Annotated in this window: 167 protein-coding genes, 1 other RNA gene, 2 pseudogenes, 2 riboswitches and 2 other annotated features; of the genes and pseudogenes, 22 read left to right on the forward strand and 148 right to left on the reverse strand. The window is 26.3% G+C overall.

The features are described 5' to 3' along the window. Window positions 1-137: 137 nt before the first annotated feature. The 19 genes from AC4FQW_RS10495 to AC4FQW_RS10585 all read right to left on the reverse strand — a co-directional run bounded on the left by AC4FQW_RS10495 (window position 138) and on the right by AC4FQW_RS10585 (window position 20,244). Window positions 138-1,640, reverse strand: a complete 1,503-nt coding sequence (locus AC4FQW_RS10495; RefSeq protein WP_303130924.1) for a DUF1846 domain-containing protein — start codon at window positions 1,638-1,640, stop codon at window positions 138-140. 257 nt (window positions 1,641-1,897) lie between these two features. Continuing rightward, entirely contained in the window at window positions 1,898-2,581 is a 684-nt protein-coding gene (locus tag AC4FQW_RS10500; protein WP_491148971.1) for a response regulator, read from the reverse strand. A 2-nt stretch (window positions 2,582-2,583) separates the two neighbouring features. Further along, the gene (locus tag AC4FQW_RS10505; RefSeq protein ID WP_491148972.1) at window positions 2,584-4,122 is read right to left on the reverse strand and encodes an ATP-binding protein; all 1,539 of its coding nucleotides are present in this window, start codon (window positions 4,120-4,122) and stop codon (window positions 2,584-2,586) included. Window positions 4,123-4,258: 136 nt separating this feature from the next. Continuing rightward, complete coding sequence (locus AC4FQW_RS10510) at window positions 4,259-5,257, reverse strand: 2-hydroxyacid dehydrogenase (RefSeq protein ID WP_303130930.1); 999 nt, start codon at window positions 5,255-5,257, stop codon at window positions 4,259-4,261. A 114-nt stretch (window positions 5,258-5,371) separates the two neighbouring features. Continuing rightward, window positions 5,372-6,439 (reverse strand): AEC family transporter, encoded by a 1,068-nt coding sequence (locus AC4FQW_RS10515; protein WP_303130931.1) that lies wholly within the window; start codon window positions 6,437-6,439, stop codon window positions 5,372-5,374. 221 nt (window positions 6,440-6,660) lie between these two features. Next, window positions 6,661-7,347 carry a hypothetical protein gene (locus tag AC4FQW_RS10520; protein ID WP_491148973.1) on the reverse strand — a complete coding sequence of 229 codons (687 nt, stop codon included), beginning with the start codon at window positions 7,345-7,347 and terminating at the stop codon, window positions 6,661-6,663. 66 nt (window positions 7,348-7,413) lie between these two features. Further along, the gene (locus tag AC4FQW_RS10525) at window positions 7,414-8,124 is read right to left on the reverse strand and encodes a phosphatase (protein WP_491148974.1); all 711 of its coding nucleotides are present in this window, start codon (window positions 8,122-8,124) and stop codon (window positions 7,414-7,416) included. Between the two features lie 131 nt (window positions 8,125-8,255). Further along, window positions 8,256-9,638, reverse strand: coding sequence for an MATE family efflux transporter (locus tag AC4FQW_RS10530; protein WP_303129181.1), 1,383 nt, complete (start codon window positions 9,636-9,638; stop codon window positions 8,256-8,258). Between the two features lie 85 nt (window positions 9,639-9,723). Continuing rightward, on the reverse strand, window positions 9,724-10,893 hold the full coding sequence (locus AC4FQW_RS10535; RefSeq protein ID WP_303129179.1) for an aminotransferase class I/II-fold pyridoxal phosphate-dependent enzyme: 1,170 nt from the start codon (window positions 10,891-10,893) through the stop codon (window positions 9,724-9,726). Continuing rightward, window positions 10,890-11,372, reverse strand: a complete 483-nt coding sequence (locus AC4FQW_RS10540) for an Lrp/AsnC family transcriptional regulator (protein ID WP_303129177.1) — start codon at window positions 11,370-11,372, stop codon at window positions 10,890-10,892. Before AC4FQW_RS10540 ends, AC4FQW_RS10535 begins: the two co-directional genes overlap by 4 nt. A gap of 53 nt (window positions 11,373-11,425) precedes the next feature. Further along, window positions 11,426-11,681, reverse strand: a binding site (T-box leader). 201 nt (window positions 11,682-11,882) lie between these two features. After that, complete coding sequence (locus AC4FQW_RS10545; RefSeq protein WP_303129176.1) at window positions 11,883-12,257, reverse strand: hypothetical protein; 375 nt, start codon at window positions 12,255-12,257, stop codon at window positions 11,883-11,885. Window positions 12,258-12,362: 105 nt separating this feature from the next. Then, window positions 12,363-13,781 (reverse strand): aminotransferase class I/II-fold pyridoxal phosphate-dependent enzyme, encoded by a 1,419-nt coding sequence (locus AC4FQW_RS10550; RefSeq protein WP_303129175.1) that lies wholly within the window; start codon window positions 13,779-13,781, stop codon window positions 12,363-12,365. A 51-nt stretch (window positions 13,782-13,832) separates the two neighbouring features. Next, window positions 13,833-15,044: a M16 family metallopeptidase gene (locus tag AC4FQW_RS10555; RefSeq protein WP_491149136.1), complete on the reverse strand. Its 1,212-nt coding sequence runs from the start codon at window positions 15,042-15,044 to the stop codon at window positions 13,833-13,835. A gap of 39 nt (window positions 15,045-15,083) precedes the next feature. Next, window positions 15,084-16,436: a thioether cross-link-forming SCIFF peptide maturase gene (gene scfB / locus AC4FQW_RS10560; RefSeq protein WP_303129172.1), complete on the reverse strand. Its 1,353-nt coding sequence runs from the start codon at window positions 16,434-16,436 to the stop codon at window positions 15,084-15,086. A 78-nt stretch (window positions 16,437-16,514) separates the two neighbouring features. After that, window positions 16,515-16,652 carry a six-cysteine ranthipeptide SCIFF gene (scfA, locus tag AC4FQW_RS10565; protein WP_035279055.1) on the reverse strand — a complete coding sequence of 46 codons (138 nt, stop codon included), beginning with the start codon at window positions 16,650-16,652 and terminating at the stop codon, window positions 16,515-16,517. 96 nt (window positions 16,653-16,748) lie between these two features. Next, the gene (gene fni, locus AC4FQW_RS10570; RefSeq protein WP_303129165.1) at window positions 16,749-17,780 is read right to left on the reverse strand and encodes a type 2 isopentenyl-diphosphate Delta-isomerase; all 1,032 of its coding nucleotides are present in this window, start codon (window positions 17,778-17,780) and stop codon (window positions 16,749-16,751) included. Next, the gene (locus AC4FQW_RS10575; protein WP_303129163.1) at window positions 17,768-18,052 is read right to left on the reverse strand and encodes a hypothetical protein; all 285 of its coding nucleotides are present in this window, start codon (window positions 18,050-18,052) and stop codon (window positions 17,768-17,770) included. The genes fni and AC4FQW_RS10575 overlap by 13 nt, the downstream gene beginning before the upstream one ends. A 159-nt stretch (window positions 18,053-18,211) precedes the next feature. Further along, window positions 18,212-19,540 carry an FAD-dependent oxidoreductase gene (locus tag AC4FQW_RS10580; RefSeq protein ID WP_303129160.1) on the reverse strand — a complete coding sequence of 443 codons (1,329 nt, stop codon included), beginning with the start codon at window positions 19,538-19,540 and terminating at the stop codon, window positions 18,212-18,214. Window positions 19,541-19,743: 203 nt separating this feature from the next. After that, a complete protein-coding gene (locus AC4FQW_RS10585) occupies window positions 19,744-20,244 on the reverse strand; it encodes a DedA family protein (RefSeq protein ID WP_303129158.1) in 501 nt (166 codons plus the stop codon). Window positions 20,245-20,481: 237 nt separating this feature from the next. On the opposite strand from AC4FQW_RS10585, the gene AC4FQW_RS10590 reads away from it, so the two are divergent. Beyond that, on the forward strand, window positions 20,482-21,831 hold the full coding sequence (locus AC4FQW_RS10590) for a tetratricopeptide repeat protein (protein WP_303129156.1): 1,350 nt from the start codon (window positions 20,482-20,484) through the stop codon (window positions 21,829-21,831). A 57-nt stretch (window positions 21,832-21,888) separates the two neighbouring features. Here the strand turns inward: AC4FQW_RS10590 and AC4FQW_RS10595 are convergent, their stop codons facing one another. Further along, entirely contained in the window at window positions 21,889-22,902 is a 1,014-nt protein-coding gene (locus AC4FQW_RS10595) for a polysaccharide deacetylase family protein (RefSeq protein ID WP_303129154.1), read from the reverse strand. 324 nt (window positions 22,903-23,226) lie between these two features. On the opposite strand from AC4FQW_RS10595, the gene fba reads away from it, so the two are divergent. Then, on the forward strand, window positions 23,227-24,090 hold the full coding sequence (gene fba / locus AC4FQW_RS10600; RefSeq protein ID WP_303129153.1) for a class II fructose-1,6-bisphosphate aldolase: 864 nt from the start codon (window positions 23,227-23,229) through the stop codon (window positions 24,088-24,090). 47 nt (window positions 24,091-24,137) lie between these two features. On the opposite strand, the gene AC4FQW_RS10605 is transcribed toward fba, so the two are convergent. The 12 genes from AC4FQW_RS10605 to AC4FQW_RS10660 form a co-directional block, all read right to left on the reverse strand. Then, on the reverse strand, window positions 24,138-24,704 hold the full coding sequence (locus AC4FQW_RS10605; protein ID WP_303129151.1) for a flavodoxin domain-containing protein: 567 nt from the start codon (window positions 24,702-24,704) through the stop codon (window positions 24,138-24,140). 129 nt (window positions 24,705-24,833) lie between these two features. After that, entirely contained in the window at window positions 24,834-25,160 is a 327-nt protein-coding gene (locus AC4FQW_RS10610; RefSeq protein ID WP_303129150.1) for a hypothetical protein, read from the reverse strand. Between the two features lie 103 nt (window positions 25,161-25,263). Further along, on the reverse strand, window positions 25,264-25,692 hold the full coding sequence (locus AC4FQW_RS10615) for a UDP-N-acetylglucosamine pyrophosphorylase (protein WP_303129148.1): 429 nt from the start codon (window positions 25,690-25,692) through the stop codon (window positions 25,264-25,266). 85 nt (window positions 25,693-25,777) lie between these two features. Then, a complete protein-coding gene (locus tag AC4FQW_RS10620; RefSeq protein ID WP_491148981.1) occupies window positions 25,778-26,710 on the reverse strand; it encodes a nucleoside hydrolase in 933 nt (310 codons plus the stop codon). A 148-nt stretch (window positions 26,711-26,858) separates the two neighbouring features. Continuing rightward, complete coding sequence (gene aroQ, locus AC4FQW_RS10625) at window positions 26,859-27,299, reverse strand: type II 3-dehydroquinate dehydratase (RefSeq protein ID WP_491148983.1); 441 nt, start codon at window positions 27,297-27,299, stop codon at window positions 26,859-26,861. Between the two features lie 25 nt (window positions 27,300-27,324). Beyond that, window positions 27,325-28,482 carry an AI-2E family transporter gene (locus tag AC4FQW_RS10630; RefSeq protein ID WP_303129143.1) on the reverse strand — a complete coding sequence of 386 codons (1,158 nt, stop codon included), beginning with the start codon at window positions 28,480-28,482 and terminating at the stop codon, window positions 27,325-27,327. 142 nt (window positions 28,483-28,624) lie between these two features. After that, complete coding sequence (locus AC4FQW_RS10635; protein WP_303129142.1) at window positions 28,625-29,593, reverse strand: polyprenyl synthetase family protein; 969 nt, start codon at window positions 29,591-29,593, stop codon at window positions 28,625-28,627. 148 nt (window positions 29,594-29,741) lie between these two features. After that, entirely contained in the window at window positions 29,742-31,664 is a 1,923-nt protein-coding gene (locus AC4FQW_RS10640) for an FAD-dependent oxidoreductase (protein ID WP_491148986.1), read from the reverse strand. Between the two features lie 230 nt (window positions 31,665-31,894). Next, a complete protein-coding gene (locus AC4FQW_RS10645) occupies window positions 31,895-32,857 on the reverse strand; it encodes a 1,4-dihydroxy-2-naphthoate polyprenyltransferase (RefSeq protein WP_491148987.1) in 963 nt (320 codons plus the stop codon). A 13-nt stretch (window positions 32,858-32,870) separates the two neighbouring features. Further along, entirely contained in the window at window positions 32,871-33,746 is an 876-nt protein-coding gene (locus tag AC4FQW_RS10650; protein WP_303129136.1) for a LysR family transcriptional regulator, read from the reverse strand. Between the two features lie 13 nt (window positions 33,747-33,759). Continuing rightward, window positions 33,760-34,797, reverse strand: a complete 1,038-nt coding sequence (locus tag AC4FQW_RS10655; protein WP_491148989.1) for an FAD:protein FMN transferase — start codon at window positions 34,795-34,797, stop codon at window positions 33,760-33,762. Window positions 34,798-35,059: 262 nt separating this feature from the next. After that, window positions 35,060-35,539: an FMN-binding protein gene (locus AC4FQW_RS10660; RefSeq protein WP_303129134.1), complete on the reverse strand. Its 480-nt coding sequence runs from the start codon at window positions 35,537-35,539 to the stop codon at window positions 35,060-35,062. A gap of 196 nt (window positions 35,540-35,735) precedes the next feature. Between AC4FQW_RS10660 and AC4FQW_RS10665 the strand changes: the two genes are divergently transcribed. Beyond that, window positions 35,736-36,131: a NusG domain II-containing protein gene (locus AC4FQW_RS10665; protein ID WP_303129132.1), complete on the forward strand. Its 396-nt coding sequence runs from the start codon at window positions 35,736-35,738 to the stop codon at window positions 36,129-36,131. Between the two features lie 5 nt (window positions 36,132-36,136). Next, on the forward strand, window positions 36,137-36,658 hold the full coding sequence (locus AC4FQW_RS10670; RefSeq protein WP_303129131.1) for a Gx transporter family protein: 522 nt from the start codon (window positions 36,137-36,139) through the stop codon (window positions 36,656-36,658). A 59-nt stretch (window positions 36,659-36,717) separates the two neighbouring features. Here the strand turns inward: AC4FQW_RS10670 and AC4FQW_RS10675 are convergent, their stop codons facing one another. Genes AC4FQW_RS10675 through AC4FQW_RS10700 form a run of 6 tightly spaced genes read right to left on the reverse strand, consistent with a single transcriptional unit; the run spans window position 36,718 to window position 42,525 of the window. Next, window positions 36,718-37,548: an ABC transporter substrate-binding protein gene (locus AC4FQW_RS10675; protein ID WP_491148991.1), complete on the reverse strand. Its 831-nt coding sequence runs from the start codon at window positions 37,546-37,548 to the stop codon at window positions 36,718-36,720. Between the two features lie 16 nt (window positions 37,549-37,564). After that, window positions 37,565-38,494 carry a prenyltransferase gene (locus AC4FQW_RS10680; protein WP_491148992.1) on the reverse strand — a complete coding sequence of 310 codons (930 nt, stop codon included), beginning with the start codon at window positions 38,492-38,494 and terminating at the stop codon, window positions 37,565-37,567. Further along, window positions 38,494-39,333, reverse strand: coding sequence for a carbohydrate ABC transporter permease (locus tag AC4FQW_RS10685; protein ID WP_303129126.1), 840 nt, complete (start codon window positions 39,331-39,333; stop codon window positions 38,494-38,496). Before AC4FQW_RS10685 ends, AC4FQW_RS10680 begins: the two co-directional genes overlap by 1 nt. Next, window positions 39,314-40,126, reverse strand: a complete 813-nt coding sequence (locus AC4FQW_RS10690; protein WP_491148993.1) for a carbohydrate ABC transporter permease — start codon at window positions 40,124-40,126, stop codon at window positions 39,314-39,316. Before AC4FQW_RS10690 ends, AC4FQW_RS10685 begins: the two co-directional genes overlap by 20 nt. A gap of 55 nt (window positions 40,127-40,181) precedes the next feature. Beyond that, window positions 40,182-41,462: an ABC transporter substrate-binding protein gene (locus tag AC4FQW_RS10695; RefSeq protein ID WP_491148995.1), complete on the reverse strand. Its 1,281-nt coding sequence runs from the start codon at window positions 41,460-41,462 to the stop codon at window positions 40,182-40,184. Window position 41,463: 1 nt separating this feature from the next. Next, the gene (locus AC4FQW_RS10700; RefSeq protein ID WP_491148997.1) at window positions 41,464-42,525 is read right to left on the reverse strand and encodes an ABC transporter ATP-binding protein; all 1,062 of its coding nucleotides are present in this window, start codon (window positions 42,523-42,525) and stop codon (window positions 41,464-41,466) included. A gap of 221 nt (window positions 42,526-42,746) precedes the next feature. Between AC4FQW_RS10700 and AC4FQW_RS10705 the strand changes: the two genes are divergently transcribed. Next, entirely contained in the window at window positions 42,747-43,358 is a 612-nt protein-coding gene (locus AC4FQW_RS10705) for a class I SAM-dependent methyltransferase (protein ID WP_491148998.1), read from the forward strand. Window positions 43,359-43,556: 198 nt separating this feature from the next. Here AC4FQW_RS10705 and AC4FQW_RS10710 read toward each other — a convergent pair whose 3' ends face one another. Further along, on the reverse strand, window positions 43,557-44,024 hold the full coding sequence (locus AC4FQW_RS10710; protein WP_491149000.1) for a L,D-transpeptidase: 468 nt from the start codon (window positions 44,022-44,024) through the stop codon (window positions 43,557-43,559). A gap of 105 nt (window positions 44,025-44,129) precedes the next feature. Here AC4FQW_RS10710 and AC4FQW_RS10715 point away from each other — a divergent pair, with 105 nt between their 5' ends. Continuing rightward, window positions 44,130-44,285: a hypothetical protein gene (locus AC4FQW_RS10715; RefSeq protein ID WP_303129118.1), complete on the forward strand. Its 156-nt coding sequence runs from the start codon at window positions 44,130-44,132 to the stop codon at window positions 44,283-44,285. Window positions 44,286-44,322: 37 nt separating this feature from the next. Here the strand turns inward: AC4FQW_RS10715 and AC4FQW_RS10720 are convergent, their stop codons facing one another. The 7 genes from AC4FQW_RS10720 to AC4FQW_RS10750 form a co-directional block, all read right to left on the reverse strand. Then, entirely contained in the window at window positions 44,323-45,738 is a 1,416-nt protein-coding gene (locus AC4FQW_RS10720; protein ID WP_303129116.1) for a L,D-transpeptidase family protein, read from the reverse strand. A gap of 384 nt (window positions 45,739-46,122) precedes the next feature. Next, window positions 46,123-47,433: an NCS2 family permease gene (locus AC4FQW_RS10725; RefSeq protein WP_491149002.1), complete on the reverse strand. Its 1,311-nt coding sequence runs from the start codon at window positions 47,431-47,433 to the stop codon at window positions 46,123-46,125. A 66-nt stretch (window positions 47,434-47,499) separates the two neighbouring features. Next, a riboswitch (purine riboswitch) is annotated at window positions 47,500-47,601 on the reverse strand. A 148-nt stretch (window positions 47,602-47,749) separates the two neighbouring features. Beyond that, window positions 47,750-49,450 carry an ABC transporter ATP-binding protein gene (locus tag AC4FQW_RS10730; RefSeq protein ID WP_491149003.1) on the reverse strand — a complete coding sequence of 567 codons (1,701 nt, stop codon included), beginning with the start codon at window positions 49,448-49,450 and terminating at the stop codon, window positions 47,750-47,752. Between the two features lie 146 nt (window positions 49,451-49,596). Next, window positions 49,597-52,806 (reverse strand): MMPL family transporter, encoded by a 3,210-nt coding sequence (locus AC4FQW_RS10735; RefSeq protein ID WP_491149004.1) that lies wholly within the window; start codon window positions 52,804-52,806, stop codon window positions 49,597-49,599. Between the two features lie 362 nt (window positions 52,807-53,168). Beyond that, window positions 53,169-53,321, reverse strand: coding sequence for a zinc-ribbon domain-containing protein (locus tag AC4FQW_RS10740; protein ID WP_303131111.1), 153 nt, complete (start codon window positions 53,319-53,321; stop codon window positions 53,169-53,171). Between the two features lie 183 nt (window positions 53,322-53,504). After that, a complete protein-coding gene (locus AC4FQW_RS10745; protein WP_491149005.1) occupies window positions 53,505-55,286 on the reverse strand; it encodes an ABC transporter ATP-binding protein in 1,782 nt (593 codons plus the stop codon). Continuing rightward, entirely contained in the window at window positions 55,279-57,012 is a 1,734-nt protein-coding gene (locus AC4FQW_RS10750) for an ABC transporter ATP-binding protein (protein WP_491149007.1), read from the reverse strand. Before AC4FQW_RS10750 ends, AC4FQW_RS10745 begins: the two co-directional genes overlap by 8 nt. Before the next feature lie 235 nt (window positions 57,013-57,247). Between AC4FQW_RS10750 and AC4FQW_RS10755 the strand changes: the two genes are divergently transcribed. Continuing rightward, the gene (locus AC4FQW_RS10755; RefSeq protein WP_491149009.1) at window positions 57,248-58,363 is read left to right on the forward strand and encodes a DEAD/DEAH box helicase; all 1,116 of its coding nucleotides are present in this window, start codon (window positions 57,248-57,250) and stop codon (window positions 58,361-58,363) included. A 41-nt stretch (window positions 58,364-58,404) separates the two neighbouring features. Here the strand turns inward: AC4FQW_RS10755 and ygjK are convergent, their stop codons facing one another. The 11 genes from ygjK to udp form a co-directional block, all read right to left on the reverse strand. Beyond that, window positions 58,405-61,056, reverse strand: a complete 2,652-nt coding sequence (gene ygjK / locus AC4FQW_RS10760) for an alpha-glucosidase (protein ID WP_491149011.1) — start codon at window positions 61,054-61,056, stop codon at window positions 58,405-58,407. Between the two features lie 426 nt (window positions 61,057-61,482). Further along, window positions 61,483-62,826: an MATE family efflux transporter gene (locus AC4FQW_RS10765; RefSeq protein ID WP_491149013.1), complete on the reverse strand. Its 1,344-nt coding sequence runs from the start codon at window positions 62,824-62,826 to the stop codon at window positions 61,483-61,485. Between the two features lie 32 nt (window positions 62,827-62,858). Beyond that, window positions 62,859-63,641, reverse strand: a complete 783-nt coding sequence (locus AC4FQW_RS10770; RefSeq protein ID WP_491149015.1) for an ABC transporter ATP-binding protein — start codon at window positions 63,639-63,641, stop codon at window positions 62,859-62,861. A 17-nt stretch (window positions 63,642-63,658) separates the two neighbouring features. Beyond that, window positions 63,659-64,663: a FecCD family ABC transporter permease gene (locus AC4FQW_RS10775; protein ID WP_491149016.1), complete on the reverse strand. Its 1,005-nt coding sequence runs from the start codon at window positions 64,661-64,663 to the stop codon at window positions 63,659-63,661. Window positions 64,664-64,666: 3 nt separating this feature from the next. Beyond that, window positions 64,667-65,683: a FecCD family ABC transporter permease gene (locus AC4FQW_RS10780; protein ID WP_303129530.1), complete on the reverse strand. Its 1,017-nt coding sequence runs from the start codon at window positions 65,681-65,683 to the stop codon at window positions 64,667-64,669. A gap of 69 nt (window positions 65,684-65,752) precedes the next feature. Further along, window positions 65,753-66,691, reverse strand: coding sequence for an ABC transporter substrate-binding protein (locus AC4FQW_RS10785; RefSeq protein WP_491149019.1), 939 nt, complete (start codon window positions 66,689-66,691; stop codon window positions 65,753-65,755). A gap of 557 nt (window positions 66,692-67,248) precedes the next feature. After that, window positions 67,249-68,436, reverse strand: coding sequence for an acetate/propionate family kinase (locus AC4FQW_RS10790; RefSeq protein ID WP_303129532.1), 1,188 nt, complete (start codon window positions 68,434-68,436; stop codon window positions 67,249-67,251). Between the two features lie 411 nt (window positions 68,437-68,847). Beyond that, a complete protein-coding gene (locus tag AC4FQW_RS10795) occupies window positions 68,848-70,323 on the reverse strand; it encodes a catalase (RefSeq protein ID WP_303129533.1) in 1,476 nt (491 codons plus the stop codon). Window positions 70,324-70,391: 68 nt separating this feature from the next. Then, entirely contained in the window at window positions 70,392-71,195 is an 804-nt protein-coding gene (gene zupT, locus AC4FQW_RS10800) for a zinc transporter ZupT (RefSeq protein ID WP_303129534.1), read from the reverse strand. A 118-nt stretch (window positions 71,196-71,313) separates the two neighbouring features. After that, entirely contained in the window at window positions 71,314-72,504 is a 1,191-nt protein-coding gene (locus tag AC4FQW_RS10805; RefSeq protein WP_491149022.1) for a phosphopentomutase, read from the reverse strand. A 24-nt stretch (window positions 72,505-72,528) separates the two neighbouring features. After that, complete coding sequence (udp, locus tag AC4FQW_RS10810) at window positions 72,529-73,341, reverse strand: uridine phosphorylase (protein WP_303129536.1); 813 nt, start codon at window positions 73,339-73,341, stop codon at window positions 72,529-72,531. A 221-nt stretch (window positions 73,342-73,562) separates the two neighbouring features. Between udp and AC4FQW_RS10815 the strand changes: the two genes are divergently transcribed. Beyond that, entirely contained in the window at window positions 73,563-74,303 is a 741-nt protein-coding gene (locus AC4FQW_RS10815; protein WP_491149024.1) for a GntR family transcriptional regulator, read from the forward strand. A gap of 170 nt (window positions 74,304-74,473) precedes the next feature. On the opposite strand, the gene AC4FQW_RS10820 is transcribed toward AC4FQW_RS10815, so the two are convergent. The 6 genes from AC4FQW_RS10820 to AC4FQW_RS10845 all read right to left on the reverse strand — a co-directional run bounded on the left by AC4FQW_RS10820 (window position 74,474) and on the right by AC4FQW_RS10845 (window position 81,431). Beyond that, on the reverse strand, window positions 74,474-75,094 hold the full coding sequence (locus AC4FQW_RS10820; protein WP_491149138.1) for a hypothetical protein: 621 nt from the start codon (window positions 75,092-75,094) through the stop codon (window positions 74,474-74,476). Window positions 75,095-75,236: 142 nt separating this feature from the next. Then, on the reverse strand, window positions 75,237-76,115 hold the full coding sequence (locus AC4FQW_RS10825) for an ROK family protein (RefSeq protein ID WP_491149026.1): 879 nt from the start codon (window positions 76,113-76,115) through the stop codon (window positions 75,237-75,239). Window positions 76,116-76,132: 17 nt separating this feature from the next. Continuing rightward, window positions 76,133-78,133, reverse strand: a complete 2,001-nt coding sequence (locus tag AC4FQW_RS10830; RefSeq protein ID WP_491149027.1) for a beta-galactosidase trimerization domain-containing protein — start codon at window positions 78,131-78,133, stop codon at window positions 76,133-76,135. A gap of 36 nt (window positions 78,134-78,169) precedes the next feature. After that, window positions 78,170-79,006, reverse strand: coding sequence for a carbohydrate ABC transporter permease (locus AC4FQW_RS10835; protein WP_303129541.1), 837 nt, complete (start codon window positions 79,004-79,006; stop codon window positions 78,170-78,172). Between the two features lie 15 nt (window positions 79,007-79,021). Continuing rightward, entirely contained in the window at window positions 79,022-80,032 is a 1,011-nt protein-coding gene (locus AC4FQW_RS10840) for a carbohydrate ABC transporter permease (RefSeq protein WP_303129542.1), read from the reverse strand. A gap of 91 nt (window positions 80,033-80,123) precedes the next feature. Then, window positions 80,124-81,431 carry an ABC transporter substrate-binding protein gene (locus AC4FQW_RS10845; RefSeq protein WP_303129543.1) on the reverse strand — a complete coding sequence of 436 codons (1,308 nt, stop codon included), beginning with the start codon at window positions 81,429-81,431 and terminating at the stop codon, window positions 80,124-80,126. Between the two features lie 134 nt (window positions 81,432-81,565). Here AC4FQW_RS10845 and AC4FQW_RS10850 point away from each other — a divergent pair, with 134 nt between their 5' ends. Together AC4FQW_RS10850 and AC4FQW_RS10855 are read left to right on the forward strand one after the other, a co-directional pair. Then, the gene (locus tag AC4FQW_RS10850) at window positions 81,566-83,335 is read left to right on the forward strand and encodes a sensor histidine kinase (protein WP_491149030.1); all 1,770 of its coding nucleotides are present in this window, start codon (window positions 81,566-81,568) and stop codon (window positions 83,333-83,335) included. Window positions 83,336-83,350: 15 nt separating this feature from the next. Further along, window positions 83,351-84,841 carry a response regulator transcription factor gene (locus tag AC4FQW_RS10855; protein WP_491149031.1) on the forward strand — a complete coding sequence of 497 codons (1,491 nt, stop codon included), beginning with the start codon at window positions 83,351-83,353 and terminating at the stop codon, window positions 84,839-84,841. A 34-nt stretch (window positions 84,842-84,875) separates the two neighbouring features. On the opposite strand, the gene AC4FQW_RS10860 is transcribed toward AC4FQW_RS10855, so the two are convergent. The 8 genes and pseudogenes from AC4FQW_RS10860 to AC4FQW_RS10895 form a co-directional block, all read right to left on the reverse strand. Continuing rightward, entirely contained in the window at window positions 84,876-85,379 is a 504-nt protein-coding gene (locus tag AC4FQW_RS10860) for a GNAT family N-acetyltransferase (RefSeq protein WP_491149033.1), read from the reverse strand. A gap of 11 nt (window positions 85,380-85,390) precedes the next feature. Continuing rightward, window positions 85,391-85,762 (reverse strand): annotated as a pseudogene (locus AC4FQW_RS10865) (DUF711 family protein); the annotation flags it as partial. Between the two features lie 151 nt (window positions 85,763-85,913). After that, on the reverse strand, window positions 85,914-87,275 hold the full coding sequence (locus tag AC4FQW_RS10870; protein ID WP_491149035.1) for a radical SAM/SPASM domain-containing protein: 1,362 nt from the start codon (window positions 87,273-87,275) through the stop codon (window positions 85,914-85,916). A 185-nt stretch (window positions 87,276-87,460) separates the two neighbouring features. Continuing rightward, a complete protein-coding gene (locus AC4FQW_RS10875) occupies window positions 87,461-88,027 on the reverse strand; it encodes a TetR/AcrR family transcriptional regulator C-terminal domain-containing protein (protein WP_303129548.1) in 567 nt (188 codons plus the stop codon). Window positions 88,028-88,187: 160 nt separating this feature from the next. Continuing rightward, window positions 88,188-89,495 carry a M20 family metallo-hydrolase gene (locus AC4FQW_RS10880; RefSeq protein ID WP_491149037.1) on the reverse strand — a complete coding sequence of 436 codons (1,308 nt, stop codon included), beginning with the start codon at window positions 89,493-89,495 and terminating at the stop codon, window positions 88,188-88,190. A gap of 146 nt (window positions 89,496-89,641) precedes the next feature. Then, a complete protein-coding gene (locus tag AC4FQW_RS10885) occupies window positions 89,642-90,193 on the reverse strand; it encodes a hypothetical protein (protein WP_491149038.1) in 552 nt (183 codons plus the stop codon). Between the two features lie 154 nt (window positions 90,194-90,347). Beyond that, the gene (locus AC4FQW_RS10890) at window positions 90,348-90,857 is read right to left on the reverse strand and encodes a hypothetical protein (protein WP_491149040.1); all 510 of its coding nucleotides are present in this window, start codon (window positions 90,855-90,857) and stop codon (window positions 90,348-90,350) included. Window positions 90,858-90,860: 3 nt separating this feature from the next. Continuing rightward, window positions 90,861-91,712: a ParA family protein gene (locus AC4FQW_RS10895; protein WP_491149041.1), complete on the reverse strand. Its 852-nt coding sequence runs from the start codon at window positions 91,710-91,712 to the stop codon at window positions 90,861-90,863. Between the two features lie 181 nt (window positions 91,713-91,893). On the opposite strand from AC4FQW_RS10895, the gene AC4FQW_RS10900 reads away from it, so the two are divergent. Then, complete coding sequence (locus tag AC4FQW_RS10900; RefSeq protein WP_303131083.1) at window positions 91,894-92,358, forward strand: GreA/GreB family elongation factor; 465 nt, start codon at window positions 91,894-91,896, stop codon at window positions 92,356-92,358. 144 nt (window positions 92,359-92,502) lie between these two features. On the opposite strand, the gene AC4FQW_RS10905 is transcribed toward AC4FQW_RS10900, so the two are convergent. The 20 genes from AC4FQW_RS10905 to AC4FQW_RS11000 form a co-directional block, all read right to left on the reverse strand. Then, on the reverse strand, window positions 92,503-92,772 hold the full coding sequence (locus AC4FQW_RS10905; RefSeq protein ID WP_491149043.1) for a hypothetical protein: 270 nt from the start codon (window positions 92,770-92,772) through the stop codon (window positions 92,503-92,505). Window positions 92,773-92,898: 126 nt separating this feature from the next. Beyond that, window positions 92,899-94,038 carry a flagellin lysine-N-methylase gene (gene fliB / locus AC4FQW_RS10910; RefSeq protein ID WP_491149045.1) on the reverse strand — a complete coding sequence of 380 codons (1,140 nt, stop codon included), beginning with the start codon at window positions 94,036-94,038 and terminating at the stop codon, window positions 92,899-92,901. 130 nt (window positions 94,039-94,168) lie between these two features. Continuing rightward, window positions 94,169-95,134, reverse strand: a complete 966-nt coding sequence (locus AC4FQW_RS10915; protein WP_491149047.1) for a tRNA dihydrouridine synthase — start codon at window positions 95,132-95,134, stop codon at window positions 94,169-94,171. Window positions 95,135-95,384: 250 nt separating this feature from the next. Beyond that, window positions 95,385-96,566 (reverse strand): NupC/NupG family nucleoside CNT transporter, encoded by a 1,182-nt coding sequence (locus AC4FQW_RS10920; RefSeq protein ID WP_491149049.1) that lies wholly within the window; start codon window positions 96,564-96,566, stop codon window positions 95,385-95,387. 457 nt (window positions 96,567-97,023) lie between these two features. Next, window positions 97,024-97,382, reverse strand: a transfer-messenger RNA (tmRNA) gene (ssrA, locus tag AC4FQW_RS10925). A 254-nt stretch (window positions 97,383-97,636) separates the two neighbouring features. Then, window positions 97,637-97,945 (reverse strand): SH3 domain-containing protein, encoded by a 309-nt coding sequence (locus AC4FQW_RS10930; protein WP_491149140.1) that lies wholly within the window; start codon window positions 97,943-97,945, stop codon window positions 97,637-97,639. Continuing rightward, on the reverse strand, window positions 97,935-100,043 hold the full coding sequence (locus tag AC4FQW_RS10935; RefSeq protein ID WP_491149051.1) for an N-acetylmuramoyl-L-alanine amidase: 2,109 nt from the start codon (window positions 100,041-100,043) through the stop codon (window positions 97,935-97,937). Before AC4FQW_RS10935 ends, AC4FQW_RS10930 begins: the two co-directional genes overlap by 11 nt. Before the next feature lie 247 nt (window positions 100,044-100,290). Then, the gene (locus tag AC4FQW_RS10940) at window positions 100,291-100,887 is read right to left on the reverse strand and encodes a tryptophan transporter (RefSeq protein WP_491149052.1); all 597 of its coding nucleotides are present in this window, start codon (window positions 100,885-100,887) and stop codon (window positions 100,291-100,293) included. A gap of 403 nt (window positions 100,888-101,290) precedes the next feature. After that, a complete protein-coding gene (locus AC4FQW_RS10945) occupies window positions 101,291-103,165 on the reverse strand; it encodes a glycerophosphodiester phosphodiesterase family protein (RefSeq protein ID WP_491149054.1) in 1,875 nt (624 codons plus the stop codon). A 121-nt stretch (window positions 103,166-103,286) separates the two neighbouring features. Further along, the gene (locus AC4FQW_RS10950; protein WP_491149056.1) at window positions 103,287-104,177 is read right to left on the reverse strand and encodes a DMT family transporter; all 891 of its coding nucleotides are present in this window, start codon (window positions 104,175-104,177) and stop codon (window positions 103,287-103,289) included. A gap of 337 nt (window positions 104,178-104,514) precedes the next feature. Then, window positions 104,515-105,906, reverse strand: a complete 1,392-nt coding sequence (gene gltA / locus AC4FQW_RS10955; protein ID WP_491149057.1) for an NADPH-dependent glutamate synthase — start codon at window positions 105,904-105,906, stop codon at window positions 104,515-104,517. Then, window positions 105,906-106,796 carry a sulfide/dihydroorotate dehydrogenase-like FAD/NAD-binding protein gene (locus AC4FQW_RS10960; RefSeq protein ID WP_303130194.1) on the reverse strand — a complete coding sequence of 297 codons (891 nt, stop codon included), beginning with the start codon at window positions 106,794-106,796 and terminating at the stop codon, window positions 105,906-105,908. Before AC4FQW_RS10960 ends, gltA begins: the two co-directional genes overlap by 1 nt. A gap of 147 nt (window positions 106,797-106,943) precedes the next feature. Continuing rightward, entirely contained in the window at window positions 106,944-108,110 is a 1,167-nt protein-coding gene (locus AC4FQW_RS10965; RefSeq protein WP_303130196.1) for an iron-containing alcohol dehydrogenase, read from the reverse strand. 248 nt (window positions 108,111-108,358) lie between these two features. Next, window positions 108,359-110,290: a sigma-54-dependent Fis family transcriptional regulator gene (locus AC4FQW_RS10970; protein WP_491149059.1), complete on the reverse strand. Its 1,932-nt coding sequence runs from the start codon at window positions 110,288-110,290 to the stop codon at window positions 108,359-108,361. A 165-nt stretch (window positions 110,291-110,455) separates the two neighbouring features. Then, window positions 110,456-110,926 carry an SsrA-binding protein SmpB gene (gene smpB / locus AC4FQW_RS10975; RefSeq protein ID WP_303130200.1) on the reverse strand — a complete coding sequence of 157 codons (471 nt, stop codon included), beginning with the start codon at window positions 110,924-110,926 and terminating at the stop codon, window positions 110,456-110,458. A 169-nt stretch (window positions 110,927-111,095) separates the two neighbouring features. Next, window positions 111,096-113,348 (reverse strand): ribonuclease R, encoded by a 2,253-nt coding sequence (gene rnr, locus AC4FQW_RS10980; protein ID WP_491149061.1) that lies wholly within the window; start codon window positions 113,346-113,348, stop codon window positions 111,096-111,098. A 231-nt stretch (window positions 113,349-113,579) separates the two neighbouring features. Beyond that, window positions 113,580-115,592, reverse strand: a complete 2,013-nt coding sequence (locus AC4FQW_RS10985; protein WP_491149062.1) for a sodium-translocating pyrophosphatase — start codon at window positions 115,590-115,592, stop codon at window positions 113,580-113,582. Between the two features lie 176 nt (window positions 115,593-115,768). Continuing rightward, a complete protein-coding gene (gene secG / locus AC4FQW_RS10990; RefSeq protein WP_303130206.1) occupies window positions 115,769-115,999 on the reverse strand; it encodes a preprotein translocase subunit SecG in 231 nt (76 codons plus the stop codon). A 117-nt stretch (window positions 116,000-116,116) separates the two neighbouring features. After that, entirely contained in the window at window positions 116,117-117,412 is a 1,296-nt protein-coding gene (eno, locus tag AC4FQW_RS10995; protein WP_303130208.1) for a phosphopyruvate hydratase, read from the reverse strand. Window positions 117,413-117,624: 212 nt separating this feature from the next. Then, window positions 117,625-118,221: a protein kinase gene (locus tag AC4FQW_RS11000; RefSeq protein WP_303130210.1), complete on the reverse strand. Its 597-nt coding sequence runs from the start codon at window positions 118,219-118,221 to the stop codon at window positions 117,625-117,627. 450 nt (window positions 118,222-118,671) lie between these two features. Between AC4FQW_RS11000 and AC4FQW_RS11005 the strand changes: the two genes are divergently transcribed. Beyond that, window positions 118,672-119,301: a hypothetical protein gene (locus AC4FQW_RS11005; RefSeq protein WP_491149066.1), complete on the forward strand. Its 630-nt coding sequence runs from the start codon at window positions 118,672-118,674 to the stop codon at window positions 119,299-119,301. A gap of 70 nt (window positions 119,302-119,371) precedes the next feature. Here AC4FQW_RS11005 and AC4FQW_RS11010 read toward each other — a convergent pair whose 3' ends face one another. From AC4FQW_RS11010 to AC4FQW_RS11090, 17 genes are all read right to left on the reverse strand, one after another. Then, window positions 119,372-119,779 carry a DUF2871 domain-containing protein gene (locus tag AC4FQW_RS11010; protein WP_491149067.1) on the reverse strand — a complete coding sequence of 136 codons (408 nt, stop codon included), beginning with the start codon at window positions 119,777-119,779 and terminating at the stop codon, window positions 119,372-119,374. A gap of 192 nt (window positions 119,780-119,971) precedes the next feature. Then, window positions 119,972-121,504 (reverse strand): 2,3-bisphosphoglycerate-independent phosphoglycerate mutase, encoded by a 1,533-nt coding sequence (gpmI, locus tag AC4FQW_RS11015; RefSeq protein WP_491149069.1) that lies wholly within the window; start codon window positions 121,502-121,504, stop codon window positions 119,972-119,974. Between the two features lie 190 nt (window positions 121,505-121,694). Continuing rightward, entirely contained in the window at window positions 121,695-122,441 is a 747-nt protein-coding gene (tpiA, locus tag AC4FQW_RS11020; RefSeq protein ID WP_303130067.1) for a triose-phosphate isomerase, read from the reverse strand. Window positions 122,442-122,560: 119 nt separating this feature from the next. After that, on the reverse strand, window positions 122,561-123,751 hold the full coding sequence (locus AC4FQW_RS11025) for a phosphoglycerate kinase (protein WP_491149071.1): 1,191 nt from the start codon (window positions 123,749-123,751) through the stop codon (window positions 122,561-122,563). A gap of 113 nt (window positions 123,752-123,864) precedes the next feature. Next, a complete protein-coding gene (gap, locus tag AC4FQW_RS11030) occupies window positions 123,865-124,866 on the reverse strand; it encodes a type I glyceraldehyde-3-phosphate dehydrogenase (protein ID WP_491149073.1) in 1,002 nt (333 codons plus the stop codon). Window positions 124,867-124,919: 53 nt separating this feature from the next. Beyond that, the gene (locus tag AC4FQW_RS11035) at window positions 124,920-125,978 is read right to left on the reverse strand and encodes a sugar-binding transcriptional regulator (protein WP_303130073.1); all 1,059 of its coding nucleotides are present in this window, start codon (window positions 125,976-125,978) and stop codon (window positions 124,920-124,922) included. Window positions 125,979-126,124: 146 nt separating this feature from the next. Further along, window positions 126,125-127,504, reverse strand: coding sequence for an RNA polymerase factor sigma-54 (gene rpoN, locus AC4FQW_RS11040; RefSeq protein ID WP_491149075.1), 1,380 nt, complete (start codon window positions 127,502-127,504; stop codon window positions 126,125-126,127). 226 nt (window positions 127,505-127,730) lie between these two features. Next, window positions 127,731-128,804, reverse strand: a complete 1,074-nt coding sequence (locus tag AC4FQW_RS11045; protein WP_303130077.1) for a BMP family lipoprotein — start codon at window positions 128,802-128,804, stop codon at window positions 127,731-127,733. A gap of 109 nt (window positions 128,805-128,913) precedes the next feature. Then, a complete protein-coding gene (locus AC4FQW_RS11050) occupies window positions 128,914-129,762 on the reverse strand; it encodes a DegV family protein (RefSeq protein WP_491149077.1) in 849 nt (282 codons plus the stop codon). Between the two features lie 20 nt (window positions 129,763-129,782). Continuing rightward, a complete protein-coding gene (locus AC4FQW_RS11055; RefSeq protein ID WP_303130081.1) occupies window positions 129,783-130,244 on the reverse strand; it encodes a tRNA (cytidine(34)-2'-O)-methyltransferase in 462 nt (153 codons plus the stop codon). Window positions 130,245-130,427: 183 nt separating this feature from the next. Then, complete coding sequence (gene splB, locus AC4FQW_RS11060) at window positions 130,428-131,441, reverse strand: spore photoproduct lyase (protein ID WP_303130083.1); 1,014 nt, start codon at window positions 131,439-131,441, stop codon at window positions 130,428-130,430. Window positions 131,442-131,467: 26 nt separating this feature from the next. Further along, window positions 131,468-132,307 carry a Cof-type HAD-IIB family hydrolase gene (locus AC4FQW_RS11065; protein WP_491149079.1) on the reverse strand — a complete coding sequence of 280 codons (840 nt, stop codon included), beginning with the start codon at window positions 132,305-132,307 and terminating at the stop codon, window positions 131,468-131,470. Between the two features lie 147 nt (window positions 132,308-132,454). Next, window positions 132,455-133,855: a VanW family protein gene (locus AC4FQW_RS11070; RefSeq protein ID WP_491149081.1), complete on the reverse strand. Its 1,401-nt coding sequence runs from the start codon at window positions 133,853-133,855 to the stop codon at window positions 132,455-132,457. Window positions 133,856-134,004: 149 nt separating this feature from the next. Beyond that, entirely contained in the window at window positions 134,005-134,961 is a 957-nt protein-coding gene (locus AC4FQW_RS11075; RefSeq protein WP_303130088.1) for a glycoside hydrolase family 25 protein, read from the reverse strand. Between the two features lie 96 nt (window positions 134,962-135,057). Beyond that, window positions 135,058-136,608, reverse strand: a complete 1,551-nt coding sequence (locus AC4FQW_RS11080; RefSeq protein ID WP_303130089.1) for a sensor histidine kinase — start codon at window positions 136,606-136,608, stop codon at window positions 135,058-135,060. After that, a complete protein-coding gene (locus AC4FQW_RS11085) occupies window positions 136,598-137,296 on the reverse strand; it encodes a response regulator transcription factor (protein WP_303130090.1) in 699 nt (232 codons plus the stop codon). The genes AC4FQW_RS11080 and AC4FQW_RS11085 overlap by 11 nt, the downstream gene beginning before the upstream one ends. 156 nt (window positions 137,297-137,452) lie before the next feature. After that, window positions 137,453-138,364 (reverse strand): D-alanine--D-alanine ligase, encoded by a 912-nt coding sequence (locus AC4FQW_RS11090; RefSeq protein ID WP_491149084.1) that lies wholly within the window; start codon window positions 138,362-138,364, stop codon window positions 137,453-137,455. A gap of 146 nt (window positions 138,365-138,510) precedes the next feature. On the opposite strand from AC4FQW_RS11090, the gene AC4FQW_RS11095 reads away from it, so the two are divergent. Next, the gene (locus AC4FQW_RS11095; protein ID WP_303130094.1) at window positions 138,511-139,371 is read left to right on the forward strand and encodes a DMT family transporter; all 861 of its coding nucleotides are present in this window, start codon (window positions 138,511-138,513) and stop codon (window positions 139,369-139,371) included. Between the two features lie 38 nt (window positions 139,372-139,409). Here the strand turns inward: AC4FQW_RS11095 and nth are convergent, their stop codons facing one another. From nth to AC4FQW_RS11135, 8 genes are all read right to left on the reverse strand, one after another. Beyond that, window positions 139,410-140,045, reverse strand: a complete 636-nt coding sequence (gene nth / locus AC4FQW_RS11100; protein ID WP_303130097.1) for an endonuclease III — start codon at window positions 140,043-140,045, stop codon at window positions 139,410-139,412. A gap of 66 nt (window positions 140,046-140,111) precedes the next feature. After that, a complete protein-coding gene (locus AC4FQW_RS11105) occupies window positions 140,112-140,816 on the reverse strand; it encodes a lysophospholipid acyltransferase family protein (RefSeq protein WP_303130099.1) in 705 nt (234 codons plus the stop codon). A 55-nt stretch (window positions 140,817-140,871) separates the two neighbouring features. Next, window positions 140,872-141,852: a tRNA epoxyqueuosine(34) reductase QueG gene (gene queG, locus AC4FQW_RS11110; protein WP_491149087.1), complete on the reverse strand. Its 981-nt coding sequence runs from the start codon at window positions 141,850-141,852 to the stop codon at window positions 140,872-140,874. A gap of 28 nt (window positions 141,853-141,880) precedes the next feature. Further along, the gene (epsC, locus tag AC4FQW_RS11115; RefSeq protein ID WP_303130102.1) at window positions 141,881-142,465 is read right to left on the reverse strand and encodes a serine O-acetyltransferase EpsC; all 585 of its coding nucleotides are present in this window, start codon (window positions 142,463-142,465) and stop codon (window positions 141,881-141,883) included. A 33-nt stretch (window positions 142,466-142,498) separates the two neighbouring features. Beyond that, a complete protein-coding gene (gene cysK / locus AC4FQW_RS11120) occupies window positions 142,499-143,401 on the reverse strand; it encodes a cysteine synthase A (RefSeq protein WP_491149090.1) in 903 nt (300 codons plus the stop codon). Between the two features lie 56 nt (window positions 143,402-143,457). Continuing rightward, window positions 143,458-143,695, reverse strand: a binding site (T-box leader). A 145-nt stretch (window positions 143,696-143,840) separates the two neighbouring features. Next, window positions 143,841-145,112, reverse strand: a complete 1,272-nt coding sequence (locus AC4FQW_RS11125; RefSeq protein ID WP_303130106.1) for a magnesium transporter — start codon at window positions 145,110-145,112, stop codon at window positions 143,841-143,843. Window positions 145,113-145,425: 313 nt separating this feature from the next. After that, window positions 145,426-146,067, reverse strand: coding sequence for a hypothetical protein (locus AC4FQW_RS11130; RefSeq protein WP_491149092.1), 642 nt, complete (start codon window positions 146,065-146,067; stop codon window positions 145,426-145,428). Window positions 146,068-146,124: 57 nt separating this feature from the next. Next, the gene (locus tag AC4FQW_RS11135; RefSeq protein WP_303129186.1) at window positions 146,125-147,006 is read right to left on the reverse strand and encodes a YegS/Rv2252/BmrU family lipid kinase; all 882 of its coding nucleotides are present in this window, start codon (window positions 147,004-147,006) and stop codon (window positions 146,125-146,127) included. Between the two features lie 206 nt (window positions 147,007-147,212). On the opposite strand from AC4FQW_RS11135, the gene pssA reads away from it, so the two are divergent. After that, the gene (gene pssA, locus AC4FQW_RS11140; protein ID WP_303129187.1) at window positions 147,213-147,743 is read left to right on the forward strand and encodes a CDP-diacylglycerol--serine O-phosphatidyltransferase; all 531 of its coding nucleotides are present in this window, start codon (window positions 147,213-147,215) and stop codon (window positions 147,741-147,743) included. A gap of 42 nt (window positions 147,744-147,785) precedes the next feature. Here pssA and AC4FQW_RS11145 read toward each other — a convergent pair whose 3' ends face one another. The 6 genes from AC4FQW_RS11145 to AC4FQW_RS11170 form a co-directional block, all read right to left on the reverse strand. Further along, complete coding sequence (locus AC4FQW_RS11145; RefSeq protein ID WP_303129188.1) at window positions 147,786-148,169, reverse strand: hypothetical protein; 384 nt, start codon at window positions 148,167-148,169, stop codon at window positions 147,786-147,788. A gap of 138 nt (window positions 148,170-148,307) precedes the next feature. After that, the gene (locus AC4FQW_RS11150; protein WP_491149095.1) at window positions 148,308-148,553 is read right to left on the reverse strand and encodes a hypothetical protein; all 246 of its coding nucleotides are present in this window, start codon (window positions 148,551-148,553) and stop codon (window positions 148,308-148,310) included. Window positions 148,554-148,564: 11 nt separating this feature from the next. Then, entirely contained in the window at window positions 148,565-149,104 is a 540-nt protein-coding gene (locus AC4FQW_RS11155; protein WP_303129191.1) for a rubrerythrin family protein, read from the reverse strand. A gap of 40 nt (window positions 149,105-149,144) precedes the next feature. Continuing rightward, entirely contained in the window at window positions 149,145-150,533 is a 1,389-nt protein-coding gene (locus AC4FQW_RS11160; protein ID WP_491149097.1) for a SpoVR family protein, read from the reverse strand. Between the two features lie 6 nt (window positions 150,534-150,539). After that, window positions 150,540-151,721 carry a sporulation protein YhbH gene (gene yhbH / locus AC4FQW_RS11165; RefSeq protein WP_491149099.1) on the reverse strand — a complete coding sequence of 394 codons (1,182 nt, stop codon included), beginning with the start codon at window positions 151,719-151,721 and terminating at the stop codon, window positions 150,540-150,542. 9 nt (window positions 151,722-151,730) lie between these two features. Then, window positions 151,731-153,653 carry a PrkA family serine protein kinase gene (locus AC4FQW_RS11170; RefSeq protein WP_303129195.1) on the reverse strand — a complete coding sequence of 641 codons (1,923 nt, stop codon included), beginning with the start codon at window positions 153,651-153,653 and terminating at the stop codon, window positions 151,731-151,733. Between the two features lie 451 nt (window positions 153,654-154,104). Between AC4FQW_RS11170 and AC4FQW_RS11175 the strand changes: the two genes are divergently transcribed. After that, window positions 154,105-155,268: a dicarboxylate/amino acid:cation symporter gene (locus tag AC4FQW_RS11175; RefSeq protein WP_303129196.1), complete on the forward strand. Its 1,164-nt coding sequence runs from the start codon at window positions 154,105-154,107 to the stop codon at window positions 155,266-155,268. 212 nt (window positions 155,269-155,480) lie between these two features. Here the strand turns inward: AC4FQW_RS11175 and recQ are convergent, their stop codons facing one another. Continuing rightward, a complete protein-coding gene (recQ, locus tag AC4FQW_RS11180) occupies window positions 155,481-157,247 on the reverse strand; it encodes a DNA helicase RecQ (RefSeq protein WP_491149101.1) in 1,767 nt (588 codons plus the stop codon). A 183-nt stretch (window positions 157,248-157,430) separates the two neighbouring features. On the opposite strand from recQ, the gene AC4FQW_RS11185 reads away from it, so the two are divergent. Continuing rightward, the gene (locus AC4FQW_RS11185) at window positions 157,431-157,790 is read left to right on the forward strand and encodes an SdpI family protein (RefSeq protein ID WP_303129198.1); all 360 of its coding nucleotides are present in this window, start codon (window positions 157,431-157,433) and stop codon (window positions 157,788-157,790) included. Between the two features lie 36 nt (window positions 157,791-157,826). Here the strand turns inward: AC4FQW_RS11185 and AC4FQW_RS11190 are convergent, their stop codons facing one another. From AC4FQW_RS11190 to sdaAB, 9 genes are all read right to left on the reverse strand, one after another. Continuing rightward, window positions 157,827-158,735: a sensor histidine kinase gene (locus AC4FQW_RS11190; RefSeq protein WP_491149103.1), complete on the reverse strand. Its 909-nt coding sequence runs from the start codon at window positions 158,733-158,735 to the stop codon at window positions 157,827-157,829. Window positions 158,736-158,763: 28 nt separating this feature from the next. Next, window positions 158,764-159,501 carry a DUF2705 family protein gene (locus AC4FQW_RS11195; RefSeq protein WP_303129203.1) on the reverse strand — a complete coding sequence of 246 codons (738 nt, stop codon included), beginning with the start codon at window positions 159,499-159,501 and terminating at the stop codon, window positions 158,764-158,766. After that, complete coding sequence (locus tag AC4FQW_RS11200) at window positions 159,494-160,414, reverse strand: ATP-binding cassette domain-containing protein (protein ID WP_303129204.1); 921 nt, start codon at window positions 160,412-160,414, stop codon at window positions 159,494-159,496. The genes AC4FQW_RS11195 and AC4FQW_RS11200 overlap by 8 nt, the downstream gene beginning before the upstream one ends. A gap of 109 nt (window positions 160,415-160,523) precedes the next feature. Continuing rightward, on the reverse strand, window positions 160,524-161,225 hold the full coding sequence (locus AC4FQW_RS11205; RefSeq protein WP_303129205.1) for a response regulator transcription factor: 702 nt from the start codon (window positions 161,223-161,225) through the stop codon (window positions 160,524-160,526). A gap of 34 nt (window positions 161,226-161,259) precedes the next feature. After that, entirely contained in the window at window positions 161,260-161,769 is a 510-nt protein-coding gene (locus AC4FQW_RS11210; RefSeq protein ID WP_491149106.1) for a hypothetical protein, read from the reverse strand. Window positions 161,770-161,906: 137 nt separating this feature from the next. Next, window positions 161,907-162,416 carry an energy coupling factor transporter S component ThiW gene (thiW, locus tag AC4FQW_RS11215; protein ID WP_491149108.1) on the reverse strand — a complete coding sequence of 170 codons (510 nt, stop codon included), beginning with the start codon at window positions 162,414-162,416 and terminating at the stop codon, window positions 161,907-161,909. 68 nt (window positions 162,417-162,484) lie between these two features. Then, a riboswitch (TPP riboswitch) is annotated at window positions 162,485-162,595 on the reverse strand. Beyond that, entirely contained in the window at window positions 162,596-163,156 is a 561-nt protein-coding gene (locus AC4FQW_RS11220) for a hypothetical protein (RefSeq protein WP_303129209.1), read from the reverse strand. An 82-nt stretch (window positions 163,157-163,238) separates the two neighbouring features. Beyond that, window positions 163,239-164,117: an L-serine ammonia-lyase, iron-sulfur-dependent, subunit alpha gene (sdaAA, locus tag AC4FQW_RS11225; RefSeq protein WP_303129211.1), complete on the reverse strand. Its 879-nt coding sequence runs from the start codon at window positions 164,115-164,117 to the stop codon at window positions 163,239-163,241. Then, on the reverse strand, window positions 164,117-164,800 hold the full coding sequence (gene sdaAB, locus AC4FQW_RS11230; RefSeq protein ID WP_303129213.1) for an L-serine ammonia-lyase, iron-sulfur-dependent subunit beta: 684 nt from the start codon (window positions 164,798-164,800) through the stop codon (window positions 164,117-164,119). Before sdaAB ends, sdaAA begins: the two co-directional genes overlap by 1 nt. Before the next feature lie 225 nt (window positions 164,801-165,025). Between sdaAB and AC4FQW_RS11235 the strand changes: the two genes are divergently transcribed. Further along, the gene (locus AC4FQW_RS11235) at window positions 165,026-165,508 is read left to right on the forward strand and encodes a hypothetical protein (protein WP_491149110.1); all 483 of its coding nucleotides are present in this window, start codon (window positions 165,026-165,028) and stop codon (window positions 165,506-165,508) included. A 49-nt stretch (window positions 165,509-165,557) separates the two neighbouring features. On the opposite strand, the gene AC4FQW_RS11240 is transcribed toward AC4FQW_RS11235, so the two are convergent. Together AC4FQW_RS11240 and AC4FQW_RS11245 are read right to left on the reverse strand one after the other, a co-directional pair. Continuing rightward, window positions 165,558-165,905 carry a hypothetical protein gene (locus tag AC4FQW_RS11240; RefSeq protein WP_303129216.1) on the reverse strand — a complete coding sequence of 116 codons (348 nt, stop codon included), beginning with the start codon at window positions 165,903-165,905 and terminating at the stop codon, window positions 165,558-165,560. 175 nt (window positions 165,906-166,080) lie between these two features. Beyond that, complete coding sequence (locus tag AC4FQW_RS11245; RefSeq protein ID WP_491149112.1) at window positions 166,081-167,739, reverse strand: nucleoside kinase; 1,659 nt, start codon at window positions 167,737-167,739, stop codon at window positions 166,081-166,083. 131 nt (window positions 167,740-167,870) lie between these two features. On the opposite strand from AC4FQW_RS11245, the gene AC4FQW_RS11250 reads away from it, so the two are divergent. Together AC4FQW_RS11250 and AC4FQW_RS11255 are read left to right on the forward strand one after the other, a co-directional pair. After that, complete coding sequence (locus AC4FQW_RS11250) at window positions 167,871-168,602, forward strand: DUF421 domain-containing protein (RefSeq protein ID WP_303129220.1); 732 nt, start codon at window positions 167,871-167,873, stop codon at window positions 168,600-168,602. Further along, on the forward strand, window positions 168,603-168,983 hold the full coding sequence (locus tag AC4FQW_RS11255; protein WP_303129222.1) for a DUF4363 family protein: 381 nt from the start codon (window positions 168,603-168,605) through the stop codon (window positions 168,981-168,983). It begins immediately after the preceding gene. Between the two features lie 38 nt (window positions 168,984-169,021). Here AC4FQW_RS11255 and AC4FQW_RS11260 read toward each other — a convergent pair whose 3' ends face one another. Next, window positions 169,022-169,336 carry a DUF1540 domain-containing protein gene (locus AC4FQW_RS11260; protein ID WP_491149114.1) on the reverse strand — a complete coding sequence of 105 codons (315 nt, stop codon included), beginning with the start codon at window positions 169,334-169,336 and terminating at the stop codon, window positions 169,022-169,024. Window positions 169,337-169,464: 128 nt separating this feature from the next. Then, window positions 169,465-170,502: a nucleoid-associated protein gene (locus AC4FQW_RS11265; RefSeq protein ID WP_491149116.1), complete on the reverse strand. Its 1,038-nt coding sequence runs from the start codon at window positions 170,500-170,502 to the stop codon at window positions 169,465-169,467. Between the two features lie 182 nt (window positions 170,503-170,684). Here AC4FQW_RS11265 and AC4FQW_RS11270 point away from each other — a divergent pair, with 182 nt between their 5' ends. Beyond that, the gene (locus AC4FQW_RS11270) at window positions 170,685-171,029 is read left to right on the forward strand and encodes a YjcN family protein (protein ID WP_303129227.1); all 345 of its coding nucleotides are present in this window, start codon (window positions 170,685-170,687) and stop codon (window positions 171,027-171,029) included. A gap of 47 nt (window positions 171,030-171,076) precedes the next feature. After that, window positions 171,077-172,747, forward strand: coding sequence for a hypothetical protein (locus AC4FQW_RS11275; protein WP_491149118.1), 1,671 nt, complete (start codon window positions 171,077-171,079; stop codon window positions 172,745-172,747). Window positions 172,748-172,761: 14 nt separating this feature from the next. Here AC4FQW_RS11275 and AC4FQW_RS11280 read toward each other — a convergent pair whose 3' ends face one another. Continuing rightward, window positions 172,762-174,360, reverse strand: coding sequence for a Na/Pi cotransporter family protein (locus AC4FQW_RS11280; RefSeq protein WP_303129230.1), 1,599 nt, complete (start codon window positions 174,358-174,360; stop codon window positions 172,762-172,764). Window positions 174,361-174,587: 227 nt separating this feature from the next. Between AC4FQW_RS11280 and AC4FQW_RS11285 the strand changes: the two genes are divergently transcribed. Next, window positions 174,588-175,133, forward strand: a complete 546-nt coding sequence (locus AC4FQW_RS11285) for a class IV adenylate cyclase (RefSeq protein ID WP_491149119.1) — start codon at window positions 174,588-174,590, stop codon at window positions 175,131-175,133. Window positions 175,134-175,205: 72 nt separating this feature from the next. Here AC4FQW_RS11285 and AC4FQW_RS11290 read toward each other — a convergent pair whose 3' ends face one another. From AC4FQW_RS11290 to AC4FQW_RS11340, 11 genes and pseudogenes are all read right to left on the reverse strand, one after another. Then, window positions 175,206-175,952 (reverse strand): FAD-binding oxidoreductase, encoded by a 747-nt coding sequence (locus AC4FQW_RS11290; RefSeq protein ID WP_303129234.1) that lies wholly within the window; start codon window positions 175,950-175,952, stop codon window positions 175,206-175,208. Window positions 175,953-176,247: 295 nt separating this feature from the next. Further along, window positions 176,248-176,661, reverse strand: a complete 414-nt coding sequence (locus AC4FQW_RS11295; protein ID WP_491149121.1) for a hypothetical protein — start codon at window positions 176,659-176,661, stop codon at window positions 176,248-176,250. A 403-nt stretch (window positions 176,662-177,064) separates the two neighbouring features. After that, window positions 177,065-178,078, reverse strand: a complete 1,014-nt coding sequence (gene aroF / locus AC4FQW_RS11300) for a 3-deoxy-7-phosphoheptulonate synthase (RefSeq protein WP_303129238.1) — start codon at window positions 178,076-178,078, stop codon at window positions 177,065-177,067. A gap of 78 nt (window positions 178,079-178,156) precedes the next feature. After that, window positions 178,157-178,663 (reverse strand): shikimate kinase, encoded by a 507-nt coding sequence (locus AC4FQW_RS11305; protein WP_491149123.1) that lies wholly within the window; start codon window positions 178,661-178,663, stop codon window positions 178,157-178,159. 9 nt (window positions 178,664-178,672) lie between these two features. Further along, window positions 178,673-179,749: a shikimate dehydrogenase gene (gene aroE, locus AC4FQW_RS11310; protein WP_491149124.1), complete on the reverse strand. Its 1,077-nt coding sequence runs from the start codon at window positions 179,747-179,749 to the stop codon at window positions 178,673-178,675. A 2-nt stretch (window positions 179,750-179,751) separates the two neighbouring features. Then, on the reverse strand, window positions 179,752-180,831 hold the full coding sequence (gene aroC / locus AC4FQW_RS11315; protein ID WP_491149126.1) for a chorismate synthase: 1,080 nt from the start codon (window positions 180,829-180,831) through the stop codon (window positions 179,752-179,754). Then, window positions 180,828-182,102: a 3-phosphoshikimate 1-carboxyvinyltransferase gene (gene aroA / locus AC4FQW_RS11320; RefSeq protein ID WP_491149128.1), complete on the reverse strand. Its 1,275-nt coding sequence runs from the start codon at window positions 182,100-182,102 to the stop codon at window positions 180,828-180,830. Before aroA ends, aroC begins: the two co-directional genes overlap by 4 nt. Window positions 182,103-182,118: 16 nt before the next feature. Next, window positions 182,119-183,171, reverse strand: coding sequence for a 3-dehydroquinate synthase (gene aroB, locus AC4FQW_RS11325; RefSeq protein ID WP_491149130.1), 1,053 nt, complete (start codon window positions 183,169-183,171; stop codon window positions 182,119-182,121). Window positions 183,172-183,412: 241 nt separating this feature from the next. After that, window positions 183,413-184,843, reverse strand: a complete 1,431-nt coding sequence (gene cls / locus AC4FQW_RS11330; protein ID WP_491149132.1) for a cardiolipin synthase — start codon at window positions 184,841-184,843, stop codon at window positions 183,413-183,415. A gap of 178 nt (window positions 184,844-185,021) precedes the next feature. Continuing rightward, window positions 185,022-187,595, reverse strand: coding sequence for a DNRLRE domain-containing protein (locus AC4FQW_RS11335; protein WP_491149134.1), 2,574 nt, complete (start codon window positions 187,593-187,595; stop codon window positions 185,022-185,024). A 275-nt stretch (window positions 187,596-187,870) separates the two neighbouring features. Then, window positions 187,871-187,984 (reverse strand): annotated as a pseudogene (locus AC4FQW_RS11340) (NADH peroxidase); the annotation flags it as partial.

Below are 187,984 nucleotides of genomic sequence, written 5' to 3' on the forward strand. Positions count from 1 at the left end.
TCTTAATTCGTTTTTGTTTTTCCTGATTACATTTATTATTATATAATAATAATTATCCGTTGTAAACATCTTTTTTAAAATTTTTCTATTTTTTTCTACAAAAAAATAGATAAGAGTTAAACTCTTATCTATTATAATTAATAATATAAATTTTGAGTTGCATATTCAGCATCACAAGTTATATCTATTCCAAGTTTTCTAAATGTTTGTTCATCATTATTACTTACTATTGTAGTTGAATGGGCTTGAGCTCCTTTAAGCTTATAAAGTTTCTCAACAGCAACTTGCGCCATAGGATTAGTAGCTGCACATATACTAAGTGCCATAAGAACTTCTTCACAATTAAGAGCTGGTCTTTTAGATGCTAATGTTTCTTTCTTTAATCTTATTATAGGATTTAATATAACTGGTGAAATTAAATGAATATCATCATTTATATCAGCAAAATATTTAATAGCATTAACAATAGCTGCTGCTGTGCCTTCCATAAGTTCTGATGTTTTACCTGTAACTATAGTTCCATCTTCTAATTCAATTGCAACAGATGGACATATCTCGTTACCACCTTTTAACTTCTTTAATCTCTCAGAATTTTCTCTAGCTTTAGTTACAACTTTTCTATCTTGTTCTACTAAATTTAATTCACTCATTATAAGTGATACTCTTTGAAATGTTTCTTTATCTACATAACCTTTTTTGTATTCACATGCAGTTTTAAAATATCTTCTTATAATCTCTTGTTTTGAAGCTTCTTTTACTACATCATCATCTATAATTCCAAAACCTACTCTATTAACTCCCATATCAGTAGGTGATTTATATACAGATTCTTTTCCTGTTATTTTTTCTATAATTCTTTTTAATACTGGAAAACTTTCAATATCTCTATTATAATTTACTGCTACCTTATTATAAGCATCAAAATGGAATGAATCTATCATATTTACATCTTTTAAATCTGCTGTTGCAGCTTCATATGCAATATTTAATGGATGCTTTAATGGTACATTCCATACTGGGAATGTTTCAAATTTTGAATATCCTGCAACATTTCCTCTTTTATTCTCATGATAAAGTTGACTTAAGCATGTTGCAAGTTTTCCACTTCCTGGTCCTGGAGCTGTAACAACAACTATTGGTTTTGTAGTTTCTATATATGGATTTTTTCCATATCCTTCATCACTTACTATTGTATCTACATCTGTTGGATATCCTTTAGTTGCTCTATGTTTATATACCTTTATTCCTCTTCTTTCAAGCTTATTTATAAAAATATTTGTAGAAGGTTGTTCATCATATCTTGTTATTACAACACTATTTACATCTAAATCATATGATCTAAGTTCATCAATAAGTCTTAGTACATCAGCATCATATGTAATACCAAAGTCTCCTCTTATTTTATTTCTTTCAATATCACCTGCATACACACAAATAATTATTTCAGCTTTATCTCTTAACTTATGTAATAATTTTATTTTTGCATTTTCATCAAATCCAGGTAATACTCTCTTTGCATGAAGGTCTTGAAGAAGCTTACCTCCAAATTCTAAATAAAGTTTATCGTAATTATTTACTCTTTCTAAAATATATTTAGACTGTTCTTCTAAATACTTTTTATGATCAAATCCTATTTTCATAATTTCTCCTTTTGTTAATTATTTTTTATTTAAATTTTTTATTCTTGTAAACTAAACTATTTTCATAAAAATATGTGAACCATAAAATGTTTATAAAAAACAGAAAATATATTGGATTGTTAGATGTAAATCCTTTTAGCCCTATTAAAGATAAAAGTCCTAATAATCCAATATATTTATACTTATGATAGTTCATAAAATCATCTCCAAAACATGTTTAATTATATTATATACATTTTTAGAGTTATTTTCTATATTTAATTCTCTTTTATAAATTTATATTTGTATTCTGGTCTACCAACATTACCATAATCTATTGTTACTTCAGCTTCACCTATATTTTCTAAATAATCAACATATTTTTTTATAGTAACATTACTTACACCTGTTAATTTTGATATACCTCTTATAGTCCAATATTCTTCATTATTTTCATTTATAACATTGTATATCTTATTTAATGTATTTTTATTTATTCCTTTTGGAAGTTTATTTTCTTCATTAACTAAATTATCATTATTATATAATCTATCTAAATCATTTTGATCTAACTTAGTATTTTGAATTAAAAGTTCTCTCTTTTTAATATACTTATCTATAGCTTTCTTAAATCTTTCAAATTCAAATGGCTTTATTAAATAATCTACTACTCCATATGCAAAAGCAGTTTTTATTTCTTCTGACTTATCTGCTGCTGTCATCATTATAACTTCTGATAATATTCCTTTATCTCTAATATATTTTAATATTTCTATACCATTTTCTTTAGGTAAGTAAACATCTAATAATATTAAATCTATACTTTCTTTTTCCAAAACATCTATTAAATCTTCTTTATTAGATACAGTTTTAAATACTGAAAATCCATTAATCATCTCAACATATTTTTTATTTATTAAAGCTACCATAGGATCATCTTCAACAATAACTACTTTGTTCACACCTATTCCTCCTTTAATATACTTATTATAAATTTTTTATTTCTTTTGTTTTCTTTTATTTTTATACTTCCACCATAAAGATCAATTCTACCTTTTACAGTTGATAATCCAATTCCTCTCCCTGTACCTTTAGATGTTACTCCATTTTCAAAAAGATTATCTTTTATATTTTTATTTATATTAATTCCATTGTCTGTAACTTCTATATTTATTATTTTTTCATCTTCACCTATATAAACTTCTACAACTCCACTAGAACCTTTTTCTATACATGCATCAAAAGCATTTTCTATAAGATTTCCAAGTATAGTTATTATGTCAATTGAAGTTACTCTTCCATGTGAATGCATCATATAAGAATCTTCATTTATTATAAATTTTATATTCTTTTCATTTGCAATAAGTTTTTTACTAAGAAGCATAGCACTTATTAAATTATCCTTTATTCCTGCAACAGTAGTTGTATTTTCTAAAACTTCCTTTTGACACTCACTTATATATTTTTTTGCTTCATCATATTCTTCTAAATTTATAAGTCCCAGAATAACATGTAATTTATTTTTAAATTCATGAACATTTGCTCTAATATTTTTAAGTAATCCGTCTATACCAGTTATTTCTCTTGCAAGTCTATTTATATTTTCACTTTTCATTAAAGTAACAACAGCACCCAAATACTTTTCTTTCTCTTTTATAAAACTTAAATTTACAAATACCTTTTCACCACTTAATGTTATTTCTTTCATTTTTACACTACTCTTATTATCTATATATTTAGAAATTTTTTGTATTAATTCTTCTATATTTAATGTATCTAGCATCTTAAAACAATTATCATTTATTTCTAAAATTTTATTATTTCTATCTATGGCAATTACACCTTCATCTATGGAATCAAGTATTATTCTCTTTTCATTATATAATCTTGCTATTTCATCAGGTTCCATACCAAGCATTTCTCTTTTTATTTTTCTTGCAAATGTTTCTGATAATATTATTGTAATTGGCAATATTAAAACAAATAAGCATATTGTTATAACTATAACCTTATTAGTTACTGACTCAACATCTTTTAAGTATTTACCTACCATAACAAACCCAACTTGTTTATCATTATTATATATTGGAGAAAAGTATCTAACTGTAACACCCATAGAACCTTCCATTGTTGAATAATAACTTGTTCCATATTTAATTACATCTTTATTATCTGTATTTACAAACTTTTGTCCTATTTGATTAACATCAAGATGTGAGTATTTTTCTCCGGTCATATCTCCAACAACAATTATATCTATGTTTTTAAAGTTTTTCACAAATTTACTTACATAAGATTGAATCTCAAAATTATTTTTTCTTTGCTCTAATGTATTTTGAACTATTGGGGTATTAGCTATTACATATGAGATTTCTTTTAAATCTTGTTTTATTTCATCATTAAGATCGTCAACTCTAAGCTTCATAAAAAATATACAAGCAAGGATTAATGGTATTATCGCTATTATAATACTACGTTTTCGTACACGACTTTTAAAACTCATATTCTCTCCTTTTATTCTTTTTATATTAGATTATACATAATTATTTTATTTTTTTCGACATTTTTTATTTTTTAAACCTTAATTATAAAAAGCCTTACTTATAGTTTTCTACAAGTAAGGCTTTATTATAAATATACTAAGCTATTGCATTTTTACAATTACTTTCTGTTAAATATTCATTTAAATTATCATATGAAATACTTATCATATTTGTTAAAGCTTCATCTGTATATGATCCCATGTGAGGAGTTAATAATACTTTAGGGAACATTTCTATAAGTTTTTCTATATTTTTATCATCTATTTCTTGTCCCTTAAGATCTTTAAAGAAAACTCTACTTTCTCCCTCTAATACATCAGCTCCATAACCACCAAGTTTTCCACTTTCAATTCCTCTTATAATTGCTTCTATGTCTTGAAGTTCTCCTCTTGCTGTGTTTATGATTATTCCGCCATCTTTCATATTATTTATAAATTCATCATTTATTAAATGATAATTTACTCCTTTTATATATGGCATATGTACTGAAATTACATCTGAAGTTTTTATTAATTCTTCTTGACTTACAAATTCAACAATTTCTTTCGCTGCATCACTTTGAAATACATCATAACCAATAACTTTTGCTCCTAGTCCCTTAAAAAGCTTAGCAGTTGTAAGTCCTATTCTTCCAGTTCCAATTATTCCAACTGTACAATTTCTAATTTCTTTACTAAACATATTAGCATCAACAATGAAATTCTTTTCTCTTGTTCTATTTACTGTATAAGCTGTATGTCTAAGTAACATCATTGCAAGAGTTACTGCAAGTTCACTTATTGCATTTGGTGAATATCCTGGGACTCTAGCTGACTTTAATCCAAATTCCTTTACTGCTTCTAAATCAACATGATCAAATCCTACTGTTCTAGTAAGTACATACTTTAATCCATTATTTTTTAATAGCTCTAAGTTTTGTCTATCAGCCATACAGTTACCCCTAACCATTATAGCTTCTGCTCCTATAGCTTCTTTTACATTTTCATGATTTAAGCCTTTTTCTACAAGTTTTAAATCATATCCATATTTATTTAATTTATTAAAAAATTCAACTTCTGTTGGTCTTACTCCAAAACAAACTAACTTAATTGACATAAAAAAACTTCCCTTCTTTTTAAATATATAAAAATATATCTATATTAAAATAAGACTTAATTCAGGAAAAAGTTTTTAAATCTAATTCCTGAATTATAGTCATTTAAAATTTAACTATACAAATAACCCTATATTTTTAATTACTTCTAAAGCAACTATCCATATTGGCATTGCTACTACTGCAACTATAGTTGATAATAATGAACAATTTGATGAAAGAACTGATTCTTTATCAAAGCTTATAGCATAAGCTGCTGCAACTGTTGCTGTTGGCGCTGCCATCATTATTACTACAGTAGCTAGTCCAATATATGATACTGGTAAAATTCCAGTTACATTTAAAACATATAATAATACTATATTTATTAATGGAACTATAATTACTTTTTGAATGCTATAGTACCAAGAATCTTTTGATCCCATAGCTTCTTTAAATGGTATTGTAGCTAAATTAGCTCCAATTGATAACCATGCAAGTGGTGAACATAAAGCACTTAAGTAAGTTAAAGGTTTATAAAGCCATGGTAATGTTTGGTCAATTCTTAAAAATGCATAGTTTTTTACCCCTTCTTTAGTAGAAACAGCTACTTGTGGTAATGACTCTTGGAATAACCATATAAATAAACCTAAAAATGTTGCTATAATAATTGGATTTAAAAACATAGTTTTAACATTTTTCTTAAAGTTTTCTTTATCCATCTTCAAACCTGACATTTTAATAAATCCATATGAATAAAGGAACACTCTATAAGCTATATTGAATATTGAAGAATACATAACTCCTACTGTTCCATAAACAGCTTGTACAATCGGAGTTCCAAAGAAAGTTGTTGATCCAAATACTGTTAATACTCTTAAGGCATCTTGTTTGTCTCCCTTGTATCTTGAATAAAATAACTTAGTTATAAATATAAGAACTATATAAATTGCAAATCCCCATATTAAAAGATTTATTCCTTCATGTAAGCTTTTCTTATTAATATCTACTAAAAATGATTTTAATGCTAATGCTGGAAGTGATACTGATAAAACTACCTTACTTAATATTTTTGCAGCACTATCATTTATTATATTTTTCTTTCTTAAATAAAATCCTAAAAAAATAATTGCTATTGATGAAAATATTGCACCTATAATTGCGTTATCTGTTAATGTTTTTCCTAAAATACTTAAGATATCCATCTAATTTAATTCCTCCTCAGTTTATAAAGTTTTCTCAAATCTTTTTGTTATTAATTTCACACTTATGTTATAACATTAACAATAAACTCACAATTATATTTAAATTTCTAAATAATTATTTAAGTTTTTTAAGTTTTATTATTTAATTTATTTACTTAAATAAATTAAATAATTCATTTTTTTGTTAATTTTTAGTCAAATTTTCATAAAAAAAAAGAGCTTTACTCAGCTCCTAATATATTAATTATAAAATTATTCTTTATATTGCTTTGTATAATATTTTCAAACCTAACTTTAGAATTTTCATTTGTATACTCTAAAAGTGGATCAAATATATAATATAAACTTTCCATATTTAATTCACTTCCACTAATAATATTAATTTTAACTTTTCTTTGATTATATAATTTATTACACTCTTTTAATGTATTATATACTCCTATCCCACAATTCTCTTTATTATATAAATTTGATACATATACATAAATATCTTTTAACTTTATACGTTCATCATAATTATTAAAGTAAAAAAATAATATTTCCTTTAATAAAATAATCATATCTATATCTTTTCTAGTTTTTATATATTTATTTTCTATAAAAATTATTTTGTTTAAATTAATAAATTTCTTTATACAATGCTCTTTTTCTTTAATATTACATATTATTATATTTACAAAACTATTATTAAATAAATTTGTTTTAGTAAAATAATTTATATCATTAAAACTTATAAAATTCACATTGTACATATCAAAACAAAAATTATAATACTTAATAAATTTTATAATTTTATCTTTTTTAAAAATATGATTATATACTTTAAAAATATCACTATTGAATTTATTCAATATATTTTCTTCATTTTCTAAAGAATAAAATATATTTACAGTTTTATTATCCCCCATTAATACTTACCCCTCTTATTTTTATGTAAAAGTAATTTAGGGCTATTTAAAATAGCCCTAAACAATTTATATATTAAATATACCTTTTATTTCTTCTTCATTATAATTAATTATAAGTTCTTTTGGGAAATTTATTTCATCTACTAAATTTATACAGTTATCAAACTTTCCTATATCATAACATATGTGAGAGTCACTACCAAATATTATTTTGGCTTTATGTTTTCTACAAAACTCTAACATTTTTTTATCATTTTCTAAGGCTCCTACTCTAAAACCATTTGGTCTTAAAGATGAATTATTTAATTCTAATAAAATATTATTTTCTTTTGCAGCAATTACAACTTCTTCATAATTAACAGGATATCTTGAATCATCTAAATGACCTATTATTTTTATGTTTGGCTTTTTCATAACATTTATAACAGCTCTTGTATTTTCTTCTTCTGTTCCAGGATTTATACAAGGTGGATGAAAACTTGCTATTGCATAATCTAGATTATTTAAATCATCATCTGTTAAATCTACATTTCCATCAAAGTCTAATATATTAACTTCTGCCCCAACAAAAACATTAACACCATCAATATGTTTAGGAATAACTCTTAAGTTATGAAAATGATATATATGTGCAGTGCCTGGCATTTTAGGAGCATGATCTGAAATTCCTAAATATTTAATTCCCTTATCTCTTGCACTATCTATGTTTTCTTTAACTGTGCTATATGCATGACCGCTAGACACAGTATGTGTATGTAAGTCTATTAATTCTCTCATTTTTTACCTCCTTAATACTACTAATATATTTTACCACAAAAAATTTTTTAATCATAATTTTATAATTATTAAATAAAAAGAACTTTATTACTAAGAATTCACTCTAAGTAAAAAGTCCTTTTTTATTTATATTAAGCTTTACTAACGTTATCAGAACCTAATGCATCTTCTGAAAGTTTTTTATTATAAAATGATACAAAACATATTACAGTAATAGTTGCTGCTGTTATATCTGCAATTGGTTCTGCCATTAAAGTCCATTTAAGTTTATTTTCAAAAATCATAGGTAATATTAATGCTAATGGTATAAGAAGTATTATCTTTCTTAAAAGAGCTAATATTAATGATGTTTTAGCTTGTCCAAGAGCTAAAAATGTTTGTTGGCACGCTATTTGTGCTCCTGATGCAATAACTCCACCAAAGAATATTTTTATACTCCAAGTTGTTATATCCATAAGATTTGAATTATCATTAAATATCGATACAAAAAAACCTGGAGCCATCATTAAAGCAATCCACATAACTCCTGTATAACATAAACAATAAGTAAATAATAATCTGAATGTTTGTTTTACTCTATTTCCTTCTTTTGCTCCATAATTATAACTTATTATTGGTTGAGCACCTTGGGATAAACCTACAAGAGGTAATAACACTATCTGCATTATACTACTCATTATAGTCATAGCACTAACTGCTAAATCTCCACCATATCTTAATAATTGATTATTCATTATAATCATTACAAGACTTTCTGTTGATTGCATTATAAAAGGTGAAACTCCAAGAGCTACTACTTGAAATATAATTTTTAGTTTTGGAATCATGTACTCTTTTCTTATTTTTAATATACTTTTTTGACTAAATAAAAATTTAAGAACCCATATAGCTGAGACACATTGTCCTAAAACTGTTGCAAGAGCAGCACCTTTAACCCCCATTCCAAAACCAAATATAAATATAGGATCTAAAATTATATTAATTATAGCACCTATTATAACAGTAGCCATACCAGTCTTCGCAAATCCCTGTGTGTTAACAAAAGGATTCATTCCTAATGCTATTTGAACAAATATAGTTCCAAAAATATATAATCCTAAATAATCACTTGAGTATTTTATTGTAGCTTCACTTGCTCCAAAAGCCCAAAGCATTTGTTCTTTAAAAATAGTAAAAACTATAGTAAGTATAATTCCTAATAATATAAGAGCTGAAAAACTATTACTTAGTATTTCTTCAGCTTCATCATTATTTTTCTCTCCCATCTTTATAGCTGCAAGAGGCGCTCCACCCATACCTATAAGCGCACTGAAAGCTGATATTATCATTATTATTGGAAAAGCTACTCCAACTCCTGCCATAGCAATTTCTCCATTTGGTATTCTTCCTATAAATATTCTATCTATAATATTATATAGAACGTTAACTATTTGAGCTATAATTGCAGGAAGTGCTAATCTAAATAATAAATTATTTATCTTTCCTGTACCTAAATCTATTTTTTTATCAGTCATTTAAACCAAAACCTCCACAAATTTAATATATTATAAATTTTACATTATTTTACTTAAAATGTGAACAAAAAGCATAGTTAAAAAACTATGCTTTATATTTATTTATAAATTTATCTATCCTTTTTATAGCTTCTATTAAATCATCCATAGATGCAGCATAACATGCTCTTATAAATCCTTCACCACATTCACCAAAGGCATTTCCTGGAACAGCTAACACCCTTTCTTCCATAAGAAGTTTTTCACAAAATTCATCTGAAGTCATACCTGTTGACTTAATACATGGGAATACATATAATGCACCTAATGGTTCAAAACATTCAAGTCCCATTTTTCTAAAACCATTTACTAAAACTCTTCTTCTTCTATTATATTCTGATGCCATTTCTCTTACACTATCATCTCCATGCTTAAGTGCTTCAATTGCTGCATATTGTGCTGTTGTTGGTGAACACATTATTGCATATTGATGTATTTTTTTCATGGCATCTATTAATACTTTATTTCCACAAGCATATCCAAGTCTCCATCCAGTCATTGCATAAGCTTTTGAAAAACCATTTATTATAAGTGTTTTATCTTTAACCTCTTCAAACTCTGCAATTGATACATGTTTTTTATCATATGATAACTCTCCATATATCTCATCTGAAAGAATTATTATATTCTTATCTTTAACAACATCAACTATTTTTTCTAATTCTTCCTTTGTCATTATAGCTCCAGTTGGATTATTTGGAAAAGGAAGTATTAAAACTTTTGTTTTATCTGTTATAGCATCTCTTAAATCATCTGGCATAAGTTTAAATTCATCTTCAGCCTTTAAGTTTATTATTTTTGCTGTTGCTCCTGTAAAAGTTGTACATCCTTTATAAGCAACAAAGCTAGGTTCTGGAATTATAACTTCATCTCCAGGACCTACAAGTGCTCTAAGGGCTAAATCAATAGCCTCACTTCCACCAACAGTAACTAATATTTCTTCTTTTGGGTCATATGATAAATTAAACTTTCTATACAAATAATTTGCTATTTCTTCTCTAAGTTCAATAAATCCAGCATTAGAAGAATAATGTGTATGTCCTTTTTCTAATGAATATATACCAGCTTCTACAACATTCCAAGGTGTTACAAAGTCTGGCTCACCAACTCCAAGTGATATTACATCTTCCATTTCGTTTATCATATCAAAATATTTTCTTATTCCAGATGGGGGCATATTTTTTATATTATCTAAAATCATATTTTCCATTATCATATAAATATAGCCTCCCTATCACTAATCTTCTTATCTTTAAATATAGTTCCATGATCTTTATACTTTTTAAGTACAAAATGAGTTGCTGTACCTTGTACATATTCTTGAACTGCAAGTTTTTCTGATACAAACATAGCAACTTCTTTCATTGTTTTTCCTTCTACTATTACAGTTAAATCAAAACCTCCAGAACTCATTAAATAACAAGCTTTAACATTTGAAAATTTATATATTCTTTCTGCAACTTTATCAAAACCTTGACCTCTTTGAGGTGTTATTTTTACTTCAATTAATGCTGTAACTGTCTCTTTTCCTGTATTTTCCCAATTTATTAATGTAGTATACCCTGCTATTATATTTTTTTCTTCATAATCTCTAATAGCTTCTCTTACTTCTTCTACTGTCTTTCCAGTCATTATAGCTATTTTTTCATCACTATATCTACTGTTTTTCTCTAAAACCTCAAGAATTTCTTCCATATCTCTTAAATCCTCCCTAATTTATTTAAAATAAAAAAAACCTCCATCCACAATAAAGGGACGAAGGTTACTAATTCGCGGTACCACCCTAATAAATAAATATATTGCTATATTTATTCACTCTATAAGAATAAATTTATTCCTTTCCTATTTAACGTTAGGATTACGGCTTATTTTATTAAGTATTAAACTTAGTTCTCAATAAGCAATTCCAAGGCTGCTTCCATAAATACCCTTACTAAATTCCACCAAACTTTAGCTCTCTTTAAAGGAACTATTTTATGTACTCTTCCTCTTCAAAATTTTTTACATTTATTTTTTATCTATTATATGACTATATTTTAATAAATTCAATACTTTTATTAATTAAAATTTTGTAATTTATTATTAATATTTAAATATAATTTGTTTTGCAATATAATTTATATTTAACAAATAAAATTTCCAATTAGAGTAAATTATTTTATAAAAAGGATGTGAAAATTTAAATTTTCACATCCAACATATTACTTATCTACACTTCCAGTATCCATCACAGTCAAAATCATCTTCAGCTTCTTCTTTATAGCATTCTATAGCCTTACAGAATAAAATATTTGTTTTTCTAATTATTTCTTCAAATTTTTCTAATAGACATTCAACTTCTCTTAATTTTTTGTCAGCTTTTTCTGATAGTTGATCTGCTTTTAATCTATATTTAGCTGCTTCTTCTTGTAAGCAGTTAGCTTCTCTTAATTTTTTATTTATTGCTTCTAATAATGCTCTATTTTGTGCTGCTAATTCTTCTGCACATCTTTCATACTTTTCACATTTGTTATCTTTGCATGGTATACAATAGCATTTTTCCTTTTTACATTCTCCATAACCTTTATTACATCTAGTCATTTTAATTCCTCTCTTTCTCACTCTTTAGTATAATTAAAACTCTTTAGTAATAATATATGAATGTATTTAACTATTGTTACTTTCTTTGTATAATTTTATATTATATTAATACATATTGTCTTTTATAATTTTAACTTTTCCATCTAAAGTACCTATAACATCTTTATTATTTTCTAAATAATTTTTTACAATATTTATTGCATCTTCTGTTATTAATTCTCCTTGGCATACTAAAGGAATACCTGGTGGATATGGCACTATTGCTTCTTTAGCTATTTTTCCTATTGAATCTTCTAATCTTATAAGTTCATAATCCTTTTTAAACACTTCAAAAGGCTCAAACACCTTTTTTGTATTTATATTAAAACTTTCAATATTACCATAATATTTTATGGCTTCAAAATTTATTTTTAAAAGTGCCTCATAAATTTTCTGAAAATCTTTGTCCTTATTAAATGGTGATAATATTAAAACAACACCTCTTAAAAATCCCATTTCACATTGAATCTTTTCTTTTCTAAGAAGCTCATGAAGTTTATATCCACTATACCCTTCTTCTAATATAAGTACATATCTACTTTTATCAATTTCATAACCATTATTTAAATCTGAATTAGATAGTAACTTTACTTTATCAATACAATTAATTTTTGCTTTCCAAAACTCTGCTAAATCTATTAATTCATCATATTTCTTCTGTCCATATTCGTCTAAATAATATCTTGCATAATCTAAAGATGCCATTAAAAGATATGATGGTGATGTACTTAAAAATGCATTTTTATAAAATAAAACATCTGAATTTTTATCATTTACAATTAAATATCCACTTTGAGTTAATGACGGTAATGTTTTATGAGCACTTAGCACTACATAATCAGCTAATGAAGTTAAACTTTTAGGTAATCTTTCACTTGCAATAAAGTGAGCCCCATGTGCAGCATCTATTATTACTTTTAATCCTTTGCTTTTTAAGTCTTTAATTATATTTTCCATATCATAACTTATTCCAAAATAATTAGGATTTGTAAGAATTATTCCTTTTGCTTTTTTACATTTATTAAAAGCTTCATAAATTCTATTTTCATCTGGAGGTAAGAAAATTCCATTTATATTATCTATTACTGGTTCTATATATGTAACTTTTAATTTTCTAAGTATTAATCCATTATAAATAGACTTATGACAATTTCTTTCTACTAAAACTTCATCTCCTTCATTAAAGGCACTAAAAATAGAAATTAAATTTCCAGAAGAACTTCCATTTACAAGAAAGAATGCATTTTTAGCATTGTATGTTTTAGCTAAAAGCTCTTCACTTTCTTTAATAACACCTTCTGGATAATGTAAATTATCTAAAGGATCATTTTCTGTAATATCTAAAAAACCTAAATTATTTACAAATTCTTCTCCTAGCTTATCTCCTAAAAATCCAATACCACACTTATTTCCTGGCATGGAAAGTATAAGATTTTTTTCTTTATGATAATCTAATAAAGCTTTTAATAAAGGTATTTTTTTCATATATTTTCCTCCTTTATTATAAAAAAGTTGCCTTAATTTAAGGCAACTTTTTTATTTTAAAACCTGAATAAACTTTTTATCAAATACTTTTGTTATAGTTTTTACTATAAAATTTAAATCTATATCATCTAAGTTTTCTGTTTCATCAATATATATATTATAATCATTAAACATAGTATTAAATGTAGCAAGTTCTTTTGCTAGCACTATACTCTGTTCTTCTCTAAATAATCTTTTAAGCTTAAAGCTCTTTTTAAATTTATCTAAATCTTTATCTGTTAATCTTTCATTTAATTTTAATGAATCATTAACACATTTATCTATAATTTCTATAGCTTTTTTATAATTTTCTTTTGATGTACTTAAAGTTATTTTATAGAACTTAATTCCTTCTTCATAGCAAACTCTAGTTAATACATCATATACTAAATTATATTTTGTTCTTAATGTATCAAAAAGTTTAGAGTTTACTCCATCTCCAAAGTATTCATTAAATATTTTGAGAGCCTTAATTTCTTTATTATTTAAATTATCTATAGGATAATTAATTTGAATCTTACTTGTTTTAATATTTTGTTTTGCTTCCTCAAAATATTTTTCTTCATTTTTTTCATAAACAATTTTATTAAGTTCTTCTTCTTTTTTATTCCAACTTCCAAAGTACTTTTCTAAAATATGAATAACTTTATCAAATTCTATATTAGTAATAATAGATATACTTATATTACTTGGGAAATATACTTTATTATAAAATTCCTTTATATCATCTACCTTTAAGTTTTCTAAACTTTCAAAAGTTCCTATTATGGGATATTTAATTCTTCTATTATTGAAAGAATTTATAAATAACTTATCTTCTAAATATTGTTCTATCTCTTCATCCCATTCTTTAAGTTCTTCTATTATTATCTTCTTCTCATCATTAAAACCATTTTTATCAAATACAGGATTAATTATAATGTCTGAAAACAAATCTATTCCCTTTGATAAATCTTCACTTAATAAGGTTCCATAATATATTACATAAGGATAATTAGTCATAGCATTTTGAAAACCAAAAATTTCACTTAATTCTATATTTATTTGTTCTTCAGTTCTATTTTTTGTTCCTTTATAAACCATATGTTCTGTGGCATGGGCTACCCCATACTTTTCTCCATCCATTAATGCTCCACCTTTTAATGAAACACATAAAGATGTAAGATTTGAACTATGATTTTTATATATTAATTTAATGCCATTTTTTAAAGTATATTCCTTAATCACTTAAATATCTCTCCTTTAAGTACACTTTTTAATATATTATTCCGCTTTTAAAGCTATTGCACATTCAATTCTCTTCTTTTGCATTTTACAACCAATTTCATAAGGAACATTTATATCGCCATTGAAATTAACATTATTTGCTTGACATCCTCCACTACAATAGAATCTTGCCCAACATTCTCTACATTTTGGCTTATTGTATATGTGTGCCTTTTTAAATTTCTTTCCAAGCTCTGAATTATATGAATCATCATATATTGTTCCAAGTTTGTATTCTTCTTTACCAACAAATTGGTGACATGGATAAACTTCTCCTTGTGGAGTTATTGCTACATATTCAAAACCTGCTCCACATCCTGAAATTCTCTTGTAAACACAAGGTCCACCATTTAAATCCACATTAAAATGATAGAATCTAAATTCGTCTCCTTCTTTCTTTCTTCTAACCATTTCATCATATAACTTATCATAGTTTTCAAATATTGTATCTAAATCTTCTTCTCTAAGTGATAATGGATGTTCATCAGGTAATACAACTGGTTCTATTGAAATTTCTCTAAAACCTTCATTTGCCATAGCCATAACATCTTCATAAAAATCAGTATTAGCTCTTGTAAATGTTCCTCTTACATAGAACATTTTATTCTTATTTCTCTTTTCCACCATTTTTTTAATGTTTGGAAGTATATCATCATATGAACCTGAACCATCAACCTTTATTCTTACATTGTCATTAACTTCTTTTCTACCATCTAATGAAAGAATTATGTTTCCCATTTCCTTATCCATAAAATCCATCATTTCTTCATTTAAAAGAGTAGCATTAGTTGTCATTGTAAATCTTATATTTTTATTCCACTTAGCTTCATTTTCTCTTGCATAAGCTATTATTTCTTTAATTGTGTCCATTATAAGTGTTGGCTCACCACCAAATAAGTCAATTTCTATATTTTTTCTTGGGCCACTTCTTTTAACAACATAATCAATTGCCTTCTTTGCAGTTTCAATGTCCATAACCCCTTTATGTCCATTGTATTCTCCTTCATCTGCAAAACAATACTTACATCTTAAATTACATCCATGTATTATATTTAAGCATACAGCTTTTATATAATCTCTATCATCCATTGAACTATGAGCTATATCTTCATACATATCTTTAGTATAAAGCATGTCCTCATCTACTAATTCCTTTATCTCATCATAAGCTTCGCTAATAGCTTCAACAGGATATTTATCTTTTAATTCATTTATAATTATATCTTTATCTCTTAATGCATTATCATCAACTATATCATAAACTAAATCATCAACTATATGAACTGCTCCAGTATTTACATCTAAGACAAAACTATTGTCTCCTTGCTTAAATTTATGTATTAATGCCATTTTTAAAAATTCCTCCTCATATATCTTGCACATTAATAATTAAGCAGCAACTTAAATCTTTAAGTTACTGCTCATTTATTAGTTTTCGCACTCTAAGTTTGCAACTGTGCATGAAGTCTTACATGCTGATTGGCATGAGTTTGCACATTCTTTGCATCCAGGCTTCTTTAAACTATTTTTGATGTTTGTTTTGTTGATTGTCTTTATATGTTTCATATCCTTACTCCTCCATCATTAAAGAATAACATACAAATTATATCACAATACAAACATTTCTTCCACAGTAATTATTAATGTTATTATTAGTTTTGTTTAATTATTAATAAAATGATTAACCATCTCTTGATTCTTATAATAATATTTTATATTTTTTAAATCATCAACTTCATTGCACCCTAAACATCCCATAAATATTCTACTATCATTTTCTATCTTTCTAATATAATCACTAACCTTAGAAATTCCACCTTCTAAATATACTTTTAATATTGCTCCTGAAATACCTACTATATTTGCACCAAGTATTAATGATTTTATTAAATGTATTGAATTACTAATTCCACCTGATGATATTATGTTTAAATCATCACTTACAGCTCTACAAAACAATATAGATTGTGGAGTTGGTATTTCAAGTTGCATTAGCTCTTTACATATATCACTATTATTTCTTAAAGCTTCAATTTTTATAAAGCTTGTACCACCTTTTCCTCCAACATCTATATATTTAACTCCAATATTTTTTAGCTTTTTACAAGCATCAAAACTTATTCCACTGCCTACTTCCTTAACTATAACAGGTACATCTATATTTGTTATTATATTTTCTATATTATTTAGCATACCTTTAAAATTTCTATCACCTTCAGTCATAACAAGTTCTTGAGAAACATTTAAATGTAATTGAATAGCATTAGCCTCTAATGAAGAAACTGCCCTTTTTACATTTTCAAGAGAACTCATAGCACTTAAATTAGAAATAATGATGCCATCTTTATTATTCTTTCTTGCAATTTTAAAGCTATTTTCAAAAGATTTATCTTTAAGCATTATAGATTGTGATCCAACAGCCATTGGTATATTAAATTCATTTGCTATAATACTTAAATCTCTATTTATATTAAAACTTAAGTCAGCCCCACCAGTCATAGCATTTATTATTAAAGGCATATTAATAATATTTCCTAAAAATTTTGTTTTAAGAGATATTTCATCATAATTAATTTCTGGTATAGAATTATTTAATATTATTACATCCTTAAAATAATCATCATTAGAATAGGATTCTTTTGCATACTTTATATGCTCTTCTTTTCTTAATTTTACATTTTCTAAATCTTGCATTTATTCTCCTTAATATAAAATCCTTTTACGTAAATATCTTTATCATACAGTATTATAATATCATTACAAGCTTTTTCTGAATACTCATCAAAAATAAACTTAATATTATCTATAACAACCATTTTATCATTTTCTCTTTTAAAATCCATAAATAAATCATAATAAGAAGAACCACAAGCTAAACTTGCTTTTATTCTAACGTAATCATCAATACTATTTTTAATTAATTGTTTTAATGCTATTTTTGCCTTTTCATCAATTTTTATATTCAAATTAATCACTCCTAAATTAATATAAATTTAGGATTAACATAAAATATAAATTTTACTCTTAAAATTTTAAAACAAAATAAAAGACCTACGGCATAAAATGCTATAGGTCTTATATCAAATCCTCAAATTATACTATACTAAGATATTTTAACCTTTTTATTAAAGTACATTAAGTGCTACTTGATTTAATAAACTCCATGGTTTATTAAAGTGTGGTTGGAAGAAAAAGTCTGTCATAGCAAGTTCTTCTACTGTCATTTTATTTTGAATAACGACTGATAAAGTATTCATAAATTGTGTTAAATCAACTTTTGACATTATTTGTCCACCTAATATTCTTCTTGTATTTTTGTCAAATACAATCTTAACCATAGCTTTTTCATAAGTTGGCATAAATTCTGGTCTATAATTATCTTCAATTGTTGAAGTTTCACATTCTATTCCTGCAAGTTTAGCTCCTTCTTCAGTTAATCCTGTTGAAGCTATACATTGTTCATATATTTTTATACCTGATGTACCTTGTGTTCCCATATATTTTATAGTTGGTTTTTTAATATTTCTAGCTACTAAAGTACCCATTCTTACTGCATTTGTTGCAAGTGGAATATATCTATCTTCTCCTGTTGGATTATATTTAACAACACAACAATCCCCAGCAGCAAATACATTTTCATCACTTGTTCTCATATATTCATCAATTATTATTGCACCATTTGGTAAAGTTTTAAGCTTATCTTTAATAAGAGTTGTATTTGGTCTAAATCCAATACATAATACAACTAAATCTCCATCATATTCACCTTTATCAGTTACAACCTTAGATACTTTTCCGCCTTCTCCTTTAAAGCAACTAACTTTTTCACCTAAAACTAATTTTACTCCATGATCTTTAAATTCCTTTTCAGCAACATCAGTAAATTCCTTATCTAAATATTTTGCCATTATTCTCTCTTCTGCATCAACTAATGTTACATTTTTGCCTAACATTTGGAATGCCTCTGCAAGCTCTACTCCAATATATCCTGCTCCAATTATAACAACATTCTTAGCTTTTTTGCCTTTTTCTGTTATAACCTTTGCTTGGTTATAATTCTTACAAAGAACTATATTTTCTAGATCTCCACCTTCAAATTTTGGTACTATTGGCCATGATCCTATAGTTAAAACTAATTTATCATAACTATCTTCAAATTCTTCTTCAGTTAATAAATTTTTAACCTTAACTTTTTTATTGTCAAAATCTATATCTAAAACATCATGTTGCATGTTTGTTTTTACGCCTAATTTTGCTAAACCTTCTGGAGAATTGTAGAACATATCATTTAAATCTTTAACTACATCTCCAACATGAAGTGCTATACCACATGATAAAAATGATACATTATCATTTCTTTCATATACTGTAACTTCACATTCTGGATATAATCCTTTTAAATTTACTACTGCAGCAGTTCCTGCATGAGTACAACCTACAACTATAACTTTCATTATAAGTACCTCCTGATATTTTATATTAATTAATAAGTATTATTCAATAATCTTTATAGTTAAATGATACTTCTTTAGATAAGATTTGTAAATAGTTTTTTTGTTAAATTTTATCAGATACTATTAACAAAAAAAAGAATTACACTATACAATTATTAAAATATGTGTAATTCTCCTTATATCTTATCCAAATTTTAAAATAATTATTTAAAAATAACATCACTAAATATATAACCAAAACTTATAAATGCTGTATTCCAAATAATTATCCCAATAGTTGAAAATATTGAAAATCCTAAAAAATTTATTTTAAAAACTCCTGCAGGTATTGATACTAAAGTTCTAGCTACCGGAATTAACTTACTAATAAGTACACCATAATTTCCTCTCCTTTTTACTTCTTCTGATATTTTATAAATATATTGTTTTTGATTCGGAAATTTTTTTATATACTTCTCTAATAATACTGTACCCCCATATCTACCTATTGCATATAAACATATACTACCAAGTAATCCAGCCAATACCGAAACAACTATTGCTGTAAAAAAATTAATATGTCCTTTATCAATTAAAACTCCTGCAGCTGGCATTATAATCCCTGCTGGTAATCCTGGTAAATTTAAATATTCTAAAAAAACTATAATAAACAGAAATAATAATCCATATTGAGAAAAATACTCAAAAATTACTTCTAAATTCATCTAAACTCACCTCAAAAATTTTAATAGTTATAAAATATATTAACAAATTATCTATATTTTTACTATTTATTTTTGTTTTATTTATTTAAAATCTATACTAAAGACTTTATTTTTATAAGAAATACATGATTTTTAAATATATTTTTATATTTTTTTATTAAAAGAAATATTTTCGAAATAAATTTCTTGACATTATGTATTAAAATAATATATGGAAGCATTTTATAAGGAGGAACTATGGGTAATTTTGATAAAAGGCTTAAAAAAGCCAAAGATTTATATGATAATAAAAATTATAAAGAAGTCTTAAAAATATGCGATAAAATACTTGAAAAAGAATACAATAATGAACAAGCTCTTGAACTTGAAGGAGAGGCTCTTTTAAAACTTGGTAGAATAGAAGAAGCTGTACTTAATTGGCAAATAAATGCAGAATATAATAATAACCCTACTGCTAAGATGCGCCTTCAAGATGTAGATGATGAAACTAAACAAAGAGCTTTAAATTTAACTTTAAATTTAAGTAATTTAAGTAAGTTTATTAATTCTGAAGCAAAAAAAATAGAAAAACAAAAAAAAGAAGCTAAAAAGATAGAACATAAAAAAGAAGAAGCTAAAGATAATAAAAATCCAAAAATTTTAGAACAAAAAGAACCTTTAGCAAAAAATACTATTATAAATAACGAACCTAAAGAAAAAGATTTAGAAAATAAAAATAATAAAAAACAATTTGAAACTAATATAGAAAATAAACAAGTAGTAAATGACAAGGAAGATAATAAAAAAGATTTAAGAAAAGATGAGTCTAATTCTAAAAAAATAGAAAAAGATTCTAATAGAGAAAATTCTAAAACTAAAGATTTAAATGCTTCTACTAAAGAAGAAACAGCAGATAAAAATAAAACAAAAAATGATAAACCTTCAAATAAAGGTAAAAAGTCTGCAATAATAGCTGTTTGTGCTCTTATTGTTGTAATAAGTAGTTACGTTGGAATCAAACACTTTAAAGCACCAGCTAATAATGAAACTAAACAAGAGCAAACTGAAGAAAAAGCAAAAATGTCAGCTGAGGAGCTTAATAGTAAACTTTCAGATGCAATATCAAAAAATGATTATAATGAAATTTATACTTTACTAGAAGAAAATCCACAAAATACTATTACTGATGCTACTAAAGAAAATTATGATAAGGCTCTTGAACTTATGAAAACTAAAGGAATAGAAAAATTCTATAACGAGGGACTAGAGCAATACAAATTTAAAACTTATGATAAAGCGTTAGATAGTTTTACCAAGGCTTATAAATACTGCAATGGTAGTTATTTAGAACCTCATATTTTATATTTTCTTGGATCTACATATAATTCAATTGATAAAAAAGATGATGGAGCTAAATATTTCCAAGAATATTTAGATAAATATCCTCATTCAGACTTATATACAGCTGAAATATTATATAATTTATCACTTTATTATCATAACAAAGGTGATAACAAGAAAGCTAAAGAATATGCTCAACACATTGAAAATTCATATCCAAGCTCACCTTACTATAATGATGTAACTAAAGATATTTTATATAAATAATAAAAAAGATTAACAGTTAGAAAATTTTATCTTTCTGTTAATCTTTTTATTTTAATATTATTTATTTATATTTTCATTTTCTTTACTATTTTTATTATCATTATTTTTATCAGTATTATCTTTTGATTCAAAATAACTCATAGGTGCATTTTTTATTACTTTGAACTTATATCCAGCATCTTTATAAATTTTTATTACCTCTGGTAAAGCATCAACTGTAGTCTTCTTTGCTGCTGCATCATGCATTAATAAAACAATATGTTTTAAACTTCCTTTTGTAGACTTTCTTGCACCATTTATTAAAGTACTTACAGGAAGGTTATTTCCTGTAGCATCTCCAGTTTCAGCATTCCAATCTATTGATATTATACCTTCTTTTTTGAAATCCTCATTTAAAGCCTTTAAGTGTGAATCACGATAATATTTTCTTGACATATATCCACCTGGCATTCTTATTACTCTAGTACTAAAATCTTTTCCTAGAATTTCTTTCATCATTTCATTATTTTCATTTAACTCTTTCATAAATACTGGAACACTAACACTATTTCCTGGATATAATTTATGATAATTATGGCTTACTGTATGATTTGCTATTGCATTTCCGTCTAATAATTCTTCTTTTAAAAGTTGTTTATTTTCTTCACTTTCTTTTAATTGATTACCCATTATAAAGAAAGTAGCATGTACATCATTTTCTTTTAATATTTTTAATATTTTACTTGTATTTTCACTAGGACCATCATCAAATGTTAAAAATACTTCTTTTTCATCATTCACTTTATTTCTAGTTTCTATCATATCATAAACATCATTTGCTGGAACTGCATATTTATCTGCTGCATAAATAATATTTTGTCCTGGTATTACATCAGTTGGCTCTGGTTTTTTAACTTCTTCTTGTTTAGCTTGTACTTTTTTATTATTTTCCAAATCAGCTTCACTTTTATGATGGGCAAAAGCATAAGTTCCTGCTCCTAAAATAACAATTAAAGCTGCCACTCCTATTGTAATAATTCTTCTTCTCTTAAATGCTTTGTTTTTTCTTTTACTTCTGTTTGAATAATTCATTTTTATTTATCCACCTGTTTCTATATAAATATTTAATTTAAGTAAATTTAATGTAAAATCAATTACTATTTTATACTTTAATTCTTCATTAAAGATTACTATTTGGAAACAAAATCATTAATTCATATAAGTTTAACACTTCGTATACACCTTTGTAATTTTTGAATATATTGTTACTTATTCATACTTTATGTAATAATTTTATCGATTTTGCTATTTTCATAATTATAATTTTGAGTTATACTAATGAATAGAGAGAAATTTTTGTAATAGCAATTACTTCTCAAAATAAACAATTAAATTAAAATATTGGAGGTTTTGCACATGTTAGTTTCAGCAAAAGAAATGCTAAATAAAGCAAGAGAAGGTAAATACGCAGTTGGTCAATTCAACATCAACAACTTAGAATGGACTAAAGCTATATTATTAACTGCAGAAGAAAACAGATCACCTGTAATCCTAGGAGTATCAGAAGGTGCTGCAAAATATATGTGTGGTTACAAAACAGTAGTAGGAATGGTTAATGGAATGTTAGAAGAATTAAACATATCAGTTCCAGTTGCATTACACTTAGACCATGGTAGCTACGAAGGAGCTCACAAAGCTATTGAAGCTGGATTCTCATCAATAATGTTTGATGGATCACACTATCCATTAGCAGAAAACATAGAAAAAACTTCAGAGTTAGTTAAATTAACTAGAGGAAAAGGTTTATCATTAGAAGCTGAAGTTGGTTCAATTGGTGGAGAAGAAGACGGAGTTGTTGGAGCTGGAGAAATTGCAGATCCTCAAGAATGTAAACAAATAGCTGATTTAGGAGTTACAATGTTAGCTGCTGGAATCGGAAACATCCACGGAAAATATCCAGCAAACTGGAAAGGACTTGATTTTGATGCTTTAGCTGCTATAGAAAAAGCTACTGCTCCAATGCCATTAGTTCTTCACGGTGGTACAGGAATTCCTGATGAAATGATTAAAAAAGCTATATCACTTGGCGTTTCAAAAATCAACGTAAATACAGAATGTCAATTAGCTTTCCAAGAAGCTACTAGAAAATACATTGAAGAAGGAAAAGACCTAGAAGGAAAAGGATTCGATCCAAGAAAACTTCTTGCACCAGGATTTGAAGCAATCAAAGACATGGTTAAATCAAAAATGGAAATGTTCGGTTCAATAAACAGAGCATAATCTATATTTAAATAAAAAAGTCATCTTTATTAAAGATGACTTTTTTATTAACATTTTACTTTAATTTTTGTTTTTATTGTTTTTTTATTTATATAATCTAATATTTTATCTAAACTTTTTTTATTAGTCCAATCATGTGATTTTTCATAACAACTCAATAAAAATCTTTCTTCTTCAGTTAAAGCCCTATTTTTATTTACCAATCTATTTCTAAGTAATTTCATAGCTGTTTTATCGAAAAATTTTAACTTTTCAAAATCAAATCCACCTCTTAAATAAAATAAGGTTACATTATTTTTAAGAGCATCTTTTAAATTAAAATCTTTTATTTTATTAATTTCATTTTCGTTTCCTAATGAAAAGCCAACAGCCACTAAAATTATCTCTTTATTTATCAATTCATCAAACTTTTTTACTAAACTATCAAATCCATTTACAGAGTTTGAATATACACCACCGACATAAATTATACTATCATATTTTTTTAAATCTTTTAAAGAAACTTTGTCTTTTTCAAACATATCACACTTTAATTCATCTTTAATCCAACTAGCATACTTCTTTGAACTTCCATACTTAGATTTATATAATATAACTACATTTTCAAATGCCATAAAACCCCTCCCATATACCCTCTATAAATATTATATTTTAAAAAAACATTTTTTTCCACATATTTAATTTGTACTTAAATAAAAAAATAGCCTTAAAAACATAATATGTTTCCAAAGCTATTTTTTCCTTTAAATTAATTCAAGTATTTCTAACCCATTTTTAAAATGTGCGTATGAGGCTTCACACTCCACTATCTTATTAACTTCTACTTCTTTTTCCTGCCATCCTCTTAATGCATCAAATGTAAGCATTGTTTTTTTATACAATTCAAAAGGCTTGTGTATACAATTATTTAATTCATTTTTTCCAATATGCAAGATAACATGAATATCTTTTATAATATTTATATTTAATCCCATTAAATATTCAATAAGCTTGTCCTTTTTTCCTTCATTGTGATACTTATCAAGTTCGTTTGATGCTCTTTGTAATTCTACATAATTATCTTTTAACATATAATCACCTCATGAAAATTTGAATAACTATTTTATTATATCACTATAATTTTAAAAATAAATAGAAAAGAGCTAAACTTTTTAGTTTAGCTCTTTGAAAAATCTAACAATTAATCAAATCCTCTACATTTTTTGCACTAGTATTAATTTTAAATATTATATCATTATCAATTCTAAGTTTACATTCCTCATTATTTACTTTTATTTGATTAAGACTTAAACTTCCACCAGGAGATAATTCTTTATATCTTGTTGATGAAATATCTATATTAAATTTTTTATCTTTTGCTCCTGTAATTTTAATAATAGTTCCATCAGTTGATTTACTTTTAACCTTTATGTGTATAATATTATTTCCTTTACTAGCACATCCTGATAATCCATCTACTGGAATCTTAGTAATAGATGCTTTTCCATGCATAGTAAGCCATCCACCACTTAATTCTATTTTAGTCATTAATTCTAAATCATAATTTTCATCTAACTTTTTTAGTATATTTCCTAAATCATTTATATTTAAATTATATTTCATATTCAAACCCTCTTTTCTTAAGTAATCACTATTTCTAATTAATAGTATATATTGTTGAAAAAATTTTATCAATATACACTAAAATTTATTCATCAATTAATTTTGATAACAAATATTTTTTTATAGAAGCTCCATCAACATTTACAATTACAGTTTCTGTTGATTTATTAATTTTTTTTATATTACTCAAAATAACTTGCCCTTCTTTTTCGCCTTTATTAGTTATTACTTCTAAATTAGTATCTATAGATTTTTTTACTAAATTAGGATGAGTAAAAACTGCTATAACCAATGGGTCTGCAAATCCAACACCTTTTTTCCCTTTAAGTTTGCAAACTGTACAAATTTCTTTACATATATCAAGAACAAATTTTACAGTATTTGAATCTAATTTTTTTAAAGCATTAATTTCATCATAAGTTATAATTCCATCGCCTATCGCTACATCCCATCCTAATATTACTTGTGGAACATCTATTTCCATAACTATCTTTAATGCATCGGGATCAGCATAAGCATTAAATTCTGCAAATTCAGTAATATTTCCTCCACCCTCTATTCCATTTCCAACCATTAATGTTATCGACTTTAATTTTCTCATAATTTCAGGTGCAAGTAAATATGCATAAGCAATATTTGTAAGTGGTCCAAGAGTTACTAGCTCAATCTCATAGGGATTTTCCTGTATAATTCTCAAAATAGCTTTTACTGCATGCTCTCTCTCTGCCTTTAATTTATTTGGATGAAAGTTTGTATTACCTAATCCATCTTTTCCATGAATATCTTTTGCTTCTACCTGCTCCTTAATTAATGGTTTACTAAGTCCCTTATAAACTGGTGGTGCATAAGTTTTAGCTTTTTCTATTGCAATTAATGCATTTTCTGTAGCTCTTTCTACATCTACATTTCCAGCTACAGTTGTTATAGCAAGCACTTTTATACTTTTTTCTCTAAGAGCTGTAATTATAGCAACAGCATCATCTGAAGCTGTATCTGTATCAATAATTATTTTTCTCATAATATCACCTAAAAATTACTTTTTATTTCATTATATTTTGCTTATATACTTTTGTTTCTGTAAATATTTTAAATATATACTCTTCAAAATAAAATATAAAAATAAGCTTAAAAATTGAAAGTACAATTCTTAAGCTTATAAAACAAAATTATTTCTTAATGTAATTTTCTAAAGCATCCATAGCAAGAATATATCCATATTCACCGAAGCCAGATATTTGCCCTATACATGCTGGTGCTGTTTTTGATTCTCTTCTAAATTCTTCTCTTGAATGTATATTAGAAAGATGAACCTCAACTGTCGGAACTTGATATATAGATTTTATAGCATCATGTATAGCATAACTATAATGTGTATATGCACCTGGATTTATTATTACCCCATCATAATTTTCAAAATATGCCTTTTGAAGAAAATCAATTATTTCTCCTTCTGAATTACTTTGATATAATACTAATTCATGATTTTTCTTTATAGCTTCTTTTTCTATAAATTCACAAATATCTTTAAAAGTTTTTATACCATATATATCTTTTTCTCTTACACCTATCATATTTAAATTAGGTCCATTAATTATCATAAATTTCATATATAAAAATCCTCCACAAAAACTGCTACATATAATCTTTAGTGTCTGTCTTTAGACCTTTTTTATCAAGTCTAGCTTCAACAATTTCTTTAATTATAGAATATAATACTGCAAAAAGTGGAACTCCTATTACCATTCCTACAAATCCTAAAAACTTCCCTGCTACTAATATTGAAAATAAAATCCAAAATGCAGATATTCCAATTGAATCACCAAGTATTTTAGGACCAATAATATTGCCATCTAGTTGTTGAATTATAAATATTATAACAATAAGCCAAAAAGCTTTTGTTGGTGAAACAAATAATACTATTATAACTGATGGTATAGCCCCTATAAATGGTCCAAAAAAAGGAATTATGTTAGTTATTCCTATTATTACTGACAATAGAAGTGTATATGGCATTTTTACTATAGTTAATATTATGAATGTTAAAATGGCAATTATAAATGAATCCAAAATTTTTCCACTTAAAAACTTTCCAAATGTTTCATTGCTTCTATGTGTTAATTCAATAGTCTTTTCGGCTGCCTTTTTATTAAATATTGCATAAGTTATTTTTTTTGCTAATGCAAAAAACTTTTCTTTTTCTATTAATAAATAAATAGATACTATAATACCTAAAACTATATTCCATATGCTTGATAAAACAGTAGTTAATCCCGCACCAAGCATTGGTAATAAATTAGTAGATGCTTTTATTACATAATCTAATATATTATTAAATTTTTCATTTATTATAGTTAAATAATGCTCTTGAAGGTCAAGACTTGCGATAGTTTGATTTATAAATTTACTAGTATTATCAATATAACTTGGTATATCATTTACTAATCCAACTATGCTATCAATAAGTTGTGGAAGTACAAATTGAATAAACAATCCTATTACTATAAACGCAGTCATATATGTAAATAATAATCCAATACCTCTTTTTGATTTAAGCTTTTTAAATACACCTTTTTTTAATATTTTATTTTCATAAAATCTTAGAACAAAATCTAAAAGATAAGCCATTGCAAATCCCCATATAAATGGTTTAAATATATTAACTACACCACTTATTTTATCTAATAAATGTCCAAGTTGAGACATAGCTAAATAAAATACTATTACTGCACATACAGAAATAACAGCATAAACTGATATAGTTGTATATTTTCTATTCCAATCTACTTTCATTGTATTACCTCTTTTTCCATTTAGTATCATTTTTTATTATAACATAAATTTAATTAAGTAATTCTAAAATAATTCTTATAATTATATTTCTAAAAATAAAGTAGTCTATATTAAGTAATTTTAACTTAATATAGACCTCCATTTAATAGCTTCTTTTAAGTAACTTTTCAGTTACTTCTTTTAATATATATTTATACTCATTTTCTGGCAATTTATCTATATTTTTAAATGCCTTATTTGAATACTTTTCAGCAAGAATTATAGATTCACTTATACCATCATTTTCCTTGACTAAATTTATTATTTTATTAACTTCCTCATTAGAATAAAATTCCTTATCTAATAAATTTTCAAATACTTCTTTATTATTTTTTAATGCTAATAATAATGGTAAAGTATATATTCCATCCTTTAAATCATTTCCTGATTTTTTTCCTATTTCCTCATCTGTACCTATGTAATCTAATATATCATCAATTATTTGAAATGCCATCCCTATATTATGTCCTATCTCCCAAAACAGTCTACAAATCTTTTTATCACATGAACTTTCAGCTGCACCTATATAAAAACTAAGCGAAAAAAGTTCTGCTGTTTTTCCTGATATTCTCTTTAAATAATCTTTTATTGATACATTTCTATTAAATCTTGAATTTAACTGCTCAACCTCTCCCAAACAAATTCTAGACATAACTTTAGCATCAACATCAATTCCCCTTTCTATTGATGATGTTGTCCCAAGTATCCTAAAACATAAACAAAATAAATAATCACCTATATATACAGCATAATTTTTACCATATTTAGATTGAACAGTTTCCTTTCCCCTTCTAAGAGGTGCATCATCTATTACATCATCATGAACTAATGTTGCCATATGAAACATCTCTACAACAGAAGCAAGTGCCCTTACTCTTTCCTCATTATAATCTCCAAATTTTGAAGCAATAATCAAAAAGGCAGGCCTTAACATTTTACCACCTGAATTTAATAAATCTAATATACTCTTTTCTATAACTTTGTCCTTACATTTTGCATTTAAACTTATTTGTTTTTTTACTTCTTCTATTTCTTTATTTATAATAGGATAATCAGTCCAAAAATTCCCCATTTTTCTCCCTCGTTTTCTATATAAATACTTTATTAATATAAAGTCTGATAATATAACTTATAAAAATACTATTATCACACACTACATTAATATTTTTATATAAAGTAGAGAATAAATCATTCTCTACTTTATAATAATTAAATACTAATTACTTACCATGTATTTCATATATTGGTTCTCTTTTTCCCATCCATAAGTTACCAACAATTTTATTAATCCAAGGCATTACATAATAGTCTAATCCAAATGTTCTTCCAGCTCCACACATTAAAGCAATACTACCAAATGTAAACCATAATATATCCCATCCTGCCATTGCAGAGAATATAAAGTTAACAGTCATAAATGCTGATGCTGCTGATGCTAAAAATGTAAATAATCCAGCTATTAAACATAACCCTATAGCAATTTCTGTTAACACAACTATCCTTTGGAACCAAACTGCCACTTCAGGATTTGGCATAAATATCTCCATTATAGATTCATAAAACTTTGGCATACTATCAAATATAGGTGTTGGCATATTTGATACAGCTGCATCAGTTGTAGCTGCTGATGCTCCAGTAACAGTATCTTGAAGCCAAGAAAATGGCATCTTTACATTACCCATCTTCATCCAGCTATCCCATCCTATTGTCATATTATCAAATAAAGATTGGATGTAAGCACCTATACTTCCACCAGCTGCATCTGATGCACTTGATGCAGATTCAAATGCTTTCTTCCATGTTTCTTCTCCAATTAATTTTTTAAGACCTTCAATAAGCCATAAAGATCCTATATATATTCTAAGAGGAACAAGCCATAACCTATTTCCTTTTGATGATAAATGACCTCGCATTATACATCTTCTTTCCTTCATAGCAAAGAACTCATGTTGAAGATAATTATATACGGCATGTACATTATTAACTCCGAATAAATAGACCATATTTATAAGATGTTTCATCACCATAGCAAAAAATCCTGATAACTTAATTCCCATAAGGTCTGCTACTGCATATCTTCCACCTATAGATACCATGAAACCATGATAACTTGATTTAAATTCAACTTTTTCTTTATTTTCTATTGATGCTATTATATTTTTAGCAGCTGTTGTTGCAGTTTGTTCTGCTGCTTCAACTATTTGAGGATTTGATTTTCCTCCATTTTCCTCAACATATGCTACATCTCCAACAACATATACATTTTCTTTTCCTTCAGCTTGCATATATTTATTAGCTAAGTATCTTCCTGCTTTAGCTTTCTTTACATCAACATCTTCTAAGTCTTGATTTGCTTGTACACCACACGTCCATATTAATGTTTCTGTTGGAATCACTTTTCCATCTTTTAATTTAATAGTATTTTTAGTTACTTCAACTATTGGCGAGTTTTTAAGAATAGAAACACCATGCTTAACCATATATTTTTCAGCTTTATCTGCTTGCTTTCTATCAAGCATATTTAATATTGTTGACATAGCTTCAACAACTAATATCTTTATTTCATCTTCACAAATTCTATATTCTCTAGCTAAAGTAGTTTTCCACTCTAGTAACTCTCCAGCCATTTCTATTCCAGTAAACCCAGATCCTGCCACAACAAATGTAAGCATTCTTTTTCTTTTTTCTGAATTTCTTTCAAATGAAGCTTCTTTAACTCTATTTTTAATATGCTTCTTTATTTTTAGGGCATCTTCTAAAGACCATAAAGTAAATCCATTTTCCTTTACACCTGGAACTCCAAAAAATGCAGGCTCACTACCTATTCCAACCATTAGATAATCATATTTGTATTCACCTTGCTTTGTAGTAACTACATTATTATCAGTATCTACATTTTCAATAAAATCAACAACAACTTTTACTTTCGTTCTATGAAATATTCTTGAAAGTTCTACTTTAACAGATTCCTCTGGTACTCTTCCACCAGCAACTTCATGTAATTCTGTCATTAGTGTATGATACGGATTTTTATCAATTAATGTAATTTCAACATCGTTATTCTTTTTATACTTTTTTGCTAATTTTTTAGCTGCATGAACCCCTGCATAACCTGCACCCAAAATAACAATTTTAGTTGACATATTATTCCCTCTCTTCTTTAATTTTGTTTTTAATATTTTAATTTAACTTCTTTAGCATGTTTATTCTATAAGTTAAACTTATTACTGTCTATATTTGTTTATTAATTAACAAACAATCTTTTTAAATATAAACCTTATATTTAAATTCCCCTTAACCCTTAAAAATAGCCAACTAATCCCCTACTAATTTCAATGAATATCATAATTTTTTTTTATATATCATAATAAATTTAAATATCTAATATATTAAAAATAACAAAATTGCCAATTAAAGCTAATATATATGCAAAATTTATAATGACAAAATTTTTTACTGCCAATACAAAAGTTTCTGATTTAATTTGCTTATTTTCAAATTCTTTTATATTCTTGTTTACGATAGGAATAGTAAAAAAAACTATAATTGATGTTATAGGTAAAATTTTTAAAATAATTGATATTAAAATTGCAAAGTATCCAAAATAATATAGTATTTTATATAATTTTATAGCAAAATCTTCTCCTATATAATATGGCAACGTGAACCTTGATACTTTTTTATCATCTTCTAAATCACATATGTTATTAGATAACATTATATTAGCTATTCCTGTTATTAAAGGTATACTTACTAAAAATATGCTAATAGTTTCAAAAATATTGATTTTTGCTATAAATTCACCATTTAATATACTTATTGAAAAATATCCTAAATCAAATATATTAATATATATAGTTAAAAATGTAATTAAGAACCCCATAAATAATCCTGAAAAAACTTCTCCAAGAGGCATTCTTGATATAGGTATTGGTCCAAAAGTATAAAATATTCCTATAAAAAAGCATATTACTCCTAAAAATAATACTAACAAACTTGTCCTAACAGTTAATATTATTCCAAATATTATAGATATAAATAGTAATGTATATATAGTTATAATCCCTTTCTTTTTAGAAATTTTATGAATAAACATTGGATTTTTACCAAAATATTTTCCATTACTATGTTTTATTTCATTTTCATAATCACAATAATTATTTATTGCAGTTGTTACCATATCAAAACATATCATTGATATAAACATAAATATTAAATTCGCTAAGTCTACCTTTCCATATCTGTATATACTATATAAAGTTCCAAATAAAAATGGAATTAAGCTAGCTATTTTTGTCTGTATTTCAACAAAACTTAAATATCCTTTTAAAGTCATATTGCTCACCTATTTAAACCGCTATATTTTTATTATCATAATTTAAAACTTTTTCTAAATCTTTAATAAATATATTTATTTTCTTTTTAATTCTATTCTCAATATTTTTTCTATAAGTTATAAATAAGTCATATGACTTTTCATAATTTTTAAAGCCTAAATCTATAAACTCCCCTGACTCTATCTCTGACCTTACAGCTATTTTAGGAACTATTGCTAAAGTATTGCTATTATTTAAATATTCTTTTATAGTGCTTAAGCAATTACTTCTTAAGGTTATATTAATGTTATCAAAGTCTCTAATGCTATTTAAAATATTACTTCTTCCATCATCTAATATAGCTACTGATTGATTAGATATGTTTTCTTCTTTTATTTTTTCTCTGCTTATAAATATAAGGTTATCACTTCCTATATAATTTGATGATAAATCTACATCATATATCATATTGCACCCTACAACTATATCTGACTTATTATGAAGTAATAAAGATTGTTGATTACTTTCCCAATTATTATTTATATTAACATTAAAATTTTTAAATATTTTCCCTATATCTTTTGCAATTCTAGAAACTAAGAAATTTGCTGATATATTAGCATTTGTTATTTCAAGGTCGTATTTTAAAGAATTTTTTATATTTACATCTTGTACCATATTATTATGATAATTTAAAATTTTCTTTGCGTAATTATACACTATCTTCCCTTGCTCTGTTAATTCTACACCTCTATTACTTCTTTCTAATAATTTTGCTCCAAGCTCTTTTTCTAATTTTAAAAGTTGATGACTTAGTGCGGGTTGAGATATATGTGAATTATTTGCCACCTTAGATATACTTTTTAACTCCGCTACTTCATAAAAATATTTTAAACTATCTATTTGCATGTTCCTTCCCCCTTTAATTAACTAATTTATAATTTTCATTAATTATTTTAAAGTCTTCTTTTATACCATCTGTAACATAAACCTTCTTATCATTAGTTATAAAAATTGCATCTACTCCATCAATTTTATTAACAAACTCTATTCCTTTATCTATTCCTTTGGTAAAAACTAATGTAGATAGTGCATCTCCATCTATTGATTTATCTGATATTATAGATACTCCAGCAATATTTGTTTCATATGGGTACCCCGTTTTAGGATTTAATATATGATGATATTTTTTACCATTCTTTTCTATATACCTTTCATAAATACCACTAGTTACAACAGATTTATTAGCTACAGTAACTGTACCAATTGCATTACCTCTATCAGTAAATGGATCTTGTATACCTATCTTCCATTTATTATTTTCTTTTTTATAACCTAATGCATATATGTTTCCACCAAGATCTATAATTGCTGAATTAACACCTTCTTCTTTAAGTATTTTTGCTATTTCATCAGCTGCATATCCTTTTGCAATACTTCCTAAGTCTAACATCATTCCTTTTTCTTTCAAAAAAATTTCTCTATTATTTTCATCTATGTAAACATTCGAGTAATCTATACTTTTAATAGCTTGTGAAATTTCTTTTTTTGTAGGAACTTTCGCCTCAGGTAATCCTATGCTCCAAAGTTTAACTAATGGTCCTATTGTAATATCATAATCCCCATTAGAAAGTTTTGAGTATTCTAGCCCTTTCTTAACTATATTAAAACTATCTTCACTTAACTTTACAGCTTTTATTCCTGAGTTTTTATTTAAATTATCTATTTCTGTATTTGATTTATTTATACTTACTAAATTTTCCAATTCTACTATTTTATCAAATGCCTTGTCCAATATTTTTTCACTTCCACCATCATAAAGAGTTACCTTTATAGATGTTCCCATAAAAAGCTCAGTTCTACTTATAGGTTCATTATCATTTTTACTTTTACATCCATAAAATCCTATACTAAATACTATAAGCATTAAAAATGTTATAATTTTAGTTTTTTTCCTCATTAAATTCTTCCCCTTTATTATTAATTTTTCTTATACTGTATTAACATTTTGTTTACAGTTCGTTTATATTTTACTTTTTTTATTAAACTTTTACAATATAAATTCTTATTTTTATTTTTCATTTTAAATTCACTTTATATTTTTATAAAATTATTTTTTATAAATTAAATTATTTATTAAATAATCATTTTTATTCAATCATTTTTATAAATAATAAAAATAAGCCAATGATCTTAAATCATTGGCTTAAAAATATATAATATTATTTAACTTCAACTAATTCTTTATCAGTTTTTCCTTCTTTTGCATTATTTAAAGCTTCTTCAAATAAAGTTTTAGCTTTAGCTGATGAATTTGTAGCACCAGTTACTGCATCAAAATCTGCTGATTGAGCTTTAACTACACCTTCTTCAATTTTAACTTCATATTCTGAAGGATTAGTGCCTGCTTTTTCTTTCATCATTTTATTGTATTCTTTATCTTCTCTCTTATCACCTTTATCAGTAAACTCATTATATTTAGCTTCTGTTATTTTTCCGTCTTTTATTGTAACTGAAGCTCTAGCTTTTCCACCATTATCATCTGCATTTTTTGTTTCAACTTCGTATGTTCCATCTTTCATAGTTGCTTCTTGTTTACTATTATCAGCTGCTGGTGCATCAGTTTGTTTATCTCCTCCACAAGCAACTAATGATAATGATAATGCAGCTGCAAATAATCCTACTAATAATTTTCTTTTCATTATTATTCCTCCTAAAAATTTATAAATAAATAAAAAAATTAACTATTTTCATCAAGGATTATACACTGAAATAATAAAACTTTATTAACGTATATTTTTATATAGTATAAAAATTTTCTATTACCAATTTTTCTTGTAATAAATTAAACTTTAATTACAGATTTATTAATAAAATTAATTTATCAGGAGAAAACTAATGAAAATATTCAAAAAATTAGATATTGTTATAATAATTTTTCTTATAATAATATCCTTTACGCCTTATTTTATATCAGCTAAGGCTTTAAATAAAAACTATTCTTCCACTTACGCTAATATAAAGGTGTCTGGAAAATTATATAAAACTATTAATTTATCATCTATTAAAAATGATGAAAAAATAGTTATAAACACAGATAAAGGAACTAACACCATACTTATAAATAAATCAGGTATTAAGATGATTCATGCAGATTGTAAAGATGAACTTTGTGTAAAACAAGGAACTATAAATAAAGTAACAGAAAGTTTAGTTTGCTTACCACACGAATTAATCATTGAAATTAAAGGAGATGAAAGTACTAATGATGATGATATTATACTTTCACATTAATAAATATGAAGTTAAGTAAAACTAGTAAAATGATTTATATATCTTCTTTAGTATCTATGGCTTTAATTCTTTTTACAATTGAAAATATGATACCTGTACCATTTATAACTCCAGGAGCAAAACTTGGACTAGCAAATTTAGTTATAATGATTGCAATATATACATTAGACAACTATAAGCAAGCCTTTTTAGTTTTAGCTTTAAGAATAATTCTCTCAAGCTTATTAGTAGGGAATTTATCTACATTAATTTATAGTTCAGTTGGCGGAATTTTAAGCTTTTTTGTAGCAATTTTAGTTAAAGAACTTTTTAAAGATAAAGTTTCTATAATTGGGGTAAGTGCTTCTGCTGCTGTTTTTCATAATGTTGGACAGCTCCTTGTAGCATCTTTAATCTTAAATAATTTTGGTATTTTTCTTTATTTACCTATATTATCTATAGCAGGAATAGGAACTGGAATATTTGTTGGAATATCAGCAAATTACTTACTAGCTCACTTAAGAAAATTACCTTATTTTAAAAATTAACACTAACTACACTTTATATAAAAAAACACAGATATAAAATTTTATATCTGTGTTTTTTATTAAAATATTTTTGCTATAAGCTTTTCGCCATCATACATATTTTTTATTTCATTATTTTTATACATCCATTCATTACAAAAATTAAAATCATCTAACTTGAAATTTTTTCCATATTCAAACTCAAATTCTTTTAATCTCTCCGCTTCTTTAGTATCATATTTTGCATATTTTAGTCCTATTTCAACCTTTTCTTTATCTGTACTTTCATTAAATATTTTTTTAGCTTCTTCTAAAGACTTATGAAAATTTTTAACTGCTTCTTTATTTTTTATATAATAATCTTCATCAAAACACCACATAACAAGGTTTCTTTTACTTTCTCTTAAACTCCATACTTTTTTAAAACCGTAATCTTCCATTTCTGTTATAAAAGGTTCTATAGCAACTAAACCGTCTATTTTTCCACTTTTTAAAGCTTCCATGCGCTCATAAGTATTATTAATCCATATAATTTCCGGTTTTTTTACTATATCTTTTAAATCCTCTTCTAAAAACAACCTAAACATCCCTTTTCTATTAACACCAAATTTTATTTTTTCTTTTTTACTATCAAATCTTTTTGATACAACTAAACTTATTGTTCTAGTTAAATTTGATGTTATAATACATCTTTTCCCTCTATCTAACATATAAAAAAAGAAAGTTAAATCTCCCATCATAGCATCAGATTCATTTTCTAAAAATGGACTTTTACTACCAAAATTAAAATCATATGGAACTTTTAAATTAACATCTATATTATACTTTTTAAATATTCCAAGTTCCTTTGCAAGAATAGCTGGAATAGATAGTGGATTTTTTCTAATTAATATTAAATTCATTTTATCCATAATAGCTTTCCTTCCTTTACTTAAATACTATAAAAAATAAAAACTCTATTGATACTAAAATATGAAAAGAATATATAAGAAGAAGTGGTCTAGGACCCCATTCTCTTCCCATTTCTTTATAAACTTCCTGTATTTTATAATAATCTTTATAGAACTTTACATATCCATAATAGTAAAATGTAAATAATCCCGTAATAAAAATTATTAAATTTATACTTCCAATAAAATATAAGATTATCCAAGAAACTACCATTACTATTCCTTCTGGAATAAGTATTTTTATTGAATTTCTAAATCCAATTACATGAGGAAGCGTTATCCTTACTCCCTTGTCTTTTATATAATCTGATGTATTATTTGTAGACATCAAAAACACAGTCATTATCATTGAAATTAAAGAATATATAAAAATTTCTAATTTAAAACTTCCTAGTTGTATATAAGCTGATACTAATGAACTTATTAACCCAACAAAAATTCCTGAAACAATTTCTCCAACTGGATAAAGTATATATGGTTTAGGTCCTAAAGAATAACATATAGCTGCAATTAAACTTAAAATTCCTATAATAAGTATTTTTATATCTTTTGTTATTAATACAATTAAAATCCCAGTTGCTCCACCTAATGCAATCATAAACATAAGTGCTATAATCGCATCTCTAATCTTTGCGTCTCCCCTTACTAAACCTTCACTACCTTTATGACCTGTAAATGTATCTTCATTCTCTTCATGTTTTATATAAGCTCTTATTTCATTAGCAATATTAGCTACAATATTGAAACAAAACCCTGAAATAAACATAAGTAGTAATAATAAAACCTTTATATTACCACATAAGTAAGCTCCAAAAAGTCCTCCACTTAAAACTGGAAGTCCAGTTGCAAAGCCTGTTCTTATTTCCATAACAGTATATGCTCTTTTAAAAAAATTTCTATCTTTCATTATTTAATACTCCCTGCTGTTATTCCTCTGTATATATACTTTTGTAAAAATAAAAAAATTAAAATCATTGGTATTATACTTATTATTACTGCTGCGCATATAACATTCCACTCTATTTTATCTGGACCTATAAATTTGAATATTGTAGTTGAAACAGTATTTAAGTTTTCTCCTGGCATATATAAAAAAGGAATGTAAAAATCATTATATATTGATATAACTTTAATCATTGCAATAGTTGCAGTGGCTGGTTTAAGTAAAGGAAATATAACTTTTTTATATAATGTAAAATAATTTCCTCCTTCTAACAAAACAGCCTTATCTATGTCCTTAGGTATTTTTTCAAGCATTTGCAAATAAATATAAATCATTAAAACATCAGCACTTAAATATAAAATTATTGGAGCTAATCTAGTATTGTATATACCTATTGCATCTATTATTTTGAATGTTGCAACTTGTGATATTTCCATAGGTACTATAGATACTAAAAGATACATAAATAAAATAATTTTTTTGTATTTAAACTGGAAACGATTAATAATAAAAGCAACCATAGATCCTATAAGTATACTTCCACCTACTCCAAATAAAATTAATACAAAAGTATTAAAAAATCCTATAAACATTTTTCCATCAATAAAAGCCTTTTTATAATTTTCAAAGTTTAAAAAACTATTAGGAATATCTATTCCATTAGTTGAATTAAACTCATTTAAAGTTTTAAATGACCCAAAAAATACTGTTATAAGTGGAATTAATATAATTAAAGCCCATAAAATTAAAATTATATATTTAATTATTTTTAAAATTATATTTTTAATATTCATATTCATCATTTTTACAAACTCTTTTCTGTATAAATGTCATAACAATAATCACAATACTAATTATTACTGCCATACTTGCTGCAAGCCCTATTTTTTTATTTTCAAAAGCAGTTTTCATAGTCATTAATAAAAATGTTGTTGTTCCATTTGAACCATTTGTCATTATCATAGGTATTTCAAATGCTGATATAGCACCTATTATAAGTAATGTAAAATTAATCTTTAATACTGTATGTATATTAGGTAATATAATATATCTAACTTTTTGGAATACTGTTGCTCCTTCAATTTCTGCTATTTTTAAATATTCCTTTGGTATAGTCTGTATAGCACCAAAATACATAATAAAACTAAATCCTGTAAATCTCCATAAGGATATACTAGCTAAAGTATAATTAACAAATCTTGGGTCACCAAGCCAATAATTTATAATATTTTCAAGTCCTAAAAAAGTTAATATTTGATCAAAAGTTCCATCAGGTGTAAAAAACATTCTAAAAATCATAGAAATTGCCACTCCACTAATTAATAATGGAAATATATAAATTCCTTTAAAAAAGTTTTTTAATTTCACCTTAAAAGATAAAATTATTGCAAGAGATAATCCAATAACAATTTGAACAACTCCAGATATAAAATAATAAAAACTATTTTTAAAAACTTCTATATAATTAGGATCTGTAAATATTTTTATAAAGTTATCAAAACCTACAAACTCTTTGTTACTAGATAATCCATTCCATGAAGTAAAACTATAATTTATTAACGATATAATAGGCAAAAAACCAAATAATACTAACAATAATATAGGAAAAAAAAGAAAGAAAAAGATAATCTTTCTTTCTTTTTTTAAAAGCTTACTTTTCATTATTTTTTACTGCTTTTTCCCACTTATTTTCTAATTCTTTTATATAATCATTATAACTTTTATTTTGATTTGGATATAAGCCTATATTTATAGTATTTTGAAGAACATCATTAAGTCTTCCAACACCAACTTCATTAGCTATATCGCTATATAATTTATCTGTTTCTGGTGTTTCCTTTGGAACTGTAAGTATTATATTATTTTCTTCAAACATTTTCTTTTGATCAGCACTTAAACTATTTTTATCTGGGCTCATTCCGCCAAATTCTTTTGCATAACCACTTTCATTTGAAATAAAGAATTCTAAAAATGCTTTTGCAGTTTCTTTATTTTCACTATTTTTATTTATTCCAACAACTGCTGGCGCTCCAAATGGTATGCTTGTTTGTCCATTAAATTTTACTGGAAATGGAGCTATTTTTATTGCTTCTTTATTGTCACCTTTAGCTAACTTTTGTATATCTGGCACCTCTTGAGATCCCATCATAAACATTGCCACTTTCCCATCAGCAAGCAATTGCATTGACTTTCCGTAATCTCCAGTTATAGGATCCTTTTCTGTTAATCCTTTTGAGGATAAATTATAAAATAAATCCATAACTTCTCTTATAGGCTGTCCTTCCTTAAATGCTGTTCCTTTTTTAAGCATTTCTGATCTATATTGCTCTCCACCATATGAAGTTAATGCTCCACCCCATACACCTAAAGTATTGTTATAGTTTGTATAAAATGGTATAGCATCAGTATTCTTTTTTATTTTTTCACAAGCTTCTATCATTTCTTCTAAAGATGTAGGCATTTTTTCTACTCCAGCTTTCTTTAAAACATTCTCATTATAAATTATACCCAATGAATTTAATGCAGCTGGAAGTCCATAAGATACTCCATTATAATCAGCTTCTGTAACATCTATATATTTTTCTTCTAAATCCTTAACATTTCCTAATGGTTCAAAATAATTTTCATATTCCTCTGGAGTTGCATTCATACTAAACGGTACAAATAAGACATCACCATAGTTTTTAGTGTTCATTCTTGTTGTAATATAATTTGTGTAATCATTTGATGATTCAAATACTACATCTTCAACTTCTGGATATTTTTCTTTAAATTTTGTTTCTATATCCTCGAATAACTTATCAGCATCAGTTCTATCAGTTACAACTGTTATAGTTCCTCCAATCTTTCCTGCTGCTTCTTTTTTCTCTGTTCCACATCCAGTAAGAACAAGTGGTAATAATATTAAAATACTAAGTAATTTTTTTCTCATTTCATTCTCCCCTCATATTTCTTTTGTTATTTTTATTAAAAATATTAGCTTCATTTAAATCAAAACTAATATATAATTCATCATTTAAATTAATATTTTCTAAATTAATTACCTTACTAGTAAATTTCTTATTTAAATAATTTAAATAAACAATATATTCGCTACCTAAGTATTCTATTTTTTCAACTTTTGCTTTTATATTTCCACTATTTAAATTAATTTTTATATTTTCTGACCTAACTCCTAAGATATACTTACCCTCATCTATATTATTTAATAAATCATTCTTTTTTAGTTTTATTGTCCCTTCAATAATTAACTCATCCTTTTTAATTTCTAAATCAAACAAATTAATTTCGGGTTTTCCTATAAATTGTGCTACAAATATATTATTTGGATTTTTATAAATTTCTTTTGGACTTCCTATTTGTTGAATAACTCCATCATTTAAAATGACAATTTTGTCTGCCATAGTTAAGGCTTCCACTTGATCATGAGTTACATATATAGTTGTTGCATTTATTTTTTTATGTAATGTTGTTATTTCATTTGATGTTTGATTTCTAAGTTTTGAATCTAAATTAGATAAAGGCTCATCCATTAAAAATAATTTAGGTTCTCTAACAATGGCACGTGCTAATGCTATTCTCTGTCTTTGACCACCAGATAAGTTTTTAGGTTTAGCATTTAAGCAATCTTGAAGATTTAATATACTAGCAGCCCACATAACTTTATTATGAATTTCTTTTTTATCAACTTTTCTTATTTTCATTCCAAATGCAATATTTTCATATGCTGTTAAATGTGGTAATAAAGCATAGTTTTGAAAAACCATTGATATATTTCTATCCTTTGGTTCAATATCATTTATAACTTTGCCATCTAGTTCTATAATTCCACTTGTAACTTCTTCAAATCCACAAATTATTTCTAAAAGAGTAGACTTTCCACTACCACTTGGACCAACTATTACAACAAATTCTCCTTTACTAATTTCTAAATTGATATTTTCTAAAGTATTAAATTTTTTCCCTTTATACCTTTTAAATAGTTCCTTAAACACTACATAACTAATTTTTATCATCTCCAAATTAATCTATCTTAAAGCATTTTAAATTATACAAATATATGAAATTATTTAGAAATACTTTTATTCTATACAATATAAAAATCTTAAATAACTAAGCAATCAAAATCTTTTATTTTATATATCTTTTCTGTAATTGACTATATTAATATTTAATAATATTATTTTTATGTATAAAAAACATAAGAGGTATTTTAATGAATGAACAATATTATGAAGAATTACTAAATATAAAAACTAATAAAAAGCAAGATTTAGATGAAACGTCAATACACTATAACAGATACGAACCTACTGAATATTCGGCATTAAACGAATTATTTAAACATTATAAATTAAAAGAAAGTGATTCAATAATTGATTTTGGATGTGGTATGGGAAGGCTTAATTTTTTTATAAGTTATTTATTTAATTCTAAAGTTACAGGAATTGAAATGAATCATTACTTTTATAAGCAAGCTTTAATTAATAAAGAACATTTTCTTGAAAAATATAATAAGGATCAATGTAAAATTAATTTTTCTTGTATTTTAGCTGAAGAATATAAAATTAATAAAGAAGATAATAAATTTTATTTTTTTAATCCATTTTCTATTCAAATATTTATGAAAGTTTTAGATAATATTTTAGAATCAGTTTATGAATATAAAAGAGATATAGAACTTATATTATTTTATCCATCAGATGATTATATTTTCTTTTTAGAAAATTATACATTTTTTATGTTATATAAAGAAATACAACTTGAAAGCTTTAAAACTGATTCAAGAGAAAGATTTTTAATATATAAGCTAGCTTATATAAATTAAAATTATAAAATGGTATCTATAAAAAATAGATACCATTAATATTTTCTTATTTTTAATATTAAATTTTAAATTTACTTTTAAAATTAAAAATCATAATATTATAATCTTTCATTTTTTCTCTCCAAATATAGCTCTTTTGATTTCTTTATTTAATACACAAAAAAATTAATAGTATCATATTTATTATTAATACTTGTCTTACGCAATAATAACAGGTGTTGAATTTGGTATATTATCATATATCCATTTAGCATTTTGAGTTAAAAGCCTTATACATCCGTGACTAATTTCCATTCCAAGTCTAGAATCTATTACATACTTGCCTGTACTATCATATAAAATTGAATGATAATAATATCTTCCTATAAATCTAGTTGCATACTTAGCCCTATACTGAGTAGTTCCAAAGTAAGGTTTTCTGCCTGTTATATAAAAATATCCTTTTATTGTTGGTGTAGTCTTTTTTCCAACCGTACATCTCCATTTATAAATTTGTTCCCATTTACCACCATCTTCTTTAAATATATAAGTATACTTTGTTTTTAATGATGTTGTAATTAAATATCCAGTATCACTTTTTATATTATTTTCATTAACAAACTTTAACATATCAATATTAAAATTTTTAAAATCAAGAGAATTATATATTTCAACAGGATTTTTCATAAACTTACTCCTTAAAATATTTTTTCCTTTATATTATAATATTAACTATTTATATTTTGTGATTTTAAGGCATACTAATACTGAATTACTTGTGGAGGTGATATTATGCCAAAAGATAGTCAACCAGATAAAAAAGCTTCAAGAATGCCAAAATGTAATTGTCAAACTTCCCTTACTAGTGAAGAAGGAAAAAATCACAACAGAACTCAAAAAAAACATTCTGTAAAACGTGAAGGCTTTCAAAATCAACATATAAATTAAATAAAAATACGAGTGAATAAATTCACTCGTATTTTACTTACTTATAACAAACAATAGGTGTTCCTGATGTTATATTATTAAATATTGCTTCTGCAACTGGAGGTGGTAAATTTACACAACCATGTGAACCTTGATTTTGATATATATTTCCACCAAACTTATTTCTCCACCACGCATCATGAAGTCCTATCCCTCCATTAAATGGCATCCAGAACTTAACTGGTGTTTTATAATCTTCACCTTTTAATGTTGCATCTTTTTCTTTATAGTTTAAATAATATACTCCTGGTGGTGTTGCCCAATTTCTACTTGCATTACCTGTAACAATATCACCTTCTGTAATAAGAGCTCCATCTTTATAATACCAAACATGTTGTTTATCTAAATTAACTTCAACATATGTATTTCCTATATCATTAGTTCCATAAGATAAAGAAGTTTGAGAGTATACTGGTTTTCTTGTAACCTTTGCACCTTCTTTTATTTCTGAAATTAATGTTTGAACTTCTTGTGGCACATTTATTTTCCATCCATAAGATCCACCACTTACTTTTACAACAGTTCCTAATGAAGTTTTAAATTCTCTTGTTTTTCCAACTGTATTATATTCATTAGCTAACCCATTTACATAATTTGAAACTGCTTGATCATCAATTACAACATTCATATCTTTATCTACATTAACCCAATTATGAATTATAGAACCATTTAAATTTATTTTATTATCTCCTATAGTGTATGTTATATCTGAAGATACATATTTATCTAATTTATCCTTAGCTTCTATAACCTTCTTTGAATCAGCTAAATATTTAGGGTTATCATAACAATTTGCTTTATCTAAGTTTACACTTTTTTGTCCATTATGAATTGCATCTACTATTACATTATACAATTTTTCTTTATTAACCTTATTACCATAGACTTCTTTTACTATTTCATACTTTCCATCAGTATATTTAAAACTAGCATTTTTAGGATTAACAATTTTATTCTTATTAAAATAAACCATCTTATTTATAGTTTTCTTTAAAAGATTTTTATCATATGATGCTAAAAGATCTATTTCAGTGTCTTTATTACTAAATATTTTTATAATCCATTTAAAAGGGCTTTGCTCTTCTTTTAGCTCTTTAACTGTTTGAGCTGCATCATATTTTAATCCTATTTCTTTTGAAGTTATTACTTCATTAGCTCCATCTCTGCCTTCTAATTCTAATTTATAATTTCCGATTTTATCTTCAATTTTCTTATTAGCTTCTTCCACAGTACATCCTGATATACTTATTGAATTAACAGATGAACCAAAATAAAAATGATTAATAAAATACATGGACATTCCTAAATATATAGCAAGTAAAATAGATATAGAAATTATAATTCCTATTATAGTTTTTTTACGATTAATATCCCTTCTCATTTTTCTACTTCCTTTATCGCTATCTTTTTCCATATTAACAATTCCTCCCTATAATACTATACCAAAATTTTTCTTCAAAGGTTGTCCTTTTTTAATACAGTAACGCTATATTAAATTTTTATTTACAATTTAATCAATTTTTAAATAATAAATTTAATTATTTTAATGTTATTACTTAAAAATTGACTTAATAATATTAAAATGCATTATAATATTAAAAAATATATTTTAAACAATTTAAAATATTTTAATTTTAATATATAAAAGCATATTTAATTATATTCGTATTTTTCTATTTTGCCAATTACTATTTAGTTAAAATTTCTTTATTAGTAAATTTAATAAAAATCAAAGGAAACTATTTTTAATAGCTTCCTTATAAAAGTCATAATTTTATATTAAATTTAATCGCATCAATTAAGATAGTCCGAATATAAAATAAAATGTAAATAAACCTGCTAAAGTATACATTATAGGATGAACAGATTTAAAGTTACCTTTTAAAACCATTAATACAACATAAGCACAAAATCCAAAAGCAATTCCTATAGCTATACTATATGATAAAGGCATTAATATAACTGTTAAAAATGCTGGAATTGCAATTTCTGGTTCTTTCCAATTAATATCAGCTAATGAAGCGCACATAAGTGATCCAACAATTATAAGAGCTGGTGCCGTAACTTCAGAAGTTACTACTGAAAGAAGTGGTGAGAAGAATGTTGATAATAAAAACATTCCTCCTACAACAACGCTTGAAAATCCAGTTTTAGCTCCTACAGAAGCACCTGATAATGATTCAATATATGATGTTGTATTAGTTGTTCCAAATATAGAACCAACACATGTTGCAATTGAATCAGCAACTAAAGCCCTAGAGCCATTTTCTATAGATCCATCTTCTTTAACAAGTCCAACCTTTGCTCCAACTGCTACTAAAGTCCCTGCAGTATCAAAGAAATCCATAAATAACATTGTAAAAACAACCATAAGCATTTGTGGTGTAAAAACTTCTTTTATATTTGAAAGTGCATATCCAAAAGTAGGTGCTATTGATGGTACTGATGAAATTACTCTACTTGGAGTATCTATAAGCCCTGATATTATTCCAACTATTACTGTACATATCATTCCAACAAAAATTGCAACTTTAACTTTTCTTGCCATTAATGCTCCTGTTAATAAAAGTCCAAATATAGCAAGTAATACTTTAGGACTTGTTAAATTACCTATTGAAACAAAAGTAGCATCATTTTGTACTACTATTCCTGCACCTTTAAAACCTATAAATGCTATAAATAATCCTATTCCAGCTGTAACTGCTGATTTTAAATTTTGAGGTATTGCTTTTATAATAAGCTCTCTAAGTCCTGATACTGAAATTATTACAAAAATTATTCCTGAAACTAAAATTCCTGAAAGAGCAACTTGCCATGAGATTCCCATCTCTCCACAAACAGTAAAAGCAAAGAAGGCATTTAGTCCCATGCCTGGTGCAAGTGCCATTGGAAAGTTTGCATATATCCCCATTATTAGTGTTCCAAATGCTGCGGCTAATGCTGTTGCAACAAAAACACTATTTTTATCCATTCCTGTTGTACTTAATATATCTGGTATAACAAATAAAACATATGACATTGTTATAAATGTTGTTATCCCTCCAATTAATTCCCCTTTTAAAGTAGTATTTCTTTTTTCAAATTTGAAAAATTTTGATATAAAGTTCATCTTTAATATTTCCTCCTTTAGTTTTTGAAATCTTTTTAAGCTTTGATTAATCTAAAGGATTGTCCATATAATCTTTAGAAAAATCGTAGTCAGACCATTTACGGTGATCTGGTAGAAACTATCGAACCTTATTTGCGATATTATACGATATTTTTTTATATTTTTTATATTATATTTCGTATATATACATAATATTACACTTATATTCATTAGTCAATATTCGTATTTATATATTTTTATATAATAAAAAAAGTAGAAATCTTTTTTAAATATAACCTTAATATTTAAATTAATTTAAAAAGATTTCTACCATTATTTATTTTCTATGAAGTTTAGAATACACTCCACCTTTTTCTATAAGTTCTTTATGTGTTCCTCTTTCTTCTATTCCATTCTCTGTTAAAACAACTATTTCATCTGCATTTTTTATTGTTGACAATCTATGAGCTACAACTAAATTTGTTCTATCTTTACTTAATTCCTCTAATGATTTTTGTATTTCTTTCTCTGTTACATTATCAAGAGCTGATGTAGCTTCATCTAAAATCATAATAGGTGGATTCTTCAAAAATATTCTAGCTATTGATACTCTTTGCTTTTGACCTCCAGATAGCTTAACTCCTCTTTCTCCTATATAAGTATCATATCCATTTGGAAGAGACATTATAAAATCATGTATCTTAGCTTTTTTACAAGCCTCTATAATTTCTTCATCTGTAGCATTCCTATCTCCTATCGTTATATTTTCTTTTACTGTACCTGTAAATAAAAATACATCTTGTGCTACAACTCCAATATTATTTCTAAGTGAATTTAAGCTAACATCTTTAATACTTGTTCCATCTATTTTTATATCCCCATCTTCAAATTCAAAAAATCTTGGTATAAGACTACATAAAGTTGTTTTTCCACCACCAGATGGCCCAACAAGTGCTACTGTTTTTCCCGCATCTATTTTTAAATTAATATTATTAAGCACTTCATTATTATCTTCATAGGTAAAAGATAAATTTTGTATTTCAATATCTCCTTTTACATCTTTAAGCTCTATTGGGTTTTCACTTTCTTTTTCTGTTTCTTGATTTATTATTTCCATAAATCTTTCAAAACCAGTCATACCATTTTGATATTGTTCTGTAAAGTTTATTAGTTTTCTAATAGGCTGCATAAACATTTTTACGTAAAGTAAATATGCTGCAAAATCCCCTAAAGTAATATAATCCATATAAGTAAAATATCCTGCAACTATTAAAACAACTAATTCTAAAAAGTCAGTTCCAAAAAACATACCTGAAAAATAACCAGCCATTACTCTATATGCTTTTTCTCTAGCTTTTTTAAATATATTATTGGATTCTTCCATCTTTTTTAATTCTTCTTCTTCATTACAAAAAGATTTAGTAACTCTAATTCCTGCTATACTATTTTCTAAAGTAGCATTTACTTCACCAATTTTAACTCTAGTTTCCTTAAAAGCTCTACTCATTCTTTTTCTTTGAGTTATTGCAAATAAAATTATAAATGGAAGTATAGAAAAAACTATTATTGTAAGTGGAATATTTATTCCTAGTAATATAAAGAAAGATCCTAATATAATTACTAAAGATATAAATAAATCTTCTGGACCATGATGTGCAAGTTCTGATATGTCCATAAGATCATTTATTATTCTAGACATTATAACACCAGTTTTGTTGTTACTAAAATATGAGTTTGGAAGTTTTTGAAGATGTATAAATACTTTTTTTCGCATATCTGCTTGCATTCTAACCCCTACAACATGACCCCAATATTGTATAAAGTAATTTAATCCTGCTTTAAGTATAAATATTAGTAATAATGCCACACCAAATATTACAAGCATTCTAAAATTTTTATTAGGAACAACATCATCCATTATGTTTCTTGTTATCATAGGATATACCAAATCACACAACGATACTGTAAATGCTGCAAATAAATCTAATATAAATAACTTCTTATAGGGCTTATAATATTTTATAAATTCTTTTAACATAATTTATCCCTCTCATTCGTATTAAATTTTAGCCGTTTAATATACATTATATCAAAAATTCAAAGTTTATCTTATCAATTAATTATTTATTATAAAAAAAGCAAAGCCTATAATTTAGACTTTGCTTTTATAAATTAATTAGTTTTTTAATTATTATTAGATTTTTCTATTATAACTTTAAATGGCCACCAATTTGCTTTACCAAATATTTTAACCATAGCTGGAATAAATAATGGTAATATAATTACAACATAAAGTACTATTCCTGTTAATACAACCATTGATATTTCAACAAGTGATAACACTCCTGAAGGAATTAATGCTGCAAATGTTCCACTTAAAATAATTACTGCTGAAAGTATTACCCCTCCCATTAACCTCATTGTTGTAACTATACGGGTTTTCATATCACTATTTTCATCTTGATTAAATCTTGTCATTATAAATATAGAATAATCTATACCAAGTGCCATTAAAACTACAAATCCAAAAAATGATGTTATCCATGATATACCTGGATATCCCATTATTTTTTCAACAACAAACTGAATTATACTTATTGAGGTAAAATAAGTTAATATAAGTGATGCCATTAAATATATTGGCATTACTAATGATCTTAAAATTATAACTAATGCTATAGATACCCCAATTATTACAAAAATTAATGCTTTATCATAATCTTTTTGTGCCATCATCTTAGTTTCATAAGTCGTACTTGCTATTCCACCAACTCCAATATTTGCATTTTCAAGATGTGTTCCTTTTACACTATCTTTAACTACATTTTCAAGAATTGGGATTTCTGAAACAGCATCATTTGAATATGGATTTTTAGTTGTTATTACATTAATAACTGCAAGGTTTCCATCTTCACTCATATATTGATTTAATGATTGTTTAAATTTACTATTACTAAATATCTCTACTGGAACACAAATTCCTGAAAGATTATATGAAAGATTAGACCAATCATTAATAAATCCATTTGCATATCTAAGTCCATTTTGAATTTCTTGAATACCATTTGAACCAGTTTTTAATCCATCTGATAATTCATTTATTTGTGAACTAAATTCTTTAAATCCATTTTCAATTTGTTCTTGTCCAGCTGCTATTTTAGTTAATGCATCTGATATTTCAGGTACTTTTCCTGATATTTCTTGTCCTCCTTTTAGTGATTTTGAAAGTCCTGAATCTAATGCAGTTAACCCATTTTCAACCTTCTCTATTCCTGAATTAAAATTATTTAAATCTTTCATTATTTCAGTTTTTTTACTATTTAATTCATTTAAACAATTGTTTAAATACTTAATGTCTCCATTTAAATCTTTTACTTTATTTAATAAATCATCATTTACTTTTCCTTGAATATTATTTGCATTACCATCTAAACTATCTAAATCACCTTTAAATTTTTGAAAATTTTTATCTTTTTTAGCTTCAGGGTGTGTTTTTAAATATTCATTTAAATTATCTTTTACTGATGATATAGCATCTTTTATTTCTCTACTATCAACATTTACTAAATCTTTATCATTAATTAAATTATTAAATTTGCTTACTTTATTTAATATTTCACTTGCCTTACCTGTTATATCATTATAAGCATTTTCAATTTCTACTTTACTAAACTTTAAACTATCTAATTTATTTTTTGCACTATCTACTCCATCTTTAAGTTCTGTTGCACCGTTATGCTCCAAATTAATACTATCTACTAACTCATTTAATGCTTTTTGAAGTTCATCTACACCTTTTTTAGTTTTAAGTGTACCATCTTGCAATCTTTCTGTTCCTTCCTCTGCCCCTTTAAGCTTTGGCTTTGAACTATTTATTTTATTTCCTGCTTTATTTAGTCCATCTTTAATCTCATTTAATCCACCGTTTGCCTTATTTACTCCTTTATATACATCCACAGCTTGATTATTAACATATATTTCATCAAGTCTAGTTCCTGTTGGTCTTGTAACACTTAGTACTGAAGTAATATCCTTATTTGAATTTTCTATATCATTTGATATTTTTTCTATTAAAGCAATATATTCTGGCTTCTTCATATTATCATCATTTTCAATATAAATTGATACAGGTGATGCTTTACCTATTCCAAAATCATCAGCCACAATATTAAATCCTTCTTTAGCTGAATACGTATCTCCTATCTCATTTAAATTATTAAAAGATTCATTCCAATTATTAAATAATATTGGTATAACAGTTATTACTAATATAACTATTAAAGTTGGCATTGGCTTACTAAAAGCAAAATTTCCAAGTTTACCCCATAATTTATTTTCTTCAACTGAAATTTTCTTTTTAACAGGCCAAAATATATTTTTACCTAAAATAATCATAACTGATGGAAATATAGTAAATAATGCAATTATTAAAAATACTATTCCAATTGCAACTGCTACAGCACTTCTATAAAGATTAAATTCAATAAAATTAAGTGATGCAAAAACTACAAATACAGGTATAGCACTTGATAATACAGTTTTTCCTGCTGTTTTATATGTAATTTTTACAGCTTCATATTTATTTTTACCCTGAGCTATTTCTGATTTAAATCTATTTAAAAGCAATATAGAGTAATCCGTTCCTATTCCAAACATAATACATATCATAAATATTTGTGTATAATTTGAAAGTGGAAAATTATATTTATTAGCTAATATTGCAACAATAGATTGAGCAACTAAATAACTTATTCCTACTGTTAATAAAGGAATAAATGGCGTAACTATTGACCTAAATAATAATATAAGAACAATAAATATAAATACTACTGTTATATTTTGAGTTTTATTAAGCCCACTTTGAGCTGCTAAATTAACATCTGATTCTATTAACTTTTCTCCTGTAAGATATGTAGAAACTCCAGGCGTATTTAACTTACTATCTATAGCATTTTTTATTTCTTTTGTTTGAGCACCTTTAGGGTCTATTGTTATTAATGCCATTATAGTTTTATCATTATCTGATACTAACTGTGATTTTAATTCTGGTGTATCAAAGCTATTTACTATACTTTTTATATAAATACTATCTTTATCACGCTTTAAAGTTTCAATAGTACTTTTAATATTTTCTTTATCAACTTCATTTATGCCATTATTTGAATGAAAAATAGCTATATAACTATCATTACTATTAAACTTATCATTATTTTTTAATATACTTGAAATTTTTGAAGAATAATCGTTAGGTAATTGAATTCCCCCTTTAGCAGTAACTAACTTAGTTAGTGATGGAGAATTAAATACTAAAACTAATGCTATTACACACCATAAAATTAATATTGCAAAACTAAAAACCTTATCTAAACTTCTCTTACTGTTCCCCTCTTTCATACATCATCCACCTTTTCTCTTTAATGCATTAGTTATATAAAAAAATATACCACTTTATATTACTTTTTCAAAAATAAAAAGAACCATTTAACATAGTTCTTTTAAAAAATAATTTATAATTTAATTATTTTGTATATACATTATTAATATAGTTTAGAATAAAAACTTTATTTTTTTAATTTTAACAATTATAAAATACCATTTATATATATTTTTTCCTTTTATTTATTAAATTAAAAATAAAATAAATAATTAATATCAAAATTTATAAGAGTATTTTAGTTTAATGTAAATTTATTATTATATTTCCTTTAAACTAAAAAAAGCTGTAGTTTAAACTACAGCTTTATAACAATCTAAAATTATCTTCTATTTTGTTCTTTTTTAGCTCTTCTACAAGCTGGACATCTTACTGGCTCATTAGTGAATCCTTTTTCTTTGTAGAATTCTTGTTCTCCTACTGAAAATACGAATTCTTCGCCACAATCTCTACATTTTATTACTTTATCTGTCATAATAAATCCTCCTAAATTAAAAGATTCAAATTGATAATAACCTCTAATTAATTTAAGAGAAATTATATACCCAAGAGAAACTTTTCTTGTTGTTAGCATTTTTGCTACTCATTAATAATAACACAGTATTGTATATATAACAACCTTTATTTTTATTATTTATAATTTATACTTAATTTAGATCTATTTATTTGCAAATTGGCTATTATAAAGTTTTTCATAAAATCCTTTTTTTGACATTAGTTCTTCATGATTTCCTTGTTCTATAATATTCCCATCATTAATAACTAATATTAAATCTGCATTACGTATTGTAGACAATCTGTGCGCAATAACAAAACTTGTTCTACCTTTCATTATATTTTGCATAGCTTTTTGAAGTAAAAGTTCAAGTCTTGTGTCTACTGAACTTGTAGCTTCATCTAATATAAGTATTGCTGGATCCTTTATTATAGCTCTTGCAATAGTTAAAAGTTGTTTTTCACCTTGAGATATATTTGATGCTTCTTCATTTAAAAACATATTGTATCCGTCAGGTAAAGTTTTAATAAAATGATGTACATTTGCAATTTTACAAGCATTCACTATATCTTCTTTAGTTGCTCCAAACCTACCATACTCAATATTATCATATATTGTTCCATTAAAAAGCCATGTATCTTGAAGAACCATTCCAAATATTGAACGTAAATCTTTACGTTTCATATCTCTAATATCAACACCATCTATTTTTATCGACCCACCATTAACATCATAAAATCTCATAAGTAAATTTATTAAAGTTGTCTTTCCAGCTCCAGTTGGACCTACTATTGCAACCATTTGCCCACTCTTTACTTTAGCATTTAAATCCTTTATTAAAATTTTATCTTCGCTATATCCAAACTTAACATGCTCAAAAGTAACATCTCCACGTAAATTTTTAATTTTTGCAGAGTTTACAAGGTCAGGTGTTTCTTCTTTTTCATCTAATATTTCAAGTACACGGTCTACAGCTGCAAAAGCTGATTGTATACTTGAAGATAATTGAGTTATTTGTGAAAGTGGCTGATTTATTTGCCATATATAACGAATAAATGCTTGAAGGTTACCAACTGTAATTATGCCTTTGATTGCATAAATAGGTCCTATAAATGCCATAACTGCAATTCCTAAATAAGTGACTAATGATACTAATGGGGACATAAGTCCTGATACAAACTGTGCTTTAAATCCATTTGTACAAAGTTCCTCATTTATTTCTTTAAATTCTTTAATTGCATCATCTTGTTTTCCATATAACTTTATTTCATTAAATCCAGTATACATCTCTTGCACGCTTCCATTTAATTTTCCTAAAGCATTTTGTTGATTTTTAAATAAACTTTGAGACTTACCTACTATAAATCTTGAAACTAAATAACTTATAGGAATAATAAGTGTTGCAAGTATTGCCATAGTAATATTGATAGTAAACATCATAACTACTGCTAAAGTTACTGCAAGTATTGAATTTACAACTTGACTAAAGCTTTGCTGAAGTGCATTTGATATTGTATCAACATCATTAGATATACGACTTAAAATATCTCCATAACTATTTTTATCAAAATAGCTTATTGGTAATCTTTTAATTTTATTTAAAAGAGAATTTCTCAAATCTCTAATTGTATTTTGAATTGCATTTGTTAATAAAAAATTTGAAGCATAAATTAAAAGTGTATAAGAAACGTAAAATATTGCTAAAATAATTAAAATTTTAGTAATATAAGTAAAATCTACACCTGCACCTACTATTCCTTTTGAAATAGCAATTACATCTTCTGTAAGTTTAGTAATTATAAGCCCTTCAATAATTGGAGATAATGAACTTATAATTGCTGCTAAAACTATAAAAAATATAGACAATAAAAATCCTATTTTATATGGTTTTATATAAGGAGAAATTTTCTTAAAAGTAGTTTTTATATTTTTTAATCTATTCATCTTCTAATTCCTCCTTTGTAAGTTGTGATGTAGCAATCTCATAATAAATTTCACAAGATTTAAGTAATTCCTTATGAGTTCCTTCTCCTACAACTTCACCTTCATTTAATACAATTATTTTATCAGCATCAAGAATTGAACTAATTCTTTGCGCAACTATTAAAACAATTGAATCATGAGTTTCTTCTTTAAGTTTAGCTCTTAATATAGCATCTGTCTTAAAATCAAGTGCTGAAAAACTATCATCAAAAATATAAATTTCTGGTTTTCTAACTATAGCTCTTGCTATAGATAATCTTTGTTTTTGTCCACCTGACACATTTGCTCCACCTTCACTTATCTCTTCATCAAAGCTATTAGGCTTTTTAACTATAAAATCATATGCTTGTGATACTTTTGCAGAATGAATTAATTCATTCTTATTTGCATCTTTTTTACCAAACTTTATATTTTTACCTATGCTGCCTGTAAACAATAATGTTTTTTGTGGAATAAATCCAATTTTACTTCTAAGAAATTTCAAATCATAATCTCTAACATCTACTCCATCAATTTTTATATTTCCTTCAGTAACGTCATAAAATCTAGGAATTAAATTTATAAGTGTACTTTTACCGCTTCCTGTACTACCTATAAAAGCTATTGTTTCACCTTTATTAGCAGTAAATGATATATTTTTAAGTACTGGTTCTTCCCCATAAGGATATGTGAAGGTAACATTTTCAAATTCTATTTTTCCTTCATCTTTTACATTTTTTATTCCATTTATAGGATTTTTAATTAATGGTTGTTCATCTAATAATTCCTGTATTCTATTTGCTGATACCTCAGCTCTTGGATACATTACAAAAACTAATGAAAACAACATAATTGAAAACATTGCATGAAATAAATATTCAATAAATGCAACTAATTGACCAACTTCTAAAGACCCAGTATTAATCATCTTACTTGAAATCCAAAATATTGCAATTATAGCTAGATTAAGTAATAAGAAAAAAGTAGGTTGAGCACTTGACATAAGTTTATTTAATTTTTTTGAAACATCAGCATAACTTTCATTTGTATCTTTAAATCTTTCTGTTTCATGATCTTCATTTCCAAAGGCTCTTATAACTCTTATACCTGTTAAATTTTCTCTGGAGATTCTATTTAATTTATCCAAACCTTTTTGTTGCCTTTTTGACATAGGATGAGATACTTTGGCTATAATAACTACTCCTGCTATTATAAATGGAATTGTTATAGCTAATACTAAAGATAATGATAGACTTGTTTTTATTATCATTATTAAACTGATAGTAAACATTACTGGTGTGATTAATGCTGTTCTTAAAACAGTATTTATGAATTGTTGTAATTGAAAGGCATCATTAGTAGTTCTAGTAATCATAGAAGATATTCCAAATTTGTCATATTCACTATGGGAAAATTCTTGTGCTTTACAAAATATATCATTTCTAATATCTCTAGTTATACTAGTTGAAATTTTTGAGGAACAATATCCTAAAATAATGGTTCCAATAGATCCTATTATTGATATGAGAACAATAATAATTCCCATTTTTCTTATATAGGGAATATCATTATAAACAATACCAACATCTATAATTTTTGCCATTATAGTTGGTATCCCAAGTTCTACTAATGCAAATCCAAATACCGATAATACATTTAAAATAATTAATCCTTTATACCTTTTTAAATACTTTAAAATTAACCTCATTTAATTCTCATCTCCTCTCATAGTATTTTAATATTATTAAAAATTATAGCAATAATTTTATATTTTGTATATTTTCCCTTTATATTATTTATATATCTTGTTGACTCATTTTAATTTAAATGATATGATTATCTAGCAGTTGGTACGTAAAGTGCTAATTAATTGTGGAGCTTGGTTGTCTTTCGCCGGATACCAAGCTCCATTTTTATATTTTTTATTGAAAGGATAATAATTAATGAATTTTAATAATTTAGGAATAAATAACAATATAGTTAAAACTTTAAATAAAAATGGTATTAAAAAACCAACACCAATACAATCAGAATGCATACCTTATATTTTAAACAAAAAGGATGTAATTGGTGAAGCTAAAACTGGTACTGGAAAAACTTTAGCCTTTTTATTACCATTATTTCAATCTATATCAAATAAAGATAATTTTACTCAAGTTCTTATTATATCTCCAACTAGAGAACTTGCTATACAAATAACTGAAGAAGCAAATAAACTTAATGTAAATAATACAATTAATATTCTTGCAGCTTATGGTGGAAAAGATGTTTCATCTCAAATAAAAAAACTTAAAAATACTGTTCATTTAATAGTTGCAACTCCTGGTAGATTAATAGATCATATAAAAAGAAAAACTATAAACTTAAGTAAACTTAAATCAATAGTTATAGATGAAGCAGATCAAATTCTTTTTATGGGTTTTAAAAATGAAATAGATGAAATTATGAAGTTTGTTCCAAAAAAACGTCAAACTCTTTGTTTTTCAGCAACTCTAGATTCTAAAGTAAAAAAACTTGCTTATAGATACATGAACGATCCTGTTTTAGTTGAAATTAAAGAAGAAAATATAACTGTTGATAAAATCAAACAAAATGTTGTTTTTACAACAGATAGATGGAAGCAAGATTCTTTATGTGAAGTTTTAAAAGAAGATAATCCTTTTATGGCTATAATATTTTGTAGAACTAAAAGAAGAGTTGATGATTTAGAGGAAGCTATGCATAAAAAAGGATTTAACTGCAAAAAAATACATAGTGATATTCCTCAATCTAAGCGTGAAAGAACAATAAAATCTTTTAGAAATGCTGATATTCAATATTTAATAGCAACTGATGTTGCAGCTAGAGGAATAGACATAACTGGAGTTACTCATATTTATAATTATGATGTGCCTGAAACCCCTGAAAGTTATATTCATAGAATTGGAAGAACTGGTAGAGCTGGAGAAGATGGCTATACTTGCATGTTTGTAGTTCCAAGACATGAAGGTAATTTTAAAAAAATTGAAGAACTTTTAGATTATAAAATACCTGAGCGTAACATTAATATAACAAAATAAATAGAGCAATTATATAATTGCTCTATTTATTAATTAATTTTTTATTTTTTTCTTCTTTTTATTAATCCTATTCCTGCAGCTATAGAAGTTGCAGCTAAAACTCCTGCAAATCCTAAACTATATCCTGTATTTGGCATAGGCTTGCTATTATCTACATTTTGATTTTCTTCATCATTCGGCTTATTATTCTCTGGTTTGTTTTCTGGCTTATTTTCTGGCTTATTTTCTGGCTTATTTTCTGGTTTATTCTCTGGCTTATTCTCTGGTTTATTTTCTGGTTTGTTTTCTGGTTTATTTTCTGGTTTATTTTCTGGTTTGTTTTCTGGTTTGTTTTCTTCATTATTATTTGATGTTGGAATTGCTATTGCTTCTTGTGATGTAGTATTTTTTGAAGTTAAAGTATTCTTATACATTAAATAATATGCTGATGCTGACCAACTAAAGTTTTTAGTATGAAGACCTTCTCCTGTTTCTGGATTATAATTTTCTCTAATTGGTCCATCCCCCATTAATCCTTCTGCATTATTAAATAACTTTTTAGCCATTCTTTCAGCATCTTTGTTATATCCATAATTTTGAAGAGCCTCTACTCCATATAATGCTTGATCAAGCCATACTGGTCCTCTCCAATATTTACTTGGGTCATATTTTGAATTATCTTTTGATGCTGTTGGGAAAGGTACAAAAGTATCGAATTTTCCTGGATCGACCATATTATCTTTAACTTTTTCTGCTTCCTCTCTAGTAGCCATTTTTGCCCATAAAGGAATCCATCCTTCTGTTCCTTTTCCTCTTTCATCTAACATATTTTTCTTCTTTCCATCTTCACTTATTTGAAGATCATAGAAAAATCCTGTTTTCTCATCAAACATATTTTCACTTACATATTCTCTTACATATTTTGCTTCTTTATCATATTTATTTGCATCAGATGACTTTCCTAATTCATTTGCTATTGATTTTAAAAATCCCTTTTCTGCATAAAGATATGCATTTAAATCAACTGATTCTTGATTTATTGAATATCCAAGAAGCTTTCCATTTTTATCTTTATTCTCAAATACCTTTACACCAACATCTTCTCCGCCAGCTCCTTCTTTATCAAATCTTGTAGCATTATCCATACCACTTTCCCAAGCAGCTGCTAATATTACTTCATCTTCATTAAATTTAGGATTTCCTTTTTCATCTTTCACAATATTTCCATTTTCATCGTATAACCAATGTGCATCATGTACCATTCCACCATATTCTGCTATACCATTTTTATCATGGTCTCTATTTGTATACCACCAGTTATGATATTCAACTAATTTAGGATACATTTCTGCTAAAAATGCTTTATCATTAGTTTCTTTATAAACATTCCAAACTGCCCATGCTGCTAATGCTGGCTTTGAATTTCTTTCATTCCAGTTACCACCATCACCATTTCTTGCTTCATCTTTATTGTAGAAAATAGCGTCTATTATAGTTCCTTTATCTTGTGGTCTTAAATCATCATTTCCTTTAATTTGATAATCAAATAAAGCTTTTATATTATCTTGAGCAAGTTTTCCATTAAATTTTGCTGTAGCTACAGCTTGTTTCCATGAGTCCCATGCCCACATTCCAATAAACCACTTGTATGACATTGAAGGAACTATACCATCATGCTTAATTGCTCCTGCTGCACTTCTCCAGTTTGTAATTAAAGTTTCTATTGATTTAACAGTAGCATTTTTATATTCTGGATTATTAGTACTTTCTACTCCTTCAAAAGTTTTATCTAGATATCCTTGCCAACGACTATTATTTTCTGCAAAATATTTATCTCCATTCCCTATGTATTTGTCTAAATTCTTCTTTTCATTTTTTAATTCTTCATTAGTAAAAGTATATGTTTGAGTTGAATAAGTTTTAAACTCTTTTTCAGGTTTTATTATAACTTCATCATTTAATGTAGTTACATAATTCTTTCCTTCAACTTCTGTTTTTACATTTCCATCATATTGAACTGTAAACTTAGTTTCTGGAGTTGAGAAGAAATTCCATGTATCTCTTAATTGTGAAAAGTTAACTTGAACTCCTTTGTCTGTTGCTTCTAAACTTTGTTTTAAATCTATAACTTTATTTCCTGTATTAAGCTCTCCAAATATACTTCCTGTCCATTTTAAATTTAAGTTTAATTCCTTATTTGTTTTATTTTCTATTTTTGTTTGTATAAGTGCACTTCTATTACTTGCAAAAATAAGTTCTAAAGTTAAGTTAAAATCTTTGATTTCATATATTTGAACCAATTTTCCTGGATAATAATTAAAAGTTACATTTTTTGCTTTAGTTAAATCATATTTTTCTTTTGTTTCTGTATTTTCTATAATAATTTTACTAATTGTTTTAGACATATTTGTTGGATATTCTTCTCCAATTATTACTGGACCTGCGAAACCACCATATATATCTTTAGCATCTTTAGTTGGTAAATAGTACCCATGCCATGCTCCCATATCTGAGAAATTGTTATATTTATTTGTTGAATATGATCCATATATTTGTGATGTTGGATTTGCAGTTACATTAAGAACATTTTTAAAATCAGTAACCTTATCTCTCTTATCTTTAGCTAAAACATTTATTCCCCCTAAATTTCCAACTAATACTGCTGTTAATACAGCCGTTGTTATAATCCCTTTCTTTTTCATTCTAAAAGCCATAAATAAAATCCTCCCCTAAACGCCTTTTTATTATAATTAACTTTGTTAAAACAAAATTTTAACCTTAAATTTATATAAAAAAACACCTAAATCAAGCATTTCTTACACCATAATTAAACCAAAATATTTTTATAATATTTCAGCATTATAATATAAGAGTTTTAAAGTTAATTTAGGTATTACCTCAATAAAAAATGATAAGTATTTTCACCATTTTCTTGCATTATATAGCAAATATTAGCATGTAAATGTTTTTATGTCAACATTTTATTATATTTTTATTAATTTTTTGTAAAAATATATCTAGATTTAAAAAATCTAGATATATTTAACCAATATTTCTTATTTATATTTTTATTTATCATATATATTTAATTTATTTTCTATAAATATATTATTATTTCATCCCTTAAAATTATTTTTTTACTATTGCTTATTATTAAATTTGAATTCTGTTACTAATAAAACTACAATAATTAAAGTTGTTATTAAGTCTGTAATTGGCTGAGCTAACCATACCCCACTTAAACCAATAAATCTTGGTAATATAAATAATATTGGAATTAATACTACAATCTGCCTAAGAACTGATAAAAACATTGACTGCTTAATCTTACCTATAGCTTGGAAATACGCTGGTCCAATAAGTATAATTCCTATAAGAGGAAGCGTTAATGAATATACTCTAATTCCTATTATAGCCACATCCATAAGCTGTGAATCATTACTAAATACACTAACTAATACTTTAGGGAAAATTTCAATTAATAAAAATCCTACTATCGATATAACTGTTGAATATATAATAGATAATTTTAATGTATCCTTAACTCTTTTATATTTTTTTGCTCCATAATTATATCCTATAATAGCTTGAATGCCTTGATTTATTCCAAAAATAGGCATTATAAATATTAATATTATTGAATTAATTGCAGTCATAGCACCAATTGCTAAATCCCCTCCATATATTTTCAAGTAATTATTCATTATTAAAGAAACAAAGCTTGTAGCAAGTTCCATAATAAAAGGTGAAATTCCTAAAATTATAATTTTTCTAATAATTTTAAAATCTAATTTTAAATTATATCTTCTTATTTTAATAGTAGATTTTTCACTTAAAAAATAATATATTAGTATAGCGAATATAATAACTTGAGTAAGTACAGTTGCAATAGCCGCTCCTTTTATCCCCATATTAAACTTAAATATAAATATTGGATCTAATATTATATTTATTAAACAACCTAATATCATAGTTTTTGCAGCAAATTTTGGATTACCATCTACTCTTATAATATTATTTAATGTAAATCCAGTTATGCAAGTAACTGACCCTAAAAGTATTACACTAATATATTCTCTTGCATAAATTATAGTATCATAGCTTGCCCCAAATACATTTAATATAGGATTTATAAAATTTAGTCCTATTATCATAATAAAAATTGAAATTATCACTGAAAAAAGTACTGCATTTCCTAAGTATTTTTCTGCTTCTTCATGATTTCCTTCTCCAAGTTTTATTGCAATATTTGTAGTTGCTCCCATTGATATCAAAACACCAAATGATACTATTAAAGTAAATATAGGCATTGTAACTCCAAGCCCTGCTATAGCTAATCCTCCAACACCATTAATTGATCCAATAAAAACTCTGTCTACAATGTTATAAAGAGAAGTTATTAACATACTCAAAATAGCTGGAATTGAATATTTAATGATTAATTTGCTAATCTTTTCTTCTGCTAAACTTTCTAAATTTTTCATTCTTAAACCTCTTTAATTATGTATACATAGTTTTATACCATATCATAAGTTATACAAACTGGCTTACCACTTCTTGGATCGTTAACTATCTCAGCATCAATATTAAAAAGTTCTTTAAGATTTTCTTTTGTCATAACTTCATGTGAAGTACCTGTACATATTATTTTACCTTTTCTTAATCCAATCATATAATCTGCAAATCTAGCTGCATTATTTAATTCATGTATTACCATTACTATAGTTCTATTTTCTTTTTTGTTAAGTTCCTCTAAAACCTTAAGAACCTCCAATTGATGTGCTAAATCAAGATATGTTGTAGGTTCATCAAGTAACAAAATATCAGTTTCTTGTGCCAAAGCCATTGCAATCCACGCTCTTTGTCTTTGACCTCCTGATAATTTATCTATAGGTCTATCTCTAAACTCCAATATATTTGTTTTTTCTAATGCCCAATTAATTATCTCTTTATCTTCATCTTTTAATTTTCCAAATCCTTTTTGATATGGAAACCTACCATATGAAATTAACTCCTCAACTGTTAACCCATTTGGAGCCTTTGGACTTTGAGGTAATACAGCCATAGCCTTTGCAAGTTCTTTTGAATCTTGATTATTTATCTCTTTTCCATTTATATATATTAATCCACTCTTAGGCTTAATTATTCTACCTAATGTTTTTAAAATAGTAGATTTTCCACATCCATTGGCTCCTATAATTGTAGTTATTTTTCCTCTTGGTATTTCTAAATTCAGATTTTTTACAATATCTAAATTTCCATAAGATATATTTAAATCTTTAGTTTTTATGCAATTCATCCTTATTTATTCCTCCATTATTCTGACAACATTAAATAAAGAAAATACGGAACACCTATTATAGCTACTAAAATTCCTACTGGAACTTCTATTGGTGCTAGTAAATTTCTTGAAATTGTATCTCCTATTAGTAAAATTAAAGTTCCAATAAGTGCTGCTATTGGTATAAGTGTATTATGATTCGGACCAACTAATTTTCTTGCAATATGTGGAGATATAAGTCCCAAAAAAGATATACTTCCTGCAACAGACGTTGCAACACCAGCCAATATAACTGCATAAATAATTAATTTTCCTCTTTCTCTTTCAACATTTATTCCAAGATTAATTGAAACTTCATCACCTAAATTTAATATATCTAAATATCTTGATTTATATATTGTAAGAGTCATAAATACAATTATTAATGGTGCTATTGCCATAACATATTTCCAATTTGAACCCCATATACTTCCCTGTGTCCATGCCATTACTCTATTGAATTCTTGTGTAGTAAATTTTAATTGGAATATAGTAAGTATTGATGAAAAAGTTATGTTAATACCTATTCCTACTAAAATCAATCTTGAAGAACTTATTCCATTTTTCCATGCTAAAATGTAAATTAAAAATGCCCCAAATAAAGCTCCTGAAAGTGCCACTATTGGCATAGTAAATATGGTAAAATTACTTACACCTTCATAAACATTACCATTCATAAAAAAAATATATACTACTACAAAAAGTGCAGCACCTGAGTTTATTCCAAGTATTCCTGAATCAGCCAAATCATTTTTAGTAACTCCTTGAAGTAACGTACCTGCTGTTGCAAGTGCTGTTCCAACTAATAATGCAATTATTATTCTAGGTAATCTAATGTCAAATATAACTATATTATGACTTTTACTTCCTTGTCCTATTAGTGTTTTTATTACTTCTAACGGATTCATAGAAAAAGATCCAAGGTTTAAGCTAATTAAAAATGTAGCAAAAATTAAAGCTATTAAAATTAACAATATAAATATATTTTTTTTATTTCTCATTAATTACCTCTCTCCTTTTCTAATTAAATATATAAATATTGGAGCTCCAATTAAAGCTGTTAATGACCCTACGGGTGTTTCATATGGTGGATTTATCATTCTTGATATAATGTCCCCATATACAAGTAATACAGCTCCAACTATTAAAGAAGTAGGTATTATATATTTAAAATCTGAACCAACTACTTTTTTGACTATTTGTGGAACTATAAGACCTACAAAAATAATATTTCCAGCTACAGCTACAGATGCTCCAGTTAATAAAATTACTATAAAAATAGAAATTAATCTTACTCTATTAGTATTTTCACCAAGACCTATTGCAACTTCTTCACCTAAACTTAAAATTGTAATCTTAGGCGAAATTATCATTGCTAATAAAACTCCAATAGTTCCAATAATGCTTAATAAATAAACACTCTCCCATTTTACCCCAATTAATCCACCTGATATCCAGAAACTTAATTGTTGTGATAAATTAAAATACATTGCTACTCCAACAGCTAAAGATATTAATAAAGTTCCTATTGCAGTTCCAGATAAGGCTAATTTTACAGGATTAACTTTTCTAGTTGTTCTTGAACTTATGAAATAAACTAAAACTCCACTTATACTTGCTCCAAAAAATGCAAATATCATAAGTCCAAAACTTCCTATAACTAATTTGGGATTTAATATTTGTAAAGCAAAAGCCATAGATATAGTAAAGGTTGCCCCTTGAGTAATTCCCATTACTGAAGGATCTGCTATTGGGTTTCTTGTTATCCCTTGTATTATAGCTCCTGAAACTGCTAAAAACCCTCCAACTAATGCAGATACAAGAGCCCTAGGTATTCTTATATCTCTTATTATTTTTATATTTACATCATCTCCATTATTGAATATGCTTTTTAAAATTGTAAATAAATCTATTTCTTTAGCTCCAAATGATATAGAAATCCAAAGTCCTAGTAACAATAAAATCGTTCCTATTACTATCAAGCTATATGTATTTATCTTCCTCTTTCTTTTTTTATTCATTTAGCCTCCTAAACTATACTTATAAACTTATAATTAAGAAGGTGGCTTCTATTATTGCCACCTTCTTAATTATTTTAATAATTCTTCTTTAATTGATTCTAAAATTAATTCTTTTCCTATAGGATTATATACTTGAGTAAAATATGGACTTGTATTAAGCATTACAACATTTCCATTTTTCACTGCTCTTATTTGTGACCAAACATTACTTTTATCTAAATCTTTTTTATTTGATTCATCTGCAATTACAACAATATTATCAGCATCTATTTTAGTTAATCCTTCCATAGTAACTTGTGGAAGCGTTATATTATCTTGCTTTGGCATATTTTCAGGTCTAGATAACTTCATATCATCATATAATATTGAACCTATACCAGCATCAGTAAATACTAAAAATGACCCTTGGCTAGCAAGTACTGGTAAATATGTTTCTTTTGCATTTTTAGCTATTACTTCTTTTCCTAATTCTTCTGCTTTTTTATCATAATTTGAAAGCCATGTATTTGCTATATCCTCCTTTTCAAATAACTTTCCAATATCAGTTAACCTACTTCTCCAATCATTTGCATAATCTTTTATCATAATTGTTGGAGCTATATCTTTTAACTGATCATAGATTTTTTCTTGTCTTTCACTCATTATAATTAAATCTGGATTGCAAGAAAGTATTGCTTCCATATCCATAGTTTCCATCATTGAGTGTCCTACAACTTTAGTTTCTTTAAATTTATCGCTCATATAACTTGGAACCTTAGTTGTGTCATACGAGTCTATATTAGCTGTTCCAACAGGAGTATATCCTAAAATTATTAAATCTTCACTACTTCCTGATATATCAACTATTCTTTGAGGGTTTGTTGGTACTTCAATATCTCCTTTTAAAGTACTCACAACCCTTTTTACTGATTCTTTATTATCTTCTTTACTTATGTTTCCACATGCAACAAATGTAGCCATTGATATAACCGATATTGCTACCAAAATTAACGATTTTAATTTCTTCATTAATATATTCCTCCTAAATTACAATTCCTTTTTAAATGATAATGAATATCATAATCGTAAAGTAATTATATATTTATTTTATCTATCAGTCAATTATTATCACAATTTATTTTCAAAGTAATATTTTCCATATTTATTTTTTATTATTTTTTCAATTAAGCTATAATATCTTCACATAATATTCCCTATAAATATAAAATATTAAATTAATTTCATAAAAAAAAGATAGCCATTTTTAATAACTATCTTTTTTATCACATATAAATTATAGAAATAAAATTAAAATTTATCTAATAATATTATTCTATAAATTCATTCAAAATTTATATTTAAATTCCTACTAATTTCTAAATAATACTATTATCTTTTTTCATATAAGCCTTATATTATTATAAAATTATTTTTAAACAACTATTTATATATAATATAATTTAAATTAATTAACTTAAAAATATAAATTTTAATAACACTTATAATTAAATATTTATAAAAAACTCTATAACAAAGTTATAGAGTTTCTTAAAAGAACATTATTAATAAAATATTTTGTTTTTAAATTAAATAAGATTTGCAGTTTCTTTAGCAATCATAAGTTCTTCATTAGTTGGAACAACATAAGCTTTAACTTTTGAATTCTCTGTTGAAATTTCTCTTAACTTTCCTCTTACTTTATTCTTTTCTCTATCTAATTCAATTCCTAAAAACTCTAAATCTTTTAAACATTCTTCTCTAGTTTCTGGTGAGTTTTCTCCAACACCTGCTGTAAATGCTATTGCATCTACTCCACCCATAGCAATAATATATGATCCAATAAATTCTCTAATCTTATAGTGGAATATATCTAAAGCAAGTTGAGCTCTTTCATTTCCTTCTGCTGCGGCATCTTCAATATCTCTGAAATCTGAACTTACTCCTGATATTCCTAAAACACCTGAATCTTTATTTAAAGAATTATTAACTTGTTCCATAGTATATCCACATTCATTTACTAAGAAAGGAATTATTGATGGATCTATATTACCTGATCTTGTCCCCATTGGAACTCCAGCAAGTGGTGTGAATCCCATTGAAGTTTCTATACACTTTCCATTTTTAACTGCAGCTAAGCTAGCTCCGTTACCTAAATGACAAGTTATAATTTTTAAGTCCTTTATATCTTTACCCATTGCATCTGCAAGTTTTTGTGATACATACTTATGTGAAGTTCCATGGAATCCATATTTTCTTATTTGATGTTTATCATATAAATTATAATCAATAGCATATATATATGCCTTCTTAGGTAATGTTTGATGGAATGCTGTATCAAAAACTCCTACCATCGGAACATTTGGCATTAATTTTTGACATGCTTTTATTCCTATAATATTAGCAGGATTATGAAGTGGTGCAAGTGGTGATATTTCTTCTAAATATTTTATAACATCTTCATCAATTACAACTGACTCTGAATATCTTTCTCCTCCATGTACAACTCTATGTCCAACAGCTTTTATTTCATCTAAACTTGATATTACTCCAATGTTTTCATCTATTAATGCTTTAAGAACTAGTTCTATAGCATCATTATGATCTTTTATTGATTCTTCTATAATACTTTTTTCACCATTTTTTTTATGAACTAATCTAGATCCTTCTAACCCAATTCTCTCTACTAGACCAGTAGCTATTGCTTCCTCATTTTCCATATTTATTAATTGGTACTTCAAAGATGAACTACCACAATTGATTACAAGTACTTTCATATTATTAACCTCCAATAAATTTACAAAATAAAATATAAGTAATCCTCCCTAAAAGCATTAAAAGCCTTATTATACACCCTAATGTAAGCCTTTACTTGTAACCTATTGTAACTTCTGACTTATTCCATGTCAACATTTTCATTAGAAATTTAATATTTTTAAAGATAATATTTTAAAAATAATTAAAAATATTATACTTTTTATTTTATTTTTAATATAGTCAAAAAATTTAATATATTCTTACTATTATTTTACATCAAAATTTAAAATTTATAAAAAAGATGCTTATATATTTATAAACATCTTTTCAAAAATATATTTTTTTAATAATATCTAAATTAGTCAAATTATATTAATTATGTCATAGTATACATATATTATTAATAATTACTTAAACAGTTTTATACTCTATTATAATTCTTTTAAATTTAACCCTTCACTAACTCTCCTACCAAATTCAGGATCAACATTTTTAAAATTTTCTATAGCCTTTAATTGTATTTCGCAATCTACTTCCCACATATCTGCTATTATATTATCAATCAATGTTTCTCTTTCTTTTTCACTCATAGTTCTAAATCTCTCACCAGCTTGTTTAAAATTATCATTTTTGTCTATTTCTTCTCTAACTACATATCCCTCAACAAACTTTGGTTTTTGATGACCTTGTGGATAATCAATAGGCTTATTATTATTTAATTTATTAGGCTTATAATTAACTTTACCTTCATTATAATAATATCTCATTTGTCCATCTTGAGTATTATTTATAACATCAACTTTAGGCCTGTTTATAGGTAACTGTTGAAAATTAGAACCTATTCTATGTCTTTGACTATCTTTATAAGAAAATCCTCTTCCTTGTAATAACTTATCTGCTGATAATTCTATACCAGGGACTAAATTTGCTGGACAAAAAGCTATTTGCTCAATTTCTCCAAAGAAATTTTTAGGATTTTCATTCAAAGTCATTTTACCTACATCAATTAACGGAAACTTATCTTCTGGCCAAGTTTTTGTTGCATCCAAAGGATTAAAATCTAATGATTGTACTTGACTTTCTTTCATAATTTGCACTTTAAATTTATATTCAACTACATTTCCTTTTTCTATATGCTCATATAAATCTCTTACTGCTACATCAGGATCTAAACCTGCAAGCATCTCTGCTTCTTTTCTATCAATAGTTTTTACACCAAGAAGCGGAACCCAATGGTATTTTATAAACACCCTTTCTCCTTTATCATTAACCCATACATAAGTATTTACACCAAATCCCCCCATTGTTCTATAGCTTTTTACAGTTCCAAGATCCGAAAAAAGAAAAGTTATCATATGAGTTGACTCTGGACTACTTGAAATAAAATCCCAAAATCTATTTTTATCCATTAAATTATTATCAGGAGATGGTTTAAATGAATGTACCATATCCGGAAATTTCATAGCATCTCTTATAAAAAATACCGGTATATGATTACCAACTATATCTAAAATACCTTCATCTGTATAAAATTTTGTTGCAAATCCCCTTGGATCCCTAAGCGTATCAGCAGAGCCTCTAGCCCCAATTACTGTTGAAAATCTTACTGCTACTGGTATCTTCTTACCTACTTCAGTAAAAACTTTTGCTATAGTATATTCTTTCATTGACCTAGTTAATTCAAAATAACCTTTAGCTCCAGCTCCTTTAGCATGAACTACCCTTTCTGGTATCCTTTCTCTATCAAAACTTGCTAACTTTTCAATTAAATTTAAATCTTCTAATAAAGCTGGTCCATTTTTTCCTACAGTTAAAGAATCCTTATCATTACTTATTGGGTTACCTACATTATTAGTCATATATTTATCTTCATTATTGTAACATCTCTTTGATCTATGTTTTCCCATATAATCCTCCTATTTATATATTTATAATTAATATATAAATAGAACTTAAACTATATTACTACTTCTGATTAAATAAACATTATTAAACTTATTGCCATTACAGCCATTCCTGCAATTAATCCATATATAGATATATGATGTTCCCCATATTTTCTAGCTGTAGGCAACAATTCATCTAATGATATAAATACCATAATACCTGCAACAGATGATAAAAGTATACCTAATGTTATATCATTTATGATATTTCTAAGTAATGTGTAACCAATTATTGCTCCTAGAGGCTCTGACATACCTGAAAGAAATGAATATAAAAATGCTTTTTTCTTATCTCCAGTAGCATAGTAAATAGGTACAGACACTGATATTCCTTCAGGAATATTATGAATAGCTATTGCTATTGTTATTGGTATTGCTAAACTTACATCATTTAATGCAGAAACAAATGTAGCAAGTCCCTCTGGAAAATTATGAATTGTAATTGCAATAGCAGTAAAAACTCCAGTTCTTAAAAGAGATTTATTTTTATTAATTTTATCTTCATTTATATCTTCAATTTTTTTAATTTCATGAGGATTTTCTTCACTAGGAACTAACTTGTCTATAATTGCAATTATAAAAATCCCACAAAAAAATGCTATTACATTAACTATACTGCCAATTTTCTCCCCTAAAGCTAATACAAGAGATTTATTTGCTTGTTGGAATATTTCTATCATAGAAACATATATCATTACACCTGCTGAAAATCCTAAACTTAAACACAAAAATCTAGTATTAGTCTTTTTTGCAAAAAAAGCTATAAAACTTCCTATCCCCGTAGCTAATCCAGCTATTAATGTTAATAAAAAAGCTGTAAATACACTATTCATTCTACCACCTCATTTCTAATTGAAAATTATTATCAATTATACTATTAGAATTGTTTTTTGTCTATATTAATATATTAAAATAAAAAAAGAGAGTAACTATAGCTACTCTCTTTTTTTATTAGTCTAACTTGTTTAATACTGATTCTCCAATAGTTCCTTCTGGCATTTTTACACCAAAGTTATCTGCTATAGTAGCACCTATTGTTGCAAAAGTATTTGCATCCTTTAATAATCCATCGCCTTTCATTGAAGGTGAATATGCTAAGAATGGTACATATTCTCTTGTATGGTCTGTTCCACTATATGTTGGATCATTTCCATGATCTGCTGTTATTATTAATAAATCATCATCATTTAATTTATCTAATACTTTACCTAAATTAACATCAAATTTTTCTAATTCTTCAGCATAACCTTTTGGATTTCTTCTATGTCCCCATAGTGCATCAAAATCAACTAGATTAACAAAACATAATCCATTAAAATCTCTATCCATTATTTCTAATGTTTGTTCCATTCCATGAACTGAGCTTTTTGATTTATTTCCTTCTGTAATTCCTTCACCATCAAATATATCTTTGATTTTTCCTACTGAAATTACATCAAAGTTATTATCTTTTAATTCATTAAGGACAGTTCTTCCATATGGTTTTAATGCGTAATCATGTCTATTGCTAGTACGCTTAAATGCTCCTTTTTTATCTCCAATGTATGGTCTTGCAATTATTCTTCCAACTTTCCATTCATCTTTAAGAGTTATTTCTCTTGCAATCTCACAACATCTATATAACTCATCTAATCCAAAAGTTTCTTCATGACCACAAATTTGAAGTACAGAATCTGCTGATGTATAAACAATCATATCTCCTGTCTTCATTTGGTGTTCTCCAAGTTCATCTAATATTTCTGTTCCACTAGCACTTTTATTTCCAACTATATTATGACCAGTTCTCTTTGATAATTCATCTAATAATTCTTTAGGAAATCCCGTATCAGTGAATGTTTTAAAAGGTTTTGTAATGTGTAAGCCCATCATCTCCCAGTGTCCAGTCATTGTATCTTTACCAACACTTGCTTCACCCATTCTCATTTGATATCCTAAAGGTTTTTCTACTTTATCAACATGCTTCACTTTATGAAGATTTGATATTCCCATCTTTTGTAGATTAGGAATTTTAAAACTTTCTACTGATTCAGCTATATGTCCAAGTGTATCTACATTTACATCACCATATTTTTCTGAATCAGGCATAGCTCCAATTCCTAGTGAATCAATTACTATTGTAAAAACTCTTTTATATTTTCCCATATTGAAAATACCTTCTTCCTGCGTCTATTTGCTATTTTCTTTATCTAATTTAATTAAATTTCTTATTGCTTCTACTGCTACCTTTATAGCTCTTTCTGTATCATGAACTTGAACATTTTCAAGTCCTCTCTTTTCTCTTTCTTGGTTTGCTACAGTTAGGAAAACAGCTCCTGTTCTAACTCTTAAGTAACTTCCTACTATAAATAATGCTGCACCTTCCATTTCTGAAGCTAAACATCCACATTTAACCCAAGCATCCCATTTATTTAACAAATCATATCCTATTGGTTTTGTTTCTGGTGAATGTTGTCCATAAAATGAATCTTTTGATTGCGCTACTCCAACATGATAAGGAGCTTTTAATGTTTTAGCTGCTGAAACTAAAGAATTAACTACATCTAAGTTAGCTACTGCTGGGAATTCTATTGGAACATATTCTCTTGTTGTTCCTTCTGCTCTAATTGAACCTGTTGCTATTACAAGATCCCCACCTTTTACATCAAGGTCCATACCACCACATGTACCTACTCTTATGAAAGTATCAGCTCCACAATTAACTAATTCTTCTAAAGCTATTGCAGCTGATGGACCACCAATACCTGTTGATGTAACACTTACTTTAACACCATCTAAATATCCAGTGTAAGTTACATATTCTCTGTTATCTGCAACAAGTTCAGCATTATCAAAGTATTTAGCAATTTTTGCACATCTTTTTGGATCTCCTGGCATAATTACATATCTTCCAACTTCTCCTGGTGCTACTGCTATATGATATTGTCTATCAGAACCTTCTGTATAAATTAACTTTTTATTAGAATTTTGTTCATTGCTCATTTTTATTGCCTCCTAAAACTTAAAACTTTAACTTGTCTATTTTCTTGTATGATTTATATATAAATAATATCATGCACTATAACCCTTGTCAATCGTTTACACTTTTTTTCATTTTTTATATTTGCTATTTTTTTAAAATATTTTATAATTTATATTATAGAAAACAAATACTTAAAACAAACTTGTATGTAACTTGTCCGATTATTAGAAAGGTTGATTTAATGGATACTATTAATATAAATGTAATAGACACTGCAAAAGAACTACGCTATGTAACTGTTTATAATAAACTTTTTAAAATGATAACAGAAGGTTCCTTTTCTGAACATAGTAGACTTCCATCTGAGCCTGATCTTGCTAAAACTTTAGGTGTAAGTAGAAGTACACTGCGTCAAGCATTATCATTGCTTCAAGATGATGGTCTTATAAAAAACATACGTGGAAAAGGTAATTTTATAACAAAAAAATCATCAGCTCCTAAAATAGGTCTTGAAAAAATAGGACATGTTATCTATAAATGCTTAGACCATGAAATTGATAATATTGAATTTGATTTAAAAATACAACCACCTTCAGATTATTTTGCAAAAATACTTGGAAAAGAATCTGTAGCTACTGTTGGAATAGATAGATGGTATATTCATAAAGGAACCACTATAGCTTATATCTTTACAATAATGCCAATTGAAGCAATATCTTCTTTTAATCTTAATTTAAATAATAAAAAAGAGCTTTTAAATTTTGTTGAAGAAAGAGTTTATAATGAATGCACCGATGCCTTAGTTGATATAAAATTTTCAACAGCCGGTAGCTTCGTAACAAAAAGTCACTCTATTTCTTGTGAAAAACAATTTTATTTAATAGAAGAAGCTATTTATAAAAACAATAAATACCCAATAGTATTTAATAAAAATTATATTCCTATGCAGTATGCAGATATAAAATTTCATCCAATAAAATAATAATTATTAATAATGAAGAAGATACTATCATAAACAGATTTAATTATTTAATGACAGTATCTTTTTATTTATCTTTTAATTATTTTCAAAATTCTTCTTATTTTAAACTTTAATAAACTATTCTTTTTAATTTATTGCGTATTTCATTTTAAAATAATATATTTATATTTTTATCTTTTTTCTACCTTAAATCCATCTTTTTTATTGACTACTTTTATTTTTAACTCATTAATAAGTTTTTCCATACTTTTAACCTGATTTACATATTTTATATTATTTTTGCTTACTAATTTTTCTATCATGGTTATTATATCTTTCTTTTCTTCTTGAGATAACTTTATATTATTTTTTATTAATTCTCTATTTATATAAGTTAAAGTAGTCCATATTTGATCACTTTTTATATTATTTATATCCATAAGAACCCACGTAAAGTTTTTTCTTCTTTCTTTTGCAGGATATGCTTTTTTAAAAAACTTAATAAAGCTCTTTTCCTTTTTTGGATCTTTATCTTTAACTAACTTTCCAAGTTTTCCTTTAAGTGTATTTTTTAAATACATCATAGTATTTGGCTTTATTGCATTTCCCATCGCTTCTATACATTCATAAATATAGTTATAAGTTTCTTGTATCTTTTCTGAATCTACATCTTCTTGCTTAAAAACACTTGTAAGTTCTATATATTCTAATATAGTCTTTTTAGAATTTAATTTTTCTCCATATAACTCATTTAAAAGTTCTTCTGCTCCTAAATTATTTATAAGTACTACATCTATTAATTCTTTATCCATAGTTTTCTCACTTTCTTTTTTAATATTAAACATAAAATAGATTATAACATTTTATAATTATTTATAATATATAAATTTTAAATAACTTAATTTTAAATAAAAAATAGAAAGTACAATTAATTATACTTTCTATCTTTATTATTTAAAGGTTAAAGAAATTATAAGCAGCGCCAATTAAACCTGCATCATTTTCATGCTTACACTTTTCTATTTTACATTCAACAAAGTGCCACCATGGTATTTCATTAAGTGCTTTATTTAACTCATCTATTAAGTCTTCTCTAGCACTTACCCCTCCACCTATTAAAATTTTTTCAGGATTTAATATTGAAGAAACATTATATATCATTCTTGCAATATTTCCATACCACTCTTTAATAATAGCTTTTATATTTTCATCATACTCAGCTTCCTCAAATATCTTATCTCCAAGTATCTTTTCTTTGCTATCTATATTTTTGTATTCCTTATACATATTAATTAGTGCTGTCATAGATGAATTTTCATTTAATCTTTGATAATTTTTCTTATCTTTTGTTATCATATAACAAAACTCACCGCCCTTAAATTGCTTACCTCTAATCAAATTATCATTTAAATAAATTCCTCCACCTATTCCAGTACCTATAGTTATACATATAAAATCTTCACATTCTGATGCATTTCCATTAAACTTTTCCGCTAAAGCAACACAGTTTGCATCATTTTCTACCTTTACAGTAAAACCACTTTTCCATTCTAAAACATCTTTTAATCTATAATTTTCTATAAATCTTAATGCACTACAAGCTAATGGAATACCTTCTTTATTATTTATAAAACCAGGCATGCTAATAGATACACCAAAAATATCTTTATTGCTTTTATATGAATCTATTATTTCACATAACTCATTTACAAAACCTTCTATACCACTTTTATTAGTTGTCTTTTTTCCACTATCTAAAATATTTCCTAAATGGTCAACTAATCCATATTTAATAAAAGTTCCTCCAATATCTATAGAAACTATTTTTTTCATAAATGTTTCCCCATTTCTTAATAACTTATTTCCACCATTTGATGTCCATTTATTTTATTAACAGTAAATTCTAACTTTCCATCTATAATATTAAAATCTACATTTTCATTTTGTGGAACTAATTTAATTGACTTAATATTTTTATCTAATACCATATTTAAATTTAAATTATATATAGGAATTATATCCTCTATAACATCAATTCTTTGACATCTTCTTTCTGGAACATAATGAAGAAGATGAAGTATATATCTACTTTCTTTTTCTTGCTCATTTAAAGTACTTATTATTGTACTTGGCCCGTCATGTTTAACTAATCTATTATCAAGTAGCATATCAATAGCATTTATAAATAACTTTTTACACCATACTGAACCATAACTTTGATATTGTGAGAAGATTTTATGAGCAAAATAAATTGAGTTATCTCCTTTAATTATAGCTGGACCATAAACTTTTCCACTACTTGGTGCATGTTGATGCGAACAGAAATGTTCTGGTGTTCTATTAAAATATGGCTCTATTGAATATGATAAAACTTCAGCACCATCTTGTGCAGAAACCTTTAATGATTCTTCATACATAACATACTCTGTATTATATAAATCTTTAGATAAATTTCCTTCAGGAACTATAAATGTTGGTGCAAATTCTCCTTGTGATTCATAATTAACTTTTAAAAATGGAAGATTAAACTTATTTCCTTCTTCATTTAATCCACCTTCATTAACGGCTATTACTTTACCACCATTTCTTACAAATGATTCTAATTTTTCTTTAAATTCATCATTTACTATAGTTCTTTCTGGTAAAACTAATAATTTGTACTTATTAAAATCCATTTTACTATCAATAATATCAAATTGAAGAGATGCTTCTTGTAACATTCTAGTTGCGCCAGTTATTGCAGGTTTTAGCCCAAATGGACTAACTGCATTATAATCTATAAACTCTTCTGGAGTAAATACAGCAATTTCGCAAACTTGCTTAACATCTTCACACCATGGTTCTTTTTGTTCTACTTCACTATAAACTTTTCCAATTAAATCATAAACTTCTTTTGAAATTTTTCCACTTGGGTCTAATTGATCTCCAATTGAACATTTTGTATTTTGAGCTAACATATTAAAACATTCATATTGAAGTGCTGCTAAATTTTTAAATGAATGAAAATCTCCCCAATAAGTATGGAATTTACCTGTCATTCCTAAACAATCTTTACCTAAATTTCTAGCATATCTAACTGTTATAGGGAAATGCATATATCCCCATCCACCACTTGGTAATGATTCAATTTCAATATGACTATAAGAATCTATTGAATCCTTAAGTGCTGGACTTATATGAGAACCATTATAAAATATAGTTACATTTTTATTTATTTCTTTTACAAACTCAGTCATTTCATGTTTAAATTCATTTAACATCTTTTCTGAGAATTTTAATCTTTCACCTTTTATTGTATAATCTATTCCAAGCTCTTCCATACTCTTTTTACAATTTTCACAAGCACAAGGAACAACCATAACTATATCAAAGAATAATCCATCTGCCTCTGGAAACATTTCTAATATTTCTCTCACATGATTTTTAAGAAAATCTCTGTAAGGTGTATTAACACATAAAAATTCATAAAATCCTGGTTTTCCACCTTCACCTTTAATTATATTGCCGTCTAAATCTTTTGAAACCCACTCTGGATGTTCATCATAAGTAAACTTATCCCATTGAACTGGTAAATATATTGGCGCCTTTATGTTTCTTTCATGACAAGCTTCTATTTGCTCCTTTAATAAGTTTTTGTTTACTAAATTAGGATGAATTCTCTCTTTATTTATTTTTGAATCATAATACAAATAACCATGATGACATCTTGCAAAGCATGTTATTGAATTAACTCTAGCTTTTTCTAAAACTTCCCCAAACTCTTCTTTATTAAAATCTTTACCTATTCCTTCAATTAATGGACTTGTATGAAAATCTAAATGAACTTGTCTACTTCTTGTTTTATAACTCATAAATTCTTCTCCCCCAATTTTAAAATAATTATTCTTTTATCCCTTAACCGCTCCTGCTGTAATTCCTTTTTCAACATGTTTTTGACATGCTATATAAATTATTATTATTGGAATTATAAACATACATATAGCTGCAAATATTGCTCCCTTATCAGATGAATATCTTCCATTTAAACTCATAAGAGCTACTGAAATTGTATACTTTGCTTTATCAGTTAAGAACATAAGACCAAAAATAAATTCGTTATATACTCCTAAAAATGAGAATATAGAAATTGTTGCTGCTGCAGGTTTACTTAAAGGAAGTAATATTCCAAATAATAATCTTAAACGTCCACATCCATCAATAATTGCTGCTTCATCTATTTCCTTACTTATTCCTTTCATATAACCTGACATCATAAATATCGCAAAAGGTAATTGGAATGTTGCATATAAAAATATAAGTGGTATAAATTGATTTTTAAATCCATATCTATTTATAATATCTGCAATTGGAATTATTGTTGTATGCATTGGAATAGTTAATCCCATTACAAAATAAATTAATACTAAATTTCTAAGCTTAAACTTTGTTCTTGTTATTACATAAGCAACTAAAGTAGCTAAAATTACTACTAATATAGTTGTTGAAATAGCTAATAAAAATGAATTAAACACAGCCTTTGCAATATCTGCTTTATTTATTGCAGTTTGATAATTAGTAAAATCTAAACTTTCTGGAAGTGCAAAAGCATCACCGTATATTTGATTTGTACTTTTAAAAGATGACATAAGTGTAAATATTAATGGAGCAATACTAAATACAGCCCATAATATTGCACAAATATACATACCATATTTCATTAATTTATTTTCTTTATTATTTAACATATAATCCCTCCTATTCTAATCATCTTTTGACTTAAATACTCCATTTAATATTAATGTACATATAATTGCAGCCACTAATATTAACATACCTATTGAACTACCATATCCAAAATTATTGTATTTAAATGCTTGATCATATAATAAAGTTACTGGTACATCTGTAGCACCTCCTGGGCCTCCTCCAGTCATAATATAAATAATATCAAAAACCTTAAATGACCCTACTATAGCTAATACAGAGAATATTTTGAAACTTTCCTTCATAAGAGGTAACACTATGTGTATTTGTTCTTTAAATCCATTAGCCCCATCAATTTTTGCAGCCTCAATTAACTCATCTGGTATATTAGTAAGTCCAGCTACAAATATTAACATGTTATATCCAATAAATACCCAAGCATTTACTAATGCAACTGTAAAAATAGCAAATTTAGGATTTCCAAGCCAATCTTGTGCTGCATTATTCATTCCTAAATTTATTAATAATGTATTTAAAGCTCCTCCTGATTTATAAAGTATTAATGTCCACATTAAACCTGTTGCTGCTGTTGGTAAAATTGAAGGTAAAAAATATACTGTTTTGAAAAATCTTTTTCCTTTAATATATCTGCTACTAACTAAAAGAGCTAACAGATACGCAAAAGGCATTATTACAAGAAAACTAACAGCTATAAAAATACCTACATTTTTTAAAGCATTATAAAAAGCTGGATCTTGGAATATATTAAAAAAGTTATCTAACCCAACGAACTTTTTAGGAACTGCTGGAATACCGTTCCACTTTACAAATGATAAATATAATGACTTAATAACAGGTGATATATAAAAGAAAGTATATAGACAAATTGCAGGAAGTATAAATAATATACATGCAGAATTATCCTTTAAACTCTTTTTAAATTTTGATTTCTTCATTTTATTATTTTTTTTATGTTCAACAATTTTATAATTACCTTCTTTAGGTTGTAAATTAAATTTTTCTTTAGCATTTTCTTTTGTCATTGTGTTATTTTCTAACCTTCCCATCCTTTACCTCCTAAACTTATTAATATTCTTTATTAGGTAAAACGGGTCGCAATATATACGACCCATAATATTTTTGCCTAATTAATATAGATTATTTTTTCATATCAGTTACTTTTTGTATTCTACTTAAAGTGTCATCAACACTTGTACCAGCAAACATACCTTGAATTGCATCTCTTATTTCTTCTCTTAATTGTGGATTTTTTGCATAATCTCCTGGCTCAAGTTTTGTATCTTTAACATCTACAAAAACTTCATTAAAGGATTTAGCAATTGGTGTAATATCATCAATTTTTTCCATTGTTGTTACTGGGAATATTCCACCCTTAGATAATTTTTGAGATTCATTATATGCTTGTTCATCAGTTAAATATTTTAATAATTTTATTGATGCTTCTAATTTTTCTTCTCCATTATTTGCTGCTAAGCTTATACCTTCTGAAGTACCTGAATGCCAATTATTTTTATATTCTGGGTGCTTCTCAAAATATGGGAAAGGAATAAAACCTATTTTATCTGGAATATCTGAATCATTTATTTGATTCATAAACCATGATCCATTTAAATGCATTGGTGTATCACCATTTAAAAATAATGATTGTTCTGCACTTGAATCCATAGTTGTTACATTTTCTCCTAAATAACCCTTCTTTTGCCACTTTTGCATTAATTCAAACATTTCTTTCATAACAGGATCATTCCATTTAACTTTTCCATCAATAACATCTTTTGTATATTTAAAATCTGCTCTCTTTAATGCTAAGTTTGCTAAAAGATGTGCACCTCTGAAATTGTCTTTATCACCTAAAACAAATGGTGTTATACCCTTTGATAAAAATGAATCACAAACCTTTTCAAATTCCTCAATTGTTTTAGGTGGTTTTAAACCATTCTTTTCAAATAATTCTTTATTATAATAAATTCCTGTTGCGAAACATGAAACTGGAACACCATAAAATCCATCAACACCTTCAAATTTCCATGCTTCTAACATTGTTGGTATATATTTATCAGCCCATTTCTTATCCTCACTTGCAACAGTGCTTAAATCTAAAAATAATCCATTTTCAACATATTCTTGAAATTGTGTTCCACCATAATTTACAAATAAGTCCGGTGCATCTCCTGTTGCAATAGATGTTTTAAACATATTATTATAAGTTGCTTCATCACCTATAGCTTCATGCTCAACCTTTATATTAGGATTTTCTTCCATAAATTTTTCAATTCTGCTGTTAATCATTATGTCATCAGGACCTTGATCACTACTATACCTTGATAACATTTTTATAGTTACTGTATCTCCTCCACCTTCTGCAGTAGTCTGTTTACTTCCGCATGCAACTAATGATGTCATAGTCATTGCAGCTAATATGCAAGCAATAATCTTTTTCCTCATAAAATATCCCCCCACACTTTTATTTTGGTTAATTTTATGATAACATTTACAATAATAGGTTTAAATGTATTATTTTTCATTTAGTTGTATTATTTTTAGAGTTTACATATTTTGTAAAATTTTAAGGAGGTTTTATGAATCAGTATAAAATTAAAGAAAAGATTATAAATAAATTAAATAATATTAAGTTTAAATCTATTAAAGATAAAGTATTTTACTTTTCTTTCTTTGTTTCTATTTCAATTATATTTTTAATTATTTTTACTTCTTATTTTTTTACATACAGGACACTAAAAAACACTTCAATTTCTAGAGAAAAAACTACTTTAGAATTAATTTCAAATCAAACAGAAATAACTTTAAATTTTGCAGAATCTAACTCCACAAATCTTATGGTTGATAATGATGTACAAACTATACTGAAAAAATGCTCATTAAATAATATATATCCTACTAAAGAAGAAATCTTAAAATTACAAAGAGAAATAGATAAAATTATGTATAAAGATTCTGTTATTTCTGGTGCTATCCTTCATTCTACAAACGGATTTAAAATGCAATCAAATAGCAAATTCATAAGTCTAATACATTCAAATCATATAACTATTGATTTTAATAAATGGTATGGTGGAATATTAGATATACAAGGAAAGCCAAATCTATATATATCAAGACAAATTTTTGATATGAATACAGGAAAACTAATTGGATATTTAGAGCTTTTCATTAAAGAAACCTTTCTTTCAGAAAATTATACAAACAATAAAGGCAAAAGTAATTATATAAATTTCTTTTTAATAAATGATGATGGATTTATAACTTCCTCTTCTAATAGTGAAGACATTACAAATAATATATATAAAAAAATACCTAACATTAAATTTGCTAATAAGGATAATCCATTTTTAATTATTGAAGATAAATCGAAAGATAAATTAACTCTTATGTTATATAATAATAAACTTAATTGGAATATAGTTGCTGATATATATTTAGAAGATATAATCCATGAAAAAGAATCTCTTATAATTTCATTAATAATTTTAATATTTATAGGACTTCTATGTTCTTATATACTATCAAAATTAATTTCAAAATCAATAATAAAACCTATTCATAACTTATATTATGCTATTGCTGAAGTAGAGAAAGGTAATTGGTCTACTGAAATAAAAATTACATCATCAGACGAAATTGGGATTTTATCTAAAAAATTTAATCATCTAATTGTATATATTAAAAATCTTTTAGATAAAATCAAATACGAACAAAATAAGAAAAAGGAATTTGAATTTGAATTAATACAACTTCAAATAAAACCCCACTTTTTATATAATTCACTTGAAAATATATCTGCTCTTATAGAGCTAGAAAAGAATGATGAAGCTGTTAATATGCTAGAAAATCTTTCAACATTTTATAGAAGTATATTAAATAAAGGCAATACATTCATTACAATTAAAGAAGAAATATCTTTAACTGAAAATTACTTAAAAATTATGAAGTACAGATATTATGATATTTTTGATTACAAAATAAACTATGATAAATCTATTGAAAATTTTACTTGTCTTAAATTACTTTTACAGCCCCTAGTTGAAAACTCTATATATCACGGAATTAAAAATAGTAAAACAAAAGGGTTTATAAATATTAATATAGAAAAATTTAAGAACAATATTAAAATAATTATAAAAGATACCGGAATTGGAATGACAGAAAGTGAGTTAAAAAGAGTTATTGAAGGTAAAATAGTCTCCTCTTCAAAAGGTGGATTTGCTGTTAAAAATACTATAGAAAGATTAAATTTATTTTATGATAAAAATTGTACCTTTAATATTATAAGTAAAAAGAACATAGGAACTACTATAATTATAACTATTCCTGCAATTTATAAAAAATAGAAAGGAGACCTTTTTATGATAAATATACTTTTAGTTGATGATGAATATTTAATACGAGCTAAAATAAATAAATACTTAAAGGATAGTATATTTAAATTTGATAATATTTATGAAGCATCAAACGGGTTAGATGCTTTAGAAATAATTAAAAGCAATAATGTAGATATTGCAATAGTAGATATTCAAATGCCATTAATTAATGGAATTGAATTTGTAAAAATTTTAAGAGAAGAATACTATGAAACTAAAATTATATTTTTAACTGGCTTTGAAAAATTTGAATATGCAAGACAAGCTATTCAATACAACATTATTGAATATTTATTAAAACCAATAAAAAAAGATGAACTTTATAATTCAATTGAAAAATGCTTTTCAATTATATATTCTGAACAAAAAAACTTAATAGCTTTAAATGAAATAAATGAAAAAAAGAAATATCAATTTATTATTGATTCTTTATGTGAAGACTTGAATTTAAATTACTCTCCATTAACTATTAAAGATAATTTAAACGTAGTTGTTTCAGTAGAATTAAGTAAAACATCTTATATAATAGACTTGTATAAATTTTTAGATAATAATTTTAAAAGTTATGATGTAATATATGGTCTTTCAAAATATAATAAAATATTAATTTTAGATTGCACTTATTCTGAAAATATTAAAAATTTATTTTCATCCCTTATAAATACAAAATTAGTAGATTACTGCTATTTTAGTACCTCAACTAATAAAATAAAAGATAAAGTATTTGAGTGTTTAACAGTATTTCCATCCAAAATATTTTTTAATAAAAATTGCATATTTTTATTTGAAGAAATAAAATATAAATCATTATCTCTTCCTAATAATTTAAAGTTAGATTTTGAATTATTAGCTAGAACAAATTCAAAAGATAAACTTATATCTAAGCTTATATATTATATGTATGAAATAGAAAAATTTAAAGATATAAATGCTTTAAAAACATTAGTATCATATTTCCTTACAGCCTTAGATATTGTAATTTTAAAAGATGAAAGTAGTTTATCATTAATAGATATGGACTACATAATAAATAATTTATTATATTCTAGCAAAAGTCTAGAAGATATAAAAGTATATTGTATTAGTTATTACAATAAAATAATATCAATAAATAAGCCAACTAAACTTAATGACTCTACTAAAATTATAACAAAAGTTAAAAATTATATAGATAAAAATTATACATCTGAAAACCTAAACTTAGAATATTTATCTAATAAATTTTTTATAAATTCATCTCACCTAAGCTCTACATTTAAAAAAATTACTGGAGAAAGCTTAATTGAATATATAACAAAAAGACGTATAGATAAAGCTAAGTCATTAATCAAAAATAATGAAATAAAAATTTCCGAAATAGCTGAAAAAGTTGGATATAAAGACTATTATTATTTTAGCAAAATATTTAAAAAACATGTTGGTATACCTCCACTTAAATATAAACAGCTATCTTATGATACTATAAAAAATCAGTAAAACAACCTTATATGTTTTACTGATTTCTTCATATTTAAAATAATTTTTCAAAAGCTATTCTTTTACTATTATCTTCTAAATAAATGATACCACAATATTTAAAGCCATTTTTCTTAAGTAATTTTTGCATAGCTATATTGTCCTCATGAGTATCTATTTTTATACTATTTACTCCTCTATTTAAAGAAGTACTTTCTACATATTTTATAATATCAGAAGCTAATCCACTTCCCTTATAATTTTCATCTATAGCAATCCTATGTATAACACAAAATTCTCCATTACTAATCCATTTACCATCATGAATTTCATCATAAGTTTTTTCACCATCGAATGAAATAGCAAGTGTTGCTGCAACTTGATTATTTTTTATTACAACATAGCTTATATCATTTGAAATATCACTTTCTATAGATTTTTCATTTGGATACCCATTTTGCCATTGATCTACATTTTGCATTTTTAAACTTTTCTGTGCTGACTTTATAATTTTCATTATAACTTTCACATCTTCATAAGCTGATTTTCTTATTAACATAAACATCTCCCTTAATTTTTAAATGAATGTATTGGTGCTGGAATTCTTCCTCCTCTTTTAATAAATAATGAAGATGAATATTTATTAACCGGCATAACAAGTGCTCTACCTAAAAGTCCTCCAAATTCAATCATATCACCAACTTTACATCCTGGTGCAGGTATAACCCTAACTGCTGTAGTTCCGTGTGTTCCTACAACTTCTAGTCCCATTTCTTCTAAAATATGTGCAACTGAGTTACCAACAGCTGGAGTTGAAACTAATGATAAATCAACTATTCCAAATGGAACATCTAATCTTTTTGACGCTTCTTTTGCTACTAATTGACCCATTCTTGTTATTTTAAATGCAGTCTTATTTATAGTTTCTGAAACAACATCAAATTTTTATTATAATTTTATACTCATGAAATAAATTTGTCAATTTATACAATATTGATATAAATTTATATTTTTAATAGTATTATTTAATAATTATATATTCATTTTAATAAATAAAAAGTGGCACAAATTCTTGTACCACCTTTTTTATTTATTACTTATTTTTCTTTTTATTCTCTATATTCTCTTTCCATAATGGCTCTGCTCTTTTTGCCCAAGTTTTACCGTATTCTATTGTCTTTTCACATAAAGAATCAACATCTTCTGGATCAATAAATTCTGTTGATTTTGCTCCTGAATTCTTTACCATTTCTGCAATCTTAGGTGCATTATCTAATATTGGACATGGTCTAAATTGATTTTCATTAAATGGTTGATTCTTTTGATATTCTAAGAACAAAGGTTGTCCTAAAGCTTCTATTAATGATACATCTTTAATATTTGCACTTGAATAATGACAGAAAACACATGGTTCAACATCACCATTTGCGTTGATATGACAATACCTTCTACCTCCTGCTATACATCCGCCTACATATTCTGCATCATGCCAGAAATCCATGTTAAATATTGGCTTAGTATTACGCCAAGCTCTTATAGTTCTATATAACTTTTCTCTTTGGTCTGGATTTGCCATTAATGATGTATCTGTTTTACATCCTATTGGCATAAATGTAAAATACCATGAAAAATATGCTCCCTTATCTATCATCAAATCTATAAACTCATCTGATAACACACTATCACAATTTGCTGTAGTAAAGCATGTTGAGAAACCAAAAGGTACATGATTTGATTTCATAAGATCCATAGCTCTCATAATATCATCCCATGAACCTTTTCCTCTTCTTCCGTCTGTTGCATCATCAAATCCTTCAACACTTATTGTTGGAACTATGTTTCCAACTTTACATAAATCATCACAGAATTTTTGATCTATAAGTGTTCCATTTGTAAATATCATAAAAACACAGTCATTATGCTTCTTAGCTAACTTTAATATATCATCTTTTCTTACTAAAGGTTCGCCACCTGTCATAATATAAAAATAAATTCCAAGTTCCTTTCCTTCAGTAAATAACTTATCTAACTGATCATAACTTAAATTTAATGCATTATTATAATCAGCAGCCCAACAACCTATACATTTTTTATTACAAGCTGTAGTTGGATCTACTAATATAGTAAAAGGTATACTATAACCATACTTTTCTATATTTTTATCTATTTCTTCACATCCTCTAATAGCCGCATTTAATAAAAAGTTTGTAAAGACTGTTTCTACTATATGTGGATTTACTTCAGTTGCTATTTTGCTCATAAGCTTAACCCAGTTATTATTTTCTTCTTTTATAAATCCTTCTATAACATCATACTGTTCTTTATAAAGACCCTTGTTATCAAACTTTCTTACTAAGGAAACAATATTACCTAGATTTTTTTCTGGATTTTTTCTTAAATAATTAAGTAGTTGCTTTATTACTAATTGCTCTGCTTTGTATTTTGGACTTAACATAGACCTTTTCCCCCTTTTTAAAAAAGTAAAAACTCTCCTTATTTTATAAATTTATAATTCAATTTTACCTAATTATTTAACATTTTAAATGTACAATCTTACTTTTATGCTTATAAACATATACAAAAAGACAGCTTTGTAGCTGTCTTTTTACAAATTATATAAATTGTATAAATTTAATATAATTATATAAAATTTTCTATTATATTATCTAATGGTTGAGTTAATATAATTTCATATTTTTCTGCTAATTCTTTTGCTGGTATACTCATTCCATTTTCAATCCATTTATTTATTAAATATGTTAAGCCCCTAGCATAATATTCTGCTACATAACTTGGATTAAATATTTCATTTAAATTGCTATAATTTTTTTTACATTTTTTAAACAACTCCAAAAATACTTTTGTTGAATATTTAATCATAATTTCTTCAAAGGAATTTTGTCCTGTTACTTTTACAGCTTGAAAATAAAATTCTTTATTATTCTCAATTCTTGTAAACATATAAGAAATTGCTTCTTTTGGCATATTATTTTCAATAAGCATTTCAATTCCACTAAATATATCATTATGACAAATCTCTTCTAATAACTCATATTTGTCTGAGTAATGATTATAAAAGGTTGGTCTAATAAGAGACGCCCCATCAGTAATCATTTTTACTGTTATTTTTTCAAAGTTGTGTGTTAATATTAATTTTTTGAAGCTTTCTTGTAATGCTAAATGAACTTCCTCTCTCTTAATATTCATAATTCACCTACATCCATTATTTGCTTTTATTATATAATAAGTCCTTTATTACTTTTTAATCCCATTTATTATAATGTATCATATATGCTTTTTTTAGTAAAACAACCTTATTTAAGCTTAAATATATTCTTCTCAATAATACTTCTAATTAAATAAATTACTAACATTTTTCAGAAAGTATCTTTATTATAATTCCACAATAAACTTTAACTGCATTTATCATATCTAATTCATTAAAATCAAATTTTTCTGAATGATGTTCTCCTCTAAGTTCACTACCAAACATAATATATGATGCTTTTCCTCCATTTTCTTGAACTTTTTTCATCATATAACATATATCTTCGCTAGCCCCAAAATCTTCTTTTTCAATTATACTTTCATAATAATTTATTTCCTTTGCTATATTTTCAATTATTTTTATTAATTCATAATCACTTTCTCCACTTATTGATTTCCCTACACATTTAATATCAACATGTGTATCATGCATATCTGCTGAAGATTTTAAAATTCTTTCTGCATATTCTTGCATATATTCATTTAGATCAGTTGTTTCACCTCTAGTTTCTATTTCCATAAACGCTCGTCCTGGTATTACATTTCTTCCACTTCCAGCAACTAATTTTCCAACATTTATTCTAGTAGTTCCTTCACTATTTCTTGGTATTGCATCTAAATTTAAAACTGCTGTTGAAGCTGAAAGTAATGCATTATGTCCCTTTTCTGGAGCTACACCAGCATGTGAAGCCTTTCCTTTAAATTCTGCATTAATTTTAGTAGTCGCTAAAAAACCATCTGTCCCACATACTATTTCTTTAGATTTTCTTGCTTTTATTCCAATATGACCACCAATTAAATAATCTACATCATCTAAAACTTTTGATTCTGATACAGCAAGTGCTCCACTAACCCCTTCTTCTGCTGGTTGAAATATAAGTTTTATTTTTCCTTTAAATTTATCTTTAAGCTTTGAAATAACTTCTGCAACTCCTAACCCAATAGCAATGTGCCCATCATGTCCACATGCATGCATTACTCCATTATTTACAGATGAAAAACTATACTTAAAAGGTATATGAGAATTATCATTGCTTTCACTTACTTTAACTGCATCGATATCAAATCTTAAGGCTATTGTAGGGCCTTCTCCATTTTCTAAAACTCCTACTACTGCTGTATACCCTCCTTTCATCCTTTTGGAAAGCTCTTTATATGCACCTTGTTTTATGGCCCTATTATAACCTTCATCTAAAGATTCTAAATTAGGAATATTCATTCTATACCTATCATTTATAAGTTCTTTTCCTATATAAACATCATATCCCATATCTATTAAGGCTTTACCTATTAAAGAAGCTGTTCTAAATTCCATCCATGCAATCTCAGGAAACTTATGAAAATCCCTTCTATAATTTATTATTTTATCTTCTATATCATTAACTAATTCTTCTATTAATTCATTCACTAAAAACACATCCTTAGTTTAATATTACATTTATTATTATGAATATAAGTAAAATTTTATTTATCTTTCTTTTAAATAAATATTTGTTATGTTTGATTACATTAAAAAGAAGATAATTTATATTTCTAAAATTATCTTCTACTATATTATTTTATTTTTATATGACTCCATGCTAGTCCTAATTTTATTTTTCTAACTTGTTCTGGACTAATATTAAAATGTTCTGCTATTTCTGTTGATGTCATTTTCCCTTGAGTTGCTAAAACCTTTATTTTTCTAGCCTCCTTTTCAGTAAGTTTTGCTCTATTATGTTTTTCTCCTCTTTTACATTTTGATAACTTTTTTTTATGTTCTTCTGTAAATCCCTCTTTAGTTCTTTGATAATTAAGAGTTGGATCAAACTTTTCTATATATTCTTTAGACTTTTCTTTAAGTTTATCAGATTCTAATATTTCTAATATATCTACACTAACTCCTGAATCGCCTATATCATTATATAATTTTTTTAATTTTCTATTCATTCCATTATTATGCTCTAATTGTACTAATGTAGTTATAAAAGCCTTTGCTATAGAATTACCATAAGTTATATATGAATCTTCTTGTCCAATATTTATTTTTATTATTCCACTTGTATTTATTAAGTCAATATCTTTATACTTTTGTAAATCATTTATGTAGCTCTTATAATTTCTCATTTTTATCCCCCTAAATAATTACCTACAATATACCAATTACAATTTTACCATATTAACCTATTTTTTATAAAGCTTTGCTAAAATGTAATTTTAATTTTAAAATAAAAACAGACAACTTAAAATTGTCTGTTTTTTAGTATCAGCTTTAAATATATTATTTAAAACACTTTCCTATATTTAATACTTTTTCAACTTCTAAACAAATATATTTTGCTAATTCATCTTTAGATTTTTTTAGCATTTTATTATTGTATTTAAAATATTTTTTTATTATACATATCATTGAATCTTTACTTTTAGATTTAAGTTCTTTTTCCATTAATTCTTTACTAGAATTATTGTATAAAATAAATGGATTTATCATCTCATTTTCATCTGTTATTTTTTTTAAATCCTTCATATTTTTTTTACTTATAGATATATCTATTTTATATTCTTCTCCATCATTAATTAAATTTAAAGCTTCTTTAAGTAGATTTAAAATATCCTTTTCTTTATTATTATAAAAACTTTCTTCTTCTCCTATTTTTAATAAACCTTCTTTTTCTAATTTATTATATACCCTTGAAACTGTAGACTTATTATATTCATTATTTAAATCTTCTCTTTTTTCTCCATTTAATAATCTTTCTTTTATCTCATATAATATACCTTTTCTACTCATATTTTAACACCTTTCCATTATTTCTCTAACAAAACTGTTTATTGTATTAAATTCACGCTCATATTTACCCTTTATTGTATTTTTACTTTCATCAAAATTAGATAAATTTGATATAATTGACCTATTTCCTATAACTGTATTAAATAACTTTGGTATATCACCATTATTACTTTGTATACTTAACGCTTCTTTTATAGTTGTATAAGGTTTATTATTTCTAAATCTGTTTATTATAACTCCAAGACCTTCTATAGAATAATTTTTATCTATCCTCTTAATTTCTCTAGACTTTTTATTAATCTTTTTTATTACTTGACTTAAACCATACGTTGATAATCTATCAGCAATTACAGGAATAATATAATACTGACTAAGATATATTCCACACATAGTTATTGCCCCTAAATTTGGAGGACAATCTACTAATATATAATCATATTCTTTCTTTAAATTTTTAAGTTCATTTTTTAATATTGAAATTGAATTTTTTTCTTTATTTAACCATGAAACATCATCACAAATATCAATTAAATCTATACTAGATGGTAATATATCTAAATTTTCTATTCCTCCACCTATATTACTTACATTTTTTATTATTGATTCATTAATATCAAATGCTTTAGTATTTTCAATATTATCTAAAAATAATTGATGTATTGTTTTATTATTTTCATTAGCCTTACTCCATCTATCTTGACTAATAAGTAGTACAGTTGCATTTGTTTGTGGATCTAAATCTATAACTAAAACTTTTTTCTTATACTGTGCTGCTAAAACTTCTGCTGTTGCTACTAATAATGTTGTTTTTCCAACTCCTCCTTTAAGATTAATGAAACTAATTACTTTTGACATATTTATCTCCTAAAAATTACTTAATTTAAATATTATTCATTAAAATATATTCTAAATAACATAAATTATTTATTAATTTAAAAAAGTTTTTAATATGATATATTAAGTTTATTTGTTTTCTTTTATTTTCTTATATATACTATTAGTATTGACAGAAATTATTTTGGAGGTTTAAAACTTTATGAATAATAAACTAACAGCGGAAAATATAAAAAAATTAAGAGATGAATTAGAATATAGAATGACTGTAAAAAGAGCTGAAATTGCTAAAGAAAAATTAGTTGCTGCTGCCCATGGTGACAGATCAGAAAATGCTGAATATAAAGAGGCTTGTGCAAACTATAGAGAAAACGATAATAGAATTCAATATTTAATGACTATGATTTCAACTGCTACTTTAATAGATGAAGACGAAATTGATAAGTCAACTCTTGGAATTAATAGTAAAGCTAAAATTAAATTTGTTGAAGATGGTGATGAAGTTACAATAACACTTGTAACAACAATGGATTTAGACCCTGAAAATATGCTTATAAGTATTGAATCTGATTTAGGTAAAGCATTATCAGGTAAAAAAGCAGGAGACATAGTTGAAGTTAATGCTCCTGGAGAAAATTATACAGTTGAAGTATTAGAAATATTATAATAAAAACTATATAAAAATAGAATTCATTTATTTTATAGAACTATTCTTAATACTATTTATCTAATTTAAACTTATAAAAATATTTAAACTAAATAAAAATTATAAAGGGACTGTTTTAACAGCCCCTTTTATTTAACATTTAAACTAAATATAATTAGATAATATATTAAGAATAACTATACATAATATTATTCCAATAAATCCTGCCAAAGTTACTTTTGTCTTAAAGTATTTGCTCTCCTTTTTTCCTTTTAATATTTTAATTAAATTCCTAACAAATACAAAAACTACTAATGCAAATAATATCAAAAGTATTGGCATTTCTAAAATAATTGCAAGTCTAATGTACGTTACTGATATTATTGTATAACATACAAAACAAAGTATAATACCAATAATATATAGAACCTCCATTATTACTCCTTAAAAATTATTTCTTTCTATATATTATTATTTTAAAACTAAATTTATTAATTTACATAAGAATAAACTTACTTTATTTTTTTAAATTTATAATATATTTTATTTTTACAAATTTTATTAAAATAAAGATATAAAACATAAATATCCTACTTCTAAAATAACATCACCAAATCCATCAGCTAAAAACTCTTTAACTGCTTCTTCATTATTTTCAATAATTCTTGAAAAAACAACTATATAATCTTTTACATCTTCAATATATATTTTCTCTTTATTATCAATACAATATTTTAAAAATACAGCATATCTTATAAATAAATAATTAAGAATAATCATTTGAAAAGATATTGCCGTATCTTCAACATTATCTTTTGTACAATTACTAATAATTTTAGATAATATACAATTTTCAATTAAATTATTATATTTATCAAATAAAATCTTAAATTCTTTCCATTTTGATGCAAGTACATTAATTTCAACTTCTTCGGAAAAGTATGAAATATGTTGTAAAAATTTATTAAACATAGGTACTTCTTTATAATTTTGTATAATATCTAAAAATAAATAATTAATTTCTTCAATTGACTCATCTATATTTAAAGTAATTTCTTTATATTTATAAAAAATATTCTCTATATAGTCTTTATCTTTATATTTTTCTATTTCTTCTAATATAATATTATCTAAATTTGAAACTTCTAAAATAGATGACAACATTTCAAAACATATAATTAGCTTATATTCTAAACTAAAATCTTCTTGTTTTATAATATTAATTAAAGTTTCTCTAATTTTAAATTCTAATAAATTATTTTCAATTTGAATACCATTATCTGAATATAAATCTATTTTTCCCCCCATATCACTTATTATTTCTACTACTTCAGGACAAGAACAAGATAATGAAAGTTCTTTTCTATCATCAAAAACATTCTGTATTCTAGGAAACATATGACATGTTGAAGATAAATATCCTTCCCCATAATTTTTAACTATATAGCATAACCCCTTTTTATCTAAAAAAGGACATGCTTCATAAGTAGATTTTTTTATTAAATAAATATTTTTATTATCAATTTTCTTTACATTTTTTAAAATATACGTTGAATCACCTTTTACATTTTTCCATTTATCATAAGTAACACTATCTATACTTATATCCCAACCTTCGCAACATGTAAATTTACATTTATCAGCTACACACTTAAATTTATCATAATTTGAAATTTTAAATATATTATTTTCTTTATTCATATAACTTAACTCCATTTTTCTCTACTTAAATAAAACTATATTTTACTTATAATATAATATTTAAGTGAATTTATAAAAATAAGCTCACATTTAACTGTGAGCTTTAGTAATGCTTTAATTAAAATTATTTTTAACCTTGATTAGTAAATAATCCAGCTCCTTTTATAATTTCTTGTTCCTCAAATAAGCTTGAAACAGCATCATTATAAGCATCTAATTTTTGTGCTTTTTTTATTTTTTTAGCGTACTTTTTATTATCTGAAAATATATGAACCATATATCCCCACAATTCCTTCATTCTAAATATAGCATTTCTATCTTCATTAAATAATTCCCTATATTCATTAAAAACTTCATCATGAAAATTCTTTAATGTCTTTTTATCTATAAATGCGTTATTTTTAATTTCATTAATTAATCCTGGATTAGCAAGTATTCCTCTTCCTAACATAAATTTATTAACTTGATTAAATTCTCTAATTAATTTATCATTATCTTCTTTTGTAAAAATATCTCCGTTATAACATATATTATTTTTACTTAATTTTAAAGCATCTCTAAATACTTCTAAATTAGGCTTATTTCCATAAAAATCTTTTTGTGTTCTAGGATGAATAATTAATTCCTCCATAGGATATTTATTATAAATTTCTATAAGTTTATAAAATTCATCTGGAGTATCTTTTCCTATTCTAGTTTTTATAGAAATTTTCATATCATCTATTTTAAATATTTCCTCTAAAAATTTATCTAATTCATCTCTTTTTGCTAAAAACCCTGAACCTCTATTTTTCGCAACAACAGTTCCTGATGGACACCCTAAATTTAAATTAATTTCATCATATCCTAATTGCTTTAATTTATTTGCAGTAAAAATAAATCCTTCTGAATCATTAGTAAGTATTTGGGGTACTATATTTATACCTTTATTATTTTCAGGTAATATATCTCTAAGTTCTTTGGTTTTAAGACTTCTACTATTATTTGGAACAATAAAAGGTGTAAAATATTTATCAATATTATCAAAAAACTTTTTGTAAGCGTTCCTATATATATAACCAGTTATTCCTTCCATTGGTGCAAAATAATATTTCATTTATTTTCTCCTTCGTTATTAATATAGACTATTATATCAACCTTCTTTTTTCTTATCCACATTATTTAATTCTTTTCTTTTTAATTTTATAAAATTATATTTTTAAAGTATTAATTCTCTTATTTAAATCTTTCTTTTTAAAGTAACTTATAAGAATAAAACAGCAATAATATTTAAAATATCATTGCTGTTTTTATGTACTATTATTTTTATATGTATAATAAAATATAAATTTTTAATATGTTTTATTTTATATAATTAACCCAACAATAGTTGCTGTTAATATACTTACTAAGGTTGCACCATATAATAATTTTAATCCAAAACGTGCAACTACAGTTCCTTGCTCTTCATGAAGACCTCTTACTGCTCCTGAAATAATTCCAATTGATGAAAAGTTTGCAAAAGAGATTAAGAATACAGAAACAATACCAATTGATCTTGCTGATAAATGTATACTTCCACTTTTTAATAAGTTCATTGCAACAAATTCATTAGATACTAACTTAGTTGCCATTACACTAGCAGCTTGTATTGATTCATTAAAAGGTACACCCATTAAAAATGCAATTGGAGAAAATAAATATCCAAGTATTTCTTGGAAGCTAATACCAAAAATCCATTTGAATATCATATTAATCATAGCAATTATTGCTACAAATCCAACTAACATAGCAGCTACTATAACAGCTACTTTAAACCCATCTAAAATGTATTCTCCAAGAACTTCAAAAAATGTTTGTTTATTTTCTTCATTTACTACTAAAATGTCTTCTTCTTCTGTTACAGTATAAGGATTTATAATTGATGCTATAATAAATCCACCAAACAAGTTTAAAACAAGTGCTGTTACAACATATCTAGGCTCTAAAAGAACCATGTAAGAACCAACTATTGACATTGATACTGTTGACATAGCTGACGCACAAAGAGTGTACAATCTATGTTTAGGTAATAAGCCAAGTTGCTTTTTCACTGAGATAAATACTTCTGATTGTCCAAGTATAGCTGATGCTACAGCATTATAAGATTCTAATTTACCCATTCCATTAATTTTACTTAAAACTACACCTATTCCCCTTACTACAAAAGGAAGTATTTTCAAGTATTGTAAAATACCTATTAAAGCAGAAATAAAAATTATTGGTAAAAGAACACTAATAAAAAATGAGAATTGATCATTATTTACTAAGCCACCAAATACAAAATTTACTCCTTCCCCAGCACATGTAAGCAATGATTCAAAACCATTTGCTATACCACCTATTAAATAATTTCCTAACTGAGTATTCAGTAATCCAAAACCAAATATAAATTGTAAAATAAGCATTATAATAACAGGCTTGTATTTTACATTTTTCTTATCACTACTAGCAACCCACGCAAGTGCCAAAACAACAAATAATCCTACGATTCCAATGATATATTTCATTTTTATCCTCCTTTTAAGTGCGACAACTTTAATATTACTATGTTCATCTATGTTAAAATAAATACACTTCACTTTTAGTAGATTGCTCTTTATTCTTTTATGATTTTTAATTTAAATTTGAGTATAATTTTCTTATTAATCAAAAATTAATCACAAACATTCTTATTATAAATTTATTATCAATATTTGTAAAGTATTGTTTTAAATTATATCAAAATTATTTTAATATAATTATATTTTATAAATAAATTAAATGTGTTTTTTAATATAAAAAAGAACTCTATTATTGCAGTAGAGTCCTTTTTACTATATATTTTTATTAAAATTTATTAACTTATATGAAATTATAAAATTACTTTTTTAATATACTAGTTGCTAATTAAAAATATATAATTGTTTGAAAATAAAAATAATGGAAAACCTCAATAAAAAGTTTTCCATTATATTATAAATTATTTGGTGGAGATGACGGGTGTCGAACCCGTGTCCGAAAGTAGTTTAATTCAGCTTTCTACGAGCGTAGTCTATATATTAAAATTCGCTTACATGAACGCCTACAGACAGGCATCATGTTCGCTAGCTTCATAAGTTCCGTTCCTAGCTCAAAGCTTTGCTAAGCTCGGTTCCCCACTAATAATGACACCAGACATCCCAAGTCGTGGGCAACCCGGGGCTGATGAGCAGCGTTTATTAAGCTGCTAGTGCAAAATTGTCTTCTGCGTTTATATTTAATGCATACTTTATTATCGAGGCACCATGCTTCCCTCGGCCCGCTTACCAAATCTCACTTACCCCCGTCGAAGCCAAAACATCCCCATGTTGTAAGTTTAATTTGTAAAACGCTATATTCAGTTTTGCTTTATGAAATAATTATATAGTACATAAACTTAACTGTCAACTTAGCATTCTTTTAAAAATTCTGCATATTAAACTAAAAATTTTTAATCATTTTTATTATTTCCTTTTTGTTTTATTTTTAAAGACTTATTGAAAAATTTTACATACTTAATTTTAAAAAGCTATTAAAACTATTATTTTAAATATAGTTTTAATAGCTGTAATTTATATTATTAAATTTTTACGTAATCTGCTGATACATATCCATATGAGCCTTTATATTTTATTTTGTGCCATCCTTTTGATGTTGATACTATTTCTACTTTACTTCCTCTACTTAAACTTCCTTTTATTGATGAGCTTGTTGATGCTCCACTTCTTACATTTAATGCACTTGCTGTTACTGTTCCTGTCTTTACTGTACTCTCTGGTTTATTATTGCTACTATTGTTATTTGATGAACTATTGTTACTATTTGAGGATGAATCATTTATTTTTACATAATCTGCTGATACATATCCATATGAGCCTTTATATTTTATTTTGTGCCATCCTTTTGATGNTTAATGCACTTGCTGTTACTGTTCCTGTCTTTACTGTACTCTCTGGTTTATTATTGCTACTATTGTTATTTGATGAACTATTGTTACTATTTGAGGATGAATCATTTATTTTTACATAATCTGCTGATACATATCCATATGAGCCTTTATATTTTATTTTGTGCCATCCTTTTGATGTTGATACTATTTCTACTTTGCTTCCTCTGCTTAAGCTTCCTTTTATTGATGAGCTTGTTGATGCTTCACTTCTTACATTTAATGCACTTGCTGTTACTGTTCCTGTCTTTACTGTACTCTCTGGTTTATTATTGCTACTATTGTTATTTGATGAACTATTGTTACTACTTGAGGATGAATCATTTATTTTTACATAATCTGCTGATATATATCCATATGAGCCTTTATATTTTATTTTGTGCCATCCTTTTGATGTTGATACTATTTCTACTTTGCTTCCCCTGCTTAAACTTCCTTTTATTGACGAGCTTGTTGATGCTTCACTTCTTACATTTAATGCACTTGCTGTTACTGTTCCTGTCTTTACTGTACTCTCTGGTTTATTATTGCTACTATTGTTATTTGATGAACTATTGTTACTACTTGAGGATGAATCATTTATTTTTACATAATCTGCTGATATATATCCATATGAGCCTTTATATTTTATTTTGTGCCATCCTTTTGATGTTGATACTATTTCTACTTTGCTTCCCCTGCTTAAACTTCCTTTTATTGACGAGCTTGTTGATGCTTCACTTCTTACATTTAACGCACTTGCTGTTACTGTTCCTGTTTTTACTGTACTCTCTGGTTTATTATTTGATGAACTATTATTACTATTTGAGGATGAATCATTTATTTTTACATAATCTGATGATACATATCCATATGAGCCTTTATATTTTATTTTGTGCCATCCTTTTGATGTTGATACTATTTCTACTTTGCTTCCCCTGTTTAAACTTCCTTTTATTGACGAGCTTGTTGATGCTCCACTTCTTACATTTAATGCACTTGCTGTTACTGTTCCTGTTTTTATTGAGGTATCAGGCTTTTCAGTTGGTTTTTCTATAGGCTTGTCCTCTGGTTTAACTTCTGGAGTTGAATTATTTCCATTTAATTTTATATTATCTTTTAAATATTTTTCTACTCCATCTGCAACTGCCTTTGCTAGTTTTTCTTGATATTTTTCATCCCTTAACTTATTAGATTCTTCTTTATTTGAAATAAATCCAGCTTCAAAAAGTGATGATGGCATTTCACTTTCTCTTAAAACTGCAAAATTAGCATTTTTAACACCTCTATTAAATGCTCCAGTTTCCTTTATTCCATTATCTTGTATATCATCACTTAATGGTTTATGAGCTATTTTATCTTTATGATAATATGTTTCCATTCCATAAGCTGATTCTTTCTCAAATGAGTTTATATGATTTGATACAAATATATCTGCTCCATATTGATTTGCCATTTCTGCTCTTTCATCTAATGAAAGATATATATCAGAAGTTCTACTCATTTTAACTTCTATACCTTTCTCTTCTAATTTCTTTTGTATCTTTAATCCTATTTTTAAATTTAACTCATCTTCTTTTAGTCCAAAAGCAGAGCTTCCATCATCATGCCCACCATGTCCTGGATCTATAAATACTTTGTAATAACTTCTATCCACTTCTTTTGGAGAATTAGAAGAATAAAACGATTTACTATTAGAAACATAAATTTCTATTACATGAACTTTATTTCCAATCTTTTTACTTAAATAAACAGTTCCTTCTTTTTTAGGTGTAACAACCCCTGTGTTGCTAATTGATACTATGTCTGAATTTGACATTTTAGCATTTTTATATTTTGATAAATTTAAAGTTTCACCAAATTTTAATGAAACTCCATTTTCTACAACTACTTCTTCACTTCCATACCCTTCAGTTACTGATAAAAATTGCTCTTCTAAGTTTGATATACTATCTGCAGTTGTTGTATTTTCGAAAAATGGTGCAGATGATATAGCAAACATAATTAAAGCCGCTTTTATTATCATTTTTAATTTTTTACTTTTCAAAAAAACACCTCTCATTTATCTCAATTTTATTTGTTAACAATTTTAATAATTTAGCAACAATTTTATTATAATATAAACATTTTATTCATTCAACCTCTTCCAATTTTCTCCTAAAATTTTCACAAAATCATAAAAAAACTGATATTAAACTAAAAACTAATTATTATAGACTAAATATATTAAACAATTTAATCTATAACAATAAAATTTAATATAATATCAGTTTTAACTTTATAAATTATTTATTTTAATTGTTTTATATTTAATTTTCTTTTAAACTTATAGCTTTCATAGAACTTTTTATAATTCTAAATAAGAAAAATCCTACTACTAAATTTATTGCTATTGCTGGAATTACAACTACAACAAATAATGAAGTAAAGCCTGCTGGCAACCCAACTAAAATACTTGCTGATAATAAAAATGTTAATCCACTAACTAAAGTTCCAATTGGAAATATTATTAAACTTTCAATAACTTTTTTCTTATTTTCTGAAATATTTTTTATTAATTTCATTTTATTTATTATCATAATAAGGATAAACATTAAATTAACTGTAACTAACTTATCTATCATATTAGGGAGTTGTCCACCAGGAAGCTTAGTTGTCATTGCTGTAAATATTCCTGTAATTATTCCTGATATTAAGCATGTTTTATAATTATTTTTATTTATCATCATAATTATAAATAACATAATAAGAGCAAAATCTGGTTGCATAGGTAATCCAAGTGCTGGTGTAACTTGATGAAGTATAGCACCTATTCCTAGTAATAATGCATTAATTATCATTTTTTTTGTTTTTTCAATATTTCTCATATATATTTCTCCTTTTCTACTTAATTTTTTATTTTTCATCCATTCTCCTAGTTCTTCACCATTTCATAACACTTAAATCACCTCCTTTAATTTTTATTAATAAAAAAACGCCCCATGAACTAAATCATAGGACGAATAAACTTTCCGCGTTGCCACCTAAATTGTGATTAATTATGTATTAATCACCACTCTAAAATTCAAGTACTATCATACTCTATCTGCTATAAGGTGCAGCCCACCATAAATGCTACTCTCTAAAAATAGATTTCGTTTTATTCCTAAAAGGTCCATTCAATAAATTTCTTCTTGCTAGTATCTCACCATCACTAACTCTCTTTAATAAAGCTTAACTTACCTACTCTTCCTTCTAAAACGGATTATCAATATTAAATTTTCTTTTACTATATAATATCATTTTTTTAAGTTTTTGCAACCAATTTAATTAAATTTTTGTATAATTTATTATACTTATAATAGATTCATAATAAAAGGTTACATAATCATAATGCTTTTCTTCTTTCATTTCTTTTTCTGTATCTTTAATGAGTTTTACATTATCAGTAATTATATTATCTACACCTAACCTTAACATCTTTTCTGCACTTTCTTTATCATTTATAGTAAATGCATGAACCTCTTTCCCTATTGCATGAAGAGCATAAACGGTCTTTGAATTTATTAAAGATTGTTCCATACTAAAAAAATCTACATTTAAGTTTTCAAAATCTCCAAACGCTGCAAGAACAATGTATCCAACTTTTATTTTAGGATTAATTTTTTTCATCTCTTGAAGAGAATTAAAGTTATTTGAAGATATTATAACATCATTATCCATATGATTTTCTTCTATTATTTTATTAACATTTTCAACTAACTTATCATCTTTTCCTTTTGGCTTAAGTTCAATATTAAGCTTTATTTTCCCTTTTGACTTTTTTAAAACTTCATCTAATGTTGGTACTTTTTCCCCTTTATATTTAGATGAAAAAAATGACCCATTATCTAACTCTTTTATTTGAGCTAAAGTTAAATCTTTTGGAGCTTTGTGTACTCCTGAAGTTCTTTTAAATGTATTATCATGAAGTAATATAGTTTTTCCATCTTTTGTAGTTTGTACATCAATCTCCGCAAAATTAGCTCCTTGCTTTATGGCTTCATTTATTGCTGATAAAGTATTTTCTGGTGCATCTTTACTTGCTCCTCTATGTGCAGTTATTTGAGCCTTATCATTAATTACTCTATTAAATACTGTTCCATAAGCAATTGTTCCACTATAAATAGTAAAGCAAATTATAAGTACAAATACGAACCAAGTTGATCCTATTTTTGAAAAATTATATAAGGAATTTTTTTTGTAATCCTCAAATGTTTTAAATACTCTCTCTTCTACATTATCTTTTTGAATATTATAGTAAAGTTCAACTAAAAAACTTACAAAAAGAGGAGTTATTAGAATAGTTATTATTACAAAAATAATAAAAAATAAAATTAATAAAAATCCAAGAACCATTTTGCTAGCATAAGATTCTGGTCCTAATATATATTCTCCAATTGAAATTCCACCAAATAAAAATATTGAAACTATTATTATTGAAACCAATATTAAAACTATTTCAAATAAAAGAATAGATTTTAATATTAACCATTTATTTTTCTTATATAATTTATTACTTCTTTTTATTGCATCTTTTCCTTTTACTTTTTCAATAACAACTATTGGAATTGAAAGTATCCATCTTAATAATAAAAATATTAAAGTTAACCCTATTAAGACTAATAAACCCTTTCCTAATAAAGTTTTTTTAAGTTCTATAGTTATAAATGGAGGTATTGAATAATCTCTAATAAGTGAACTACAAAGTCCAACTCCTGTTAAGGGCCCTATAACACCTGTAATTAATATAAGTGGGATTATACCTACATCAATTATATTTTTTAATATACCAAATACATTAAATATACTATCTATAACCTTAACCTTATTTCCTCTATGAGATTCTACCCCAATATATGTAAGTGCACCTATCTCAATAAAAATCATACCAAAAGCCATAATAAGTAATAAAAATATACATATTAATCCCTTAATACTTAAACCAAATGTTATAAAATCCTTGTTAGTCAAAGAGAAAAATCCTTCTATTTTCATAAAATACTTAAGTATAAAATAAATAATTGGTGCAAATATAAAAGCAGTTAAAATTCGATAACACATTTCAAAATATGTACATGCCCAAAAATTTATTTTAAAATTTTTATATGTATTATTTATTAAGCTTAATACATTTATTTTTTCTTTAGTATTTTTAGACTTCATAGCTAAAAGCCTCCCTATTTAAATATTTCCCCTTAAATATACTTAAAACATTCTATATATTTAATATATACTAAAAGCTACTAGATACCAAACTTATCTAGTAGCTTTTTAAAATTTTTATTTAATCTGAAATTCGTGATAACCATATTGCAGCTGCTATTATAAATAAACCGCCAAGTAACTGGAATACAGTTAATGTTTCACCATATACTAAGTAAGCAAAAAAACTACCTAATACCGGCTCTAACGCAACAAGTACTGATGCTACTCCTGTTTCTATATAATCAGTTGCTTTTACATATGCTATATTAGCTATAAATGTGCTTAATACACCTATTGATAATATGTTAGCTATAACAAATGCAGGTGATGCATTATTTGTTACGGCTGTTCCTATTGCATCAAAGTTTGTAAAGAATGCTAATGCTATTGTACTAAATATAAATCCATATATAAGCATACTATCCTTTGAATATGTACCGACAAAAAATCTAGGTATTACAAGTTGTAGGGCAAATAATATTCCAGTTGAAAGTCCTATTAAAAGACCTACTATGTCAAGATTTTCAAGTCCAACACCAAATATGTTTGAAATTAATATACAACCAGTTATTGCAAGTAATATTATTATTGCTTTTCTTGCAGTTATTTTTTCTTTAAAAAATATTGCATTAAATATAGTTACCCATATTGGATTAGTAAACATAAGTACTGTTGCAACAGCAATTGGTACTCTTTCCACTGCAATATTAAACGTAGTGAATGATAATCCAAAGGTAACTATTCCATAAATACCACTAATTATAATTCCTTTTAAATCAATACTAAATGCTTTTCTGTTAAAAATTAATAAAAATATTGAAAATCCTATTGATGCTATTAAGCATCTGAAAAATGAAATACTCATTGAATCTATTCCTGAATTTGCAAGTGTTCTACTTGTAACACCCATCATGCCCCAAAAAAGAGTTGCAATCAACACAAGAGAGATTCCTTTTTTCTTATTATTCATTTCAAGCCTTCCTTTCTGTCCAATTTAGTAAAATATTATGTAAATTCAATGTGTTTAATGTTTACATTGAACACATAACATTGTACTATATATTTTAAAAAATTTCTTATTTTAAACTTATTGTTTACATTTTAGACATATAAAAATCTATTAATTAAATTAAATTAATAAATTTATTATAAAATTAAATTTATTTCTAAATAATTTTTTACTAAATTATAAACTAAAATAATTTTAATTAATACAAATTTTATTTATATCATTTAATTTATATTCTAATAAACAAAAAATCCTTAATTGTATTTAATAATACAATTAAGGATTTATACTTACTTACTTATTTACTTAAATATTCATCTATTGCATTTGCAGCATCTTTACCTGCACCCATTGCAAGAATTACTGTTGCTGCACCTGTTACTGCATCTCCTCCAGCATAAACTCCCTCTCTTGAAGTTTTACCTGTGTGTTCCTCTGCAACAATACATTTTCTTTTATTTATATCAAGTCCTTTTGTTGTTGATGAAATTAATGGATTAGGTGATGTTCCAAGAGACATTATTACAGTATCAACATCCATAACAAATTCTGATCCCTTAACTTCTACAGGTCTTCTTCTACCTGATTCATCTGGTTCTCCAAGTTCCATCTTTACACATTTCATTCCACTAACCCATCCATTTTCATCTGTTAATATTTCAGTTGGATTAGTTAAAACATCAAATATTATTCCTTCTTCTTTTGCATGATGAACTTCTTCTATTCTTGCTGGAAGTTCTGCTTCACTTCTTCTGTATACAATGTGTGTCTCAGCGCCAAGTCTAAGTGCTGTTCTTGCAGCATCCATAGCAACATTACCACCGCCTACAACAGCTACTTTTTTACCTACTCTTACTGGAGTTTCATATTCATCTTTAAATGCTTTCATTAAATTTACTCTTGTTAAAAATTCATTTGCTGAAAATACTCCATTTGCATTTTCGCCCTTAATTCCCATAAATCTTGGAAGTCCAGCTCCTGAGCCTATAAATACTGCATCAAAATCTTCTTCATTTAAAAGCTCATCAATAGTTATAGTTCTTCCTATAATAACATTTGTTTCAATTTTAACACCTAATTTTTTTATATTCTCAATTTCACTCTTTACTACTTTTTCTTTTGGCAGTCTAAATTCTGGAATACCATATACTAAAACTCCACCAGGTTCATGAAGTGCTTCAAATATAGTTACATCATAACCTTTTTTTGCTAAATCTCCAGCACATGTAAGTCCAGCTGGACCACTTCCTATAACTGCTACCTTTTTACCTTTTGACTCTTCTTTTTCTGAAAGGTCTATATTATGTTCTCTAGCCCAATCAGCTACAAATCTCTCAAGTTTACCTATTGAAACAGCATCTCCCTTTACACCTAGAACACATTTACCTTCACATTGTGTTTCTTGTGGGCATACTCTACCACAAACTGCTGGAAGTGCACTATATTTAGAAATTATTTTTGCTGCTTCTTCAAAATTTCCTTCTGAAACTTCTTTAACAAAACCTGGTATATCTATTGATACAGGACAACCTTTTCTACACATTGGATTTTTACATTGAAGGCATCTTTTAGCATCTTTAATAGCCTCTTCTTCATTATATCCTAAGCAAACTTCTTCAAAATTAGTTGCACGAATCTTTGGATCTTGTTCTCTTACTGGTATTCTAATCATTCTTTCTTTCATATCCATTAGTCCTCACCTCCACAATGACCACATCCACCATGGTGTGTATCTCCTTCTATTTCCTTTAATATCGCTCTTCCTTCTTCTGTTTTATACATAGCTTGTCTTCTCATTGCTTCATCGAAATTAACTAAATGTCCATCAAATTCTGGACCATCAACACATGCAAACTTAACCTCATCTCCAACAGTTACTCTACATGCACCACACATTCCAGTTCCATCAACCATAATAGGATTTAAACTTACTATTGTAGGAATATTTAACTCTTTAGTTAACATACATGTAAATTTCATCATTATCATTGGACCTATAACTATAGCTTCATCATACTTTTTACCTAAGTCCTTAACTAAATGATTTAACATATCAGTAACTCTTCCATTAAATCCATATGACCCATCATCAGTAGCTATATATAAATTATTAGCTACCTTTTTCATTTCATCTTCTAATATTAATATGTCTTTACTTCTAGCACCTATAATAACATCAACATCTATACCATGTTCTTTCATCCACTTAACTTGAGGATATACCGGAGCTGCTCCTACTCCACCTGCAATAAATATAATATTTTTTTTCTTTAAATCTTCTATATTTTCTGACACGAAGTCACTAGGCCTTCCAAGAGGTCCCACAAAATCACTTATGTAATCATTGACTTCTAAGTTTTCTAAATCTTTAGTTCCTTTACCAACTACTTGGAATACTATACTAACAGTTCCTTTTTCCTTATCGAAGTCTGCTATTGTTAGAGGAATTCTTTCCCCGTGTTCATCTATTTTTATAATTATAAATTGTCCTGGTTTTGCTGATTTTGCAATTCTCTTAGCTTCTATATCCATTAAATATATATTGTCTGTAAGTTTTCTTTTTGAAACTATTTTATACATAAATTTTATACACCTCTTTATTCACATTAATAGAAGGATTATTTTCAAAAAGAAAAGTCTTAAAATACAAGACTAACACTAGAAATTTCAAGAAAAATCTTATGCTTAGCTAGTATTCTAAGGCTTTTCTCACCATGAAACTAAATACTAAAAATTAACTTCTTCTCCATAGAAAGCAGCTTTATAAAGTCTAGCCATTTGATCATTGTCTATCTTTCTTGGATTTGTAGCTGTACATGCATCTAAAACTGCATTTTCTGCCATGTATGTTAAATATGATATGAATTCAGCTTCATCTACTCCATAATCTTTAAATGTTTTTGGAATATTTAGCTCTTCATTTAATTTTCTTATTAATTTAACTAATGATTTTGTTAACTCTTTATTGTTCTTTCCTTCAAGTTCAAGCATTTTTGCTATTTTTGCATATCTTTCTTCACATTCTACTGAGTTAAATTCTATAACTGATGGAAGTAATATAGCATTAGCACATCCATGTGGTACATGGAATACTCCTCCTATTTTATGAGCCATTGAATGAACAATTCCAAGTGAAACATTACTAAATGCCATTCCTGCTAAACATTGAGCATCATGCATTTCACTTCTTGCTTCCATATCTCCATCATATGATTTCTTTATATTATCTCTAACCATTTCAATAGCTTTAAGAGCTAATGGATCTGTAAAGTTATCTGCAATTGTTGATACATATGCTTCAATTGCATGAGTCATTGCATCCATACCTGTATGTGCAACTAATTTAGCTGGCATTGTTTCTGCAAGTTCTGGGTCTACTATAGCAATATCAGGTGTTATATTAAAATCAGCTAATGGATATTTAATTTTAGCTTTATAGTCAGTAATTACTGAAAATGCAGTAACTTCTGTTGCTGTACCACTTGTTGAAGCTATAGCTATAAATTTAGCTTTTTTTCTTAACTCTGGTAATCCAAATGGAACTATAGCTTGTTCAAAAGTAAAATCTGGGTATTCATAGAATATCCACATAGCTTTAGCAGCATCTATTGGTGAACCTCCACCAAGGCCTATAATCCAATCTGGTTCAAAGCTTCTCATAGCTTCTGCACCTTTCATAACTGTTTCAACTGATGGATCTGATTCAACACCATCAAAAACTTGAACTTCAAGACCAGCTTCTTTTAAATTGTCTTCTATTCTTTGTAAGAAGCCAAATCTTCTCATTGATCCTCCACCCATTACTATCATGGCTTTCTTACCTTTTATTTCTTTTAATACATCTATTGAACCTTTTCCATGATAAATGTCTCTTGGTAATGTAAATCTTGCCATATAAAAAACTCCCCCTCAATTCATAATATTCAAAATTCTAATTTTTATTATCAACACTTAAATATATTAGCAACTTCCATGCCAATATTCCTATTTTAAAATAAATTCTCAAAAAACCTTGTAAGTATGTCATTTTTTTAACAAATTAAACTCAAATAAAAAAGTATATTTTTGTAATATATTATTACATGTATACTTTTGTACTGTATTTTTTTAGGACATTGTAATATTAATTAACATATTTTATTTTAATATATCCTATACTTGTTTATCTTATAATACAAAGTATTTCTGCTTATCCCTAAAGACTTTGCTGTTTTACTCATATTATAATCATTAAATTTTATTGCTCTTTCAATTAAAGTTTTTTCTATATCTTTTATATTAAATCCATTTCCTATTTTTATATATATTCCTTTATCATCATTTTCATTATCATAATTAATATCTTTTTCTTTTTTACATTTTCTTTTGCTTGTATCTACAGAAATTTCATTGCTCAATATATCTCCTGTAAATTCGTAAGACATATCACCATCTAAGTTAACTATATTTTCTATACAATTTTCAAGTTCCCTTATATTTCCTGGCCATGAATAATTTATTAACTTGTTATATAAACTTTCGCTTATTTTAGGAACTTCTTTATTAAGTTTAAAAGCTTTCACTCTTAAGAAATGCTTTATTAAATTCTCTACATCTCCACTTCTTTCTCTAAGAGGCGGCAAATGTATTGGAATAACACTTAATCTATAAAATAAATCTTCTCTAAAGTTACCTTTGTTAACCTCTGACTTTAAATCCTTATTTGTAGCTGCAATTATTCTAACATCAATTGGAATTTCCTTATCACTTCCAACTCTACAAATCCTACCTTCTTGTATTACCCTAAGCAGATGTACTTGCATTTCAAGTGGCATTTCTCCAATCTCATCTAAAAATATTGTTCCTCCATTTGCAAGTTCAAATTTTCCTATTTTCCCACCTTTTTTAGCTCCTGTAAAAGCTCCTTCTTCATATCCAAAAAGTTCACTTTCTATTAAATTTTTTGGTATTGCACCGCAGTTTATAGCAACAAATTTATTTTCTCGTCTATAACTATAATTATGTATTGCTTGTGCCAAAATTTCCTTTCCTGTACCACTTTCCCCTTGAATTAATATTGTAGAAGGACTGTTGGCTACTATCTTACAGTTTGTTATTACATTTAATATAGCATCGCTCTCCCCTAATATATCATCAAAAGTTTTATAAGCACCTAAGTCTTTATTAATTATTCTTTCACCTTCATTAGTAATTATAATAACTGCGCCAACAATTTTATTATTTAATCTTATAGCTTTTATTTTTAAAGCTATTTTTTTATTAAATAATTTCATTTCTTTTATATATGCATTGTAGTTTTTGCTTTTAAAACTCATATATATATTATTCCATCCTGGAATAATGCTCTCAATTCTCTTTCCTATCAAATCTCCTTGTACAATATCTAATAATTCTATAGCTAAATTATTTACATTATTAATATTCCCATCAGAATCAACAGTAATTATTCCTTTTCCAACATTGTTTATTACACTTCCTACATAATTATAGGTTTCTTTTAAAACATCACTAATATGACTTCTTTCCAATTCATTTTCTATTGCTTTAACACCAAATAACACTAACCCTAATGTATGTGGATGCTTATTAGTCCAATCAGATGTTAAGTTAAGTGTTCCTATTATATTTCCATCTATTCCATGTATAGGTGCTGCAGAACATGTTAAACTTTTAAATATATCTATATAATGTTCATCTGCAGTTACTTGAACAGGTCTATCCTCCTCAAGAGCTATTGCCATTGCATTTGTTCCTATATTCTTTTCATCCATATACATTCCATTTTTTATATTAACTTTTTCATATTCTTTTATTACTTTATCTTGTCCACTCACATGTAATATACATCCTTCTTTATCTGTAAGTACTATTATGAAATTTTCATCTCTTAGTACATCTTTAAATATATCCATATAAATTTTTGATGTCTTTATAAGTTCACAGTTTTCTTTAAGAAGCTTTTCTAATATATCATTTCTAATGCTTTTATTTGATGTTTTTATATCCTCTTTTATTCCATACTTTTTACTTCTTTCATGTGAGTTAATAATTAAATTTCTATTATTAAATTCCATATAAGCTCCCCCTAACGATATGCTTATTCAATATTTTCCACATTTACTATTATAATACTAAATCTAGCGTTGTATAAACATATTTATACAATATTTACATTAATTTATCTTGTAAATCAATAAAACAAAAAGAGTACTCTAGAATTACTAAAATACTCTTTAAAATTAATATCTATTCTTGTTTTTAAGTTCTCTTTGCATTTCTCTATTATGAGCTTTTTCAAGTAAAGAATCTCTTTTATCATAATTCTTTTTACCCTTACAAACTCCAAGAGCAACTTTTACTCTTCCATTTTTTAAATACAATGATAAAGGTACAAGAGTTAATCCTTCTCTTGATACAAGACCTGCTAATCTACCAATTTCTGATTTATGAAGAAGTAATTTTCTATCTCTTAATGGATCTTCATTAAATATATTACCTTGTTCATAAGGACTTATATGCATTCCTCTTATAAAAATTTCCCCATTTCTAACTTCCGCATAACAATCTTTAAGATTAGCTCTACCATTTCTTATTGATTTTACTTCTGTTCCTACTAAAACTAATCCAGCTTCAATAGTTTCTTGTATAAAATAATCATGTCTCGCTTTTCTATTTTCTACTAAAGAATTTGAATTTTTCTTTCTTGCCATCTTGTTCACCTACTTCTAAATACAAAGTTATACATTAATAAAATTATATTATATATTTTATTTATTATCAATTCTGCAATTTAATAGTTTACTTATATATATTTTTTAACATAATATAAAAACATCTTAAAATAAGGGGCATATAGCCCCTTATTTTAATTTAAATATTCTATTCTTCTTCTAATTCCTTTTCAATAAGCAATTCTTCAATTTCACCATTAGCTAAAGCCTCTTTTACTTTTCCTTTAACATACGGTATTTTTTCTTGAAGCTCTTTTAAAGTATCTTCGTCTTCATCATTTTCATTATCTTCTAATAAATCAAAATAAATTTCTCTATTTTCTATATCAACTCTGCTACATTTAACTTTTACTTCATCACCAAGTCTATAAATTTTCTTTGTTCTTTCTCCAATTAATGCTAGATGATTTTCATCATATACATAATAATCATCTTCTAATGAATTTATATGAACTAAACCTTCGATTGTGCTTGGAAGTTCTACAAACATACCAAATGAAGTAACTGAAGATACAATTCCGTCGAATTCTTCTCCAATTCTTTCTTCCATGTATTCTGCTTTCTTTAAATCATCAACTTCTCTTTCTGCTTCTTGTGCAACTCTTTCTGTTTCTGATGATTGTTTTGATGCATAATCAACTATTCCTATAAGCTTCTTAGCTCTTCCACCATCAATTTTACCATTTAATTGTTCTTTTATTATTCTGTGTATTTGAAGATCTGGATATCTTCTAATTGGTGATGTAAAATGACAATAATATCTTGCAGCTAATCCAAAATGACCAAGGCTTTCTGGAGAGTATCTAGCTTTCATCATTGATCTTAAAAGTAATGTACTAACTACTGTTTCTTCTTTTTTACCCTTAACTTTTTCAAGTACTTCTTGAAGACATCTTGGATGTATATCTTGACTCATCTTCATTGTATATCCAAGATTATAAATAAATTCTCTAAATTTCATAAGTTTTTCTTCATCTGGATTTTCGTGAACTCTATATACAAACGGTAAATTAGTCCAATACATATATTCTGCTATAGTTTCATTACAAGCAAGCATAAATTCTTCTATTATTCTATTTGCAATTTCTCTTGGATATGGTTTAATTTCTATTGGTTTTCCAAGTTCATTTAAAGTTATTTTTGCTTCTTCAAAATCAAAATCTATAGCTCCTCTTCTCATTCTTTTTTTGTTTAATATATTAGCTAACTCTTCCATAGCTAAAAAATCATCATAAAGATAATCATATTTTTTTATTAATTCTTCATCTTTATCCTTTAAAATTTTAGTTACATCAGTATACGTCATTCTCTCATTTGTTCTTATTATACCTTCATGTATCTCATGATCAACTACCTTACCATTTTTATCTATAATCATTATGCAACTAAGAGTTAATCTATCTACCTTTGGATTAAGAGAACATAACCCATTTGAAAGCTTTTTAGGTAACATTGGAATTACTCTATCTATAAGATATACTGATGTTCCTCTCTTTAAAGCTTCTTTATCTAAAGGATTGTTTTCTTTAACATAGTGAGTAACATCGGCTATATGAACTCCAAGTTTAAATTTGCCATCTGGTAATCTTTCTATTGATACAGCATCATCTAAATCTTTAGCATCTTCTCCATCAATAGTTACCATTTTTACATCTCTAAAATCAGTTCTTCTTTCATATTCTTTTTTATCTATTTCTTCTGGTATTGAATCTGCAAATGTTAATACTTTAGTTGGAAAATCTTCTGGTAATCCAAACTTTTTAATTATTGTAAGTATATCAAGGCCTTTATCACCTTTTTTTCCTAATACTTCTTTAACTACCCCTTCAGGGCTTCTTCTTTTTTCAGGCCACTTAATAACTTCTACCAATACTACATCACTATCAGTAGCATTATTTTTATCTTTTTTAGAAATAAATATATCTTGATGTAATCTTGTATCTTCAGGAACTACAAATCCAAAGTTTCTACTGCTTTCATAAACTCCAATAATTGTTTTATTAGCTCTTTCTATTACATCAACAACTTCCCCTTCTCTTTTCTTACCATTTCTATCATCTCTAGTTATTTTAACTAAAACTCTATCACCATTCATGGCACTATTCATAGATGATGCAGAGATAAATACATCCTTTTCCCCTTCTACTTCAGATATTAAAAAACCAAAACCTCTTGGATGTCCTTGAAGTCTTCCTGTTATTAAACCTGACCTCTCCGGAGTTGAGTATTTTTCTTTTTGGTTTCTAACTATTAACCCTTCTCTTTCCATTGTTTTAAGTACTTTTTTAAAAGCTTTATATTCATTAGACTTTATATCAAAAACTGCTGTTAATTCACTAAGGTCCATTGGTTTATATGCATCTTCTTGCATAAATTGTAATAATGTATCTTTTATTCCCATCGTGTTCCTCCATTTTATATTTATATTATTCTTAGTATATATTCTCCATTCCAACAATATATTATTCTACCTATATAGTACCATATTATATACTATAATTCCTTAATTAGAAAATTATATTAAAAGCTTTTTTAAATATTAATTTTCATTATAAAATTAGAGCTAAATAATATAAAGTTTAAATATTACTTAGCTCTTTTATTTTAAATACTAATTATAAGTTTATAAAATCTAAAATAATATTCCTCCAAATTCAACTATAAGTGGAGCAAATACAACTGCAACTATTGTCATAAGTTTAATTAATATATTCATACTTGGTCCTGAAGTATCTTTAAAAGGATCTCCTACAGTATCTCCAACTACTCCAGCCTTATGAGAGTCGCTTCCTTTTCCTCCACAAGCTCCTCCTTCAATATATTTTTTAGCATTATCCCATGCTCCACCTGCATTTGACATTAATATAGCCATCATCACTCCAGTTATAACTCCTCCTGCAATCAATCCAGCAAGGGCCTCTTTACCTAATAATAATCCAACAACTATTGGAGATAAAACAGCTATTATTCCTGGTATTATCATTTCTCTAAGAGCTGCTCTTGTTGATATTTCAACACAAGTTGAATAATCAGGCTTTTCTATTCCTTTTAATAGACCTGGCTTTTCCTTAAATTGTCTCCTTACTTCTTCAACCATTTCACCAGCCGCTTTACCAACTGATTGCATTGTTAAAGCTCCAAATAAAAAAGGAAGCATCCCCCCAATTAAAACACCAACTAAGGTTAATGGATTTAATAAATTTATTGTTTCTAAATTAACAGCTTGGGTATATGATGCAAAAAGAGCTAATGCTGTAAGAGCAGCTGAACCTATTGCAAATCCCTTTCCAATGGCAGCTGTTGTATTACCAACTGAATCTAATTTATCTGTAATTTCTCTAACACTTTCATCTAATTCACTCATTTCAGCTATTCCACCTGCATTATCAGCAATCGGTCCATAAGCATCAACTGCAACAGTTATAGCCGTTGTTGAAAGCATTCCTACAGCAGAAATAGCTATAGAGTATAACCCTAATATTGAATTTTCTGAACCTCCTGTAAAGAAATAAGATATTAATATTCCAATAACAATTAAAAGTATTGGTATAACTGTTGATTTCATCCCAACTGCTAATCCTGCTATTATATTAGTTGCAGCTCCTGTTTCACTTTCTTTAGCTATAAACTTAACTGATTTATAATCTGAAGATGTATAAACTTCTGTAATTTTTCCAATTAAAAGTCCAACACATACTCCAACTAAAACAGGTATAAATAACTTTAAGCTAGAAAACAAATATAAAGAAGTTATTAAACTTAATATAAGTGCTATAAATCCTGATAAAAAACTACCTAAATTAAGAGCTTTTTGCGGCTCATTTCCTTTATAAGATTTTACTATATACATTCCTATAAGTGATGATAAAATTCCAACTCCAGCAAGTACTAATGGATATAATATAGCTTCCTTTCCTACCGAAACAGAAAGTACAGAACCTAAAGTTATTGCAGATATTATGGAACCTACATAAGATTCAAAAAGATCTGCTCCCATTCCACACACATCACCAACATTATCACCAACATTATCAGCTATTACAGCTGGATTTCTTGGATCATCCTCTGGTATTCCTGCCTCAACTTTACCAACCAAATCTGCACCAACATCTGCAGCTTTTGTATATATTCCTCCACCAACTCTTGCAAAAAGAGCTATTGATGAAGCTCCAAGACCAAAACCAGTTATATATTCTGCATTTAAATCAAATATATATGCAAATACTGTTAACCCCAAAATCCCAAGTCCAACAACAGAAAGCCCCATAACAGCACCACCTGAAAATGCTATTCCTAACGCCTCCTTCATTCCATGTGTTGCTGCACTTGCTGTTCTTACATTTGCTTTAACAGCTGTCCTCATACCAATGTATCCAGCTATCATAGAAAATATTGCTCCAACTAAAAATGATATAGCTGTTTTATAATTTAAAAAAATAAAAATGAGTATAAAAATGCATGCAACAAATATTGAAAGATACTTATACTCTTTTTTTATAAATGCCATAGCACCTTCTTCGATATGTGATGCAATTTCCCTCATCTTTTCATTTCCATCATCTTTTTTTATAATCCTACTTTTCATAATGAATAATACTATTAATGATATAATTCCACAGAGCAATGGTAATATTAAAATATTCATATTTACACCTCACTTAAGTATGTTTTAGCATAAATTATACTAATATATACCTATGAGTTTTGTATGATTATTAGAATTTAATACTTATATTTTTTAAAATTTTTATATAATAAAAAAATCTGATACAAACTTAAATTTGTATCAGATTAAAGTTTAACTTGTGATTCCCACACATGTTATATCATATTTAAAACCATTGTGTTTATAGCAAATAGTAACATACTTACTATTGTTACTCTCTCTAACATAACTTCTTTTGTTCTTGATTTATTTCTTGAGAAGAAAGTATCGTTGTTACTTCCTTGAATAAGTCCGCTTAATGCATCAGACTTACTTGGTTGCATAAGTACTGATACAACAACAATAATTCCAAGTATAACCTCAAGTACTAATAAAGCTGTTTGCATGGGAACACCTCCTAATATCTAAACGCTAATTTTATACTATTTAACTTAATAAGTATATCATAAAGAAAAATTTATTTCTATACTCATCTTGAAAATTTATACAAAAATACGTTTATACTATTTTTTTATATTAAAGAAAGCATCCATTCCTCTATATTGAGCTACATCATCAAGTTCTTCTGCTATTCTTAATAATTGGTTATACTTAGCAACTCTTTCTGATCTTCCTGGTGCACCAGTCTTAATTTGACCTGCATTTACAGCTACAACTAAATCTGAAATTGTTGTATCTTCTGTTTCTCCTGATCTATGTGAAATTACTGCTGTATATCCAGCTCTATTTGCCATTTCAATAGCATCTAATGTTTCTGTTAATGTACCAATTTGGTTAAGTTTTATAAGTATTGAGTTTGCAATTCCCTTTTCAATACCCATTTTTAATCTTTCAGTATTTGTTACGAATAAATCATCACCAACTAATTGTATCTTATTTCCTAATCTTTCAGTCATGATTTTCCAACCTTCGTAATCTTCTTCTGCCATACCATCTTCTATTGATATAATTGGATATTTATTTACTAAGTTTTCATAGAATCCAACCATTTCTTCTGGTGTTAGTGTTTTTCCTTCATGTTTTAATACATATTTACCATCTTCAAAGAATTCTGATGAAGCTGGGTCTAAAGCAATAAATATATCTTTTCCTGGTTTAAATCCAGCTTTTTCGATTGCTTCAATTATAACTTCAATTGCTTCTTCATTTGATTTTAAGTTTGGTGCAAATCCACCTTCGTCACCCACACCTGTTGAATATCCTTTTTCATTTAATAATTTTTTAAGAGCATGATATACTTCTGAACACATTCTTAATGCTTCTCTAAAATCACATGCTCCAGCTGGCATAATCATAAATTCTTGAAGGTCTACTGAGTTATCAGCATGTTCTCCACCATTTATAATATTCATCATTGGTACTGGTAAAACTTTTGCATTTACTCCACCAACATATTGATATAAAGGTAATCCTAAATATTCAGCTGCTGCTCTTGCTACTGCAAGTGATACTCCAAGTATAGCATTAGCTCCAAGTTTTCCTTTATTTTTAGTTCCATCTAACTCTATTAAAGTTTTATCTATAAATGTTTGATCTAATGCATTAAGACCAATAAGTTCATCTGCAATAGTGTCATTTACATTTTTAACTGCATTTAAAACACCCTTACCATTAAATCTTTCTTTATCTCCATCTCTAAGTTCTACAGCTTCAAATATACCTGTTGATGCACCTGATGGCACTGCTGCCCTTCCTATTGTTCCATCTTCTAAATATACTTCAACTTCAACTGTTGGAAATGATCTTGAGTCTAAAATTTCTCTTGCTACTATATCTACTATTTCTACATATTGTTTCATATGTAATCTCCTCCTTTAAATCTATTACCCTAAATATTATTTACAAGTTTGATATCTTTTATTTATATATATATTATAACTCTTTTGTTGATAATGTCAATCAACTGATATTTTATTTCATTTTTATTAACATTATATCTATTTTTATAATACAATATTAGTTTATTTTTTATTTATAAAGTATAAAAAGCCCTAATAGGACTTTTTATACTTTATAAATATTCTATATTTTCCTTCTTAAAATATTTATCAAGTTGAATTTTCCAATACTTTGCTGATTTAGAGTCTATCTCATTAATATTATCTAAAAAAGTATTTAATACTCCAAGTTTATTAAGTTTTTTCATTAAATGTCTTGGAAAATCTACTTTCCTACTGTAACATCCTTTTGGATCTATCATCATAAGTTTAAAATCTTTTGTTACATATACATCTCTACATCTTGTATCTAATTTAGTAAATTTAAGCTTTTTAAATTCTTTTAATAGTTTATATATTTCTTTTGTTAATTCTTTACTTAAACCATTTCTCTTTATGTACTTATCTAAACGTATACCGTTTACTTTTTCTCTTATAATATACAATGAACCTGATGAATAAATTTTAGGAAAGTATTTTGATTTTTTACATTTAATTAATGTATTAGCCTCTGCTTTACATATTTTTTCCTTTTGGAATATTTTTATTATCTTATTTTCTGGAAGTTCAAATACTATTCCGTTATTTCCTTGACCTAAATAGGTTGACTTTTTAAATAATTCTTCTGTTTTCTTATCAAAACAAACTGAATAATCATAATTTTTTCTCATTTTAGTATCCTAATTATATTATTTCTTACTATCATAATATTAAAGTTATTTTTTATTGTGATAATTTATAAAATTATTTAAATATATGTACATTTATTTATCTTTTAATTAAATTAAATAATAATATTATTATAATTATTATTTAAAAATTTAATATTAAAAAATAACTATATAAAAATTAATTTATCATTTTTATAATTATTTTTTATGTTTTAAAGCATATAAAAATATTAATTTAGAAATATATAAAAATTCTAAATTATATATTAGAAGGTAGATATACAAAATAAGACAACTAGAAAATATAAAGTTTAAATTTGAAATAATTTATTTTAAAAATATATAAAATACTTGTATATATTTACTATTATTTTTATAATATTAAAATTTAAGATATTTAATTTATGTTATCATAAACATATATAGCTAATTTAAAGGAGACTTGATATTATGTCAAAAAATAAAAGCAAAGTTATTTTAATACCTATTATAATATTAATTGTAATAATACTTGGAGCTTTTTCTTTATATCAATTTTCATTTAAACCAAAGGTTCCAGTTACACCTATAACTTCAGAGATAAAAGTTGACCCATTAGAAGTAGCACTAAAGCTTATTCCAAATGACTTAAATTTTTCTTTAAAAGAAATTGTAACAAAATCAAATATAGAACTTTCTGATGTTGATTTAACTAATTTAGCCATACTTGCTATACAAAATGATCCTAACATAAATTATAAAATAGAAGGATTAAAAGTTTTAATTGATGGAAAATATTTAAATCTTTATATACAATTTAAATATTTAAACATACCTTTAGAAGCAAAACTTACTTTTTCTTGTTTTTCTAAAAATGGTAATGGAATACTTCATTATGAAGGTGGTAAACTTGGATTTATAAATATTAATAAAAACATTATATTTAATAATTTAACAAGTAATAATGCAATAGATGTTGATAAAGCTAATTCTGATATAATACTTAAATTAAAAGATAATTACAATATAACTTTAAATTTTTTTGAGATAGTAAATGATACTTTAAAACTTGGAGTTCAAACTAAATTTAAATTATTTTAAATGAAATTTAGTTTAAACATAAAAAAACAACGATAGATTTAAAATCGTTGTTTTTTATTTATTTAATATATTATTTTTCTTTTACTACTTCTTTTTTTAAAAGAATAAACATCATTATAATTCCAATAGAAAATAATATGTGAGAAAGACCAGCTATTCCTGAAATCATAGCTCCTCCATTTAATAATAAAACTTGATCTATTCCTCTCCAAATAAACATTATAACCATGAAAGCTAGTCCAATATTATATGTTAGAAAGAACTTATTAAAAAATCTGTTTTCAGTTATTTTAAATTGTTTTTCAAATAATACAAGCAACAAAAATACCAAACTTCCCATTACAAGTAAATGTACATGCATAACTGATAATGTAGTTTTTCCTACATAATCAAACATTCTTGTAAATTCACGATAAAAAACCCCAGATGCTAAAGCTAATATTGCATAAATAAATGATGTATTTATTAACTTCTTCATAACTCCTCCTAAATATTAATTATTATTTAATATATTTTATTTTACTATATTTTTATATTAAATAATATATCAAAAATTTATTTTTAATATTTAAAACTAAAATATAATATAAAATATATTTATATAAAAATAGAACCCACAATAAATATTGTGAGTTCCATAATTTTATTTATAATTATTTATTACTAAACATTATTTTATTAATGAATGTCCAGTCATTTCTTCTGGTTTATCTATACCCATTTCTTTAAGCATAGTTGGTGCTATATCTGATAATTTACCATCTTCTAAAGATTTTCCTTTTGAATGATTTGAAACCCAAACAAATGGAACTGGATCAGTTGTATGAGCTGTAAATGGATTTCCTGTTGAGAAATCTATCATTGTTTCTGCATTTCCGTGGTCTGCAGTTATAAATAATGATCCGTCTTTTTCTAATATCTTATCTGCAACTTTACCTAAACATTCATCTACAGTTTCAATAGCTTTAACAGCAGCTGGAATTACTCCTGTGTGTCCTACCATATCAGGATTAGCATAGTTTAATATAATCATATCATATTTATCACTATCTATTCTCTTAATTAACTCTTCTGTTACTTCATATGCACTCATTTCTGGTTTTAAATCATATGTAGCAACCTTTGGTGAAGCTATTAATGCTCTATCTTCATTTTCATTTGGCTTTTCTACTCCACCATTAAAGAAGAATGTTACGTGAGCATATTTTTCTGTTTCTGCTATTCTTAATTGATTTAATCCTTTATTTGCAACAAACTCTCCTAAAGTATTAGTTAATGTTTGAGCTTTAAATGCTACATTAACTCCTTCAAAAGTTTTATCATATTGAGTCATTGTAACAAAAGTTAATTGTAACTTTTCAGCATTAAATCCATCAAAATCTTTTTGAGTTAAAGCTCTTGTAAGTTCTCTAGCTCTATCAGGTCTAAAGTTAAAGAATATTACTGAATCTCCACTTTTAACTGTTGTAGTTGGGTGTCCATCTTCTAATATTACTGTTGGTAATACAAATTCATCAGTTTTATTATCATGGTATGATTTTTCTATAGCTTCTACTGCACTATTTGCAGTTTCACCAGTACCTTTAACTATTGCATTATATGCAAGTTCAACTCTTTCCCATCTATTATCTCTATCCATTGCGTAGTATCTACCACTAATTGTAGCTATTTGACCTACTCCAACTTCCTTCATCATAGCTTCAGTTTTTTCTATAAATTCTTTACCTGATGAAGGTGCAACATCTCTACCATCCATAAATGCATGAACATAAACTTTTTGAAGTCCTTCTTTTTTAGCAAACTCTAAAAGTCCTTTTAAGTGATCTATATGTGAATGAACTCCACCATTTGATAATAATCCCATTAAGTGTAATGCTGAATTATTTTCTTTAGCATTTTTCATAGCTTTTAATAATTCTTCATTTTTAAAGAATTCACCATCAGCTATTGCCTTAGTTATTCTTGTAAGCTCTTGGTATACTATTCTACCTGCACCTATATTTAAATGCCCAACTTCTGAATTACCCATTTGTCCTTCTGGAAGACCTACAGCCATTCCTGAAGCTTGTAGCATTGAATGTGGGTATTCCTTCACTAATCTATCAAAATTTGGTTTTTTAGCTAATGAAACAGCATTACCTTCTGAAGCTTCTGCTATTCCAAAACCATCTAGTATCATTAACATTACTGGTTTCTTTGCCATTACTCTACCTCCATTTATTTACTTTAATAAATAATAAAAATATTACTATTATACTCTACTTTTTTCATTTATATTATACTACAATATAATAATACAAACAATAAAAAGCAATAGTATGAAAGAATTGCTATTATTCAATCATGACTATTGCCTTTTATGTTAATTCTAAATATTAATAAGTTAATTAATATTAGTAGTTAACGATTTGAGCAAAGTCTGAAGCTACTAAGCTAGCTCCTCCAACTAAAGCTCCATCGATATCTGATTGAGCCATTTGCTCTTTTATTGTAGCTGGCTTAACTGATCCACCATATTGAATTCTTACTTTATCAGCAACTTCTTGTCCGAACATTTCAGCTACAACTTTTCTGATTGAAGCTATAGTTTCGTTTGCTTGTTCTGATGTAGCAGTTTTTCCAGTTCCGATAGCCCAAATTGGTTCATAAGCTATAACAACTTTTTCTGCTTCTTCTTTAGTTAATCCTTCTAAATCAGCTTTGATTTGTCCTGCTAAAACTTCTACATATTTTCCTGATTCTCTTTGCTCTAAAGTTTCTCCACAGCAAAGGATTGGAGTTATGTTGTGCTTAAGTGCAGCTTTAACTTTTTTGTTACAAGTTTCATCAGTTTCGTTGAAGTATTCTCTTCTTTCACTGTGTCCGATTACTACGTATTCAACACCCATAGCTTCAAGCATTCCTGGAGCAACTTCTCCTGTGAAAGCTCCACTTTCTTCAAAGTGCATGTTTTGTGCAGCTATTTTAACATTTGATCCTTTAGCAGCATTTACAGCAGCTTCTAAACATACGAATGTTGGGCAAAGAACTACATCACAAGTAGCATCCTTTACTAATGGTTTAAATTCGTTAATGAACTCTACAGCTTCTGCTGGAGTTTTGTGCATTTTCCAGTTTCCTGCGATTATTGCTTTTCTCATTAAAATCACCTCTAAATTTATTTAATGTTTTTAACCAAATTTAATAAAACATAGAGCCACTCTTTTTTTCTCTATAAAGAGTGGCAATATTTATTTATAAAAACTATTTAGGCAGCTTATTAGCTATTTAAAGCATCTATTCCTGGTAATACCTTACCTTCTAAGAATTCAAGTGATGCTCCACCACCAGTTGAGATATGAGTCATCTTATCTCCAAATCCTAATATATTTACAGCTGCAGCTGAATCTCCACCACCAATTATAGTTGTAGCATTTGAATCAGCCATAGCCTTAGCTACTGCAATTGTACCTTTGTTGAAGTTTTCGAATTCGAATACTCCCATTGGTCCATTCCAAATAACTGTTTTAGCATCTTTAATTGCATCAGCATATAATTTTTCTGTTTTTGGTCCAATATCTAATCCCATGCTTCCAGCTGGAATGTTTTGATCTTCAGTAATAGTAGCTTCTACATCTTTAAATTCTGTAGCTACTCTGTGATCTACTGGTAATAAGAAATTAACTCCCTTAGCTTTAGCTTTTTCAATCATTTCTTTAGCATATTCAATTCTGTCTTCTTCAACTAATGAAGTTCCAACTTCAAATCCTTGAGCTTTTAAGAATGTATAAGCCATTCCTCCACCTATTATTAAAGTATCAACTTTATCTAAAAGGTTATTTATAACTGCAATTTTATCTGAAACTTTAGCTCCTCCTAAGATTGCTACAAATGGTCTTTCTGGATTTTCAACAGCATCTCCTAAGAATTTTAATTCTTTTTGGATTAAGTATCCACATACAGCTGTATCTATGAAATCAGTAACACCAACTGTTGAACAGTGAGCTCTGTGTGCTGTTCCGAAAGCATCATTTACAAAAATTTCAGCAAGTGAAGCTAATTCTTTTGAGAATTCTTCTCCATTTTTAGTTTCTTCTTTTCTATATCTAGTGTTTTCTAATAAAACAACGTCTCCGTCTTTCATTTCAGCTACTGCTTTTTTAGCATTTTCTCCAACAACATTGTTGTCAGCTGCAAAAACAACTTCTTTTCCAAGCATTTCACTTAATCTCTTAGCAACTGGTGCTAATGATAATTCTGGCTTTGGTTCTCCCTTTGGTTTACCCATATGTGAACAAAGAATAACTTTAGCACCATTGTCAACTAAATATTTGATAGTTGGAAGTGCTCCGTTTAATCTATTTTCATCAGTTATAACACCATCTTTTAGTGGTACGTTAAAGTCACATCTTACTAAAACTTTTTTACCTTTTACATTGATATCTTCTATAGTCTTTTTATTGAAGTTCATTCTTTTCACCTCTTAAAATAAATTATACCTATATTTTAAAATAGTCTGGCCTTATAGCCTTATACTACAAAACCAGACTTATAAAACTTTATGTTTACTATCTAATTAATAGACTACTTTAAGTTAGCGAAGTATCCTAAAGTTCTGATTAATTGGTTAGTGTATGACATTTCGTTGTCGTACCATGAAGCAACTTTAACTAATTGTTCTCCGTTAACTTCCATGATTTTTGTTTGAGTTGCATCGAATAATGATCCGAAGCTAATTCCGATAACGTCAGCTGATACTATTGGATCTTCAGTGTATCCGAATGATTCATTTGCAGCAGCTTTCATTGCAGCGTTTATTTCTTCAGCAGTTACTTTCTTGTCAAGTACACATACTAATTCAGTTAATGAACCAGTGATTACTGGAACTCTTTGAGCGTTTCCGTCTAATTTTCCAGCTAATTCTGGGATAACTAATCCGATTGCTTTAGCAGCTCCTGTTGAATTAGGAATGATTGATCCTGCAGCAGCTCTAGCTCTTCTTAAATCTCCTTTTCTGTGTGGAGCATCTAAAGTGTTTTGGTCATTTGTGTAAGCGTGGATTGTAGTCATGAATCCTTCTTTTAATCCAAATGAATCATTTAATACTTTAGCCATTGGAGCTAAACAGTTAGTTGTACATGAAGCACCTGAAATAACTGTGTCTTCTGCTTTTAATATTTCGTTGTTTACGTTGAATACAACTGTTGGAAGGTCGTTTCCAGCTGGAGCTGATATAACAACTTTCTTAGCACCTGCTTCGATATGAGCTGAAGCTTTTTCTTTTGAAGCGAAGAATCCAGTACATTCTAATACGATGTCTACTCCTAATTCTCCCCATGGTAATTCAGCTGGGTTAGCATTTGCAGTAACTTTGATTTCTTTTCCGTTTACTACGAAAGCTCCTTCTTTAACTTCGATTTCTCCATCGAATCTTCCTTGTGCTGAGTCATACTTGAATAAGTGAGCTAACATTTTAGCATCTGTTAAGTCATTGATTGCAACAACGTTAAATTCTGGGTTGTTGATCATTAATCTTAACGCTAATCTTCCTATTCTTCCAAATCCATTAATTGCTACATTTACCATAATGTAAATACCTCCTAAAAATAGCTTTTATAAAAAATTTTTTTATAAACAAATTAATTGTTACAACTGCTTAAAATATCTAAGATAGATCTTGCAGTAGCTTCATCGGTGATCAAAACACCATTTTCATTATTTTTTTGAGTCGCTATAATCGGCTCAACTTTATTTTTTCCACCAGCCACGACAATATGCGTGTTAATTTTTCTGGCTTCATCTATATTTATTCCAATAGCGGTTGTACTTGAAACCACTGTTGAATTTTTATCAAAATAACATCCAAATGCTTCTCCTACAGCATTGAGTTCTGTTAGTTTTTTTACACTTTCTTCAGTAAGACCTCTTTTTTTAGCCATTTCAAAAGCATCACCAACACCATATATAAATATATCAGCATTGTGTATACTATCTACTACATCTTTTATAGAGTCTTCTTCTTTTAAAGAATTTAAAACCTTTAAACTAACACTTTCTGGTACATGAAGCATCTTATAAGTTCCATTAGTTTTCTTAGCAAGTAATGCTACTAATGTATTAGCTTGTGTTTCTACATTTCTACCAAGTCCACCTCTTGCTGGAACTACTAAAACATTTGGAACATTTCTTATACTTCCAAAAGCTTCAACAACTTCCTTAACTGAAGTTCCTCCAGTTAGCGCAATAATTGAATTGGCTTTTATTATCTTTCTTAAGTAATTAGACGCTGCTTTACCAATATCTTTAAGTACTGATTGATTAACATTTATATCCCCAGGTACTACTATAACATCTTTTAAATTTAGAGCTGTCTTAATTCCTTTTTCTATTTCTGATAATCCTCTAACTTCATGAATAAATTCACTTAGTTTATCAACTATCTCTTCACCAGCACTTGTTACATTCATACCTGCTGTGTTAATTTGTATTAATCCTTGACCTTTAAGAAAACTTACTTCTGTTCTAACTACCCTTTCACTAAGTAAAAGTTCATTAGCTAAAACTCTTCTTCCTATAGGCTGATTTAAAAATATAGTCCTTAATATATTGTACCTTTTCTCGAGTACCTCTATAAGTTCAGGAACTATCTTTTTCTGTAGCTTTAATATTTCCTGCAACTTCAACACTCCTTTGGTCATAAAGCGTCCCATACTTAATGTTTTTGTCCCACAATCTTATTATAAGTTATATTAACTAATTTTTAAAGTATAAATTTTATTTTTTTTCATTTTTATCCCTAATTTAACGTTTTGTTTTATATTTAATTAAATATTTTATTTTATATTTATAATCTTTTTCTCTTGCTTGAGGACCTTATTTGCATTTCCTCTCTGTATTTTGCCACAGTTCTTCTTGATATATTCATACCATTTTCTTTTAATTTATCACTTATATTTTGATCTGAATAAGGCTTCTTTTTATCTTCTGATTCTATAATTTCTTTTATTTTATTTTTTATTTTTATAACTCCTGTATCCTCACTATTTAATGAAGAAATGCTTGTTGTAAATAAATCCTTTATTCTAACTGTTCCTCTATCAGTTAATACGTATTTATCTTTAACTGCTCTACTTATTGTTGATTCATGAACTTGCAATTCTTCTGCAATTTCTTTTAAAGTCATAGGCTTTAAAAAATTATATCCCTTTTCAAAATATTCTCTTTGTTTTATTATTATTATTTCCAAAACCCTATATAATGTACTTCTTCTTTGTTCTATACTTTTTATTAAAAATAAAGCTTTATTAAGCCTATCCTTTACATAATTTGATGCAATTTCATCATTGTTAGTTAATACATCTTTATAAGTTTTATTTATTGATAACTTAGGTACAACACTATCATTCATTATTATTATAAATTCACCATCTAATTCTCTTATAGCTGCATCTGGAATGATAAATTTCACTTCTTCCCCAGTATAAAATCCTCTTGATGGTTTTGGTTCTAACCTTTTTATTATATCTCCATATCTTTGTGCTTCTCTAGGTGATATATTTAACTTTTTAGCAATAACTCCGTATCTATTTTCAGCTATATCTTCAAGATTTTCTTCAACCATTTTTACTATAATGTCATCATCTAAAGCTAATTTATTTAATTGAATAAGTAAACACTCTTTTATATTTCTAGCTCCTATGCCGTAAGGCTCAAGATCTTGCACTATTTTTAAGACTTCTTCACCTTTTTCTTCACTTATTTTAAGTTCATTGCATATTTGCTTTAAATTACACTCTAAATATCCCCTATGATCTAAATTTTCTATTATATAATCTCCGATTTCTAGTGTATATTCATCTATATAAACTTCCATTAGTTGTTCATGTAAATATTCTTTTAGTGATTTTTTTTCAGATATAAAATTAAATGGGGATAATTCATCATTATCATAATTTCCATAACTTTGAGCTCCATAATTATCAAACTCAAAGTATTTTATCATTTCTTTATAATCATACTTGTCCATAAATTTTTCTTCACTTATTGAAGACTTTTCCTGACTTGTATCTTTTATGTCCAATATTGGATTTTCCTCAAATTCTTTATCTATGTATTCTCTTAAATCATTTACTGACATTTGAAGCATTTTTATAGACATTTGCATTTCTTGTGTCATAACTAATCTTTGCTCTTGCGTAAGATTCATAGAATACTCCATCTTCATAATATCACCCTTCTCTACACACATTTATTACTATAAAAAATTACAATCTAACTCTTCTTAATATGTAAAAATTTAATATGATTTAATATAAACTAATTTAGATGGAGTTATTCTCCATCTAAATTAACTCTAAGCAATATTCTTTTTAAATTATTATATCATATACTAATTTACTTACAAACTAAATTGTAATTGTTTTCTGACATATCTACTTATTTATATATTATTACGCTTTAAATTCTATAACTTCATATAATTTTTTTGGTATTTGTAATTCTCCATTTTTTATCATCTCTTTATATTTTTTTAAATTTTCCATAGTTTTGTTAGATACACTTTGTTCTGTTGAAGGCGCATAATCTATTATTTCTTCTTTTACTCCGTATTCTTCAAGATTATCTATGCCACTTTTAAAACTTCCCTCTTTAATTTCTTTACAAGCTTTTAATACGGATTTATCAACTTTTTTAATCATTGATGATATTATTTGGTCTTTATATTCTGGAAGTTCTATCTTTTGATCTACGTCTATACCGATAGCCAACTTTCCTCTTTCTTTAGCAGCTTTAAACACTCCCAATCCTGCTTTTCCACATGCTTGAAATAATATATCACAACCTTGATCATACAATTCTATAGCTTTCTCATATCCTTTTTTTTCATCTGAATAAGTTTGAATAAATCTAGTATTTATTCCGTCTATTAATCCTTCTGCAGCCTTTTCATTTACAGTTTTTACACCCGCTATATAACCATTGCAAAATTCTAATCCCTTCTCATCATTTAAAGCCCCTACAAACCCTACATTATTAGCTTTTGTTTCTCCTCCGGCAACTATTCCCATTAAAAATGCTCCTTCTTGATGCTTAAATAATATAGATTTAACATTAGCTTCTTCAACTTTAGAATCTATTATTGCAAAGCTTTTATCTCTTCTTTCTCTTGCAACCTTCTCTACAGCACCTTTTGTTTCCCTTCCCATACATATTACCATTGCTGTATCTCCTATTGTTTTTCTAAGTAAATTATCAATTCCCTCATTTCTTCCTTCAACTTGAGATGAAAACTCTACATATTCTGTTGCTATATCATATTTCTCCTTTGCTTCATCAGCACCCTTCTTAGCAAGGAATCCAAATGATTTATCATTAAAATCTTGAGCCATAAGGGCAACATTTATCTTTCCTCTATGCACCAACCCTGCTCCATTTTTACATCCCCCTACTAACATAATTAAATATAAACTTATCAATAATAGCAGTAATACTGAGATTTCTCTATTTTTATTTATTTTATCCATAAATTTCTCACCTCTATAAAATTTATCAATTTTATCTTTTCCTAAAAATATTTTTTAATACAAAATAAAAGAAGCATCAATTTTGATGCTTCTTTTATTTAAATATATTTTATTTATTTAATTTTTCACTTATAAAAAATAATCCACCTGCTTTATTTCCTGAATGTATTCCTACTGAACATCCAACAGGTCCTTCTATATAATCAATATTATTGCTTTCTAAATATTCTTTAAGAGGCTGAGTTATTTCATCATAATTAACATCTACTAAAAGTACTGGCATATCTTTTCTTGGAACAAGTTCTTCCATATCACTTATAATTCTCTTAACCGCTTTTTTAGGTCCTCTTACTTTACCTTTTACATCCATAACTCCATCTTTAACTTCAAGTATAAGTTTTATTCCAAGCATTCCTGTAACAACACTTACAGCTTTTGGAAGTCTTCCACCTTTAACTAAATTATCTAAAGAGTCAAAACTTAATGAACTATTTATATATGGTTTTACTTCTTCTAATTCATTTACTATTTCCTCTATTTTTAATCCACTATCTCTAAGCTTTGCTGCTTTTAAAACTAAAATACCAAGTCCAGCTGTTATTGTTTGCGAATCTACAATATATACATCATCTGTCTCTAACATTTGTTTCGCAACACATGCTGATTGATATGTTCCACTCATACCTGATGACATTAACACAGCTAAAACTTTGTAACCTTCATCAATATATTTTTTATATGTTTCCACAAATCTATTTGGAGTAATCTGACCTGTTGTTGGAAATACATCACCTTCATCTATTCTTTTGAATACCTCATCTAATGTTATTTCAACACCATCTAGATAACTTTCTTCTCCAAAATTTATAAGAACTGGTAATACCTCAATATCCAATTCACTCAAAAGCTCTTTTGGTAAATCAACGGTACTATCTGTTATAATTTTAATCTTTTCCATTCACTCAGTCCCCCTTTATTTTATTTCATATTAGGAAATCCCATCTGTCTTAATGCTTCATATGCAACAATAGCAACTGTATTTGAAAGATTTAAACTTCTAGTACTTGTCTTAATCATAGGTACTCTTAATCCTTCATGAGCATTATGAACATCTTCCGGCACTCCACAAGTTTCCCTTCCAAACATAATAAAATCCCCTTCATTAAACTTAATTTCATCATAATGTTCTCCACCATGAGTTGTTGCTAAATATATTTTTTTATCCCCATACTTTTTCATGAACTCTTCATAACTTTCATGTACCTCAAGTTGTAATTCATCCCAGTAATCAAGACCTGCTCTTTTTACTTGTTTTGAACTTATATCAAATCCTAAAGGCTTTATTAAATGTAACTTAGATCCAGTTAAAACACAAGTTCTTGCTATATTTCCAGTATTTTGTGGTATCTCTGGTTGATACATAACTATATTTAAATTCAAAAAAATCACCTTCCATAATCATATAAACAGAAAAAAGAAGATGAATTCACATTCATCTTAAGCTTTCAAAAGTTTATCTTTAAACTTATAATAAAAATAATACTACATCCATTCTCTTTAGTCAAAGAATTTAAACCTCTCTATAATATTAATATTTTAATTTAAATACTATAAAATTATTTTTTAAATAATATACTTTATTATACAATTACTAATATATTTTTTTAAATTTTCTTCAAAAAAGCTTTTAACTTCTTCTAATGTTTCCTTGTTATAAACATACTTTGTATAACCAAATTGACCATATTTTAAAGTTCTATTTTCTTTATCCATTGGAAGTTTTGATTTTGGATAAACACTTAATATTTGATTTTTAGCTCTCTCTGTATACCTATGAGTTATTACTTCTATTTCAATTTTTCTTTCTTTATCATTAAACTCATTTCCAATTCTTTTTATTAAATTCAAATATTCATCTTTATAATTATCATATAAAAATACAGGAGCTATTATAAAACCAATTTTATATCCGTCATCGTACAACTTTTTAGCTCCTTTTATTCTTTCTTCAAAGCAGTCGGTTCCTCTTTCAAATTCATTTATAATTTTATTTGTATTTAGACTAAATCTTATTGTTGTTCTTCCATTATGCTTAGCACCAATTAATGAATCTATATCTTTAAATTTAGTTACAAATCTAAATAAACTATATTCATTTGCTCCAAAAAATTCTATGGCACGTTTCATAGAACCAGTATATTCTTCAACAGGTATTGGATCTGATGTTGCAGCACCTTCAAATACAGTTATAGCAGGCTTTCTTTCTTCTATATATTTTAATGCTTTATTTAAAATCTCATCTATATTTACATATATTCTACTTGATGGTCTCTTTCCAAGCTGAGTATTTAAATAACAATATTCACACATACCACTACATCCACTTAATAATGGTAATTGATAGTGAGCAGATGGCTTACAACTTTGAAATTCAGTTATTTTTCTAACTGCTATAACTAAAGTTTTCTTCCCAGATACAAAACTCTGTATCGGTGTTTCTCCTTTTTTACCAGTAACTCTGCCACCTTTATTTATTACTATATTTTTATTTTCTTTTTTAAATTTCTCTAATAATTTTTTGCCTAAAGGATATTGTAATGATTTCTCATCAAATACTATTTTAGATGGATTAAACATAAAATCACCTCTATAATAGTATTTCTCTATCTCTTATTTAATATAAATTTTTCTAATGCTTTTCTAACTCCATCATTTATATTTGTATCTGTTATATAATTTGCTTTCTCTTTAAGCTCTGGAATTCCATTTCCCATAGCTATACCAAGTCCAGCATATTCTATCATTGATATATCATTTTCATTATCACCTATACAAATTATTTCTTCTCTTCTAATGCCATAATATTTAGCTAACATTTTTACAGCATTTCCTTTTGAAACACCTATTTTATTTATTTCTATACTTCTTCCCCCTGAACAGTAATATGTTATTCCTTGAATTTTATCTATTTCTCGTCTAAATAATTCTGTTCTTTCTTTTAAAGGTGAAAACATTATACATTTAGTTACTTTACCTTTATATGCTTTTATACTATCGTCAATATTTTTTAAATCTTTAAGAACTTTAATATTTACAGGAAAGTCTCTATTTCTTATATCTGGTAAAACTATTTTTGCAATTAAACTGCTTAAAACACTATTTGTTATTACTTCATCAATTGTATGTAAATGCAATACAACCTTGCACTTTTTAGCTGCTATAAGCAATTTTTTTATAATATCTATATCTAATTCGCTTTTAAATATAGGTTTATCTTTATATTTTTCCTTTATAACAGCTCCATTTCCAGCAATTACAAAATCTGATGCACCAATAAGATTAGAATAATATGCTGCATTATTGTAAAGCCTTCCTGTTGTAACAACTACTTTAATTCCTCTTTTACTAACCTCTTTTACAGCCATTTTATTTTCTTCTGATATAGATTTTCTCTTTCCAAGCATAGTTCCATCCATATCTATACATACCATTTTATAAATCATATATACATCTCCAATATCTTTCTATAACAAAAGCAAGTTATATATTATAACTTGCTTCATTTAATAATACATTATTTATATTTTATGAAAAACTCTTATATTTTTCCATAAAAATTTATTCAATTAAAAGTTTAATAATTTAAAAAATTAATTTTTCTTAGTACCAACTCTAACCTTTCTCGGTACCATAGCGTAACTATCCGTAGATATTAATTCTTTCTTTATGACTTTACCATTTTCATAAGTTAATTGATATCCCTTTGAAACATATCCTGTTTGCCCATTAGACTCAACAATTCTTGTTCCTTCTTTAAGATTTGGATCTTTTATTATCTCCTCTTTTGGATTTATAACATTAAGTATTTCATTTGTCATATCATAACTTCTTCCTTTTAATCCATCAACATTACCATATATTTTAAAGGTTACATTTTTGTTATGAGTTATTCCTTTTATATATATTGGAAAATCATATGGATTTTTAAACTTATAATCTAAATATCCCCATGCAACAGTTGCATCAAGACTTGGATTTGAATATCCAACTGTTAATGAGTGATTATGTCTTTCTGTTGACCTAATATTTGCTCTCATTACAGCTCTATATAAAGTAGTTGAAACTTGACATATTCCACCACCAATATCTTTTACTATTTGATTATTTATATATGCATTTCCTTCTTTATAAAGACTTTTATCTTTTTGACTAGTTTTACTATAACTAAATTCTTCTCCTGGCATTAAAACTGTTCCATCAACAAATTCTGTTACAACTTGAATATTTGTTGACCTATTAGAATCTGATGATTTATATGATGTTGTAAATTCTCCAATAACACCATCAATTTTTGAAAGATCTTTTTTAGTTATTTTTGGCTTTACTTCTTTTTTCTCTACTATTATTTTAGTTTGATTTTCTATATCACCATTTAATTCTTTTTTTAATTTATTATCCAAATCCTTTTTATCTATTCCATAACCAACTTGTTCCGGAGTTATTGAAATATCTCCATTTATAGCTATACTAGCATTTTTAGGTAATGTAGTAAATTTGTCAACTATTTTGTTTTCTAATAATTCTAGTTTTTTATTGTTATAACTAAAGTTAAGTTGAACTTCTTGTTTTAAATTATTTTTATTTTTTATTAAAGAATTTTTCTTAAAAAAACTTGAATCCTTCCCATAATTAAATGCTTCATCTACTGCCTTATCAATATCATATTTAGGTGATATTTCAGAATACTTTGCTTTATACTCTTTATCTTTTCCTTTAATATTTACTACTATATCTTTATCATCTATTTTTTTTGTATAATTATTTTTTATTACAGATTTTGCTTCTTCTTTTGTCATACCCCCAACATTTACTTCTTCAATAAATACATTTGGATAAATTTTATTATTCCATTCATTTATTATTTTATTGGCTGATACTCCATATGAAACTCCACCTATAATTGCAATTGAAGATATAACAATAGTTCCTATAATTAATTTTTTTCTCATATTATCATTTTTATTTAATTTCCCATCTTCACCTGTACCCATTATATACTCCCTTCGTTCATTTTAATTCCCTTCTAATCATTTACATTATATAACATATCATATTTATTTTTAATACTTTTTTTATTTATTAAAGAGTCTTTCAAATTTTTTTATCTTGAAAGACTCTTATTAATTTAATAATTATTATTTTATATTAATCTACCATCCAACTTATATAAAGTTCTAATTTGTGATGTTTCTCCATCATAATCAAAAGCTTCTATGGTAATATTTAAAACTCTATTATTAGGTTTATAAATTTTACTTAAAGGTATTCTAAAAGATGTATCATCTCTATCAACTGTTCCAACCCAATAATTATCTATAAATATATTATATCCTAATAAATCTATATCATTATTTCTATTCCATGACACATAAATATACTCATTATCTCTCCAAGCTTTTAAACCATTAACTTGCTTTGGTTGCATTAAAATATCTAAATTATTTGGTCCCCAATTCGCATCAAGAGGATTATTAACTCCTTGAACTTTTTGACTTTCACTAAATTGCCAAATTCTCCATCTAGTCCAACCTCCTATATTAGGTGGAACTTTTGGATTACTTGGTATATTTGTATACATAGCAATCCAAAGAGGCATATTTTTTAAAGGATATGTTCCGTCACTATATTTAAAGTCATTATAAAGCTGTATAAAAAATAATCCTGTGTAAAGCATAAGTCTTCTTCTAGTTTTTTTCTCAAATCTTTGTCTAAATCTATCAACCCAATTAATTAAAGCATCTGTACTCATTTTAGGATCTATTGGTGCTTCAACATCTAATACTGGAAATAAATCTCCGTAATTTTTATTTCCAAATCCTCTTTGAAGAGTATCAATAAAATCATCACATTGTGAATCTGCAGTTAAAAGATTATAAGAAGGCATAGCATAATGGTATGCTCCTACTGGTATAGAAAATTTTCTACTTTCTACTGCATATTCTAAAAACTTTTTATCAACTCTAAAATATCCACTACCTGATCCAGAAGCTCTTAAATATAGAAAATCAACAGTTCTTGATAATACTGTAAAATCAACACCTTGGCTATATTCATTTATATCTATTCCAAAGGTACTTTTAGGATTTTTATCTTGCATAACTCCTCCAAAAGTAAAAATACTTATTCTTTATTAAGATATTAAATTAAACAGCTTAAGGTTACATGATTAAAAAAATTACTAAAATCTTATAATTTACTTAATTCGTAGTCTTATATAAAAACTTATATCATTTCCATAACATTCTCCCCAAATTTCACCTTTATGCATTTCTACTATATTTTTTGAAATGGCTAGCCCCAAACCTGATCCACCAAGACTTGTATTTCTTGATTCTTCCATTCTATAAAATCTATCAAATAATTTATCCATCTTTTCTTTTGGAATATTTTCTCCTCTATTTTTTACAGCTATTGTTGCATATCCATCCTTTGCATAAACCCCAATTATTACAGCGCCGGGCTTATAAGAATATTTAACAGCATTAGTTAAAAGATTTTCTAAAACTCTAACCATTTTATCAGGATCTATATTTACTATTATTTTTTCATCAGCTAAAGTTTTTATTTGGTCTATACTTGAGCTCTCAAAATAAGGCTTTAATTCTTCTGAAACTTGCGCTACAAATTCACATAAGTTAACATCAACCTTATTAAGCTTTATTCCCTTATTATTATATTTTGTATACTCAAATAAATCTTCTATAAGAATTCTAAGTTTTTCAGCCTTATTATAAGCAATATCTAAGTACTCATTCATTGATTTTTCATCTGTATATCTTTTATCTTTTAATAAACCTATATATCCCATTATAGATGTTAAAGGAGTTCTTAAATCATGAGAAACATTTGTTATTAAATCTGCTTTAGTTTTCTCAGCTTCTTCTTGTGCCTCTATTCTACTACTTATTTCCTTAGCCATATTATTAACATTTATAGCTATATTTGCAATTTCATCATTACCATTTTCACTTATACTATGAGATAAATCACCATCAGCTATATTCTTAATTCCCTTTGCAATTTCATCTAAATATTTTGTTTTCTTATTAGTTAAAATTAGAAATGTTACTATAAATATTATTATAGATAAAGTTAATGCTAAATAAGAATTTGAAACAAAATAATCAACATATTCTATTCTTGCACTAGGAATTCCAGTATATATTATGTAATATTTCCCATTACCTATATCAATTGGATATATAATAGTATATTCTCTTGAATCATATTCATCTTTAGGATTTTTTGAAACATTTTTAAGTACTGTATAAATATCTATTTTTTCTTCAGATGCATTTTGATTTCTATACAAAACTTTTCCATCTATATCTGTTATATAAATTTTATCATTCCCATTAGAATAAGTATCCATTAACCTATTAAAGAAATTTTTATTATTTATTTTTACATCGCTATTTATACTTTCATGTTCTATTTTATTAACTATATCTTGAGCATTATGTTCCATATTACTATATTCATACCTAATTTCTGCTTTAGTATGAACATTTTTAAACATATCATTTAAAATTCCATAGGATATTGTTGCAATTATAAAACATAAAGCAAATATAATCATAAGCTCAAATCTAATACTTTGTTTTATTTTAGTATCAAATTTTTGAATTAATTCTTTAAGCATAATTCCTATTTTTGTTTTTTTAAAGTCTTCATATTTTCTTTTTAATTTATCCCTTTTTCTTTCTTTTGGCTCCTTCTCTTTTTTATTTTTTCTATTTATCAATTTTATATCCTACCCCCCAAACTGTTTTTAAAAATCTAGGACTTCTTGGATTTTCTTCTATCTTTTCTCTTATTTTTCTAATATGAACCATAACAGTATTATCTGATTCCATATATTCTTGATCCCATACGCTTTCATAAATATTTCTCATTGAAAATACTTTTCCGCGATTTTTAGCAAGTAAAACTAATATATCAAATTCCGTTGGAGTAAATCTTATACTCTTTTCTCCCAAAAACACTTCGTGAGTATCTAACTTTATACATAAATCATCTATAACTATCATTAATTCAGATTCTTCTTTTGGTTTATTATTAAACTTTTTATATCTTCTAAGCTGAGATTTTACTCTAGCTATTAATTCCAATGTATTAAAGGGCTTACTTAAGTAATCATCCGCTCCCATGTTAAGACCTAATATTTTATCTATATCCTCTGATTTTGCTGAAAGCATTATAATTGGTATTTCACTTTCTTCTCTTATTTTAAGGCAAGTTTCTATACCATTTAATTTTGGCATCATAACATCTAATATTACTAAATCTATTTCATTTTCCTTAAGTAAATATAATGCTTCTTCTCCATCCTGTGCCTTAATTGTTTCATATCCTTCACCCTTTAAATATATCTCAACTAAATCTCTTATCTCTTTTTCATCATCAACAATTAAAATTCTCTCTCTTCTCAAATTAATTCCTCCAAACTATTTTACTAGTATATTTAAGATTATAAATTTGACTTCTTAAATAATTAAATAACATTTCCTTAATAAATTCTTAAAAGTTTTAAGGTTAAATTAAAAGGCTAAACTATTAAAGCTTAGCCTTTTTTATTATAAAGTTTATTATCTTTTTTCTTTTAATGAAGTTTCAATTATATCATCTATTAATCCACTATATGAAATATTTATTCCAGCTGCACTTTTTGGGAATAAGCTGTTTTTAGTCATACCTGGTAAAGTATTAACTTCTAATATATATGGAACCTTATCTTCTGTTACTATCATATCAACTCTTGCATATACTGAACATTTTAATGCTCTATAAGTTAAAAGAGCCATTTTTTCAACTTCTTCATGTAAATCTTCTTCTAAATTTATTATAAACTCATCAGCTCCACCATCTTGATATTTTGATTCAAAATCAAAAAACTCTGATTTTGGTTTTATAGCAAGTACTGGATACATTTTATCATTAAATATAGGACAAGTTATTTCTTCTCCTTTTATAAACTTTTCAATCATAACTTCTGTATCCCATTTAAATCCTTCTTCTACTGCATGTAAAACTTCACTTTTATCTTTTATAATAAATGTTGCAACACTTGATCCACCGTGTGTTGGTTTTATTACTACTGGATAACCAAGTTCTTCTATTTTATCATAATCTATTTCTTCTACACTTCTTACATTTATCCAAGGTGCTGTTCTAACCCCCGCTGCTTTTAAAAGACTTTTTGTCATATCTTTATCCATACAAGCTGCGCTACTTAATGGGCCACAACCTGAGTAAGGTATATTTAAACATTGTAAAACTGATTGAACAGTTCCATCTTCACCAAATTGACCATGAAGTGCAAGTAATGCAAAATCTATTTTTTCATCTCTAACTTTATTTATTATATCTTCTTTTTTATCTATAACAATTTTACAAACATCATATTTACTAGTATCTATATTTTCTAATATTGATTCTCCACTGTTTAATGATATCTCTCTTTCTGATGAGATACCCCCCATTATAACTCCAACTTTCATAATGTACCTCCAAAAGCATATAAATTTTCAACTTATAATATTATATCACTATATTTTATAAAATGCATAAATTTAATATGAAATTTGCATTTATTTGTAGAATAGTATATTGTTATCATAGTAAAATTTTATAGGAGGATTTTCATATGAATAATAAAAATAAAGCTATTATACTTATGATAATATCAGCTCTTTCATTTGCTGTTATGAGTACATTTGTAAAGCTTGCTGGCGATTTGCCATCAATAGAAAAAAGTCTTTTTAGAAATCTTGTAAGTTGTATAGTTGCTTTTTATGTTATAAGAAAAAGCGGTGATAGTTTATTTGGTAAAAAAGAAAATAGAAAATTTCTAATTGGTAGAGCTCTTCTTGGAACTCTTGGAATTATAGCTAACTATTATGCAATAGAACATTTAATATTAGCTGATGCTAATATGTTAAATCAACTTTCACCATTTTTTGTAATAATATTTTCTAGCCTTTTCTTGAAAGAAAAAATTACAAAAAATCAATTTATAATTTTAATAACTGCATTTCTTGGAAGTTTATTTATAATAAGACCTTCCTTTAGTTTAGAAATAATTCCTGCTTTAGTTGGATTATCTTCAGCTATATTTGCTGGGGCAGCTTATACTTTTGTTAGATTTTTAGGTAATCGTGAAAAAGGTCCTACTATAGTATTCTTTTTCTCATTATTTTCAATATTATTTACATTACCTTTTGTAATCATAACATTTAAGCCTTTTAGTATAATTCAATTATTTTATTTATTAATGGCTGGAGTAGCTGCATCTGTTGCTCAATTCTCATTAACTTCAGCATACAAATATGCACCAGCAAAAGAAATTTCAATATATTCATATACACAAATAATATTTACTGCCTTTATAGGTTTTATTTTATTCGGACAAGTGCCAACTAAATTTAGTTTTATTGGTTATGCAATTGTAATTATTGCTTCAATAGCTATGTTTATATATAACAATAAATTATCTAAAAAAGCATAAAAATATAAAAAAGCTAAGGTAAATAGCCTTAGCTTTTTTTACATATATTGTTTTTTATCCTTCCATTTACAAATATGATTAAGAGGACATTCAAAACATTTTGGTCTTTGTGATGAACAGCATCTTCTTCCATGAAAGATTAAAAGATGATGCGTTAAAGACCATTCTTTCTTAGGTAATTCTTTTTGAAGTTGCTTTTCTACTTCTAAAACATTTTCTGAATTAGCTAATCCTAGTCTATTAGAAACTCTAAATACATGTGTATCAACAGCTATAGATGGAATATTAAATGCATTTGATAAAACCACATTTGCAGTCTTTCTTCCAGCTCCAGCAAGTGATGTTATTCCTTCCATTGTATTTGGAACTTCACCATTAAAATTTTCTTTAAGTTGTCTTGCCATAAGAACTAAGTTTTTTGCTTTATTTCTATATAAACCAATTTGTTTTATTCTTTTTTCAAGATCTTCATTAGTTAAAGTTAAAAATGAATCTAAATCTCCATAATCTCTAAAAAGACTTTCTGTTACTTCATTAACTTTTTTATCAGTAGTTTGAGCTGATAAAATAGTTGCTACTAATAATTGAAAAGGTGTTTTATAATTTAATTCACATTTTGCATCTGGATAAGTTTCTTTTAATATATCAAGTATTTCTTTTGTTCTCTTCTTCATAATTCACACCCCATTTTTTCTTTTAAATAAACTCGCCCTAAAAATATTAGAGCGAGTCTTAAAATATTATTTATATACACCTCTATAACTTTCTGGCAATTCTTTAGCTATAGATTTCATTAAAAATTCCATACATCTATCATCATATTCATGCTTTGTTTCTTCTTTTTCTTTTTTAGGTAAAGTTACTGGATCACCAAAATTTAAATATACATCAGCATCTTGCCAAACCTCTCCACCCATATCTCCATCTTTGCATATAGGTAAAAGTTTTTCTGTTCCTGACATACCTATTGGAATAACAGTTACATTTTTTACCTTAGCAAGAAGTAGTATTCCTTTTTTCCCCTCAATCATAGCACCTGTTCTACTTCTTGTTCCTTCAGGGAATATTAAAAGATTTTCTCCACCTCTTAATACTTTAACCATTTTTGTCATAGCTTCCTTATCAGCTGTGTTTGGTTTTATTGGAATATTTTTAACCATTTTTATACCTATATTAGTTATAGGATCTCCTGATAACTTAACTCCAGCTACAAAATATGGGTCAAAATCTTCTTTTAAAATTTTATTTAAAAGTAATCCATCAGAATTACTCAAGTGATTACATATAAAGACTATAGGGCCTTTTATATCTTTTATTTTCTCATATCCACTGATATGTAAATTTGCATGTTTTTTTATGTACCCGTCAGTAATTTTCTTTCCAACGTACACCACTAAGCTTTCTGGTAACATTCCTATAATCTTCGCCATAAATGGTGATAACATAAAATCCCCACCCACTTCCTATAATATTAATCAATCTATATTATATTCTAGATGCTTATAAAAGTCTATCTATATAATTATTTATATAAGGAGATTCACTTTTTATATTATCTATACTTTCTTTTTTAAATTTAAACTTTCTTATTATAGCATTTCTTATTAAAATATTTTTTCCTCTCCATCCACAAGATGTAGTTTTATAAGATTCTTTAAATATTTTATTGTTTAAATTTATTATAAGATCCTCATTATCATTTTTCATAAATTCTTTTACTTTAAAACTTTCTATATTTGAGAACTCTATATGTTCATTATATGGACATTTTAATTGACAGCTATCACAACCAAATATTCTTCCATTTAATAAATTCAATTCATTATCATTTAAGTCCTTCTTTTGAGTTAAATATGAAACACAAATATTAGTATTTTTTCTAAATTTATTAATAGCTTTAGTTGGACATTCCTTAAAGCAAATAGTACAATCACCACATTTTTTATATTCCATAGATTCTTGTAATGTAATTTTATCCTCTTCAAATATTTCCAAATCAGTTATTATTTCTCCTAAAAAAACATAAGAACCATATTTTTCTGTTATTATCATATTATTTTTGCCAATAAAGCCTATACCTGCTAAACTTGCAATATATCTCTCAGGAAGAGAGTTACTATCTACTAACGCTATGCTATTTCCACCTAAACTATTAATAAATCCACATATTTTTTCTAAGTATTCATGTAAAACTTTATGATAATCTTCTCCTTTTGTATAAATAGAAAAACCATTATTTTCAAAGTTTTCTAAATTAGCATAAGGGAAAGCTATTGATATAATAGTCTTCCCCTCTTCCATATATATATTAGGATTTATTCTTTTTTCTATATCCTCTTCTTCAAATTCATTTTGAAGATTTAAATCCTGTCTTTCTTTTAAGAAGCCTTTTAGTTCTTCAAATTTTCTGCACTTTATAAATCCAACTAAATCTAAATTTAGACTGCTGCAAAATTTTAAAATTTCATTTTTTATATCCATTTTCAAACACACTTTCTAAAACCTATATTTAAATTATCATTTCATTATATATATCTTTATATTTTCCTTCAACATCTTTAATAGTTATAATTTTAGAATTTACTTTTTTAACTACCTTTGCTGGTATTCCAACTGCTGTTTTATCATCTTCTATATCTTTTAAAACAACTGAGTTAGCTCCTATTTTAACATTATCTCCAATATTTATAGGTCCTAAAACTTTAGCACCACTCCCTATTATAACATTATTCCCAATAGTAGGATGTCTCTTTCCTTTATGCTTACCTGTTCCACCTAATGTTACTCCATGATATATAGTAACGTTATCACCAACTTCTGCTGTTTCTCCAATTACTACTCCCATTCCATGATCTATGAATAAACCTTTTCCTATAGTAGCACCAGGATGAATTTCAATTCCAGTAAAAAACCTACTTATTTGAGATACTAATCTAGCTAAAAAAAATAATTTATGCTTATATAATTTATTTGATATTCTATATGCAATTAATGCATGAACAGATGGATACAATAATAATACTTCTATTTTACCTCTTGCTGCTGGGTCTTCTTTTAATATTCTTTCCAAATCATAATTTAAATTTTTAAACATAACAGCAGTTCCTCCTTTAGATTTTAAAATTTTCTAATAAAGTCCCATTGATAAATATTTTTCTCCACCGTCTGGCGCTATCGCTAAAACTTTTTTACCTTTACCTAATCTTTTTGCTATCTTTTTAGCTGCAGCTATAGTACTTCCAGAAGATATTCCAACTAATACTCCCTCTTCTTTTGCAAATTCTCTAGCAGCTTCAAATGCTTCTTCATCTGTTATTGAAATTATTTCATCAACATATTTACTTTCATATATTGCAGGAATAAATCCAGCTCCTATCCCTTGTATTTTATGCGGCCCTGGTTTTCCTCCACTTAATACTTTAGAATTTTCTGGCTCAACTGCTACAGTTTTTAATTCTTTTATTTCTTCTTTTAATTTTTTTGATATACCTGTAACTGTTCCTCCTGTTCCAACACTTGCAATAAAAACATCTAAATCCTTTATATCGTTTAATATTTCAATAGCTGTAGTTTCATAATGTTTCTCTTTATTAGCGCTATTCTCAAATTGTTGTGGCATAAAATATCCATCTTTATTTGAAAGTTCTGTTGCTTTTTCTATTGCTCCTTTCATACCTTTGCTTCCATCTGTTAATATAAGTTCAGCTCCATAAGCTCTTATTAAAGCTCTTCTCTCTTCACTCATAGTATCTGGCATAACTATAATTACTTTATATCCTTTAAGTCTTCCTATCATTGCAAGAGCTATTCCTGTATTTCCACTTGTTGGCTCTACAATAACATCACCTTTTTTTAATAAACCATCTCTTTCTGCCTTTTCTATCATTCCAAGAGCAGCTCTATCTTTTACACTTCCACCTACATTAAATTTTTCAAGTTTTACGTATATGTCTGCACTATTTTCGTCTATACTATTCATTTTTAATATTGGTGTACTTCCTATCATTTCTAAACTATTTTTGTAAATCATATTAATACCTCCCAAAAACTTTTAATTTTATGTATAAAAAAAACTCCCTCTCTAAATATAGAGACGAAGTAACTTCCGCGGTTCCACTCTAATTGAATTAAAATAATTCCCCTTAAAAATTCAAGTACATAAAAATACTTTATCGCTATAACGGGCGAATCCGGAAAATCTTACTAAACTTTCAGATTACAACTCCAAAGGGCACTTCATATAAATTCTTGATAAAAAGCTCTCAGCAACACTTTTCTCTCTGTAATCTTCCTTTATACTACTTTCCTTTTTCACAGTTTTTAATTCAGAGTATTTTGATATGTTTTATAATATTATTATATTCTCTTTTATTTTATTGTCAACAACTTTTATAAAATTTTAAATTAAATTAAAAAGTGTAGTAATATTGTTTAAATAAAAATTTAAACAATATTACTACACATATATTCTAATACTTTTCTTTTGGTTTTCTATTCTTCTTTTTCCATAATGGATATAAATACTCATCTACTATATCATGAATTATAACTATACCAATAAGTTTTTCATCCTCATCAATTACCGGAACAGATAAAAGGTCATATTTATTCGCTATTTCTACAGCTTCATCAATATAATCTTCATGTTTTAAATAATTGATATTTGTCTCCATTATTTCACTTAATTTATTACTTCCATCACTTAATATTAATTCTCTTAAAGAAACTGATCCTTGTAATTTATCCTCATTATCAGTTATATAAATATAATACATAACTTCTTCGTCAGGTTGCATCTCTTTTAATATATCAACTGTTTCTTTAACAGTTATATCTAAATTTAAAGATATAAAGTCTTTAGCCATTATACTACCAACAGTTTCATCTTCATATTCTAAAAGTTCTTTTACTTCTTCAGCATCCTCTTTTTCAAGATTTACTAATATTTTTTCTCTTTCTTCTTCATCTAGTTCATCTAAAAGGTCTGCTATTTCATCACTTGGCATATTTTCTAAAAGTTCAGCTGCTTTACTTTCTGATAATTCCTTAATAATTTTCCCCTTATATTCCTGATCTAATTCTTCTAATGTATTTGCAGCTAAATCATCATCAAGTGATTCAAATACTTGTTTTCTTGATTTAGTATCTAGTTCTTCTAATATATCAGCAAGGTCTGCTGGATGTAGTTTAGAAAGCTTCTTATATGGTACTTGTAACTTTAAATTATTATTTATCATTTCTAATGATTCAACATCATCCCACATTAAAACTGTTTCTTCAAAACTTTTTCCAAGTAATTTATATATTGGCTTAACTAAAAAGCTTATCCCCATTCTCTTGTATCTAACAAGCGGTCCAGTTTCAACAGCTACTACTCTATATTCTCCTGCAATTTTAGCTATTCTTAAATCATCAACTCTAACTACCTTTTTTCCATTTATATCAACAATCTTTTTATCTAAAAGATGTCTTGATAAAAGGTAACTATAAGTTCTTGGCAAGATTTCTTTACTTCCCTTTGTATCTATTATTACTTTTCCATCAGCCTTATAAAAATTTATATCTCTAAATTCATAGTGATATATAGAACCATCTCTCTTTACTTTATAACCAATTATTTTTGGATATCCTTCTTCTGTTGTTACATATACATCCTTTAATACTCCCATAGTATCATTAAATTCATCATATATTTTTTTACCTAATATATCTGTATAAGAAAATACTGTCATTTGCTTCATTATAGCTCTCCTCCTTATTGCCTATAAGGGAAACCTTTAAACTATTAAATCATGACAGTACAAAAAGTTTGTAAATTAAATAGAAGTCTCCCTTAAGACATTATTGAGTTTTGGGTTGTCATTTAAATTGGGTCCAACCTCCATTTATTAATTCACCATCCTTTTTATTAAAATTTATAAAAATAAAAAATGGCTTTGTTATACCACAAAACCGCCTAAAGTTTTAAATAATAATTTTATATTATAAACTTATTCTATACTTACATTATATTATATTAAGATTAAAAGGCAACTACTTTTATAACATTTATTATTATTTAAACGTTTTTACACAACTATTTAAGCTAATTAATATTAAAGATTCGCCAAATATAGAATATGGAATAGGATTTATTCCTATCATTATAAATATAATATCTATTAATATAAAGACTATTATTATCATTAATTCAATTAATTTATCTTTTAAAACATTTTTCTTATTTAAGAATAAGGTTCCCAAAATAAGTAATGATACTAAAATTATAATAAATGATAAATTTATATATATATTATTATTTAACTTTATCATATATCCAAACATATTATTTAGTATTATTTTTCCTTGACTAAATTTAATAAATATTACATATAAACATATACATATTAAACTTAATAAATATATTTTATTAAATGAAAAATTATCTATTCTAAAATAAACATAATAAATGCAAATTATAACTAATGGAACTATTAAATAATCTAAATATACTATTCCCTTCAAATTATATGCTAAAGATGAGTCTTTTACTATACTCATAAATAATATAGATAAATTTCTAATAAATATTCCAATCATACAAGGTATAAAAAATATTTTTATTTTTATAGGTGAATTTTTATAAAATTTATTTATTGCTATTAAAAATAAAAAAAGTATAAGTAAAATCTGTACATAATATATAATACTTATCATATTAAACACTCCTAAATACAAACTATGTTACTTATACTTATTAAATATTATTTTATTTTATTCCTTTAATCCTAAAACTTGTATTCCACCCTTTATACATTTTATATCAAGAGGGAAGTCAGGACCCTTTTCTCCATCTATATCAGTTACTATATCTTCATCACATTCTACTATAACTTCATCAGTTTTAAAGTGAATTACTTTATCCGATTCTAAATGATCTCCTCTTAATACTTTTAAAAAAAGAGGTAATAATTCTATAACAGGAACTGCTTTAAATAAAATTAAATCTAACTTTCCATCTTGTATATCAGCTTTAGTAGCTAAATTAAGATTTCCAGCTGTTCTACCATTAAAGACTAATAACAAATACATTTCCCCATTATAATTAACTTCTTTTGATTTTAAAGTTACATTTAATTTTCTAAAATTAGGTAACTCCTCAATTCCTTTTATATAGTAAGCAAGCTTTCCAATAGCATTTTTAAGATGTACATCAGTCTTCTGTGATACATCTGTAAAAAGTCCCGTACTTGCAACATTTATAAAATATTTATTATTTATTTTACCTATATCAACTTTTTGAGGTATTGAAGTAAGAATTCTAACACAAGCATCTTTTACAACTTGAGGCATATCAATAAATTTACCAAAGTCATTTGCAGTACCAACAGGAAGTATAGCTATAGGTATATTAACACCTTTTTTCATCATAGCATTTAAAACTGAATCTACAGTTCCATCTCCTCCAGCTATTAGTATATGTGCATAATTATTATCAATACAATCTAAAGCTTCACTTATATCTCTTCCTCGTTCTATTCTATAAGGAATTATTGTGTAACCATATTCTTGATATATTTTTATTATATTATCTAATTCATTTATTATTGCGTTCTCTCCAGAGTAAGGATTATAAATGAAACGTACCCTTTTCATTATTATTCCCCCTTTAGTCAAAGTTAACTAATATTATACATTTTTAAGAAAATATTGTCTACTTATATTTAACTTAAATACAATTAATAATTATTTCTAAAGTCTATCTAAAGATTTTATTAAAATTTAATTTTTTCTTATATTTAAGTAATTTGTATGCTATAATTACTAACTGTAAGTTATTTATGATTTTTAGGAGTGGTTATATGAAAAAAAGTTGTATTCCTAACGTATTTACTTTTATAAATTTATCATGTGGAGTTCTTTCTCTACTTTCAACATTTGAAGGCAAATACGTTCAAGCATCAATATTAGTGTTGCTTGCAGGATTAGTAGATAGGTATGACGGAAGAGTTGCTAGATACTTAAATGTGTCAAGTGAACTTGGAAAAGAATTAGACTCATTAGCAGACCTTGTATCATTTGGAGTTGCTCCTTCTATTTTAATCTATACTTTATTTAATTTTAAATATCTAGGACCATTTGGAATAATAGGTTATGCTATTCTTTTAGCATTCCCAATCTGTGGTGCATTTAGATTAGCTAGATACAACGCATCTACATTTACTGGTGTATTTACTGGAGTTCCTATTACAATAGTAGGTTGTTTTATGTCATTATTCGCAATTATATCATTTTATATCAAAATAGAAAATATAAACGTATTTATTCCAGTAATACTTATGATTTTAGGATCTTATTTAATGGTAAGCACATTAAAACTTAAGAAATTATAGTATTTTAATATCTCAGATATTTTTAAGTATCTGGGATATTTTTTATTCATCTTCATCTCTTATTGTATTTGCTGTATCATTAAATAAATTTAGCTCTGTATCTATTTCTGTCTGTATTATGCTCTTTATTCCGTTTTTTGCTTTTCCATTTGTATAACTATCAAATACAACATCATTTTTTATCTTACTATATTTTAAATAATTGTGTTGATGCTTATTTATAACATCCATTATTTCATCAATCTTCTCTCCAACTGCATCAACCCTATTAATTGCACTTTTAACTTCCTTATCTTTTCTTCCATATATATTATTAAGTTCTGCCGCACCAGCAACTAATAACCTATATGAATCAACATAGGACTTTAATAAATCAGATAATCTTCTAAGTTCTTCATATTGTACATCCATTGCTTTTTTTGGCATAAAGTACTCCTTCAAAATAGTTCTATATTTTTATATTATTTTTTTTTAAAATTTTTATTCCATTAATTTAAATACAAATTATTATACAAATTAATTTTATATAAAATAAAAATAGGGCTGCTAAAAACAGCCCATATATTACTTATTTAAAGTAATTTCATCTGAAAATTCTACATCAGTGTTTATCCATTTTAAAAAATCATCTTGTAATTTTTTATTATTTTTCATTTCTGTTTCACAGCTTATTTTATCTTTATATTTTAAGCATCCATTTGCATCTTTATTTCTATAATCAAATTCAATATCATTAAAATCTTCTAATTCATCATTTAATACATCTACTTTAAAAAAGAATTCATTTCCATCAGGATATCTACAATACATAAAGCTTCCTCCTATTTATTTACCTTACAATAAGGCTTAAAATATGCTCTCTCATATTTACATAATGGACAAACAGCAGGCGCTTCAGTTCCTTCATGTATATAGCCACAATTCATACACTGCCAATAAGTGATTTCATCAGACTTAAACATTTTACCTGTCCTTATTCTTTCACAAAGAGCTAAAAACCTTTCTTTATGTTTTTCTTCAACTTCTCTAAGCTCTCTATAAAACTCAGCAATTTCTTCAAAACCTTCTTCTTCTGCTATTTTTTCAAATTCTTTATAAATATTTTTATCCTCTTCATTTTCAAAATAAGCCGCATCTATTAAATTATCTTCTGTTGAACCAATTTTGCTTAAATATTTTTCAAAAACCTCTCTTGAATGAGCATATTCATTTCCTGCAGTTTCATCAAATATTTCTGCAACCCATCTAAATCCTTCTTCTCTAGCTTTTTCTGCATATAAATTATATTTACCTCTAGCTCTTGATTCTCCAGAAAAAGTTTTATAAAGATTTTTTTCTGTTTTACTTCCCTTTAACTTCACGGTAAACTCCTAATAATATTATTTTCTATTTATTTTATTCTTATCTTTTAAATTTGTTCCCTTCTGATATGGCTACCTTGCCATTCTCACATATAAGAATAAACTCTTCTCCATTTCTATCTTTAGTATTAAGTCTTACTCTATATCCCCAAAGCTTTCCTAAATACCTTAATGTTTCTTTAGCATAAGATAATTCTAGTTCTCTGCCGTCAAAAACATGTTCTAAAGTTAAAGTATAATCTCTCTTATTCAAGTCTATAACCCTAATATGAGGTATACTTCCTATTCCAGAAGAAAATGCTAAATTATCTCTTATACTTTCCCATCCTATATCATCTGCAACTTCTTCAACAACAAAATCAAAACTCCTTCTTCCATATTGAAAAAGATTAAGCTCCTCACATAATTCCTTTGTAAGATATCTTCTTATAAAAGAAGCATCTCTTTCAAGAGCTCTAACTTCAAATACCTTTTCTCTTCCATATCTTTTTTCTAAATCCATAAATATTTTAAAACCTATATAATAAGGATTTAATCCACCAGGTATTGGAGATACTACATCATTATGCCTTTTTAAAAACTCAAGATATAAATCTTCTGATAATCCTAAATTTTTTAATATATTATAATGACAAAAACATGCAAAGCCTTCATTCATAGTTTTAGTTTCTATTTGTGGTAAGAAGTATTCTGTTTCTCTTTTCACTATTCTTAAAATATTTTTTTCCCACTCCTCAAGTTTTCCATATTCTATTATAAAGCCAACTACATCATCTCTTGGCTCTAATGGAATCTTATCAACTTCTGGTTCTTCAATTTTAATATCACTATCAAGAAAATCTCTATTTACTATTTTATCTTTATAATCCTTTATTCTTCTATCTCTTATTTCACTATCACTTAATTCTTTTACACCTATAGATCTTTTTATGCTATATTTTACAGCATGAGCTGCATCTAATATTTTTTCTACTTTATCATATCCTATATTAGGATTATTTATATATCCTCTAATTATATCAGCATCTAATTTAAACATTTCTAATGCTCTATCAGCATTTGTTCCTTCTTTAAATAATCTATTATTTTTAAAAAAGTCATTATGTCCATAAACATGTGCCATAGTTAATATTTGAAGTAATAAAGTATTATCTTTCATAAGATAAGCAAGACAAGGATTTGAATTTATCACCATTTCATAAGGTAAACCAGTAAGATTTAATGAATATAAAGTTTTATTTTTCTCGTAAGCTTTTCCATAACTCCAGTGTGGATATTTAGAAGGCATACCAATATATGCTTCATATCCTATCATTTCATTAAAACCTATTACTTCAAACTCTTGAGGATAGTAGTCTAATCCTAAAGCTTTAGCTTCTTTTTCTATTTTCTCATTCCACATTTCTAAATCTTTTAAATTATATTCCAAGAAAATCTACTCCTCCCCCATCTCCTTACTTAGCATTTGTCTAAGTGCTTCCCATAAATCCTTTTTCTCTTTTACTATAACTGTAACAAAATTATCTTCTTTTATTTCTTTATTAAATCTATAATACATAGTTGTTGAATAGGTTGATGGTAAAAGTTCTGCATATCCAAACATATTACTAATACTACAAAGCTCTTTTACAGCTTCCATAGCATTTTCATTATCTTCAGTCCAGTTATCTCCATCACTTGCGTAAACAGGATAAATGTTCCACATCTCTTTAGGATATTTCTCTTTTATAACATCTAAAGCTAAATTAAGTCCACTTGATATATAAGTTCCACCTGATTCTGCTTTATGGAAAAACTCATATTCATTAACTCTTTTAGCAACTGTAGTATGTGATATAAACTCAAATGCTAAATTATTATATTTTCTCCTTAAAAATCTAGATAATACAAAGAAAAATGACCTTGCTAAATATTTTTTTGTACTATCCATTGAACCAGATACATCCATTATAAACACCATAACAGCATTGCTTTCTCTCTTTGGCTTTTGTTTAACTCTGTAATACCTTAAATCATCTTCTCTAAATGGAAATCTTCCAATATCAACTGGTTCATTATTATTCCTTAATTCTTTAATAGCTCTTTTTTTCCCCTGCTTTCTAGCTATTTTAGACATTACAGTTTTCTTTTTTGCAAGTCTAGGTCTTATACCATATCTTTGATAACCACTTCTTCTACCTGCACTTTCACTTATTATTTCTGAATATTTCTTCTTATCTAAATTAGGAAGATTTAAATCTTCTGCTATATAATCTAATAATTCATCTAAAGTAACTTCTGTTTCATATATATCATCACCTTCTGAATTACCAGCACCTTTATTGCCTTGACCTTTACCTGGTCTTCCTTGACCTATTTTATCTCCACGCTTTTCTTCACCAGTACCAGTTGCAACACCTTTTGAATTTTTACCATAAACAAACTGATATTCTTTAATTCCTCTTATAGGAATTTTAAATTTTTTATTTTTACTTTCTCCAATAATGCTTTCTTCAGATAAAATATCACCTAAATTCTCTTTAATGGATTTTTCTACTAATTGCCTATGCCTTCTTCTATCTTCAATAGATCTATCATGGTCTATTGGATTTATAGTATTATCTCTAAATATAGCCATAATTTTTATCTAATCTTTCCATAAATTATTAGCAGCATATTTTAAGATTACATCACAGCAATGTAGACAGTAACCATTTTTTTGCATTTCTTCTACCATAGCATTATATTTTTCAGTTTGCTCTTTATCTCTTACTCTTGATTTTGTTATTATTCTTGAAAGATCCTTGACTGATGCCATAAGTTTCTTTTCTATAGCCTCTTTAATTGGCTCATAAGATGTATATTCCATCTTTCCACCATTTCTAACTAAATAGAACATATATGATGTTACATCAGCTCTAAATCCTTTAGCTGATGATTCAGATACTCCTATTTGTTCTTCTATACTTCTCATAAATTCTTCATCTGGATTTAATTCTTCTCCAGTTGATAAATCTTTTATTTTACTCTTATTTACAAATGCTTCTGCATTATCTATATAATTATTAAAAAGGCTTTCTGCTTGTTCTCTAAATGAATGTATAAACGCCTTTGTAATTTCTTTTTCTAAAATTTTATTGTATTCTTTTCTAATTGTGTCTTGAATAAATCCTAAATATTTTTTCTTGTCATCAGATCCAATATCCATTTCTTTAACTGATTTAATTATGCTTTCCATTATACTAAGTGGATTTATACAATTATGCTCTGAGTTTGAAAGAGCATTATCTATTGCTTTAATTATAAATCTTGTTGAAATTCCCTTCATTCCTTCATAAGAACCTGCTTCTTCTCTAAGTTCTCCTATATCAATTCTTTTAGTTGATCCTTTTTCAACTATTTCTTCACCATTATATATTTTAAGTTTAGTTATAGGATCTACTTTATTTGAACCTGTAAGTCTTGAAAGAATCGCAAACATAGCAGCTATTTCAATTGTATGAGGTGCTATATGAGCATTAAAACTACTCTTTCCTAAAATCTTTTTATAAATTTTAACTTCCTCATCAAGTTCTAAACAATACGGAACTTCTATTTTTACTATTCTATCTAATATAGCTTCATTTGTATGGTCTGCTTTAAACTTGTTCCATTCAGCTTCATTTGAATGAGCTACAATTACCCCATCAAAGTAAATCATTGAACCTTTACCAGGTGAAGGAACTGATTTTTCCTGAGTAGCAGTAATTATTGTGTGAAGATATTCAACATCATTTTTAAATACTTCTATAAATTCAACCATTCCTCTATTACCAACATTAAAAGCACCATTTAATGAGAAAATTCTTGGATCATCTTCTGGATACATGTCCATTTTAGAAATATCAATTGAACCTGTTAAAATTGAAGTATCTTGGTTATTAGGATCAACTGGTGGAACTACACCGATTCCTTTTCTTGACCTTATAGAGAAATTTTTTCTCTCTATAAGCATATCTTCATATTTACCTCCATACTCATGTGTAAGTCTATATTTACATACTGGACATAAATCTCCTTCTATTTTCACACCAAGTAATTCTTCAAACTCTGGTCTTAAATGATTAGGAATTAAATGCAGAGGTTCCTCATGCATTGGACATCCCTTTATACTATAAATAGGCTCACAATGTTCAAGAGCTTTTTTTAATGATTCAACTAAAGATGATTTACCAGCTCCAACAGGACCTACTAAATATAGAACTTGTCTTGATTCTTCACCTCTCATTGCAGCTGAATGAAAGTAATTAACAAGTTTCATTAAAACTTTATCAATTCCAAAAAAGTCATCTTTAAAAAATCCATATTTTCTTATTACTTCATTTCCATAAATTCTTTTTACTTTATAATTATCTTCTCCCTTTAAAACTTCTACTCCATCTTTTAAAATAATGTCATAAAGCCTTTTATGAGATAACTTTGCAATTTCTGGATTCTTCTTAACTATTTCTAAATAATCAAGAAATGTACCATTAAATTTTTCTTTTTCTCGGCTTTCTCTATCACTTTTAATAAACTCTTTAAAATCCATATAGCGTCCCCTCCCTTTGTTAAAATATATTCATTAAGTAATATAATCTATACCAAAAATAATTAGAATTTATAACTTTTAACAATACCCATCTATTTACATTCTAAAAATTCTCATATATAATTTAAATATATTTTAATAAAATTAAATAAAATCAAAAACTTTGATTAGAAAAATATGGTCTATTTAACTTATACAGAGAATTGTCTTTTTAGCTGAGAGAGACTTTAAAGTAATTTACCAATACAAAGTGCCTCTATGAGTTCTTTAATTGAAATTTATTTAAAGTAGATTAAAGCGTGAACGCACGTTATAGCGTTATATAATTTTGAGTTATATGTTTTTACATATAAACAGAGTGGGACCGTGGAAGCTATTACTTCTGCCTCTGTATTTTGGAGGCAGAAGTTTTTTTATGCTTATAAAAAATTTATAAAAAGGGGGAATTTTTTTGAAAAAATTATTTAACAATTTAATTTTTAAGCTTCTTTTAGGAGTTGTCATAGGTATTATAATTGGTAATATCGCCTCTACTTCAGTAATTGGTGTAATAGTTACCATAAAATATATACTAGGACAAATTATATTTTTCTCAGTTCCATTAATAATTTTAGGATTTATTACTCCATCTATTGCAAAACTTAGAGAAAATGCAGGTAAACTTGTAATGTATACAGTTCTTATTGCTTACCTTTCATCAGTGTTTGCAGCACTTTTATCTATGATTGCTGGATATAATTTAATTCCTAAGCTTTCAATAGCTTCAAATGCATCTGGTCTAAAAAAACTTCCAGATTTATTATTTAAGCTAGATATACCACCTATTATGAGTGTTATGAGCGCCTTAGCTTTAGCATTACTTTTAGGATTAGCTACTGGTTGGACAAAATCAGATTTATTTGAAAAACTATTAGATCAATTTCAAAATATTATATTAAGCATTGTAAATAAAGTAATTATACCAATACTTCCATTTTTTATAGCAACAAATTTTGCTGCTTTAACATATGAAGGTGGAATAAAAACTCAATTACCAATTTTCTTTGTTGTAATTTTAATAGTTTTATTTGGACACTTTATTTGGCTTTCTGTTTTATACATAATAGGAGGAATTATTTCAAAAGAAAATCCTTGGGAAGTTGTTAAATATTATGGACCTGCATATCTTACAGCTGTTGGTACTATGTCCAGTGCAGCTACATTACCAGTGGCCTTAGAGTGTGCTAGAAAATCAAAATCACTTAGAGAAGATATAGTTGATTTCGCAATACCACTTTGCTCTAATATACATTTATGTGGTTCTGTTCTTACTGAAGTTTTCTTTTTAATGACAGTATCACAAATATTATATGGAAAACTTCCTAGTCTTCCAACAATGATATTATTTATATTTTTACTTGGAATTTTTGCAATAGGTGCACCTGGTGTTCCAGGAGGAACTGTTATGGCATCATTAGGATTAATTATAAGTATATTAGCTTTTGATGAGGCTGGAACTGCTCTTATTTTGACTATATTTGCACTTCAAGATAGTTTTGGAACAGCTTGTAATGTTACAGGAGATGGGGCAATTGCTCTTATGCTTACAGGTATCGCTAAAAAGAAAAATTTATAATTTTAAAACTTTAAAGTATAAATTTATTTAAATTATATTTAAATAAAAATAAACTAATAGAATATTATATAGATATAGGATAATTCGTATAAATTATTATAAATCCTATATCTATTTTTAATTTCTATCAGTTTACTTTTTTAAAAGTTATTAAAATTTTTTTACTTTATATTTATTGTATTTTCAAAATAATATAACCATAAATATAATCTCTATGTCATACTTTTTATTAAATTTATTATTTCTTCTCCATATTTTAAAAGTTTTTTTTCACCCATACCTCTAACTTTCATAAGTTCATCTTTATCTTCTGGCTTTTTATTTGCAAGCTCTATAAGGGTAGAATCTGAAAATATTATATAAGGTCTAATATTCTCTTTTACTGCTTTAATTCTTCTCCATGATTTTAAAGCATTATATAGTTCTTTATTTAATATCTTTTCACTATCTTTTTCTATTTTCATAAAAACTTTTTCTTCTGACTTTAATACTTTAATTGATTTATTATTTAATATAAGCATAGAATATGTTCCTGGCTTTAAATTTACATATCCAAATTGTATTAAACCTTTTATTATTTCTCTTATAAATTTATTGCTATATTCTTTCATAAGTCCAAAAGTTGTAATACTATCTAATTTATTTTGTATTATTTTTGGTCCCTTTATTCCCCTTAATATATCAACTAAAACAGATATTCCAAATTTTTCTCTTGTTCTAAATATAGTTGATAAAATAATTTGACTTTCTCTTGTAAAATCCTGAATTTCATCACTATTTATGCAATTTGTGCAATTGTTACAAAAATTGGTAATATATTTATTATCAAAATACTTTAGTATAAATTCTCTATAACATCCCTCATATTCAGCATAATTAACTATAGATTGTAGTTTTCTAAGTGCTACTTCACGTCTATCAATTACACTACTTTTATTTATTAGAAACTCAACTCGCCTTATATCTTCTCTTGAATAAAAAAGATAGCAATCACATTCTTCTCCATCTCTTCCCCCTCTTCCAATCTCTTGATAATAGCTTTCTAAATTTTTAGGCAATGTTACATGAACTATATATCTTACATTGGATTTATCAATTCCCATTCCAAAAGCATTAGTTGCAATCATTACTAACTTTCTTTCATACAGAAAATCTTCTTGTGACTCATGCTTTAATTCATCAGACATTCCTGCATGATATTTTAAAACACTATATCCTAAATCTTTAAGATTTTCATATATAATTTCCACTTCTTTTCTTGAATTACAATATACTATTCCTGATTCATCTTCATGACTCTTTATTATACTTTTAAGTTCTTCTTCTTTATAAGCTTCCTTAAGTATATGTATATTTAAATTACTTCTATTTATATCTCCTAAGTATATGTAAGGTTTTTTTAATCCTAAAAGCCTTATTGAATCTTTTCTAACTTCATCTGTTGCTGTAGCTGTAAATGCAGAAACAACTGGTTTACTTTTTAAATTATCACAAAATTTATTTATATATCTATAACTCCGTCTAAAATCATGTCCCCATTCTGAAACACAATGTGCTTCATCTATAGCAACTTGAGATATATTTAAATCATTCATCATATTTTTAAAATAATTTGACTCTAGTCTTTCTGGAGATATATATATAATCTTATAAAGACCTAATGAACAATCTTTAAGTATCTCTTTTATTTCATCATTGTTTAATGTGCTATTTATATAAACTCCATTTATGCCTATTTCTTTTAAATTATCCACTTGATCTTTCATAAGTGAAATTAAAGGGGATATTACAATAGTAATTCCTTCAAATAATATTGCTGGAATCTGATAACATATAGATTTACCACCACCTGTTGGCATAAGACAAAAAACATCTCTCTTATTTAATATAGTATTTATTATTTCAAGTTGTCCTTCTCTAAATGTTTTATATCCATAGAACTTATATAAAGCATGATAAACCTTCTCTAAATTATTCATTTTAGTCTATCCTCCTCATATATTTCATATAATTAGTTATACCATCTTACTTTAACAAATTCCACTTAAATATAATATTATTTTTACAAATTTAGTTAATTAAATTAACCATATGATAACATTTACATGATATAATATATATATAAATAAAAAATATTTCTCGTACTAAAAGGAGGAGATTTTATGAGTCCATTAAGTCATTTCGTTGATTTTTTATTACCAGTTGCAATGATAATCTTCGGGGTATTATTTGCTATCAATCCCCCAAGTGATATAAATGAAAATTATGGCTTTAGAACAAAGCGCTCTATGAAATCTAAAGAAGCTTGGAGATTTGCAAATACTCAATTAGGTAAACTCTGGATTATTCTTGGTATTGTTTCAATTATTTTTATTGGTATAATTAAATCAACATTAAATCTTACAGATGATTTAGTATCAATGATTGGTTTATTTGGAACATTATTCTCTATATTTATATCACTTGGTATTGTTGAAGAAGAATTAAAATTAAATTTTGATAAAAAAAATAAACTTAAATAAATTTAAAGTGGCGAAATATTTCGCCACTTTTTGTATTTATACAATCTTCCATTTTATAATTATAGAAATTATACTTAAATCTTCATCTTTTTCAGCCCATATATCATGTCCTTGTTTTTCAACTAAAATTTTAGTTATAGCAAGCCCAAGTCCAGTATTTTGTCCTGTTCTCATTCTATCAACAGTAAAAAATCTCTCAAAAATTCTATCTACATCTATTTCTTCTATTTCATCTGTTCTATTAGAAAATTTAGTTATTATATAATCATTTTCTTTTTTTAATGATATACTTACACAGTCTTTTGCATATTTTAATATATTATTAATTAAATTTGTAAATATTCTATTTATAGCTTTTTTATCGCCATATACTTTGTATGAGTTTTCATCTATATCTATACTAGGTTCTATTCCCTTACTTGATATTTCTTCATAAAAGGCTGCTATTATTTCACACAATATATTGTTTAAATTAACTTTTTCTATATCTAAGTCATACTCATTAGCTTGAAGTCTTGATAAATCATAAAAACTTGATATTAAGTTTTTAAGAACTATAGACCTTTTTTCTATTATATTTAAATATTCTTCTTTTACATCCTTATCAATACTTTCGTCTTTAAGTAACTGAACATATCCAATAATTGATGTTAATGGCGTTCTTAAATCATGTGATATATTTGCTATAGCCTGCCTAAGTTCTAAATCCATACATCTATATTTTTCTTCTGTCTCTTTTCTTAAAATTATACTTTTATTTATTTCTATTATTAATTTTTCAATTTCTATACTAGGATATTTAATCTTAAGTAATTCATTTGTTTTTCTATTATTTAATTTTTCAACATCAAACCTTAGCGCTTTTATATTTCTTATTAGTAAAATTAAAAATATTATTAAAATAATAATTATAAATAATAAGAATACTATTATTATTCCTTGCAAATTAATCACCAACATCTATTTTCATAATTTATTTTATTTCCTGTCTATTAAATATAAATATTCCTATTGAAGTAAATATCACTGTATATATAATTCCACCTAAAACAGAAAATAATAAAGTTATATTACTTGTATTTATTGAGCCTACATTAGATAATAATGTAGTTAGCAAAATATTATTAAGAATATTAAACTTTTTCCATACAAAAGTCTCCATAATCCAAACTATACCACCTATATTTCCAATAACTAAATAATATATTAAATAAATTATTCCTCTTTTTATAGTTATAGCTAATAAATTTGCAATGGAAATTCCAGCTATATATAAAGGTATTGAACACAAAAATCTATTTATAATGTTGCTTAGCAAACTTATAGACATTCCATCAGATGGCAAAAACATTAATGCTATAATTAATGCTATTATACAAATAATCATACATATGAAAGCTAATATTATTTGAGCTATAAATTTTCCTAAATATATTTCAGTTCTAGTTAAATTTGACACTATAATATTTTTATATGTACCTTCTCTATAATCATCTAAAAAAACAACTGCAAATACCATAACAATCATAAGAATAAAATTAAAGGTCATTCCAAAGCTTCCTATAATAATTTCTCTTGTTATACCTTGACCATCAAAAAAATCAATTCCTAACATCATTAAAGCAATCAATCCTATAAGTGCAATAAGTAACTTATATATAAATGATCTTTTACTATACTTATAAAGCTCTGCTTTAACTAGATTAAGCATTTTTATCACCTCCAACTAATTGTAAAAAATAATCTTCTAAATTACTTCCAATCCTTTGGAGTTGATATACCTTTATACCTTCTTTTACTAACATAGAATTAACTATATAAGGTTCATTTATAAAATCATAAATTCTTAAATTATTTCCATTTAATACATCATAAGATTTACAGCCTAATTTTTCTAATACAACTGATGCCTTTTCAGAGTCGTCCACTTTTATAGATATATGATGTCTACATTTTTCCTCTAATTCTTCCGCTGATAATTCTTCTATAAGTACTCCATTATCTATAAATCCATAACATGTTGCAAGTTGAGAAAGTTCACTTAATATATGGCTTGAAATTAAAATAGTAGTTCTTTTTACTCTATTAAGTTCTATTAAAATATCTCTAATTTCTTTAATTCCCATTGGATCTAATCCATTTATTGGTTCATCTAATATTAAAAAATCTGGATTGCCAAGTATTGCAAGAGCTAAACCTAATCTCTGCTTCATACCAAGAGAAAAATCTCTAAACTTTTTATTTCCTGTTTTATCAAGGCCAACAATTTTTAATGTCTTATCAACTGAATCCTTCTCTACAATTCCCTTTTGAATTCTATAATATTCTAAATTATCTTTAGCACTTAATTTTGGAAAAAACATTGGAGTTTCTATTATTGCCCCAATTCTCGAGTGTTCTTTTATTCTTTCTTTTTTATTTACTTTTCCAAATAACTCTATTTCACCTGATGTTTCATCTGTTAATGATGTAATCATCTTAATTATGGTTGTTTTTCCGGCACCATTTCTACCTACTAAACCATAAATATCTCCTTCTTTTATAGTCATATTAATATTATTTACTGCAAATTTATTTATATATTTCTTTGTTACATTTCTTGTAATAACTATATTTTCTCTCAAAATTTTTTCACCTTCTTATTAATGTTTATATATAGAGTCTAATGTAAATTTTAAAAGATATATTAAATTAAACATTAAGAAAGTCTTAATTAAATATTATTAGCATGTATTATTGTAACTTAAATCCAATTCCCCATATTGTTTTTATATAATCATTTTCTTTATCTATCTTATTTATTTTAGAACGTATATTACTTATATGTACATTTATAGTATTATCATCACCTAAAAATTCTTCATTCCATACTGATTCAAAAAGATTTGCCTTTGTAAACACTTTATTAGGATTTTCTAATAATAATTTTAATATTGATAATTCCTTTGCTGTTAAAGGTATTAACTCACCCTTAACTTTAACTTCTAATTTTTCCTTATCTAATTCAATTTCCTTATATCTTAAAACAACTTCTTCTTCAAACTTTTCTTGTGGAAATTTTTTGTACCTTCTAAGTTGAGCTTCAAGTCTTGCAAGTAATTCTTCTATATTAAATGGTTTTGATATAAAATCATCCGCACCTATTTTTAATGCATTTACCTTATCTATTTGTGACGTCTTAGCTGATATAACTATAATAGGCATAAATTTTTCTTCTCTTATTTTTTTTATTATATCTTCTCCGCTTATTCCAGGTAACATTAAATCTATAAGCACAGCATCATAATCATAAAGTTCTATGCATAATCTTCCTTCACTGCCTGAAAAAGCTTGAGTAACATTATATCCTTCTTTAGTTAAAATTCTATATATTAATCCATTTATATCTTGATCATCTTCAATTATTAAAATTCTTTCTTCCCCTATGTTTTTCATCTTATCCCTCTTCTTTCAACCTTTTTATAAATAATTATAAACTTTTAAAAAAGACCTTTCTTATATTATAAATTATAACAATTATAATTATAACTACCAAATAATTAAATATTAAACTTAAGTTATAACTGTGCCACAATACTGTGTCCATAATTCTTATATGTTTTCCAATTGGATACCAATCATACACATTTAATGTTAAAGTATCAATATTATTTATATCATCAACAAAACTGCCCTTAACTAAAAAATCTACATACTTAGGTTTACCTAAATTAAATGTAGATAATTCTTTATATGGAGTATTTCCAATCGCATTAACTTCTGAATAATTTATATCATTTAAATTATTTACACTTGCATATGCTTTTATATAAGAAGAACCTTTTATAACTAATGGTTCCTCTTTATTTATATTGTATTGAACTATTAAATTAACTCCATTTCCATCAAAACATGTATAATCTGCTGCTTTCTTGTATGGTAAATATGGTATGCCAAATAAAATTATTAATAAAACTATATTTATTATAATTTTTTTCACTGTAACACTCCTTTGTTTAGTAGTCATTTGTATAATTATATAAAGTAGCATTAAAATTTATTAATCTTTATAAATTCTATTTACATCTATATCTTATTTAATATTAATCAAAACATTTAAAAACTAATATTAATAATTTAAATATTATCTTTTTTCATAACTAATATTTTATTTATTAATGATATTTTCAAGAAGACATATGCAAAAATTGCTCCAACTATACAGCTTAAGGAAAATGGTATTACATATAAAAATAATGATGCTTCTTTTCCAAGCAATAAAGATGCTATTGGATATGCAAGCATAGCACCTATGATTCCTGTCCCTATAAATTCTCCTATAACTGCAGAAAACATATTTTTAAACCATTTATAAAATAAACCTGCAAATAATGCACCAATCATACTTCCTGGAAAAGCTAACAAACTTCCAGTTCCTAATATATTCCTAATAAATGATGAAGAAAATGCATTTAAAATTGCAAACCAAGGACCTAAAGTTATTCCTGAAATAACATTTACAAAATGTTGAATTGGAGATATTTTTGCTCCAAACATAGGTATTGAAAATGTTCCAAAAAGTACAGATATTCCAATAAGCAATCCACTTAATACTAATTTGTAAGTTAAGTTTTTTTCTTTATTCATTATAAAATCCCTCCAAAATAAAAATTGAGTATAACCTTAAGGTTATACTCAATTTATTAAATATATTTATATTCATAAATAAGCACTCCCTACGTTGGTACTAACCATATCAGGTAATAAGGGTTTAGAAATTTTTAATTTCAATCTCAGCAAAACTTATGGCTCCCCTAGCTTTAAATTTATCTTTTTCTTACATCTTGTAATTCTCTTTTTAATAATTCTACTTCACAAACAAGATTATTTATATCAGACTTTAGTTTTTTTATTTCTTCTTCATATTTTATATTCTTATTAGTTGTAGTAGATTCTGTTGTGTTTATTGAACTTGTAGTTCCATCATTTGCATTATCTGGAGTTGGGTTTTGTTCACAAAAAGGATTTCCTACATTTTTATATTTTCTATTATAATATCTTCCTGGTCCATTTTGAAAATATTGTTGTTGTGCACTATATGTTAAAATAACTTGTCCTATTAACTCAAACCAGTTTCCTATAGAGTTTTGGATATTAAATGGCATATTTCCTGACATTACTTGACCAATTATATCTCCAATAAGCACAAACATTTGTGGATGTAAATCTTGAAATCCTCCTGGAACATCACTACACTGTTCATTTGGATCTGAACTTGCACTATTGTTAGAAGTTCCACTATTATTACAGTTTGAATTATTTTTATTATTAAAATTATTTTCAAATAATGATGAAAATTCATTTATAAATTCATTAAAATCATTCATTTCGTATAATCCAATTTAAATCCCTTAAATAGTACTTTCAGTTATTATAGTATTCTAAATAACCATTCTTATTACTATATATTTATTCTTCTCCAAAAACTTTTTTTCTAAGCTCAATTCCTGTCTTTGTTATTGCAACTCCCCCCATTGCAGTTTCTCTTAATGATGGTGGTAATTGTCTTCCTACTTTATACATAGCTGAAACTGTATCATCAAATGGAATTTTTGATTCTACTCCAGCCATAACTAAATCTGCTGTACAAAGTGCACTAACAGCTCCTGCTGCATTTCTTTTAGCGCAAGGAATTTCAACAAGACCTGCAACTGGGTCACACACAAGTCCTAATATATTTTTAAGAACTATTGCAGCAGCATCTAAACTTTGCTTTGTGCTTCCTCCCATCATATATACAGTAGCTGCTGATGCCATTGCAGCTGCTGAACCACATTCTGCTTGACAACCTCCTTCTGCTCCTGATACTGTTGCATTCATTGCTATAATAGTTCCTATAGCTGCTGATGCAAAAAGCCCCATAATAAGTTCATCTTCTGTTTTATTTAACTTACCACCAGCTGCTAATATAACTGCCGGAAGTATTCCACATGAACCAGCTGTAGGACAAGCAACTATTCTTCCCATTGATGCATTAACCTCTGATGATGATAATGCCATTGCCATTGCAAGTACTGTTGTTGTACCAGTTAATGTTTTATTTGATTTTAAATATTCATGTATTTTATATCCATCTCCTCCAATAAGTCCACTTACTGAATAAACTTCCTTTTCCATTCCTTCTGTAGCAGAATCAATCATAACTTTTATAGTTTTTCTCATTCTTTCTATAACAGTTTCTCTTGAATCGCCTGACTTTTCCATCTCCATCTCAATAGCATATTCTGCTAAAGAAATATTTCGTTCCTCACATATTTGTAAAAGTTCTTCTCCACTTCTTGCTTGCATTATTCTTCACCTTCCTTAACAGGATTTATCATTATTACTCTGCTTATATGTTCTATATTCTTTATTTTATTTATTGTTTCATCATCAATTCCATGATCTAATTCAAAAACCATATTTGCTCCTTGTCCCTTTTGCTTTCTAAACACACTCATAAATGCAATATTTATTCCTTTATCATAAAGAAGTGTAGTTACTTTAGATACAACTCCTGGGACATCTTTTTGAGCTATTATAAGTGTTGGATAATCTCCAGTAAACTCAACTTTATTTCCATTTACTTCACTTATTTTTATTCCACCACCACCAATTGATGAACCAATAACTTCTCTTCTTTCTCCTGATTTAGTTATCATATCAAATTTAACTGTATTTGGATGCACATCTCCTAAATCAACTTCTTCAAAAGAAAAATCTAATCCCTTTTCTCTTGCAATATTTAAAGAATCTCTAAGTCTTTTATCACTTGGCTCCATTCCAAGTATTCCTGCAACTAACGCTCTATCAGTTCCATGTCCTTTATATGTTTTGGCAAATGATCCATGAAGATAAAATATTACCTTTATAACTTCGTCTCCTGCTACCGCTCTTGCAACTTTTCCAAGTCTTGCAGCACCTGCTGTATGAGAACTTGAAGGACCAATCATTATTGGACCTAAAATATCAAAAACACCTACATTGTTCATATTTATCACCTTATCCTATGAATAAATTTTATAAACTAAAATATTTTTTATTATTTAATGAAATACTATTATTTAGTTATAGTTTAATCCATTATTATAACTTTTATCAATACTATTAAATACAGTCATTAAATTTTATTTTAAAAGCTGTTAATTTATTGTTCATACAATGATGTTATATTTAACTTACTGTTAATGCAATTTAAAATTAAGGGGTGAATTCTTATGGATTTATTTGTAATTATAGAATTAGCTTTTATAATTATCTATTCATTTGCTATTTTAAAGAATTATTTTAAAAGAAATGCACTAAAAAAAGAAGGACCTTTTGTAGTCCTTAAAAATTATAATTTATCATCAATTATATATATAATTATACTTGCTGTAATAGCTTGTATTTATATGATGTGTGTTGATCAAAGTTCAATGATTGAGAAGGTATTATCATTTATAATAATATTACTTTTAATATTAAATATATTTATAAATTCTAAATTATTACTTACACATGGTTCACTTTATTATATGTATTATAATGTTCCTTATAAAGCAATAAACTTAGTTAAATATAAGGAAAAATCAAAAGAAAGTTACTTAATTAAATTAGAGTTTGAAAAAACAGTTTTTAATTTTTCTATGAAAAAAGCATCTTTTGACGATTTTTATGAAGTATTAAAATATAAAAAAGTAAAAGTAGAAAAAGCATAACAGATTTAAAGGAGATTATATAAAAATATATAATCTCCTTTTTATTTAACTATTTTTTTAATTTTAATCCACTATTTTTATTATTTCCAGGATTAAATAAACTTTCAAAGAAATTATCAAATCCATCATCTTTTAATTCCACTACTGAATCATCATTTACATAAAATTTACTCATTGTTGATGTTATTAAATCAAATTTCTGTATATTATTTTCTTCTAATAATACATTATAAAGATAAGCTAAATGATTTTGAAGATACTCTTGCATTTCTTTTATTTCCTCATCAGTTAACTTTCCTTCCTCATAAAGTTTTTTTACTGGTCCATTTCTAAATATAAAATATGCTGATGACTTTGATATTGTTTTTATGTAATCTTTAACTTCTTTAGTTTCCATTCCTTACACCTCATTTATTTTTTCTATAATAATTTAACTACATTTGTACTAAATTAACAAGTTTCTCTCTATCTTCAATTTATTATTTTTTAATATTTATAGCACTACTACCTTTTTTAATTATATTACTATATAAAAATTCTAAAATAAAAAGAGGCTTAAAGCCCCTTTCATTTTAATATTTATAAAAACAACTACCTCCAATAAATTCACGTAGTATTGAATTTTCTGGAACTTTATCTATTGCTACTTCTTTAAAGAAATTTAATAATGATATAAGCCTTTGGGCCTCATTATATACACTACTTTCTTTTGTTATTTTTTTTAGTTCATTTAAAGCATATGGTTTTAAAACTGAAAGCTCATAAACAAGTGTTGAATTAAACATATCATCGGCTTCTTCTTGATATATAAAAATATTTTTCTTTTCTCCATTTTTTATTGAAGGCCACATCATTAATGTTTCTTCTCCACCATATCCTCTTGATAAAAAGTCTCTAACTATTCTTCTTATTTTTCTTACATCAGTTGTTGGTATTCTATTATGATTATCTAAATTTAATTGAGTTAAAGCAGAAATATATACTTTATGCTTATATTCATTTCCTATTGATTGAGTTAATACAGGATTCAAAGCATGTATACCTTCCAAAACAAGTATTCCATTTTGAGGTAACTTAACTTTATGTCCACACCACTCTCTCTTTCCTTTTTTAAAGTTATATGTTGGTATTTCTACTTCCTCACCATTTAACAACCTTTCTAAGTGCTCATTTAAAGTTTTAAGATCTACTGAATATATTGATTCAAAATCATAATCTCCATTTTCATCTCTTGGACTATCTTCTCTATTTACAAAATAATCATCTATACTAAGAGGAACTGGCATAAATCCATTTACTCTTAGCTGTATACTAAGTCTATTTGCGAAAGTAGTCTTACCAGAAGATGATGGTCCTGCAATTAATACCATTTTAACCCCGCTTTTATCTGATATTCTATCTGCTATTTCTGCTATCTTTTTTTCATGAAGTGCTTCAGAAACTAATATTAAATCTTTAAGACCATTATACAGTATCTTTTCGTTTAAGCTTCCAACTTCCCCAACATCTAATATTGATAACCATTTTTCTGTTTCATAAAATATATTAGATAGTCTTTTTTGTTCCTTATATGGTGGTAAACTATTTAAATTATCCTCAGTAGGTCTTCTCAATATAAAGCCTGGCTCATAAAACATTAAATCCCAAGCTTTTATTACTCCAGTTGAATATGCCATTTCTCCATAAAAATAGTCATATCTTCCTTCTAATTCATATAAATTTACATTTTCAAAATCTACACTTTCTAAAAGTTTAACTTTATCATCCATTTTATAATTTTTAAATATATCTATCGCTTTTTTTCTTGATACTTTTATTTTATTTATAGGTATATCCTTTTCTATAATATTCTTCATATTTTCTTTTATTTTTATAATGTCATCGTAACATAAAGCTTTTTCTTTATGAATTTCTCCAAAAATGCCTTTGCTTATTGAATGCTCTATTGTTATTTTTGAATCTTTAAATAAATCTAATGCTGCTTTTATAAAAATAAATTGTAATGTTCTTGTGTACACATTCATTCCTTCTACAGTATTAAAATAAACTTTTTCTAATTTTCCACTAGAAGGTATTTCCTTCATTAGTTCATAATACTCACCATTAAATTTACATAATGCTATATCTTTTTCTTCATCTTTATAATATTTATCTATAAAATCTTTAAACCTCAATCCCTCATCTACTGATACAGAACTTTTATCTTCTAATGTTATATATAATTTTGTCATATATACTCCTCCTGTAGCTATACCTAGTTTTAATATAATTATATTACTTTTTATTCCCTGATAAAACTTATTATATTTATATTTTGAATAAAACACTTAAATTTACAAATATTATTTATGAGGTGTTATTTATGTTTAATATTTTTTTTAGAACAACTATTTTATATATAATAGTTGTAATAACAATGAGACTTATGGGAAAGCGTCAAATTGGCGAACTTCAGCCTTATGAGTTTGTAATAACTATAATGATTTCAGATTTAGCTTCTATACCTATGCAAGATGCTAGGCTTCCTCTTATATTAGGTATAGTGCCGATAATAACTTTATTGCTTTTAAAGGGATTATTATCCCAAATACAATTAAAATGTCAATTTGCAAGAAGATTAATAGAGGGTGAACCTGCTATACTTATTTATAAAAGTAAAATAATGTATTCTGCTCTTAAAAGTCAACAAATTAATATAGATGAACTTATGGAGGAAATTCGTTTACTTGGTTATTTTGATTTGGAAGAAATACAATATGCAATATTAGAAACAAATGGTCACATATCAATATTACCTAATACCGTTAGTGGTACTTCTAATTCCCAAACTTCTCAAACTCAAAATCAATCTAAAGGTAATAAGGAAAATAGTAAATCTAATCAAACAAGTCCTAAACTTCCTAAAATATTAATCTCAGATGGTAAGATTAATAAAAATCCTTTAACTAAGGTCAATAAGGATGATGAATGGATAAAAAAAGAATTAAAAAAATATGGACTACACGATATTAAAAAAATTTTAATTGCGCTTTATGATACAGAAGGAAACTTTAAATATCAATTGTTTGATAAATACACAAAAGGAGGAAATTAAATGAAAAATATAATAGTATCTTTAATATTATTTTTAACAGTTACTACTTTCATTGTTTTCTCTGACTCAAAAATTCAAACACTTTGTTCAGATATAATTTCTAGAAGTAATAAATTAGAAGAAACAATAGATAACAATGATTTTGAAACTGCTTATAATTATAGTGTAGAATTACTCGATTTATTAAAATCAAATGCTTTTATCTACACAATATACCTTAATCATCTAGATATAGATTCTATAATTGATGAATCAGTTAAACTTACTGTTCTTGTAAAATCAAAAGATCTTAGTAATTCTCTCGTGAGTCTTCATTTGATTAAATATAATGCTGAAAGATTAATGAAATTACAAAATATAACTATAGAAAATATATTATAAAAAAATCTTCTACCAATTTAATTGGTAGAAGACTTTTTTTATTTTTGAGTAAATGATGAACATTGTGTAGTATTTCCATAAGTTGATACACCTGAAGATATATCAACATAATTTGATACACATCTTTGATTTTCATTATGTATGCAATTAGATACATTACAACTAATTGCCATATTAGGATTTGGTGATTGTTCAATTGAGCTAGTCATTTCATTGCCTTTTTCATCAAAGCTCTCACATGCTGTATGTGCAGCAATATTTGCATGAACTCCACCAACTTTTATTGATTGATTACAACAAAAGTTTTCTTTATTATGAGCACATTCATTAACTCCACATCTTAATGTAGCCATTATAAAACCACTCCTTTGTTTTATTTACTACATTATTATTTGCAAGTAAGATAATTTTAATCCCTATTTAATAAAAATTATATTTTCTAAATTTTATTTTAATTATTTAAATATAATAATAAACTTTCTTATTTTTCTATATAATTTTTAACCCTTTTTATTACCATATTTATACTTCCATCACCATTTCTTACTATTTCAAACTTATCTTGATCATTATAAACTTCTTCATCTATATAAAGATCTATTTCTTTATCAATTTTAAGCCTTACCCTTTTTAACTTTTTCTCAACCCAAGTTTTATCTACTTCTACATTTTCAATTCCTTGCGATTTAACAAAACTTGAAAATTCATTTTTCATTGTACTTTCATTGTTAAATAGTTCATCCGAAAGATTATCAATATTTATAATTTCTTCCTCTTTAAGTTTATTTTTTACTGTTGATCTAATTCTTTCTGCTCTATCTGCATCTTCTTGAAATTTTTCTCTTGTCCAAGTTTCTGTAGCTTTTAAAAATGTTTTTGTCATATCTCTTTCATTAGTTATTATAGAGCATCCTAAAAAATTATTTATAAAATAATTTGCGCCATATTCATCTTCGTTTTTACTTTTCTTTTGCTTATCAAGCACCATAAGATTATATTTGTCATCTTCCCTTATAGGCTTTATAAAAGCTGCCTTTTGAATCTTTTGAGAACTTCCTGGAAGTCCTGCTGCTTGAGGTACTATTCCAATTCCTATTTTATTATCTATAAAATCTACTTTATGTGTAAAATTCTTTATATAATCCATTTTTAATATTGCAATCATAGGTCCCTTATCTGTTACTACAGATGCTATAATTAAATCACAAGAAGGTATATTAGTATTTCCATTCATTATTGCAAACATCTGTCTTGCAAGTTCTTTTGAAAGGCTTATTAAATCATTATCTATCCCATTTAAAAAATCTTGTGTTACTTCTTTTACAATGCTTCTTCCTTCATTAAATTTAGCATACTTTAATTCCTCATCTTTAAAACACTTTTCTATATGTTTAAATATAAATTTATATATATCTTCATTTAAATCCAATGAATATTCATTTAATATAGGTTCTCCCCCATTACTCTCTAAAATATGTATAACAGCTTCATTTATATTAATATCGTTTATATACTCCATAAAATAAAAATCCTCCAAACAAAATTTCAATAACATTTTATATTTTAACATAAAAATTTTGAAATTTATTCTTTTAAATTAGTTCTTATAAAAGTCAAAAAAAATAAATATTCTATATTTTTATAGAAATTTTTGTAAATTTTGTTATAATATAAATATATTTATTAAATAAGGGGTATTTTATGGGAAAGTTTTCTAAAGAGTTTAATCCGTCAAGAATCAAATTAAAAAAAATATTATTAAGTTTAATTGGTGTGTTTGCATTACTACTTATAGTATTTCATACAACTCCCGAATTATCTATTAGATCTAAATTATTTTTAACTGGCTATCCTATTGAAGCTATTAAATATAATTTTGAAATTAATGAATTTCAAACTAATTTAGATGCTGAAATTTTAGAAAAGGAAAATTCAAAAATTTATAAGATTACAAACTTTAAACCTAATGATAAAAGTGATTTTTTTAATTTTAAAGTTAAAAAATCGGGAATTCTTTACTTTTCCTCTACTTATGGTGAAGCATAAATTTTTTAAATTTTATTAACACTTTTAGGAGGGACTAACTAATCAATATGAAAAAAACAACTATAATAACATATATATTTATTGTTATTGCTTTTGTAATTGTGTTGTTTGTAAAATATGATTCTAATAAATTTAATTCAATATTTTTTACTAATAATAATTCAAATTACTATTTTACACTTTCAACATCAAATGGAAATACTAATGATATAAATGAAAAAAACTATTTAATTCTTACAACTTATAATAAAAATAATACTAACAAAAAGGAAATTTTTAATTTAAAAGACTTAAATAAAGATAATAATAAATCTATTTATATTACAACTGCTAAAAGTAATAATAACTTTATTTTTATACATGACTTAATATCTGAAGAAATCATATCTATCAATATAAATAACAAAAAAACTCAATTACTATTAAGTGGAGTAGAAAATTCTAATAATCTTTTTACTATAAAAGATTTTGAAGTAACTGATAATAAACTTATATATTCAGGTATTAACAAAGAAGGTTCTTTTATAAATATACTTGACTTAAATACTAATAAATCAACTAATATTTTTAAATCTAATATTCGTGCTGAAATACCTGTTACTATTGATTTAAATAAAGCCGCATTTCTTTTTGAAAACAAAATTTATTTATATTCTATAGATAACAATAAAATATTAAATACAACAGCTCCTTTATATAAAGATAATTTATTACTTTATAAAAATACAATATACACAATAAAAAATACTGATGAAAATCTTAAAACTTTTGTATCTTTACCATTAGATTTTAATAATAATTTATCCATAGAAAAACCTATTTTAAAATATGTAAATAAAACATCTGCTATTTATAGGTCTAATGATAATATAGTGATTGAAAATTACTTTTTCAATACAAAATCACAAAAATTATATACAACAATTTTAAATAATAAATCACAACCTTATAATACAACTATAATTGGTGATTATATTATTTCTAAAAAAGGTAAATTTAAAAAATTAGAATATGACAAAAATTACAAAGAATATAATTTAGACTTTGATATTAATTATGCTCCAAATACTTTAGATATTGATGAAAATAGAACAATAAAAGTTTCTTATGATGGTGCTGTTGTTGTACTAAAAAAAGGAACTAATGAAATAATAGATAGTTTTAATGGATTTATGCCTGAAACCCCATCTTTATTACTTAGAGACTTTTACTACAAAGATAATCATCTATATGGTATAGTTGAGCAAAAAAATTCACCACCACAAATTATATCTTTAAATATTAAAACTGGAAACTTAAGAGTTATTAAGCAAATACTTAAAAATATGGATAATATACTTCAATTTTACATCTTCAATGATACTATTGGTTACTTAAGTTATTCTGATAATAATTATATAGCTAGTATTTATAATAATTCAGAACATAAATATTATAATTATAAGTTAAATTGCTCTGATACTATAAATGAAATGTTGTTTAACGATAAATATATCGTTTACCAAAGTTATAATAATTTAAGTATTATTAATACTTCTACTGGAGAAAGTAAAAATTTTAAAACAGAAGTTAATTATAATCTTTATAATATAACCTCTGATTCTATTATAATGAAATCAAATAATAAATTTATTATTATGGACTTTAATTTTAATAAAATAAAAACATTTTCAAATAGTAATAAATTAAATAATCATTTAAACAAAAATAAGGACTAAATAGTCCTTATTTTTTAAATACTTTCTGCAATATTAGCTGCATGATCTCCTATTCTTTCTAAATTACTTATAACATCTAAGAATATTACACTTGCATATGCAGTTGTTTTACCATTATTAAGTCTTCTAATATGACTAATTCTAAGTTCTTTTTCCATAGCATCAATTGCATCTTCTAATTTATCTATTTTACAAACTTTTTTAACGTCTTTTTCGCCGTAAGTCCTTATTGCCATTTCCATTGATTCTAATGTAGTATTAAACATAACTTTTAAATCATGTTTATCTTCATCATTGTAAGTAACTTTTTCATATATTTTTTCTCTTGCTAAGTCTGCTATATTTTTAGCATGATCTCCAATTCTTTCTATATCATTTATTACATTAAATGCTGATGTAACTTCATTAGATAAATCATCTGATAATTCTTGTTGAGAAATTTTAACTAAATAATCAGCAATTTCTCTCTCTAATGTATTTATTAATACTTCATTTTTAATAACTTGATCTATGTATGATTCATTGTCTTCAGAAAAAGCTTTCATGGCAAGTTCAAAGTTTTCCATAGCTTTATTAGCCATTCTTATAGTTTCTTTTTCTGCTTGAACTGCAGCAATAACTGGAGTTTCAAGTAACTTTTCATCTAAATATAATGCTCCATTTCTTTCTATCTCCCCGTCACCTGGTAATATTTTATTTGCAATAAATACTAATACATTTGCAAATGGTAATAAAACAAGAGTAACTATAATATTGAATATTGTATGAGCATTAGCTATTTGTCTTGTTATATCAGTTCCACTTATAGCCTGAACTGTTTCTATTAATATTCCTATAAAAGGTAAGAAAATTAATGTACCTATACTATTAAATAAAAGATGTATTATAGCTGCCTTTTTAGCAGTTCTATTAGCACCAACAGATGAAAGTAGAGCTGTTACACATGTCCCTATGTTACATCCTAAAATTATTGGTATAGCAACATAAAGATCTATTGCTCCAGTTGTTGCAAGTGCTATAAGTATACCAGTTGTTGCTGATGAACTTTGAACTATAGCAGTCATAACAACACCAGTTAATAATCCTAATATTCTATTATTTCCAACTAAAAATACGAATTCTTTAAACATATTTGATTCTGCAATTGGTTTCATAGCATCTGACATTAATCCCATTCCTAAGAATAATAACCCAAATCCTAAAAGTATACTTGCAACATCTCTATGCTTTTTACTTTTTGCTATAAATGTTATAAAGACACCTATACCAATTACTAATGGTGCTATGCTTTCTAAATCAAGTGAAACCATTTGAGCTGTTATTGTTGTCCCAACATTAGCTCCCATTATTACACCAGTTGCTTGAATTAAATTCATTATACCTGCATTTACAAAACTAACTACCATAACAGTTGTTGCACTAGAACTTTGAATTATGGCAGTAACTAATGCTCCTATTAGAACACCTATAAACCTATTACTAGTGACTTTTTCAACTATTCCCTTTAGTCTATCCCCTGCAGCGTTTTCAAGACCATCTCCCATTAATTTCATTCCAAAAAGAAATAAACCTAATCCACCTATAAGTCCTGAGAATATTCCTAATATCTCCAAAATAAATTCCTCCAAATCTTTGTTTTTATAAAAATTTGTTTTATACAAATCAATTCTATCTATTATTTAAAATAAAGTTAATACTCATTACTATTTATTTATCATTTATTCACAAATATCAGTGTTTTCTAACCTAGTTTTAACATAACTTAAATAAATTATTATATTTAATATAATTTAATATGTATCTGATATAATATTATAAATAAATTTAGGAGGAATCTTTTATGGCAAAAGAATTAGAAACTAGAATTGTAAATATAAATGTAGACCATATGAGAAGTAAACTTAAAGACTTAAATGCTAAACTTGTAAAGTCTGAGGATCAAATTAATGATATTTATGATTTTGAAGATGGAAGATTACTTAAAAATAAAGGTTATGCAAGAATAAGAACTATAAATGACAAACTAAATAATAAAGAAATTATATTTATGACAACAAAAAAAATGTTATCTCAAGGAAAATTTAAAGAAATGGAAGAAAATGAAGTTATAGTTGATAATAAAATTATGGCAGAAGGAATATTTAAAGCCCTTGGTCTTAAACTTCATCAATCTATAAAAAAATATAGAGAAAGTTATAAGCTTTTAGATGGATTAGTTGAAATAGACATAAATGATAAAGATTTTTGTCCATTTCCTTACATAGAAATAGAGACATCATCAGAAGAATCTCTAGATAATATGCTTAAACTACTTGGATATTCAATGAAAGATACTACTTCAAAAACTATATATGAATTAATTGATGAGTATAATAAAAATAAATAAAAAATGGCTGGGCAAAGTCTATCACTAAGTCCAGCCATAATTTCTTATACTTAATATATTATATTCATACAATTATAAATTTGCTAAATCCTTTGAAGGACCAAACATTTCATAATGTATAGAATCATCTTTGACTCCCATTCCTTTTAATGTATCATATATGTGCTTCATAAATCCTAGCGGTCCACAAAAATAAAAATCTCCATCTTTAGGCAAGTTTTCTTCTATCCATTCCTTTGTTATAAATCCAACTTCATCATAATCTTCACCTAATATATCAGAATCTAATGGTGTTTGATAAAATACACCTGTTTTCATATTTTTATTATTTTTCTTTAATTCTTTAATTTCACCCTTAAATGTATGAGCAGTTGAATTTAAAACAGCTTGTACAAATGTTACATCTCTCTTATCCTCCAAAGATTTATATAACATTGACATCATTGGTGTAACTCCAATACCACCACTTAATAAAACTACTGGTCTATTATCTTCTTTTAGGATGAAATCGCCAAGTGGTTCAGTTATGAATATTGTATCTCCAATATTGACTTTGTCATGCATATATCTTGATACTAATCCATGTTCTTCTCTTTTTATGCTTATTCTATAAAAATTTGAACCAGGCTTCATTGACAAACTATATTGTCTTATTTCTTCTTTATCTTTTCCCTCTTTAATAGGGCTTATTGATATAAATTGACCTGGCATATTTTTCTTTAACTCACCTTTATCAACCGGTCTCATATAAAACGAAGTAACTACATCATTTTCTTTTACTTTATTAAATATTTCAACCTCTCTCATATTGTTAATCATAATAAATTCTCCTCCTTAAGTTATAACCTTTATCCATTAAATATATTATATACCATTTTAAATTATTATTAAATAATAATTATTAAATAACATTAAAGAAATTTTATTTATTCTTTTTAAGTAAGTATTTTTTAATATTTTTATCTATACTTGCTATTAATATCATAAATAATAATTATATTATTAATGTATTTTCTATAACAGATTTTTGGTCTAATATAAGAATAATTATAAGACCTGACCATAACAAAAATTTTATTATTTTTAATTTTTTAAGCTTATCCATCTTATCCCCCTAAATAATACTTAATTTATCTGATTTTTTATTTAGTTTTTTTATTATAATTGAATAAGACATAAGGGCAATTAAAATCATATTAAGTGAGAATCCGTAAATATTCATATTCATTATTTCTTTTGTTGGTGAATTTATTGAAGTCATAAGCCATCCCATAGCCATTACTATAGTTATTATTATGTTTATTAATAAATACTTTGAAAATACTAAGGGTATAATAGCTATAATAGCAAGTACTATTACAATTTTAAAGAAATATAAAAACTCACTAATAGGAATAGAGATTCCCTCTATTGAAAATGTAAAAGTTGTTAACCAAAGCATAGTTGAAAAATAACTATAAATTAAAAACAAAATATTAGAAATAATTATTAATGTAAATTTCCCAATCTTCTTATAATCAATACCCATTTACTCCCCCTCCTTATAAAACATAATAACAAATTTCGCTCTATATTAATACATATTTTTGTATTTTTTATATATAATTACATAAAATAAAATAGAGAAACTTAAAGTTTCTCTATTTTACTCTACCTTATAAGTTCCCAATCAATTTCTTCTTTCTTTAAATTTCTTTTTCTATTTGTATGTTCCTTAACTACTTCTCTTTTCTTTTCCTTTTCTTCACCCTTTGCTTTAATCATAAAAACCTCCTATTTAAATTTATTTATTTTACATTTAAATACTATATATTTTATAAATTTAATTTACTTAAATTTAGTTTTACCTAGTAACAAAAAAATATTTAATAAAAATCTATTATATTTTGAAGCAAAAAAACAGAGAGAATAAACTCTCTCTACTTTATCAATTAAATTATTTTTCCTTCAAACTCTGCAATTCTTTTAATTTTTTTCATAAGATTATCAAAGTTTTCAGGTTTTATTGATTGTTGTCCATCACTTAAAGCATTTTTTGGATCATTATGTACTTCTATCATAAGCCCATCGGCTCCCGCCATTATAGCCGCCTTTGCAAGAGGTTCTACTAAATACCAGTATCCTGCTGCATGACTTGGATCAACTATTACTGGTAAATGACTTAATCTTTTTATAACTGGTATAGCGCTTAAATCTAATGTATTTCTTGTTGCTGTTTCAAAGGTTCTAATTCCTCTTTCGCAAAGAATTACATTTTCATTTCCACCTGCCATTATATATTCTGCTGACATAAGCCATTCCTCTATTGTTGCTGATAATCCTCTCTTTAAAAGTACTGGTGTTCTTGTTTTACCAACTTGCTTTAAAAGATCAAAGTTTTGCATATTTCTAGCACCAATTTGAATTACATCTACATTTTCAACAAATTCATCTAAGTAATCAGTTGACATAAGTTCTGTAACTATTGGTAAACCAGTTACTTCTTTAGCCTTTTTTAAAAGTTTAAGTCCATCAAGTTCTAAACCTTGAAAACTATATGGGGAAGTTCTTGGTTTAAATGCTCCACCTCTTAAAAAATTTGCTCCTGAATTTTTAACACTTTTTGCAATTTCAATAATTTGTTCTTCACTTTCTACAGAGCAAGGCCCAGCCATAATTCCAAGATTTCCTCCACCTATTTTATTACCTAAAACATCTACTATTGTATCATCTGGTTTAAATATTCTATTTGCTTTTTTAAAAGGTTCTTCAATTTTAATTACTTTATCTACACCATCAAATCTTAATAATTTCTTTTCATCTAATATTGCAGTTTCCCCCATTGCTCCAACTATAGTATAATTATCTCCTATTGATAAATATGTACTAAGACCTAATTTTTCTACACATTCTCTAACTTTTTTTATATCATCATCTGTTGCATTTTTATTCATTGCAATAATCATATGTACTTCCCTCCAAAACTTATTATAAGCTATAATTAACCCCTAAATTCTGTTATTTATCACATATATAATAAACATTTATTTAATTTTTCCCTTTAAACTACGTTTTATTGAATTAATAACATCTCTTATAAAGCCTTCATTTAAAATTTCAATATCACAAGAATTTTTATATTTGTGAAATCTTTCATTATATAATTTATAAAGTTTTTCTTTTCCATCTTTTAATAACGGTCTTTTCGATATATCAATATCTCCAATTATTTTTTCATTTGGTCTATTTATAAATATAATAATTCCTGACTTTAGTATATCAATATTAATATCTTTTTTTATTACGCCCCCACCCGATGCTATAACACATCTTTTCTTCTTTATAAGTTCCGTGCAAGCTTTAGTTTCGGCTTCTCTAAATCTTTCTTCTGAATGACTAAATAATTCTTTAATAGATTTACCTTCCATTTTTTCAATATAATCGTCCATGTCATAAAAGTTATACGAAAGCTCTTTCGCTAAAATTTTACCTATTGTAGTTTTGCCACAGCCTGGCATTCCAATAAGAATTATTTTATCTTTCTTTTCCATAACTTCGCCTCAATTCAAAAGTTTTAAAAGTTTATTATATATCTCTAATGCAATTTGTTTATCAATACTTTTCTCTTGCCATATTTCTTCTGCTTTTATAGCTTGTAATACAAGCATCATAAGTCCATCACAAGTTACTTTGCCTTTTTCCATACCAATTTCTAAAAACTTTGTTTTAAGTGGATTATATATTAGATCAATTAATACATCAAATTTTTCAATTACCTCAAAAGAAACAGGAAAATTATTAATATTTGGATACATCCCAACAGGAGTTGTATTTATAAGTGCATATCCTTCTATATCATTTATTTCATCATAAGTTAAAACTTTTATATTTTTAATATCCTTATATAGTTGTTTTTTATTTCTGCTTACTATAATTATTTCTTTAGCACCATTATCTAATAAATAGGTAACTACTGCCTTGCTAGCACCACCAGTTCCTAGAACCATAACTTTTTTATTAAAAACATTAATGTCTTTATATTCTAACATATATTTAAATCCATAATAATCAGTATTATAACCTAAAAGTTTATTATTTTTATTAAATATTGTATTAACTGCACCAATTTTTTTAGCTTCTTCTGAAACAAAGTCTAAATCTTTAATAACTGTTTCTTTATATGGTATTGTTACATTAACTCCTTTAATATCTAATTTCTTTAATGTTTCTTTTATATTTTTTATTTCATCTTTTGGTATTTCAATTAAATTATACTCTCCTTCAATATTAATCTTATTAAATATAAATTTATGAATTTCAGGAGAAAATGAATGAGAAAGTTTTTCCCCAATTAATCCATAACTTTCTCTATTTAACTTTCTTTTTTGGAGTGATTTAGATATTTCCATAATTTCAATAAAGAATTTCTTCAATTCTTCTTTATAATCTTTATTTTTTAATCTATGTATATTTTTATTAATTACATCTTCTTCTCTTCCCTTATGAAATATTTCTAAGTTATTTTTCTTTTTATATTCTGCAACTTTAAGGACAACATCCATTCTTTCTTCAAATAATCTTGTAATTTCTTTATCTATATTATCAATCTCTTTTCTGAAATCTTCTAAATCCATCATTACTATCGTCCTTTCAAAAGTTCTAAAATCCCTATAGCTGCTATACTTTCAATAACAGGTAAGGCTCTTTGTACTATACAAGGGTCATGTCTTCCTTCTATATTTAATTCTTCTTCTATTTTTTCTTCTATATTTATAGTATGTTGTGGCTTTAATATAGAAGCAGTAGGTTTTATTGCAACTTTAAATACTATTGGCATACCATTTGTTATTCCACCTAATATTCCACCATTATTATTAGTTTTAGTCTTTACTTTATTTTCTTCATAGTAAAATTCGTCATTAGCTTTTGAACCCATAAGCTTTGTAATATTAAAACCTTCTCCAAATTCAACACCTTTAACAGCTGGTACTGAAAATAAAAGATGTGCTAAAACTGATTCTACTGAATCAAAAAATGGATCACCTATTCCCGGATTTACATTTACTATTGCACATTCAATAACTCCTCCAACAGAATCTCCTGCTCTTTTTGCATTTAATATTTTTTCTCTTATCTTTTCTTCTAATGATTTATTTATTAAAGGTAATTCTTCTTTTGGAAGACTATTTATTAATTCATCACTTATATTTGTATAATCAAAACTATCATCTTCTATATTATAAATACTCTTTATGTGAGATACAATTTTTATTCCTTTTTCTTCTAATATTTGCTTACATATTGCACCAGCAAAAACAATTGGTGCTGTTATTCTTCCTGAAAAATGTCCTCCACCTCTATAATCATTAAATCCATTATATTTAACAAAGCCTGTATAATCTGCATGACCAGGTCTCATTAAATTTTTAAGCTTACTATAATCTTTAGATCTTTTATCACTATTTTTTATTATTCCGCAAAGAGGTGTACCTGTAGTTTTTTCATTAAATATTCCACTTAATATTTCTACCTTGTCTCTTTCTTTTCTAGCTGTTGATAAGTTATTTTTTCCTGGAGCTCTTCTTTCCATTTCAAAATTAATTTTATCTAAATCTATATTAAAACCAGAAGGAAGTCCATCTATAGTTATACCAATAGCATTTCCATGAGATTCTCCAAATATAGATAACTTTATATTATTTCCAAAAACTCCGCTCATTCAACTTTTCCTCCTAGCCTTTTAAAATCTTCAAAAAATCTTGGATAAGACTTTGATACACATTCAAAATCCTTAAGTATTATACTTTCTTTACATCTAGTTGCAGCAATGGAAAGCATCATAGCAATTCTATGGTCTTTATGACTCCAAACCTCAACATTTCCATTAAAGTTTTCTATTCCATATATAATTAATGAATCTTCTTTTTCAACTATTTTAGCTCCAAGCTTTGAAAGTTCTAAATTTATTGCATGAAGTCTATCACACTCTTTTATTCTAAGTCTTCTTGCATTTATTATTTCTGTTTTCCCATTAGATAAGGCTGCTACTACTGATAATATAGGTATAATATCAGGACAACCTGATGCATCAATAATTGTACCAAAAGTTTCATTTGAATAACCAATTATCTTATCTAACTTTATTTCAAATTTAACTCCCATTCTTTCTAATATATCTATAACCTCTTTATCACCTTGGAGAGAATTAATATTTAATCCATCACATAAAACCTTATTTCCTATTGCATCAGCACATAAAAAGAATGCTCCTTGCGAATAATCCCCTTCAACTTTATATTCTCTTCCTTTATATTTTTGATTTCCTTTTATAAAAAACTCTTTATAATTTTTATTTTCTATAATAATTCCAAAATCATTAAGTGCTTTTAATGTTAAATCTATATATCCTTTTGATTCTAAATTTCCTTCTATAATAATTTTTGAATCTCCATTTAATAAAGGTAGTGTAAACATAAGTCCTGTTATAAATTGTGAACTTACATCACCTCTTACATTAAAATCTCCACATTTTAATTTTCCAGAAAACACAAAATCAAGTTCATTTTCTTTATATGTATAATTAATATTATTATTTTCAAATATATTATAATAAATATTCAATGGTCTTTTTCCTAAATTTCCTCTGCCTATAAATCTATTAGTTCCATTTACTAATGTAGCAATTGGAATTAAAAATCTTAAAGTTGAACCTGATTCATTACAATCTATTATTCTATCTTCTTTAAAGGATTTATTATTTAAGTTTATTCCTTTTATTCTTAATGAGTTTTGTAAAATTTCTATTTGAGCTCCAAGAGCCCTCATTCCATTTATTGTTGCTATTATATCATCTGATAAATCTATATTTTTAATTAAGCTTTCCTCACTACTTAAAGATGCACAAATTACCGCTCTATGGGCCATACTTTTTGAAGGAGGAATTAAAAGTTCACCGCTTAACTTATTATTTCCAATTTTAATACTAGCCATAAAATAGTTCTCCCTTCTATTTAAAGAAATCTATTGTTGTATTATAAACTTCTGCATTTCCTATCTCTTTCATAATTACAACCTTTAAAACACTTCCCATATTCTTTTTATCTAGTGATATAGTTTCTATTATTTCATCTTTATCACCTAAATCTATATTAAATGGAAGACCATGTCTTACTAATATTTCTTTAACATTTTCAGAATAATTATTTAAAACTAAACCTTTTTTTTCTGAAAGCTTTGTAATTAAATACATACCAATTCCAACAGCCTCTCCATGAGTAAACTCTTTAAATCCATATTTTTTCTCTATTGCATGACCTAAAGTATGACCAAAATTTAAAATCATTCTTTCTCCTAAATCTTTTTCATCTCTTTCTACTATTTCTCTTTTAATATTACAGCAAGTATAAATTATATGTTCTATATTCTCCATAACTTCTTCTCTGCCATTTAAACTATTTAAAAGTTTATAAAGCTCAAAGTCTTTTATGAATCCATACTTTATAACTTCTCCCATTCCATCCTTAAAAAACTTTTCTTCTAATGTATTTAAAACATATGGATCAATTAAAACAAGTTTCGGTTGATAAAAACTTCCAACTAAGTTTTTTCCTCTTTCTAAATCAACTCCAACCTTTCCTCCAACACTACTATCAACTTGTGAAAGTAAACTTGTTGGAATTTGTACAAAAGGTACACCCCTTAAAAATGTTGATGCAATAAATCCACCAAGATCTCCAACAACACCTCCACCTAAAGTTATTATTAAATCTTTTCTAGTTAACCTAAAGTCTAATAATTTATTATATATAGGTAAAAGAGAGTTGAATGACTTACTTTCTTCTCCTGGAATAATTACATATTTTGATGTTTCAAACTCATATTCTTCTAATGACTTTTCTACTATATTACCATAATACTTATCTACATTTTTATCAGTTAAAATAAACACTTTATTACAATTAAATAATTCTTTTATTTTTTTTCCTACATTTTTTATTAATCCTTTTTCTATTTCTATGTTATAAGAGTTATCTCCTAAATTAACTAAAAGTTTTTTCATAAAGCACCTCTTTTAATTTTCATGAATTTTTTAATAAATAGCTTAATTTTATTTATTAATCATAGTAAATTACTATTAATTCTTATAATAGTTTACCATAAACATAATATTTTATGGACTATTACATCTTATAAAATAAAAAAGAGCCCTTAAGCTCATTTTTTATTTTATATAATACTAACTAATTATGTTGTTAAATTTATAATAAAAATAATATCAAAAAAATTTTAAAATAACTATTTTAAAGTATCGGAGCTAGCAATCTTACTATAGATTCCATAATTCTTCTACCTCTTGACCTATTTACAAATTTCTCAAGTTTTATTTCCGTAGAATCTTTTAAATCCATCATAAAGTCATTTTCACATTCTTTTGCTTTATTTTCATCAAAAATAAATGCATTAACTTCAAAATTAAGATAAAAACTTCTCATATCCATATTTGCAGTTCCTATACTAGAAACAGCTGTATCTACAACTAAAGTTTTTGAATGAATAAAACCCTTTTGATAATAATAAACCCTTGCCCCTGCTTTTAAAAGCTCACCTATATAAGAATCAGCTGCCCATTTCATAAACATATGGTCTGGTTTCCCTGGTATTAAAATTCTAACATCTACTCCAGATAATGCTGATAATCTTATAGATTCAAACATTGGCTCATCTGGAACAAAATAAGGTGATGTTATATATACACTTTCTTTTGCATTATTTATCATCTTTATATATGCATTTTTAATATATTCTTCATTATGGTCTGGACCGCTTGTTACTATTTGAACTCCCACATCTCCACCTGTATATTCATGCTTTGGCATAAATGTACTAAAATCTTCTATATTTTCTTCTGATGCATAACACCAATCTAATAAAAATCTTTCATTTAAATCATTAACTGCTTTTCCTTTTATTCTTACGTGAGTGTCTCTCCAGTATCCAATTTTTTTGTCACGGCTTACATATTCATCTCCAACATTAAAACCACCTACATATCCATACTCTCCATCAATTACAACGATTTTTCTGTGATTTCTATAATTTATACGTGTATTAATATGTGGAAGAATTCCTGGAAAAAATATAGCAAATTTTCCTCCAAGCTCTAAAAATATTTTTAATTTTCTTTTAGTTATAGTGTAAGATCCCATACTATCTACTAATAGCCTTACTTCTACACCATGAGCTAACCTTTCTTCTAGAGCTTTTATTATTTTTGCACCTAATACATCTTTTCTAAATATATAATATTGAATATGAATATATTTTTTGGCATTCTTTATATCTTCTAATAATTTTTCAAATTTTACTTCACCGTCTATAAATATATCTACTTCATTTCCAATAGTATATCTTGCACCATTGTTATTGTAGTTCATTCTTCTTAAATCTAAAAATCTTTTTCCACCATCATGTCCGCTTTCATCATTTAATATTTCATTTAATTGCTTTTTCTTATTTACATCCTTTACTATCTTTTCTCTAAATAATTTTTGCCTACTAAAATTTTGTCCTAATAGTATGTAAATTACAAATCCTAAACCAGGTAATAATATAAATATTAAAAGCCAAGCCCATGTTGTTGTTGGATCTTTTCTTTCTATAAAAATTAAAGAAAAAGCTAAAATAATATTTAATGTTATTAATGAAATTGCTACTACCACAAATATACTCATATATTTACACCTCCTATTTAATTTTTCTTTATTTTTAGTATATTATATTATCTTTAAAATTTGTATTCAATTATTACACTTTTCATTTTATTAATATAAAATTAATTATAATTATACTGTTTAATTTAAATTATATTAAAATAAGGTATAAGAATAAATCTTATACCTTATCTAATAATTATATTATTTTTACTATATTTATACGTGTTAAGAAATAATTTAAAGGAAGTTTACTTCCATTTACTAATTTCAGAAAAGCTTTATTATCACAATCGCAAACATTAATTATTGCACTACTTGATATATTAATAAGCATACCTTTTTTAATTATTTCACTAGCTGCTATACCAACTGACTTTCCATTCAAAATTAATCTTACCTCAGCAATTGAGCAAACTTCTCCTGAAACAGATGTTGAAAAGTTCACTAAATAACTTCCATTCTCTAAGCATATATTGCTTGCTCCTTCAACATGTTGTATTGATGTTCCTGATATAATTATATTTTCAAAAAGCTTTATTTCATCGTGCCCTTGAACTAATTGACACTTATCACTAGAAATATATGCATATTCATCAGTTACTGGAGTTCCTGGATCTCCTTTTGGGCCTCTTGGTCCTTCTTTACCTTCTGGCCCCTGTGGTCCTCTTAATCCTATTGGGCCTTTTTCTCCTTCTGGACCTCTTTCTCCTTGAGCTCCTTTTGCTCCCTCTGGTCCCCTTGGTCCTTCTGGTCCCTGTGGTCCTACTGGGCCTTGCTCTCCTTGATCTCCCTTTGGCCCTTCTGGTCCCCTTGGTCCTTCTGGCCCTATTGGTCCCCTTGGTCCTTCCTTACCTTCTGGGCCCTGCTCTCCTCTAGGTCCCATAACTCCTATTGGACCTACTGGTCCTTCTTCTCCTCTATCTCCTTTATCTCCTTTTAATCCTTGTGGTCCTCTTGGTCCTATCGGTCCCATTGGTCCTTCTTCTCCTCTATCTCCCTTAGCTCCTTTTGGCCCCTCTGGTCCCCTTGGTCCTTCCTTACCTTCTGGGCCTTCTGGTCCTTCCGGGCCTATTGGTCCTTCTTCTCCTCTTGGTCCTGCTAATCCCATTGGTCCTATTGGCCCTATGTCTCCTTTTTCTCCTTTTTCTCCCTGTGGTCCTCTTGGTCCTTCTGGGCCAACTGGGCCAACTGGGCCAACATCTCCTTTTGGTCCTTCTGGTCCAATTTTACCTCTTGGTCCTTCTGATCCTTTTGCTCCTTCTGGACCTTGCTCCCCTTGATCTCCTTTTGGTCCTCTTTCACCTTGAATACCTTGCGGTCCTCTTGGTCCTTCTGGACCTCTTAATCCCTGTTCTCCTGGATCTCCTTTTTCTCCTTTTTCTCCTCTTAGTCCTCTTGCTCCTACTGGTCCTTGAATTCCCTGTGGTCCTTCTGGCCCTTCTGGACCTTGTTCCCCTTTTTCTCCTTTAGGCCCTTGTATTCCTTCTGGCCCTCTAGCTCCTTGCTCTCCTTTATCACCTTTATCTCCTTTTGGTCCCATTGGTCCTACTGGTCCTCTTGGTCCCCTTTCACCTTTTAATCCTTGAATACCTTGTGGTCCTTCTGGGCCCTCTTCTCCTTGTTCTCCTTGTGGCCCCTCTGGTCCTTCTATTCCTTGAGGTCCTTGTGGCCCTTCTATACCCATTGGTCCTTCTGGTCCTTCTGGTCCTCTTGGCCCCTCTGGTCCTATTTTTCCAATAGGTCCTTGAATCCCCTGAGGTCCCTCAGGTCCTTCCTCTCCTTTTTCTCCTTCTGGTCCTTGCTCTCCCATTGGTCCTTCTGGTCCTCTTAATCCTTCTGGTCCTTGTTCTCCTCTTGGTCCTTCTGGTCCTCTTGGTCCCTCACTACCATCTGGACCTATCGGACCTTCTTCTCCTCTTGGACCTTCTGGACCTTCTGGTCCCTCTTTACCAACTGGCCCTTCTGGTCCTTCTGGTCCTTCTTCTCCTTGGTCTCCCTTTTCTCCTTTAGGTCCTTCTGGTCCTCTTGGCCCCTCTGGTCCAATTAATCCAATTTCACCAGTATATCCTCTTGGACCTTGCGCACCTTCCGGTCCTTCTTTACCAACGGGCCCTATTGGTCCTTCTTCTCCCCTTGGACCTTCTGGTCCTCTTGGACCCTCTGATCCCATTTCGCCTTTTGGTCCTCTTGGCCCTTCTTCTCCTCTCGGACCTTCTGGCCCTCTTGGTCCTTCTATACCATCACAACAACAATTTTCCTTATATAAAATACTTAAAATAGGTCCATTAATACCCCTAGATGAATCAAGTATAATCTCACCATTATAATTATCTGATGATTTTATCGTTATACTTATATTTTCTAAGTCAAGTTCAGAAAATTCTTCAAAAAGTTCAGTTATATCTATACTTATATAATTTCCTTGTGACTTTCCTGATATGAATAAATTTTTCTTAAATAAATTGCCTTTAGGAGCTGTAGCATAATCGACACATTCAAAATCATAATCTTCTAAATTATATAATATATCAATATACATTCCATTACAGCTAATCTTTCTCACAAAAAGTTTAAGCTCTACTTTACATATATCTGAACAAGGTATATTTTCTTTAATATTAAACTTTATAAGTGAATTAATTAAATTTTCATCACACTCAAAGTTTTCTCTTTTCAATACTACTAATACATTTTCATTTGAAAAATTTTTATTAGGATAACTTGATGAAACAAAAGTATCATCAAATATCTTTATATTTTGGACTTTCAAAAAACCACCGCCTTTAAGTAATCATTACATTATATTCCTATTAAATTACTTTGTTATTAAAAATAACTATTTTTAAAAATCCAATTATACTTTCTAAAAATGACGGCTTTATCCTGTAGTATTCATAATTATTTTAATTATAAACATATAAAATTTAAAACATTAAATGATATATTATTAAACAATTATATTATTAAAATATTTTAATATAAAGAAAAAAGCCTTTAGTAAAACTAAAGACTTTTTCGACAATAATTTAAAGTGTTATATATTAATTATGAGAAATATCTATCTAATACTCCTTTGAATGCTTGACCATGTCTTGCTTCATCTTTACACATTTCGTGTACTGTGTCATGGATTGCATCTAGGTTTAATTGTTTAGCTAA

Source organism: Clostridium sp. TJA085, assembly GCF_058310235.1.

Excerpts from the sequence above, each read along its gene's own strand:
- AC4FQW_RS10495 (WP_303130924.1), bottom strand. The coding sequence starts at position 1,640 with ATGAAAATAGGATTTGATCATAAAAAGTATTTAGAAGAACAGTCTAAA.
- AC4FQW_RS10505 (WP_491148972.1), bottom strand. The coding sequence starts at position 4,122 with ATGAGTTTTAAAAGTCGTGTACGAAAACGTAGTATTATAATAGCGATA.
- AC4FQW_RS10510 (WP_303130930.1), bottom strand. The coding sequence starts at position 5,257 with ATGTCAATTAAGTTAGTTTGTTTTGGAGTAAGACCAACAGAAGTTGAA.
- AC4FQW_RS10515 (WP_303130931.1), bottom strand. The coding sequence starts at position 6,439 with ATGGATATCTTAAGTATTTTAGGAAAAACATTAACAGATAACGCAATT.
- AC4FQW_RS10520 (WP_491148973.1), bottom strand. The coding sequence starts at position 7,347 with ATGGGGGATAATAAAACTGTAAATATATTTTATTCTTTAGAAAATGAA.
- AC4FQW_RS10525 (WP_491148974.1), bottom strand. The coding sequence starts at position 8,124 with ATGAGAGAATTAATAGACTTACATACACATACTGTGTCTAGCGGTCAT.
- AC4FQW_RS10530 (WP_303129181.1), bottom strand. The coding sequence starts at position 9,638 with ATGACTGATAAAAAAATAGATTTAGGTACAGGAAAGATAAATAATTTA.
- AC4FQW_RS10535 (WP_303129179.1), bottom strand. The coding sequence starts at position 10,893 with ATGATAATGGAAAATATGATTTTAGATAATATAAAAAATATGCCCCCA.
- AC4FQW_RS10540 (WP_303129177.1), bottom strand. The coding sequence starts at position 11,372 with ATGGAAGAAATTCTTGAGGTTTTAGAGAAAAACAGTAGATATAGTGAT.
- AC4FQW_RS10545 (WP_303129176.1), bottom strand. The coding sequence starts at position 12,257 with ATGACTAGATGTAATAAAGGTTATGGAGAATGTAAAAAGGAAAAATGC.
- AC4FQW_RS10550 (WP_303129175.1), bottom strand. The coding sequence starts at position 13,781 with ATGAAAAAAATACCTTTATTAAAAGCTTTATTAGATTATCATAAAGAA.
- scfB (WP_303129172.1), bottom strand. The coding sequence starts at position 16,436 with ATGGCATTAATACATAAATTTAAGCAAGGAGACAATAGTTTTGTCTTA.
- scfA (WP_035279055.1), bottom strand. The coding sequence starts at position 16,652 with ATGAAACATATAAAGACAATCAACAAAACAAACATCAAAAATAGTTTA.
- fni (WP_303129165.1), bottom strand. The coding sequence starts at position 17,780 with ATGCAAGATTTAGAAAATGTAAAATTAAGAAAAGAAGAGCATATAAAG.
- AC4FQW_RS10580 (WP_303129160.1), bottom strand. The coding sequence starts at position 19,540 with ATGAAAGTTATAGTTGTAGGTTGTACTCATGCAGGAACTGCTGCAGTA.
- AC4FQW_RS10585 (WP_303129158.1), bottom strand. The coding sequence starts at position 20,244 with ATGAATTTAGAAGTAATTTTTGAGTATTTTTCTCAATATGGATTATTA.
- AC4FQW_RS10590 (WP_303129156.1), top strand. The coding sequence starts at position 20,482 with ATGGGTAATTTTGATAAAAGGCTTAAAAAAGCCAAAGATTTATATGAT.
- AC4FQW_RS10595 (WP_303129154.1), bottom strand. The coding sequence starts at position 22,902 with ATGAATTATTCAAACAGAAGTAAAAGAAAAAACAAAGCATTTAAGAGA.
- fba (WP_303129153.1), top strand. The coding sequence starts at position 23,227 with ATGTTAGTTTCAGCAAAAGAAATGCTAAATAAAGCAAGAGAAGGTAAA.
- AC4FQW_RS10605 (WP_303129151.1), bottom strand. The coding sequence starts at position 24,704 with ATGGCATTTGAAAATGTAGTTATATTATATAAATCTAAGTATGGAAGT.
- AC4FQW_RS10610 (WP_303129150.1), bottom strand. The coding sequence starts at position 25,160 with ATGTTAAAAGATAATTATGTAGAATTACAAAGAGCATCAAACGAACTT.
- AC4FQW_RS10615 (WP_303129148.1), bottom strand. The coding sequence starts at position 25,692 with ATGAAATATAATTTAAATATAAATGATTTAGGAAATATACTAAAAAAG.
- AC4FQW_RS10620 (WP_491148981.1), bottom strand. The coding sequence starts at position 26,710 with ATGAGAAAAATAATTATTGATACAGATACAGCTTCAGATGATGCTGTT.
- aroQ (WP_491148983.1), bottom strand. The coding sequence starts at position 27,299 with ATGAAATTTATGATAATTAATGGACCTAATTTAAATATGATAGGTGTA.
- AC4FQW_RS10630 (WP_303129143.1), bottom strand. The coding sequence starts at position 28,482 with ATGAAAGTAGATTGGAATAGAAAATATACAACTATATCAGTTTATGCT.
- AC4FQW_RS10635 (WP_303129142.1), bottom strand. The coding sequence starts at position 29,593 with ATGGGGAATTTTTGGACTGATTATCCTATTATAAATAAAGAAATAGAA.
- AC4FQW_RS10640 (WP_491148986.1), bottom strand. The coding sequence starts at position 31,664 with ATGTCAACTAAAATTGTTATTTTGGGTGCAGGTTATGCAGGGGTTCAT.
- AC4FQW_RS10645 (WP_491148987.1), bottom strand. The coding sequence starts at position 32,857 with ATGACTTTAAAAGGATATTTAAGTTTTGTTGAAATACAGACAAAAATA.
- AC4FQW_RS10650 (WP_303129136.1), bottom strand. The coding sequence starts at position 33,746 with ATGCAAATAGATAGTTTAAAATATTTTTATGAAGTAGCGGAGTTAAAA.
- AC4FQW_RS10655 (WP_491148989.1), bottom strand. The coding sequence starts at position 34,797 with ATGAGGAAAAAAACTAAAATTATAACATTTTTAATGCTTATAGTATTT.
- AC4FQW_RS10660 (WP_303129134.1), bottom strand. The coding sequence starts at position 35,539 with ATGAAAAGAAAATTATTAGTAGGATTATTTGCAGCTGCATTATCATTA.
- AC4FQW_RS10665 (WP_303129132.1), top strand. The coding sequence starts at position 35,736 with ATGAAAATATTCAAAAAATTAGATATTGTTATAATAATTTTTCTTATA.
- AC4FQW_RS10670 (WP_303129131.1), top strand. The coding sequence starts at position 36,137 with ATGAAGTTAAGTAAAACTAGTAAAATGATTTATATATCTTCTTTAGTA.
- AC4FQW_RS10675 (WP_491148991.1), bottom strand. The coding sequence starts at position 37,548 with ATGGATAAAATGAATTTAATATTAATTAGAAAAAATCCACTATCTATT.
- AC4FQW_RS10680 (WP_491148992.1), bottom strand. The coding sequence starts at position 38,494 with ATGAAAGATAGAAATTTTTTTAAAAGAGCATATACTGTTATGGAAATA.
- AC4FQW_RS10685 (WP_303129126.1), bottom strand. The coding sequence starts at position 39,333 with ATGATGAATATGAATATTAAAAATATAATTTTAAAAATAATTAAATAT.
- AC4FQW_RS10695 (WP_491148995.1), bottom strand. The coding sequence starts at position 41,462 with ATGAGAAAAAAATTACTTAGTATTTTAATATTATTACCACTTGTTCTT.
- AC4FQW_RS10705 (WP_491148998.1), top strand. The coding sequence starts at position 42,747 with ATGAATGAACAATATTATGAAGAATTACTAAATATAAAAACTAATAAA.
- AC4FQW_RS10710 (WP_491149000.1), bottom strand. The coding sequence starts at position 44,024 with ATGAAAAATCCTGTTGAAATATATAATTCTCTTGATTTTAAAAATTTT.
- AC4FQW_RS10715 (WP_303129118.1), top strand. The coding sequence starts at position 44,130 with ATGCCAAAAGATAGTCAACCAGATAAAAAAGCTTCAAGAATGCCAAAA.
- AC4FQW_RS10720 (WP_303129116.1), bottom strand. The coding sequence starts at position 45,738 with ATGGAAAAAGATAGCGATAAAGGAAGTAGAAAAATGAGAAGGGATATT.
- AC4FQW_RS10725 (WP_491149002.1), bottom strand. The coding sequence starts at position 47,433 with ATGAACTTTATATCAAAATTTTTCAAATTTGAAAAAAGAAATACTACT.
- AC4FQW_RS10730 (WP_491149003.1), bottom strand. The coding sequence starts at position 49,450 with ATGTTAAAAGAATTTATAAAATATTATAAGCCCTATAAGAAGTTATTT.
- AC4FQW_RS10735 (WP_491149004.1), bottom strand. The coding sequence starts at position 52,806 with ATGAAAGAGGGGAACAGTAAGAGAAGTTTAGATAAGGTTTTTAGTTTT.
- AC4FQW_RS10740 (WP_303131111.1), bottom strand. The coding sequence starts at position 53,321 with ATGACAGATAAAGTAATAAAATGTAGAGATTGTGGCGAAGAATTCGTA.
- AC4FQW_RS10745 (WP_491149005.1), bottom strand. The coding sequence starts at position 55,286 with ATGAATAGATTAAAAAATATAAAAACTACTTTTAAGAAAATTTCTCCT.
- AC4FQW_RS10750 (WP_491149007.1), bottom strand. The coding sequence starts at position 57,012 with ATGAGGTTAATTTTAAAGTATTTAAAAAGGTATAAAGGATTAATTATT.
- AC4FQW_RS10755 (WP_491149009.1), top strand. The coding sequence starts at position 57,248 with ATGAATTTTAATAATTTAGGAATAAATAACAATATAGTTAAAACTTTA.
- ygjK (WP_491149011.1), bottom strand. The coding sequence starts at position 61,056 with ATGGCTTTTAGAATGAAAAAGAAAGGGATTATAACAACGGCTGTATTA.
- AC4FQW_RS10765 (WP_491149013.1), bottom strand. The coding sequence starts at position 62,826 with ATGAAAAATTTAGAAAGTTTAGCAGAAGAAAAGATTAGCAAATTAATC.
- AC4FQW_RS10770 (WP_491149015.1), bottom strand. The coding sequence starts at position 63,641 with ATGAATTGCATAAAAACTAAAGATTTAAATATATCTTATGGAAATTTA.
- AC4FQW_RS10775 (WP_491149016.1), bottom strand. The coding sequence starts at position 64,663 with ATGAGAAATAAAAAAAATATATTTATATTGTTAATTTTAATAGCTTTA.
- AC4FQW_RS10780 (WP_303129530.1), bottom strand. The coding sequence starts at position 65,683 with ATGAATAAAAAAAGAAAGAGGAAGATAAATACATATAGCTTGATAGTA.
- AC4FQW_RS10785 (WP_491149019.1), bottom strand. The coding sequence starts at position 66,691 with ATGAAGAAATTAAAATCGTTAATTTTGGTAGCAATATCGGTTATATCA.
- AC4FQW_RS10790 (WP_303129532.1), bottom strand. The coding sequence starts at position 68,436 with ATGAAAGTACTTGTAATCAATTGTGGTAGTTCATCTTTGAAGTACCAA.
- AC4FQW_RS10795 (WP_303129533.1), bottom strand. The coding sequence starts at position 70,323 with ATGGGAAAACATAGATCAAAGAGATGTTACAATAATGAAGATAAATAT.
- zupT (WP_303129534.1), bottom strand. The coding sequence starts at position 71,195 with ATGAATAGTGTATTTACAGCTTTTTTATTAACATTAATAGCTGGATTA.
- AC4FQW_RS10805 (WP_491149022.1), bottom strand. The coding sequence starts at position 72,504 with ATGGGAAAATATAAAAGAGTTTTTACAATAGTAATTGATTCACTAGGA.
- udp (WP_303129536.1), bottom strand. The coding sequence starts at position 73,341 with ATGAGCAATGAACAAAATTCTAATAAAAAGTTAATTTATACAGAAGGT.
- AC4FQW_RS10815 (WP_491149024.1), top strand. The coding sequence starts at position 73,563 with ATGGATACTATTAATATAAATGTAATAGACACTGCAAAAGAACTACGC.
- AC4FQW_RS10820 (WP_491149138.1), bottom strand. The coding sequence starts at position 75,094 with ATGGATAAAGAATTAATAGATGTAGTACTTATAAATAATTTAGGAGCA.
- AC4FQW_RS10825 (WP_491149026.1), bottom strand. The coding sequence starts at position 76,115 with ATGAAAAAAATAGTTTCTATAGATATTGGAGGAACTTTTATTAAATAT.
- AC4FQW_RS10830 (WP_491149027.1), bottom strand. The coding sequence starts at position 78,133 with ATGAGTTATAAAACAAGAAGTAGACAAGTTCATTTAGATTTTCATACA.
- AC4FQW_RS10835 (WP_303129541.1), bottom strand. The coding sequence starts at position 79,006 with ATGTTAAATAATAAAGAAAATAAATTAATGAAATATGGTATGTATATT.
- AC4FQW_RS10840 (WP_303129542.1), bottom strand. The coding sequence starts at position 80,032 with ATGGGAAGGTTAGAAAATAACACAATGACAAAAGAAAATGCTAAAGAA.
- AC4FQW_RS10845 (WP_303129543.1), bottom strand. The coding sequence starts at position 81,431 with ATGAGGAAAAAGATTATTGCTTGCATATTAGCTGCAATGACTATGACA.
- AC4FQW_RS10850 (WP_491149030.1), top strand. The coding sequence starts at position 81,566 with ATGAATCAGTATAAAATTAAAGAAAAGATTATAAATAAATTAAATAAT.
- AC4FQW_RS10855 (WP_491149031.1), top strand. The coding sequence starts at position 83,351 with ATGATAAATATACTTTTAGTTGATGATGAATATTTAATACGAGCTAAA.
- AC4FQW_RS10860 (WP_491149033.1), bottom strand. The coding sequence starts at position 85,379 with ATGTTAATAAGAAAATCAGCTTATGAAGATGTGAAAGTTATAATGAAA.
- AC4FQW_RS10870 (WP_491149035.1), bottom strand. The coding sequence starts at position 87,275 with ATGTTAAGTCCAAAATACAAAGCAGAGCAATTAGTAATAAAGCAACTA.
- AC4FQW_RS10875 (WP_303129548.1), bottom strand. The coding sequence starts at position 88,027 with ATGAATATTAAGAGAGAGGAAGTTCATTTAGCATTACAAGAAAGCTTC.
- AC4FQW_RS10885 (WP_491149038.1), bottom strand. The coding sequence starts at position 90,193 with ATGAGAAATTATAAGAGCTACATAAATGATTTACAAAAGTATAAAGAT.
- AC4FQW_RS10890 (WP_491149040.1), bottom strand. The coding sequence starts at position 90,857 with ATGAGTAGAAAAGGTATATTATATGAGATAAAAGAAAGATTATTAAAT.
- AC4FQW_RS10895 (WP_491149041.1), bottom strand. The coding sequence starts at position 91,712 with ATGTCAAAAGTAATTAGTTTCATTAATCTTAAAGGAGGAGTTGGAAAA.
- AC4FQW_RS10900 (WP_303131083.1), top strand. The coding sequence starts at position 91,894 with ATGAATAATAAACTAACAGCGGAAAATATAAAAAAATTAAGAGATGAA.
- AC4FQW_RS10905 (WP_491149043.1), bottom strand. The coding sequence starts at position 92,772 with ATGGAGGTTCTATATATTATTGGTATTATACTTTGTTTTGTATGTTAT.
- fliB (WP_491149045.1), bottom strand. The coding sequence starts at position 94,038 with ATGAATAAAGAAAATAATATATTTAAAATTTCAAATTATGATAAATTT.
- AC4FQW_RS10915 (WP_491149047.1), bottom strand. The coding sequence starts at position 95,134 with ATGAAATATTATTTTGCACCAATGGAAGGAATAACTGGTTATATATAT.
- AC4FQW_RS10920 (WP_491149049.1), bottom strand. The coding sequence starts at position 96,566 with ATGAAATATATCATTGGAATCGTAGGATTATTTGTTGTTTTGGCACTT.
- AC4FQW_RS10940 (WP_491149052.1), bottom strand. The coding sequence starts at position 100,887 with ATGAAAAATAAAAAATTAAGTAGAAAAGGAGAAATATATATGAGAAAT.
- AC4FQW_RS10945 (WP_491149054.1), bottom strand. The coding sequence starts at position 103,165 with ATGAAGTCTAAAAATACTAAAGAAAAAATAAATGTATTAAGCTTAATA.
- AC4FQW_RS10950 (WP_491149056.1), bottom strand. The coding sequence starts at position 104,177 with ATGAATAATAAGAAAAAAGGAATCTCTCTTGTGTTGATTGCAACTCTT.
- gltA (WP_491149057.1), bottom strand. The coding sequence starts at position 105,906 with ATGGATATGAAAGAAAGAATGATTAGAATACCAGTAAGAGAACAAGAT.
- AC4FQW_RS10960 (WP_303130194.1), bottom strand. The coding sequence starts at position 106,796 with ATGTATAAAATAGTTTCAAAAAGAAAACTTACAGACAATATATATTTA.
- AC4FQW_RS10965 (WP_303130196.1), bottom strand. The coding sequence starts at position 108,110 with ATGGCAAGATTTACATTACCAAGAGACATTTATCATGGAAAAGGTTCA.
- AC4FQW_RS10970 (WP_491149059.1), bottom strand. The coding sequence starts at position 110,290 with ATGGAATTTAATAATAGAAATTTAATTATTAACTCACATGAAAGAAGT.
- smpB (WP_303130200.1), bottom strand. The coding sequence starts at position 110,926 with ATGGCAAGAAAGAAAAATTCAAATTCTTTAGTAGAAAATAGAAAAGCG.
- rnr (WP_491149061.1), bottom strand. The coding sequence starts at position 113,348 with ATGGGAATAAAAGATACATTATTACAATTTATGCAAGAAGATGCATAT.
- AC4FQW_RS10985 (WP_491149062.1), bottom strand. The coding sequence starts at position 115,592 with ATGAATATTTTAATATTACCATTGCTCTGTGGAATTATATCATTAATA.
- secG (WP_303130206.1), bottom strand. The coding sequence starts at position 115,999 with ATGCAAACAGCTTTATTAGTACTTGAGGTTATACTTGGAATTATTGTT.
- eno (WP_303130208.1), bottom strand. The coding sequence starts at position 117,412 with ATGAAACAATATGTAGAAATAGTAGATATAGTAGCAAGAGAAATTTTA.
- AC4FQW_RS11000 (WP_303130210.1), bottom strand. The coding sequence starts at position 118,221 with ATGAGAAAAAATTATGATTATTCAGTTTGTTTTGATAAGAAAACAGAA.
- AC4FQW_RS11005 (WP_491149066.1), top strand. The coding sequence starts at position 118,672 with ATGTCAAAAAATAAAAGCAAAGTTATTTTAATACCTATTATAATATTA.
- AC4FQW_RS11010 (WP_491149067.1), bottom strand. The coding sequence starts at position 119,779 with ATGAAGAAGTTAATAAATACATCATTTATTTATGCAATATTAGCTTTA.
- gpmI (WP_491149069.1), bottom strand. The coding sequence starts at position 121,504 with ATGGCAAAGAAACCAGTAATGTTAATGATACTAGATGGTTTTGGAATA.
- tpiA (WP_303130067.1), bottom strand. The coding sequence starts at position 122,441 with ATGAGAAAAGCAATAATCGCAGGAAACTGGAAAATGCACAAAACTCCA.
- AC4FQW_RS11025 (WP_491149071.1), bottom strand. The coding sequence starts at position 123,751 with ATGAACTTCAATAAAAAGACTATAGAAGATATCAATGTAAAAGGTAAA.
- gap (WP_491149073.1), bottom strand. The coding sequence starts at position 124,866 with ATGGTAAATGTAGCAATTAATGGATTTGGAAGAATAGGAAGATTAGCG.
- AC4FQW_RS11035 (WP_303130073.1), bottom strand. The coding sequence starts at position 125,978 with ATGACCAAAGGAGTGTTGAAGTTGCAGGAAATATTAAAGCTACAGAAA.
- rpoN (WP_491149075.1), bottom strand. The coding sequence starts at position 127,504 with ATGAAGATGGAGTATTCTATGAATCTTACGCAAGAGCAAAGATTAGTT.
- AC4FQW_RS11045 (WP_303130077.1), bottom strand. The coding sequence starts at position 128,804 with ATGGATAAAATAAATAAAAATAGAGAAATCTCAGTATTACTGCTATTA.
- AC4FQW_RS11050 (WP_491149077.1), bottom strand. The coding sequence starts at position 129,762 with ATGGAAAAGATTAAAATTATAACAGATAGTACCGTTGATTTACCAAAA.
- splB (WP_303130083.1), bottom strand. The coding sequence starts at position 131,441 with ATGTTTAATCCATCTAAAATAGTATTTGATGAGAAATCATTACAATAT.
- AC4FQW_RS11065 (WP_491149079.1), bottom strand. The coding sequence starts at position 132,307 with ATGATTTATAAAATGGTATGTATAGATATGGATGGAACTATGCTTGGA.
- AC4FQW_RS11070 (WP_491149081.1), bottom strand. The coding sequence starts at position 133,855 with ATGGGTACAGGTGAAGATGGGAAATTAAATAAAAATGATAATATGAGA.
- AC4FQW_RS11075 (WP_303130088.1), bottom strand. The coding sequence starts at position 134,961 with ATGCAAGATAAAAATCCTAAAAGTACCTTTGGAATAGATATAAATGAA.
- AC4FQW_RS11090 (WP_491149084.1), bottom strand. The coding sequence starts at position 138,364 with ATGAAAGTTGGAGTTATAATGGGGGGTATCTCATCAGAAAGAGAGATA.
- AC4FQW_RS11095 (WP_303130094.1), top strand. The coding sequence starts at position 138,511 with ATGAATAATAAAAATAAAGCTATTATACTTATGATAATATCAGCTCTT.
- nth (WP_303130097.1), bottom strand. The coding sequence starts at position 140,045 with ATGAAGAAGAGAACAAAAGAAATACTTGATATATTAAAAGAAACTTAT.
- AC4FQW_RS11105 (WP_303130099.1), bottom strand. The coding sequence starts at position 140,816 with ATGTTATCACCATTTATGGCGAAGATTATAGGAATGTTACCAGAAAGC.
- queG (WP_491149087.1), bottom strand. The coding sequence starts at position 141,852 with ATGGATATAAAAAATGAAATTTTAAAATTTTGCAGCAGTCTAAATTTA.
- epsC (WP_303130102.1), bottom strand. The coding sequence starts at position 142,465 with ATGTTTAAAAATTTAAATTATGATTTGGAAAGAATATTAAAAGAAGAC.
- cysK (WP_491149090.1), bottom strand. The coding sequence starts at position 143,401 with ATGATTTACAAAAATAGTTTAGAAATGATAGGAAGTACACCAATATTA.
- AC4FQW_RS11125 (WP_303130106.1), bottom strand. The coding sequence starts at position 145,112 with ATGAAGCAAATGACAGTATTTTCTTATACAGATATATTAGGTAAAAAA.
- AC4FQW_RS11130 (WP_491149092.1), bottom strand. The coding sequence starts at position 146,067 with ATGATAAGTATTATATATTATGTACAGATTTTACTTATACTTTTTTTA.
- AC4FQW_RS11135 (WP_303129186.1), bottom strand. The coding sequence starts at position 147,006 with ATGAAAAGGGTACGTTTCATTTATAATCCTTACTCTGGAGAGAACGCA.
- pssA (WP_303129187.1), top strand. The coding sequence starts at position 147,213 with ATGAAAAAAAGTTGTATTCCTAACGTATTTACTTTTATAAATTTATCA.
- AC4FQW_RS11145 (WP_303129188.1), bottom strand. The coding sequence starts at position 148,169 with ATGCCAAAAAAAGCAATGGATGTACAATATGAAGAACTTAGAAGATTA.
- AC4FQW_RS11150 (WP_491149095.1), bottom strand. The coding sequence starts at position 148,553 with ATGTATTGTAGATATCCTGATGGAAATGAATTCTTTTTTAAAGTAGAT.
- yhbH (WP_491149099.1), bottom strand. The coding sequence starts at position 151,721 with ATGGCTATATTTAGAGATAATACTATAAATCCAATAGACCATGATAGA.
- AC4FQW_RS11170 (WP_303129195.1), bottom strand. The coding sequence starts at position 153,653 with ATGGATTTTAAAGAGTTTATTAAAAGTGATAGAGAAAGCCGAGAAAAA.
- recQ (WP_491149101.1), bottom strand. The coding sequence starts at position 157,247 with ATGAATAATTTAGAGAAGGTTTATCATGCTTTATATAAGTTCTATGGA.
- AC4FQW_RS11185 (WP_303129198.1), top strand. The coding sequence starts at position 157,431 with ATGAGTCCATTAAGTCATTTCGTTGATTTTTTATTACCAGTTGCAATG.
- AC4FQW_RS11195 (WP_303129203.1), bottom strand. The coding sequence starts at position 159,501 with ATGCTTAATCTAGTTAAAGCAGAGCTTTATAAGTATAGTAAAAGATCA.
- AC4FQW_RS11205 (WP_303129205.1), bottom strand. The coding sequence starts at position 161,225 with ATGAAAAACATAGGGGAAGAAAGAATTTTAATAATTGAAGATGATCAA.
- thiW (WP_491149108.1), bottom strand. The coding sequence starts at position 162,416 with ATGAATAAAGAAAAAAACTTAACTTACAAATTAGTATTAAGTGGATTG.
- AC4FQW_RS11220 (WP_303129209.1), bottom strand. The coding sequence starts at position 163,156 with ATGAATGATTTTAATGAATTTATAAATGAATTTTCATCATTATTTGAA.
- sdaAA (WP_303129211.1), bottom strand. The coding sequence starts at position 164,117 with ATGCAAGCAAGAAGTGGAGAAGAACTTTTACAAATATGTGAGGAACGA.
- sdaAB (WP_303129213.1), bottom strand. The coding sequence starts at position 164,800 with ATGAACAATGTAGGTGTTTTTGATATTTTAGGTCCAATAATGATTGGT.
- AC4FQW_RS11235 (WP_491149110.1), top strand. The coding sequence starts at position 165,026 with ATGGATTTATTTGTAATTATAGAATTAGCTTTTATAATTATCTATTCA.
- AC4FQW_RS11240 (WP_303129216.1), bottom strand. The coding sequence starts at position 165,905 with ATGGAAACTAAAGAAGTTAAAGATTACATAAAAACAATATCAAAGTCA.
- AC4FQW_RS11245 (WP_491149112.1), bottom strand. The coding sequence starts at position 167,739 with ATGACAAAATTATATATAACATTAGAAGATAAAAGTTCTGTATCAGTA.
- AC4FQW_RS11250 (WP_303129220.1), top strand. The coding sequence starts at position 167,871 with ATGTTTAATATTTTTTTTAGAACAACTATTTTATATATAATAGTTGTA.
- AC4FQW_RS11255 (WP_303129222.1), top strand. The coding sequence starts at position 168,603 with ATGAAAAATATAATAGTATCTTTAATATTATTTTTAACAGTTACTACT.
- AC4FQW_RS11260 (WP_491149114.1), bottom strand. The coding sequence starts at position 169,336 with ATGGCTACATTAAGATGTGGAGTTAATGAATGTGCTCATAATAAAGAA.
- AC4FQW_RS11265 (WP_491149116.1), bottom strand. The coding sequence starts at position 170,502 with ATGGAGTATATAAACGATATTAATATAAATGAAGCTGTTATACATATT.
- AC4FQW_RS11270 (WP_303129227.1), top strand. The coding sequence starts at position 170,685 with ATGGGAAAGTTTTCTAAAGAGTTTAATCCGTCAAGAATCAAATTAAAA.
- AC4FQW_RS11275 (WP_491149118.1), top strand. The coding sequence starts at position 171,077 with ATGAAAAAAACAACTATAATAACATATATATTTATTGTTATTGCTTTT.
- AC4FQW_RS11285 (WP_491149119.1), top strand. The coding sequence starts at position 174,588 with ATGGCAAAAGAATTAGAAACTAGAATTGTAAATATAAATGTAGACCAT.
- AC4FQW_RS11290 (WP_303129234.1), bottom strand. The coding sequence starts at position 175,952 with ATGATTAACAATATGAGAGAGGTTGAAATATTTAATAAAGTAAAAGAA.
- AC4FQW_RS11295 (WP_491149121.1), bottom strand. The coding sequence starts at position 176,661 with ATGGGTATTGATTATAAGAAGATTGGGAAATTTACATTAATAATTATT.
- aroF (WP_303129238.1), bottom strand. The coding sequence starts at position 178,078 with ATGATTATTGCAATGAATAAAAATGCAACAGATGATGATATAAAAAAA.
- AC4FQW_RS11305 (WP_491149123.1), bottom strand. The coding sequence starts at position 178,663 with ATGGAAAAGAAAGATAAAATAATTCTTATTGGAATGCCAGGCTGTGGC.
- aroE (WP_491149124.1), bottom strand. The coding sequence starts at position 179,749 with ATGATGGATTTAGAAGATTTCAGAAAAGAGATTGATAATATAGATAAA.
- aroC (WP_491149126.1), bottom strand. The coding sequence starts at position 180,831 with ATGAGCGGAGTTTTTGGAAATAATATAAAGTTATCTATATTTGGAGAA.
- aroA (WP_491149128.1), bottom strand. The coding sequence starts at position 182,102 with ATGGCTAGTATTAAAATTGGAAATAATAAGTTAAGCGGTGAACTTTTA.
- aroB (WP_491149130.1), bottom strand. The coding sequence starts at position 183,171 with ATGAAAAAACTTTTAGTTAATTTAGGAGATAACTCTTATAACATAGAA.
- cls (WP_491149132.1), bottom strand. The coding sequence starts at position 184,843 with ATGAGTATATTTGTGGTAGTAGCAATTTCATTAATAACATTAAATATT.